Consider the following 184401-nt stretch of genomic DNA (forward strand, 5'->3'; position numbering starts at 1 on the left):
GACAGGCCGGCGCAGGCCCCGGCGCGCTGGTGGCGGTCTTCGGCATCGGGGGCCTCGGGCACCTGGGCCTCCAGTACGCCGACAAGCTCGGTCACCGCACCGTCGCCATCGCCCGTGGCGCCGACAGGGCCGAACTGGCGGCGCGGCTGGGCGCCCGGCACTACATCGACGCCACCGCCGAGGACCCCGCCGAGGCGCTGCGCGGGCTGGGCGGCGCGGCGGCCATCATCGCGACCGTGCCCGACGGCCGTGCGATGTCGCCGCTGGTCGCCGGGCTGGCGCCGCACGGGCGGCTGGTCGTCCTCGGCGCTGGGATGGAGGCGATGTCCGTGCTGCCCGGCGACCTGCTCTTCGGCCAGCGGTCGATCGTCGGAAGCCTCGTCGGCACCCCGATCGAGAACGAGGACAACCTGGCCTTCGTCGGAGAGCACGGCATCGGTTCCATGAACGAGGTCATGCCGCTGTCGGAGACGCCCAAGGCATTCGAGCGCATGATGTCGGGAAAGGCGCGCTTCCGCGTCGTGCTGGACACGCGGGCGTAGGCACGCCCTGGACGCGCGGGCGTAGGCACGCCCTGGACGCGCGGGCGTAGGCACGCCGGCTCAGGCACGCCCTGGACGTGCGGGCGTAGGCACGCCGGCTCAGGCACGCCGGTGCGTGGCCTGCGCATCGCCGGCGGGGTCGCCCGCGAGCCCCTCCGAATATGCGATGCGGCCGTGGTGAGGCGTCAGGTAGCGTCGGCGGGCGTGACTCCTCCCCGCGTTCGCCCTCCGTTCGTCGCCGACGAGCGCACGCAACTCGTCGGCTGGCTCGACCTGCAGCGTGCCATCGTCCACTACAAGTGCGAAGGGCTGTCCGAGGCCGACGCCCACCGCCCGGTCCTGCCGTCCTCGCCGCTGATGACGGTGGCGGGCCTGGTGTCCCACCTGCGGTGGACCGAGCACTGCTGGTTCGAGGTGCTGTTCCTCGGCGGTCCCGCCGAGGGGCCGCAGATGGCCGGCGAGCAGGAGGACGCCGACATGATGGTCGAGGGGGTGCCCCTCGCGCGGCTGCTGGACGACTACGCCCGCCAGTGCGCGCGGTCCAACGAGATCATCGCCGCGCACTCCCTGGACGAGCCCGGCCGGCACCCCGACTTCACCTCGGCCGCCGCGAGCCTGCGCTGGATGGTCATCCACATGGTCGAGGAGACCGCCCGGCACGCCGGCCATCTGGACACCATCCGGGAGATCCTCGACGGCGAGACCGGCTACTACTGACCTTCGTCCGCACGTCCCGCCAGGCGTCCCGTTGACCCTGACACGGTGTGAGGCCATAGACCGGAGGGGTCATGTACACCATCGGAGACTTCGCCCGTCTCGGCAGGGTGTCGGTACGGATGCTTCGGCACTATGACGTGCTCGGACTGCTCCGGCCGGCGCGGGTCGACCAGGTCACCGGCTACCGCTACTACGAGGCGGGGCAGCTGTCGCGGCTCAACCGGCTGATCGCGCTCAAGGATCTCGGCCTCACCCTGCACGAGGTGGGGCGGATCCTGGCGGAGAAGGTCGGCACCGACGAACTGCACGGCATGCTGCGGCTGCGCCGCGCGCAGTTGGAGGCCCAGGTGGCCGACGACATGGCGCGGCTGGTCAGGGTCGAGGCGAGGCTCCGGATGATCGAAACGGAGGGCGTCATGCCCGCAGACATCGTGATCAAGAGCGTGCCCGCGGTCCGCGTCGCCGAGCTGAGCGCCACGGCCGACGGCTTCGAGTCCGACAAGATCGGCTCGGTGGTCCAGCCGCTGTACCGCGACCTGTGCGACCGGGTGGAGGCGGCCGGGCTGGTCTTCACCGGTCCGGCGATCGCCTACTACGAGCCGGTGCCCGAGGGGGTGCGCGTGCACGCCGGAGTCCAGGTGAACCTCCAGCCGGGCGGGACCTACGACTTCGACGTCGTCGACCTGCCGGCGCTCGAGCGGGCGGCCACCCTGATCCACGAGGGCGGCATGGAGAGCGTCGACGTCTCCTACCAGCAGCTCGCCCGGTGGATCGAGGACAGCGGCCACCGCGGCTCCGGCGTCGCGCGCGAGGTGTACCTCAACTACGGCGAGGGCGACCCGGCCGGCTGGGTGACCGAGCTCCAGGAGGCCGTGACCCGCGCCGAGTAGCCACCGCCCCCTCGCGCCGTACCCCCTCGGACGTCCGCGAGGGGGTACGGCGGCGGTGAGCGGTGGTCTCCGCGTGGCGGCGCGTGGGGCCGGGGCCCGCGCCGGTCCTCACGCGGCGGGCCGCCCGGCCCTGGAGGACCTGCCGTAGCGCTGGTTGAAGCGCTCGACGCGGCCGGCGGTGTCCAGGATGCGGCCGCGGCCGGTGTAGAAGGGGTGGCTGGCGGAGGAGACGTCGACGTCGACCACCGGGTAGGTGGCGCCGTCCTCCCACGTGATGGTCTTGTCGCTCGCCGCGGTGGACCGGGTGAGGAACGAGTGGTTCGCGCTCGGGTCGCGGAACACGACGGGGCGGTAAACGGGGTGGATGCCCTTCTTCACGGGGTCATCGCTCCTCTCGGCGCAGGTCGTGCTCGCGCACGACCGGCTCGTACTTGGTCGGGGTGAGGGGTCTTCGCCCTCACGGGTATGAAAACCATTGCCAATACCCCGATATTCCCGCCCATCCGACCGGCTCGCCCGAGCGGGACCGCGTCCACGGTGCCCACGGTGCCGCCGTGGCCGCGCGCCGGAATGCCCGGAGCCGGCCCATGGTTCGGCCCTACTGCTCACGCAGCGGAGGAAGGCAAGGGATGTCCGAACAACTTGAGTTCGCCGTCGACACGTTCGGGGACGTGACCGCCGACGCGGACGGGAACCGGCTGCCGTACGCGCAGGTGATCCGCAACCTCGTCGAGGAGGCCGTGCTCGCCGACGGCGTCGGGATCGACGCGATCGGCATCGGGGAGCACCATCGCGACGACTTCGCCGTCTCGGCGCCCGAGATCGTGCTGGCGACGATCGCCGGCCGGACCGAGCGCATCCGCCTCGGCACCGCGGTGACCGTGCTCAGCTCAGACGATCCGGTGCGGGTGTTCGAGAGGTTCGCCACCCTTGACGCGGTGTCCCGGGGCCGAGCCGAGCGGCGAGGAGGTCGTGCCCCGGGTGCGCGCGCTCCTGTCCGACACCCCCGCCGCCACGCCCGCCGGGTGACACCTTCGTCGACCTGCACGACGGGCGCACCGAGGTGATCACCCACCAGACCAACGTGCCGGCCGCCCACCTCGACGCCGCGGCGCGGGCCGGGTTCGCCACCAGCCTCGACCGGTGCGACGCCTACCTGGCCGGGCGCTGCCGAACGCGGAGTACCGCACCCTCCCCGGTCAGACCCACGATGTCGCGCCAGAGGCGCTCACGCCGGTGCTGACGGCGTTCTTCGGCGGGTGATCCCACGCGGTCGGCATCTGGCGGCGCCTGTCGGCGCCTGGCGGCGCGGCGCCGGTCAGCGCCGGGCGGCGGCCACGGCCTCGCGCAGGGTGGCCGCGGTGACCCTCACGCCAGGACCGCTGAAGTCGTGGCTCTCCCCGGCGTAGGGCACGCCGTAGGCGGGGGTGCCGGGCTGCAGGCGCCAGCTCTCGGCCAGCGTCCCCGCGTCCAGGGTGTCGTACCCGATGCGGTCGAGGAACGCGGCGACCTCGTCCTTGGCCGCCTGGTCGTCGCCCGCGATCGCCAGGGCGCTGCGGTCGGCCGCGCCGGCGGGCCGGGCGAGCTCGCCCAGGTGCCGGAAGCTGATGTTGTTGAACGTCTTGACCACCCGTGACGCGGGCAGATGCCGCTGCAGCAGCTCGCTGGAGGTGGCCGACGCGTCGTCCAACTCGGGGATGTTCCCGTCCCGCTGGGGATAGTAGTTGTCGGTGTCCATGACGGTCTTGCCGGCGAGCGGCTCGACCGGGACGTCCAGATAGGCCCGCAGCGGGATGCTGACCACCACCAGGTCGCCGGCCGCCGCCGCCTCGGCGGGGGTCGCCGCCCTGGCCTTCGGTCCCAGTTCGGCGACCAGGTCCTTCAACGTCTCCGGCCCCCGCGAGTTGCTCAGCACCACGTCGTAGCCGGCCGCCACCGAAAGCCGGGCGACCGTGCCGCCGATGTATCCGCTGCCGATGAATCCGATAGTCGTCATGTGCGACTCCAACCCGCGCTCCCCACCGGGCATTCCTCGCCGCCATGCCGTGACGCGGAGGATCCCTGGGGCCGCTCGCGCCAGTGGCGCGAGCTGAGCTCATATTCGGGTGCTGCGCGGAGTCCGGCGTATGGGACAGTTGGCCGCAATGATCCTCACGCGGATTCTGGAGCGTAGCCATGGCGGCGGAGTTCGAGCTCGGCGATCACATCCTGGTGCTGGACGGCCGCGTCCTGGAGATCTTCCACAGGGACGCGTCCGAGAGCATGCGCTACCACGTGGCGTTCGTCGGCGTGGACGCCCAGCCGAAGGGCGAGGGGTTCAAGGTCCGGCTCGGCGCCCGGCGGCATGACGACACGATCCTCGGCGGACTGAGCCTGAAGATGGACCGGGAGCAGTTCCAGCGTTTCGGCGCCTTCATGGCCTTGGCCATCGCGGCCCGCGACCAGGTGGACGCCCCCTGAGCGATCCGGCGCGGCCGCGTCGCGGCACGCCGGTGTCCGGGCGCGACAAGGGGGTGCCGACCGGACCGAGGCGGACGGCGCCCCAGACGCCGGGCGCGTGAACGGCGCGGCAAAGGCCGGCAGCGGGGTGCTGCCGGCCTTTCCGTGCTCGGTCCGCGTTCTGGCCGGGAGGGTCAGGCGCGGGTCCACTTCTGGTTGGAGGCGCCGGTGCAGTCCCACAGCTGGAGCAGCGCGCCGTTGGCGGTGTTGCGGTCGACGACGTCCACGCATCTGCCGGAGGCCGGGTTGACCAGGTCGCCGGCCGAGTTGAGCGTGAAGCGCTGGGCGGCGGTGCCGTTGCAGGTGTAGAGCTGAATGCGGGTGCCGTTGGCGGTCCCGGCCGCCGCCGCGTCCATGCACTTGCCCATCGCGCGCATCGTGCCGTCGCCGTTGGCCGACCACTGCTGGGCGGCGGTGCCGTTGCAGTCGTAGGTCTGCAGCGCGGCGGCGTCGACCGGGTTGGCGCCGGGGATGTCGATGCATCGGCCGCTCAGGCCGGACTTCAGCGCGGTGCCGGTCCCGGGGTTGTCGTTGGTCCACGCGGAGACGCGGACGTAGTCGACCAGCATCGTCTGCGGGAAGCTGCTGCTGCCGTCGGGGTTGCCCGGCCAGTAGCCGCCCACCGCCACGTTGAGGATCATGAAGAAGGGGTGGTCGTAGACCCACCGGTTGCCGTTGAGGTTGGCCGGGGTGACGCGGAAGTACTCCGAGCCGTCGAGGTACCAGACGATCAGGTTGGGCGACCAGTCGACGCGGTAGTTGTGGAAGGCGTCGCCGAGCGGGGCGCCGATCGTGCGGCCGCCTCCGATGCCGCCGCTGCCGGAGTAGCCGGGGCCGTGCACGGTGCCGTGGACGGTGTTCGGCTCCTTGCCGATGTTCTCCATGATGTCGATCTCGCCGGTGTTCGGCCAGTCGCCGCCGCCGAGCATCCAGAAAGCCGGCCAGATGCCCTGGCCCTTGGGAATCTTGATGCTGGCCTCGAAGCGGCCGTACGCCTGACTGAACTTGTCGGCGGTCAGGATGCGGCCCGAGGTGTACTGGCAGGTGCCGTAATGGCACTGCAGGTTGGACGGGTTCTCCTTGCGGGCGGTGATGGCGAGGTGGCCCTGCCCGTCCTGGTACACGTTGCGGGTGGAGTTGGTGTAGTACTCCAGCTCGTTGTTGCCCCAGCCGCCGCCGCCGGTGTCGAACTTCCACTTGGAGCCGTCGATGGACGACCCCGAGGCGCCGTTGAACTCGTCGGACCAGGTGACAGGGCCGATGGCGGCTTCGGCCCTCCCGCTGCCCGTGACGGTGACCAGGCCGCTGGTCAGGGTGACCAGCACGGCTGCGGCCATGAGGAGAAGCCGGGGTTTGCGCATGGAGACCTCCGGTCGTGTGGTCCTTGCCAGGCACGGACTTCCGGTCGCGCGGGGGCACGGCGCGGGGGAGCGCGATGGGGCTCCCCGGTCTTGCCGGAAGTTCTTTTAGACCTTGAATCAAGAGGATGTAACACCGCTGTCACAACCCTTGTCAATAGGAAAGTTTATTTCTGGTTTATGATCGCGCCACCGTCCGGCCCGCCCGCCGGACGGCTCCCCGCGCACTGCCTGAACCGCCGCGTACCCCCTCAGCCGTGCGCCACACCGACAAATTAGACTTCCTTGACAAGAATATTTGTCGCGCGTAGCGTGCGGGCCATGTGGGACAGCACCGTGAACGAGAGACCGGCCGCAGCCGAGGTCGGCCGCGATCCCGTCATGGTCCGGCCGTCGGCCAGGGGAGAAGAGCTCGGCGCGGCGGCCATGCCGCCCGCCGCGGCCGGCCCGTCCCGGCACGAGACCGACCACCACCTCGGCACCGTACCCACGAAGGAGCGAGTCCCATGCGCATCGTGATCATCGAGTTCATGAGCCTGGACGGCGTCGTGCAGGCGCCGGGCGGCCCCGAGGAGGACACCGACGGCGGTTTCGCCCACGGTGGCTGGTCGCACCCGTTCTTCGACAACGACGTGGTGGGCGGCACCTTCGACGAGACCCTGAGCAGGGCCGAGGCCCTGCTGTACGGGCGGCGGACGTGGCAGTCGATGGCCGCCGCCTGGCCCGAGCGGGCCGGTGACCCCTTCGCCGACCGGATGAACGCCATCCCCAAGTACGTTGTGTCGGAGACGCTGGGCGACGACAAGCTGACCTGGGACAACACCACGCGCATTCCCGGCGGCGAGGCCGTCGCCCGCATCCGCGAGCTGCGCGGCACCGACGGCGGCGACCTGCTGGTCATGGGGAGCCCCACGCTCGCGCGCACGCTCATGCACGAGGGCCTGGTCGACGAGCTCCGCTTGGTGATCATGCCGGTGCTCCTCGGCGGCGGCAAGACGATCTTCCCGGACGACGGTGGCAAGCGCACGCTGGAGCTGGTCACGACGACCACCAGCCGCACCGGCGTCCAGGTGTGCACCTACCGCGCGCTCGCCGAGGCATAGCCCCGCGCTCGCCCCCCGGCCGACGACACGAAGGGCCCATCCCGCGGCCGGTGTGCCGCGGGCCGGCGGGGCGGGAAAAGCAGTGGCATCGTGACACGGGCGGGGAGTTCACTTGGGGCCACTGTTCCCAGAAGGAGTCCCATGATCGCCGTTTCGGCCGCCTCCGGTGCGCTCGGCCGCCTCGTCATCGACCATCTGCGGCCACGGTCGGAGGTGACGGCGGTGGTGCGCGACCCTGGCAGGGCTCCCGAAGGCGTCCCGGTGCGGCGCGGCGACTACGACGACCCGGCGAGCCTGCGCGAGGCGTTCAAGGGAGTCACGCGCCTGCTCCTGATCTCCTCCCCGGAACTGGACCCCGCCCGCAGGATCAGGCAGCACCTGGCCGCCGTGGCCGCCGCCGAGGAGGCGGGCGTCGACGCCGTCGCCTTCACCAGCTTCCTCGGGGCGGGCACCGTCGCCACCGGCATGACCGAGGCCTACCATGCCACCGAGCAGGCCATACGCGCGAGCGGGCTGGCGTACACGATCTTGCGACACCCCTTCTACAGCGATGCCTTCGTCCCGCGCGTCACCAACGGGGAGATCACCGGCAGCACCGGTGGGCGCGGCCTGAACACGGCCTTCCGGTCCGACCTCGCGCAGGCGGCGGCGAACGTCCTGACCGGCGAGGGACATCTGGGCCGGGCCTACGACTTCACCGGTCCTGTGTGGAGTCATCCCGAGGTGGCCGAGGCGGCCGGAGTGCCCTACCGCGAGGTGCCCGACGCCGGGCAGGGCCCGATGAGCTGGATCAACGCCCAGGTGCGGGCGGGCGCGCTGGAACTGCAGACCGCCGACCTCGAACGGGTGCTCGGGCGGCCCGCCGAGACGGTCCTGTCCCGCGTCCTGTCCTGACGGCGACCGCGCGGTTCGGCCTGCCGCGGCCCGCCGTCTCCAGGAGACCGGCCGCAGGACCGCGAGCAGGACGATGGCGATATGAGCGCAGCGGCAGATGAGCACATGAGCGCATGAGTAGATGCGCAGCACTGCGGGCATGACGGCGGGCATCGTGCCGACGGCATGCTGACGCCTGCTCGCGGCCCCGTGCCGCTACGACCGGGGCCGAGGAAGGCAGGACCGGGCCGGGACCGCCGGCGTGGACGCATCCGAATCGTGATGCTTCCCCGCCTGCGGCGGCCTCAGGACTCAGAGTTTGTACAGCTTGTTGAAGGGTGTGGTGATTCGTTCCTGCCGCGATCCGAAATCGACGATCACGGCGACCTCGTCTTCCACACCGATGACGACGCCAAGACCATAGCGATCATGGGTCACCCGGTCGTTCACGCTGAACCGCTCGACCGGTGGCGTGGGAGGCGGGGGCTTGAAGGGACTGGTGGGCAGGTGGCGACGGGGCACGCCGCTAGCTTGGTTCATCCCCTCCAGTATGTGCCGCCTGGGGGAACGCTCGCGACCGAAGAGCCACAAGTACCCCAAACGATCAAGATCTGGACGGCGGCCAGGGGCCGGTTCGCGGGCCGGAACGACAGCGCCACGATCGTCGCCGACCGGGGGTGGCGTCCGTGATCACGATCTGACATCGGCCGGTCCGCCCCCCGCCGGCGCGGCATCGCGCCGCTTCCGACGTGCGTCCCCCGGTCCGTTCGCGTCTCCGCCCGCGGGCCGCGGAAATAGTTGATACGACATACATGTCGTGTAATGTAACTTTCGTGAGAAGCGAGACGAAGGACAGGGTCAGCCCCGTCAGGCAGGTTTCCGTGGTCTCCACCGGAACGGTGTCCATCCACCCCGAGCATGTCGGGCCCACCCGCAAGCCGCTGTACTGGTGGCTGTTCACCTCGCGCCGGTGGACCGCCCCCCGGCCGATCAACGTCTATGTGATCGAGCACGAGAACGGGCTGGTGCTGTTCGACACCGGTCAGGACCGCGCGTCGGTGACCGACCCGGGCTACTTCCCCGGCGGCGTCACCGGAGCGGTGTTCGACAAGCTGGCCCGCTTCGAGATCCGCCCCGAGGAGACCCTTACGGCGCGGCTGGCCGCCATCGGCTACGACATCGCCGACGTGCGCGTCGCCGTGCTCTCCCACCTGCATCAGGACCACATCGGAGGGTTGCCCGAACTGGCGGGCGCCGAGATCGTGATCAGCCGCGAGGAATGGCGCAGCCTCGGCCGGCCCCTACCGGGACCGCGCGGGTTGCTCCGCTCCCACATCGATCTTCCCGGGTTGCGCTGGCGTCAGGTCGATCTCGGTCCCATCGACGATCCGGAGACCGCGCCCTTCACGACCGGCCACGACCTGTTCGGCGACGGCGGCCTGGTCGTGCTGCCCACCCCGGGTCACACCCCCGGCTCGCTGTCGCTGCTGGTCCGGGTCCCCGGGCAGCCGCCGCTGCTCATGGTCGGCGATCTCACCTACGACGATCACCTGCTGCACGAAGGGCAGGTGCCGGGCGTGGGAAGCAGGCGGCACCTGAACGAGAGCACCAGGGCGATCAACCTGCTGCGTGAACGGCACCCGGACCTGGTCGTCCTTCCCGCCCACGATCCGGGGGCGGCGGCGCGGCTGGCCCCGGTGACCAGGGCTCTGGCGGACCGGCGGGGGAGCGCCGAGTGAGACCCGCGGAAGAGCTCCGCTATCTCATCCTGGCCGCCCAGCGAGAGGGCAACCGGCTGCTCAGCCAGGCCCTGCGGCCGCTCGGCGTCACCCCCTCCCAGGCCGAGGTGATCCGCATTCTGCAGGACCGCCGGCAGCTCACCCTCAACGGCCTGGGCGAACTGCTGGTCTGCGAGAGCGGCAACAGCCCCAGCCGTCTGGTCGACCGGCTCATCTCCGCGGGCCTCGTCCACCGTCAGGTGTCGGCGCAGGACCGCCGCCACATCGAGTTGTCGCTCACCGAGGACGGGCTGCGCCTCGCCCGCCAGATCATCGAGATCGAACAGGCTCTCTACCGGTCCATCGACGCCGCGGCCGAAGGCCACGACCTCGGCCAGCTCACTCATTTCCTGCGGGCCTTCGTCGCCGGCCGGCCCTCCGGCCAGGCTCTGGCCCGTCGCATCGACACTCAATGAAGGGGGCCCGGCGATGACCGTCCAAGAGGAGACCCGGCTCGTGCGCGCGCCGCTGTCCCGTGTCCGCGAAATACTGCTCGACCCGCGGGCCCTGCCCGACTGGAATCCGGCCTTCCTCACCCTCGGCGGGCCCGGCCACGCCGCCGTCGGGGTGTCCTATCCCATAACCGTGCGCGGCGGTCTCAGCGGGAACTGGGAGTACACGGCCATCGAGGACGAGCGCATCGACACCGCCTGGCACCTGCCCGGATTCCACGAGAACGGCACGTGGCTGCTGCGGCCGCGAGCAGAGGGCGGCACCGCGGTGACCCACGGGTTCCAGCACCAGGGGCCCCTCGCGCGCGCTCTGAGCAGGGCGTATCGCGGTGTCGCCGAGCTACGGCTCGACCGCCTCTCCCAGCGGGCCGAACACCCGGGCCGCTGAACACCCGGGCCGCTGACGACCTCGGTGCCGGGGCCACGCGGACCTCCGGCCGGGGGGAGACGGCATGTCTCCACCCGGCCGGAGATTCTCCTGGTGATGGGCGTCCACCTCGGCGCGTGGCCGGCCTGGTGATCGGCTACCTACCTCCAGGCGGCACGGCGAGGCGTCCGGGGGTCACTTGATCTCGTAGGCCCGCACGACGGTCTCGCTGAAGGCGTTGCCGCCGGTGTCGGCGGCCTTGACCCGCAGGGAGGCGAACCCGCCCCGCGCTCCGGACGGAGTCCAGGTCTCGGCCGACCAGCCGTCCTTGCCCGAGGGGTGCACCAGCGTCGGCAGCCAGGTGCGGCCGTCGTCGTAGGAGACCTCCACGGTCAGCGTGCTGACCTTCAGGTCGGCCGAGCCGGCCTGGCGCTGTACGTGCAGCGGGATGCGCGTGTGCCCCACGGCCGCGCGGTTGCGCTCGTCCAGCTCGGGGTTGATCTTGACGGCCAGCAGCGGCAGCAGATCCCGTTCGCCCGCCTCGGGCGTCTTGGACCTGAACCGCCACTCGGCGCTGACCCGCGTGGACACCTTGGTCATGGCCGGGTCGCGGTCGGCGGTCATCGTGAGGCGGTAGTCGGCCTTCTTCCCGTCGGCGGGCAGCTCGACGTTCCCGGGCAGGTAGTCGGAGGCGAAGATCTCCTTGCCGTCGCGGTAGAGCTTGGCCCGCGGGGCGATGTAGCTGCCGTAGGAGTGGCGTTCGGGCACGCCGTCCTCGAACAGCGCGGCGGAGACCTGCAGCAGGTCGCCCTCGCGCCAGGAGTAGTCCCCGTCGGGGTTCAGGGAGGCCCCGAAGACGCCGGTGTTCCAGCGGTCGGTGGTCTTCTGGCCGGCGCGGTAGACGGTGGTCCGGCCGAAGAAGAACTGGTCGAGGTTGTCCCAGCCGTCGTCGGCCGGCTTGTACTGGACGAAGGAGGGGTACCAGCCGGTGTCGCCGGGCGTGTAGTACTCGGTCCGGCGGAACGGGAGCGGGAACCGGGAGACCTCGCCGTACGGCATCCAGGCCAGCGTGGTCCCGTACACCGCGGGCAGGGCGAAGTGCTCGCCGAACTTGCCGTCCCGCTGGGCGGCGTAGGTGGAGGTGACCTCCGCGAGGTCGCGGCGGCGCGGGCGGTAGCCGGGATCGGCGGGGATGCGCGGCTCGGCCTTCATCAGGTGGTAGAAGTACGGGCTGTCGTCGTAGCTCCCGTCGCCCTTCGGCCTGGCCCACTGGGTCCAGCGGTAGTAGGCGAACTTCTTGCTCGCCGTGCGCGTGGTGGGGATGGCCTTGACGCCTTCGACGTGGTCGGCTCCCCACAGGCCGCCGAGGTCGACGTCCACGCCGAAGGGCTGCAGGCCGTCGACGAGCTGGAGCATGCCGAGCATGCCGATCGCCAGCCGTGCCGTCGGCTCGTCGGTGCGCACGTCCACCGGCTTGGATCTGCGGGCGTCGGAGGCGAACGTGCGGTCGCCGTCGAGGGTGAACTCCGGGTCCGCGGCCATCACCACGGCGCCGTCCTGGTCGGCCATGAGGGTGACGACCGTGTACCGGTGCCCCTTCTCCAGCCGCAGGTCCAGCGCGCCGGTGGAGACGTCGTAGTTGCGCTGCTCCTTGGCGTCGAGGTCGATGACGCCGGCCAGGGCGATGCCGGCGGGCTCGCCGTCGGAGCCGGTGAAGGTGAGCTTGAGCCCGCGCTTCTCCGGTTCGACCTGCATGCCGATGCCGGTGCGCACCGAGGTCCCGGCGCCGGTGGCGATGACCGTGCCGCTGAACATGCCGGTCGCGCCCGGTTCGGCGCTCACCTGGACCTGCGCGGTGCCGTGCGCGGGGACGTTCACGGAGGTGGGGCCGAGCTCGAACGGCGTGACCGCCTTGCCGTGGCCGTCCTTGGCCGTCACGGCGAGGTCGAGCCGGACGTCGGCGTCGCCGTCGTTGCGGTAGGTGAGCGCGCGCCGGACGGGGCCGGCGTGGGGAAGCTCGATCAGGCCCATGCTCAGGGAGGCGGGCTCGGTGGTGATCCGCTGGTCCACGGCGCGGGCGACGTCCACCCGGCCGGAGCCCTGGACGTAGGCGCCGAGCTCGTCGCCGGGAGCGGTGGAGGCCATCAGCGCGGCCTTGATCTGGTCGGCCTTCCAGTCCGGGTGCATGCCGGCGACGATCGCCGCCGCTCCCGTGACGTGCGGGGTGGCCATGGACGTGCCGCTCATCTCGGCGTACGACTCGTTGTCGACCGGGGCGCCGGTGTAGGTGTCCGCGGCCCGGGCGGCGACGATGCCGACGCCGGGCGCGATCAGGTCGGGCTTGACGGCGGCGTCGCCGGGCCGGGGGCCGGTGCTGCTGAACTGTGCGACGGTGTCGTCGTCGCGGAAGGAGGCGCCGACCGACAGCGCGCGGTCGGCGCTGCTGGGCGAGCCGAGCGTCTGGGGGCCGTCGTTGCCGGCCGCGATGACGAACAGCGTGCCGTACTTCTCCGACAGCGCGTTGACGGCCTGCTCCGCCGGGTCCAGCCCGGGAGCGTCGGGTTCGCCCAGGCTGAGGTTGACGACGCGGGCGCCCTTCTCGGCCGCCCAGGTCATGCCCTCGATGATGCCCGAGTCCGGGCAGTCGCCGGTCTGGTCGCAGACCTTGCCGATCAGCAGCTTCGCGCCCGGGGCGACGCCCTTGTACCTGCCGCCCGAGGCGGCGCCGGAACCGGCGATCGTGGAGGCGACGTGGGTGCCGTGGCCGTGCAGGTCGCGGACGTCGGGCTCGGCGGTGAAGTTCCCGGTCCCGGCGACCAGGCCCGAGAGGTCGGCGTGGCCGGGGTCGTAGCCGGTGTCCAGCACCGCGACGGTGACGTCCTTGCCGGTGTGGCCGGCCGCCCATGCCTGGGGCGCGCCGATGTGCGGGACGCTGACGTCCAGGGACACCTTGGCCTTGCCGTCCAGCCAGATCTTCTCCGGCGCCGCCGCCGTCCTGGCCTGGGCGGTCAGGGACTTCCACAACGCGCCGGCGGCGGCGTGCGGTTCGCTCTGCGCCATGCCGTTGATGGCCGGGAGCGGGCGCCCGCCCGCGACGCGCAGCGCGGCGGCGTCACCGGCGTAGGTCACGATGAGCGGCAGGGCCTGGCTGGCGGCGTCGTCGTAGCCGAACTCGGCGAGCCGGGTGACGTTGAACAGCCGGGGGTCCAGCCGGCCGGCGGCCAGCAGGGGCATCGCGTCCATGGGGACGACGCTGAGCCCGTCCTGGCTCCGGCGCCGGGTGAAGGTGATCTTCTCCCTGCCGGGGCCCGGCTTGACGCTGAGCTGCTCCTGCTTGTCGGGCAGGGTGCGCAGCGTGATCTTGTCGCCGGTGAGGAGGGTGATCGTCTTGGGCGGGCCGGCCTTGGCGGCGGCCTGCGTCTTGGGGGAGGCGGCGGGGGCGGGCGTCGGGGTGGGGGCGGCCTGGGCCGGCGCCGCGGCCGTCACCAGGGCCGTTATCACAACGCCGAGAAAGGCGGTTCTTTGAAGCACGACCCGATTTCTAACTGTTTGAGAATTTTGGTGACAAGGTGATCCTCTGGCCTATTGCGGCAGCCGCCGGAACTGGCCAAGATCGGACGCGTGCTCGATGACGGCCCGGCGCTGGAGGTTGTGGGGATCAGCGCGTTCGATGAGCGGATCTACCACGGCGTGCTCGCCTCGCCCGGCATCACGGTGCAGGAGCTGGTCATGCGCAGCGGCGAGAGCTCCAGCCGCATCCAGTCCTCGCTGCGGAGGCTGCGCGCCAAGGGCATGGTCAGCCGCCTGTGGGGGCGATCGCCCCGCTGGACGGCGACCAATCCCGGAACGGCGATCCGCTCGCTGGTGCGCGGCCTGCAGAGCGAGCTGGACCGGCTCACCGACACGGCCGACACGCTGGAGGCCGCCTTCCGCACCGTCGGCCAGGACCCGGCCGAAGGCGGCCAGTTCGAGGTCCTCGCCGGTCCCGAGGAGACCGCCCGGTGGTACGTCCGGCTGCAGCAGGAGGCCAAGCAGGAGGTGCTGACCTTCGACCGGCCGCCCTACGTGCTGGACTACCGCAACACCCTGGAGGGCGAGCGCCTGCGCGCCGGCGTCCGCTACCGGGCCGTCTACGCGCGGGAGGCGTTCCTGCACGCCGGAGCGCTCGACGAGCTGGACGAGCAGCTCAGGGCGGGCGAGGACGCGCGCATTCTGCCCGAGCTGCCGTTCAAGATGGTGCTCGTCGACCGCCGGGCGGCGATCATGCCGTTGCACCTGGACCCGCCGCTGAGCCGCAGCGTGCTGATCAGGGGGTCCACCATGGTCGTGGCCCTGGTCGAGCTGTTCGAGCGCGTGTGGCGCGAGGCGGTCCCGGTGTACCCGCGGCCCGCGGCCCACGACCGCGCCGCCGAATCGCCCGGCGGCCCCGAATCGCGCGGCGGCCCCGAATCGCCTGGCGGCCCCGAGTCGACCGGCGGCCCCGAATCGCCCGGCGCTCGCGAGCCGGCCCGCGCCACCGGCCCGGAAGAGGGACTGGAGGGGGAGGAGCTCGGCCTCGCGGACCGCCGGCTGCTGGCGCTGCTGTCGGCGGGACTCAAGGACGACGCCATCGCCCGCCAGCTCGGCACCAGCCCGCGCAGCCTCCGCCGCCGTCTGCGCCACCTGTTCGACGAGCTGGACGCCGAGACCCGCTTCCAGGCCGGCGCCCAGGCCGGCCGCCGCGGCCTGGTCTGACCTCCCCGGCGACGGCGTCCCTCGGGGACGCCGGCCGCGGGGAACCCGGAGCCGCGGACGATGGGCCCGGCGGTCGTCAGGCGGGGGGCCAGTTCCTGAGGACGGCGTCGAGGGCGTCGAGCGTCCTTGCCCACGAGGCGTCCGCCGCGCGCGGAGTGTGGCGGAACCCGCCGGCCGTCTCCAGGCTCACGTACCCGTGGAAGGTGCTGTGCAGCATGCGCACCGCGTCCGTCTGGTCGGGTTCCGGCAGGTCGTACCCGCGCAGGATCGCCCGGGTCATGTCCGAGTGCCGGCCCGCGGCGCTGGTGACGGCGGTCTCCCAGTCGAGCTCGATCTGGGCGGCGGCGTACCGTCCGGGATGCTCTTTGGCGTAGCTCCGGTAGGCGTTGGCGAAGGCCACCAGCGCCTCCTTGCCCGCGCGGCCGGCCAGCGCGCGTGCGGCCCTTTCCGCGAGCTCGCCGAGGGCCAGCAACGCCACCCTGACCCGTAGGTCCTGGGCGTCCTTGACGTGCGCGTACAGGGCCGCGGGCTTGACGCCGAACCCGCGCGCGAGCGCCGAGACGGTCACGTTGTGGAAGCCGATCTCGTCGGCCAGGTCCGCCGCCGCGCGTGTCAGGCGTTCCGCGGTCACTCCCGCGCGTGCCATGCGCCACCCTTCTCGCTTACTTACAGCCTTTAAGCATTTGCCTACCTCTACAAGGAAAGCTAGCCTCACCTCTCATGAGACCGGTAACCGAGGACGACATCCGTGCGTCGTTCGTCAACTGCTCCAAGGGAGAGGCCAAGCGCGCCAACCTTCCCAAGGATCTCGCGGACCTGCCCTGGGAAGACCTCGACTTCCTGGGATGGCGGGATCCGGGCGCGCCCGAGCGCGCCTACGTGGTCGCCGAACGCGACGGCGGACTCGTAGGAATCGCGCTGCGGGTGACCTCCGGCGGGCTCCGCAACTTCACCCAGCGCAGCATGTGCTCGCTGTGCCTCACCACGCAGACCGGCGGCGGCGTCGGGCTGATGACCGCGCGCCGGACCGGCGAGGCGGGGCGCCAGGGCAACTCGGTGGGGCAGTACCTGTGCGGCGACCTGGCCTGCTCCCTCTACACGCGGGGCAAGAAGCAGACCGCGGGGAGCGGGGTCATCGAGGAGTCCCTGACCGTGGAGGAGAAGGTCGCCCGCACGCGGGCCAACCTGCACTCCTTCCTGGACAAGGTGGTCGCGTGACGGCGGCCGGAGACGCGTCCGCACGGCCCGCCGAAGCTCACACCCGGTAGCCCTTCTTCACGTCCTCGACGAAGCCGAGGTAGTCCCGCAGGGGCCAGACCTGCTCGTACTCGAGGTACTCCCGCATCGGGAGCCGCCCGAGGGCGGTCCGGTCCAGCTCCTCGGCGTCGGGAGAGTCGACGATCGCGATCAGCCGTTTCTGCGCGGCGACCTTCCAGATGCCCACGCAGAACCCGGACTCGATCGACTTCAGGACGTGTTCGGCCTCGTCGACCTCGATGTCCCACAGTTCGTCGAGGTGGATCCTGCCTTCGTGGTTCCACTTCATCTGGACGTAGAAGAGCATGGAGTCTCCTGTCACTCGGGAGCACGACGGTGGCCCCGGTGCCGGGCCGGTCGGCCGCGCGGCGAGACGCCCGCGCCGAGCCGTGGAACCTTCCTTCCGCCAGTCTTGCCGCGGCCCCGGCCGGGGCACAAAGCTTCGCCCCACATCAGTCCCGATTACGTTATGTCCGGATATGTCTCACTGTGCGACGCGTCCACCGGTTACCACGCCACCAGACCTCGGGTTCGAGCCCTCTGGTTTGGGGCCCTATGTGACCGGAAGAAGCCGTTCGCCGTGCCACGACCGCTCGAGCGGTGCCCGCCGGCGCACGGGCCCCGGGCTCGGTAGGTAGGGTCGGGGCACCGGGAGAAGGGCTGGTGACGCGGTGGCCGACTCCGATGGGCGGGCCCTGAAGTTGCGCACGTACTGGGACACCCAGGCCGTGACCTACGACCGGCGGATGGCCTTCGCCGAGCGGCGTCTGTTCGGCGACACCCGCGAGTGGCTCTGCCGGCAGGCGTCCGGAGAGGTGCTGGAGGTCGCGGTCGGCACCGGCCTCAACCTCGGCCACTATCCGCGCGACGTGCGGCTCACCGGCGTGGAGTGGAGCGAGGAGATGCTCGCGGAGGCCCGGCGCCGCGCCAAGTCGCTGGGCGTGCCGGTCGACCTGCGGCAGGCCGACGCGCAGGCGCTGCCCTTCCCCGACGCGCGCTTCGACACCGTGGTCTGCACCTTCTCGCTGTGCGCGATCCCCGACGAGTCGCGTGCGCTCGCCGAGATGCACCGCGTGCTGCGGCCGGGCGGCCTGTTGCTGCTGGCCGACCACGTCGCCTCGTCGTCCTGGCCGGTCAGGGTGCTGCAGGCGGCGGCCGACCTGGTGAGCGTCCCGGCGCAGGGCGAGCACTTCCGCCGCCGGCCGCTCCCACTGGTCCGCGCCATGGGCCTGACCGTCGAACGACACGACCGCTTCAAACTCGGCGTCATCGAACGCCTCGCCGCCCGCAAGCCTTCCGGGTGAATGACGCCGGACGAACCGGCGTGACCCCGAGCCGGCCGTTCAGCGGTGATCAGGTCGTTCGAACGTCTCGAACCGCAGATCCGCCCGCTGCGTGAACTCCAGGTACCGCTTGGCCTTGTCCACGCAGTCAGGGCAGATCGGTTCCGTGACCGACCTGGCCGTCGCCTCCGGCGTCGGCTCGCGAAAGCTCCCCAGAACCGTCATACCGGGAGGAAGCCCGGTATCAGGGTCGATCATCATCGTCATGACCCTCGCGGGGTGAAAACCGAAGGTGCGCTTGCACGCGTAGCACCTGCCGATCGTCGAGAGCCCCTCGTCCGCCATATGCCCTCCCTTCCCAGCACCGTACATGCCTGAGATGCCGGTCTTCCTGTGGATCAGCACACCCGCTGGACGGCCCTGGACCTGGGTGAGCAAACGCATGCTTGACGATCAGCGTGATCCGCGATCTCTTAGGTGGAACGGCCGGGTCTGACGGAGATCTTGACGCCGTCGGCACGGCATGTTGTGATGCGAATGCCCGTCATTTCATGCTGGTTTAATGGGAAATGGGGAGTTGTGAGGGTTCTCCGGCGTGTGGCAGCCATGGCCGCGCTCCTGATCGGCACGGTCGGCATCCAGGTGATCAATGGCGGAACGGCGCAGGCGGCTCTGCCCACCGCCGCCGTCGCGCTCGGTGACAGCTTCATCAGCGGGGAGGGCGCGGGGAACTACCAGCCCGTCGCCGACGCCTCCGGGACGGCACAGGGCTTCCCCGGCTGGTCGGCCGCCAACAGCAACGCCTACTTCTGTCACCGGTCGGCGAACGCCTCGCTGTTCAAGGCGTCACTCTCCGGCATCCAGGACCGCTTCAACCTCGCGTGCTCCGGAGGACAGCCCGCCGACATCGCCAACCCCGGAAGCGCCCGCGCCAAGGGCCGTTCCGTCGCCTCGCAACTCGACCAGTTGCGCGCCGTCGCCCAGACCCACGACATCGACGTCGTCCTCATCGGCCTCGGCTCCAACAACAGCCAGTTCACCTTCGGCGACGTGGCGGAGCTGTGCGCCAACCGCTTCATCGCCGACGCCTGGACGGGCTGGTGGGAGTTCTGGGCCTACCTGAACGGCGACGTGCCGCAGGAGCCCTGCACCGTCTCGGACCTGGCCACCGACGCCGAGGTCGCCGCCGCGACCACCGAGACCACCGCCGCCCTGCGCCAGATCCTCACCACCCTCGACCAGGTCGACGCCGACGGCGTCCACCAGGTGGTCCTGCAGACCTACACCAACCCGCTGCCGCTCGACGTGGCCTCGCAGTACTGGGACGAGGACGACCGCACCGACACCCGCGACAAGTTCCGCGCCCTCGGCGCCGAGCGGTACGCCGCCGGCTGCCCGATCCACCGCGCGAGCCTCGCCCCCGGGCACGTGTTCTCCCAGAACCTCGCCTCCCTGGTCAAGAACGCCTACACCACGCTGGCCGCCGAGCGCCCGGCGGCCGACCTGCGCGTGCTGGACGTCCAGAAGGCCTTCGACGGGGCCCGGCTCTGCGAGAACCCCGGCAGCCCCACCGGCGCGCTCGCCACGCCGCTCCGGGTGCAGGACGGGCCGTCCGGCACGCCCGTCACCAGCCTGTCCGGCTGGGACAAGATCGGCATCCAGCGGCTGGCGAACACCTGCGTCACCTACTTCCAGACCTGCCAGGAGTCGTGGCACCCCAACGCCGCGGGCCACGTGGTCCTCGGCCAGTGCCTGACCGGCGCCCTCACCGCCGCCGCCCCCCGCACGGTCGTCACCTGCGCCCGCAACTCCAACGGCACGCTCACCATCTCCTGACGTCCCCTCGACGGCGCGCGTCCCCTCTGCGGGGGCGCGCGCCGTCCTGCACCCGGCGTGCCGGGGCTCTAGTCCGAGGTCCTCGTCCAGACCTGGTAGGAGCCGTCGCCGAAGGTCGTGGAGAACGGCAGCTCCGCGGACAGGCGGTACCTGCCGCTGCTCGGCAGGGCCTTCGCGATGGCCGGGTCGAACTTCGAGACTCCGGGTTTCTGCAGCACCACCAGGTCGTAGCGGCCGTCGCCGATGGCCGCCGTGTAGGCGTCCGCATCGGTGTGCTCGACGCCCTCGGCGTCGGTGTAGCCGAGGTGGTAGGTGCCCGTCCACTGGCTCCAGTCGGTGACGTCCTGGAAGTAGTAGGTGGGCACCTGCGCGATGTCCGCCAGGTACCGGCCCTCGCCGTTCACCCGCGGACGGAGCAGGTCGACGAGCCGCGTCGAGTCCGGCCAGGTCGCATAGCGCCACTGCGACTGCGCCACGCCTGAGGAGAAGGCGAACCCGATGATCCCCAGGCCGATCGCGGCGCGGACGACGAGGAGGGCGATCGGTGTGCGGCGGAACGACGGGCCGACGATCGTGGACAGACCCACCCCGGCCAGCGGGGCGAAGAAGAACAGGCCGAACCCGACGTGCTTGTGCAGGGACACGGAGGTCGACAGATGGATCTGGTAGGCCGGGGCCAGCAGGCCCGTCCCGCAGAGCAGCAGGCCCAGCGTCGCGCGCCACACCCTGCCCGGCACCTCGCCGGCGGCCTTGCGGCCCGCGGAGGCGACCTCGCCGACCCGGCCGCGCCACACGTACGACAGCGCCCCCAGGCACGCCAGGACGAAGGCCAACCCCATCCACTCGACGGACACATCGACCAGCGAGCTCGCGGAGTTGGTGCCGTGAGGCCGGGAGGTGGTGGTGAACCGGATGCCCGCCAGGATGGAACTGCCGTACAGCACGGCACCACCGATGGCTCCCACGGCGCCCGACAGCAGCACCCCGCGCCAGAGCGCGCGGACGCCCTGATGGGGCCAGGCGACAATAACGGCCAGTACGACCACCGTGGGGATGAACAGGCCGGCGGCGTACTTGGTGCAGAAGGCGAGGACCAGGACCGGCGCGGCGAACAGGACCGCGAACGGGCCGGCCCGGGCGGTGCGCACCACGAGCCACGCGGCGAAGGCCAGCAGGAACAGGGCCGCGGAGTCGAAGGTCGCGAACCAGCCCAGCACGATCGTCGACTGGGAGGCCGCGAAGACGACGGCCGCGAACAGGCCCACGCGCTCGCTGAACAGACGGCGGGTCAGCGAATAGAGCAGGCCCGTGCAGCCGAGCATGAACACAAGGCTCAGGGCGCGTGCCCCGGTCAGGCCGCCCACGACGTCCATGGCCCCCGCGAGCAGGGGATACAGCATGGGGGAACCAGAGAATGTGCTGCTGTACGAGGGGTTCACCGCGGCCCCGTGGAGGAGGTGGGCGAACTCCATGCGGCCGGCGTAGATGTACAGCGCCTCGTCCATGAAGGCGGAGTTGTGCAGCCGCGTCGACAGCAGTGCCTGCACGACCATGACCAGGGCGAGGACGGCCCGGTGCGGCCACGTGCGCCCGCGACCACCCCGAGCGGACGCCTCTGCCGGGGCGACCTCGGGCACACCGCCGCCGAGCGGCGCCCTCATGCCTTCCGGCACGCGCGAGGCCTCCCGGACCGGCGAACGGGTCACCGAAAGTTCCTCCCTGGACCGCCGCGGGGGAGTAGTCCCTCCGGCGCCGAAGGCCGGGCCGGTGATCTCAGGCTCCATCAGGGTGCCCTGTCTCCATCAACGGGTGCTCCATGGTGAGTCCGGCGAGCGTGCGTGGCCGCGGAACGGAAGCCCGGCCGCCTGCCGAGGGCGATCTCCCGGTCAGGTCCGGTCCTTCATTCCTGCCCTCGAAAGGTAGCCGAACCGGACGAAGCCGACGACATCGCGCCGCGCCACGCCGGTCAGGATGCGGCCGGTACATGGAGGGCTTGCCGGCCCGCACACCTAGCTCGGCGTCGACAGGCTCATCACGGTGTCGCCGGCCGGGTTCTCGCTCACCGAGCCGGAGGGTTTCGTACGGGTCAGCGCACCGAGCGCGAGCAGCAGCAACCCTGCCGAGGCCCATGCGGCCCAGTCCCCCAGGGCGGTGTAGAGGGTGGCCGAGCCCTGCCGGGGCAGGGCGGCCGTGACCGTGGTCATGCCGGTCATGCCTGTCTTGGCGCTGTGGCCTTCGGCCAGGATCCGGCCGCGGTCGTCGCTGACCGTCAGCAGTCCCTCGCGCGCGGCGCGGGCCACCGCCAGGCCGTTCTCCACGCCGCGCACCACCGCCATGCGGCTGTGCAGCCACGCGTCCTGGTCGAAGTCCCAGGCCGGCGCGAGCAGGGCGGCGGCGCCGGCCTTGCCGTACTGCCTGACCAGGCCGGGGAAGTCCAGGTCCTTGCAGATGATGAGGCCGAGCCGATGACCGTCGAGGAAGGCCAGGCCGGTGCCGGGCCGGAACCTGCCCTCCACTCCCGGGATCATGTGGTGCTTGTCGTAGCGCACGCCGGAGGGGTAGCTCACCGCGCTGTTGGTCTCCATGGCGATCCCCGCGACCACCTCCACGCCCGGGCGGGCGAACGGCAGGTCGGCGGTCCTGAAGACCTTCTCGGGCAGCACCACGACCTCCGCGCCGTGGGCCGCCGCGTCGTCCACCGCCTCGCCGTACCGGTGGAGGACATCCTGGGAATCGTCCGTCGCGACCAGTGCGACCTTCCGTCCTGCGGTGTCGGCGGGCGTCGCGAGCCGGAGGAGACCATGGCCGAGCGTGAGCGCGACCAGCACACCCGAGACCACCGCCGCGCGTGGCCGCAGGACCGCGATGGAGGCGGGCACGAACAGCAGGAGGAAGGTGATGCCCCAGACCCCGGTGACCGAGGCGGTCTGCAGCACGGGCAGGAGGTCGGCCTGCGTGTACGCCAGGCTCCACCAGGCCCCGTGCGGTCCGGCGAGGTTCATGACGTACTCGGTGGTGACCCAGACGGCCGGTAGGGCCGACGCCGCCAGCAGCCCCCGGCCGCGCACGAGCAGGGTGCGGAAGAGCAGCACGCCCGCGCCGTAGCAGAGCGCGGGGCCGGCGATGAGGGCGGCGGCCAGCGCGGGCGGCATTTCCAGGGATCCGGTGAAATACGGCCACATCTGCGCCTGACCGGCGAGCCAGACGAGCGTCCCGGCGGCGAAAGCCGTGCCCCTCCCCGCCTGGCGAGCCAGGAACAGGACAGGGAGCGGCGCGAGCCAGGTGAGCCACCAGACGGGGTGGAGACCGGTGCCGAAGTGCATGAGGACCGCGGAGGCGAGGGTGAGGAGGATGCGTCGCATGCCGACGATCGTGCTTTCCCCCACCCCGCGGGCGCGTCACTCGCGGGTGTGATCTCCGTCGTCACTCCTGCCGGGGACCACCAGCCCGGACTCGTAGGCGAGCACCACGGCTTGGACCCGGTCCCGCAGGTCGAGCTTGGTGAGCATGCGGCTGACGTGCGTCTTGACCGTGTGCTCGGTGACCACGAGCGCGGCGGCGATCTCCGCGTTCGACAGGCCCTGCGCGACCAGCTTCAGCGTCTCGCGCTCGCGTTCGGTCAGTGCGCCGAGCCTGGCCGTCAGCCGGGGGGCGACGCCGTGGGCGGGCCGGCGCACCAGGTCCTCCAGCAGCCTCCTGGTCGCCGCCGGAGCCAGCAGGGCCTCACCCGAGGCGACGGTGCGCACGGCGTGAGCCAGTTCGTCGCGCCGGATGTCCTTCAGCAGGAAGCCGCTCGCTCCCGCCCGGACCGCGTCGTAGACGTACTCGTCGAGGTCGAACATGGTCAACACCAGGACCTTGGCGGCGGTGGTGGCGCAGATCCGCCTGGTCGCCTCGATGCCGTTCATTCCCGGCATGCGCACGTCCATCAGGACCACGTCCGGCCGGAGCCGCCTGGCCGCGGCGACCGCCTCCGCACCGTCGGCGGCCTCACCGACCACCTCCATGTCCGGCTGCGCCCCGAGGATCAGCCCGAACCCCGCGCGGAAGAGATCCTGATCGTCGGCGATGAGCACCCGTAACATGCCGGCTATCCAAGCGGAAATTCGGCCGTCACCACGAATCCCCCGTTCCGCCCCGCCTCGGCCCTGAGCGTCCCGCCGCATGCCGCCGCCCGTTCTCGCATCCCGGCCAGCCCGTACCCGCCGCGCTCACCCGGCCCTCGCCCGTCGTCGGCGATCTCCACCGTCAGGCGCTCCCCCCACGTCAGAGCCAGGCGGACGGAACGCGTACCGGCGTGTTTGCGCACGTTGGTGAGCGCCTCCTGGACGATGCGGTACACGGCGGCCTCAACGCTCTCCGCCACGGGGCGCGGGGTGCCGGCGGTCGTGCTCACCACGTCCAGGCCGCTGCGGTCGAGCATCGCGGGAAGGTTGGCCAGACGTGGCTGGAACAGGGACTCGCCCGGCCGCTCGTCGGCGTGGCCGCACACCGGTCCGCCGCCCTCGCCCGGGGTCCGCAGCGCGGTGAGCACCCCCCGGAGCTCGGCCAGCGCACCCCTTCCCATGTCGGCGATCGCATCGAACACCGCCTCGGCCTTGTCCGGAGCGCTGCGCATCACCACCGGACCGGTTTCGGCCTGGACCACCATCAGCCCCACGGAATGGGTGATGATGTCATGCATATCGCGCGCGATCCGGGTGCGTTCCTCGGCCGCCGCCGCGATGTGCTCCTGCTCCTGCCGCCGGGCCCGCTCGGTCAGCTCGGCGGCCCGCGAGCGGCTCGCCCTGACGCTGGTGCCCAGCGCGTAGGCGGCCACGAAGGCGGTCCCCACCAGCCGGTAGGTCTCGTCGTTCTCCCCGGGCAGCACCAACGAGGCGCCCACCGCCACCACGATCAGCGGAATCGCCGCCAGCCTCTTCCACCTGGGGCTCAGGTCGGCGATCGTGTAGACGGCCAGCAGCGGCCCGAAGGGCAGCAACGGCTTCTCCCATGTCACCAGCACCGACATCGCCGCGCCGACCACCACCGCGACCGCCATTGGCGCCCGCCTGCGCCACCCCACCGGCGCCGACGCCAGCAGCCCCAGCCCGATGATCCACCAGGGATTGGGCGCGGGCAGCAGAAGCGGGATCACCGTGGCCAGGACCACGCCCACCGCGAGCGCCCCGTCAACGGCTCCCTCGGTCCGGCCCGCTGCGAACATCCGCCCATTATCTGGATTCCTCCGCCCGCCGCCCTCACTCTCAGGAGTGAAATGCGGCAGCGAAGCCGTCACCGATCGCCGAAGTTGCCGACCTCGGGGCCGGCGGCTTCGATGGACCCCGTGTCCCGTCCGTTCTCCATGCCCGCGCGCCGATATCGACCGGTCGTCCGCACGACTCTCACGGCACTGCTGATCATGATCGCTCCGCTCGCGCTGTCCGGCTGCACCGGGCCGGACGAGCCGCCGTCGCTGCCGCCCGCCGGCGTCTACGAGCACGACGCGGCGGGTGAGGACTCGCGGGCCGAGCCGATCCCGGCCGACGGCACGGCAGGGGCTCTCACTCGGCCGTTGAGCGAGGCCGGTTGGTTCTGTGCGCAGGTCCGAGCCAATGCCGACGGCCGTGCCCTGTGGTGCCGCATCGGGCTCCGCGACGAGGCGGACACGGTCTATCCGCAGGTGGCGCAGTTCCTGCTCGACCGCGACGACCGGTTCGCCTGGGCGTGGTTCCCCTCCCCGCAGGGGAACCACGAGGACGACCAGGTCGCCGAGGCCGCGGCACCGGCGCTGACCGCGATCTGGCCCGAAGCCGGTGACCGCGTGCGGCAGGAGATCGACGACTTCGATCGCGATCTCCATACCCACGGGACGCGGCCGAGCGAGGGCGTCCCTCGGACGGGGTGGTCGGACACGCACGCGGACTACGGCTATGACCGGCACAACGGACTGGTCGTCACCGCCCGGGACACCTCCGTGCGACGCTGGCCGTTCGGCTCAGCGCACTACGCGACCTCGATGAGCTCCGCTGTCGATGATCTCCTGGCCGGTGGTTACGACTGCTTCTACCCACCCCAGCAGAGCTGCGACCGCACCCGGTCGAACGGCTACTTCCGTGTCGCCCTCCGCGGTGACCAGATCGTCTCGGCCTGGTTCGGCATCGGCAGCGTGATCGAGTCGGGGCGGCAACGGCATCTGCTCGGCGAGGAGTTCCCGCATGGCCTCACCTTCCTCGCCGAGGCGGTGCGCGCCCAGGTCACCGAGCGGATCGAACGGTCCCGCCGATCCGGCACCGGCTTCGCCGGCATCGTGGCCGGAACGGTCGTGATCATCGATGCGCGCCGGGGCGCCGTCGACGGAGACGATCTGGTGGCGTACCTCGACATCCAGATCGGCGCACCGCTGGCCGCGACCCTGCCCACCTGACCAGACGAAGGTCGTCGACCGGCATCCTGATCTGGAGCCTCAACCGACGCGGGACCGAACCAGTCGCACCCGGAGCAGGCCGATGACCGAGGGACCGCCCGAGAAGCACCACACGGCGATCACCGGATCGCAGATCGCGCATCCCAGGGAAGAGTGGTCCGCGAACGGGATGATCGGGTTGCCGTGCAGATGGTGCAGCAGATCCCAGCCGGTGTGCAGCAGCCACCCGATGCCGACGAACGTCCACGACTCCAGGCCGCGGTAGGCGCAGTAGGTCATGACGGCCGTGAAGGCGAACTCCCACGGGCCGAAACCGCCGCCGCTGAGGTAGGCGGCCCCGGCTCCGGCCACCATGATCGCGTTGAACCGGCGCCGGTGCGGTTCGCGGATCAGGGACATCAGGCACACGTACCCCACGCCGATCATGATCGGGACGACGACGCTCATCGTCGGGGGGTTTCCTGCCGGCGGCCGCCCGGCACGGCGGAGGCACCCGCGCCGCCGTCCGCACGGCGGGACTCGGAAGCCGTGCCGGCATCGAATCGGACGATCATGAAGGTGTCCGTTCCGTTGAGAGGTGTGGTGGACGTGGTCGAGGCTAACCGGCGACGTCCCGGGCTCCTAGTGGCAGGAATGACAATGTCCAACGGAATATCGCCAACGGCTGGCCGCGTGTGGTGAGCCGACGAAGAGCAGTAAGAGGCCATTGGCGAGAACCCGGTGCAGGCATATGTTCTCGCCATGCACACCGTCGTCGTCCTCGCGCTGGATCAGGTGATCCCCTTCGACCTGTCCACACCCATCGAGGTGTTCACCCGCACCCGACTGCCCGACGGCCGCCCCGCCTACCGGGTGCGGGTCTGCGCCGAGCGGCCCGACGTGGACGCCGGCCTGTTCACCCTGCGCGCCCGGTGGGGACTGGACGCACTCGCGGACGCGGACACGGTCATCGTGCCCGGCACCGCCGACCCCGCCGGACCTCTGCCGCCGGCCGTCCATGACGCGCTCTCCAGGGCCGCCGCCGACGGCACCCGGATCGCCTCCATCTGCTCGGGCACCTTCATCCTCGCCGCCGCCGGACTGCTCGGCGGGCTGCGCGTCACCACTCACTGGCTGGCCGCCGCCCAACTCGCCACCGCCTACCCGGACATCGACGTCGACCCTGACGTGCTCTACGTCGACAACGGGCGGATCCTCACCTCGGCCGGTGCCGCGGCGGGACTGGACCTGTGCCTGCACATGATCCGCCGGGACCATGGCTCCGCCGTCGCCGCCGACGCCGCACGACTGTCGGTCATGCCGCTGGAACGCGAGGGCGGCCAGGCCCAGTTCATCGTGCGGCAGTACCCGCCGACCCCTCGCGGCTCGGCCATCGAACCCCTCCTGCGCTGGATCGAGGACAATCTCGCCCGAGATCTCACCCTCGCCGACATCGCCGTTCACGCAGGCATGAGCACCCGCACCCTGATTCGGCGCTTCCGCGAGCAGACCGGCACCACACCATTGCAGTGGCTCCACCGGGCCCGTGTCCGCCAAGCCCAGCACCTGCTGGAGACCACCCGGCACTCGATGGAACGCATCGCGGCCCAGGCGGGCTTTGGCTCGCCCACCGCCTTCCGCGACCGCTTCAAACGCGTCGTCGGCGTCACCCCCCACGCCTACCGGAGCAGCTTCAGCTGAAGCCCGACCCACGCTCAGACGAGTCGTCGACAATGACACAAGGGTTACGCCGGCCCGTCCGGAGCCCGAACCGTGTCCTCACCTCCACAGACAGGTTGGCGATGCATCTCCACGCAGGCGAGACCGAGGCCGTCGGCTGGCGGGTGGTGACCCTGCTCGACGCCGTCCGGCAGCTCCGGGAGGCATCACCCGACGTCACCGGACGTCCGCGGGTGATCGCGATCGACGGCCGGGGCGGCGCGGGCAAGACGACCCTGGCCGAGCGCCTCCGCAGGACGGTGCCCAACTCCGCCATCGTGCACACCGACGACATCGCCTGGAACCACGCCTACTTCGACTGGGGCGCCGTGCTCGCCGAGAACATCTTGCGGCCCCTGCACCGGGGTGAGGCGGTGGACTTCCGCCCTGATGCCTGGACCCTCCACGACCGGCCCGGATCGATCACCGTCCCCGCCGGTGCCGACTTCGTCTGGGTCGAGGGCACCGGCATCATCCGCGAGGAGCTCGCCCTGTGGCTGGACGCCTCGGTGTGGATGCAGGGTGACCTCGATGAGCAAGAGCGCCTGTTGGTCGCTCGCGACGGTGACTCTCCCGAGCAACAGGAGCACGTGGCGAACTGGCTGCTGGAGGAACTGCCGTTCTTGTTCCGAGAGCGGCCATGGGCCCGAGCCACCATGATCGTCGCGGGCCCTCCGCAGATCGACCACGACCCGGCCACCGAACTGGTCGTCGCCCCGCCGACCAGCCCATAAGACGCCGTAGGCGCCGTGTCAGCCCGCGGGGGTCGACCACTCCACCAGCGGCGGGCGCACCGACGCGCACAACGGCTGACGCTTGACGTCCGTCAACCCCAGCCGCGCCACCAGGGCGCCACCGGCCACGGCCCTCTCCAGCACGTCCGCGGGAATGGCCTCCAGCCACAGCTTCGCCCGCCGGAACATCGAGAACGCTCCGGCCTCATCGACCGTCCCCCACGACAGGTAGACGAACCGGCCGCCCGGTCGGCCTTGCACGAACGGGCCGCGCAGATCCCAACCGGACTCCGTGCGGGTCGCGGTCACCTCCAGCTCCCACACCACCGAGGAGACGTCCGCAGCGGTCACGCCGAGCAGTTCACCGGTACGCTCCCGCCGCTGCACGCCGACATGAATGTTGGAGTAGCCAGGAAACCCCGGTGCAGGTCCACACTCCCGGCCCGGCAGCTCGGATGCCTCGATACATATCAGCACCCCATCATCATGCACGCGATGGGTGACCCCTTGTCACCCTGCTTGATGGCCCACTGATGACCCGAGGATTGGCTCGCGACCTGGTCTTACCCGTACAGCGCCCAACACTCTGCCCACCTGACCGTTCCGGAGTTGGAGTGTTGCGCTGGAGGCGCGGGTTGTACGGTCGCCATCGGGCATGTAACGGGCACGGCACCCGAGGGTGAACCTCTTCCTTGAGTGATCCACCAGCAGGATCACATTGAAGCCACGGCCTGGCGCGCCCTCTCGACAATGCCCAGTCAAGGGTTGCCGTCGCTATCCGTGCGTTGCCAGTCCGTACATCGCCGTGGAGAGCAGGCGTTCGATCAGGTCGGACGGCCCGCCCGGCTGTTGCGCCGCCCACGCCAGGCCGATGGCGAGCGCGATCACCTCGTGGACCGTGACGTCGGCGCGTACCTGCCCGGCTTCCTGGGCGCGTTCCAGCAGCCGTGCGCCGGAGGACTGCATGGCGGCGCAGGACAGGTGCAGTTCGGAGTTCTCGTCGGCCAGCGCCGCCATGATCGATTGGGGTAGTCCCTGGTAGGTGCGAGTGCCGGCGGCCAGGTCGTTCAGCCATGTCAGCAGCGCGTCGTGCGGCGCGTGCGCGGGCGAGGCGAGAAGCTGCTCGGCGCGCTCGCGCAGCGTGTCGAAGTTGCTGTTGAGGATGGCTTCGAGGAGGGCCTCGCGTGTGGGGAAGTGCCGGTAGAGCGTGCCGATCCCGACCTCCGCCCGCCGGGCGACGTCACGCAGAGAGGCATCGGTCCCGTCGGCGGCGAACGCGTCGCGGGCCGCGGCCAGCAGACGTTCGCGGTTACGCCGTACCTCTGCCCGGGATGTGCCGGCCACGTGTGTCTCCTCAGTTTGACCGACGGAGCGGTGCTCCGTATTGTACGACGACAAGTACGGAGCAGTGCTCCGCCATGCTGATCAGCGTACCCATGGAGCACACATGACCACGACCGATCGGACGATCCTCGTCACGGGAGCGACCGGGCAGCAGGGCGGCGCCACCGCCCGGCACCTACTCGCCGATGGCTGGCACGTACGGGCACTGGTCCGGGACCCGCGCGGTGCGGCGGCGACGCTTCTCGCCCGCGCCGGCGCCGACCTGATCACCGGGGACATGGACGATCGGGGCAGCATCGACGCGGCGGTCCGCGGCGCGCACGGCGTGTTCAGCGTCCAGCCCGCTTTCATCGCACCCGACTACGCCGAGAACGAGCTGCAACGTGGGCTGAACGTCGTCGACGCCGCGATGGCCGCAGGCGTCCGGCACCTCGTCTACGCGTCTGTGGCTAGTGCCGATCGGGCCACCGGCATTCCCCACTGGGAGATCAAGTGGAAGATCGAGGAGTACATCCGGGCGCACGGCGTCCCGGCCACGGTGCTGCGCCCGGTCACGTTCATGGAGAACTTCGCCGACCCGACGTACGGCGTCCGCGGTGAGGCTTCGCTCATCCGGGCGTTCCCGGCTGACAGCACGGTCCAGCTCATCGCCCTCGACGACATCGGCGCGTTCGCCGCGCTGGCCTTCGCCTCCCCCGATCCGTTCCGCGGCCGGGTGCTGGAACTGGCCGGCGACGAACTGACGCCGCACCAGATCGCCTCGGCGATCGGCCGGGCGACCGGACACGACGTGGCCGTACCGGTTCCCGCTCGCGGCGGGCCCGGAGGGACGACGTCGTTCTGCGACTGGCAGGCCGACATCCCCGCGCTGCGGACGATCCACCCAGGACTGCTGGACTTCGGCACCTGGCTGTCAAGAGAAGGAAAGGCGCTGCTGGAGAAGCATTACCAGCACGTGGGCCACCGCTGATGAGCCGCCCGTCGGGCTGCGCGTACGACACGAACGATCACACATGGGAAAGGAGTCACCGACATGCGCGCGATCGTCACCGCTCGCCCCGGGTCGGACGATGAAGTGGAACTGGTGGACCTACCCGATCCGCGGCCCGCGGCGGGACAGATTCGCATCAGAATGGCCGGAGCCGCGGTCAACGCGGCCGATCTTCACATCATCGACGCCTCACGCGATGAGGTCAGGGCAGGCGGCCCCGCGCCGCGCCTCGGCCTAGGGCTGGACGTGGCCGGCGTCGTCGACATGGTGGGATCCGGCGTCCACGACCTCGCCGTCGGCACACCGGTCGCGGCGCTCCACTTTCCGCACGCCCCGCACGCCGCCGCGGGAACCGCCGCCGAGTACGTGATCGTCCCCGTCAGCGACGCGGCCCCGGTCCCGAACGGCGTCGAGTTGCTGGACGCTGCCACCGTCCCGCTCAACTCGCTGACCGCCGCGCAGCTGCTCGCCCTGCTCGGCCCCTCCCAGGGCCGGCGGCTGCTGATCACCGGCGCTGCGGGTGGGGTGGGCGGGTACGCGGTGGCTCTGGCAGCACGCGCCGGCTGGAGAGTCACCGCACTTGCCCGCGCGACGGACGACGGCTTCCTGACCAGGGCCGGAGCGGCGGAGACGCGCACAACCCTCGACGGGGCGAGCGGCTTCGACGCAGTGCTGGACACCGCCCTGCTGAACGAGGCGGCCCTGCGGCCGGTCCGCGACCACGGAGCCTACGTGGGGGTCTTCCCCGGCCTCGAACCCACCTCCGAACGCGGCATCACCGTTACCTCTGCGGTGGTGGTCCCCGACGGCGCCCTCCTTCGGGAGATGCTCGCGCTGACCGCGCGGGGAGTCCTGGAACCGCGCCGGGCGGGCACAGTGCCCATGGAGAAGGCCGCGTACGCGTATCGCGCCTTCCGTGACGGCGCACATCGCGGCCGATGGGTGCTCACGAGCTGATACGGGCAGCCTGGCCCGTCAGGTGGCCCGTCACCACCTCATGAGATGCCACGTCCGATGGCTTCGACGGCCGCGAGCTCGTTGACGTAGTCATGCAGATGGGCGGCACCGGGCAGCGGAGGACAAGGGCACCGGCGAGATCAAGACAGGCAAGAACAGCCAGACCGTTTACGAGGTCGTCCTGTCCGCCGAAGACGAGCTCGGCCGGATCGAACTACGCGAACGTCGCTGAACGGCTCGCAAAGTCTGTGCCGGACGGGCTCGCAACATCCGACAATTCCGGGACACGGTCCGACCGTGCCGGGGAGCCGATAGGGAGCTGATGGCCCCTGAAGATCAAACAGTCCAGAAAACAAAAAGGCTCGGGTCCGGAAGTTGCCCGCGACCTGGGCCTTTGAGCATGGAGCGGGTGACGGGAATCGGACCCGCGCTGTCGGCCGATCCACCAGATATCTAGGTGGACGCGCTGGTCCGAAGTGGCCGAGAATCTAGCGGATGAGCTCGTGCCCCTTCTGTCCCATCGGTGCCGGTGACGTAGACAGTGAGCTCGTCGCTTATCGCACCGCCAACGTCTTCGTTCTGCCCATCCCCTGGCAGCGAGCAAAGAACCTTGGTCACTGCCTGGTACTTCCGACTGCGCACGTGACGAGTCTCCATGCTGCCCCTGGTGACCTTTTGGCCGAGCTGTTCGATGTGGTCGCCCAAGTAACCGCTGCCGTTCGGGAGGCGTTTGGAGCACCCGGGAGCATGGTTCTCCAAAACGACAACATCCCAGGCCAGACGCTGTTTCATCTGCACGTCCATGCGATCCCCCGTTCTCCCGGCGACGGATTCATACTCGCGGACCCCGACAAGCTCGAGATTCCCTTCGAAGTTCGAGCGCAGCAGGCTGCGCAACTCCGCAAGGCGCTCACCAGGCGATAGGCCGGCATACCCGAAGAGCTGACGTCTCCGACTCGGTGGAGTTCGATGAGCCGAGGCTGAGAAACGAAGTCCCGGACCGTCGATCGCTCCCAGTCCTGTAAGGAGATCAGCCACCGCCAGGCGATCGTCAGGGTAGTAGTCCAGCGGGGCTAGATCTGGAGATCGCCTTCTCGACGTGCGACCATCGGCTCATGACGCAAGAAGGACGCCCGCGTACTCGGGAAGAGGATCGGTGACCTGGACGATCGTTGGTAGCGGCGCAGTAGGACATACCGGTTTTGAGACGGGCCTTAGTCGCGCTCGGGCCAGATCGGGCCCTGCTCGGTCCAGGTGACGCCCTTGTTGCGGCACAGGCAGAAGGGGTGGCCGATCGGGTCGGTGTAGACCCGCCAGCCGTAGCCGTCGGAGTCGATGCAGTCCTGCTGCAGCGTTGCGCCGAGGTCGAGGACGCGGCGCTGTTCCGACTCGATCTCGTCCACTTCGAAGTCGAGGTGGAACTGCTTGGGGTGCTCGCTGTCGGGCCACCGCGGAGCGCGGTAGTCGTCCACCCGGATGAAGGCCAGCTCGACCTCGCCGAACTTGATGCCGGCCCAGTTCTCGTGGCTGCCTTCCTTGATCGGGTGGCCCGTCACCTCAGAGTAGAAGGCAGCCAGCTTCATCGTGTCCGGGCAGTCGATGATGAAATCGGTGAGTCGCAGCATCCCGCGATCGTGTCACAAGATCTTTTAGGCCAAGCCTCAAGTCAGGATGCCGGGGAACCGGGTGATGTTGCCCCGGTCTTGTGACACCTGAGTGCTCAGGACGATGTGTCCCGGAGGAGTTCAGAAGTGCCGATGTCACGTCCGCCGTACCCTGCGGATTTCCAGCGGCAGATGGTGGAGTTGGTCCGGTTGCGGTGCGAGGTCCGTCGGTTGCGGGAAGAGCGGGAGATCGCCGCGGTTTCCACAACCCCCGCTGCCGCCACTCGACCCTAGGCATGGTCAGCCCCACCGAATACGAACGCCGAGACACCCAGCGATCCCGCTACGGTGCCGCATGGCCGCAAACCCCGACCTGTCCACATAACCGGAGCAACTTCATTCGGAGTGGTCGGCCGACCAGATGCGCGTTGGTGTCTTGCTCCGTGATCGCGTGCAGGGTGTCGGCTGCTCGCCCTGCCCTGCCATACTCCTCGAACCGTAGAGGCTACGGTTGATCGTCTTCACTTTGAGGATCTTGCGCCCCCGCCCCCGCCTTCGCCTTCGCCTTCGCGATGGGCATGCTCGGTCCTCTGGGTGGCGATGAACGCGATCGGCTTCACCGGGGCGTGTTGCCAGGAGGGCGCACACGAAGCGGCAGAGTGTCGCGGACCCGGAAGTGCCGCGTATGGCGGTGAAAGCTAGTGTGGACGTGCATAAGTGGTGACTTGCCCCATTGTCTCGCTTATGTCGGGAGGTGAGGTGGCGGCCCGGAATGTTAGGGCCGAGGGTCACGCCGAGCAGCCGCAGGCGGAGCAGTTCGGCGTTGTGGGAGCCTCGGACGAAGGGCAGTGGAGCGCGCGGACGCTGATGCTGGCTCTCCAGCAGGCGACATCGGGCCTGGGCGGCCTGGGCGCCCTCGTGCACAGGTGCGATTCCGCTACCGGTTTCCTGCGCCTGGCGGCGGTCAGCGGGCTTCTCCTGGAGACCGCCGAGGCGTGGGCGGTTCTTCGCACCGTGCAGGACGTGGCGCCCACACGCGCCGTGCGGTGTAGTGGCTACGTCTGGGTGGGCGGGGACGGCTTGGGGATCGGGGCATCCGGCACGGCGGCATTGCCCCTCCCGGGTGCCGATGGGCCGGTCGGGGTGTTGTCCGTGCTCACGGCAGGGTCCGCCGAGCCGGATGACGAGCAGCGGTCCTTCCTCGGTGCGGTAGCGGCATGGGCCGCTGCACGCCTGGAAGGCTTGCCCGGCACGGCCCCGGGCCTTACTTCGGCGGCCGGGTCCGAGCGGACGGTCCGGATGGGCGAGTTGACCGTGGCGCTCGCCGAGGCCGTCACCACCCGGGACGTCGTACAGGCCGTCGCGGACCATGTCCTGCCTCCGTTCCGGGCCGACGGGCTCGTGGTCTGGCTGATCGAAGGCGGCCGACTGGATGTGGTCGGCGCCACCGGGTATCCCCAGGAATTCCTCAGTCTTGTCGACCGGCTCCCGCTCACCGAAACCACCCCGGTGACCGATGTGTTGGGGACCGGTACTCCCCGGTTCATCGGATCACTCGCGGAGTACGGCCGGCGCTATCCCACGATGAGGCACGTGGCGGAGGCGTCACCGAGGAACGCCTGGGCGTTCCTGCCCATGATCGCCTCCGGGCGGTCCGTCGGCTCGTGTGTGGTGTCGTTCACCCGGGAGCGTGTCTTCAGCGACGAAGAGCGCACCCTGCTGACGGCGTTGAGCGGTCTGGTCGGCCAGGCGCTGGAACGGGCACGGTTGTACGACGTGGAACACGCCCGCGCACAGGAACTGCAGCGCGGCTTGCTTCCCCGAAAGCTTCCCCGTCTCCCCGTCGCCTGCGCCGCCGCGCGCTACCTGCCGGCGGGCCGGGGCGAGGAGGTGGGCGGCGACTGGTACGACCTGATCCCGCTGTCCGGCGACCGGGTCGCCATGGTGATCGGCGACGTCATGGGACACGGCATCACCGAAGCGGCCACCATGGGCCGCCTGCGCACCGCTGTCCGCACCCTCGCCGACCTCGACCTGCCGCCCGACGAACTGATCGGCCACCTCAACGACCTGGTCAGCGACCTCGGTGACGACTTCTACGCCACCTGCCTGTACGCCGTCTTCGATCCCACCACCCGGACCTGTACGTTCTGCATGGCCGGCCATCCCCCACCGGTCATCGTCCACCCCGACGGCACCGTGCTGTGCCCCCACCTGGCCGCCGACCCGCCGCTGGGCGCCGCGGAACCGCCCTTCGAGATCCACGAATTGCACCTGCCTGAGGAGAGCCTGCTGGTGCTCTGCACCGACGGCCTGGTGGAATCCGCCACCCGCGACGTCGACAAGGGCCTGGCCCAGCTCCGCCAGATCCTGGCCCAGGCCGTGCCCCGCATCCCCCACCTCTGGTCAGGACGCCAGGACGACGACGTCGGGCGCCTGGAGGATCTCTGCGACACGGTCGTCTCGGCGCTGCTGCCCGCCCGTGACCAGACCGACGATGACGCCGCCCTGTTCATCGCCCACACCCGCGGCACCGCCGCTGACGATGTCGCCACCTGCAGCCTCCCCGACGATCCCAGAGCAGCCGGACAGGCCCGCGAATATGTCCGCAAACAATTGGCCATCTGGGAACTGGACGATCTCACGGTCACCACCGAACTTCTGGTCAGCGAGCTCGTCGGCAACGTGATCCGGCACGCGAAGGGCCCTATGCGCCTGCGCCTGCTGCGCAGCCGCTCCCTGATCTGCGAGGTCTACGACGGCAGCCTCAGCACCCCGCGCATCCGCCACGCCTCCTACACCGACGAAGGCGGCCGGGGCCTGCAGCTGGTGGCCGCCCTCTCCCGGCGCTGGGGTGCCCGTTACCTCCATGACGGCAAATGCATCTGGACCGAGCAATCCCTCCCCTGCTGACGACAACGCGAAAAGGACCCTCGGGCGGGCTGGACTCTCTTGGTGACTGGTGGGTGAAGCCGAGCCCTGTTCCGGTGTGTCCCGGCTGCGGAACTGCGAGTTCCCATGACTCACCGCTGACCGCCGTCCGATCTGGCACGCGTATCTGGCGCGCGCTCGGATGCTGACATCGTCGTCTAGTCTCCTCGGTGCCGACCCGAAGCGGATTGAGGCGAGGCCGCTCTTGTGCTGCCCCAGTGTCGACCACAATCTTGTTACGGCCAGAGGATCAGAGGAGCGGAGCGTTGATCAGCTTCGACGGAACCTTCTACACGATCGCAGACCCTTTGTTCGAGATGACTATTCCGGCTTGGGAAGGCTATGAGCCGGACACGGCCGACGAGGCGGATGCCACGATCACCTTCCCCGACGGCTCCCGCCGATACGCGACGTTCATGACCTTATCCGTGATCCAGAGGATCATAGATAAGAGCACACGCACCGGCGAATCCCTTGGCGGTCGGTACTTCTGGTGGTCCGACCTGATCATCATCAGGGACGTCGGCTTCGCGGGAATGGCGGCTGCGATTCGTGATCTGGTTGAGTCAGGAGAGATCGAGCGAGCCTGTGGCCTCCTCGACCCACCTGATGAGGCTGGGGAGCGGTGAACGCTCCGAGAGTGGAGCGGGTGACGGGACTCGAACCGCGCTGTCAGCTTGGGAGTCTCGATCGTGCCTGTGTTCAGAGTCGTCCCATGAAGGTCGGTCAGTACGTGTACTTCGCCCTCAAGAGCGAACACATGCCTGCGGAGGAGATGGCCACGCGACTGGGTCTTGAGGCGGACGAGGTCACGATTCGAGCCAGTAAGAGAGTCGAGCCCCCTCGTCCAGCGGTTCACATCTGGCAGATCAATGTACCCAGGTCGAGCCTGCCGGTTGACGACATGATCACAGCTTTGGTCGACCGATTGGAGCCATACGCCTCGGCGATCGGGGCGCTCGCCGACGAACTGGATCGGCATGAGCCCGGACACACCGCTGTCCTGCAAGTGGTCCGCTTCTTCGGTCACGACGACGAGGACTCCGGGGAAGAGCACATGACAGAAGCTCCAACTCGACCCCGGCCGCTGGGCTGGCATCTTGACCGCCGTGTTCTCGACTTCTTGCAGACCACTCGGGCGGAACTCGATGTTGATGAGTACGGGGACACCCTCTGATCTGCCATAGCTCGGCCGAGTGGTTTCACGCGGCGGCGCGTCGCCGGCGGCGGTGCGTTTCGTTAGGTACGGCGGGTGCGCAGTGCGGCTATGGCCCGGGGCACGACGATCATGAAGACGCGTTCGTCTTCGTTGGTGCGAAGGGTGCTGTCCTGCGCCGGCCGACCTCCACCCGTATCTGGGCCAAAGCCCTCAAGGCGGCTAATCTCTCGGGGTTCCACTCCCATCTCTGGCACACGGGCAACAAGTTCGCGGCGCAGTCGGGCGCGACCCTGCGAGAGCTCATGAACCGCATGGGCCACTCGACCACGCGTCCTCTGCTCTACGGTGTGCCGTTACGACGTTCTCTGTTGTGATCGGAGTGGTGAGCATGGGGTTGACGACACCCTCGGAGCCGTTCGATGTAGCGGCGGTCTTCCCTGAACTGGCAGGTCAACGCAGGACCACAGTTCGGCTGCATCCGCGTCGAGGAATGCCGGCCATCACGGACAGCTCCATAGGTGGGCCGTTGTTGTGGCCTGCGGATGAGCCTTGGCCGATCTGCCCCGAGCCGCAGACTCACGACCCTTCAGAAGGGTGGGATCCGCTTCCACTGGTCCCCGTCATGCAGCTCTTCGCTCGAGATGTTCCCGAACTGCCCTTCCCCGATGTCGCTGACATCCTCCAAGTGCTGTGGTGCCCGCTCGATCATGAACCGTACTTCCAGCCTCACACGACTGTGCGTTGGCGGAGGGCGGAAGCGGTCGGCAGTCTCCTCGTCGAGGCCCCCGCGCCAGATCCTGACAGCGACGAATCGTATCTCCCCATGGCTTGCGTGCTGTCGCCGGAGCGGGTGGAAGAGTATCCGGCGGGCTGGGAACTTCCCGCTGAGCTCAGGAATCAGATCTGGGCATACGAGGATGAGTTCCCGAACTCTGACGGCTGGCGCTATTTCTCGCACCTCTCGAGTGCTCCAGGCAGCAAGGTCGGGGGCTGGGTGCGCTGGATCCAGGATCCTGAGCAAGTGGAATGCAGTGAAGGCCATGAGATGGCGCATCTGCTGACGATCGCCAGTCGGGAGTTCGACATCGAGAGTGGGAAGCGTTGGGCTCCCATCGAGGAGCGTTCTCTGCTCGCTCCGCATGCTCCTCTGGAAATACAGGAGCCCACGGATCTCATGATCCAGGATGCTGGATCGCTCTACCTGTTCGTGTGCCTGCGATGCCCCGAGCGCCCGGTGGACTCTCTCAGTCAAGGGTCATGAACATGGCCCGGCATCATGCATACCGCCGCTTGTGCTCGGGCCGCCGTTCAAGGCCGGCCGTCGCGTCGTCGGCATCCCGCAAGCGGTCATTCCGGCGCTCTGGGAGCACCTGGCGACGTTCGTGAAGGCGGAACCTGATGCGCTGGTCTTCTCCGGGATCAAGGGCGGTCCGCTGCGGCGGAGTGGGTTCAACCGACGTGCCTCATGGCGGGAAGCCGTGCGGGCCACAGGGGCGGAAGGTCCTCACGTTCACGATCTCCGGCACACCAGGAACATGATCGCGGCGGAGTCCGGCGCGGGGCTCAAGGATCTGATGGCCAGGATGGGGCACGACAAGGTCAGGGCGGCGATGATCTATCAGCACGCCGTGCGAGGGGCCGACAAGACGATCACGGATGCGATCGACAAGCACATTAGCGGCCAGGACGACGAGGGCGAGGACGGGCCGGCCGGCGTGCTGGGCGCCCGTGGGCTAATTGCATGCCGTCCGTTCTGGCACGCATCTGGGGCACGGACGCCGGCTCTTCCCCTGTCGGTGCCAAAGCATGCTCGTATGGGCTTGACGGCCTCACGCCAACTTCCGAATGATCATCAGATGTTCGACTTCGGGATCAGTGGATACAGACCCGCGTGGTTAAGTGGGAGATCAGCGGTCGTCGCCGCACATGGTCGGAGACTGGCCATGTTGCAAGGACGGAGGCTGACGCGTGCGCTGCTGGTATGGGACCTCGACGAGGATGTTTGGTTCTCTGATGGCTTGGTCCTGCTGGACTTTGAGGGTGAGCAGGTCGAGATCGTCCATCAGAAGTTCGATGAAATCTCGATCACGTGGAATACGGTCGATCCGGCCCTGCCGCTGGACTGGGCGGGGGATGGGCTCCAGTTGGGATGGCGAGGTGGCGTGCCTGACGAGCTGGCGAGATTACAGGGGCAGAGGTTGCAGGCCGTGGAGCTTCTGACGTGGACGGCTGAGGACATGGCGCAAGGGATGATGGCTCTCGGATTCCTGTTCCCGCGCGGCTGCGTAACGATTCACAACGCTCTCGATGAAAACGGCATGGAATTCAGAGACCCTGATCAACGGTACGCCCGCCAGAGGCTCAGCGTGTAGGTGCGTGGTTCACTGGCACGGCTCCTCGCCCCTAAGTTGGAGCGGTGACGGGAATCAGCGGTGGTCCTACGGGCCGGGTCTGGAGCTTGCCTTCCCCAAGTGCGATCATCGGCTCATGACGTTGATCAGAAAGGGCCATGCCGCGTAGGCGCCCTTCGGAGGTTCGCTCACGAGGATCGGTGTGCGCAACCCACAGAGCTTCTATCCATCAGGTTCCCGGCCTCGGGCGTCGGCCCATGGCCGCGGTGATCGCGCTGGAGCACACTCAGATGCGACCGGGCATGGTAGCTGGGGCACTGCTGGCCTGGATGCAGGCGGTCGTTCCCGGCAGTGTCGACCGGATCGCTCCCTGCTGCATATGCCCTGAGTGCTGCGGGGACGCGCCACGACAGCGGCTCGAACAGGCGCTCATCGCCGTGCCGCGCTGGGCCAGGCCGTATCTGTACGCCTTGATCCTTCCTATCGACAGGCGGTTCCTCGCCCGGACGTCGCCAGACCCGCATGCCTCGCCCGAGTGGGCGTGGTGGCAGCAGCGGCGTTGAACGTCAAGGACGGCATCTCAAGCAGGGAAGTGGCGGCGCGGCCCTTGGTGCGGCGGCTGATGGTCGGATATGGCGCGAGGGCGGTGCGGTGGGCGGCCCGCGTTCCCGCCGCCGGCCGGGACCGGCGCCCACGCCGCACGCCCGGCTGGGCGTGCGCGCGGCGGGCCGTGTGGCGGCGGCGAGCGCCGCCGCGCTTGACCACGCAGGCCGCGTTGATCCATCTGCACGTGGAAAGTTAGCGGGACCGGGTGATCGCGGACAGCATGGGGAAGCTCGTCGAAGCGGTCTTCCCGGGCGAAGATCGCGACGCATCGGGCACGTAACGGGCACGGAAGATTGAAAACAGTCTTAGAAACGATCAAAGCCAGCTCGGGAAATCATCCATGACCTGGCTTTTCGGGGTGAGAGCCTGCGGCGGTACGGCATAGGCGCGGCCCCTGATCCACCCCCGTCCTCCTCGTAGCTGCCGACCCCCGGGACGGGACCGCCGTGTCAAGGGTCAGCGAAGCTGATCGCGAAGCGACGCCGTAGGCGCCCTTGACTCGGCGGGAACGGCCGGGACACTTGAGCAGCGAGGAGGACGGTGGTCACCAGGTGTCGGAGGCGGATGATTTGGCGTCACCGCGGCTCGTGAGCGTCCCGTTCGGCGCACCGCCTGTCGAGACGTCCTTACAGGTAGTCCCGCCAAAACGAGACCGTTGCATGCGGCTGCCATGTCTCGGTGTGCTCAGGGCGCGGGTCCCGGAACTCCTGGTCAATGTAGTCGAGCAGGTCGGTCCCGTAGTAAATGGTGTCAGTGCCCCGCATGGATAAGACCGGATGTCCGAAGGTTCCACGCCCAGCCGGCAGGAACCGATGCGCATAGACCGGGACCATTCTGGGGACATCCGCCAGTCGCACCCGGGCTACTTCGACGGCCTCAAGCGGATCGTTCGGCCGCTCGCCCCAGCTCGATCGCCAGTGGCCATGCTCGACGTCCCACAAGAGATAGTCGACTGGCCACTCGACATGTTCACGCAGCGCCTCAGGGTCACCGTTGCGCCAGTCGGGCCACGGGTTCTCCCACGTCTGACCCTCTTCCCAAGGCTGACGCACCGGTAACCCTGCTGCCAGGAAAGCCCGATGGTCGTCGGCGAATTCGAATCCGTACTCGTGCTCGATGCGAGCAAATTCCGCCTCGGAAAGCCCCTCCTCAGTCTCACAGCAGCCCAGCTGAGCCAGGCGACGTGCGGCCGCCGCACCCAGCCAGGAACCCTCTTCACTGATCACTCTGCGAACATAGCGCCAGCCGCTTGTAGCCATGGCTAGCCAGGGAGCGCAGGTCACCGATAGCGGATTGAATCGCGAGGTCTGGCGGGGGTGTATCGCTGATGTCGGCGAGCTTATCGGGCGGGCGGAAGAGCAGGCGGCGGCTCAAGAAGCACATCACGCCGTACCTGGGCGGCGTCGCGCTCGGACTCCGCGAGCGGTGAGGACCTCACGCCATGGCCTTCCGCCGGGAGGCTCGCCGGCAAGGATCTGCTCGGCCTTGACATGCATCTGTCGGCGTCCTCCGGGATCTTTCACCGTGTCATACGCGGAGATCCACCAGCGGTGAACGAAGTTGTTCAGTGCGCTGAGATCCAGACTTACTCGAACCTCATCGAGGGCCGCCTTGAGCCCTGCGTCGAACGCTTCGCGGTCCTGGGGCACGACCAGGGCGGCGCGGGTGGCCCGCAGGTTCTTCTCCGGCATAGAGCCCCACTGGCCCTCCATATCTCCCCTCCTGGCCGGGGCGCGGCACGGGCACGCGAGCAATTCTCTCTGGAGGGCGGTGACCGGGACCGGCTATTGGCTGCCGACCTGAGCTGCCAGGATCCTCGGCATGCTGATCACTGGATTCGAGGACCACCCCCTCGTCGATGGCTCCTACCTCTTGGACGATCCGGTGTTCTGGGCCATCCATGTCCTGCAGATCGGGGTGATCGGGCTCACTGACATCGAAGAAGCATTCGGCGTGGACATCGTCTACGCAGAAGAACTCGAGGATCAAGTGTTCGATCACGACCATTGGCCTGTCTTCAGCGTTCCACTGCGGAGCACAGGCAACATCCATATCGTCTACCGGAACCTAGTTGGCGACATGGGCCTGGACTATGTCCTGACGCACCCCAACTTGCCCGACGATTTCGGCCTCGCCTCAATCGTCGCAGATTTCATTGGCCCAGGCATGTCCTGGCCTGAGCTCATCACCATCGCTCACCAGCCACCTACCGCTGATGACAGAACGCTGCTGGACGCTGCCGGTCGACTGCTCATCCTCCTGCCCGCCCTCGGCGACACTGACCTACCCGACACCGCCGTCCCGACCGTCGCAGCGGCACTTTCCGAATTGACCACCAGCCCAGACCCCAACCACATCGCGGAGATCCTTCTTCGCAACGACAAGGCATACTGGCAACCCGCCACCTGGGATCAACTGAGCAACGGCGCGACCGTCTGCGATGAGCCCCGCAGCCGCCGGTACGGAATCCCATGGGAATGCGCCACCGACCAAGACGTGACCGTCACCCGCGCCCTCACAGGCACCTGAGATCGCAACACCCGGCAAGGAGTGCTCCGCTACACGGTCGCGTCGTGGTGACACCCCCGGGTGACAGCTCTTCATCGCTCGTTGAAGGGGGTCTGTCTTTAGCGGGCCCTCGTGGTGATGACCGGAGCGTCGCTCAGAGAGCTGATGGCGCGCATGGGGCACTAACCGGCGGCCGACCAACGTCTTGATCCGGGCCAGGGTCCAGGTCTGGTCCGGCCACCCGTGCGCCACCGGCCCCTTGTCCAGCTCGATCTCCAACACGGTGAACAGCTCATTGCTCAGCAGCGGCAGCGAGGCCGGGCCCTTGGACTCCAGCGCCCGATCACCGCTGTCCGACCAGGCTTTACGCCACCGCTGCACCGAACGCACACTCACCCGCAACTCATGGGCGATGACCGCGTTGTCCTCCCCGGCCACAACCCGCCCGGCCGTTCGAATGCGCAACCGTTCACGGAAGGCCCGCCGCTCGGCGGTCAGCCCCGCCACCCTGCGTGTATCGCATGACCACGGCACACCTCAGGGATCATCACCCGTCAGCTATCTGCGACACCACACTTTTGCGGTCAGTAGATGCACGACTTCCCCAGGTCGCACAAGTGTTAAATCATTCGCACAATACGTAACGTTCCGGTAACCCAGAGCGAGAAGGGTGGCTGAAGTGCACAGATGTGAGGGATGCCAACTCGTTACGGAATTGGGGGGTGCACGGTCCGACATCGCCGTGTTAAAACTCCTGATTAGTTGATATCGAGGACAAACGGAGCGGGTGGTGTGGGTGGCGTACAAACCGCCCTTCACCCGTGCCCCGGGCGGCGCTTCGCCGGCGGGTCCCGCCACGCTGCGCCGGGCGACCCCCTCGCTGGTGCTGCGCGAGCTGCATGCGGCCATGCCCGAGCAGGCGTACGGGTTGCGCGGCATGCCGGTGCCCGACCCCGGCGAACGGGTGGCCGACATCGCCAGAGGCCCGGCCTCTGGCGACCGGCGCATGACGACGGCGGTGGCACAGGTCGGCGAGTGGCTCGGGCTCGGCGGCTCGATCCTGGCCAACCTGTTCAACAACCACATCATCGACGACCCGACCGCGATCATGGATTTACCCAGGCCGGCACCTTACTGACGGCCCCACAGACCTGGAGACGGCAACCTCCAGCAACCGCAATATCCGCTACCACCAAGTGGCAATAAGCGCGGCGGCGCGCGCCTTGCCTGACATCCCCCCAGTCAGGAAGGCTTTTCATGTCACCACGTCATCGAACGTGGGCCAGGCTGCTCGACGCAGCCCGGCCAGAAAACGGACGACGCCCGAGACGTCGCACCGCGACCACGATGGCCTTAGCCCTCATCGCCCCTTTCATCTCGCTCCTCGCGACGCCGGTGAGCGTCGAGGCCGCCACGGCGGCTGAGCCCGCTTTCAAGGTGCTCGTGGTGCGCAGCACCCAGGACGCGGTGTCGTCGGCCGGCCTGGCCGCGATCCGGGACGCGGCCAGACCCGGTCATTTCACGGTGGTGGCGCCCGGGCCCGCTGACGTGGGCGACCATTTCACGGAGAAGAAGCTGGAGCAGTACCGCGCGGTCGTGTTCTTGGACACGGGTCACGCGAGCCCGCTCACGGACGCGCAACGCGCGAACTTCGAGAGCTACTTCCGCGACGGCGGCGGCTTCGTCGGCGTCGGCTCGGCGGTCGAGACCGACGAGTCCTGGTCGTTCCTGACTGACCTCCTGGGGACGCGTGCGTCCGGCAGGACCGACGTGCAATCGGGTGACGTGAAGGTCGCCGACCGCGTCCACGACGCGAGCAAGGATCTGCCGCAGTTCTGGTCGCGGACCGACAACTGGTACAACTTCGCGAAGAACGTCCGCGGTGTGGCACACGTCCTCGCCACCGTCGTCGAGGACCCGTTCGGGGCGCAGCCGCAGGGCGCCGACCTCGACGGGATCGCCGGGGGGACGATGGGCGCCGATCACCCGGTCTCGTGGTGTAAGGACTTCCAGGGCGGCCGCTCGTTCTACACCGGCCTGGGCAACACGGCCGCGAGCTTCGACGCCGGCCTCACCAAGCACCTCAAGGGCGCGATCGGCTGGGCCGCGGGCCAGGCCGATCCGGTCTACAGCGATTGCGGCGCGACCGTGCTGGCCAACTACCAGCAGACGAAGATCGGCTCGCCGCCGAACCTGCAGGAGCCGATCGGCTTCGACCAGCTGCCGGACGGCCGCGTTCTGCAGACGGACCGCCTCGGCTCGCTGCGCATGCACGACTCGACCACGGGCGTCACCACGGTCGTCGCCAACTTCGCCGATCCGAGCCTGCCGATGACGCAGCAGATCTACTCCGCGGGCGAGGACGGGCTCTATGGCCCGGCGGTCGACGCCAAGTTCGCGACCAACAAGTGGGTCTACCTCTACTACTCGGCGAAGGAGGTCACCGACGTCAAGCTGAGCGACGGATCGGTCGTCACCCAGATCACGCCGAACACCACCCCGCCGAACGTGGCGGCGTCCAAGACCGCGTGGGATCCGTACGTGGGCTATTTCCAGCTCAGCCGCTTCAAGTTCGTCGACGCCACCGACAGCACGCCGGCGCACCTCGACATGGGCTCCGAGCAGCAGATCATGCGCGTGCCGGTCAACCGCCAGGAGTGCTGCCACGTCGGGGGCGACATCGACTTCGACAAGCACGGCAACCTCTGGATGGTCACCGGCGATGACACGCCCGCGGGCGGCATCAACGCCGGCGGCTATGGTCCGTACAACTCGCAGAAGACCGACGAGCAGCAGACCGTGCGCGTCACCAACGCGACGGGCGGCACGTTCACGCTGACCTTCGAGGGCCAGACGACGGAGCCGATCGCGTGGAACGCGGATCGCAATGCGATCGACGCGGCGCTCGAGGCGCTCTCGAACATCGAGGCGGATGAGATCCAGACCAGCGGCGGCCCGGTCAACACGTCGAATGTCAACGTGTTCTTCCGCCGCGGCAAGCAGCAGTCCGATCAGCCGCAGATCACCGCCGACGGCGCCGGCCTGACCGGCACCGCCACGCCGGCGATCGCCACCAGCACGGCGCAGGCGGGCGGCTGGTATCAGCGGCTCACCGGTGACTCGCGCCGCACCGCGCTGAACACCAACGACCTGCGCGGCAAGGTGCTGCGGATCAAGGTCAAGGACGGGAACATCTCCGCCGCCGACGCCAACAAGGCCAAGTTCCGCTCCGGCACGGGCGCCTACTCGATCCCGCCGGGCAACCTGTTCCCGCTGGTCGCGGGCGCGCCGCGGGACAAGACGCGCCCGGAGGTCTACGCGATGGGTTTCCGCAACCCGTTCCGGATCCAGGTCGACGAGAACGACGTGGCCTACATCGGCGACTACTCGCCCGACGCCCAGACACCGCAGCGCTCGCACGGCCCGTCGGGCACCGGCCGCTACGAGATCGTGCGCAAGCCGTCCAACTACGGCTGGCCGACGTGCTACAAGCGCGACCTCGCGCACTACCAGTGGAACTTCCACGAGTTCGCGCCCGGCACCACCACCGCGGGCACGCCGCTGAACGACCCGCCGCAGAAGTTCGACTGCGACGGGCCGACGCAGCGCAACGACTCGCTGTGGAACATCGAGGGCGGTCCGACGGTCGAGCCGGGCCTGAGGGACGTCCCGCCGGTCACCGACCCCGACATCTGGTACTCCTACCGCGACAACAACACGAACGCGCCGCTTGGCACCCCGTGCGAGGCCTACTACGCGCCGACCCCAGGCCCGATCGCGCCCGGCTCGACGACCGAATGCCCGCGGCTGTTCCCCGAGCTCTACACCGGCGGCGTCGGTCCGCACGGGGTCGCGAAGTACCACTACGACGCGAAAAACCCGAACCCCAACAAGTTCCCGCCGTACTACGACGACTCGGTGATCATCAGCGAGTGGACGCAGGACACGCTGCGCGAGGTCAAGCTCGACAAGCGGAACAACCACGTCCAGAAGATCAACAACTTCCTCGACTGCGGCAGCCGTGCGAACGCCGGGGCAGGCAGGTTCCGGTTCGAGTGCGACAACCCGATGGACGTGCAGTTCGGTTCTGACGGCGCGTTCTACATGCTGACCTACGGCAACGGGTTCAACGTCATCAGCCCCGACGCGGGCATGTACAAGTGGGAGTACGTCAAGGGCAAGCGCGCGCCGAAGGCCGTGCTCACCACGGACCGCACCGACGGCTCAACGCCGCTGACCGTGAACTTCTCCAGCGCCGGCTCGCTGGATGAGGATCCCGGCGACTCGATCCGCTACGAGTGGAAATTCGGCGACGGCTCGGCGATCGAGACCGACCCGAACCCGACACACACCTACACGCAGTCCGGCCGCTACACGGCCGTGCTGACCGTGATCGACTCGTCCGGCAAGCAAACCTCGACCAGCACCGTGATCACCGTGGGCAACACGAGCCCGACGGTGGTCGTCAATACGCCGGTGGAGGGCGGAACGTTCGCGTTCGGCGACGACATCCCGTTCTCGGTCACGGTCACCGACCCCGAGGACGGGACGGTGAACTGCTCCGAGGTGGAGGTGACGTTCGTGCTCGGCCACGACGCCCACGGCCACGCCGAGGAGTCCGTCAACGGCTGCTCGGGCGTGCTCCACACGATCGCCGACGACGTCTCACACGGCGGCAACGTCTCCGGCGTGGTCCAGGCGCGCTACACCGACCACGGCGGTCCGGGCGGCGTCCCGCAGCTGACCACGACCGGCCAGCACCAGATCCGCCAGAAGCACCAGGAGGTGGAGTTCGTCGTCAACCAGTCCGGCACCAACACGGCGAACAACACCGACGGCGGTGCCGGCGTGCACCGCGGCAGCCTGGGCTCGGGCGACTGGCTCCAGCTCAACGGCCCATTCAACACGACCAACATCGATTCGATCGCCTTCCGCGTGGCGGACGCGGCGACCGGCCGCACGCCCGGGTCGCCGCTGGCGGCAATCGAGGTCCGTCAGGACTCGATCACCGGGCCGATCCTGACGACGGCCGACCTCGTGTCCACCGGCGGGACGGGAACCTGGACGAGCCAGACGTTCCCGGTCTCGATGTCCGGGACGCATGAGCTGTTCCTGGTGTTCCGCTCGGTCACGGGTGGCGCCACGGGCGGCAACCTGTTCAACCTCAACTGGGCCGAGTTCGTCGGCACGGGCATCGGCACCTAGCGAACCCGCCCGTATAGCGGCAAGAAAGAGAAGACACTCATGCGGAGAAGATTTCGCACATCGGCAATAGCCGCCTGCGTGACGGCGGTCGCACTCATCCCCGCGGCGCCGTCGTGGGCAGATGAAACGACACCGCCGACGATCAACGTGGCGACGCTGTCGCCCTCTGCGCCGACCGGCCAGAACAACTGGTACCGCGGCTCGGTGACGCTGAACATGTCGGCGACCGACGACGTCGGCCTCGCCAAGTTCCAGTACTCGCTCAACGGCGGCGCCGCCTACATCGACGTGCCCGTCGAGGGGGCGCCGGCGTCGGCCACGGCGTCGGCGGTGATCACGCAGGAGGGCAACACCAGCGTCCGGTACCGCGCGGTCGACACGTCCGGAAACGTCGCGGCGTTCCGCTCGATCGCGGTCCGGATCGACACGCGCGCGCCGGCCGCATCGTACCCGGCGATCACCGACGGTCACGTCGGTCACGTCGCCACACTCATCCCGACGCGCACGGACCCCACCCCCGGCTCGGGCGGAGTGGCCGTACTGAACATGTACCTCGACGGCAAGCTGGTCCCGCCGTTGCCGGTGCAGACCTCCGACCTGTCGCTCGGCGTGCACAAGCTCGCGGTGCACCTCTCTGACGCTGCTTCCAACAGCGCGAAGTACACGCAGACGTTCATCGTGACGACATCGTTCGCGGACGTCGGCACGCTGATCGCCCAGTTCGTGACCGCCGGCAGCGTCCCGGCGGAGGTCGGCGCGGCGCTCCAAGCCAAGCTCGACCAGGCGAAGGCGCTCGCCGACGCCGATTCGGCCAAGCCCGCGCGCCACGTCCTGAACGAGTTCGTCTCGATCGCCAACAGCCAGATCAAGCCCGGCTCGGCCCGCAGCACACTCGTGGGCGATGCGCGTTACCTGATCGACCAGCTCAAAGGCCGGCCCGCGCCGGAGCCCGCGACGGGCCTCAAGACCGAGCCCGCGGAGGGCCCGAAGTTCATCCCGGACCCGGTGCTCGCCCCGCTCCCGCACAACCCGGACGCCGACTACAACGTCCTGGTCTTCTCCAAGACGACGGGCTTCCGGCACGACCACATCCCGCACACCGTGGCCGCGATCCAGAAGCTCGGCGTCGCGCACAAATTCAACGTCGACGTCTACGACCCGCAACTCCCGACCGTCACGCTGCCCACGAGCCCGTTCCTGAGCCTCGACACGCTCAAGCAGTACGACACGATCGTCTTCGAGTCCAACGTCGGGCACCCGGGCCCGCTCGATGCGATCACCGAGCAGCCGAACTTCGAGGCCTACATGGCCCAGGGCGGCGGCTACGTCGGCATCCACGGCGCCGCCGACTCGTTCGAGCTCCGCACCTGGCCGTGGTACGGCGACCTCGTCGGTGGGTTCTTCACCGGCCATCCGAACGGCCAGAACGGGTTCGGCCAGTGCGGCAGCTGCATCCACACCGAGGTGGTGACCGAGGACAACACGCACCCGGCGACCAAGCATCTCCCTGCCAAGTGGATGACGGTCGACGAGCTCTACAACTTCGACCGCAACATGCGGGCCGACGTGCACACGCTGCTGAGCCTCAACGAGGACAGCTACCAGCGCAGCCTCAACAGCGGCAACGCGGCCACCAACCCGCTGCGGCTGATGAACGGCGACCACCCGATCGCGTGGTGCCAGAACTGGGGCGGTGGCAAGGCGTTCTCGAACATCCTCGGCCACTTCCGGACGCAGTACTACGATGACTCGTTCCTGCGGATCATCCTCGGCGGGATTGAGACGACCGCCGGCCGCAGGGACGCCAACTGCTCGTCCTACCGCGAGACCAGCCTGCTGATCGAGGCCGACCGAGCGGCCGGGCTGCTGACCGCGGACGCCGCGGACGCCGCCGATGCCGCCCTGGACATCGCGCGGGACGGCTACCTGGCAACCGACTACACCACCGCCATCCCGGCGCTGAACTCGATCGTCGCCCTGGCTAACAACAAGGCCTCCGGCGACGCTACGGCGCGTTCCGAGCTCGCGCGGCAGGCGCGCGCGCTGCGGGAGTGGATGCAGACCCTCAACCGCCACTGACCCGTTCACGCGGCGGGGGCGGTGAATCGCCGCCCCCGCCGCGCTGACGCTGTAGCGCACCACTATGGCGGATTCATGCACGACCTTCTCATGATCATCGACGAGACATCGGTAGGTGCCGCACGTGACCCATCCTCCGAAGGGAGCGGTGATGCGGTCGGGTCGGCGCCTTGGGCATGGAGATCAACGTCGACTACATCGCGGTCCACGGCACAGACCTCAGCGGCCGGGGCCTGGTCGAGCGCCGGTTGGTCTACGACGCCATGGGCAGTGGCCCGGACAGGGCTGTGCGCCGGGTCGGGCTCGTGGCCAAGGAGGCCGTGGAGGCGATTCGGCGAGCCGGAGCGGTGCCGGTGCGGGTGGACAAAGACGCGGAATGCGGCTGTGGCCGCATCGGCTGCTGGAGACCAAGGTCGGTCTGGCCGTGCTCGTACGTGCGGCCATGCCCGAGCAGGCGTACGGGTTGCCGGGCATCCCGGTGCCCGACCCCGGCGAACGGGTGCAGCTTGGGGAAGTCTCTACGTGCCATGCGTCCGGGTTGGAAAATGCTTCCTGACCTGGGCCTTCGCTTGTGGAGCGGGTGACGGGAATCGAACCCGCGCTGTCAGCTTGGGAATCGTACGGATCGGGCTACGTTAGGGCGCCGACCGGGGCGTGGGGTCGGTCCTGAGTGACCGTGGTTGCCCCCTCTTCACCCTGTCTAATTGCACGCTAATTGCACGACGATCATGATGGAACCCTACGGAGGACTACCAACGGGCGTTCATCGGACGGATGGTCGAGCGCCTCGATGTGTACGCGGCGGGTGCGGTGACGTTGCCCAAGTTGGTGGAGGTGCATCCGATCTATCACACGAGCGACTCAGCTTGCACGGCATCTACCATTGTCAACCTTCTGCGCCATCCAGAGTGCCCCTATAGGCTCATGGGTAGAGACAGGATGAGGGAGGATCCCGATGGCAAATGTCTTCGTCAGTCACCGGAGCGCCGATCTTGATGAAGCGGTGAAGCTCAGTATGGAGTTGCGGAAACGAGGCCACACGGTCTGGCTTGACGAGTGGAAGATCGATATCGGCGACTCCATCGTTGAGAGGATCAACGAGGGTCTGACCGGCTCAAATAATCTGGTGCTCTGCTACTCAGGTACAGGCTCCGTCAGTCCATGGATTGGCCGAGAGTGGATGTCGGCACTCGCACGACGGCTGAACGGCGCCGACATTCGGTTGTTGCCTGTCCGGCTGACCGGAGGGGAGCCGCCGGCGATACTGGCCGATTTGAAGTACGTTGATCTTGTTGCTGACTGGCCAGGTGGGGTAGATACTTTGTGCCGCGCGATCCGTTGACCGACGTCCGCCTGTACCACCGCTTTCGATAGGAGCATGATGGCGGCAAGAGACGTTTTCCTCTGCCATGCGAATGGAGACAAACGTTTATATGTGCGACCACTGGCGGAGGCGTTGGCGCGACGGGGGGTAAGCTGCTGGATCGACGAAGCTGAAATTGAGATTGGCGACAGTATTGTTGACGCTGTCAATGCAGGTCTCCGACTATCACGCTACGTGCTCGTGATCATCACGGACAATTTCCTGAGCCGACCGTGGACTCGCAAAGAGATGAATGCGGCTCTGAGCATGGAAATGGCGAAACGGAAAACTGTAGTGTTACCTATTCTGGCTATCGATCCTACGCGATGGGTAGAGGAATTCCCCCTATATTCCGACAGGCTTTATCTGGACCTGCGGAAGGGAGTTGAGATCGCCGGTGATGCTATCGCGTATCGCTTCGGCAGATCGCCGGCTACCGACTGGGCGCATGACCATCCAAAGGACTACCGGGGCCCTGTGTGGGTCAGATGCACTCCAGGCGATCCCGACGCCGGGGAAGTGGAGATGGTCTTACGTTGGGGGCCCTATATCCGCAAGGTTAGAGTGCAGTGCACTAGCGGAATGCCGATGTCGTTAATCCATCATAAGACCGGAGCGGATTCAATAACCCTACACGTATCCGTTGATCCAGCCGCGATCGTTACTTTTGGCGTAGGTCCAGCTCCCGATCAGATGCCGCGTGCTATGAACATAGATGAGGGCTGGATCCGGGCAGCTGGCATGGAAGTTGAGCACCCAACCTTTTCCCAAGAAGGAGAGATGCCGAAGGAACGAGATATATTGGCGCAGCTCCTCGACCCGCAAGATTGAATTGTGTACATCGGCTAGCTATACGATTTTCGCTGTATGCGCCTTAGTTCACACCGCCGTCAATACAGGCGGCAGCCGGGCGATAATTGCTTAGATAGACAGACGGAAATCCTCGATCTTCTGCCTCAGCACAGCGTTCGGCTCACCACCGGAGCGCTTTGCGATAATCATCTGCTTCAAGTCGGTATCCGTGATGAATAAGATCAGCTTCCCGTGTTGCATCCACTGTTCTCTCCTAATGATCCCGGCAGTAGCATCGTGACCATTTCTCGTGACAATAATGCCGAATAATCCCGCACCTCGCTCGGAAAGATAATTGGCGAGCTGCAACACTTCCGACTTGCCGACGTCGCCACAATAGTTCTTGGCATCCACCACTATATAATCTGCCTGGTAATGAGTGCGCAGGAAGTAGAAAAACCCTTGACTGCAGTAATTCGGAATGACGAAATCTCTTCGATTGACCTTCGTCTCGTTCTCGATCTCCCGTATCGGCGCCTCAAGGGGAGGACAGAACAGGTATTCGAATATGTCGGCACAAATCCTTTGATATTTACTCCATTCACTTCTGCCGCACTCGATGGACGCGAGGACTCCGACTAAATCCCTACCGCGATCCGACTTCGCTTCCCTCTCCGGCCCTACGAATGCCCTGGAGAAGAAGTGCTCTACATCAGGAAACTGCTTGATTTTTTCCTGAATCCACACCCCGTCACGTAACTCAATACCAGACTCTCGCATTACGTCGTGATAACGAAGCGTGAGAGGGGAGCTCACAATCAGCATGAGGATAGGGGGCGGATGATTCGGATACTCTTGCTGAAATGCGTCCCTGTATCGGAACAGTTTTCCTCGGACATCTCTTAGGCGACGTAAGGTCTGAGGCGTCACCTTGACTACCTCGATTATCATGCTCCGCGGCTCAAGAGACATAAAGTCAGGCCGAAGACCTTGAGAAAGAAGAACTTCCCTCATAAGGAGCATCCCCGGATCATCATTTTGCAATATTGCAAGGACGAGGTCATGAAATACAGTCTCGGGCAGTCTTTCTAAGTCCACGCCAATCCTTAGAACGTCTCCGATCCGCACATAATGCGGCCTTGACAAATGGACTCTGGAGTCCCGGCTCATCGTACTACTTAGACCATGTCCATACATGGAGACAGAGGGGTAGCGCCTATTCTTTTCTGCACAGCGGCGCAGGCATACGGTGGGCCGGGGCTGAGGAACGAAGTCCCGGACCTTCGATCGCCCCCGACACCGTGCGATGGCCGGCCATAGCATGGCGATCGTCGCGCTGTATCTGTGCGGCGGCGCGTGCCAGGTCGGCGGGTGCGGCTTGGTGCGGCGGGTGCGGTGGTCGGCGGGCGGCCCGCGTTCCCGCCGCCGGCCGGGACCGGCGCCCACGCCGCACGCCCGGCCGGGCGGAGCGGGCGGCGGGCCGTGCGGCGGCGCGGAGCGCCGTCGCCTTGATTTACATAAGGGAAATTCGGCAAGACGCCATGTTTATGGGGTGATAGCGATTTCGGATAGTGCAGCTCAGGGGCAGGGTTACCTGCTGGGGGCCATGCGTAGGAGGAAAGAGGACAGTGGGCCCCAGATCACTATCGGGCGAGAACTGTCCCCCGAGGAATCGAGCAAAGTTCTGCATTGTCAGGAGTTCTTGAACTTTCTGACAGTCGCCAATCCCATCAACGATCTTCGCGCATCGGCGGGCCGCGTGATGTACGTGTTGGATACTGCGGAATCTTGGCAGGAAACCAATACCAATAGTCCAGCTCGAATCGCATCGCAGTTTCATTCGTCAGTAGATTCCTGGCTGCGAGACCTCCGTGCCTTCGATGACCACATATCTCATCGGCTATCTGACTGGTTCGGTAAACCTTCGCAGGAGCTGGACGCCTTCAAGGAGGCAACGAGCGAAGCGTATGATGGTAGTTTCGCCTATCGTTTCTCTTACAAATTGAGAAACTATAATCAGCATGCCGGGGGAGGGGTGCAGCACTTCAGTGTGGGAGTGCTTGAGGAGCCTTCGGGGAAGATTCGGCCCCACGTTATCGCAGAGTTCGACGCCGTTAAGCTTCTGAATCAGAATGACAAGTGGGGTGTGCAGGTTAAACGTGAATTGGAGGAGATTGGTGGAAGGTTTAGCTTCTTTCCAATTTTGCAATCAGCAACTGCTGCTGCCGATAGAGCTTTATCTCGTTTGCTTGTGGCCCTGGAAGGCCATATCGAGGAGGCGGTGTTGGTGATTCGTGCTATAGCAAAGGAGGTGGAGACTGATGGTGAACCATTTCTTACGACAGTCGGAGTCGACTGGCCTGGTTCGGGGCGGTCGAAGCTTCCCATGACTCTTATTCGGCCAGGGGTGTGCGACGTGATTGAAAGTGCTCTTGAGCATTCTTTTGTGATCTTGGGGTTACCTCCACGCGGCAAGCCTCATGCTCAGTCGACTTAACTATGATCCAAGAGGTCATGGCGGCGAGTATGGAGGGCTTTACGCGCTGTGATAAAACGTTCGTGAAACTCCTGGGCGAGGGCTTCGCGGCCGTAGGTTTGGCGTAGGACTCGGTCGAGGTCGCTGGCGCGGTTGACCAGGTCGGTAAGGGATTTGCGTTCGATGTCGAAGGCGGCTAGGCCCTGGTCGACGGCGGCGTCTAGGTTGCCTCTTCTGGCGTGGACGATTCCTAGGTCTATGTGGGCGTCGGCTACGCGCATGGGGGCGTTGCTGGTTCCGTCGGGGCGGGTGTGCATTTGGATGGTTTCGAGGGCGTGTTCTTCTGCCCGGTCGTTGTCGCCTAGCCAGGTGTAGGCGGTGGCGGCGTAGAACATCCACTTGGCGTGGTCGAACACGAAGTGATGGTCCGGGTTCTCCGGGAGCGGGAGCTTGGCGAGGATGTCGGCTCCGCGGGACAGGGCTTTGTCGGCTTCGCGGCGGTCGCCCATGCGGGCCAGACCGCGGGCCTCTTGCAGAGAGAGCTGCACCATGGCGCTGCTGAGGCCGGCCGCGTCCTGGCCCATCCGGGCGGCGGTGACCACGTCTTCGTAGCGGCCTTCGACCAGGGCGAACCAGGCGGACATCTCGTGTGCCCATCCCATGAGTTCGCCGTGTCCGACCTGGCGGCCCATTTCGTAGGCGGCGCGGCGGGAGGTTTCGGCTTCCTCGCGCTCGCCTAAGTCGTAATGGATGCATCCCAATAGCGCCGTGAGCCATCCGGTGATGACGAGTAGTTCGCGGTGCTGGGCGAGGGTGAGCCGGCCGGACAACAGGCGGTTGATCTGGGCGAGGCGCTTTTGTGTGCGGTCGCGCAAGGTGGCAGCCGGTACAACCGGATAGGCGCGGCACAGCAGGTCGACGGCTTCGGAGAGGGCTTCGAGGGTCCCGGGGCCGACGTCGGATGCCTGGAGTTGCTGGGCGAGTTCCATCGTGCCGTACAGCTCGGCTTCGGCGCGCATGGCGTCGACGGGCATGAACTGGGCCTCGACAAGCCGGTTCGGGCCGCGTTTGGCGCGGCTGAAGCCGAGGTCTTCGACGTCCACGCCGGTGGCCTGCGTGAGGGCGAGCCGGTATGGCGTGTGAGGCCAGGACACTTCGCCGGCCTCCCATCGGCGAATACGTTCCTCGTCGCAGTTGAGGCGTTCCTTGATGCCTATCGGGGTGGCGTTGATGCGGGCGGCCAGCTCGGCGCGGGTGAGCTGGGCGGAGTTACGCCAGGCGCGGAGTTGCACATTAGGCACGGTGTCGGGCATCTCCGGGCAATCCTCCCGTTCAGGGGGGTCGAAAAAGGGGGCTTGGTTGGGGGTCCCGCCTTGATCGGATCGCTGTTTGTCTTGCCGTCAGGCAACCACGGTACGTCAGACCGCCTTCCGGCGTAGGGAGCGCGGATCAACCAAGGAGACGGCAACGGTGACCCGGCCAGTCGAGACCAGCGAGACGGTTCCCTGTTCCTTATGCAGGGGACGCGGAAGCAAGCTGCGTAACTCCAGGCGGGGACTCCTGATCAAGGTTGACGACGGTGAAAACCGCCTACGCGAGGAACGCGACTGTCTCGACTGCCTCGGTACGGGCCAGGTCGGAGAGGACGCGGCAATGAACTCGATGGTCCTGAAGATGATGGGTGGTGACATGAATCCGCAGATGGTGGACGAGGGGATCAAGCTGCTGAGGCTGAGCAACCACCTGATCGAACTCGGTGTACGAGCGGAGTTGCGGGACAACAACACCGCCCTCATGGTGCACCGCCCCGACAACGGACTACCGGTGTGGGTGTTCGTCGGCTATGGCGGCGCCTACTACTCCTGGCAGTCGGCAGAGAAGCGGCATCCGGTCGACGACGCGGCCGGCGCCGCGAAGGTCCTGTTCGACTACATCAAGGGCAGGGCCTTCTAGAAACGGACGCGGCGAGACAGATGCTCCCCCATGAACAGGTATGGGATCGGGCTGCTTCCCCTGTCTCGTCGCGTCTTTTCTATGCTCATTGCTCTAGCTGCGGGGTAAGGCTGGGTTCGCGTGACAGGCCCGACGGCGCGAGTTACGCTCAGCTTGGTAAAACAACCTGTCGGGTGATGGACGGTCGTGATGTCGCTAGAGTCCGTGCCGCCGAAGTACGCACAACTTGTGCAGACGCTTCAACGGCGCATCGAGGCGGGAACCTATCCGCCCGGTTCCCTGCTTCCCAGCGAGAACCAACTGATCCAAGAGTTCAGCGTCTCCCGTCCCACGGTGGTGGCGGCCCTGCGCGTGTTGCGTGAGCAGGGTTGGATCGAGTCCCAGCAAGGCAAGGGCCGGTTCGTGCGAGGGCGACCGGTGCTGTCGACCGTCGAGCAGGCTCGGCCGGGGCAGGCGTACGTGAGCAGTCCGGAAACCGGTTCTCCCGGTGAGGTGCTGGATGTGGGGGCAGTCACCGCGCCGAACCGGATCGCGGTCCTGCTCGGCCTGGAGCCCAAAGGCAAGGTGTTCTTGCGTCGTCGGCTTGTCTCCCATGAGGGTGAGCCGTCCGAGATCGTCTCGGTCTGGCTGCCTCTCGATCTGTCGGAGGGAACCGATCTGACCAGTGCCGAACCCCTCGCTCAAGGGCTGCGGGAGCACATCGAGGCACGCAAGGGCGTCCGGTTCGATCACGTCCTAGAGCAGATCGTCGCGCGGATGCCGACGGCGGGGGAGGTGCGGCAGCTCGGCATGCCCAAGAACGCCCCACTGCTGGCGGTGTTCGCCGCGTTGCGCGATGCCGGCGGCCGGGCGTTGGCTGTGGTCGAGGTACTGCTTCCTGGGGATCGTCATGAGTTGGAGGACGCCTATCCGATCAGTTGACCTGATTTCTTCCGAGAGAGCCCGCTTAGGCACTTGACCTATCAAGCGGGCTTTCTTATGCTCTAGTCAGTTGACAGGTTAAGTGTCTGTCATCCAAGACTAGGGAGCACAGCTCATGGCTCTGCAAGGTCCCATCCCCGTCAGCTTCGACATGGTCTTCCCGCACGGCTGCTACGTGGTCGGGGAGGTCGAGCCGGTCAAGGACTTCGACGCTTCGACCAATGGCCGGTTCGTGCAGGCGCGCGACAAGCAGACCCGCGAACCGGTCTGGCAGGTCGCGGTCATGGACGCCGACCCGACGCTCAAGCCCGCTCAGAAGACCGTCGCGGTCAAGATCCTCGCTTCTGCTCAGCCGGTCCCGCCGGCGCCGATGGCCGGGCTGCCGTTCACTCCGGTGGAGTTCGACGGCGTGTCCGTGACCCCGTACGTCAACGGGAACGGGCGGCTGGCCTACTCCATCCGCGTCCGCGAGATGCGCGCCCCCCGTTCCACCTCGCCCAAGACCAACCCCGCCGGCAAGGAGAACATCTGATGTCCCGACACCGCCGGTCCCGCGCGACCAGCGTCATCAACCTGAACACCGGTCACGGCGCCAAGGCCGGTAACCACCCCTACCCGACGCGTACCCCGGTGCTCATGCTCGACTTCGGAGCTACCTCGGTGCTGGTCACCACGACCGCCAGTGACCAGGTGACCGCCTCGGACGTCGACTTCGCCCGCCAGCTCGCCAGCGAGGCGCACGCGTTCGCCGTCTCGGTCGAGCGGATGTTCCTCCGCTCGTCCGGCAATGGGGGAGTGCCGGCATGAGTTACCGGCCGTACACCTACGTCACGGTGACCCTCGAACCCGACCGTGACCCGCGCGTCTCAGTCACCTACCACACGGGCGAACTGCGCATCCGCACTGCGGTGATCGACGGCAAGCGCCCCTATCTCTCCATGGAGGCGGCACGGGGCATGGTGTCGATCTCCACCACGGGCGCCGGTCCGGTGACCGACCAGGACATCACCGTTGCCCGTGAGCTGTTCACCGCCGCTGCCCGCTACCTCGCCGACTGCGAGCGCTTGCAGGCCGCACAGACCGACCCGGCCGGCCCTTGCGAGACGGCGGCCTGATTCCTGGCGGGGCCGCTGGAAGCGGCAACTTCCGGCGGCCCCTGGGTTCTCCCCTGACTCCACATCACGAGAGGCACCAAGCTTATGTTCAAGCGACTCCCCGGGGACGAGACACGCAATCTCGTCTCCACGACTCCCGACACTGCGGTCGTGTTCCGGCCGGCGGTCGTGCAGACCCCCGCGATCATCACGATCGTCATTTTCGCCTGGCGTTGCCTGGCCGGTCTGGTCCGGCTGCTCGTCGTTCACCCGGTCGCCGTGTCCTGCGTGGCGGCCGTGGTCCTGTTATGGCGGCTGTTCGGCTGGCCTGCCGTCCTCGTCGCGTTCGTCGTCTTGACCTCGTCCCTGGCGGGCTGGTTCACCGCTGACCGTGCCTCGTTCAGGCGGTGGATCTCCTGGCGGATGCTGGCGTTCTGGCGCCGGTTCTGGATCTACTGGCGGCACTGGCAACCGGTAATGGTCGTTTCTGGGCTCGGCCGTCACCTCAAGGGCCGTGACTACCTCCCTCGCCTGGTCAGGGTCGAGTGCGACTCGTGGGCCGACCGGGTCACGGTGCGGATGCTGTCCGGGCAGGCGGTCAAGGACTGGTCCGACCGCATCGAGCACTTGGCGCACGGCTTCGGGTCGACTTCGTGCCGGGTGGCGGTCGAGCGGGCGGGACGGCTGACGCTGACCTTCCCGCGTCGTGATCCGCTGGCTGTGCCCATACCGGCCGTGCCGATCCCTGAGACGGCGTCGGTGGGACCGGTCGAGATCGGCATGTGTGAGGACGGCTCTCCGTACCGGCTCAAGGTTCACGGAACCCATGTCCTGATCGCGGGCGCGACCGGGGCTGGCAAAGGCTCTTACCTCTGGTCGACAGTCCGCGGCTTGCTTCCGGCGATGGCGGCCGGGCTGGTCGAGCTGTGGGCGCTGGATCCCAAGCGAATGGAACTGTCCTATGGGCGGGCGCTGTTCGGTCCCCGGTATGCCGCGCCTCCTGCTGAGTGCGCCGACTTATTAGAGGCGGCGGTGAAGGTGATGCAGGAACGCGCCGACCGGTACGCCGGCCTGCGCCGCTCGCACACTCCGACCGTTGATGACCCGTTCGTCCTGATGCTCGTGGATGAGGTGGCGTTCCTGACCGCCTACCAATCGGACAAGGGCCTTCGCCAGCGCATCACCAGTGCTCTTGCCACCTTGACCACGCAAGGCCGTGCCGTCGGTGTCGGCGTCATGGCGGCGCTTCAGGATCCGCGCAAGGAGGTCATGAACATCCGCAACCTGTTCCCCGACAAGATCGCGCTACGGCTGGACGAGTCCGAACAGGTCGACATGGTCTTGGGCGACGGCGCCCGGGACCGGGGTGCGATGGCCGACCAGATCTCGCCCGACCCCGCACGTGGTGCCGGCATCGGCTATGTCCGGCTGGAAGCCGACCCCGATCCGGTGCGGGTCCGGGCGGCCTTCGTCTCCGACTCCGACATCCGCGCCATGGTCGCCGAGTTCGCAGGAGCGGGGGAGGGCCGATGATGCTGGCGCACTTCCTCGATGGGCTGCGCTGCTCGATCTGCGGCACGCTCAACGCCCTGTGGCACGACCCGGTGCGGGGGATGGTCGAGTGCCGTGAATGCGGTCAGAGCGCGTTGTGCGTCCCCGAATCCGGGGAGGTGGCGTGACCGATCGGAAGACGCCTCGGGCGGTGCAGATGGCTCAACCGCTGGCGCGCGATGTGGTCGAGGCGGTCGCCGTCCAGCACGGTGTGTGCATCCGGCCCATCCCGCTCAAGCGGATCGACACCCAGACCGGCAAGACAGAGATCATCGATGTCCCGTGCGGGGCGACGCTGGCGAGCAAGTGTCCCTCGTGCGCGAAGCGGAACCGGCACCTGCGGATGGCGCAATGCCGCGAGGGCTGGCACCTGGAAGCCGAACCCGTCATCACCCCGGATGTGCCGGATGCGGATCAACAGTGGCTGGTCGGATTCCGGGCCGATGTGCAGGTGCAGCGTGACCAGGCTGCGGCGGCCGGCGAACCGGTCGAGCACCTGGACGCGGCCATCGCCGAGTTGGACACCGAGATCAACATCTCGGGCATGCGCGGCGGCGTCCTCGGCCGTATGGCTCATAGGCGCAAGCGGTCGACGCGGCGGCGGCAGGATGCTCCCGACCTGCCCAAACGGGCACGACAGAACACCACCCTGGGTCGGACGTTCACCGCCTCGGATGGCAAGGTCTACCGGCCGTCGCTGTTCGTCACCCTGACCCTGCCGTCGTACGGGCGGGTGAACAACGGGGCGCCGGTCGACCCCGACGGCTATGACTACCGGCGGGCTGCTCGGGACGCGCTGCACTTCTCCAAGCTGGTGGATCGGTTCGTGCAGAACCTTCGCCGTGTGGCGGGCTATGACGTGCAGTATTTCGCGAGCGTCGAGCCACAGAAGCGGCTCGCTCCGCACCTGCACATGGCCGTACGGGGCACCCTTCCTCGCGCGGAGATCAAGGCCATTGCGGCGGCCACCTACCACCAGGTGTGGTGGCCCAAGGCTGACCGGGTCGTCTTCGAGGGCGAGCATCTGCCTGTGTGGGTCGAACACGACCAGGCCGACGAGGACGAGCGGGCCGGCGACTACCTCGACCCCGCGACCGGGGAGATCCTGCCCACCTGGGATGAAGCACTCGACCAACTCGGGACGGACGAGGACGCCGAACCGCTGCACGTGATCCGCTTCGGTACCCAGGTCGACGTACAAGGCGTGCTCGCCGGCACCCCTGACGCCGACCAGTGCATCCGCTACCTGTCCAAGTACCTGACCAAGTCCATCGGCGACACCCTCGACCCCGACAACCCCGCACAACGCGACCACGCCGCGCGGATGGCCGAAGCACTGCGCTTCGAGCCGTGCTCGCCGACGTGCCCGAACTGGCTGCGCTACGGCGTCCAGCCCAAGAGCGCGAAAGCAGGCATGCGACCGGGCGGCTGCAAGGGCAAGGCGCACAAGCCCGAACACCTCGGCTACGCGGGCCGCCGCGTCCTGGTCTCGCGCAAGTGGTCGAACAAGACCCTGACCGAACACAAGCAAGATCGCCGTACCTGGGTCCTGGAAGCGCTCGGCCTTGACGGCGACCAGGCGGCCACCGACCCCGACCGCTACATCTGGCGCCCCGTCCCCAACGGCGACGCCAACGTTCCTCCGCTCGCCATGCGGTTGCTGCGCTCGGTCGCCGAACGCCAACGCTGGCGCGCGACGATGCAGCGTCTCCAGGCCGAAGCGTACGGACACGACCTTTCGGCAACTCAGCCGGCGGCATGAGGGAGGGCGGCCAGATGGATCAACTTCTCACCGTCCAGGAAGCGGCCGATCATCTGCATACCTCCGTCCGCTTCGTACGTCGCCTGATCGCGGAACGACGCATCGAGTTCGTGAAGATCGGCCGTCACGTCCGCATCAGAGAGTCCGCCCTGATCGCCTACGTCGTCGCCGGCACCGTCGCGCCGCTGACGGCTCAGAACGTGACAAGGAGCGTGGCCTGATGGCCAAGGGCAATAAGCCGAATCATCGGCGCTTCGGCAATATCCGTCAGCTTCCCTCCGGGCGCTACCAGGCGAGTTATCTCGCGCCGGATGGTCGTAGATGTACGGCTCCCGAGACGTACGAGCGCAAGGGCGATGCCGAACGGGCGCTCACCCTGATCGAGGCACAGATCATCTCGGGTGAATGGACCGACCCCGAACGCGGCAAGGTCAAGCTTCAGGCGTACGCAGAGACCTGGATCGGGCAGCGTCCCGGGCTGCGCCCCCGAACCGTCGACCTTTACCGGTGGCTGCTCAAGAAGCACATCACGCCGTACCTGGGCGGTGTCGCGCTCGGCAAGCTGTCCACGGCCATGGTTCGGCAGTGGCGTGCCGATTTGCTCGGCAAGGGTGTCTCGGTCTCGGTGGCTGCGAAGGCATACCGGTTGTTACGGGCGGTCCTCATGACGGCGGTCGAAGAGGATCACATCCTTCAACGCAACCCGTGCCGGATCCGCGGGGCCGGTGACGAGCATGCGGAGGAACGCCCCGTGCTCGCCGTGGGGCAGGTCTTCGAGCTGGCTGACCGAGTGGGGCGCCGGCCGGTGGGCAACGTCCGGGGGCTCGCGAACGGCAAGGGTTACCGGCTCCGATTCCAGCGCCATGGCGAGATGCGGAGCTATCCCGAGACCTTCGCCACTCGGGCCGAAGCGGAGCGGGCGCATTGGGCGTTGGTCGACAAGGGGCAGGCCGATTTCACGCACGATCGGCGGTTCCGGGCCTTCGTGCTGCTGGCGACCTTTGCGAGTCTGCGATGGGGCGAGATCATCGCGCTGACGCGTAGCGACATCGATCTGAGGGCGGGCACGGTGCGAGTCCGCGCGGCTTACGTCGAACGCTCAACGGGGCCGCTGGTGCTCGGGCCGCCGAAGTCCAAGGCCGGCCGTCGCGTCGTCGGCATTCCGCAAGCGATCATCCCGGCGCTCCGGGAACACCTGGCGACGTTCGTGAAGGCGGAACCTGACGCGCTCGTCTTCTCCGGGATCAAGGGGGGTCCGCTGCGGCGGAGTGGGTTCAATCGGCTCGCCTCCTGGCGGGAAGCCGTGCGGGCCATAGGGGCGGAAGGTCTTCACGTCCACGATCTCCGGCACACCGGAAACATGATCGCGGCGGAGTCGGGTGCGGGGCTCAAGGATCTGATGGCGAGGATGGGCCACGACAACGTCAGGGCGGCGATGATCTATCAGCACGCCGTGCGGGGTGCGGACAAGACGATCACGGATGCGATCGACAAGCACATCAGCGGCCAGGATGACGAGGGCGAGGATGGGCCGGCTGGGGTGCTGGCGCCCGTGGGCTAATTGCACGCTAATTGCACGGAAGATCGAAATGGCTCTACAAACGATCAAGGCCCGGGTCGGGATTCATCCTCTGACCTGGGCCTCAGTACGTGGAGCGGGTGACGGGAATCGAACCCGCGCTGTCAGCTTGGGAAGCTGATGTTCTGCCATTGAACTACACCCGCGTCGATCAGTAGCTGACGACGGACCTAACTCTAGCGGAACTTGGGGCGTGCCACCTCCCCTCGTGTGGGGTGAGTTGGTGTGGAGGGGCCTTGGGGGTGGCGGGTGGGTTGGTAGGTTGCTGAGGTGCTGCTATCCGATCGTGATATCCGGGGCGAGATCGAGTCAGGGCGGGTCAAGATCGATCCGCTGGACATGGTGATGATCCAGCCGTCGAGCATCGACGTGCGCCTCGATCGGTACTTCCGGGTGTTCGAGAACCACCGTTATCCCCATATCGATCCCGCGGTCGAGCAGCCGGAGCTGACGCGGCTCGTGGAGCCGGACGGGGAGGAGCCGTTCATCCTGCATCCGGGGGAGTTCGTCCTGGCGTCGACCTACGAGGTGATCGGCCTGCCGGACGACATCGCGAGCCGGCTGGAGGGGAAGTCGAGTCTGGGGCGCCTTGGGCTGTTGACGCACTCGACGGCGGGGTTCATCGACCCGGGGTTCGAGGGGCATGTCACCTTGGAGCTGTCGAACGTGGCCACGCTGCCGATCAAGCTGTGGCCGGGGATGAAGATCGGTCAGCTGTGCATGTTCCGGCTCAGCTCCCCGGCGGAGCACCCGTACGGCAGTGCCAAGTACGGGTCGCGCTATCAGGGGCAGCGGGGTCCGACGCCGAGCAGGTCGTTCATGAACTTCCACCGGACGAGGGTGTGATCGGACCCTTTCCGGTGGAGGAGCGGTGTCCGGACTCTCCCTTGTGGGCGGGGGTCTGATGGGACCCTTTCCGGTGGGCGGGGGTCTGATCGGACCCTTCCCAGTAGGCGGAGGTCTGATGGGATCTTCCGCAGGGCCCGGACGGAAGGTGTGATCGATCTTTCGTGGAGAAGGGGAGATCGGTCTTTCGTGGAGGGAAGGCGGGGGCCGGTGGAACGTTCTGGGGGGAAGTTGCGATCTACCGGTGTGAACGGGCGAACGGAGGGCAACGCCCAGGGGAAGGGAAGGTTACAACGGGGAGTGCATGTCACGAACTTCGCATTTCAGCCGGTACCCCTTACTCTTCTCTGCGGACCGTCCCCGCACATCTGGAGAACGACGTGCGCCTGCGTCTCACGCCTCGTGAGGACAGCTACTACGACTTGTTCGCCGACTCGGCGAACAATCTCGTCACCGCATCCCGTCTGCTGGTGGAGATCATCAGCGACGGCTCGGACCGGGAGACCCTGGCCGAGAAGATGCGTGCCTGCGAGCACGCGGGCGACGAGCGTACTCACGCGATCATGAACCGTCTCAACGAGAGCTTCATCACGCCGTTCGACCGCGAGGACATCTATCGTCTCGCGTCGAATCTCGACGACGTGATGGACTACATGGAGGCCGCCGCCGATCTGATCGGCCTCTACCAGATCGACCACCTGCCCAAGGAGGTCGTCCGCCAGGTCGAGGTGCTCGAACGCGCGGCCGAGCTGACCGCTGAGGCCATGCCGCGCCTGCGCGGCATGAACAACCTCAACGAGTACTGGATCGAGATCAACCGGCTGGAGAATCAGGCGGACCAGGTCTATCGACGCCTGCTCGCCAAGCTCTTCGGCGGTGAGTACGACGCGCTCACCGTCATGAAGATGAAGGAGGTCATCGACCAGTTGGAAATGGCCGCCGACGCCTTCGAGCACGTGGCGAACACGATCGAGTCGATCGCGGTCAAGGAAAGCTAAGTGGAGCTAGCACTTGTCATCGGCGTCATCGTCATCGCGCTGGTGTTCGACTACACCAACGGTTTCCATGACGCCGCGAACGCGATCGCGACCTCGGTCTCGACCCGCGCTCTGACCCCCCGGGCCGCGCTGTTCATGGCCGCCGCCATGAACTTCGTCGGCGCCCACATCAGTACGGAAGTGGCGAGAACCGTCGGGACGGGCATCATCGAGCCGCCGACGGGGACGCACGGTCTGGTCGTCGTCGGCGCCGGTCTGATCGGCGCGATCACCTGGAACCTCATCACCTGGTACTTCGGCCTGCCCTCGTCGAGCAGCCACGGCCTGATCGGCGGGCTGGTGGGTTCGGCGCTGGCGGCCTCCAGCGTGGTCCACTGGGACGGCGTGGTGCAGAAGGTCGTCATCCCGATGATCCTGTCGCCGTTCGTCGGGTTCCTCCTGGGCGCGATCATCATGATCGCCATCCTGTGGATCTTCCGCCGGTCCAACCCGCACCGGACGAGCAAGGGGTTCCGGTACGCCCAGACGGTGTCGGCGGCCGCCATGGCGCTCGGCCATGGCCTTCAGGACGCGCAGAAGACGATGGGCGTCATCTTCCTCGCCCTCTACACCGGCGGGTTCCTGGCGATCAACGACCCGATCCCGCAGTGGGTGATCCTGGCCGCCGCCGCCGCGATCTCGCTCGGCACCTACTCGGGCGGCTGGCGCATCATGCGGACGCTGGGCCGCCGCATCATCCACCTGACCCCGGCGCAGGGGTTCGCGGCCGAGTCCGCGGCCTCGGTCGTGCTCTATACGATGGCCATCGCCGCCAAGGCGCCCATCTCCACCACCCACACGATCACCAGCGCCATCATGGGCGTCGGCGCGACCAAGCGGCTGTCGGCCGTGCGGTGGGGCGTCGCCGGCAACATCGTCACGGCGTGGGTGCTGACGATCCCCGCCGCCGCGTTCGTGGCCGCGTTGTCGTACTTCCTGCTCCACTGGGTCGTCGAGTAGCGCGGGCGGGCGTGGATCACGCGCCGCCGAGCCAGCGCTGGATGTTCTGGATGCGCTGGTCGCACTCCTCCACCTCGCGGACGTTGCCGATGGCCTGGTGGGACAGGCGCAGCGCGCGCAGGGCCTCCACCTGGCCCGAGTGGTTGCCGGTCTCGCGGTGCAGGCGCAGGTTCTCCGCGAGGTCGCGCAGAGCCTCGGCGTGGTCGCCGCGGCGCTGCGCGACCAGTCCGAGGGTGTGCCGGCAGGCGGCCTGTTCCCACAGGTCTCCCACCTCCTTGACGATGTCGAGCGCCTGCCTGGCGTAGGTCTCGGCCTCGTCGGCCCGGCCGAGGGCGAGGAAGACGCGCGCCAGGTTGTTGACCGCGGCCCCCTCGTACTGCCGGTCGCCGGTCTCGCGGATCTCCCTGATGGCGCGCACGGCCTTGTCCAGGGCCTGCTCGGGCTGGCCGGTGCGCAGCAGGACGCGGGCCATGGTGTCCAGGCCGAGCCCCGTGCCGTTCCCGTCGCGCTGGCGGATGGACAGCGACGCCTCGGCGGTCCGCAGCGCCTCCTGGGAGCGGCCGAGCCGGACGTAGGTGCGCGCCAGGCCGCCGAGCGCGCGCGCCTCGCCGGTGCGGACGTCGAGCTCGCGCCACAGGTGCAGCGCGTGCAGGCCGTTCTGCACGGCGTCCTCGTACCGGGCCAGCCTGCGCAGGGTGCGGTTGAGGTTCTCCAGGTCCTGCGCCTCCCCGGCGCGGTCGGCGATCTCCCTGCGGATCTCCAGGGCGAGGTTGAGGTGCTCGCGCGACTCGGCGTAGCGGCCGAGCTTGAAGTACACCAGCCCGATGGCGGCCCGGGCCTCGGCCTCGCCGCGCCGGTGGCCGATCTCCTGGGCGAGCCGCACGGCGTACCAGAGGCGTGACAGCGCCTCGGCGTGGGCGCCCTCGTCGCGCAGGAGCTTGCCCAGGACGATGAGCGCCTCGCCCTCGCCGTGGCGGTCGCCGCTGGCCCGGCAGATGCGCAGGGCCTGGGCGGCGTCGTGGCGGGCGATGCCGCGCAGGCCGAGCTGGCGGTGGATGCGGGCCAGCTCGCGGTAGGCGTCGGCGCACTGCGGCTCGTCGCCCAGGTCGACGCGCAGGGCCAGCGACTCAAGGCCGTGGAGGGCGGCCTGGCGCGGCGCGCCCCAGTAGTAGTAGAGGCGGGCCAGGTTGAGCAGCGTCTCGGCCTCGCCGGCCCGGTCCTCGATGGCCTTCCTGATGGCCAGGGCGCGCAGCGCGTACTCCTCGGCGCCGGCGTACTCGCCGAGGCGGCGCAGGTTCTGCGAGATGGTGTCCAGCGCCTCGGCCTCGCCGCCGCTGTTGTCGGCGACGCGGTGCAGGCGCAGGGCCTCCTCGGAGTGCTCGATGGCCAGGCGGTAGCGGCCGAGCACGCCGCGCACGTCGGCGAGGTTGTCCAGGGCGTTCGCCTCGCCGAGGCTGTCGCCGAGCCGTTTGAACCCCCACCGCGCGTCCTCGCCGTAGCTGAGCGCCTTGACGTTCTGGCCGATGGTGCGGTGGGCGATGGCCAGGTGGTGGAGCATCTGGGCGGTCGCGGGCCACTCGTCCACGGCCTGGGCCGAGGCGAACCCGGCCTTGTGCACGTCGATGAGGTCGCGGACGTAGCCGCGCGAGGTCATGAAGTCGAACACCGCGTCGGCGAGGTTGAAGGCGTAGGAGTGCAGGCCGTGCTTGACGGCCTGGTGGACGGCGGCGACGAGGTTGGAGCGTTCGATCTCGAACCAGCGCAGGTGCGGCTCGCGTTCGGTGTCGGAGGTGGCCGGGGGCGGGACGGCGCGGTCGTGCAGGACGCGACGCGGCCGGCCGAGCGCGTCTCCGGCGCGCATGGCGGAGGCGAGGTAGTGGGTGAGCAGCCGCCGGACGGCGCCGGCGCGTTCGGTCTCGCCGTCCTCCAGCAGGACGCGTTCCCTCGCGAAGGCCCGCAGCAGCTCGTGGACGACGAACCGCTCGCCGCCCGGGCGCTCGGCGCCGGTCGCGGTGATCAGGTGGAGGCGGGTGAGAGCCCTCAGGCGGCGCCGGGTGTCGGGCACCGCGTCGTCCAGCAGGGAGGCGCAGGCCTCGGCGCCGACGTCCGGGCCGGTCATGAGGCCCAGGTAGCGGAAGGTGCGCCGCAGTTCGGGGGAGAGCGCCCGGTAGGACACCTCGAACGCCGGCCGCACGGCGGCGCGCGGCTCGTCCTCGCGGGCCAGCTTGGACAGCCGGTCCTGCCCGTCCAGGTCGCGGATGGTGTCGGCGATCTGCTCCCGGGGGTTCTCCACCAGCTTGGCGGCGGTGATGCGCAGCGCGAGGGGGAGCATGGCGCACTGCCGGACGAGCCGGGTGGCGTCGGAGGGGTTCTCGCGGACCCGGGAGTCGCCGGGGCCGAGGACGGCGGCGACGAGCTGGATCGCCTCGTCCTCGGGCAGGACGTCCAGCTGGAGCGGCTCGACGCCGTCGGCGGGGGTGAGGCCGGGACGGCCGGCGAGCCCGGCCTGGGTGGTGACGAGCATGAGGCAGCGGTTGGAGGGCGGGATGAGCGCGCGGACCACCTCGGGGTCCTCGCCGGCGTTGTCCAGGACGATCAGCAGCCGCCGGTCGGCCAGGCGCCGGTGGTAGGCGGCCAGCAGTTCGGTCTCCTCCACGGGCATCTGGCGGCCGCCGAGGCCGAGGCCGCGCAGGAGCTGCCCGGCGGCCTCGGCGACGGTGAGCGGCCGCGTGGCGGTGCCGTGCAGGTCCAGGTACAGCTGCCCGCCGCTGAAGTGCTCGTCTTTGACCGAGTGGCCCCACGAGGTGGCCAGGGCGGACTTGCCGACCCCCGCCATGCCCTCGACGATGACCGCCCGCGGGCGGTTGGCCTCGGCGACCAGCGTGTGGAGGAACTTCAGCGCGGTCTCCCTGCCGGTGAAGCAGGGCACCTCCGGCGGGAGCTGCGCCGGGCCGCTGCCGGTCGCCGGGATGCGCAGGGCGGGAAGCTGCCGCTTGGACGCCGCGCGGCCGGTGGGGCCGCCGGGGGAGGCCAGGGGGGAGTCCCACTCGGCGGCCCAGGCGCCGGCCGCGCCGCGCAGGGCGTCCATGTCCTTGACGGTGATCGTGGACCCGTGCTGTTCGATGATGTCGGCGTGCGGGTGGGCGCAGGTGGCGCGGGCGCCCTTGGGCCGCCACACGTGGAAGGCGCGGGCGACGGCGATGCGGTCGACGCCGGCGAAGCTGGCCAGGTCGGACTGGGTGAGCGGCGGCCCGATGGCGAGGCCCGCCCCGACCGGCCGCCCGAAGCGCAGCGCCAGCTCGATGAGGTGCAGGGCGATCTTGGCGGGCGCGCGCACGGCGGCGCCGGGGGCCCGGCGCCGGGCGGCCAGGACGCGGCGGTGGCCGAGGCTCTTCATCAGCGCCGCCCCCGCGGACAGCTCCTCGGCCAGGAAGTTGACGAATTTGTCCTTGGGCACGTGCAGCGCGCGCACGGCGGTCAGGGTCTCGATGCGGCCGCGGTGGGGCCAGTCCCACAGGGCCAGCTCCCCCTCCAGGTGGCCGGGGCCGAAGATCTCGATGATGGCCTCGTCGCCGTCGGCGGAGCCGTACAGCTCCTTGGCGTAGCCGTCGAGCAGGACGGTGACGCTGTCGGGCAGGGCGTCGCGGTCGCCGAGGGTCTCGCGGGGGGCCAGTTCCCTGACCCAGCCGATGGCGTGGAGGGATTCGCGCTCGATGCGGCCGAGCAGGGACCAGAACGTGCCGGGCCCTCCGGAGCTGAGACTGTTCACGTCGTTGCCTCGCTGTGCTTGTCGGCGGCGGGGCGGGCACGCGCCGGGGGTGTGCGCGCGCCTCCAAGCGTGACTGTCGGCTCGGCCGCGAGGTGTGTCAAATGACACCTCACGGGGTGTTCCGCGGGCCGGTGACAACGTTCGGACCTGCCACCGGCCCGGCGGAGGTCAGATGTGGCGGTACATGACGTCGACGTCCCACCGGGTGAAGCCGAGGGACTCGTACAGGCGGATGGCGGAGGTGTTGTCCTCGTCGACGTAGAGCATCACCTGGGGGAGCCCGCGCGAGCGCAGGTGGGTGAGGCCGGCCAGGGTGAGCGTGCGGCCGAGGCCGCCGCCCTGCTCGGAGGGGTCGACCCCGACGACGTACACCTCGCCGATGGCGTTGTGGCCGTGCGGCGCGTCGTGGTCGTCGTCGCCGTGCACCTTGGTCCAGTGGAACCCGACCAGCCGCGATCCGTCCCCCGTCACGGGCGCGCCCTCCCCCGCGCCCTGCCGGCTCTTCACCCCGTCCTGCCGGTCGTCCGTCGCGCCCTGCCGGTCGTCCGCCGCGTCGCGCACGGCGAGGAAGAAGCCGGCCGGGTCGAACCACGGCTCCTGCTCGCGGCGCCGCAGGTCCTCGATCGTCCACGACCCCTGCTCGGGGTGGTGGGCGAAGGCGCGGGCGTTGACCTCCAGCCATGCCTTCTCGTCCGAGCCGGGCTCGAACGTGCGCAGCCGCACCCCCGGGGGCAGGTCGGCGCCGGGGAGCGGCGCGAACAGCGAACGGCGCATCTGCCACAGCGAACGCACCCGGGTGAAGCCGAGGGAGGTGGCCAGCCGTTCGGCTTCGGGCTGGTCGCCGTGGGCCCACAGGCGCAGCCGGCCGTCGCTCTGGGCCAGGGCGACCTCGGTCAGCCGCCGTCCGAGGCCCTTGCGCCGGTGGGCGGGGTGGACGACCAGCTCGCCGCTCGGCCCCTCGACGGGGTCGGTCGGGTCGATGTGGGCGAAGCCGGCCAGCGTGTCCCCGTCGTACAGGAGCACCGCCTTGGCGCCCGGATCACCGCCGTAGCGCAGGTGGAGCATGACGTGTTCGTTGAGGGGACGGACGGAGTCGGCGTCGGTGGCGGCGTCGACCAGGGCGACCACCGCGGCCACCTCCTGCTCGGCGAGCCGCTCCCGGATGTCCACGCGCGCATTCATGTACCGACTTTAAACGGGGGGGACATGTCACGAAGTCGTAGGGTGAATCGTTACCTCGGCGTCGTTTCGCGCTGAGGTTGCCTCTCTAACCTCGTGACTTATGAGCTCACGATCGTTCACGCGGATCGCGGTCGCCGGCATCGTCGCGGCCACCGGTCTCGCGTTCGCCGCCGGCCCCGCCTCGGCGCACCCCAAGCCCCCGAAGCCCCCGGTCACGGTTCCCGTCCGGCTCATCTCGATCAACGACTTCCACGGCAACATGGAGCCCCCGACCGGCTCCGGCGGCGCCATCGTCAACGAGAGCGGGGTCTCGGTCCCGGCGGGTGGCGCCGCCTACCTGGCGACCCACCTCAAGTCGCTGGTCAACGACCACTCCACGGTCGTCGCCGCCGGCGACCTGATCGGCGCCTCGCCGCTGATCTCCGCCGCCTACCATGACGAGCCGACCGTCGAACTGCTCGGCAAGCTCGGGCTGAAGGTCTCCTCCGTCGGCAACCACGAGTTCGACGAGGGCATCACCGAGCTCAAGCGCATCCAGAACGGCGGCTGCCACCCCACCGACGGCTGCTCCCCGGCCGGCAGATGGAAGGGCGCCAAGTACGAGTACCTCGCGGCCAACGTCCTGAAGCAGGACAACGACCGGTACGCCCTGCCGCCGGTCGCCGTCAAGAAGATCAACGGCGTCAAGGTCGGCTTCATCGGCCTGGTCACCCAGACCACGCCGTCGATCGTCACCGCCTCGGGCATCGCGGGCCTGAAGTTCGACGAGGAGGTCGCCTCCGGCAACCGCGCGGCCGCGCTGCTCAAGCGGGCCGGCGTGAAGGCCATCGTGGCGCTGGTCCACGAGGGCGACTCGATCGCCCCGAACCAGAGCCCGGACGCCTGCCCGGTCACCCCGGGCGCCGGCACCCGCATCGCCCAGGGCCTCAGCGCGGACGTCGACCTGGTGGTCATGGGCCACTCGCACCAGGCGTACATCTGCAAGACCAAGGACCCGGCCGGCAACGACCGCTTCTACACCCAGGGCTCGTCGTTCGGCCGCGTGCTGACCACGATCGACTTCAGTGTGGACAAGAAGACCGGCGACGTCGTGCGCTCCTCCGTGGTCGCCGACAACCACGTCGTCACCCGGGACGTCACCGCCGACCCCGAGATCTCGCAGTTCGTGCAGACCTGGAAGGACCGGGTCTCCACGGTCGCGAACAAGGCGATCGGCGGCATCACCGCCGACCTCACCCGCGCCGCCGGCCCCTCCGGTGAGACCGCGCTCGGCGACGTCATCGCCGACGGCCAGCTCGAGGCGACCAAGACGGGCGGCAACGCCGAGATCGCGCTGATGAACCCGGGCGGCGTGCGGGCCGACCTGACCTATGCCCAGAGCGGGTCAGAGGGCAACGGCGTGGTGACCTACGGCGAGGCGTTCACCGTGCAGCCGTTCAACAACCTCATGCAGGTCGTGACGCTGACCGGGGCCAAGCTGGACGCGCTGCTGGAGCAGCAGTGGCAGAGCGGCGGGGCGACGGTGCGCATCCTGCAGCCGTCGGCGTCCCTGACCTACACGATGAACCTCTCGCAGCCGATCGGCTCGCGGGTGTCGGACGTCAAGATCAACGGCACGCCGGTGACGGACACCCAGACGATCAGGGTCGCGGCCAACAACTTCCTGGTCGGCGGCGGTGACGGGTTCTCGGTCTTCAAGGACGGCACCGACCTGTGGAGCGGCCCGCTGGACATCGACGCGTTCGTGGCCTACCTGGGCGCGCACTCGCCGATCGCCCCGCCGGCGCTGAACCGCATCACGGTCGCCGGCTGAGCCTCTGGTGACCGGGCACGTCCCCGCGGGTCCGCCCCCGGGGACGTGCCTCTCGGGCATGAGGAAGCGGAACAGGCGTGACACCCCGCTGATCAGGCGTCACCCAAGGCCGTCACGCCATTGATCAGGCGCCAGGCCTGTGGACGGCGTGACGAACAGGGGCGGCGGCGCGTGCCGGCGCGGGGCCGGCGTCGTCGGCGGCCCGTCGCGGGAGCGGCGTCAGTGGTGCGCGGGCGCGGGCTCGCGGTCGTCGGCCTGCTCGCCGCCGCGGTCGGGCACGAAGCGGTAGCCGACGTTGCGGACGGTGCCGATCAGCGACTCGTACTCGGCGCCGAGCTTGGCGCGCAGGCGCCGGACGTGGACGTCCACCGTGCGGGTGCCGCCGAAGTAGTCGTACCCCCAGACCTCCTGCAGCAGTTGGGCGCGGGTGAACACCCGGCCGGGGTGCTGGGCGAGGTACTTCAGGAGCTCGAACTCCTTGAAGGTGAGGTCCAGCGCGCGGCTGCGCAGCCGCGCGGTGTAGGTGGCCTCGTCGATCGACAGGTCGCCGCTGCGGATCTCGTCGGGCACCTCGTCGGTGGCGGCGATCGAGAGCCGGCCGACGGCCAGCCTGAGGCGGGCCTCGACCTCCGCGGGACCGGCCGTGTCGAGCAGGACGTCGTCGGCGCCCCATTCGGCGGTCATCGCGGCCAGGCCGCCCTCGGTGACGATCACCATGAGCGGGCAGTCGATTCCGGTCGTGCGCAGGAGGCGGCACAGGCTCTTGGCGTGCACGAGTTCCCTGCGCGCGTCGACCAGCACGGCGTCGGCGGGCGGGGCGTCGATCAGGGCGGACGCCTCTGCGGGGGCGACCCGCACCGAGTGGAGCAGCAACCCCAGCGCGGGCAGGACCTCCGCCGAGGGTTCCAGAGCGTTCGTGAGCAGGAGCAGGTTACTCACAGCACCTCCTAATCCAGAGGCTGATCGGGGGCCGGGCGGCACGGCTTCGCTCACTCACCGCGTTCGCCTCCTCCCCGCGTTGTAACGGCGGTAGCCGTACAAACACGTAAAGGACCCGGGGGCTACGTCGCCCAGGTCCCGTCAGTACGTGAGGATAGCCCACAGGAAAGGAGCGTCCATAGGGCGGTCCATCTGGTGAACGATCCATCACGCGGGAAATAACCGTAACCATTCCCTCGCGGTGAGTGATCGAAGCATCGGCGGTGCGAAGTGGTGAGCAGGGAGAGGGCGCTGATGGCACGAGGATTGGTGCGCTACTGGGCCGCGGCGAAGGAGGCCGCCGGGGTGGCGGAGGAGCCGTTCGAGGCGGTAACGCTTGGCGACTTGGTGGTGCAAATCACATCAAAACATGAAAATCCCGACCTAACGCGCGTGCTCGGCCGCTCGTCGTTCCTCGTCGACGGCGCTCCGGCGGGCACCCGCGACCCGCACGTGGTCGAGCTCCCCGACGGCGCGACCGTGGAGGTCCTGCCGCCGTTCGCCGGCGGGTAGCCGCGAGAGCGGCCCCGGGCCGATTCCGGGGTTCGCGCGCGGATGGCCGCCCGGCCGGTCACCCACCGTCACCGACGCCCGCCGACGGCGACCGGCCCCATGCGGCCGAGCTGTGGGGGCGGGCGGTCGTGGTGGTAGGCCGTTTCGCCGGTGAAGGCGGGGGAATGAGGGCGGCGCGCAGATAGTCTGGTGCAGATTGACCCCGAAGGAGCCGGATGCGCAAGCTGATCGTTTTCCTCATCTTCCTGGGGGTCCTGCTCGCCGTGCTCGACCGTGTCGCGGTCGCCGGCGTCGAGAGCGAGGTGGCCCGCCAGGTGGCGGCGAAGTACGACCTCGCCCAGCCCCCGGCCGTCAAGGTGAACGGCATCCCCTTCCTCACCCAGGCCGTCGCCGGCCGGTACGAGGAGGTCACCGTCTCGATCGGCAAGATGACCCTGCCCGACGGGGCGCGCATCGCGCGCATCGACGCCGTTCTGCACGACGTCCGCGCCCCCCTGATGGACCTCATCCAGAACTCCGCCACCGCGAGCGTGACGGCCGACAAGGTCACCGGCACCGTGGTGATCGCCCGGCAGACCCTGGACGAGCGGGCGCCGCGCGGGTTGCGCGTGGCCGGCAACGGCGACGACAGCCTCCAGGTCACCGGCAAGGTCACCGTCGCGGGCATCGCCATCCCGGTCACGGCCAAGATGAAGATCGAGGTGGTCCAGGGCGGCGTCCGGCTCACCCCGGAGAACGTCAACGGCATCCAGGTGCCGAACGCCAGCCGCCTGCTCAGCTTCACCGTGCCCGTCAAGAACCTGCCGCTCAACCTGAAGATCGAGAAGGTGCGCTCGACGCCCGAGGGTCTCGCGGTCGAGGGCACGGCGACGGACGTGCCGTTGCGTGGCTGAACCACAGCGGGCCGCCGTACGTCATGAGGATGTGAGTCCCGCCGGAACCGCCGACGAGCAGCTGATTCGAACGCTTTTCGACGAGCACGCCGGGTCACTCTACGGTTACGTGTTGCGGCTGACGGGCGATCCGGGCAAGGCGGAGGACGTGGTACAGGAGACGCTTTTGCGGGCGTGGAAGCACCCTGACGTGCTGGCCGACCGCCCCGTACGGGCGTGGTTGTTCACCGTCGCCCGCAACCTGGTCGTCGACCACGCGCGCGCCCGCCGGTCCCGGCCGCAGGAGACCGGCGACGAGGCCCTCGCCGTCCTGCCGGCCGACGACGAGCTCGAACGCGCCGTGGAGTCGTGGGGGGTGGCCGACGCCATCGCGACCCTGCGGCCCGAGCACCGCGAGGTGCTGCTGGAGACCTACTACCGCGGGCGGTCGGTCAAGGAGGCCGCCGAGGCGCTGGGCATCCCGCCCGGCACCGTCAAGTCGCGCACGTACTACGCGCTGCGCGCCCTGAAGCTCGCGCTCGAAGAACGGGGGCTCGCGCCATGAGCGCCTGTGAGGACGTGAGGATGTCGCTGGCCGCCCACATGCTGGGCGGGCTGGAGCCGGACGAGGCCGTGCTCGTCGAGGCTCATCTGGTGACATGCCCTGAATGTCGCGCGGAGTTCGACGAGCTGAGCGGGGTCACCGCGATGCTCGCCCGCGTCTCGGAGCAGGACATCGAGCAGGCGGCCAGCCCGCCGCAGGCCGTCCTCGACCGCCTGGTCGCCGCCTCCGCCCGGCGCCGCCGCGCCCACCGGCTGCTGCTCGGCCTGGCCGCGTCGCTGGTCGCGGTCGTCGTCGGCGGCACGGCCTGGGTCGTCGTCGGCCGGCCCCACGAAGGGACCGTGACCGCCGCGAGCGCCCCCAGCGTGAGCCGGCCGGCCTCGGACCCCGCCAGGCGCGGGCAGCAGGACGGCGCCGGTCGCATGTTCGCCGCCACGCCCGTCCCCTCCGCGGCCGAGCAACCCATGCTGAAGGACGCCCCGGCCACCCCCGCCGCGCCGAACACGGAGAGCGCGCGCGTCGGCGTCCCCATGGAGGGCGGCACGGACCAGGTGCACGCGAAGATCCTGATGATCCCCGGGAGCGAGGGGACGACGGTCGAGGTGTCCATCACCGGAGTGCCGGACGGCACCTCCTGCCGGGTCAGCGCCCTCGGGTCCGACGGCACCGTCTCCCCGGCGGGGAGCTGGACCATCGGCCAAGCCGACTACCAGGGCGGGCCGGCCACCTTCACCGGACACACCGAGCTGACCGTGGACCGCATCCGCGGCTTCGAGATCCGCGAGTCCAGCGGCAGGCGCCTGCTGTCGCTTCCCTAGCCTCCCGCTCGGATGCGGGCTGGTTGAGACCGGGTTTGGGGCGTCCATTACTCCTGCGGACGGGGCGCCGTCCATCCCGTACGGCCCCCTGAGGTGGGGTGCCGCCCCCTGCCCCGGAGCGCGGCGCCCCGACCGGCGGCACCTCGACCCCCTGCGCCGCCCACCCGCGTCCCCCCTGATCGCAGCGCCGGCCGCGCGGTCCTGGCACCCGCGGCCGGCGCGCGGAGAGAGCGGGCCGCTGGGGCGGGAATGGCGCACCGGGGGCCGATGTTGGCACCGTCGATGACAGGTCTGCTGGTGCTGTGCGCGACGCTCGCCGCCGGTCTCATCGTCGGGGTGACGATGCGGCGGCGCGGTGGCGCGGTGCGCGCCGTGAGGAGCGACATGGACGTGGTGGCGGCGGGTGACCTCGGCGCCGAGCTGGGCGAACGCGCCACGCTCGTGCAGTTCTCCAGCGCCTTCTGCCAGCCCTGCCGGGCCACCCGGCGCGTGCTGTCGGAGGTCTGCGGCATGGTGCCCGGGGTGCGGCACGTCGAGATCGACGCCGAGTCCCGGCTGGACCTGGTGCGCCGGTTCGACGTCATGCGCACCCCCACGGTGCTCGTCCTCGATCACGAGGGCAGGGTGGTCAAGAAGGCGTCGGGTCAACCTCGCAAGGTGGACGTGATCGCCGCCCTCGGTTTCACCGCGTCTCATGAAACGGACGCGACGTGACAGATGGCGAGACGGCGAGTACTGTCGTGCACATGACACCCACGACAGAGCTGCTGACGAAGCGGCGCGCGGTTGATTTCTGCCGCGTCGCCACCGCGCTCTGTCGCATGGCCTGAGGGCGATCTCGCGGCCTTCCGCCGCACCGATCTGAACAGTGCCCGATCTTAGCGTCTCCGGCACGATCCTTCAGGAGCGTCTCGCCATGCAGGTGGATCCCAGAAGCACGCGGTTCTCCGCGGCCGTCACGACGGTCATTCTGGCTCTGGTCCTGCTCACGGGCAACGCGTGGCTGCTGCTGGTCCAGGGCCTGCTGTTCGCTCTCGGTCTGGCCGGGGTGTCGCCGTACGGGCTGGTCTTCAGACGGTTGGTGCGGCCGAGGCTCGGTCCGCCGGCGGAGATGGAAGATGCCGCCCCGCCTCGCTTCGCGCAGGGGGTCGGGCTGGTCTTCGCGCTCGCCGCGCTGGCCGGGTTCGCCGCGCAGGCCCCGGCGCTCGCGCTCGGCGCGACCGCCGCGGCGCTGCTCGCCGCCTTCCTCAACGCCGCCTTCGGCTTCTGTCTGGGCTGCGAAATGTACTTGATCATCCGCCGTCTAATGCCCGCCGCAACCCGATAAACGGGAGGTTCCCTAATGAGCCGCTCCGCCGTACTGGTGGACGCCGACTGGGTCGAGGCCAACCTCGACACTCCTGGCGTCGTGCTCGTCGAAGTCGACGAGGACGCCAGCGCCTATGACAAGGGCCACATCCGTGGCGCCGTGAAGATCGACTGGAAGAACGACCTGCAGGACCCGGTCCGCCGCGACTTCGTGGACCGTGAGGGCTTCCAGGCCCTTCTGTCGGCTCGGGGCATCGGCAACGACGACACCGTGGTCCTCTACGGTGGCAACAACAACTGGTTCGCCGCGTACGCGTACTGGTACTTCAAGCTCTACGGTCACCAGAACGTCCGCCTGCTCGACGGCGGCCGCAAGAAGTGGGAGCTGGACTCCCGCGAGCTGGTCAAGGACGTGCCCGCGCGTCCCGCGACGCAGTACACCGCCCAGGACCAGGACCTCACGCTGCGCGCCTTCCGCGACGACGTGGTCGCCGCGATCGGCAAGCTCAACCTGGTCGACGTGCGCTCGCCCGACGAGTTCACCGGCAAGCTCCTGGCTCCGGCCCACCTGCCGCAGGAGGCCGCGCAGCGAGGTGGCCACATTCCGACCGCGCGCAACATCCCGTGGTCCAAGGCGGCCAACGACGACGGCACCTTCCGCTCCGACGACGAGCTGCGCACGCTCTACGGCGAGGCCGGCGTCGACTTCGACAAGGACACCATCGCCTACTGCCGCATCGGTGAGCGCTCCGCGCACACCTGGTTCGTGCTGCACGAGATCCTCGGGCAGCCGAACGTGAAGAACTACGACGGTTCGTGGACCGAGTACGGCTCGCTCGTGGGCGTGCCGATCGAGCTAGGGGAGGCCCGATGACCACCGTCCAGGGGTGCGCCGCACCCGAACAGACCATCGCGCTGCCGGCGGGCATCGACCTGTCGACGCAGGCCGTCATCCAGGGTGTGGTCACCGGCACGGGCACCGCGTACGCCCGCCTGCTGGACCACTCCGGCGAGTTCACCGGTGAGGTGGTCGTGTCCGACGAGGGCGTCTTCCGCTTCTTCGCCGCTCCCGGCTCCTGGACCGTCCGCATCATCGCGGGCGGCGGCGTCACCAAGGACATCGCGGTGGAGGCCCGCCTCGGCGAGGTCTCCCAGCTCCAGGTCACCGTCTGACACTCGCGCTCCGCGCATCCAGGGCCGGCGTTCCCCGCGAGGGGGCGCCGGCCCTCGCGGGTTCCGGGGGGTGTGCGCCGGGTGTGCGCGGGGCGTCGGCGCCGCGGCGGGCTTCGTGGGGTCGCCGGGCGGGTCCTTCCGGGGCATGGCGCGGGCGGTGAAACGGGCGATGCCGCTGCGGCGAATGGGGCTGCGTCGATAGGATGCACCGGATGTCCGAATCCATCCGTACTCCGTCGGTCTGGTCCCTCCCGCTGCACGCGCTGCGGCTGGCGGGGCGGTGCGTTCTGCCGCTGGTCATGTGGTACTCGGCCGGGCAGCTCGTGCGGTTCGGGCTGATGGTCGGCGGCACCGAGCTGGGCCACGGCTCGATGAAGGACCTGCGCTACGCGCTGACCATGCTGGTGTTCATCATCATGGTCATGGCGGGCCTGGTGGTCAGCGTGGGCATGTTCTCCTCGCTGCGCGGCGCGCTGTGGGAGATGCGGGCCAGGCGAGCGGACGGGGATCAGGACGAGGGCTTCGTCTCGACCCTGAGCAGGGTGATCATCCCGTTCGTCGCGCTGTATCTGGCATGGGGATGGCACCTGGACGACGTCCGCGACTACCTGTCCATGGACATCACCCGCCAGAGCGACGACAAGGGTGCCTACGGCGCCTTCTACGACCTGGTCACGGGGGAGCACCCGGACACCGCGCAGATCCTGGTCGGCCTGAACTTCACCGCCTCGCTGGTCATCATGGCCGTGGCCTTCCTCGCCCGTTACTTCTTCACCCTCTGGTACGAGCGCGACCAGGCCCGCACGGCGGCGTTCGCCGTGGCCTTCTGCGAGCTGTCCTTCTTCTACTACGGCGCGCAGGTCGTCGCCTCCCGGGGCGACGTGGTGGGCGGCTGGCTGGGCAGCCGGGTGGCCGCGTCCTGGGTGGGGGACCTTTTCGACGGGTTGCAGGTGCACATTCCGGGCCTGGCCGCCCTCGGCGGAATCCTGGACACCGTCAAGCCCTACGCGTGGGACGCGCTGGTGCTGCCCGCCGCGTGGCTGACGGTCGCGATCCTGATGTACGGCGCCTACGCCGAGGACGCCCGTGGGGTGATCAGGGGCACCCGGCTGGAGGGCGTGGCCACCCAGGCGGGCACCATGCTCACCGCGCGCACGCACTCGCTGACCCGCCGCACTCTGGTGCGCTTCTTCGGCCGGTGGGCCGACTGGGTGCCGCTGATGAACACCTTGCGCCTGACGATCCGGGGTGGCGCGCCGTTGTTCGGGTACTTCGCCCTGTGCTTCGTCGGGCTGCGCGTGGGGGCGGACTACGCCTTGCGCGGCATCGTGTACCTGCTCGGCAGCGACCACCCGGTGCTCTACCTGAGCGTCTTGCTCGTTCCGGTGCGCTTCGTCATCGACCTCGCCGTGACCGTGCTGACGACCTGCCTGCTGGCGGCGGCCTTCGACATCGCCGCCGGCGCCGAGCGGCGGCGGGCCCTCGCCGGCGTCAGCGGGCGAAGCGCAGAGCGGGCCCCCACTCCCGCTCTCCAACATACGAGTTAGGCCACAGCAGCAGCTCCACCTGGCCGGCCACGTCCTTCGGCACCGAGCTGATCAGGGTGAAGCGGCCGGGCACGCCCGGGGTCAGCCGCTCGGGAGCCTTCCACGACAGCGCCATCCAGGTGCGGCCCGCCGCGTCTCCCGTGTAGTAGTACGGCGGCGTGGTGGTGAAGCGGGTGCCGTCCTGGTTGAGCGGGGTGCCTTCGAGGTCGATCTGCAGCATGATGGTGCCGGGCGCGAGGTTGTCCGGCTGCTGCGCCATGGGCGCGATCTTGAGCAGTCGCCAGCGGGCGTCGGCCAGGTCGGCCGCCTGGCCGGAGGCGACGTGGCGCACCTGGGCCGCGGGGTTGTCCCGCTCGAACCGGGTCAGCTGGTCGTATCCCTTGACGCCGAGAAGGGCGGCCGTGAGCGCGACCGCGCCGAGAAGCTGCAGGCCGATCTTGGCCGGCCTCGGCATCCGGCGGCGGCCCGAAGGCGCGGCCGCGGAGGCGGCGCGATCGGCGGGCGGCGGTGCCGTGGGCGCGGGCGGCGCGGCGGACGGAGAGGACGAGAGGGACATCGGGGGCGCGGGGGCCGGGGCCGCCGGGGCGGCCGCGGCGCGCTCCGCCGGGGCCTCGCCACGGAACGGCGACGCGGCGGGGCCGGGAGGCGGCGACGCGGCGGGGACCGGGGGCGGCGGCGGCCAGGCTCGGCGGCCGGGAGCCTGTCCGTCCTGCACGGCCGGCATCGGAACCGTCGAGGACCCGCGCGGCTCCTCCTGCTCCGGCGCGGGCGGGGGCCAGACCCGGGCGTCGGGCCGGGGCAGGCGCGGGGCGGGGGTGAACCACGACGGCTCGGCGGCGGGCGGCCGCCACACGCCGATGTCGTTGGGATTCTGGCTCATATGCCGCTCACCTCGTAGCCGTCCTTGGCGGCGCTCATCGCCTCGCTGGCCTTCGCCTCGTCCAGGCCGAGGTCCATGGAGACCTCGGGGATGTACTGGTCGTCGTACAGGGAGTTGACCGGCTCGGACACCACCACGCGGGCGCCGGCGACCTCGTCGGGCGGGATCTCGAAGAAGCACAGCCCCGAGCGCCACCATCCCGGCTGGATCCACTTGGCGGTGATCGTCGCGTTCTCGTCCACCTTGTCGGTGGCCGCGAAGCGCAGACCGCCCGCCGTGACCAGGTGGGGGACGAGCTTGATCGGCCGGCGCGGGGAGGTGGCGCCGACCTTGACGACCAGGAAGATCTGGTCGGTCGTCGCCTCGTCGGTGCTGTAGGTCTTCTTCACCCGGATCGAACGGGCGAACTCGACGCGTTCCAGCCGGGCGGAGAAGTGGTCGGTCCGCAGTTCCTCGCGCATGCCGCCCGACACGGTGAGCGGGGCGGTCTTGTCGTTGACGGTCATCACGTAGGTCTGCGCGTACACCGCGCCGATCGCCAGCGCGACGCCGGCCACGGCGGAGACGATCCTGCGCCAGGCAGGCCGTCGCGGAGGCGGCGGCTGCGTGGGGGACGGCGACGCCGACGCCGGATGGGGTACGAAGTCGGACGAGACGGCCATCACGAGGTCTCCACTCGGACCGGGAGATCGACCTGGGCGGCCACCACGGGCGGAAGGCGGGTCTTCGGCTCCGCCAGGCCGAGCCGCGGAGAGTCCGTGCCGGACGGCGAGGAGGCCGGCGTCGCGCTCGCCGCGGGCGACGGCGTCACCGCGGTGTCCTGGAAGATCTGCGACCACGCGCGCTGCCGGCTGTAGAAGTCCTCGTGCAGTTCGAAGGCGCCCAGGTCGATGCTCAGCCTCTTGGGCACGGGCCGGCCCGGCTCCAGCTCGAACGACATGATCACGGTCGTGGGCACGCCCGGATGCAGTTGCGCGTAGGAGTGCCCCTGGGAGATGGACCTGATGTAGGGGCCGAGGTCGCCGGGCTTCGGCTTGATCGTGGTCGAGTCGGCGCGCACGGTGGGAAGCGCGTGGTCCATCTCCTGCGCCTGGATGGTGCGGTCGGTCTCGTTGGTGACCTTGAGGATGATCTGGAGGTAGCGCTTGCTGGAGACGCCCATCTCGAACTTGCCGCCGGAGCGCACCACGGCGTCCTGGACGACCGTGAGCATCTTTCCCTGGTCGAATTCGGCGCCCTTGCCCAGCTTCTCGACGGAGGTGTCAGGCGCCTGCGCCAGCCCGCCGAGAGCGGCGCTCACTCCCGCGGTCGCGGCCGCCAGGACGGCGACGGCCGGGATGAGCACCGGCCGTCTGCGTCGGGCGCCGCGAGGAGGGGTGGACGTCATGGCACAGGATGGTAGTCGCTACGTGATCCCCATCCGTCTCCTTAGTCTCATAGATACACACCAGACACCTGTAGAGGGCCACATAAGCCGCAAATCCCCGGAGGGTGACCGGGCCGCCACCCCACGCGTTCGGCGAGGCCGGGCGACGCGCGGCTCCGGCACGCCGTTCTGACACCGCATTGTGGCGATGCCCTGCGAGGGTTGTGGCGCCGTGGATACCATGCCCAGGATGTCCGATTCGTTGACCTTGGGGGCTGGGTCACGGCCCGTGTCCGACGCCGTCCGCTGGTGGCGGCGCTCGCCGTACGGGCTGCCACTGCACGCGCTGGCGCTGTGGGCGCGGTGCCTGGTGCCGATGACGCTGTGGTTCGGCGCCGGCGAGCTGGGCCGGTTCGGCCTGCTGGTGGCCGGGTCGGAGTTCTCCCACGGCTCCCACCGCGAGTGGCGCCTGGCCGGCGCCATGTTCCTGTTCGTCGTCATGGTCATGCTCGGCATGATCGTGACCGTCGGCATGCTGCACACCGTCCGCGGGGCGCTGACCGAGACCGCCGCCAGGCGCGCCGAGGGGCAGGCGGACGAGCCGCTGTTCACCGCGCTCGGCCGGGCGATCATCGCCTACGTCGCCCTCTACCTCGCCTGGGGGTGGCAGGTCGCCGACTGGCGCCGGTTCGCCGACGCGGACATGGAGCGTTACGCCGAGCAGTACGACGATTTCGTGGCCGCCGAGCTCTCGGGCGCCCTCGGCACGACCGGCGGCGCCCAACCGGCGAAGCCCGTGCCGCCCGACGCCGGCACCAACCTCCTGCTCGACATCAAGATCGCACTGATCTTCACCGGCGTGGCGATCGTGCTGCGCTACGTCCTGGCGGCCCTGCACGAGCGCCGGGGCGGGTCGCGGCTCGCCTTCGGCGTCGCCTTCTCCGAGCTGGCCTACACCTTCTACGGAGCGGCCCTCGTGGTGGCGCTGGTCGGCGAGCGGTCGCAGTGGCTGGGCCGGCGCGTCGTGGTGTCCTGGTGGAACGAGCACTGGGCCGCGCTGGAGCGGGCGGTGCCCGGCTGGCGCGCCGCGATGGAGTGGCTCGCCGGAATCCGCCCGGACCTCGGCGGCGCGATCCTCACCCCCCTCATCCTGCTGACCCTGGCCGTCCTGGTGTACGGCGCGTACGCGGAGAGCGGGCGGGAGGCGGTCAGGGGCACCCCGCTGGAGGAGGCCGCCACCCGCGCGGGACGGCGCGCCCACCGCATCACCCGGCGCGGCGCCGGCCTGGTCGCGGTGCGGGCCGGGCTGGACCGGTGGCCGCCCGTGCTGCACGCGCTGCGCCTCACGCTGCGGGGCGGCGCGCCGCTGTTCACGCTCATGTGCCTGTGCTACGTGCTGCTCGCCGTGGCCATGGACTACGCCGAACGCGGCGCCTACTACCTGATCGGCACGGCGCACCGGCAGCTCGACTGGGAGGTCTACCAGATCCCGGTGCACTTCGCCCGCGGGCTGCTCTTCACCACGCTGACGCTGTGCCTGTTCGCCGCCACCTTCGACATCGCGGCGACCCGTCAGCGGGCGAAGCGCAGCGCCTCGGTGTCGTAGTTCAGCACGAACTCGGCGGTGTCGCGCAGCCGTTCGGGCACGACCGCCACCACCTTCATGCGCACAGGCCGCCCGACCTTGAGATCGTCGCGGATCAGCGTCTGCTCGGCCTGGGCGAGCCACCTGTGCCCGGCCCGGTCGCGCATGCTGAAGTCCGGCGGGAAGGACTTCTGGATCTCCGCGGCCGAGGTGGGCGTCACCAGCACGTCCGCTACCAGGGACGCCGTGCCCGCGTCCTGGCCGGAGGCCGGAGGGCCGGAGGTCACGCTGACCTGCCAGCTCACGCCGTGCAGGGTGGCCTCTTGGCCGTGCCCCACGTCCTTGGCGGTCTCGGGCCTGTACCGTTCGGCCACCCACGCCGACTTGTCCCACCACTGCACGCCGACGGTGGCCGCGGCCAGCGCCGCCGCCGCGACGAGCAGGCCGGCGCCCCGCGCCGCCCGGACGAGCCGGCCGCGCTCCCGGCGGGCGGAACGTGTGCTGCCGCGAGGAACCGCCGCCGTCTCCGGCGCGGCCTCCGGCGCGCCGGCCGCAGGGATGACCGGCGCGGTGTCCACCGGCCCGGTGGCGGTCCCCGAGTAGCCGAGTGCCGAGGCGGGTACGGCGCCCGCCGCGCTCGACCTCGATGCCGGTGTGGCGCCGGCCGTGCTCGGCCCCGCACCTGGCGTGGCGAAAGCCGCGTTCGGCCCCGCTCCTGGCGTGGCGAAAGCCGCGTTCGGCCCCGCTCCTGGCGTGGCGAAAGCCGCGTTCGGCGCCGCTCCTGGCGTGGCGCCCGCCGTGCTCGGCCCTACGCCTGGCGTGCTCAGCCCTGCGTTCGCCGTGCTCAGTCCTACGCCTGGCGTGCCCGGCGCCGCCGCCGGTGTGGCGTCCGCGGTGCCCGGTCCGGCTCCTGGCGCGGCCCCGGCCGGATTGGGGGTGCTCCCGCCCGGATGCGGCGCTTCGCCTGGACGCGGCTTCTTGCCCGGATGCGGCGCCTTCCCCGGCGTGCGGCGCGGGAGCGGCGACGGAGCCGGGTCGTCCGGCGAGACCACCGGGATCGGGAAGGTGGTGGGGAACGCCTCCCACGAGCCGGTCGAGGTGACCGCGCTCTCTCCCGGCGGAGGGCTGTTGCGCGGGTTCGGCGCGAAGGCGTCGAACGGCTCCTCCTCCGGCTCGGGCTCCGGGCCGCGCCCGCGGGGCCGGCTCACAGCCGCGCCATCAGTCGCACCGATTCGGCCATCTCGGAGATCAGGCGCCGCGTCGCGGCGTCGTCGGCGGTGAGGGACAGGGAGACCTCCGGGAGGAGCTGGTCGTACCGGCCGGGGTAGATGTCGTCGTTGATGCCGTTGGAGGAGGGCGCGGTGACCATGATGGACGCCCCGGGCAGCGCCTCCTTCGGCACCTCGAAGACGTAGTCGAGCTCGGACCACCAGCCGTGCTGGATGGGGTGGTCGGCGCGCCGGTAGATGCCGTAGACCCGGTCGCTGACGGCGTAGTCCAGCCCGTCGCGGGTGTGCAGCCAGGCCTCCTTCAGCCACAGCGGGTCCCCGGCGGAGGTGGCCTGGACGGTGGCGACCACGAAGACGTCCCCGGTGCCCACGTGCCCGGTCTCCTTGATCACCTCCGCTCCGGTGTCCGGATCGTTCGACGGGGTCGCCAGCCTGATCGTCCGGGTGACGGCGACGCGTTCCAGCCGCATGCCGAACCGCCCGTTCGCGGCCACCGCGCCGGCGGCCGCGTGCGTGGTCAGCGGGGCGTCCAGGTCGTCCTTGTCCATGACGTACGTGTGCGCGTACACGGCCCCGGCGGCGATGGCCAGCGTGACCGTCCCGCCGGCCAGGCGCCGCCCCGCCCGCCGGGCGCGCGACGCGGCGGGGGCCGGTTCGGCGGCGCGGCGCCCGGTCCGGTGGTCGGTGCCGTCCGGGGGCGGCGCGACGGCCGGCCGGACCATCACGCCTCCTCGCGCACGGGGACGGTGACCCGCGCGGCGACCACGGGCCTCCGATCGTCGCCGGTCACCAGCTGGGCCCGGTGGCGTCCGGTGAAGGCGTCCTCGTGGTTCTCGTAGCGGCCGAGCTCGACGGTCAGCGAGCCGGGGAAGGCGGGGGGCCGCTCGTCGGCGCCGGCGTTCGAGTGGAACCGCATGACGACCAGGGAGGTCCGCTTCGGGGGAAGTGTCCTTCCGGGCAGGCCCTCGCCGGGGATCGAGTCGCCGAACCGCCACTTTCCGGTGTCCCGGCCGCCCTCGGGGCTTTTCAGCGGGTCGCCCTCGGGCGGCGCGATGAGCAGTAGCGACTCGTCGAGGGCCTCCAGCGGCACGCTGTTGCGGGCGTTGTTGTAGACCCGCAGGCTGAGCTCCAGGACCCGCTCCTTCGGTGCGCCGGGATCGTCCGTGCCGGTGGGCGCCGACCGCACGACCGCGTTCTCGATCTTCGTGCGGAACAGGTGCTGGTCGACCTCCTCGCCCGCCCTGCGCTGCGGGGGCTGCTCGGCGGGGGCCTCGCGCAGCCCGCCGAGGGCCGCGGTGGCGCCGAGGCCGGCGGCGGCGAGCAGGACCACGGCCGGCACCAGGATCGGGCGTCGACGACGGCGGCCGCGACGAACGGGGGACGACGTCATGCCACACGATCGTAATCGCTCCCTCTGTCCCGTCCGCCTCGTTCGTCCCAATGTGTAGGGGCAGAGGGCAGATATCTGGTCCGAATGGCGAGAACCGTGCCCGAATGCGGAGCCCACCTCTTACGCTGTCACAGTCGGAGAGCGGACCACGAGAGCGCCGGCGAGCTTTCCGGCAGGCACGACCCTTGATCAGGTGGAGGTCCGGTGGCGGACGTGCACCCCGAGCATGCGCAGCTGCAGGCTGACCGGATCTACCTCGGCTGGCAGTACGCGATGCTGTTCCCCGACCCCGGCCCGCCTCCCAGGCGCCCCTCACCGGCCGAGGCCCCGGCCGAGCCCGCCGCCGTCGACCCCACCTGGGTCCGCAGGGAACGCCTCCAGGAAGACCTGCTCAACCGCCCCGTGAAGATCGTCGGTGTCTTCATGTCGCTGCTGGCGGTGCTCATCCTCGCCCTCGGCCTCACCGAGATCATGGGCTGGCCGTTCGTCGTCATCGGGCTGGTCGCCACCGGCGGCATCGCCGCCATCTGCGGGTACGCCGTCCACCAGGGCGAGCGCGCCCTGCGCTCGCGCATCCGCGAGCAGGAGACGCGGGCGGGCAAGCAGCGCGAGCAGCGCGAACACGAGTTGTTCCTGGCCCAGGAGGAGCACGCCGCCCGCTACCGCGAGTGGGCCGCCAAGAAGGAGCAGTACGACAAGCAGCTCACCTGGTACGCCGTCGCCGTGCCCGACGAGATCGACCGCATCGACGTGGCCGGCGGCACCCTGCCCGGCTGGTCGGCGCTGATCACCCTGCTCGGCGCCACCCGCCTCTACAGCGGCGGCCACCTCACCGTGCTCGACCTGTCCGAGGGCGCCATCGCCAAGGACCTCATCGAGCTGGCCAGGCGCGGCGGAGACGACCCGCTGGTGTGGGTGCTGCCCACCGACCTGCCGCGGCTCGACCTCGGCGCCACGCTGCCGCCCGAGGCCTTCGCCGACGTGCTCGCCCACGTCGTCAGCGTCAGCGAGGAGCACCGCACCACCCGCGACCTGAGCTTCGACAACGCGATCCTCGAACGGGTGCTGGAGGTGCTGGGCGAGAACGCCACGATCAACCAGGTCACCGCCGCGCTGCGCGCCCTGGCCCAGGTGGGCGACCCGCGCGACGACCTGCGGTTCGGCCTGCTCACCGCCACCCAGCTCGAACGCATCGGCACCCTGTTCGGCCGCGGCGTCACCGACCGGGTGGTCATCGAGCGCGCCTGGGCCCTTGAGTCCCAGCTCCGCAAGCTCGAGACGCTCGGCTCCGAGGCGGTGCGGCTGCCGCCGGCGCGCCTGCGCGTGGTCTCCATGGACCGCCAGGCCGGCGTGTTCGGCAACCGCGTGCTCGGCACCTACGTCGCCACGGCGCTGACCCACATCCTGCGCCAATCCCCGGCCTCCGAGCGGCCCTGGTACCACACGATCATCGTCGCGGGCGCGGACAAGCTGCGCGGGGACGTGCTCGACCGGCTGATGGACGCCTGCGAGACCTCGCAGACCGGCCTGGTGCTCACCTACCGCGCGCTCACCCCGACGGTCAGGGAGCGCCTGGGCCGCGGCCACGCCGCCGTCGCGTTCATGCGGCTCGGCAACGCCGAGGACGCCCGCGTGGCCAGCGAGCACATGGGCACCGAGCACCGCCTGGAGCTGGCGCAGCTCACCGAGACCATCGGCACCAGCGTGGACGGCCTGAACGGCTCCTACACCTCGACGGTCGGCGACGGGGCCGGCCGGGCCGGGCCCGAGGAGGAGGACAAGGCCGAGGGGGACCTCAAGGAGGGCATCACCGAGTCCACCGAGTGGGGCCGCAGGGCCAGCAAGGCGATGGGGGAGGAGCGCGTGCTGCACCGCAGCCGCGAGTTCCTGGTCGAGCCGCACCAGCTCCAGCAGCTCCCCACCACCTCGGTGATCGTCACCCACGCGACGGCCGAGGGACGCCAGGTGCGGCTCGCCGACGCCAACCCGGCCATCCTCACCTTCCCCAAAACCACTCTGGGGGAGTTCGAGGAGGTCCGCCGGGTCATGCTCACCCCCGCAGAACCCGAAGGCGAGCCCGAACCCGACCCGTTCCCGCCCAACCTCGGCCCCCCGCCGGAGCGGCTCGACTGGCGGAGAGGCCAGTGATCCGCGCCCGGACGGGAGGAGAAGGCATTGAAGAGGTAATCCCCTGGCAAACGCCGGTGGCGATAAGGATCCGAGCTTGATATGCAGGCAAGCGTGTCCTCCGCAGCGCCTAGCGCGCCGTTCCCGCTGAGTGGTCCGTGGTATCGCATCCAGGCGATCACCGCCCCCTCGCGTAGCTCGTCGGCAGAGTGGGACTTCGTCACCGTCCTGCCCGCCGTGCTCTCCGCCGCCCAGCGCAACCGGCCGTTCGTCATCGGCTGGCTGTCGCGCGGCTCGGGCGCGCCGCTCGAACTGATCACCAACGCCGGGCCGCTCACCCCGCCGCGCCCGCCGCGCCGCGCGTCCAGCGCCACCGTGGAGGAGCCGCCGCACGGCCCCCAGCCGCTGCTGTTCCCCGGCGGCGCGCGGGGCGTCGAGATCGGCGACGACTGGCTCGCCGACCTGGCCGACCTCGCCTGGACGCCCTGCCCCGGCCGCCAGGCGCCGCCGCTCAACGGCCGCAGGGAGCCCGGCCCCGACGACCTGCTGCGTCCCACCCTGTTCGAGTCCACGCTGGTCACGCTCATGTCGCGCCCGTTCGCCTGGCTGGTGGTGGCCGAGCCCACCGACCTGCTCGACGCCGAGGTGGCCCACCTGCGCACCCAGCTCAACGTGCTGCGCCAGTACGGCGACGCCTCCGAGCGCAGCCGGTTCGACGCCGAGCGCGCCGAGCGGCGCATGCAGGAGCTGGACGCCTTCCGCGAGGCCGGGCTGTGGAACGTCCGCGTGCTGGCCGGGGCGGCGGGCCCGGACGAGCTGCGCCAGATCGCCCCGGTGCTCGTCGGGTCGGTCGAGATGAGCCACCACCCCTACCGGCTGCGCAGCGCCCTGTCGCTGCCCATCCTGGCCGGGTTCGGCCGCTCCACCTCCGGCGAGCCGCTGTACGGGTTCGCCGAGGCGCTCGGGGTCACTCTGCAGGACCCGGCCGACGGCGCGGCGGCGCCGTTCGCCGCCACCGCCGGGGCGCTGGCCGCGCTGGCCGGGCTGCCCCGCCGCGAGGTGCCGGGCGTGCGCGTGCTGGACGCCGGGTTCTTCGACGTCACCAGCGAGGCCGACGTGCGCAACACCGGCGAGCCGGTGCTCGACCTGGGCGCCATCATCGACGGCCAGGACCGCGCGGTCGGCTCGTTCCGGGTGCCGCTCGCCACGCTCAACCGGCACGCCTTCGTCACCGGGGCCACCGGCTCGGGCAAGTCGCAGACCGTCCGCCACCTGCTGGAGCAGCTCACCGAGGCCGGCATCCCGTGGCTGGCCATCGAGCCCGCCAAGTCCGAGTACGCGGCCATGGCGGGCCGGGTCGAGCGCCTGTCCCCGCTGACCGTGATCAACCCCTCGGCGCCCGACAACGTGCCGTTCAGCGTCAACCCGCTGGCCCCCGAGCCCGGCTATCCGGTGCAGGCGCACATCGACATGGTCCGCGCGCTGTTCATGGCGGCCTTCGACGCCGAGGAGCCCTTCCCGCAGATCATGTCGCTGGCCTTGCAGCGGGTCTACGAGGCCAACGGCTGGGACGTCGTCACCGGCGGCGGCATCCCCGGCGCCGCGGTCCAGCCGGCCGTGCCGACGCTGGAGCAGTTACAGGCGCAGGCGCTCGAGGTCATCCAGGAGATCGGGTACGGCAACGAGGTGCAGGCCGACGTCGAGGGCTTCATCAGCCTGCGGCTGCGCAGCCTGCGCGTCGGCTCCGCGGGCCGGTTCTTCGAGGGCGGCCACCCGGCCGACATCGGCGGCCTGCTGCAGCGCAACGTCGTGTTCGCGATCGAGGACGTCGCCAACGATGAGGACAAGGCGTTCCTCATGGGCACGCTGATCATCCGCATCGTCGAGCACCTGCGCATGCGCGCCCGCCAGGAGAAGTCCAAGGGGCTTCAGCACGTCATCGTGATCGAGGAGGCGCACCGGCTGCTGCGCGACCGCGGCTCCCAGCGCGCCAGCACCCACGCCGTCGAGCTGCTCGCCGGCATGCTCGCCGAGATCCGCGCCTACGGCGAGGGCATCGTGGTGGCCGAGCAGATCCCCACCAAGCTCATCGCCGACGTGGTCAAGAACACCGCGCTCAAGGTCGTGCACCGCCTGCCCGCCGAGGACGACCGCCGGCTGGTCGGCGCCGCGATCAACCTCAGCGAGGAGCAGTCGCGGCAGGTCGTCTCGCTCCAGCCCGGCATCGCCGCCGTCTTCGCCGACGGCATGGACCGCCCGCTGCGCATCCAGGTGCCGCTCGGCGAGGACCGCGAGCGCACCGTGCTCGGCCCCATCCCGCCGATCCGCGGCCGCCGTTCGGCCGCCTGCGGGCGCGAGTGCACCAGCGGCAAGGCGTGCACCCTGTTCGAGCTGCGCGAGGCCGACCTGCTCGCCGACGCCCCCGAATGGGCGTGGCTGCGCATCTGGACCGACACGGTGGTCCTCGCCTTCTGCACCAACCGGTCGCTGCCGGGCGTGCCGCGCGTCCTTCGCGAGATCTGGGCCGAGCTGCCGCCCCGGCGCCGCGAATGCCTGCTGGCGACGCTCGTCGAGCGCGCGGTCGCCCGGCGGGCCTGGTCGCTGCGCACCTTCTACGACCCGACGCTGCTCACGGTCAAGGCCGCCGAGGTGGCGGCCGGCCTGCTGGACCCCTCCCAGGACACCAAGCCCTCGGCCGGCGAGCGGCCGGGCGCGGCGTGGGTGATCCCGCAGGTGCGCTGGGTGCACGAGGTCGACCGGCTCTTCCCCTACGGCCGCCCGGCGCCCGACCTGCGCAGCCCCGCGCCCGCGATGGAGTACGCCCTGTTCGGCACCGACCCCACCGGCCGTCCGTACCCGCACCTCGGGGTGAACGGGGCGGCGGGGGCGGAGGCCATGGCCCGCGCCGAACTGCTCGGCCACCGCGCCAAGGCGCTGCGCCACCACCCGCTGTCCATGGAGATGGACCGCAACCGGGCGCTGGCCTGGCGGGTGCTGCTCGGCGACGACGAGCACGAGGGCGTCGGGCGCGACTTCGCCACCGTGGCCATCGGCGTCGAGCCCCGCGACCGGCTGCGGCACGTCGCCCAGACGATGGGCGCGGCCTGGCTGGAGACGGTCCTGTCCTGGCCGCGGCGCTTCGTCCTGCCGTTCGAGGGCGGTGCCGAGAACCGGGCCGAGCTGTCCTTCATGGACTGACCGGCGGCCCGCTCGAGAGGGGCGCTTTGGGTGCTCGTGAGGGACTCTTCGCGCGGGCGGCACTAGGATCTCGGGCATGACCCAGCTACCGCTGCGGGCTCAGCTCGCGAGTGCCCTCGGGCGTACGGCAGCGACCCTCTCCCGGGTCACCGGACGCGGCGACGGATCGGTGATCGGCGGGCGCGTCGGGCTGATCCTCGAGCCTGACCTGCTGCGCAAGCTGGCCGCCGACCGCAAGCTCGTGCTGGTCAGCGCCACCAACGGCAAGACCACCACCACCCGTCTGATCACCTCCGAGCTCCAGGAGCTCGGCGAGGTGGCCACCAACGCCTTCGGCGCGAACATGCCCGCCGGCCACGTGTCGGCGCTGTCGCAGTCCAAGCAGGCGCCGTTCGCCGTGCTGGAGGTCGACGAGAAGTACCTCCCCGAGGTGCTCGACACGACCGGCGCGAGCGTCGTCTGCCTGATGAACCTCAGCCGCGACCAGATGGACCGCGCGGCCGAGATCTGGCTGCTGGCCCAGAAATGGCGGCGCGCCCTGGCCGGCCAGGACGTCCACGTAGTCGCCAACTGCGACGACCCGCTGGTCACCTGGGGCGCCTCCACGGCCGCCCGGGTCACCTGGGTGTCGTGCGGGCAGCCCTGGAAGGAGGACTCCTGGTGCTGCCCCGAGTGCGGCGGCCCCCTCGACCGCAAGGGCGACGACTGGGCCTGCCGCGAGTGCACCTTCCGCCGCCCCGAGCCGGCGTGGGTGCTCGACGACGACGCGGTGATCGACCCGCGCCGGCAGCGCTGGGTGCTCGACCTGAGCCTGCCCGGCCGGGCCAACCGCGCCAACGCCGCCATCGCCCTGGCCGTCGCCGAACTGTTCGGCATGCCCGTCCAGCAGGCCCTGCCGCGGCTGCGCGAGGTGACCTCGGTCGCCGGGCGTTACACCATGGTCGAGCGCGACGGCCGCGCGATGCGGCTGCTGCTCGCCAAGAACCCCGCCGGGTGGCTGGAGGCCTTCGAGGTCTCCGACCCGGCCCTGCCGATCATCCTGTCGGTGAACGCCCAGGGCCCCGACGGCCGCGACACCTCGTGGCTGTGGGACGTCGACTACCGCATCCTCAGCGGCCGCCCGGTCTACGTGACCGGCGAACGCCGCCTGGACCTGGCGCTGCGCCTGGACGTCGCCGGGGTGCCCTTCCAGCTCTGCGAGAGCTTCGCCGAGGCCGTCACCCGGCAGGCGCCGGGCCGGGTGGACGTGATCGCCAACTACACAGCCTTCCAGCAGATCCGAGCGGAGTTCGGCCGTGCCCTCTGACAGCGCCCTGCGCATCGTGTGGATCTACCCCGACCTGCTGAGCACCTACGGCGACCAGGGCAACGTCCTGATCCTGGAGCAGCGGGCCCGCAAGCGGGGCATCCCCGTCGAGACCGTCTACGTCCGCTCCGCCGACCCGGTGCCAGACTCGGGGGACATCTACCTGATCGGCGGCGGGGAGGACCGTCCGCAGATCCTGGCCGCCGAGCGGCTGCGCCGCGACGGCGGCCTGCCCCGGGCGGTCGACCGGGGCGCGTCGCTGCTGGCCGTCTGCGCCGGCTACCAGATCATGGGGTCGGTGTTCGGCGGCGAGGAGGGCCAGCCGGTGGCGGGCATCGGCCTGCTGGACATCGAGAGCGCCCGCGGGCCGGCCCGCGCGGTGGGCGAGCTGGCGGCCGAGGTGGACACCGGGCTCGGCGGTCACATGCTGACCGGCTTCGAGAACCACATGGGCGTCACGCGCCTCGGCCCGGGCGTGCGTCCCCTGTCGCGCACGGTGGTCGGCACGGGCAACGGCGACGGCACCGAGGGCTGCCACGCGGGCAAGATCGTGGGCACCTACCTGCACGGCCCGGCGCTCGCGCGCAACCCCTGGCTGGCCGATGTGTTCCTGAGCTGGGCGTCCGGGCCGCTGGCGCCGATCGACGACGCCTGGTACGACCGCCTGCGCGACGAGCGCCTCAGGGCCGTCCTGCCCCGTTAGCGCGCCGGCGGTCAGTAGACGAGCGCCTGCGCGTCCTCGGCGAGGGCCTCCTCGACGAAGGTCGACGCGCCGGCGATGCGGACGCCCTCGATGAGGTCCTGCGGGCCGATGTCCCGGCGCGCCGCGCACTGCGTGCAGACGGTGACCTTCCCGCCGGCCAGCACGACGTCGAGCAGGTCGGCCAGGGGCGTCGCGTGCGGCAGGGCGAACTCCTTGGCCCGGCCGGGCAGGCCGTACCAGGCGGACTCGCCGGTCAGCCACAGCGAGACCGGCACGCCGCTCGCCACGGCCGCCGCCGCGACGGTGAACGCCTGGTTGCACCTCTCGGGGGCATCCGCGCCCGCCGTCACCTTTATCACCATTGATCGTGCCATGGCTCTGAGCCTATTCGGGGACACGGGCGCTTCACCAGGCGATTCCCGGTTCCGATGTCCTGGCACGGGCCCCGTGGGCGGGCATCTAGGCTCAGATGCCATGGACTCCCAGTCAATTCATCCGGACCTCGAGCCGATCGCCTTCCTGCTGGGCAGGTGGGAGGGGGCCGGGGTGGGCGGCTACCCGACGATCGAGAGCTTCCGCTTCGGCCAGGAGATCGTCTTCGAGCACAACGGCAAGCCGTTCCTGAGCTACCAGAGCAAGACGTGGCTGCTGGACGACGAGGGCGCCATGGTCAGGCCCCTGGCCACCGAGTCGGGGCACTGGCGCTCGCTGCCCGAGCGGCAGGTGGAGGTGCTGCTCTCGCACCCCACGGGCATCGTCGAGATCTACGTCGGCGAGGTCGTGTTCCACAAGATCGAGCTGCAGACCGACGTCGTGGCCCGCACGGCCACCGCCAAGGAGTACACCGCGGGGCGCCGCCTCTACGGCCTGGTCAACGGCAACCTCATGTACGCCTACGACATGGCCGCCGTGGGCCGGCCGCTGACCTCGCACCTGTCGGCGGAGCTGAAGAAGGTCGGCTGAGACCCCTCCGGGCCCGCGCGGGCCCGGGCGGGGACGCCGTCGCGGCGGTGAGGACCTGGAGGAACGTGAAAACCCCGGGCGCGCTCCGCCTCCGAGGGAGACGGGCCGGCTGGACCATGGGAGGAGAAGGCTCCCCCCGCCGGCTGCCCGGGGTTCCGGTGTCTGCTTGGATTCGCCGGACGTCGCCGGTGCCCGGGAGGGCACGACATCATCTGGACGAAGGTCCCGATGGGCGATGTCCTAGCGGACAGCCACCTCGCTAGCCCAATAATGACTAACCATTGTTTGGACCACCTCCCTTCTGCGTGCTTCGTACGCTATGCGAGCCTCCGGCGCGGGGGCAAGCGATTATTTACGGCGGGCCGCAACCGGTTACACCGGCGTTGCTTCCCTCCGCTGCTCGTAGACTCATTCCATGACCGGGACATGGCACGAGGAGTTGCGCGCGCGCGGATACCGGGTGACTCCGCAACGGCAGTTGGTGCTGGAGGCGGTGACCCGGCTCGGACACGCCACTCCTGAGGACATCTGCGGGCAGGTGCAGGAGACCGCGAGAGGCGTCAACATCTCCACCGTCTACCGCACGCTGGAACTGCTCGAAGAGCTGGGCATGGTCACCCACACCCATCTCGGCCACGGCGCGCCCACCTACCACCTGGCGAGCAAGGCCGACCACGTCCACCTGGTCTGCCGGGGGTGCGGCCAGATCACCGAGGTCCGTCCCGAGATGGTCGACGGCCTGGTGACCACGCTCAACGACCAGCTCGGCTTCGAGACCGACGTCCACCACCTGACCGTCTTCGGCCGCTGCCGCGACTGCCGGTCCTGAAGGTCCCCGCGACCTGCCCGGCGCAATAACCTTGGGGCATGCGTAGCCCTCTGCTTGACACGCCAGGCGCGGTCGCCGCCGAGTCTCCCGACCACGCCGTGGCCGCCCACTACGGCGAGCCGTACGCCGAGCAACGCGCGCTGGCCGAAGGGCGGGCCCTCGTCGACCGCGGCAACCGCGACGTCCTGCGGATCTCCGGCCCCGACCGGCTCGGCTGGATCAACAGCCTCACCTCGCAGAAGGTCGACACGCTCCAGCCGGGCACCCCGTCGCAGACGCTGTTCCTCGACCCGCAGGGCAGGCTGGAGCACCATCTCACCCTGGTCGACGACGGCGAGTCGCTCTGGGCCCACGTGGAGCCCAGCACCTCGGCCGCGCTCATCGCCTTCCTGCTCAAGATGCGGTTCATGATGCGCGTCGAGGTCGACGACCTGACCTCCGCGTACGCGGTCGTCACGGTCCGGGCTCCGGGCGCGGGAGACGAGGGCGCCGCCGTGTCCGCGCCCGAGGGGGCGATCGCCATCGGCGGCGACCTGCTGGTCCCGCGCGAACGGCTGGCCGGGCTCCCGGCCGAGCTCGGCCTGCGCCCGGCGGGCCTGTGGGCCTACGAGGCGCTGCGCGTCGAGGCGCACCTTCCCCGCGAGGGCTTCGAGACCGACCACAAGACGATCCCACACGAGGTCGGCTGGATCGGCTCGGCCGTCCACCTGTCCAAGGGGTGCTACCGCGGGCAGGAGACCGTCGCACGGGTGCACAACCTCGGCCACCCGCCGCGCCGCCTGGTCTTCCTGCACCTGGACGGCAGCGTCGACACCCTGCCGCCGCACGGGGCGCCGGTGACGTTCGGCGTCGGCTCGCCGCGCGAGGCCGACCCGGAGGCCGCGGTGGAGGGCGCCGCCGAGCCGGGGCAGGTGGGCTTCGTCGGCACCGCCGTCCGCCACCACGAGCTCGGGCCCATCGCGCTGGCCGTGGTGAAGCGCACCGTGCCGGTGGACATCGCGCTGCTGGCCGGCGGGGTCGCCGCCACCCAGGAGGTCGTGGTGCCGCCGGACGCCGGGCGCAACGTCACGATCGATCCCGCCCTGCGCCGCCGCATCCGCTGAAGAGGTTCCGGTAGCAATAGAGAAATTTCCACGAAGTCGCGTCTGACCTGCGGTAACGAAAGATCCCCCGGCTGACGTCTCCGTTCGGTCACCGGGGTGGATCGGTGCCGGACCGGTTCGCCGTGCCGCTCGCGTTCAGGCGCGGTGACCGGCACCGATCACACCGGCCGGTTCGTCAAGGCCGCGCGCTTGTCGACGTCGCCGCGAGTGCCGACCCCGGCCGACGCCATGCGCGCCGTGGACCCGATGCCCCGGTCCGCAGTGAATCCGCGAATCGCCGCGGACCGGGGCATCGCAAGGTCAATGCTCTGAGCTGCGAAAACGCTCGCTAGCGTTCGACTTGAGCCACATGGTCCCAGCAATCCCTCTTGACGCATAGCCCATTTGTAAAGCTATGGTTTACGAGTGCAAGAGACGTTGACAGAGGCGGTGCGGGCCTTGAAGGCGCGCATGGAGGCGTTCCTCGCCTCGCGTGTCCTGACGAGGAGCGACGACTGGGCCGACTCCATAGGGCGCGCCGTGAGCATTCAGGCGGCCGCCGATGACGTCGTGCGTGCCGTCGTGCAGCAGGCGCGCCAGAACGGCGCCACGTGGCAGGTCATCGGTGATGCGCTCGGCGTGAGCCGGCAGGCGGCGTTTCAGCGCTACGGCAGGCCGATCGATCCACGAACAGGAGAATCCATGAACACCACGCCCCTGCCCGGCGTCGCCGAACTGGCCGCCTCGGTGATCGAGGACCTCGCATCCGGGCGATGGACGCATGTCACCGAGCAGTTCGACCCGAGCATGCGCGATGGCCTGTCGGAGGACGCGCTCGCGGCCGCGTGGGCGCAGATCGTCGGCCTGTCGGGAGCTTTCGAGGGGTTCGGAGAGCCTGAGGTCACCCGGGCCGGCGACGTGACGATCACGAACACGCCGCTCGCGTTGGAGGCGGGCGACTACACGGCACGCATCGCGTTCCGCGACGACCGCACCATCGCCGGTCTGCACATCCTCGAGAGGCGGACGTCGTGACCATCGAATCTCCAGGCGGATCGAAGACGGCCACGCCCCGGGGCGGACCCCGCATGAGCGGCCGCGATCTGCGATCCATCGGTGTGTTCACCATCCTGGCGTTCGCGCTCGCCTGGCTCCTCGCGCTCCCGCTCTGGTTCGGTGACGGACTCGCCGCCCCCTGGTTCACCCTCGTGGCCGCCGCCACGATGATGACCCCCGCGATCGCCGCCCTCGTCGTCGTGTTCTTCGTCGAGCGGTCGCAGCACAAGACGTGGACGCTCGGACTGTGGCCGTTGCGACCGGTCCGGAGCCTGCTCGGCTACGCGGCGCTGGGGATCATCGTGTCCATCGCGCTCGTCCTGGTGGCGCTCCCGGTCGGCGCGCTGCTGGGGGTCTACCCGGCCGATTTCGTGAACTTCTCCGCCTTCCAGCAGGTCCTCGACGAGCGGGCGGGCGCCGCGGGAGTGGCCGAAATCCCGATACCGATCGGCGCGCTCATCGTCATCCAGCTCGCCACACTCCCCTTGGCGGCGTTCATCAACCTCATCCCGGCGCTGGGCGAGGAACTCGGGTGGCGAGGGTGGCTGCTGCCGAAACTGATGCCGCTCGGTACACTCCCAGCCCTCCTGATCTCGGGCGTGATCTGGGGCCTCTGGCACGCTCCGCTGATTCTCCTCGGGTACAACTACCCGGATGCGCCGGGCTGGCTCGGCGTGACCATGATGGTCGGCATGTGCATCCTGGTCGGCGCGGTCTTCGGCTGGCTGCGGCTGCGATCGGGGTTGGTGTGGCCCGCGGCCCTCGCGCACGCCGCGTTCAATGGGGCGGGCGGGACCTACCTCCTGTTCGCCAAGGCCGGCGAGCACGTCGACACCACGCAGGCGACGATCCTCGGCTGGAGCGGGTGGATCGTGCCGCTCGCGCTCGTCGTGATCCTGATCGCCACGAGACGGTTCGCTCCGCGAAGCACCCATGACCGTGAAGCTCGTCTCACACAAACCACAGGCTGACCAGGAGACTTTCCTCATTGCCGCCGGGCCCCCGAAGCCCCGGCCGGACGTCGCCCTCGGCGGGAGGTCGCCTGCGGCGGGAGGTCGCCTGCGGCGGGATGTCGTGCTCGGGCCGACCGGGGTTCCGCCGGCCCGGCCCGGGTGGGCGGTGTCAGATGTCGATGACGAGTGTGATGGGGCCGTCGTTGACCAGCGTGACCTTCATGTCGGCGCCGAACACGCCGGTCTCCACCCGGGCGCCGAGCGCGCGCAACTCGGCCACGACGGCCTCGACCAGCGGCTCGGCCACCGGCCCGGGCGCCGCCGCCTGCCAGGTCGGCCGGCGGCCCTTGCGCGCGTCGCCGTAGAGGGTGAACTGGCTGACCACCAGCAGGGGGGCGCCGATGTCGGAGCAGGACTTCTCGCCGGACAGGATGCGCAGGCCCCACAGCTTGGCGGCGAGCTTGGCCGCATGGGCGGGACCGTCGTCGTGGGTCACGCCGACCAGCACGAGCAGGCCGGGCTCGTCGATGGCTCCGACGGTCCGCCCGTCGACGACCACGGAGGCGGAACCGACCCTCTGGACAACGGCGCGCATGGTCCCCGATTCTTCCACCGCCTGTGGACCCCCGCGAACCCCGCCGCGCCCTCGGCGAGGCGCGGGCGCCGGTCACCTGGACCCCCGGCGAGGCGCGCCCGGCGGTGACCGCTTCTCGGCGAGGCGCGGACGCCGGTCATTCGCGCTCTCGGCCGGTGCGGCGGGCCGGTCGGTCGCGTCCCGCCGTCGCGCGTCAAGGTCCACATCGTGGGTACGCCGGGCAAGCCGTCCGCGTGCCGGCGCCGAATGGTCGCCGGATGAACGGCACTGATCGTCCGTCCGTAGACTCATGTGCGAGAGGAGATGACGTGTCCGTTGCGCCGTTGATCGTGGAAGTCGTTCGTTCGGGGTTCGTCGAGTCGGTCCACCGGGCCTGGGTGTTCGCCGTGGACGCCGAGGGCAAGACCGCCGTCGTCCACGGGGACGTCGCCGCCGCGGCCTCGCCGCGCTCGTCGATGAAGCCCATCCAGGCGGTCGGCATGCTCCGCGCTGGGCTGGAGCTGGACGGAGAGCTGCTGGCGCTGGCGTGCTCCAGCCACTCCGGTGAGGACTTCCACCTGGAGGGCGTGCTGAAGATCCTGGCCGTCGCGGGCTTGGACGAGTCGGCCCTGCAGTGCCCCGAGGACCTCCCGCTCGACGTCGCGACCGCGCACCGCGTGCTGCGCGCGGGCGGCGGCCCGGCCAGGCTCACCATGAACTGCTCGGGCAAGCACGCGGCCATGCTGGCCACCTGCGTGGTCAACGGCTGGCGCACCTCCGACTACCTCCACCCCGCCCACCCGCTGCAGCGGGCCATCCGCGCCACCGCCGAGGAGCTGACCGGCGAGCGGGTCGCCGCCACCGGCGTGGACGGCTGCGGCGCGCCGCTGTTCTTCTCCTCCATGGCCGGCATCGCCCGGGCGTTCCGCGCCCTCGCGCTGGCCGAGCCGGGCGGCCACGAGCGGCGCGTCGCCGACGCGATGCGCGCCCACCCCGAATGGACCTCGGGCACCACCCGCCCGGAGGCCACGCTGATGCGGGCCGTCCCCGGCCTCATGGTCAAGTCGGGCGCCGAGGGGTTCGACGCGTTCGCCTTCGACGACGGCCACGCGGCCACCGTCAAGATCGAGGACGGCAACGCGCGCGCCCGGGTCCCGGTGACGGTCGCCACGCTGCGCGCGCTGGGGCTCGGTCTGGAGGCCGCGGAGCTCACCACGCTGGCCACTCCGCCGCAGTTCGGCGGCGGGCGCCCCGTCGGCGAGGTCCGCGTCCGCGGCCCGGTGTGACCGCCCGCACGGCCTCGCCCGCGGCGGCGCACGCCGAGCGGCACACGCCGGGCGGCGCGCACCGGGAGGAGGTCAGATGGCGCGGCGGAACTGGCGGGAGGTGGAGATGGCGCCGGAGGTGGTCAGCGTGAACGTGCGCATGGAGTCGGCGAACTTCGACAGGTCCCACTCGGCCGGGCCGTGGTACCAGTACAGGTGGTCGGCCCGCGTGCCGTTGCCGTTCAGCGAGCCCACCACGCGCGCCCAGCGGTCGACGTTGTCGAAGACCACGGCGTAGGGCAGGTAGCGCGAGAACAGCTCGATGCGCTGGGCCGGGGGCACCTCGCCGATCTCACCGGAGGCGAGGTAGTCGCGAAAGCCCAGGGTGTGGGCCAGGGCGGAGGAGCCGCGCGCGGTCTTGGCCGGCATGTACTGCCCGCCCACCGACAGCGCCGCCCCGGCGATGATCAGGGCCAGGCCGATCAGGCCGTAGGTGGTGAACCAGGCCAGCAGCACCGTGGCCAGCACGCCGAGCACCGTGACCACCACCCCGACGGTGGTCCAGCGGGTGCGCACGGAGTCGGGCCGCCGGGCGAACCAGCCCTGGGCGACGACGTCGCGGTAGAGCGCGTCGCGCACCTTGCCGAGCCCGGCCGTGAACGAGCCGTGCAGCTCCGACAGCAGCACCGCGTCGCGGCCGTCGAAGATCGCCATGTGCAGTGCCCGCTCGTAGTCGAGCAGGTCGTCCATGGGCGCGCCCGCGACCTTGACCAGCCGCCAGTCGGGCGCGTCATAGGCGCCGCGGGGCTGCTCCTCGATGTGGACGTAGCCGCGGACGGCGAGGTCGACGATGGTGGCCGTCACGTCGATCACGTCGGCCTGCTCGTCGATCAGCGTGCCGACCTGCCCGGGACGGACGCCGTCGGGCGGGGAGAAGTGGCCGTCGCGCAGCGTGGTGACCGGGGCGCCGGCCTCGTGGTCGATGACGCGGGCGTCCCGGCCGCGGGTCCAGTAGAGCAGCGCGACGCCGCCGAGCAGCAGGACCAGCAGCCCGCCGAGCGCGCCGCCGGTGACCGGGTTGAGGGTGAAGGCGTTGGACAGTTCGAAGCGCCGCTCGAGGATCGGCCTGCCTCCGCTGGCGCCCGCGGGGAAGCCGGCCACCACGGTGAGCGCCTGGCCGGGGCCGAGCCCCTGCTGCTCGAACTCGGCGCGCGTGCCGCTCTCGTCCATGGAGGCGGCGGTGCAGCCGGTGGCCGCGGTGAGGTCGCCGGCGAAGCATGAGAGGGACTGCAGGGGGGCGGGGCCGCTCAGCCGGACCAGGGCCTGCTGGACGGGGGCCGACCAGCCGTTGACGGCGTACCAGCGCAGCTCCTCGCCGCCGCCGACCGGGGTGACGGCGCCGGCCACGTCGTACTCGATGGTGGCCGTGCCCTTGCCGCCGAGGGTGATGGTGTCGCCGGCGAGGGCGCCCTCGCCCTTGAAGCCGGTGACGCGGTAGACGCGGTCGTTGGCGTCGTCGTAGCGGGTGTGGGTGAGCAGCGTGCGCCGGACCTGGCCGGTGTAGGTGATCTGCTCCTTGACGTGCAGGACGCCGCCGGGCCGCAGCTCCACGGTGACGTCGGCCTTGCTCACGCCGTCCGCGGCCTCGGCGTGGGCGGCCGGGGCGGTCACGAGGAGGCCCAGCGCGGCCGCGAGCGCGCATCGACGAAGGAGATCCACCATGGGGCGTCAGCCTAGCGGTCGGCGCCGACAGCCGTTATGGGAACGCCCACGCCTGATCAACGGCCAACAAACCCGGACAACCTCGGTGGTCGGCCGGCGCGGTCACCAGGGGCCGTACGGGCCATTGTTGCCGCCGCGGCCGCCCCGGCCGATCTCGCCCACGGCCGGCTTGACGTCGGCCAGGTACACCCCGGAGGCGATGACCGAGATGATCGTGAAGAAGCTGATGGCCGTCAGCCCGGCGTACCCGACCACGGCGGCGAAGGTGAACAGGGTCGCCAGGCTCAGGAACAGCAGCCAGAGCTTCTTGCTCAGCTTGCCGGCGATGGCGAACGCGCGGGCGGGAGTGCGGATGGCGTGGAAGAGGGCCCACCCGCACATGCCGAAGGCCGCGATGGCGAGCACCCAGAAAATGAGATCCAGGAAACTGTGAATCTCGAACATCGCCTCTCCCAGGGGGTCATATGAACGGCCGGCTTCAGCCTAGCCCGGCCGGGGGCCTGGCGGACGCCGTCCCGTCCCGTGAACGCACCAAGCCCGCCCCGGAGTTCCGGGACGGGCGCGGAAGCGGGTGGCTCAGGCCTTGGTGCCGGAGCCGGTGGTGCGGGTGGTCCTGCGAGGGCCGGCCGGACGGGAGGCGATCGCCGGCTCGGCGGAGGTGGAGACCTCCTCCAGCTCCAGGGCGGCCTCGCCGGTCACCCGGCTGACGACCTTGCGGCCGCGGTCGGCGAACTGGTCGTAGAGCAGCACGGCCTTGGCGCTGATGGTGTCGGCGTACTCCTTGGCCTTCTCAGGGAAGTCCTTGGCGACGGCCTCGGCCTTGACCTGCACGTCGCTGGCGTACTTCTTGGCCATCGTGGGCAGGTCGCGCGCGACGGCGCCGACCTCGGACCGGCGCGACTGCAGGCGGTGGAGCTGCTCGGGCAGCTCACGGAGCTTCTCGACCGCGAAGTCGCCCGCGCCGGCGACGGCGTAGAACGGCTTGGACTCGGCGAGCTTCTTGACCTCGTCGTTGAGAGGCATGGGTCAACCTTCCTTGGATTCTGGTTGGATGCGGCCGTTCGGCGAGGAGGTCGCGGCCTCCTCCACGGGAACCGCGTCGACCTCTCGGGGTTCCGGCTCGGAGCGGGCGGTCTCGGCGGACTGCTCGGCTTCGGGCGGAGCCTCGGCTCGGTTCTCCTTGCGGAACGACTCGTAGATATCGGTCAGCACCTGGCGTTGCCGCTCGGTGAGAGTGCGGTCGACCCGGATGGCGGCCAGCACATCGCTGTCCGGCTCGCGTTCCTCGATGAGACCGGCCTGGACGTACAGCGCCTGCGAAGAGATGCGCAGGCCCTTGGCGATCTGGTTCAGGATCTCCGCGCTCGGCTTGCGCAGCCCGCGTTCGATCTGGCTCAGGTAGGGGTTGGACACCCCCGCCTGCGAGGCGAGCTGGCGCAGCGAGATCTTCGCCTGCGTCCGCTGATCGCGGATGTACTCACCGATCGAGCCGACCTTCGGTAGTTCCATGCCTCCAGTATGCGTCGCGCTGCTTGCAAATGCAAACACTATGGCGAACACCAGCAAGCGCGTCGGGGGTCAGCCGGGATACATCCAGAGCAGCGGAGCGGAGGCCGACAGCAGCACCGAGAACGTCACCAGGCTGTAGCGGACCCGCCGGGGAAGCGTGGCGCCCGGCTTGACCAGCCGGTTCACCCGGGCCATCACGTGGTCGCTGCCCGCGCCGAGGGCGCCGTCGGGGGCCGGCACCGCCCCGGCCGTGCCGAAACGCAGCAGCGCCGTCGCCAGGCGGCGCGGCGAGCAGTAGCGGCGGGCGCGGTCGTCGGCGGCCATCTCGACCAGCAGGGCGACCGAGGAGTGCGCGTTGCGCACCACGCCGAGCCACGGCAGGGCCCAGCTGAGCGCGGTGAACGGCAGCAGGACCAGGTCGTGCCGCTCGCGGACGTGGGCCGCCTCGTGGGCCAGCACGGCGGTGAGCTCGTCCTGGCTGAGCAGCGACAGCGTGCCCGCGCTGACGACGACCTCCGACCGCAGGCCCGGCAGGCAGTACGCGGCGGCGCCCGGGTGGTCGACGATGCGCACGCCCGGCACCCCCGGGTCGTCGTGGGCGATGAGGGCGAGCAGCACGCGGTGGCGCCGGCGGGCGCGCAGCGTCGTGGCGCCGGCGGCGAGCAGCACCACGACCAGCACGGCCAGCAGGCTCAGGCCCGCGGCGAGCGCGGCCAGGCGCGGCAGGTCCGCGGGGCGGAGCAGGCCGTGGCCCATGCCGAGGGAGATCGCCGAGTCGGCGAAGGTGTGCAGCCCGTACAGCACCCCCGCGCCGTACGGCTCCAGCGCGTAGGCCAGCAAAGCGCCGACGCTGGCCAGACCCCACGTCACGCCGAGCGACTGCCAGAGCAGGATGGCCGACCGGGGGGCCCGCCACGGCCACCGGGCGAACGTGAGCCGCCATGCCCCGAGCGCGCACGCCGTGGCGAGCGCGGCAAGGACGGCGGCTGCGATCACTCTTCCTCTTCCAGCTCCGTGAGTGCTCTGCGGAGGATGTCGGCCTCGGAGCCCGAGACCGTCTGGGCGAAGCGCGTGAGCGCCGCCGAGCGGTCACCGGTCATGTCGAGGGCTTCCAGCATAAGCTCCGCCACGTACGCGTCGCGGCCGGCCGCCGGAGCGTACCGCCAGGCGCGCCCGTCGCGGGTGCGGTTGAGGAAGCCCTTGCGGGTCAGCCGGTCGAGCACCGTCATCACGGTCGTCGGGGCGAGGTCGCGGTCGGCGATCAGACGGCCGACCTCCCTGGCGGTCAACGGGACGTCCTCCGCCCACAGAATGTCCATGATGCTGCGTTCAAGCTCGCCGAGACCCTTCACGCGGACAAGCCTACCCCGAGTAGTACTACGTCGCGTAGAGGGCCGGACGGTGAGCCTGGCCACCCACCGGGTCAGCGGCTTTCGGTCACGCCGGGGGTGACGACCACGGCGTCGCCCGGCGGGGTGTCCTCGTCCGGAGTGGGCCGGTCGGGCAGGCACTCGGCGCCGCAGCCGCCGAACCGGGCGGTGTCGAGCGGCGTGAACGGCGTCGGGTCCACGCCCTTCAGCGCGGCCAGGAAGGTGTCCTTCCAGATCGGGCCGGGGATGGTCGCCCCGAACACCGCGCCGAAGTACCGCCCGCCGATGGTGACCCCGTTCAGCTTGTGCGCGATCGCGCCCCGCGGGTCGCCGAGGCTGACCGCGGCGGCGAGGTCGGGGGTGAAGCCGGCGAACCAGGCGCTCGCCTGGTCGTCGTTGGTGCCGGTCTTGCCGGCGGCGTCGCGGCCGATGCCGCCCACGGCCCGCATCGTCCCCTTGGTCAGCACCCCGGACAGGATGTGCGCCGTGGCGTCGGCGATCGCGGGCTCCAGCGCCTGGCGGCACCGGGGGGAGTGGTCGGTGACCTTGCCGGCCTGGTCGGTGACCTGCGTGATCACCATGGGAGCGCAGTACTTCCCGTGGGCGGCGATCGCGGCGTAGGCGTTGGCGACGGTCACCGGGTCCATCTCGTTGATGCCGAGGGTGAAGGTCTCGAACTCCTTCAGCGGGGCCCCGTCGGCGCGCTTGATGCCCAGCGACTTGGCGGTCTGGACGGTGGGGCACAGGCCGACCCGGCGCTCCAGCTCCAGGAAGAAGGTGTTGACGGAGTTCCAGGTGCCGGTCTGCAGCGTCTTGAAGCCGCCGCCGCCCTCGTCGTTGGTGATGGTGTGCGTCGGGTCGCCGATGCGGCCACCGGCGCAGTTCTTGAAGTCGCCGTACCCCGCGGCGCGGAAGCCGCTGCCGACGGTGAAGCCGTCGTTGATCTTCATGCCCTGCTTCAGCGCCGTGATCAGCGTGAAGGTCTTGAAGGTCGAGCCCGCCTGGAGGCCCCCGATGCCGCCGTGCGCCGTGTCCGCCACGATGTTGTACGACATCTCGCCCTTGCGGGCCGAGGTGCCGTACGGCCGGCTGGCCGCCATCGCCTTGATCGCTCCGGTGCCGGGCTGGAGCAGGGCCTCGGAGGCGACCGGGCCGTCGGTGGCGTAGACGTGCTTCTCGATGGCCTTCTCGGCCGCGGCCTGCATGCGCGGGTCGAGAGTGGACTTGATCGTCAGGCCGCCGCGGTAGAGCAGCCGGGCGCGGTCCTCCTCGGTCTTGCCGAAGGCCGGGTTGCGCAGGAACTCCTCGCGCAGGTACACGCAGAAGTACGGGTAGGGGCTGGCCGTGCAGTTGCCGGGCAGCGGGGTGCCCTTGTAGCCGAGCTTCTTGGACTTGGCCTCGGCGGCCTGCGCCGGGGTGATCTTGCCGAGCTGGGCCATGCGGTCGAGCACGGTGTTGCGCCGTTCGAGCAGCCTCTGCCGGTTCTTCTTGCCGCCCTCGGGGTCGGTGGCGGTGGGCAGTTGCACCGCGCCGGCCAGCGTCGCCGCCTGCCACAGGTTGAGGTGGGAGGCGTGCACGCCGAAGAACCGCTTGGCCGCGGCCTCCACCCCGTTGGCGCCCGCCCCGAAGTAGGCGATGTTCAGGTACTTCTCGAGGATCTCGTCCTTGGTGTACTTCTGCTCGACGGCCATGGCGAACCGCAGTTCGTTCAGCTTGCGCGCGTAGCTGGCCTCCAGCGCCTTCTTCTTCTCCTTGTCGGTGACGGCCGCGTTGAGCAGCACCTGCTTGACGTACTGCTGGGTGATGCTCGAGCCGCCCTGGCTCACCCCGCCCGACTGCAGGTTGCGGGCAAGGGCGCGGGCCGTGCCCTCCAGGTCGATGGCGCCGTGCTGGTAGAAGCGGTAGTCCTCGATGGAGACGATCGCGGTCTTCATCACCTCGGCCACCGCGTCGAGCGACACGACCTCGCGGTAGACGTCCCAGAACTGGGCGATGGGCTTGCCCTTGGCGTCCAGGACGGTGGTCTTCTCCGCCAGCGGCGGCTCCACCAGGTCGGCCGGCTTGAGGTTCAGCTCGTCCGACGCCTGCACCACGGCCGCGCCCCCGCCGCCCACCACGGGCAGCGCCAGGCCCGCGACCAGCACCCCCGCGGCCACCGCGGCGGCGGCGAGGCGGGCGACGCCGGTCAGCGCGCGTCGCGCGGGCGTGCCCTCGTACCGCTCGCCGAGCTCGTGGTCCGGGCCCTGCTCCCCGAGGCTGAACATCAACCCTCCCCTATCGACAATAGGGTTTAACCTAAACCGTAGAGGAGACAATGATTGCCCGTCGGTCCGTCCGTCGCCGGTGAGGAGCCCTTTCGAGGCATCCCGGCTCCAGGACTTCGGCCCGATCACGAAAGGCGGGCGCATGGAGCTGACCCTCGTCCAGGGTGACATCACCGAGCAGAGCATGGACGCGATCGTCAACGCCGCGAACTCCTCGCTGCTCGGCGGGGGAGGGGTGGACGGCGCCATCCACCGGCGCGGCGGCCCCGACATCCTGCGCGAGTGCCGCGCGCTGCGCGCGTCCCGGTACGAGAAGGGCCTGCCGACGGGGCAGGCGGTGGCCACCACGGCGGGCAGGCTGCCGGCCCGGTGGGTGATCCACACGGTGGGGCCGGTGTACGCCAGGTCGCAGGACCGCTCCCACCTGCTCGCCTCCTGCTACGCCGAGTCCCTGCGCGTCGCCGACGAGCTGGAGGCCGAGACCGTCGCCTTCCCCGCCGTGTCGGCGGGCATCTACGGCTGGCCGATGGACGACGCCGCCCGCATCGCCCTGTCGACGGTGCTGCGGGCGTCGACCTCGGTGGTGGAGGCGCGGTTCGTGCTGTTCGGCGCCCCGGCGTACGCGGCGTTCGAGACGGCGCTCGCCGGCCTGCGCGCGTAGCACGCGGCGGCGCCCCCGAGCGGGCGCGCGCGTGCGTGGCTTCGGTGAGAACGCGCGGCCTCGGTGAGGACGCGCGGGCTCGGGGTCAGGCCGAGGGGCGGGCGTCCGGGGCCAGGGCCGTCCAGGGGAGGGTGACCTCGCCCAGTCGCCGGCGCCGCCTGCCGCCGAGCGGCGGTGTGGTCGCCACGGGCCAGGTCTCGGCCAGCCGTTCCACCGCGGCCGTCCACCGAGGGCGGGCGCCGTAGGCGCCGTACGGCGCCGCGAGGGCCCACGCGTGGTCGAAGTCGCGCAGGAAGGCGTGGACGCGCTCCCCGGGCACGTTGCGGTGGATGAGCGTCTTCGGCAGCCGCTCGGCCAGGTCGGAGGGGCGCTCGAAGCCCGCGAGCCGGGCCGAGAGCGTCACCGTCCGCGGCCCCCGCGCGTCCAGCGCCACCCACGCGGCCCGGTGGCCGATCTCCGAGCAGGTGCCCTCGATGATCACGCCATCGGCGGCCAGGCGTGAGCGCAGCAGGTCCCACGCCTGCCAGGCCTGCGCCTCGTCGTACTGCCTGAGCACGTTGAACGCCCGGACGATCAGAGGCCGCCGCTCGACGGGGAGCTCGAACCCGCCCCGGACGAAGCTCAGCCCCGGCCGCTCGAACGGTCTGGCCGCGGCGACGCGGGCCGGGTCGATCTCGATGCCCACCACCTGCACGTCGGGGCGGACGCGGCGCAGGCGGGTGAACAGCTCGGAGGTGGTGACGTGCGAGGCCCCGTACCCGAGGTCGACCACCAGCGGGCGGTCCGCGGAGACCAGCAGTCGGCCGTAGACGGCACAGGTCCAGCGGTCGGCGCGGCGCAGGCGGTTGTGTCCCGTGGTGCCCCGGGTGATCTCGCCGACCGGCCTGCCCGGCGCCGTTCCGCCGCCTCGCGGACGCCCGGCGTTCACAAGGCGCCCACCGGGCGCGGGAAGGCGGACGGGTGGCGCTCAGGACGGGGTGGCATGCCGTGGCCTGGGGGTGGAGGTGCGGAGAAGGCGGACGATACCGGAGCGATGCCGGGCCCGGAAACCATGGGAGCCGCGACGGGGGAACACCCGCGGGATGTAACCGACATTGTGGGCAAGGCAGGCAAGTAGGACGTGACGCTCAAGACAGGCACAATGGGGAACGCGAGGGCGTTGGATCGCGTCCATGGGAAGGCACGCCCCCGCATCCGGACATGTCCATGCATGGCAGGCAAGCACGCGGATGTCACCATGCTCAGCGGATCGTCACTTTCAGGAGACCCGGTGCACCTTGTGCTGCGCTGCCTGCGCGCGCGGACGGATGACCAGCCGGTCGACGTTCACGTGAGCGGGCCTGGTGACGCACCAGGCGATCGCGTCGGCCACGTCGTCGGCCGTCAACGGGTTCGGCACTCCCTGGTAAACCTGCTGGGCCCGCTCGGCGTCGCCGCGGAACCGGGTGAGCGCGAACTCCTCGGTCTGCACCATGCCGGGAGCGATCTCGACGACGCGCACCGGCTCGCCGCACAGCTCGAGCCTCAGCGTCTCGGTCATGGCGGTCTGGCCGTGCTTGGCCGCGGTGTACCCGCCGCCGCCCTCATAGGAGGTGAAGCCGGCCGTGGAGGTCAGCATCACCAGCACGCCGTCCCCCGACTCGACGAGTTTCGGCAGCAGGGCCTTGGTCACGCGCAGCGAGCCCAGCACGTTGACCTCGTACATCTGGCGCCAGTCGTCCACCAGCCCCTGCGCCACCGGCTCCAGGCCGACGGCTCCGCCGGCGTTGTTGACCAGCACGTCGCAGCGGTCCAGCGAGGCGGCCAGCTCGGCCACCGACTCCTCGGAGGTCACGTCCAGCGTCACCGGGCGGACGGCCGGCACCTCGGCGGCCAGCTTGTCCAGCCGGTCACGGCGCCGCGCGGCGGCCACGACGTCGTAGCCCTCCGCCGCCAGCCGGCGGGCGGTCGCCTCCCCGATGCCGCTGCTCGCCCCCGTCACCACAGCCGTTCTCGTCATATGCGGTCCTCATGGTCGGATTCGGTTTCTCCATACCCGGCGCCCCGGACGGGCTCGCGCTCGGTCCGGCGGTGTTCGCGCGCCGCCCGTCCGTCATCTTGCCAGCGCGAGCCGGGCAGGCCGCGCGCGGGACCGAGGCCGCCGGGAATCTCGCGAACTTTCCGACAGTTAGTAACCTTCTGGAGGTGGTATCGGTGCCGCGAGTGCCGGTCGCACGCCGGATCAACCGGGTCGCGACGATCAGCATGCACACGTCCCCGCTTGACCAGCCGGGCACCGGCGACGCGGGGGGCATGAACGTCTACATCGTCGAGGCCGCCAAACGGCTCGCGACCCTCGGGATCGAGGTCGAGATCTTCACGCGCCAGACGGCCCGCGACCTGCCTCCCGCCGTCGAGCTCGTGCCGGGCGTGACGGTGCGGCACGTGACCGCCGGGCCGTACGAGGAACTGGACAAGGGCGACCTTCCCGGCCAGCTCTGCGCCTTCCTGTCCGGAGTGCTGCGCACCGAGGCGATGTTCGAGCCCGGGCACTACGACGTCATCCACTCCCACTACTGGCTGTCCGGCCAGGTCGGCTGGCTGGCCAAGGAACGCTGGGGCGTGCCGCTCGTGCACACCATGCACACCATGGCCAAGGTCAAGAACCTGCTGCTGGCCAACGGCGACAAGCCCGAGCCGGTGGCCCGCGTGCTCGGCGAGGAGCAGGTCGTGGAGGTCGCCGACCGCCTGGTCGCCAACACCGCCGCCGAGGCCCGCGAGCTGATCGACCTGTACCACGCGCCGCAGGAGCGCGTCGCGGTGGTGAACCCCGGGGTCAACCTCCAGGTGTTCCGGCCCGCCTCCAAGGGCGCGGCGCGGCACCGGCTCGGGCTTCCGCAGGACGCCCACGTCATGCTCTTCGTCGGCCGCATCCAGCCGCTCAAGGCCCCCGACGTGCTGCTCAGGGCCGCCGCCCGGATGATCGCCGACGACCCGTCCCTGCGCGCGCGCCTGGTCGTCGCGTGCGTCGGCGGGCCGAGCGGCAACGGCCTGGCCCGCCCCTCCTACCTGACCGACCTGGCCGCAGAACTGGGCATCTCCGACGTCCTGCGGCTCGCGCCGCCCGCGGCGCAACCCGAGCTGGCCGACTGGTACCGCGCCGCCGACGTCACCGTCGTCCCCTCGCACAACGAGTCGTTCGGCCTGGTCGCGCTGGAGTCGCAGGCGTGCGGCACCCCCGTGGCCGCCGCCGCGGTGGGCGGCCTGCGCACGGCCGTCCGCGACGGCGTGTCCGGGCTGCTGGTCGACGGGCACGAGACGCACGCCTGGGCCAAGGCGCTGCGCGCGTTCGTCGAACGCCCGCTGTGGCGCGACGCGCTCGCCGCCGGGGCCACCGAGCACGCGGCGGCCTTCGGCTGGTCGGCCACCGCCACGCGCCTGCTGGAGGTGTACTCGGGCGCGATGGCCCGGTTGCGGCGCACGCCCGTCGGCGTGCACCTCTGAGCGCGGACGGGGCAGTACTGTCCTTGCGACAGTACGCGACCGGCGAGACCGGCGCCCGGCACGACGAACGCGGGAGTGTGCACGGTGACAGATCACGAGGCGGCCGTCGAGTCCGCGCTCAAGGCGGCCGAGGTGTCCTACGAGCGGCCTCAGCCGGGGGCGTTCCTGGTGCGCCTGCCCGGCCAGCACAAGCTGGCGACCATGACCTGGCTCACCGTCTCCGACCAGGCGCTGCACGTCGAGGCGTTCTTCTGCAGGCGCCCCGACGAGAACCACCTGGAGTTCTACCGCTGGCTGCTGGGCAAGAACGGCTCCATGTACGGGGTGCACTTCGCCCTGGACCAGGTCGGGGACGTCCACCTCGTCGGGCGGCTGCCGCTCGCGGCGGTGTCGGACCAGGAGATCGACCGCCTGCTGGGCTGCGTCCTCACCTACGCCGACGAGTGGTTCGACCGCGCGCTGGAGCTCGGGTTCGCCTCCTCCATCCGCCGCGAGTGGGACTGGCGGGTCAAGCGCGGCGAGTCCCTCGCCAACCTGCGCGCCTTCGAGGGCATCGTCGAGCGCGGCCGGCGGGAGAACCCCGAAGCCGGTGAGAACCCCGGGGGCTGACAGGAGCCTCGGCAGCATGCCGAGAACCCCGGGGCCGGTGAGAAGCCCGGGTGGCGCGTCCCGGGGCCGCCGCCGGGGCGGCCGCGCCCAGGTGAAGGGGGCCCCGCCCAGGGGGCGGCGCGGCGCCGGGTAAAGCGGGCACGGCCTAAGCTTGGGCGCATGGCTACTTTGGTGCTATTGCGGCATGGCGAGAGCGAGTGGAACGCGAAGGGCCTGTTCACAGGCTGGGTCGACGTGTCCCTCTCGCCGGTGGGCGAGGAAGAGGCGCGGCGCGGCGGCAGGCTGCTGGTCGAGGCGCAGGTGCGGCCCGACGTGGTGCACACCTCGGTGCTGACCCGTGCCATCCACACCGCCAACCTGGCGCTCGGCGCGGCCGACCTGCTCTGGCTACCGGTGACGCGCTCGTGGCGGCTCAACGAGCGCCACTACGGCGCGCTCCAGGGCAAGAACAAGGCGCAGACCCGTGAGGAGTTCGGCGACGAGCAGTTCATGCTCTGGCGCCGCTCCTACGACGTGCCGCCGCCGCCGATCGCCGACGACGACGAGTTCTCCCAGGCCGGCGACGCCCGGTACGGCGCGCTGCCCTCGGAGCTGCTGCCGCGCACCGAGTGCCTGAAGGACGTCGTCCAGCGCATGCTGCCCTACTGGTACGACAACATCGTCCCCGACCTCGCGGCGGGGCGCACCACCCTCGTCGTCGCCCACGGCAACTCCCTGCGCGCCCTGGTCAAGCACCTCGACGGCATCGGGGACGAGGAGATCGCCGGCCTGAACATCCCCACCGGCATCCCGCTGCGCTATGAGCTGGACGAGGACTTCCGGCCGGTCAAGCCCGGAGGGGAGTACCTCGACCCCGACGCGGCCAAGGCGGCCATCGAGGCCGTGGCCAACCAGGGCAAGGCCAAGTAGCGAGCCTCGGGACGGGCGCGGCCGTCCGTCCCCGATCATGACGAAGCCCCGGACCCAAGGGCCCGGGGCTTTCGCATGCGCCCTGTTCCCGCATGCGTTCTGATCTCATGGCGCGGCGACGATCAGGCGGGCCTGCGGCGCGGGTCGTCCGGACACGCCGAGGCGCGCGGTGCCCGCACGCCCGCGTGCTCAGGAGGCCGAGGAGCTGTCCGGCCGGTCGCCGGTCACCAGGTAGACGACGTCGCGGGCGACGCGCACGGCGTGGTCGGCGTACCGCTCGTAGTAGCGGCCGGTGAGGGTGATGTCGATCGCCGGCTCGATGCCGTGCGCCCAGTCCTTGGACAGCAGCACGCGGAACAGCCTGCGGTGCAGCCGGTCCATCGCGTCATCGTCGTCGTCCAGCTCCTTGGCCAGCTCGACGTCCTGGGTGGCGATGCAGCTGCCGGTCTTGGTGACCAGGCGCTCGGCGATCTGCCCCATCTCCAGGATCGTGTCGCGCACCTCGGCCGGGATCGCCGACTCGGGGTGGCGCATCCGCGCGATCTTCGCCACGTGCTCGGCCAGGTCGCCCATGCGCTCGAGGTCGCCGCCCATCCGCAGCGCCGTGATGGCGGTGCGCAGGTCCACGGCCACCGGCTGCTGGGTGGCCATGAGCTCGAAGATCGAGGTCTCGACCTCCTTGTAGAGGCGGTTGACCTCGGCGTCCTGGGAGATCACGCTCTCGGCGAGCTGCAGGTCGGCGTCCAGCAGGGCCGTCGTGGCCCGGGAGATGGCCGAGCGGACCAGATGCGTCATCTGCACCAGGCGGTCGGTGAGAGCGTTGAGTTCTTCGTGGAAGGCGTCGCGCATGCGGTTCACGCTACGCGCGCGTTCATGAACGAACTTCGTCCAAGAGATGAACTCTCCAGGAAACAGGCGGTATAAGGGGCCTGGCCAGCGGCGGAGGCCGCCTACCATCGAAGGCGTGAGTGAGATCGTGGCAAGCCTGGCCGCTTTGGCGGGTTTTGTCGTCGGGGCGATCGCGATGATGGCGGTGCGGTCCCGGGACAAGAATCTCCCTGATCCCGTCGACAACCCCGACACCGTCCTGCCGCAGGGAGTGGCGTCGGTTCTCGCCGTGCTGCCTTCCTCGGCCGTCGTGCTCGGCCGGGACGACCGCGTGCTGCGCGCCAGCTCGGCCGCGCGGGCCTTCGGCCTGGTCAAGGGCGATCACCTGATGGCCGCCGAGCTGCTCGCCCTGGCCCGCCAGGTGCGCAGGGACGGCGAGATCCGCGAGAGCGAGTTCGAGGTGGCCCGCCACAAGTTCGGCATGGAGGTCACCACCTTCGCCGTGCGGGTCGCCCCGCTCGGCACCCACGGCCAGGTGCTGGTGCTCGCCGAGGACCAGACCGAGCGGCGGCGCGTCGAGGCCGTGCGCCGCGACTTCGTCGCCAACGTCAGCCACGAGCTCAAGACCCCCGTCGGCGCGCTCAGCCTGCTCGCCGAGACCATCCAGGACGCCTCCGACGACCCCGTCGCGGTCGACCGCTTCGCCGGGCGCATGCAGCACGAGGCCGCCAGGCTCACCTACCTCGTCCAGGACCTCATCACCCTCTCCCGCATCCAGGGCGGCGAGCCGATCCCCACCCCCGGCTGCGTGCCCGTCGACGAGGTCGTCCACGAGGCCATCGACCGCTGCAACACCAAGGCCGCCGCCAAGGAGATCGCCCTGGTCGCGGGCGGCACCGAGGGCCTGCGCGTCTGGGGCGACGACGAGCTGCTGGTGACCGCGCTGCGCAACCTGATCGACAACGCCGTCGCCTACAGCCCCGAGAACACCCGCGTCGTCGTCAGCGCCCGCCCTGCCGGCGACACCGTCGAGGTCAGCGTCAGCGACCAGGGCATCGGCATCCCCGAAAGCTCCCAAGAACGCATCTTCGAGAGGTTCTTCCGCGTCGACGCCGCCCGCTCACGGGCGACCGGCGGCACGGGGCTGGGCCTCGCGATCGTCAAGCACGTCGCCGTCGCGCACGGCGGTGAGGTGAACGTGTGGAGCAAGGAAGGCTCGGGCTCCACCTTCACGCTTCGTCTGCCGGCCTTCGGCGGCACGGCGATAGCCGTACCAAGCACAACGAACTCTCTGGAGGCCGCGAAGTGACCCGCGTGCTCGTCGTCGAGGACGAGGAGTCGTTCTCCGACGCCCTGTCCTACATGTTGCGCAAGGAAGGGTTCGAGGTGGCGGTGGCCGCCACCGGCCCGGAGGCGCTGGACGCCTTCGACCGCAACGGCGCCGACCTGGTGCTGCTCGACCTCATGCTCCCCGGCCTGCCGGGCACCGAGGTGTGCCGCTCGCTGCGCCAGCGCTCCAAGGTGCCAGTGATCATGCTCACTGCCAAGGACAGCGAGATCGACAAGGTCGTGGGGCTGGAGCTCGGCGCTGACGACTACGTCACCAAGCCGTTCTCCTCGCGCGAGCTGGTCGCGCGCATCCGCGCCGTCCTGCGCAGGCAGGGCGACGCGGAGGAGATCGAGCAGGCCGTGCTGGCCGCCGGTCCGGTGCGCATGGACGTCGACCGCCACATCGTCGCGGTACGGGGCCGTCAGGTGCAGCTCCCGCTGAAGGAGTTCGAGCTGCTGGAGGTCCTGCTGCGCAACGCCGGCCGGGTGCTCACCCGCGGCCAGCTCATCGACCGGGTGTGGGGGGCCGACTACGTGGGCGACACCAAGACGCTGGACGTCCACGTCAAGCGTCTGCGGGCGAAGGTCGAGGCCGACCCGTCCGACCCGCGGTGCATCCTCACCGTCCGCGGCCTGGGGTACAAGTTCGACCCCGCCGAGGGCTGACGGACACGCGAAGGCCCGGTGGCGCGAGGTCGCGCCACCGGGCCTTGTCGCGTGCTACGCGCTTCAGCTGTCGGCGGACGGGTCCGGCGTCGGCGTGGCGCTCTCGGAGGTAGCGGGGGCCGGCGTGGCCGAGGCCGACGGCGCGGCGCTCGGCGCGGCCGGCAGGCCGGCGTACTCGCGGCTGCGCGTGACCACCGGGACGTTCATCGGGATGTCGCCGGCGTTGGCGAACTTCAGGGTCAGCTGGATCGTCTCTCCGCCGTACAGAGGCTTCTGGGTGCCCTCCAGGATGACCTGGGCGGGCTTGCCGCTGTTGACGAGCTGACCGGGGGGCACCGAGATCGGGCCGGGCGCCTTGACGGACGAGGCCACCTGGGGCGCCACGGCGACGCCTTCGAGCCGGTCGGCCGCCGTGCCGTAGTTCGCCATCGACAGGTAGAGCGGAAGCGAGCCGCCCGCCGCGATCTGGGCGCCGGACTCGGGGCCGAGGAGGAACGCCTGGGCGATCTTGATGCCGTTCCTGCCGTAGGTCTTGGCGGAGCCGTTGCCGTCGATGAGCACGTTCGCCTCGGTCGGCGCGTAGGCATTGCTCGTGTTGGCGTCGGTGCCCGCGCCACACGCGGCCAGCGCCGGAGCGGCTGCGAGCAGCGCGGTGATCATGATCACCCTGCGACGGCTGGTGCTGGTCACAGTCTGGGGTCTCCTTGGTACACATGGGTATGGCCAGTCGCAACCTTATCCGTGCGCAGGAGCCGTCGCTCAGGGGGGCCGGTGACGGCGCGGAGGCGGCAAGCGTCGCAGGTCATGGGGCCTTTTCGGACCCGGAATTCATACTGTGGAGCGGTTGTCAAGTCCCAAATCGAGGCTTTGACCTGCAGTTATGTTGATTTCACTGTTCCGGGAGGGGACTGACGCGTGGTATCCTGGAGTACAGCGGAAGGGGTACTTGTCACATGACTTTCCAGGTCGGCGACACTGTCGTCTACCCCCACCACGGGGCTGCTCGGATCGAAGCCATCACGACCCGCACGATTAAGGGCGAGGACAGAACCTATCTGGTGCTGAAGGTCGACAAGGGCGACCTTACCGTACAGGTGCCGGCGGACAACGCCGAGCTCGTCGGTGTGCGTGACGTCGTGGGCCAAGAAGGCCTTGAGCGCGTCTTCGACGTCCTGCGCATGCCCCACACCGAAGAGCCCACCAACTGGTCCCGCCGGTACAAGGCGAACCTTGAGAAGCTGGCGTCCGGCGACGTCAACAAGGTTGCCGAGGTCGTGCGCGACCTGTGGCGGCGCGACAAGGAGCGCGGTCTGTCCGCCGGTGAGAAGCGCATGCTCGCGAAGGCCAGGCAGATACTGGTCAGCGAACTGGCTCTCGCCGAGAAGACCAACGAGGACAAGGCCGAGGCGCTTCTCGACGAGGTTCTCAACTCCTGAACACGACACGGCCAAGGGTGGGCGTCGGAGTCGACGTCCACCCTTTCGCATCCGGCCGCGAGCTTCGTCTGGCCGGCCTCCACTGGCCGGGCGAGACCGGGCTCGCGGGTCACTCCGACGGCGACGCCGCCGCACACGCCTGCTGCGACGCGCTGCTGTCCGCGGCCGGGCTCGGTGACATCGGCGGGCTGTTCGGCACCTCCGACCCACGCTGGGCGGGCGCGTCCGGCCTCACCCTGCTCGAGGAGACCGCGCGTCACCTACGGGCGGCCGGGTTCGAGATCGGCAACATCGCCGTGCAGATCATCGGCAACCGTCCCAAGCTGGCGCCGCGCCGCGCCGAGGCCGAGAAGGTCCTCGGCGAGGCCGCGTCGGCCCCTGTCAGCGTCACCGCCACCACGACCGACGGCCTGGGCCTGACCGGCCGAGGTGAAGGCATCGCCGCCATGGCCACCGCCCTCGTCTTCGCCCCCTGACCCCCTCTGTTCCGCGGATGGCGGGTGGGCTTTCGCGCGCGCCTGTGCCGTGACGAGTCTCCCGTTGCCTCCGCGTGCTTCTGGGACGGGTGTGGAGCCCGTCCGAACCCCTCCATGGCGGTGCCGAGAGGACTGCATGGCGTCTATATGGCGGTCTGATCAGGGTTTTCTTACTTTCTAGGATTAGTACGCGATGTGGGGGTAGCCACCTTGTCAGCGTGAAGGTGCGACCCTCAATCGGAGGCTCAATATGTCCATTCAGACCATCCTCGGCGCCATCGTCATCGGTGCGATCATCGGCGCGCTCGGCCGGCTCGTGCTGCCGGGCCGGCAGCCCATCGGGTGGCTTCTGACCATCATCGTCGGCATCGTCGCCGCGCTGATCGGTACGGCCATCGCCCAGGTCCTCGGTGTCGCGACCACCGACGGCATCGACTGGATCGAACTGGTCCTCCAGGTCGTCCTCGCCGTGGTGGGTGTCGGCGCCGTCGCCGCCATCAAGGGCCGGGAAAGGGTTTGATCTCTGGCGGAGCGCGCCACCCGGTGACCTTCGCCTGATCTTCGCCGCCTTTTCCCCGAGGGAACTGGCCTCTCGGCCCTAGGGCCCTGAGACACGACGGTCCAAGAACACGGTGTCGCGCCTTCGACACCTTCGAGATCCGCCTGGTCCACCCGGACCAGGCGGATCTTCGTCGTTCCACCACCACCCCGGACGGCTCAGCCGTCTCCCGGGACGGTCCCGCCTGGCCCTCTCGGGCGGTCCCGCCCGGACTTCCCGGGCGGTCCAGTCTCGACCATCGGGACGATCCAGCCCGGACCCTGGCAGATCGCGCGGACGCCGGGGCGGCCCGAGGACGAGACCGACGTGCCCTGGGCCACAACGCCACGCCACGACCATACGACCGGCGCGTGCACTCGCCAGGGCCCCTAAGTTGACGGGGGCGTGTGAGGCGAGGCTGAAGCGCCATAACGGGCCGGCGCCCGGCATCCATCGAGAGACGCCGAACCCGGACCGAGACGGGCCAGGTGACCGGGAGCCGGGCACTCGGCGGGCACAGGTGACGGGGCGCGCAGAGCACGGAGGCGCACGGCAGAGGCCCGCGTCCGGCCTCCGGGGTCGAAGTGCCGGACTCGGCCGATCGAGCGGCCGGTTCAGGTCGGGCCGGTCACTCTTCGGGGGGCAGGGGGGTGCTGCGCATCCGGCCGGAGGGCGGGGCCGCGGTCTGAGGCGTGTACGGCGGACGCCCGCTCTGGAGCGCCTCGTCCTCGTCCGCGCTGTCGGCGCCATCGTGGGCGGGGTCGGGCGCCGCGTCGCCCTCCCACGCCTTCCCGGACTCCCACCCCGCGACGTCCTGCGAGGCGACGTCCTGCGGTGGGGTGTCGTGGGAGGGGAGGTCGTGCGGAGGAGCGTCCTGGGGCGACGCCTGTTCCTGCGGCGCCAGGTCGTGCGGCGCCCGGTCGGACAGCGGGCTGGCCTCCTCGCGCAGGTGCGGGTACGGCTGGGTGTCGGCGGACTCCTCTTCCGGCTCCGTGTCCGCGGCCGTGTCCGGCGAGGACTGTGCGGACGCGGGATGGGTGACATTCGGATAGGGCTGGGTGTCACCCGGCTCGCGCGCCGGCTTGGGCAGCGGATGGACCAGCACGTCACCGGCGCTGGGACGGACCAGGTCACCCCAGCGAAGCGGCCGGCCCGGGTCCCTCTCGGCTCGCGGGCCCGCGGCCTGCTCGCGCGGCTTGGGCACCAGTCGCTGCTCGGGCTCCGGCGCCGGCACCTCATGCGCGGCCTCCGGCAGCGGCGGAGCGGCCTCGGACAGCGGCGGAGCGGCCTCGGGCATCCGGCGCGCGGCATCCTCCGACGACGGGTCCCCGGCACCTTGCACCGGCTGCCCCGCACCTTGTACCGGCTCTCCAGCATCCTGAACCGGCTGCGTGACCCCTGAGGCCGGCCGTGCCGCGGCCCGCGGTTCCTGCGCGGCCGCAGGCGTGGCGGGAGCGGTCTGGGGTGCGGTCTGCGGCGGGGTGTGTGCGCCGGCGGCCGCCGCGCCGGCGTTCGGCCCGTCCGCCTTCGCTCCGTCCGCCTCCTCCGCCTCGTACGCGGTGTCACCGCTACCGGCGGGATCGGTCGTGGCCGTGCCGGGGGCGCCGGCTCTGGACGGGGCGGGCTGGGGGGTGGGTTCCCTGCGAGGCGCGCGGAAGCCGTCGTCGCTCCGCAATGGCGGCAGTTCGTCAACGGTAGGCGTCTCAGGGGCGGGGGTGGGCGGCACCACCGGCACCACGTCCGGTTCGAGGTCGTCCGGCGAGGCGAGGTGCGGGACGATCTCGCGGTCATGGCCGGTCGTGTGGACGGCGGTCTCCAGCGGAGGGGCGAGGCCCGGGTCGCGCTCCTCCCGTCCGAACGGAAGGATGTCGTGCCCCGCGCCCTGGCCGGTGGGCCCCTCGGACGGCTCGTCATCGGCGGCCCGGGCCTGGAGGTGGCCGGCGGGGAGCAGGAACAGCCACAGCCCGACCAGCAGCATCACCCATGGCGCCACGGCGACGCCCACCGCGAGCTGCCGGCCTTCCACGGTCATGTGCGTGGCCGCCAAGACGTTCGCCGCGCCCGCGGCCACGATGAGGACGGCCAGGATCAGCCAGGCCTGCAGGCGCATCAGCAGCCGGGCGGAGCCCAGCAGCAGCACGGCGATCAGGGCGATCACCAGTAGCGCGTCGAAGCCCGCCGGGTACAGGTAGGCGAGGTCGGCGCGCGCCCCGCCGGACAGGGCGATGGCGCGGATCGCGTCGAACGACAGCACGCAGGCGACGCCGGCGAGCGCCACCAGGGCCAGGCCGGCGACGGCGGTCGCGATGCGGCGCAACACCAGTGCCATTCGGGACGGGCGGGCGGAGGCGGGCGGAGGACCGGGCCGGCGGGCGGACTGACCTGCCGCCAAGGGGGGTGTGACTTCCATGGCGCTTCGAGCCTACAGAATCGGCGTTGCCGTACCGGGAACGCCGCGCGGCGTCCCCCGAACCAGGACACGACCACAGGCCCACGATGTGCCCGGGCGCCGGCGCGACCCGTGCCATCGGGCGCGAACCGCCACGGGCCGCGAGTACGGCCACCGGGACGCTCCCTTGAGACGCAGGTGTGAACGGCCGGAGGGTCCCCGGCGACCATGCCTCGTGGATGTACCGGAGGGGGCGAGACGGGAGCTTTAGGTATAAGCCGGGAGGCCATTGGACAAATCTTCAGGGACAAGCAGTCATGAAATGGAAGAATCCGGTCAAGCGTGTGCCTGGTGGGAAAGGCCGGCGGATTCACATTGCTTTTGCGCGTGTGTGAGGTCGGGCAACCCGTCCTGTCACGGCCTGCGAGGCATTAGCCTTGCGTTCGTGAGTCTGCGCCTATACGACACCAGCACCCGTGCGGTCCGCGACTTCGTCCCCGTCCAGCCTGGCCGGGTCTCGATTTACCTGTGCGGGGCCACTGTGCAGGCTCCGCCGCATATCGGGCACATCCGGTCGGGCGTCAACTTCGACGTCATCCGCCGGTGGCTGACCCGGTCGGGGTACGAGGTCTCGTTCTGCCGCAACGTCACCGACCTCGACGACAAGATCATACGTGTCGCCGCCGAAGAGGGCGTCCCCTGGTTCGTGATCGCCGAGCGCAACCAGCGCGCGTTCACGTGGGCCTACGACGCCCTCGGCTGCATCCCGCCCACCGTCGAGCCCCGGGCCATGGGCCACATCCCCGAGATGATCGAGCTGATCCAGCGGCTGATCGACAAGGGCCACGCCTACGCCGCCGGCGGCGACGTCTACTTCGACGTCATGTCCTACGCCGAGCGTTACGGCCGCCTCTCCAACCAGCGTCCCGAGAACATGCGGGCCGCCGGGGACACCGACACCGACTCCGCCAAGCGCGACGGCCGCGACTTCGCGCTGTGGAAGGGGGCCAAGCCCGGCGAGCCGACCTGGCAGACCCCGTGGGGCGCCGGCCGCCCCGGCTGGCACCTCGAGTGCTCGGCCATGGCCACCAAGTACCTCGGCGAGACCTTCGACATCCACGGCGGCGGCGTCGACCTGATCTTCCCGCACCACGAGAACGAGGTCGCGCAGTCGCAGGCGGCCGGCGACGGGTTCGCCCGCTACTGGCTGCACAACGGCATGCTCAAGATCGGCGCCGAGAAGATGAGCAAGTCCCTCGGCAACTCCCTGCTGGTCCCGGCCATGCTCACCAAGGTGCGCGCCGTCGAGCTGCGCTACTACCTGGTCGCGGCGCACTACCGCTCGGCCATCGACTACTCCGAGGAGGCCCTGGCCGAGGCCGCCACCGGATACCAGCGCATCGAGGGCTTCGTCACCCGCGCCGCCGAGGTCATTCACGACGTCGACGCGGCGGCCCCGCTCCCGCAGGCGTTCGTGGACGCCATGGACGACGATCTCGGCGTGCCGCAGGCGCTCGCCGTGGTCCACGAGATCGTCCGCGAGGGCAACGTGGCGCTCGCCAACGGCAACAAGGAGCAGGTCGCCCGGCTCCTCGCCGAGACGCAGAACATGCTGGACGTCCTCGGTCTCGACCCGCGAAGCGCGCAGTGGCGCGAGTCCGGCGCCGACAGCGGCCTGCGAGACACGGTGGACGACCTGGTCAAGGTGGCTCTGGAGCAGCGCCAGGCGGCCCGCGCCCGCAAGGACTACGCCGCCGCCGACGCCATTCGCGACCAGCTCGCCGCCGCGGGCGTCATGGTCGAGGACACCCCCCAGGGCCCGCGCTGGGAACTGGCCCGCTGATCGCGCCGGTAGGCTGACAACATGGCAGGTGGCGGTAAAGGGTCGGGCAGGCCCGGCAAGAGGCAGGGTGCCACGCGTGGCACCGGTGGGCAGGGCCGCAAGACCCTGCAGGGCAAGGGCGCGACTCCGCCTGCGCACGAGCGGCACTGGTACAAGGACAAGCAGCGGGCCGCCAGGGCCGCCGCGGCCGAGGCCGGCGCCCCGCCCAGCTCCGCCGACCGGCCGGCGCGTCCGGCCCGCGGCGGCAAGCGGGAGGACGGCCCCGAGTTCATCGGCGGGCGCAACCCGGTGCTCGAGGCGCTCCGCGCCGAGGTGCCCGCCACGGCGCTCTACGTCGCCCAGCGCGTCGACAACGACGACCGCATCCGCGAGGCGATCAAGATCGTTTCGAACCGCGGCATCGCCCTGCTCGAGGCCGGCCGCGACAAGCTCGACAGGCTGACCGAGGGCACGATCCACCAGGGTCTCGTCCTCCAGCTTCCGCCCTACGAGTACGCCCACCCCGAAGACCTGGTCGAGCGGGCCCAGGAAGCCGCCGAGGTCCCGCTGATCATCGCCCTCGACGGGGTCACCGACCCGCGCAACCTCGGAGCCATCGCCCGCTCCGCCACGGCCTTCGGCGCCCACGGCATCCTGGTGCCCTCGCGCCGTTCGGCGGGCGTGACCGCCGGCGCGTGGAAGACCTCCGCGGGCACCCTCGCCCACCTGCCGGTCGCCCGGGCCGCCAACCTCACCAGCACCCTGCGCGAGTACCGCGACCAGGGCCTGTTCGTGGTGGGCCTGGACGGCGAGGCCTCCGCCGACATCGGCGACGTCGAACTCGCCACCGAGCCCCTGGTCGTCGTGGTCGGCTCGGAGGGCAAGGGCCTGTCCCGGCTGGTCCGCGAGTCCTGCGACGTCGTGGCCCGCATCCCCATGAACGCCGCCGCCGAGTCACTCAACGCCGGCGTGGCCGCGGGCATCGCCCTCTACGAGATCAACCGCCACCGCCGCCGCCGCTGACCTCCTGCCCCCTCGTACGCTCCCGCCACACCAACATCGGTGACGGTGCCCGCGCCATACGACTAAACTCGTAACGCGCCACCCCCGCCGACGTAGCTCAATCGGCAGAGCAACGGTCTTGTAAACCGTAGGTCAGGGGTTCGATTCCCCTCGTCGGCTCCCACGTCAGAGGCCCCCCGCGATGATCGCGAGGGGCCTTTTGCTAACACCTTTGCTAACAAGAGCTACGCGGCTGCATCCTTGATCGCCGTTGCGAAGACGTCGGCCGCCGCCGCCATCTGCTCATTGATCACGTGTGCGTACACGCGGAGGGTGATCGCGGGATCGGCGTGGCCGAGCCGAGCGGCGACCACGTGAACCGGCACCCCAGCCAGCAGGAGCGTCGTCGCGTGGACGTGTCGTAGGTCGTGGAGCCTCGCGTGGGGGAGCGGCTTCTTCGGTCGAGGGCGGTCCTTGGGCGCGTTGTAGGCGGCGATGAGCTTCGGGACCAGCGAGGTAACGGTGTCCGGGTAGATCGGTTCACCCCAGCCGGTCGTGAACACGTAGTCGTCGGTGCCCTTCCACTCCTCGTCGGCCACCAGCTTCTCGCAGGCTTGCCGGGCGCGATGCTCCCGAAGGATCTGTGCCGTCTCCTCATCTAAGCTCACCACGCGCGACCGGCCGCTCTTGGTGGTGCCTTCCACCCGCTTGCCGTCGATCACGGACGAGCTTCCCTTGATCCGGACTTCCGGTACGTCGAGGTCGATGTCCCGCCATCGCAGGTTGAGCAGCTCTCCGCGCCGGGCACCGGTGTACGCGGCGAGCCGGTAGAACGCGAACAGCCGATGCCCTTCGGCGACCTTGAGGAAGTCCCGGAGCTGCGCCGGAGTCCAGACGGTTCCCGGTTCGGCACGTTGGTTGCGCGGGAGCTTGGCGCGTTCGGCGGGGTTGTTCGGCAGTATCTCGTCAATGACCACCGCATCCCGCAGCGCTTTGCGGACCACGGTGTGGACGTGCGCGATCGTCGTAGGCGACAGCGGCTTGCCGTTCCTCCCGCCACCATTCAGCAGGTCCCGGTACAGCTTCGTGATCGTCGCCGGCCGAACCGCTTGGAGCCGGAGATTCCCGATCCGGGGGACGATATAGAGCCTGATCAGCATTCGATAGCCGTGGAGCGTCTTGGGCTTGATCTCCACCGAGTGAGCTTCGATCCACTCTTCCAGGTAGTCACCGACGGTGATCGCGTTGCGGTTGACGTACTCGCCCCGCCGGGCGGCCACACGCGCCTCGTCCCGGGCGGCCTTGGCGTCGTCTTCGGTGGTGAAGCCCCCGACCCACTTGGGCTTGCTGACTCCGGTTTCCGGGTCGGTGACCCGGATGACGTACGACCAGGTTGTGCCGCGCTTCATCACGCCGTCACGCAGCTTCGGAGTGTTCCTCCTGGCTCCGTGCTTGCGGTTCGAGTCGTCCGGCTCAGGAGTCGCTACGAGGGTGCCCGTCACGCTGCGGTCTCCTTCGCCAGGAGTTCGGCGATGTAGATCTCAAGAGCCGAGAGCGGGATGCGTCGAGACCGGCCGATGTGGAGGTAGGGGATCGCGCCGGAGTCCATCAGGCGGTACAACTGCGCGCGGGATATCGACAACGCGTTCACCGCTTCCGGCACGGTCAGCAGGAGCTTGGCCACGTGCTCACCTCCTCCGCCAGGACGAAGGGTCTGCCGGTAATCGCTGAGGCGATGATCTGTTCACCGGCGGACAGGCCCTTACCGGCGTACTCCCAGTTCGCAATCACGAGGACGGTGTCCTCGTCGAACAGGGGCAGGCGTCCGGTGCTGATGTCCTCGTCGCGCATGTGGTCGGCTCGAGCGGCGCGTAGGGCGCCCAGGGTGGTGGAGTAGTGGCGGGATTTGGTGGAGAAGTGGCCGCGGAAGCCGAGCATGTGGGCCCATTGGGCAAGGCGTAGTTCGTTGAGCCGGTCGAGGTCGGCCAGGCGGAAGCACTCGGCGATCAGCCGCTGGGCGTGCTCGCGCAGGCCCAGGCCGGTGACCTCGTCGGCCGAGTTGATGCGCCGGTCGATGGTGCCGACGCATTCGGCGGCTTTGGTGGCGTACTTGGCGATGTAGCCGGCGACCGCCTGCTCCGTCAGCTCTCCGTCCATGGTGATGGGCCGGACGTCGAGCTGTGCGCCCCAGCGCAGGACGCGGGCAGGCTCACCGGCCAGGGCCGGAACGGGGACGCCGACCGCACCGGCCGCATGCTGGACGGCTTGCGCCAGGGCGTCACGGTCCGCCCAGGCCGGAGGAGGAGCGTCAGGCCCGCCGGCTCCGTCGAGGCGGATCACCGCATGGAAGTGGACGACGCCGCGCCGTTGGTACTCGGCGACCTTGGCGAAGGAGATGACCAGGTGTTCGCCCAGTTCCTTGACCGTCAGGCCGTGGAGCTTGGCCAGGTTGCGACGCAGCGCGAGAGTGAAACGGCGCCACAGTTCAGGGGCCAGGGCGTTGAACAGCACGCTCGCGGCGTAGTCGTAGCAGTCCGGGCACAGCGGTTCGCCGAGGCGGTGTTCCTCGTCGCCGTGCCGGGCGGTGCAGGAGATGACGCGCCCGTGCGGGCACTTGTCGGCGTCGCGCCGGGGGTGGCAGGGCAGGACCTTGCCGCCGTGCTCGCGCCGGGTGTGGACCGCGCCGAAGGAGGGGGCGGTGAGAGTGACGAAGAGCGCCGGGTGAGCGCTGACCGTGTCGGGGACGCCTTTGCCGCCGGCCAGGCCCGCGCGGATGAGCTGGTAGGTGTCGGCGCGGTAGATCTCGGCGCAGGCCGGGCAGCGGGAGGCGCGGCGAGTCTTGCATTGGACGCGCAGGACGCCGCCGGGTTCGCGGTTGGTGTTGTAGGTGTGCAGGACGTGACCGGTCGCGGCGTCGATGTGCCGCACGCGCCCGCGGAGGTGGATCGGTTGGCGGCATCCGCCGGTCGCGCGGATCTGCGCGGCCCAGCGGTCGTATTGGGGGTCGTGGAGTCGGGCGATGATGCCGGTTACCGCGTGCTGAGCGCGGGGGTTGGGGATGATGGGCGTGTCCCTTCCGGGTCTTTCGGGTTCGGTTGGGGATGGCCCCCGACGTGGCGCGGAACTTGGCGGTTGTGTGGCCACGCCGGGGGCGCCGAGGCGTTAGGCCCCGTGGTTGTCTGCTCCGGTGCCGTCGCAGTCGCGGCAGGTGTCGGCCATGCTGTCGACGCCGGTCCCGCCGCAGGTCGCGCAGCGGTAGCGGACCACTGGAAGCGGTTCGGTCATCGTCCGTTCTTGGGTCTCCTGAGCCGGGGCGTGCTGTGAGTGGTCGTCGAGATGGGTGCCCATGGTGGTGGTCCCTTGGTCAGGCGGTGGAGACGGCCGTGTGGTCGGGGATGACGCAGCCGTGGTAGCTGCTGAATGCTTCGTGCCTGGCGCGGGCGTCGGCGAGGATCGCGAACGCCTCGTAGCGGACCGGCCCGAAGTGCAGAGCGGTCATGTAGTGGTCGTGAGCCAGGGCGCCGGAGTCGATCTTCGTGCCGCACAACGCGGCGATCCGGTCGATCTCAGCGCACATCTCCGCATCGGCCGTGCGCTCGGCGCAGTAGCCGATGGTGGTGGAGTACCTAGGCACGGGGACTTCGGGATTGGCCTCCAGGAAGGTGGCCAGCCGTCGTAGTCCGGTGATGAAGGCCGTCCGGTGGTCGCGGTCGACAGACATGGATGGTGCTCCCTTCACGGTGTTTCCGGTGCGGTGCGCAGATGTTGGAGCAGGTCGGCGGCGAGTTGGCTTGATACGCCTAGCCGGGCGCGTAGCAGGTCGGGGGTGATGGGCTTGCCGTGTTTGGCGTTGTGCTCTTCGACCACGCGCCGGGCGTAGTCGAGGAGCGCGGGAGAGGGAGAGGGTTCGGTGGCGTTGCCCTGGGCGCGGTCGGAGGCAGGTGTGAGGGTGGGAAGGACGGTGGCCGGCGCGGCGACGGTCGAGGCCGGGGAGGGTTCGGGGCGGGGGCCGGTCGCGCGTCGTTCCAGCATCGAGACGGCGACGAGGAAGGCTGCCGCGGGTGTCGCGGCGGTCAGCCAGCCCCATACCGAGGGTTCGGCCTGGTGGAGGTTGGCGGCGAGGGACAGGATGATTCCGGCGACCAGGACGCAGGTGGGCCAGGAGAGCGGGCCGGTCCGGTGGCGGCCGGTCTTTTTGTCGCGTTGACGTTCGCGGGCGGCCATGACGCAGGTCAGGTCGACGCACACGGCCACCGCCCAGGCCATCGGGCCCGTCTGCCCGTGCTCCACCGCTGTCTGTCGTACGTGGGAGAAGGAGCCGGCACCGGCGATCAGTGCCAGGACGATGACGGGACCGGAGTCCAGCAGCCAGGAGGCGAGGCGTCGCATGCCGGTCAGCCCTCCAGGACGGCGGTTTCAGGGGCGAGGAACTCGGCGAGGTCGGCATCGCTCAACTCGGCGCAGTGGGTACCGGCCATGACTTCGGCCCAGGACGGGGTGAGAGCGGCGTAGGTGCGGGTGGCGACTTCGGCGGCTTGCTCGGAGACGTAGAAGGAGCGTGCCCGGTACCACTGGCCGTCTTGGCCGGCCACGATCGCGACGCCGGGGGTTTCGGAGGCGATGGCCCGTGCGGAGACCAGGGCCGCGGGGTCGAGGTCGCCGAGGGTCATGGTCGCGGTTTCGGGATCGTTGACGCGGTGGCAGATCCGTCCCGAGCACTGGGCGCGTAGCGCGGTCACTCCAGGGCCGAGGTCGGAGCCGATGCGCTGGCCGCAGCAGAACAGGTAGATCCCGAACGCCCGTCCGAGCTGGGCGACCCGCAGCAGCGCTGTCGAGGTCTTGGCGATTTCGTCTTTCTCGGACTTGTCGGCCATCAGGTACAGCTCTGCCAGCTCATCGACCAGGACCACCACGGGGACCGGTCGCCGGTCGCCGGGCAACTGCCAGATGTTGCGCGCTCCGGCCGCACGACAGGCGGCCATCCGGTCCACCATCAGCGAGACCAGGTCATCGAGCAGGTTGACGCATTCGGCGCGAGAGGTGGCCAGGGCCGACAGGCGAGGTTCGTACGGCGAGAACTCCACCCCGCCCTTGAGGTCGAAGCCGACCATTGCCACCGGTTGCGGGGACAGTCCAATGATCAAGGCGTTGGCGAGGTTGGACTTACCGGATTGGGTGGCGCCGGCATTGAGCCAGTGCGGGACGGTGCGGAAGTCGATGACCCAGGGAGAGCCGGTCTCTAACCGGCCGACGGTGACCTTGAGCAGTTCGGTGGAGACGGGGAGCTGGTCGATTTTGACCAGCGGATCGCGGATGGTCGCGGCCAGGGTGACGCGACCGCGTTTGGTGGAGGAGACGCGTACGGCGTGGACGCGCCAGGAGTGCGCGAGCCGTTCGGCGACCTGGGCGTAGTCCTCCGGGATCTGACCTTCCAGGAGGCGAATGGTGACGCGCCAGCCGTGACGCGTCGGCATGGGCAGCCACATCCACGGCTTGGTGTCGACCGCGACCCGTTGCAACCGCCGTTTGACGCGGACGAGGCCGGTCGAGGAGATCAGCCCGGGGACGGTGGTGAACCAGAAGCGCTGCCGCTTCTTGGTCAGGCCGCAGCCGAGGGCGACCTTGCGCCAGGTGAGGCGGATCGTGACGGCGGTCAGCGGGTAGCGCAGGCACAGCCAGAAGGACCGGTAGTGCCAGCGGCGCCAGGCCCAGAGCCCGGCCGCCGAGGCGGCCAGGACTCCGAGAGTGAGCAGGAGATGGTCAGACACCGCGAGCCTCCGCGGTGACGGCGGGCAGGAGTGAGGTGGCGCGGTAGGCGATGCCCCAGCGTCCCGACAGTTCCCACACGTAGCCGACCAGGCCGACGGGCTTGACCTCGTTGCCGGGAACGACCGAGGGCTCCCCGACGACACCGATCTTGACCAGCTCGATCTTGCCGAAGGCGTCCTCCACGGAGAACAGCACCTCATAGACGGTCTGACCGGTGGTCTTGTCGGTCTTGAGTTCGCCGGTCTCCTTGTTCATGATGCGCGGGCACGGAGCCTTCACGCAGATGAACTGGAGCCGGGAGACGTCGACCGGGATGGGGATGTTGCGCATGCTGAACACACCTCTCGTCTGCCTGCTGAGCAGGCGTGGGGGACGAGGGAGATCACGCGCCGTCAGAATCCGGAGGCGATAGCATCGAAGCGCCAACTAGGGTGCTGACCGCATCCGGCCTGGGCGGGTCTCCCGCTCAGGCCACTTTCATGTGTGGCCTGTACCGCTCCGGGGTGAGCGGTCGTTCTGTTTTCGGCCCTGAAACGCAGAAGAGCGTTTGTGTTGGGCTGTCACCTCCTGTCCAGGAGAGCTTCAGCGACAACACAAACGCTACCTCGCACCGCGAGTATCTGCTAGTACTTTTAGTATTAGTGCACGTACTTTTTCTACACGCCGATCCGGTCGGCGAGTTCCCGCAGCTCAGGGGATGGCGGGTCTTGCATGGTCAGCAAATCGGACACCAACTGGTAGGTGATTCGGTGGTTCCGTATCTGCTCCGGCGTGATCGCCTCAGCCTCCAGCAGCGCGGATACGGCCTCCTCGACCTGACGGCGCTGCGCATGAGCGCGAGCCAGGTCGACATGAAGCCGGGCGCGCCGCTCAGGTGACAGCGCCGAGGTGTCCACCGCCGTCCCGACCCGAAGCGCGTGACCGGCATCTCCAAGCTCGACCCCCACGGCCACCTCATGAAGCGTGACGTTGGCCGGCCCGAACTCGGTGTTGTAGTCGTTGCGCCCCTCTCCCAGCCGCTCCGCGACCTCACGAGCCCGCGCCAAATGCTCATAAGCGGTAGTGGCTTCGTTCAACCGGGACGCGGCCACGGCCCGTTGAAGGGTAAGACCACCCCACAACGACATGGCCTCGGGCTTGCCCTCATCGACCAGGAACCACAGCGCCTCAGAAGCCGTCCGCGCCGTCTCCTCCACCTGGTCGAAGTGACGCGCGCCCAAGAAGACGAAGCCGAGCCGGAAAGCGCCGGCCGCCATCATCAGCGGGTCGCCCGCTCGTTCCGCCGCGACGATCGCCCGGTCCGCGGCGATCCACGCCGCCTCAGGCTCGCCGAGCTTGGCCAGCGCCGCCGAGCACGCCTGATAGGTCACGGCCAGCAGTTGGAACAGCTCCGCCCGCCGCTCCTCGGGAGCCGAGCGGGCAGCGGTCTCCAGCGCGGGCACCAAGCCCCGCAGCAGGTCGGCCAGCTCGACATACCGGCTCTCGTGCGTCAGCTCCCAAGCACGGTCAACCCGCGGCTTGATCTCCGATGTGGGCGGGACGGGCGCCGAGTGCAGCATGGCCCGCAGCGAATGGGCCCCCGAGAGCACCAGACGCAGACTCGCCGTCCCCGGGATCTCCTCGGCGGAGGCCGCGACCACCGGCGCCTCCGCCGCCAGCTCCGACAACGGGATGTCCAGAGCCTCGGCGACCTTCTCCAGGACCGACATGCGGTCGACCTTGCGGACACCGCGCTCCACCTGGGAGATCCACGCCACCGACCGGTCGACCAGCCGCGCCAGCTCCGGTTGTGACAGGCCGCGCCGTTTACGTTCCTGGGCGATCCGCCGGCCTAGTGCTCGTTGGTATTCGGTGCTCACCCTGCCGTTCCCTTGCCGGTCTGGAGCGACAGCCAGTCGACCTCGACCGAGGCCAGCAGCTCATCCCGCGCCCCGAGGAACCGCCGGGTGTGCTCCTGCTCCTCGTGGGTGTCGAAGGCCGCCCGGTCCCGGTACAGCTCGTAGAAGATCCGCTGAAGCGGCTGACCCTCCACCAGGTGGGACGCGTACACCAGCGTCCCCGGCTCTTCCGTGCGGATCTTCTCGATGGTCTCGGCGACCAGTTGATCGAACGCCGCCGCGCTCGCCTCGTCCTTACACGTGAATCGGACCACCAGACCGAACATGAACTCCTCCTTCGTCGCAGCCTCTACCAGAGCAGTACTTATTGTGCGTGGCAAGTACCGCAAGTGGCTTGCACTCTAAGTACTGTACTCGTACTTTAAGTATCAGGCATAGATGCAGTGCCCCTGACCTGCTTGATCGCGAGGTGAGCCCACGTGACCGCACCCACAAACAGCCGCAAAGGCACCGAAGAATGGCAACAAACCTTCCTCGGACGAGTGGAGCAGGTGCGCGCGGTCCGCCGCTTCGTCAAGACCCATCTCCCCGACCACGCCGACGCCGACCTCATCGCCAGCGAACTCGCCACCAACGCCGTCGAGCACACCCACACCGGGCAACCCGGCGGAACCTTCACCGCCACCGTCAAGCACCATCCCGACGGAACCGCCTACATCGAGATCGCCGACCAAGGCGGACCCACGGCGTTCGGTGCCCGCACCTCCACCCGCGAAGGCGGACGAGGACTCCACCTCGTCACCGCCCTCACCACAACATGGGGAGTCAAAGGCGACGCCGCCGGCCGCACCGTCTGGGCCCAGCTACCCCCACCCACCCCATGAACGACACACCATCGGCCTTACGCGCCCTCCGCGAACGCTTCCCCCACTGGGCCTTCCTCTACAACCCCTTCGCCTACCGCTGGTACGCCCTCAACGGCCGCACCACCACCCTCACCGCCGACACCCCCCAAGAACTCGCCGAACGCATCGTCCGCCACCAAGTACGCCAACGCCTGACCAGACCCCACCCACGGCAATGAGCGACGCCTAGCAACAACCGGCAAAGCACCAGACCAGAGGCACCGCGAAGGCCCTGACATTCAAGATCATTCGAGTCCGCGTTCCTCCGGATGAGGACTTTCTCTACGTCTTTGAAGGCGGCCCGCTGCGCGGCCCGCCGGGCACGCCGGACGGCCGCGTGCCCGGCTGCGGCTCTTCGGCCGGTCCGGGCACGCACCGCCCCGCGCGCCCGAGAGGCCGACAGCAGCCGCCACTTAAGACCGCGACGATCACTCACTTCGGTTCTGTCGGCACCCGGTTGGGGTGATCGGCTGCCGCGCGGCTTCCGGTGCTCGGGCCTGGCGGCCCTCCGCTCCGGGTCCGCTTGCCAACGGTGACCAGGCATCGCGCTGAGAGCGGCGGAACTGGGAACCGGCTCAGAGCTTGCCGGCCAGCTCGGCGGGCACCTGGTTGAGCATGGCTGCTAGAGGCTCATCCTGCGAGAGCACGATGCTGACGACTGGATCAGTGGTTGCCAAGAGCGCGAGGTGACGAATCGCATGGGCGGCCACGTGGTCCGTCGCCAGCTCATGGGGCCGGGGAGTGTCTGGCCGAACTCCGAAGGCGATCCTAAGCTCGTCGAGTTGAGAAGCGGGTCTGTCCATCTGGGGGTCGGGGTAGGCGGCGTAGGTGAGGATCAATCCGCGTTCGGGGTTGTGACGCCAGCTCGTGGAGTGCAGAAGGGTAGGTGTTCCTGCAAGAGTTCTCGCAAGGTCACAGGGGCTCATCACACCGTCGAGCCGGGTCGTTGATCGGCGGTAGGACCATCCAAGGTGGTCGAACCGCAGAAAGATGACTTCAACCGTGACGTGGGGACCGTTCACACGGCTGCCTTTCTCATGATGAGGCGAGTTCGCGCATCCGATGAGTGCAGTGCTAACGCATGCCAGCCCTTGTTGCGGTAGAGGCCGAGAGCCGCTGTCGCCGCGGGATGCGTGGCCAGCCATCGTGGCCCGCTGGACGCTGCCAGGACGGCATCGTGAAGGGCGGCGCCGGCACCTCGGCCGCGAAGTTCGGGCAGCACAGCCAGCTCTTTGAGGGTGAAGTCATCCATGCTGGGGCACGAGGCCAGCAGCGCGAGGCGAGAACAGCGATGACCATAGGCGAAGCCGTACACCTGTTCACCGTCCAGAGCGAGAACGAGTACGAAGCCAGGCCGATGAACGTCGATCAGCATGCGCGCGGCCACGCTACGGGCTACAGCGTTGGGCTCAGACCACGGCGGCCTGGTGAATACCTGGCCTCCCAGCTCCGCCACCGCCAACACGTGCGACGCGGCGTCGGACGCGGCGACGAGGCGGATATGGGGGTGTGCGGTGCCCGGCCGTCCGGTTGGATAGCGCTGCAAGGAAGGCCGGAGGCCGGGCGCCGCGGTCATTGGGTTAGGCGCCCTTGGCTGCGGTGAAACGGGCGATGACGTCGTTCCAGTTGATCAAAGACCACAGCTTTTCGACGTAGTCAGGTCGTACGTTGCGGTACTGCAGGTAGTAGGCGTGTTCCCAGGCGTCGAAGACCAGCAGTGGGATGGTGTTCATGCCGACGTTGCCGTGGTGGTCGTAGACCTGCTCGACCACGAGTCGCCGGCCGAGCGGTTCCCAGGCCAAGATGCCCCAGCCCGAGCCCTGAACGGTGGAGGTCGCGGTGGTGAGCTGCTTTTGGAAAGCCTCGAAGGAGCCGAAATGCTCATCGACGGCCGCGCCTAGCTCCCCGTCGGGACGGTCGCCGCCGTCAGGGGAGAGGTTCTGCCAGAAGATCGAGTGCAGGACGTGGCCGGAGAGGTTGAAGGCGAAGGTCTTCTCCAGGCCGACGAGCCCTCCGTACTCGGCCTTATCGCGGGCCTCTGCCAGCTTCTCCAAGGTGTCGTTGGCGCCCTTGACGTAAGCAGCATGGTGCTTGGCGTGGTGCAACTCCAGGATCTCGCCGGTGATCGCGGGCTCCAGGGCCGCGTAGTCGTAGGGCATATCCGGCAGGGTGTACTGACCCATCGTGCGCTCCTTCCTCGTAGAACCTTATCGCGAAGAGATTGCAACAACGATATATGCGCAACATCTTGGCGTAGGAGTCGCTATTGCAACTAGTCCGCAACGGCGTTACGGTCCCGGAGGAATTCCTCCCTCCCCCTGGAGCGGCACATGAGCTCACCCACCACCTCCGCCTCTGAACCAACCACCGCGATCACCAGTGGGGAGTGGCGCCGCATCGGAGGGATGGCCGTCTTCGTCGCCGCATTACACATCATCGGCTGGTTCTCCCTGATCGCCTTGATCGCACCACAGCACTACCAACTGGGTCAGGCGGGAGGGTTCACGATCGGCCTGGGGTTGACCGCCTACATCCTGGGCATGCGGCATGCCTTCGACGCCGACCACATCGCCGCCATCGACAACACCACACGCAAGCTCATGGCCGACGGCCAGCGCCCGGTCTCGGTCGGCTTCTGGTTCTCCCTCGGACACTCCAGCGTCGTGTTCGGCCTGTGCTTCCTGCTCGGCATCGGCGTCCGAACCCTGGCCGGCCAGGTCGAGAACGAGGCATCCACCCTGCAGACCATCACCGGCCTCGTCGGCACCCTGGTCTCCGGCGTCTTCCTCATGATCATCGCAGCGATCAACACCGTGGTCCTTGTGCAGATCGTGAAGGTCTTCCAGCAGATGCGCCAAGGCGCCTACGACGAGGCCGCCCTAGAGGAGCAGCTCAACAAGCGCGGCTTCATGAACCGCATCCTGGGCGGGGCGACCAAGGCCGTGCGCAAGCCCTGGCACATGTACCCGATCGGACTGCTGTTCGGCCTGGGCTTCGACACCGCCACCGAGATCTCCCTGCTCGTGCTGGCCGGCGGAGCCGCCGCATTCAACCTGCCCTGGTATGCCGTCCTCACATTGCCGGTGCTGTTCGCTGCGGGCATGAGCCTGCTGGACACCATCGACGGCTGCTTCATGAACTTCGCCTACGGCTGGGCCTTCTCCAAGCCCGTGCGCAAGGTCTACTACAACATCACCATCACCGCCCTGTCGGTCGCTGTCGCGGTGATCATTGGAGCGATCGAGCTGATCGGACTGCTCGCCGAGAAGCTCGGCATCGACTCAGGACCGTTGGCCACGATCGCCGGATTGGACCTCAACTACGTCGGCTATGGCATCGTCGCCCTGTTCGTGATCACCTGGATCATCGCGCTGGCGGTATGGCACTGGGGCCGCATCGAGCAACGCTGGTCGGCTCACGTGCGCCCAGGCCCTGACGCCGATCGCTGACCCTGGCCACGGCAGGAAGTACTGCGGGGGATCGATGAGAGACCGGCGGCCTCGGACGCGCAGCCTCGTAGATCGCTGTGTGCAACGGCTTGCGCTCTTCGACCTGGATAACACGCTTGTCGACCTTGACGAGGCGTTCCGGGTGTGGGTTGGGGGGTTCGCCGCCGAGCATGGCTTGGGAGCCGAGGGGGTTGACTGGCTGATCGCTCTTGACCAGGAGGGAATCCCGCACAGAGAGGTGTTCTTCGCCGAGGTCCGTGACCGCTTTGCGCTGGCGGCTTCAGTTGAGGAGCTGTGGAGCCGCTACCGGAGGCACACGCCGCACCTCGTGCGCTGTCGGCCCGAAGTCCTGGACGGCCTAGCCCGACTACGAGCGTCCGGGTGGCGTGTGGCGATCGTGACCAACGGGACTGCGGACAACCAGCTCGGGAAGATCCAGCAGACCGGGTTGGCCGAGGCCGCAGACGCTTACGCGCTGTCGGGAGCCGAAGGCATCCGCAAGCCCGACGTCGCCCTATTCGAGATCGCGGCCAAGCGCGGCGGCATGACTCTCGCCGGAGGCGGTTGGGTAGTCGGTGACAACCTCACCGCCGACATCGCCGGCGGACGCGCCGCCGGTCTTCAAACGATCTGGATCGACCGGGGCACCTGGCCAGGTGTCGACCACCAGGCGGACCACGTGGTCACGGACATACTCCAAGCCATTGAAATCTGCCTGTCTATTCGGTGATCTTGCTAACGCGCCTGCTAACAGCGTCCGTGGATCCCTGTAGACGTCGGTGGAACTTGATCTAGAGATGCTCCGGGTTGAGCTGGGGATCCGGACAGTGGTGGACGTGGGGAGACGATCTTCTTCCGGCTTGTAAACCGTAGGTCAGGGGTTCGATTCCCCTCGTCGGCTCCCACGTCAAAGGCCCCTTGCGATCACCACAAGGGGCCTTTTGCCAACACCTTCGCTAACAGCGGCTATGCGGCGGAGCCTTCAACGGCGCTCGCGAAGATGTTCGCCGCCGTCGCCATCTGCTCGTTGATCGCCTCCTCCCTCGGCCCGGCCGCCGGACAGCCGGGTGACGTCCGATGTGTGGCGGGCTGACGAGTGGCTCAGGAGATGAGCGGACTACGCCGCTCGATCATGGTGACGTCCCGCCAAACACCGTGATGGCGGCCTATGCGTTCGCGAATACCGATGACCCGGAATCCGGCGCGGGCATGTAGGGCGAGGCTCGGGAGGTTCTCGGGGAAGATGCCTGATTGAATCGTCCAGATGCCGGCCTGTTCCGTGGAGGCGACCAAGGCGTGCAGCAGGGCGAGGCCGACACCCAGATTCCGGGCGTCAGGGTGGACGTAGACGGAATGCTCCACCACCCCCGAGTAGACGCAGCGGTCGGAGACGGGGGAGGCTGCGACCCAGCCGAGCACGCGCCCAGCCTCATCCAGGGCGACATGTCGATGGCTCGTGAGTTTGACCGTGTCGAACTGTTGCCAGGTGGGGGCGGTCGTCTCGAAGGTGGCCTGACCCTCGTCAATACCGAACTGGTAGATCGCGAGCACCTCGGCGGCGTGTTCGGGCGTCATGGCCACGATGCGCGGCGCCGCCCAGCCCGTCTTGGGCCCAGCCGAGGGAAGGATCTCGGCGATCAGGGTACGTATCCGCGTCTCTATCTCGTCGCGGATCGGCCGAACGGCGGCCACCCCTCGCCCAGCGGGATCGTCCAGTCGCCAGTCAAGGTAACGCTTGCCGGGGAAGAACGGGCAGGCGTCCCCACAGCCCATTGTGATGACCACGTCGCTCGCCTGGACCGCTTCCGTGGTGAGCACTTTGGGGATCTCGGCGGAGATGTCGATGCCCACCTCCTTCATCGCTTCGACCACGGCCGGGTTCACCGTCTCGGCAGGGGTGGAGCCGGCGGAGCGGACCTGGACGCGGCCTTGCGTCAGGTGGGTGAGGAACGCGGCGGCCATCTGCGAGCGCCCGGCGTTGTGGACACAGACGAACAGCACGGACGGGGCGGTAGTGCTCACGGGAGAGAACTTCCTCGCTCGGCGAAGGCGGGAGAGTCGACGTCACGGGAAGAAGAGCGGCGGGAATCCGTAGTTTGGAGCAGGGTGGACAGGCGATTCAACGCGACCGGCAGCACCCAGTAGTAGACCCAGGTGCCGCGTCGCTCGGAGCCGACCAGACCCGCCTCGCGGAGGACCTTGAGGTGGTGAGAGATCGTCGGCTGGGACACGTCGAATGGGCCGATCAGGTCACACACGCACGCCTCCCCGCCCTCGTGGGAGGCGATCAGGGACAGCAGCCGAAGCCGTACCGGATCCGACAGGGCCTTGAACATGCGTGCGAGCTCCGCCGCGTCCGCTCCGCCCAACGGCTCGCGGGCCATCGGAGTGCAGCACGCCCCTGCCGGGTCGAGGAGCGACGGCTCTTGTTTCGACATTGCTCTATGTTGACACGCGTCTAATCAAGCTGGCAATGTCGCTGTATCGACAGTTGTCGAAACAAGCCATCTTCGAGGGAGACCGCCATGTCCCGTGTTCAGCTCGCGCTGCGCGTCGCCGACCTGGAAGGCTCGATCGCCTTCTACTCCAAGCTGTTCGGCATCGAGCCCGCGAAGCTGCGCCCCGGCTACGCCAACTTCGCCATCGCCGAGCCCCCGCTGAAGCTGGTGCTCATCGAAGGCGAGGCCGGCCAGGAGACCCGCCTGGACCACCTCGGCGTCGAGGTCGAGGACACCGCCCAGGTCGAGGCCGCTACCCGGCGGCTCAAGGACGCGGGTCTCACGACGTTCGAGGAGAACGACGCCTCGTGCTGCTATGCCCTTCAGGACAAGGTGTGGGTCCACGGCCCCGGTGCCGAACCCTGGGAGGTCTACGTGGTCAAGGCCGACGCCGACACCCTCGGCAAGTCGGCCATGGACGACGCGCAAGCGTCGTGCGTCTGCGGACGGGACGACACGGTCGAGGCGGCACCGACCGGTGCCGGAGGCGGATGCTGCTGACGGCCGAGAGATCCATGCCCGGCATCGTTCGGGACCGCGGCTCTGGATGGCCCCTTGCGATCTTCACAAGGGGCCTTCTGTCGACAGGTTCGCTAGCAGCGGCTATGCGGCGGAGCTGGGCTAGCAAACGCCGGGTAACTTGCACACTTTGGCGGCCATCTTCCTGGCGTTCTTGGTCAGTCGGCCGGGGTCGTAGATTCCCTCGTCGGTCGTGTAGATCATCAGTGCCCGGCCCCGGCGCGCGGCGATGCCGGTCATCGTCACGTTCACGCTGCCGTCCTGCCAGGTCTGGTAACCCATGCCCATGGCCTCGTCTCCCGCCTTGGCCTTACTCGTCCGCCATTGGAGCTTTAGTTGGGGCGCCGACGGTTCGCCCTTACGTGCGCACCGCTTGACCTCGGCGCGCAGACGGGTGAGCGCGGAATGGGCGCTCCGGGGGCTGTTGTAGATGACGAGCTGTTCGGAGGAACTGCTAGGGCCGCTGGTCCAGTGCGTGATCGTGCGGGCGGCCACCCGGTCGCGGTCGACGGCGTGCCGGTGCCGGCACGGGTTCAGCTCCAACGGCTCGGTGAGCTTGTCGCTGATCTCGTAGCCCTGTTCGTCCGCCTCATGGGGGTCCAGGACCCTGCGCGCGTCGCGTTCGGTGAGCAGGAAGTTCTTCGGAATCTCGGTCACGGTCGCGGGGGACAGGGCCAGCAGCAAGGAGAGTGTCACGCTGATCATGAAGAGTTGGACGACGGCGGGAACGGCTTGGTTCTCGGTCCTCTCGCCGGATCGGCTCAGGCAGGCCGGGGTTGAACCGCCCGCGTCCCTTTCCGGCCGCGCATCTGTGGCCCTGGTATCCCTCGTCGGCTCCCACGTCAAAGATCCCTTGCGATCATCACGAGGGGTCTTGTGCTCGGTGGCTCATGCCGTCGCAGGACCGCTCGTAGGGCAGTTGGGGGATGAGGTTCTTCCAGCCGTCGGGAGTGATGTCGGGCTTGCTGAGCCGCCCGCATATCTGCTCGGCGACCCGTCGCGGGTCGATGTTCCACACCAGTGGCGGGCCGATCCCGGTGGCGACCACCGTCCGGTTCCGGGCGTCGTAGGCCACGGCGACGATCTTGTGGTCGGCGGGCAGGCCGGCCAGCAGGGTCTTGTCGCGTATCTTCCAGATGCGCACGGTCATGTCATCGCTCGCGCTGATGAGGGTCGCGCCGTCCGGGGCGTACACCAGGTCGTTGATCTGGGCGGTGTGCGCGTGCAGAGTGGCGGACACCTTCCTGGTGGCGAGATCGTAGAGACGGATGAGGGTGTCACCGCCTCCGCCCGTGGCGAGCGTGCGGCCGTCGGGGCTGAAGGCGAGCGCCGGCACGCTGCCGGGTTGCGAGAGCCGGTCGTCGACCAGTGAGTTCCGGCGCGTGTCCCAGAGACGGACGATGCCTTCGAAGCTTCCGACGGCCAGGGTCCGCCCGTCCGGGCTGTAGGCCAGTGACTGGACGCCCTGTGTCAGGGTCGTCGCCCGGGTGAAGGCGGGGTCGCCGCCGTTGCCCTCGAGCGTCGCGCGAAGTGAGCCGTCCGCCGGATTCCACAGGCGGACCGTGGGGTCGTAGATGGCGGAGGTGGCCAGCGTGCGGCCGTCCGGACTGAAGGCGATCGCGTTCATCACGCCGTGGTGGTGGGTCGTGATGGTCCTGAGCAACTTCTGCCGGGGGACGTCCCACAGGCGCACGGTGCCGTCCGGGTCGGTCCGGTCGCCGGACGCGACGGCCAGCAGCGCGCCGTCCCGGCTGAACGCGACGGCCATGGGGGTATGGCCCAGACCAGGAAATGCCGCCACGCGCCGGCGCGCGGGCATCGAGTACAGGACGACGTCGGACATCTCGGCCACCGCCAGCAGGTTCCGGGCAGGCGAGAAGGCCACCGTGATACCGGGGCTGAAGCGGCCGTTGAGGAAGTTGCCGCGCGTGCTCCACAACTGGACGACGCCGTCGGAGCCGGCGCTGGCCAGTGTCGCGCCGTCAGGGCTGAATTCGACGCTGTTCACTTGGGCGATGTGACCGGTCAGATCGGCGAGCGGCCTGTCGCCCGCCGCGTGGTCCCATATCCGCACATGAGAGTCGTAGCCACCTGCGGCGAGGAGACTGCCGTCCGGGCTGAACGCCAGGCTGGAGACGCTCCTGCCGGCGTCGTCACCCGCGATGGTCTTCATCTGCCTGCGCCGGGGGAGGTCCCAGAGCAGCACTCCGCCGTCCTCGGCCGACACGGCCAGGGTGCGGCCGTCCTGGCTGATCGCCAGCCTGGGGTTCAGTTTCGCGGCGTGGTGGGTCAGCGAACGGGTGAACCGGCGGTGACGTACGTCCCAGACTCGCACGGTGCCGTCGGGGGAGGCGATGACCAGAGTCCGTGTGTCCGGAGTGAAGCCCGCGTGGCTTCCCTGGCCGACGCCGAACGGCGCGACGACCAGGCGGCGGCGGACGACATCCCAGAGGCGCAGCTCGCCCCCGGCGCTGATGCCGGTCAGCAGCCTGCCATCGCGACTGAAAGCACCGAAGGTGACTTGTTCGTCGTCACCTGTCTCCAGCGCGGGCAGAGCCTGCGGATGAGCACGGTCGGTCACCTCCCACAGGCGGATCATCCCCCTCATCGTGGCGGCCAAGGTCGTGCCGTCGGGACTGAAGGCGACGGTCGTGATGTTCATGGTCGTGCCCGGTTCGGCGGGGTTGGGGATCGTGGTGATCTGCCGATGGGTCGTGGCATCCCACAACTCCACCTCTCCGTTCTTGCCTCCTGTGGCGATCGTCTTCCCGTCAGGGCTGTAGACCGCCTTCCAGAGAAGCGGCGGGACGTTCCTCGGATCGAGCGTGTCGTCGAAGTGCTGGTTCTGGGTGCCGAGCAGCGCGCTGATCGCCTGGACGTTGTCCGGGGCCAGGCGGTAGGCCTCCACCGCCAGTTTGTGCGAGCCGAGGGGATTACCGGTCGCGTACTCGGACGCCACCTGGGGGGCGATCTGGCCGGACACCGCCACGCGATGCTGTTGCTCGGCGGCGGCCCTGCTCTCCCGGATCGTGACACCACCCGCCACGGCCACCATCAGGATCAGGACACCCAGCGCGGCGGCGAGGCGCGTCCTGATCCTCCCCCTTCTCCGGGTACGTCGGCTCTGGCGGAGGAAGTCCTGTTCCAGGGCGCCGAGTTCGTGGTCGTGCCCGGCCGCCCACGACTCCGCGGACTCCAGTGACGCGCCGCGCAACAGCAGGTAGGGATCACGACCCTGCTCGTGCCAGGCCGTCGCGGCCGTCGCCAGCCGTTGACGCAGGCGCAGCTCGTCGCGGTCCTCGGCGATCCACTCACGCAGCCGTGGCCAGGCGCGCAGGAGCGCCTCGTGGGATATCTCCGCGCCCTTCTCCGTCACGCTGATCAGACGGGCTCTGACCAGCGCGTCCCGCGCCGCGATGACCGGGCGGGGGGAGGTGCCGGCCCTCGCGAGAAGCCCGGGCAGGTCGATCTCACGTCGTGTGTCCTCCGTCTCCTCGCCGATCTGGACGCCGGCGAGGAGGATCCGCCGGATGGCCTCGCGCCCCTCGTCGTCCAGGCTGTCGTGCACCTTCTCCGCGCTCGTGGTGACCGACCGCCAGATCCCTCCCGCGGCGCGGTAGCCGGACATGGTGAGGGTCCTGCCCTCCCTGTTCCGCCAGGTGGCCAGGAGCGCGTGGGAGAGCAGGGGAAGCGCGCTGAGCACATCCTCCTCGCCGGGCCGTAGATCGTGGAGCAGGAGGTCCACGAGTCCCGGCTCCAGTGACAGCCCGGCCGTCTCGGCGGGGCCCTCGATCGCCCGGCGCACCTGCGGCTGGGTCATGGGCCCGACCGGCACGTGCCCCGCGCCCAGGGCGGTGAGCAGGCCCGGATACGCCAGGCAGTGGCCGTAGAAGTCGGCTCTGACGGCCGGTACGACCAGTGCGCGGGCAGGGTCGGCCGCGCACAGGGCGTGGATGAAGGCGTTTCGCTCGGCCGGGTACTGGCAGCGGGTGAACACCTCCTCGAACTGGTCGACGACCAGGATCAGGCGGTCGGTGGGCCGGCCCTGGTCCTGCAAGGTCCTTTCGATGAGGCGGTTCACGGCGTGCGGGGCGTCGAAGAGTTCGTCGGCCGCGTCGTCGCCGGCTTCCTCAGGGGACATCGCCTGGACCAGCGCGGTCAGAGGACTGTCGCCGGGGGTGAGGATGAGGGGCAGCCATCCGTCCTCGGCGCCGGCCAGTGCCGGCAACAGTCCCGCGCGCAGCACCGAGGACTTTCCCGAACCCGAGGGGCCGATCACGAACAGGGGATCCGTTCGCCGGACGCCGACGGTCCGCACGAGTTCCCCGACCAGTTCCTCTCTGCCGAAGAAGAGACGGGCGTCGTCGGCGGTGAACTCGAATGGCTCCAGGCCCCGGTAGGGACAGGGCCCCTCCGCCGGAGGGATTCTGGTCTCGGGGTCGGGAAAGGTGTAGGCCTGATTCTGGGTGAGGGCGATTTCCCCCGCCCGTCCGAAATGCTGGGGAAAGTGCTGCGGGAATCCCCGCCTGGGCAGCTCCCGGTCGAGATAGCGGCTGATGTCGTCCAGGCTCAGCATGCGTGGCCCGAGTTCGTCGCCCTCGCGCAGGACGGTCAGCAGACATCCGGTGTACGCGGTGTGCCGCGCGCCCATGGGAGCCAGGGCCTGCTCGTCCCGGGCGGCGGCCGCCAGCAGGTGGCTGCGCCGCACCCGCATCCGTCCGAAGGCGTCGCTGATGGCGCTCGCCGCCGCGCCGTTCGCCCGTCCGGCGAAGCAGCAGTCCAGGACGACGATGATCGTTTCCGCCGGGCTGGCGATGAGCGCCTCACGCACCGCGGAGTACGGCAGCGCCTTGTACGTGAGTCCCGTGCTCGGCCCGTCGGTGGCGGAGGTGGCGAGGTAGAGCTCACCGTGCGCGTCGAGGAGCCCGTGTCCCACGAAGGAGAACAGAAACGTGCCGCGCGCCTGCGAGGCCGCCCTGGCCAGCGTGCTTCCCAGCTCCGCCGGGTTCGCCGGATCCACGAGCGTCTCCAGGTGGCCGGGGGCGAGCCCACAGCACTCCACCAGGGCGAGCCCCAGGTCCCGCGCCGTCGTGGCGGCCGCCTCGACGTCCGGCAGGGCGGAACCCCGGACATGGCGGGCGGTGCCGGCCACGAGCGCCCGGCTTCCCGGGCGTTCCAGCGCTCGGCCGGCCGATTGCGTTCCGAGGGTCACCCGCGCTCCGAGGGCCCTGGTAACTCCTGGTCCCGAGGTCGGCGAGTTCCTTCGTCTTCGCCCATGGCGCCTTCGAGCCGGCGGGTCAGCTCCGTGAGTTGTCCCGAGTCGAGCCTTCGGACGTTCCTGGCGGTGAGCGTGATCTCCCCGCCGTCCGGACGGCGGACGGTTATCTCGACGTCTCCCACCCGCCGCCGCAGCCACGCCACCAGTGCGCTCGCCAGTGCGGTCGCGATTCCCCCCTGGCCGACGGCGGCGACGAGCACCTCAAGTGTCCCCAATCGTCCTGGGCCGGGTGGGGTTCCCCCATTCCGTACCTTTCCCAGCAAGTCAGGATCGTCGTCCAGCCAACGGCGCAGAGCGTCGACGCTTTCCTCGCCCGTGACGGCGATCTGCACATCCATGGCGTCCACCCTATAAAGAATCACCTATTGGCGGCATGCGCCACGAAATCATCTCCGAACATCAAAGTGGATCTTGATCTTTGGTGTCGCCTTGGAGATGAATTCCACGTTTTTCGACTATTAATTCTGCTTTGTATGAGATTGGACCGTTCTATGGGCCGGCTAACCAATGTCGGCGGCGGCGACCGGTCGGACGTGGAAACGGCGGATCGGAGGGGTGAGTAGGTCAGGTCATCTCACAGGCTGCCGGGGTGTGCGCGCTCATCTCTGACGTCGGGCGAAGGCGGGCGTTCGTAGGCCACTTCGAACCATACGGTCCGCCCCGCCTCGTCCTCGTAGACCGACCAGGTCTTCGACATCAGATCGACGAGCATCAGGCCTCGCCCGCCCTCGGCATACGGGTCGTGGCAGATCTGCGGGGTGCTCTCCCCGCCGGCGTCGACCACGTCGACGTGGACGAAGTCCTGGCAGTCGGCGAGCGCCAGCGTCACCGTCCCTCCGTCTCTGGAGTCGGAATGGACGACGGAGTTGGTCACGACCTCGGAGACCAGGAGTGTCACCTCGTCGAGCGCGGGATGGCCGGCGCCGAGCTTCCGCCTTACGTACTCACGAGCGAGAGCGACCGATTCGGGGACGCCGACGAGATCGACAACGCCCAACAGGTGTCCAGTCGCCATGCGCTCGCCTTCGTTCGCGTAAGTCCGCGTCGAAACTCACGGAGTCACGCGGGGTTCACGCTGGGACACTAGGAGCGGGTGATCGACCGGCTCAACCAACTTGCACGGACTTGCACGATCAGCTGAGAGCTCCGAGCGCCTTGGTGATCAGAGCACGGGCCTTTCCGCCGTAGACCGCGTGCGCGGCCAGTTCCGTGAACCCCTTGACGTAGAGCGCGATCTCGCGAGGCTGGGTGACCGTCACGGCCGCCGACAGCATCTCCACGAACACCCGCTGGTCGTCGTAGATGGAGAAGGTCTCCATGGTCCACAACTTCCGGCGAGCCGCGAAGGGGATGATTCCCAGGGACACCGACGGCAGCGACATGCCTTCGAGCAACTGCCCGAGCTGGCCGGCCATCACGTCATCGTCCGCGACACGGTCGTACAGGACCGACTCCTCCACGACCATCGCGAACCGGTGATCCCCCTCGTAGAGGAGCCGGGTGCGTGCCGCGCGCGCCTCCACGGCCTCGTCGATGTCCCGCGGAGCCTCGTGGAACTCGGCGAACGACGTCAGCACCGCGCGCATGTAGCCGGGCGTCTGGAGGGGCCAGGGCATGAAGCTGGAGCAGTAGAACCGGAACAGGCGGGTCTGTTCGTACAGCGACACCCGCGTCTCCTGTAGCCGCTTCATGCCGCTGCGCTGTAGCCGCCGCCACTCCACGTACATGCTGTCGGCGTCACGAGTGGCGGCGATCAGGTCCGCGGCCTCGCCCTCGGCGTCGCAGATCCGGCACCAGGTGCGGATGTCCTCGGCCGAGGGAAGAGTGCGCCCACGGATGAGGCGCGAGCACTTGGATTCGTCCCATCCCGCGGTCTGCGCCAGGGCGCGGGCGGTCAGCCCTGCGTCCCGCAGGAGGTCGCGGAGGCGGTTCCCGATGGCGCGGCGGGCCTGCTCGGCGCTGGAGGAGGGGGAGGTGGACACGCGCGGCAGGTGGTCAGAGCGGCTTGTACTCGGCGTGGTCGATGCCACGTTCCCACACGCGCTCGAAGGCCGTCAGACAGAACTTGACCACAGAGGGATCGTCGCACAGCTCGTGGCCGGCGGGCTCACCGGACCCGGAGTGGAAGTGGAAGAGGACCACGCGCTCGTCGAAGAGCCAGAAGTCGTTCCCCGGGAGCGCGAGGTCGGAAGCTCGTCGTCGTGACAGCCAGCGGACCTGCTCGCCGCCCGCGAGGTTCGCGAACGGCGTCGCGGAGTGCTCGTACCGGATGTAGTCGCTGACCGGCTCGGAGACCAGCCGCGCACGACGGATGACCACACCTCGGGCGACGGTCCTGCGGACCAGGTTCACCCACGGAGCGTCGAAGGCGGTGCGGTCGAAGGGAACGCCGTCCCGCCATGCCCGGAAGCCGGGGCTCGCGGTGCCATAGCCGTCGCGCATCTCCAGGTGCAGCGCGGAGCGCCGGCACTGAGCGAACAGGTCATCCCATGTCGCGGTCGCCATCACGGCACGCCTCCAGCAAGTAGTCACGCATCCGCGCGGGAAGCCTAATGATCATCTCGTCGGGTGCGAGAGGACTCCTGGCGACCACTTGGGCCACGTCCACAGGATCATCGACCACGATGCCCTGGATCACCACGCTGCCGTCCGCCTCGTCCACCCAGATGGAAGGGCAGCCGCCGTGCTCGCTGTCCGTGTCGATGCCGATGAACCGTAGCGCCATGACTGCCTCCCGTGCTTCGGATGTGTGCAGACTTGCGACATCACGACACTGACCGGCGTCTCCACCCTCAGTCAATAGCACCCTTTCCGGCGGGCTCGCCGCCGCCCGGCGGAACGGCCGGCACAGGCGAGGCGTGACAAGTTTCGGACAAGCCGGCGTGACTAGCGTTCACCGCAGCCAAGCTGGGAGTCGCCATGCCTTCTTCGGTGTCCGCAGGGCCGCGCATTCGTGTGGGCAAGAAAGATGGCGCGTGTTTTCCCATGGCATGCGGAGTACTGATCGCGTTGTGCGGCGCGCTGACGGCCTTCGCGTTCAACGCGGTCTACGCGAAGGGCTGGATCGACCTGGAGGTCTACCGGGAAGGCGGGGCGGCGGTGCTGCGGGGTACCTCTGTCTATGACCTGGTCGTCGGTGGAAGGTCGCTGCAGTTCACCTATTCGCCGTTCGCGGCGATGCTGTTCACGCCGCTCGCCCTGGTCGAGATGGAGACCGCCTCCGGCATCTGGGTGCTGATCTCCATACTCGCCCTTGAGGCGGTGATATGGATCCTCGTCGGCCTTACCACGGTGAAGCGCCGTGGCCGCCGGGCGGCTCACGCATTGCTGGTCGTGATCGCGGCGCTTCCCTTGTATCCGGTGGCGCTGACGCTGTGGAACGGGCAGATAGGCATCATCCTGCTACTGGTGATAGTGGCGGATCTGACGCACGGCAAGGAGAAGTGGCGTGGCATAGGAACGGGCATCGCCGCCGGCATCAAACTCACTCCGCTGATATTCATCCCCTATCTCCTCCTCACGCGTCGTTACCGGGCCGCCCTGATGGCCTGCCTCGGTTTCCTCGGCACGGTGATCCTCGGATTCCTGCTGCTGCCGGCCGATTCGCGTGACTACTGGGGTGGCGCGTTCTTCGACACACACCGGGTGGTCGCCGGGCAGGGCGTGGATTTCTTCAACCAGTCGCTTCGCGGCGTGCTCGCGCTCGTGCCCGGCTCGTGGCCCATCATGCCCGTCTGGCTCGCCCTGTGCGCGGTCGTCGGCACGGGCGGACTTCTGGTCGCCGCACGGACCTGGAAGAAGGCGGGCGAGCTCGCCGGAATCACCGTCACCGGGATCGTGGGGCTGCTGGTCTCGCCCGTTTCCTGGCCGCACCATTGGGTCTGGTGCATACCGCTCCTGGTGCTGTGGGCACAGCGCGCTCAGCGCGTGAACACTCCGCTGGAGAAGCTGGGCGTGGGGTTCCTGTGGTCGATCTTCCTGCTGCCGGGATATGTCGCCCTGGCGACACTTCTCGTCTATCCATCCCACGCTGGAATGTGGTTGATGTCGCTGACGGGCAGTTATGTGCTCAGCGGATTGTCGACGTTGCTGGCGCTCGCGGTCCATTTCGGCCGGAGCGAACGGCGACGGGGGAAGCGCGCGTCAGGCGATCCGTTCGCCGTCGTTCCGGGATAGCCGCCACGCATGGCGATCTTCCGGCCCGCCGGTGGGGGTGCGACGATCGACCGCACGGCATCGAAGGGTGACAGGGTGCGTGATCTCGCCTACGCGACGATGGCACTTCCTTCCATTTCCAACGTATAGCGCACCGGGGGGCTTGCGGCAAGACCCGGGTCTTGCCGCAGAATCGACGGCCGGACACAGCACCGACGAGAGATATGGGGGAAAACGTGGGTGTGTCGTCGATGTACGGGGGGCGCGACGCTCGGGAGCCGGTGAGTCGGTCGGCGGTCGCCGTGCGGTGGAGCACGGTCGCCTCGGAGGTGTCGCGATGATCGAGCAGTACGTGGTGGACCTTCGAGAGGTCGACGAGACGCAGGTCGCGGTCGTCGGCGGCAAGGCCGCGCACCTGGGCGCGCTGTCGCGGATCGAAGGCATCCGCGTGCCGGCCGGGTTCTGCGTGACGACGGCGGCCTTCCGGCGGATCATGGCCGAAGCGCCGTCCATGGATGACCGGCTCGATCGGCTGTCGCGCCTGAAGCCGGACGACCGGGAGGCGATCCGCACGCTCAGCGCGGAGATCCGCCGGATCATCGAAGGGACCGCCGTCCCGGGCGATCTGGCGGCGGCGATCACCGGCGCGCTCGCCCGGCCAGGCGAGCGAGCCGCCTACGCCGTGCGATCCAGCGCGACGGCGGAGGACATGCCGACGGCCTCCTTCGCGGGCCAGCAGGACACGTATCTGAACGTCATGGGGCCGGCGGCGATCCTGGAGCACGTCAGCCGGTGCTGGGCGTCGCTGTTCACCGAGCGGGCCGTGACCTACCGCCTGCGGAACGGCTTCGACCACCGCAAGGTCCACATGGCCGTGGTCGTGCAGCGGATGGTCTTCCCGGACGCGGCCGGGATCCTGTTCACCGCCGACCCCGTCACCGGCGACCGGAAGGTCGCCACCGTGGACGCCGGCTTCGGCCTCGGCGAGGCCATGGTCTCCGGGCTGGTCACCCCGGACGTCTACAAAGTGCGCGACGGCGAGGTCGTCGCCAGGGCGGTCGCCGCCAAACAGCGTGCCCTTCACGCCCTGCCGGCCGGCGGGACGCAGGAGGTGGCGATCGACCCGCGGCGGCAGGAGCAGCCGGCGCTGACGGACGCGCAGGTCGTGCGGCTCGTGCGACTCGGACGGCGGATCGAAGCGCATTTCGCTCGCCCGCAGGACATCGAATGGTGCCTGGTCGACGACGACTTCCAGATCGTGCAGAGCCGGCCGATCACCACGCTGTTCCCCATCCCCGCGGCGCGCGACCGGGAGAACCACGTCTACCTCTCCGTCGGTCATCAGCAGATGATGACCGACGCGATGAAGCCACTGGGGCTCTCCATGTGGCAGTTGACGGCCATGACGCCGATGCACGAGGCCGGCGGGAGGCTGTTCGTCGACGGCACCCGGATGCTGGCCTCGGCCGCGGGCCGTGCCGGGTTCCTGGAGATGGTGGGCAGGTCCGATCCGCTGACCAGGGACGCGCTGGAGACCGTCCTCGATCGCGACGACTTCGTCCTGGCGTCCCCGGACGCCGGTCCCGGCGGGCCGCCGCCCGGCGGCGCGCCCGCCCCGGTCGAGACCGATCCGGCCGTCGTCACCGAGCTGGTCGAGCGCAGCCGGGCGTCCCTCGCCGCCCTGCGGCGCGACATCCGGACCAAGACCGGGCCGGCGCTGTTCGACTTCCTGCTGAAGGCGTTCCAGGAGCACAAGCGGGTCGTCAGTGATCCGCTGAGCATAAAAGTGATCATGGCCGGGATGGAGGCCACCTGGTGGCTCAACGACCGGCTGCGGGAATGGCTGGGGGAGACGAACGCGGCCGACACCCTCACGTTGTCCGCCCCCGGCAACGTCACCTCGGAGATGGGACTGGCGCTGCTCGACGTCGCTGACGTGATCCGCCCGCATCCGGAGGTGGTGGCGTTCCTGCAGGGCGTCCAGGACGACGGGTTCCTGGACGAGCTGCCGAAGTTCGCGGGCGGGACCGAGGCGCGCGACGCCATCGAGGCCTACCTCGACCGGTACGGCATGCGCTGCGTCGGCGAGATCGACATCACGAGGTGGCGTTGGCGCGAACGCCCTTCCACCCTCGTGCCCCTGATCCTCGACCACGTCAGGAACTTCGAGCCGGGAGCCGCCGAGCGGCGCTTCGAGCGAGGACGGCAGGAGGCGCGGAAGAAGACGCAGGAGGTGCTCGAACGCCTGCGCGCGCTGCCGGACGGGGAGGAGAAGGCCGAGGAGACCAAGCGGATGATCGAACGGGTCCGTACCTTCATCGGCTACCGGGAGTACCCGAAGTACGGCATCATCAGCCGCTACTTCGTCTACAAGCAGGCCTTGATGGAAGAGGCCGAGCGCCTCGTGCGGGCGAAGGTGCTCTCCGAGAAGGAGGACGTCTTCTACCTCACCTTCCAGGAGTTCCACGACGTCGTGCGCTCGAACCAGGTCGATGATGAGCTGATCCAGCGGCGCAAGGACGTGTTCCGGTCGTACGAGGCCCTCACGCCGCCCCGGGTGATGACCTCGGACGGCGAGATCATCACCGGAGCCTACCGACGCGATGACGTGCCGGCAGGCGCCCTGGCCGGCCTGCCGGTCTCCGCCGGGACCGTCGAAGGGCGCGCCCGCGTCATCCTGGACATGGCCCAGGCCGATCTCGAACCGGGCGACATCCTGGTCACGGTCCACACCGACCCGAGCTGGACGCCCCTGTTCGTCGCCATCGCCGGCCTGGTCACGGAGGTCGGAGGCACGATGACACACGGAGCGGTGATCGCACGGGAGTACGGCCTGCCGGCCGTCGTCAGCGTGGTGGACGCCACTCGGCTGATCACCGACGGGCAGCGGATCCGCGTGCACGGAAGCGACGGGTACGTCGAGCTACTGCCCTGACCGGCCGGTCACCGGCAAGCCCTTCCCCCGGCGTGATCACGGCGAGGTGACGCAGACGTCACCGGGAAGGCTGCAGGGTCTCCGCTGGTCACTTCTCTCCCGGACGTACGAGCGCAGCAGGTGATGCAAGGTGTAGCGCTGCGGCGTGTGCTCGATGAGGAGATGGGCGGAGGTCAGCTCGGTGAGCCGGGCCTGGGCGGCGTACCTCGGCAGTCCGGTGATCGCGGCCACCCCGGCGACGTCGACCTCGTCGCCGGGGTGCACGGCGAGGATCTGGAACAACCGCCTGGCCTCCGGGCTCAGCGGCTGGAAGGAGCAGGAGAACGCGACGCGCAGATCGGTGGCGTCGTCATCGGTGCCGGTGAAGTAGTCGAGAGTGCCGTGGGCCGAACGGATCTCGGCGGCGATGGCGGTGAGGGAGAAACCGGGCCGGCCGGCGACCCGGGCCGCCACCGCCGCGAGGGCCAGCGGCAGTCCGGCGCACTCGGTCGTGATCTCCTGGACGGCCGCCGGTTCGGCGGCGACCCTGGCGACGCCGACACGCGCGGCGAGGAGCGCTTCGGCGTCGCCCGAGCCCATCGGCCCGACGGAGATGGGATGCGCGCCCTCCGAGGCGATCAGCCCGGACAGCTCGTTGCGACTGGTGATGATCGCCAGGCACTCCGGGTGCCCGGGGAGCAGGGGCCGCACATGCTCGGCGTCGCGAACGTCGTCCAGGACGATCAACATGCGGCGCCCGGCGAGAAGGCTGCGGAACAGTCCGGTCTGCGCCTGCAGGCCCTCGGGGACGTGGTGCGCCGGCACGCCCAGAGCATGCAGGAAGGAACGGAGGGCCTGGCCGGGTTCCACGCTCACACCCGTGGGATCGAATGCGGCCAGATCCATGTAGAGCTGGCCATCCGGGAAACGGTCCGCGATATCGTGCGCCCACCGCAGCGCGAGGGCGGTCTTGCCGATGCCGGCCATGCCCCTGATCGCGACCACGGGAGCGGACACGGCTTCCAGCGCATCCAGTTCCCGCCGGCGTCCGACGAAGACCGGCAGAGACGCCGGCAACTGCTCGGGCTTGGGGCGAGCCGCACCGAGTGGCGGCGGATCACTGCGTCCCCTTCGCAGGGCCGGGTCGGCCTGGAGGATGCGATGGTGCAGGCTCCGCAGATCAGGGCCGGGGTCGGCGCCGAGCTCCTCGCCCAGCGACCGCCGGAACTCCTCGTAGGCCAGCAGGGCTTCGGCTTGCCGCCCGGAACGGTACAGGGCCAGCATCAGCAGTTCCCGAAGCCGTTCCCGCATGGGCTCGGCCGTCACCGCGGCGGTCAGTTCCTCCAGCACCTCGCGGTGCCGGCCGAGTTCGATCTGTACGCCGAACAGTTCCTCCAGGGCCGCGACGCGCCGCTGCTCCAGCCGGACGCGTTGCCTGTCGACCAGATCGCTGTGCAGGTCCGCCATCGGGACGCCTCGCCACAGCGCCAGCGCGCCGCGCAGGTGGTCCGCCGCCGCGGGGAGGTCGCCCCGCGATCGCGCCGAGTCCGCGGCGTCCACGCCGAGCACGAATCGTCCGGCGTCGACTCGCCGGGGATCGAGCCGCAAGGCGTATCCGCCGGAGGTGGAACTGATGAGCTCCGCCTCGTTGTGGCGTGCGAACAGATGCCGCAGCCGGTAGATGTAGGTGCGGATCGTGCCGCTCGCCGCCCGTGGCGCCGAGTCTCCCCACAGGACGTCCATGATGGCGTCCGCGTGGAGTGGCCTGCCTTCGTTCAGCAGGAGAAGCAGCAGCGTGAGCCTCTGCTGCCGTGAACCGAGCGGAAGCTCCACGCCGTCTCGCCTGACCCTGAGCGGCCCGAGAATCTCGAAGTAGAGGCCCTGGTTCGTCTCCGAACCCGCCTCTCGTGCACCAGCGGACTCCTCCACTGCGTGATCCCAGGGCGAAGGCCGGGCGGGCGGCCCGGTCTCAGCTGAGGAACCCACGGGATCCTCCTCATGCGTACCGACAGCAGGACGTCGGCATGACGCGGGACCTCATGGGTGAGTTCGACCGGACGAGTGTGTCGATCCTCCCGGCCGGCCCTCCGTGCCGATCGCGCCGAAGCGTGATCACTTTGCCACGTCAGCGGCCGGCTCGAACCGTATCGTCCAGAGGCGATGTCTGGATGAGCGGGTCGTGACCCGGCGCGGATCACCCGTGCTCGCCTGCTCGATGTGCTCCTGTCCTGGTAGAGCGCTGGGTGCGGCGGAAAGGCCCATCCGGATCCGTCCTGGTGACGGGCGCCGTTGACGCGCCATCGACGATCTGTCGACGATCCGTCGACACGGCGCTGTTAGGAATCTCCGTGAAGAGCCGGGCTGCCGGACCGGGGGCGGTGGGGACCGGTGGAGCGCTCTCGCCGTAGTGGCGAACGGGTCCCCGCTCACCGCGCCTGGATCCATCACCGGGGAAATGTTCGTACAAGGAGACTGAAATGCTCATCCTTTTGATCGCCGCCGTGGTCACCGGCACCATCGTCGGGGGTCTCGGCCGGTTGGTCCTGCCCGGACGCCAGAACATCGGCTGGCCGGCCACCATCCTCGCGGGCACCGTCGCCGCCCAGGTGGGCGGCGGCATCGCCTACCTGTTCCACTTCGACGACAAGCTCCTCCTCGTGCTTCTCGTGGAGGTCGTCCTGGCGGCCATCTGCGTGTCCGTCGTCGCCAAGGCGCAGGCCGGCAAGGGCGGAGCCTGACGCGTCGGCGGTGCGTGAGCGCCGTCGGCGCGCGTCCCTGCGGTCGACGCGGGCACGCGGCGACGGCGCCGTCCAGCACGGCCCTCGCCGGAGCCACGGGTTCCGGCGAGGGCCGCCGTCGTTGTGCGCGCGTCCGGGCTCGGCGGCTCCTGCTCCGGCGGGTGTGCGTGCTGGCCGGTGGATGCGGCCTTGCGGTCGGGGGCTATGCCGACGCCGGTGAGGCGGAGGTCGTCGGCGCCGCGGAGGGGCGCTGGTGGGGGAAGCCGACGCGGAGGACGGCGGCGGCCACGGCGGCCGTGAGGACGACGACGGCGGCCAGGATCAGCGCCCGCTGGTAGCCGTGGTGGAGCAGCGGGGTGACGACCAGCGGACCGAGGATCTGGCCGACGGAGTATCCGGCGGTCAGCAGCGCGACCGAGCGGGGGAAGCGCAGGTGGGCGCCCGCGGCGAGGGCGAGGGTGCTGACGCCGACGAACGTCGCGCCGAACAGGACCGCGGAGACCAGTGCCGCCGCCACGCCGTGGACCAGGGCCGGCAGGGCGATGCCGACCGCCTGGATGACGAGCGCGGCGAGCAGCAGGCCGGGGCGGGACCAGCGGCGTCCGAGCCGGGCCCACAGCGCGGAGGACGGCACGGCCGCCACCCCGACCAGGACCCAGGCGCCGCTGCCCAGCCCGCCGGGGGAGTTCTGCTCGATCGCCGCCACCAGGAAGGTGCCGGCGACGATGTAGCCGACGCCTTCCAGGGTGTAGGAGGCGAACAGCGCGGTGAACCAGCGGTGCGGGCGCGTCCTCGGCCCGTCGCCCGCCGCCCCGGCGGGTTCCGCGCGCGCCGTCGGCGCGGCTTCGGGGCGAAGGTTCCACGAGGCCATGGTGAGGACCTCGGCGAGTACGGCCGCGGCGAACCAGGCCGTCCGCCAGTCGGCGAACGGGCGCAGCACCAGGACGATCAGGCCGGACAGCGCGATGCCGCCGCCGATCCCGCCGAACGCCCAGCCGGCCAGGTGCGCGGGGTGCTCGCGCAGGTGGCTCAGGAGAGAGGCGGCCGTGATGACGAAGACCAGGGCACTGGCCACCCCGGCCAGCAGGCGCAGCGCGATCCACAGGGCCGGGCTCTCGGTGACGGGCATCGCGGCCAGGCTGCAGGTGAGCACCACCAGCGCGGCGCGCAGCAGGGTGGAGGAGCGGACCAGCGCCGGGGACAGGATGCCGGCGAGCGCGCCGATGAGGTATCCGACGTAGTTGGCCGTGGCCAGGTTCGCGCCGGTCGCCGCGGACATCCCGGCCTGATCGTGCATCAGCGGAAGGATCGGGGTGTAGACGAACCGGCCGACCCCCATGCCCGCGGCGAGCGCCACGGCGGCCTGGGCGACGTGGATCCAGGGCGACCGGAGCGCGCCGTCTCCTCCGGCGGGGGAGGCGAGCAGGGGTCGTTCGGTCATGAGGAGGTCCTTGCGTGGTCGATCGAGGTCTGCGGGCTGAGTCTGCCGTTCGCCGCGCCGGCCGTCCGGCGGTGGCGGGTACGAACGCGAGCGTTCGCCGCCGTGGCTCGCCCGTTCGGCGGTGGCGGGTACGAACGTGAGCCGTCATCGTGCGATGGCGGCGCGGCCCGGTCGTGAGGGGTGCCCGCGCGGTGGACGCACGGGGTTCGCTCCACTCACGCGGGCGTCGGGCGACGTGCTCCATCGTCGGCCACGCGCCGGGGTGATCGCCACGACCGGCTTCCTCCCTGCTGGTAGGCGCGGCCTATCACCGACGTAGCATGACAAGGGTGGAACTGCGCCAGCTGCGATACTTCGTGGCGGTGGCCGAGGAACTGAACTTCGGCCGGGCCGCGGAGCGCCTGCTGATCGCGGGTCCGTCCCTGTCCCAGCAGATCAAGGCGCTGGAACGCGACCTGGGCGTGCGCCTGTTCGACCGCGACCGCCGCTCGGTGTCGCTCACCCCGTCCGGGGCGGCCCTGCTCCCGCACATCCGCGACCTGCTGGAACGCGCCGACGACGTCAGGCACCGCGCCCGCCGGCTGTGCGGGTCGGAGCCGGTCCTGCTCGGCTACGTCAACTGGCTTCCGCCGGACCTGACCGCCCGCACCGCCGCGGTGGCCCGCGTCCACGTCGACGCCTGGGTCGGCCCCTCGCACACCCAGGCCTCCCGGGTGGCGGACGGCGGCCTCGACCTCGCGGTGTGCTGGCTGCGGGCCGGTGACCTGGAGCGGCACGGCCTGAACTGCCGGCTCATCGGCGCCGACCGTCTGCACGCCGTCGCCGCCGGCGACGACACCGGCGAGGTGCCCGCCTCGGACACCGCCGTCCTGCTGGGCGACGACGCCTCCTGGTCGTCCTGGAACGCCTACGCCGGAGAACTGGCCGAAAGGACCGGCGCCCGCCCGGTGCGCGTCTCCGACGGCGGCATCACCGGCCCGGCGTTCTTCGACCACGTGCGCCGCAGCGGCCGTCCGGTCGTCAACTCGCCCAAGGGCCAGACCGCGTCACTGCCGCCGGACCTGGTGCGACGCCCGGTCGTCACGCCACAGCCCTACTGGACCTGGTCGCTGGTGTGGCGCCGGAGCGAGGTCCGCGCCGCGGTTCTCGCCGTCGTCGAAGCCCTGGGTGACGGCGGCGACGCCGGCGACTTCGGCGTTCACGGCCCGGACGCCTGGCTGCCCGAGGACGACCCGCACCGGCGGTAGGCGGGCGTCGCCTACCGTTGCACGACACGTCGGGGAGCCGGCCGGCCGTTCACCGCGGCTCACCGGTGCCCGTCGACGTGGGTCTTGATCTCGTCAACAGGAGAACGCCGATGAACGGCAACACAGATAACGAAGCGATCCTCCGGGGGGTCCTGGACCGGTGGAAGGCCGCGGTCGACGGCCACGAGCCCGAGCAGGTCGCGGCCCTGTTCACCGAGGACGCGATCTTCCAGGGGCTGCATCCCTACAGCGTCGGCAGGCCCGGCGTGGCGGCCTACTACGCCTCCCAGCCGCTCGGGCTGACCGCCGAGTACCGCGTCCTGGAGACCCGGGCGCTCGCCGACGGCCTCGTCCTCGGCTACCTGGCCGTCGACTTCTCCTTCACCGACCGCCCACCCATCGCCGTCAACCTCGGCGTCCTGGTGAGGCGGACGGAAGAGGGCTGGTCCCTCGCCCACTACCAGGTCTCCCGCCTCGGCTAGCCGATGACGCCGCCCCCGGGTCCCAGGCGAAACGCCTGGCCCCGGGGCGATGGCGCCGGGTCAGTGGTCGAGCAGGGTGAGGGCGGGGGCGCCGGGAGTGGCGTCGAGGCGGGCGCGGCCGCCGATGGGGAAGGTCGCGAACGGATAGGTGTGGCCGACGTCGATGTTGCCCAGGACCGGGATGCCGGCGAGGGACGGCTGCGCGGCGATGAGCTGTTCCAGCAGGGAACGCGTCATGCCGCTCGACCTCTGGAAGCGCCCGATCGCCACTCCGCGCACCGACGCCGCGCCGGGTACCTGGAGCAGCGAGGTCAGATCGCGCGCGAAGGTCGCCGGGTGCGACTCGAAGTCGTCTTCGAGGATCAGCAGCGCGCCGTCGAGCGAGGGCATGTACGGGGTGCCCTGCAGCAGGTTGAGGGTGCACAGGTTGCCGCCCACGACGCGCCCCTCGGCGGTGCCCGGGTGGATCGGCCACCAGCCCTCGTTGGGCGTCGGCTCGCGCTTGTCCTGGTCCAGGAACCACAGATCGTCGCTCCACCGCTCCGAGGGGGTGAGCGTGACCGGGGCGCTGTCGAACACCGCCGCGGTGAACCACCCCATGATCTGCTCGAAGTGGTCGCGCATGCCGAACGTCGCCCAGTGCGGCCCCGAATAGGTGACCAGGCCGGTGCGGGCGAAGATGGCGTTCTGCAGGGCCGTGATGTCGGAGTAGCCGCACAGGATCTTCGGGTTGGCGCCGATCAGTTCCCAGTCCAGGAAGGGCAGGAGCTGGTTGGAGCTGTAGCCGCCGATCACCGTCAGGATCGCCGCGACCGAAGGGTCGGCGAAGGCCTCGTGCAGGTCGGTGACCCGCGAGGCGACAGAGGAGGAGTCGAAGGCGTCCCGCTCGTCCACATGCCGCCCGTAGGTCAGCGTCAGGCCGAGTTCGGCGAACCGGCGCTCGGTGATGGCGCTGTGGTCGTTCTCCAGCACCATCGCACGGGACGAGGCGGGCGCCACCACCCGCACGGTGTCGCCCCTGCGCAGCTTCCGGGGGAATGTCACGTTCATTTCGCGAGGGTAGCGGCCCGCCGTCGGCCGGCGAACCTCATTTTCCGGCCGAGGAAGATTCTCGCGGATGCCGGTGTTCGTCCGTTCGGACTGCCCCGAAGATGTGACAGGAGAGACGAATGACCGATCGAGCGGATGAGATGATCACGGCGTTGCGCTCCGGCCTCGACGACCTGGCCGGGCTGGTGCGCGGCTTCACCGCCGACGACCTCGCCCGCCGGTCCGGCGCCTCCGAGTGGGACGTCTCGCAGGTGCTCAGCCACCTCGGCAGCGGCGCCGAGATCTTCCTCGCGACCATCGACGGGGCCCTGAGCGGCGCCGGAGCCCCGGACGGGGATTTCATCAAGAGCATCTGGGCCCGGTGGGACGGGCGGTCGCGCGCCGAGCGCGCCGAGCACGTCGTGGGCGCGAACGAGGCGCTGGTGAGCCGGCTGGAGGGGCTGGACCGGCAGACCAAGGACGAACTGCGCATCCCGCTCTGGTTCCCCGCTCCGCCGAGGGACGTGGCCGGCCTGACCGGCATGCGGCTCACCGAGTTCGCCTACCACACCTGGGACGTCAAGGTCGCCTTCGACCAGGCGGCGACGCTGGAGCCGTGGGCGGTCGCGCAGTTGCTCGACGAGGCCGGCGTGCTGCTCGGCTTCACCGGCAGCGCCGGCGAGCTGGACGGCCAGGCGGCCATCGCGGTGCGGTTGACCTCCCCGGAGCGGTCCTTCGGCCTCGGCATCGACGACGCGGTCTCCCTGACCGACGTCCCCGGCGCGCCGGACGGCGTGCTTTCCGCCCCGGCGGAGTGGTGGCTGCGCCTGGTCGCCGGCCGTCACGCCCCCGAGCACACGCCCGCCGAAGTGAGCCTGGACTCCGAGAAGATCACCCTGGACGACCTGCGCCGCGTCTTCCCGGGCTTCTGACCGGCCGCCCTCAGCCGCCCCACCCCTCGCCGTCCTCGCCACCCGTCAGTGCCCGGCCGGCCGCCGTCGCCCGCTTCTCACCGGGCGGTCACCCGGCGCCCAGCCGGGACAGGACGGGCGGCAGGCCGTCCTGGTGGACGACGGTGAGCCGCCGGGTGGCCCGGGTGATCGCGACGTAGAGATCTTGGCCGCCCTTCGGGGACTGGGCCAGGATCTCGCCGGGCTCGACGATCACCACCACGTCGAACTCCAGCCCCTTGGCCTGGGTGACGGTCAGCACGACCGACGGCGAGTCCAGGGCGTCCGCCGTCAGCGCGGACGCCGCCTCGGGGAGCGTCGCGGCGATCTCGCCGTGCCGGGTGTCGGCGGTGAGGACGGCCAGCCGTCCCTCGCCGATCTCGGCCAGCTCCGACCGCACCAGCTTCGGGAGGAGGCGGCGCAGCTCCGCGCGGGTCACCCGCATGGCGCGCGGCGGCGCCCCGCCGTCGCGGACGGAGATCGGCGGCTCCTGGTCCGGGGCCACCGACCTGAGCACGTCCACGGCGACCTCCATGATCTCCGCCGGGGTGCGGTAGTTGACCAGCAGCCGCGCCTCGCGCCAGCGGTCCTTGAGGTGCGGGTCGAGCATCGCGCCCCATGACTGGGCGCCCGCTGCCGCGCTGGTCTGGGCGACGTCGCCCACGATGGTCAGCGACCGCGCCGGCACCCGCCGCATGATCGTGCGCCAGGCCATCGCCGACAGCTCCTGCGCCTCGTCCACGATGACGTGGCCGTAGGCCCAGAGCCGGTCGCGCTCGGCCCGCTGCGCGGTGGTGAGCGCGTCGCCGCCGTCGTCGTGCCGGTCGGCCAGGGCGCCGGCGTCCATGATCTCCATCTCGGCGACCCCGCTGATGTGCAGCACCTCGCGCGCGTACAGCTCGGCCTCATCGCGTTCGCGCGCTGCGGCGCGCTCGGCCGCCCTGGCCTCGGCGTCGTCCTCGCCGAGCAGGTCGGCCGCCTCGTCCAGCAGCGGGACGTCCTCGACCGTCCAGGGTGAGCCCGCCGGCCGGGCCAGGGCCTCGCGCTCGGCGGGCGAAAGGGACGCGGCGGCCGAGCGCAGCGCCGCGTCGTCGGCGAACAGCTCCGACAGCAGCCGCTGCGGCGTGAGGTAAGGCCACAGCAGGTCCAGCGCCTCGCGCACCTCGCGCGTCTGCCACAGGGCCTGGCGGGCGTAGTGCAGGTCTCCCTCCTCCAGCGGCCGGTCAAGGCGCCGCGCCTCGTCCAGGGCGAGCGCGCTCAGGACCGAGTCGACGAACAGCTTGCGCGCCACGTTGTGCGGGCCGCGCACGGCCCGCGCGCGGTCGCGGGCGCGCTCGCAGGCGGCGTGGCCGACGCTCAGCTCCATGCGCTCGACGACGACCTCGACCCCGCCGCGCACCGACGTCTTGGTGGGGACCCACACGGAGAGGTCGCCGTCGGGGACGCGCTGGCGGTCGCGCACGGCGGCCCTGACCACCTCGACCATGCGGGTGTCGCCCTTCACCAGCGCCGTCCGCGGCTCGTCGGCCGCCGTGGCGCGCACGCCGGGGTACAGCTCGCCGACGGTGGTCAGCACGACGTCGGTCTCGCCGAGCGAGGGCAGCACCTGGCCGATGTACCGCAGGAACATGGCGTTGGGCCCGACCACCAGCACTCCGCGCCGCTCCAGCGTCCGCCGGTGCGCGTACAGCAGATAGGCCGCGCGGTGCAGGGCGGCCACGGTCTTGCCCGTGCCGGGGCCGCCCTGGACGACGAGCGCGCCGGCCAGGCCGGAGCGGATCACCTGGTCCTGCTCGGCCTGGATGGTGGCGACGACGTCGCCCATGCGGCCGGTGCGCCCGCGCCGCAGCGCCGCCATCAGAGCGGCCTCGCCGACCAGGGTGCGGCGGTCGGGCTCGCTCATCCGCGCGAGGTCGAACACCTCGTCGTCCAGGCCGACGACGGTGCGGCCGCGGGTGTGCAGGTGGCGGCGGCGCACCAGGGGCCCCGGGTCGCTCGGGGTGGCGGTGTAGAAGGGGCGGGCCGCGGGGGCGCGCCAGTCGATCAGGACCAGTTCGTCACGGGCGTCCCGCAGCCCCACGCGGCCGATGTAGTAGGTGTCGCCCTCGACGTCGTCGACGCGGCCGAAGCACAGGCCGCGCTCCACGCCGGACAGCTGGGCCAGCCGCCGGGCGTGCTCGTGGGCGGACACGTCGCGTTCGAGCCGCGCCTGGTGGGTGCCGCCGGGGCCGCCGCGCCCGTGTTCGTGGCGCAGCGCCGTCTCGGCGCGCTCGCGTACGGCGTCGAGGCGCTCGTACAGCATGGAGACGTAGGACTGTTCGGCGCGCAGGGCTTCGGTCCGGGCGCTGGAGGATGCGCGACGCTCCATAGGTGTGGTATACTCCTTACGGGCAGGGTGTAAGGCATCTTGATGAAGACATGCCAAGTGCACGAGCGTAACAGCTCGCGCCCACCCTCGCATCCGTCCGACGCGGCCCGTGCGGGCCGCGCGTCCATCACCCGTCCGTCGCCCGTAGGCGGCCCGTCATGCCGCCTGCACCGTCGCCACGGCGTCCGCCGTGCTCTGGTAGGTGTCGAAGTGGTGGTCCAGATGGGTGATGGTCAGCAACCTCGAGACCATCATGCCGGGCGTCACCGCCAGCGCCAGCCTCCCGCCCATCTCGCGAACCCGGTTGTAGGTGTTGACCAGCAGCCCCAACCCCAGGGAGTCGCAGAAGCTCGTGCGCGTCAGGTCGAGCACGAGGCAAGGAGGGCGTACCCCCTCTATGGCGTGGTCGAGCTCCGCGCGCAGGCGCGGCACGGCACTCATGTCGAGTTCCCCGTCGATCTGAACGATGACGCATTGTCCGTCGAGTCGTTCACTGATGTGCAATCCCGTTTCGCGCGCCGGATAGGCCATCTCGTCACCTCCGTCGGGGCCGGGCTACCCCGACAAACGGGTAATAAGCCCGCGCGGCCAAATGAGCAGGTAAAACGGGTGATGCCAACGCGGTGATTGCGCCGCCAGGCGCGGGTCATCGGTTACATAATGAATCGCAATGAAGACGGAAAGTAGTCGGCGTGTCGACGTGAGCATCGTGGTGCCCGTCCACAACTGCCGCCCCTACCTCGACCGGTGCCTCACGTCGTTGCTCACCCAGGCCGTGAGCAAGGAGATCGTCGTCGTGGACGACGGCTCCACCGACGGCAGCCGCGAGCTGCTCGCCGACTATGCCGAGAAGTTCCCCGAGATACGGGTCTGGCACCAGCAGCCGTCCGGCGGCGCGGCCCGGCCGCGCAACCGCGCGATCGCGCACTCCAGTGGGCGCTACGTCTTCTTCTGCGACGCCGACGACCACCTCGGTCCCGAGGCGCTCCCGCGCATGGTGGCCATGGCCGAGCGCAACGGCTCCGACATCGTGCTCGGCAAGATGGTGGGGCACGGCCGCACGGTGCCCACCTCCATGTTCCGGGAGAACCGCGACCACGCGCCGCTCGGCGAGAGCACCGTCTACAACACCCTCACCTGCTTCAAGCTCTTCCGGCGCGAGCTGCTGACCCGCCACCAGATCCGGTTCGACGAGTCGCTGCGCGTGGGGGAGGACATCGTCTTCTCCGTGCACGCCTACTGCCACGCGCGCACGATCTCCGTGGTCGCCGACCACGACTGCTACCACCTGACGGCCCGCCCGGACGGCACCAGCATCATGCAGGAGCCCGGCAGCCGAGACCCGCTCGCCTGGCTGCGCATGATCCGCACGCCCGTCGAGCTGATGACGCGACACGTCCCCGAAGGGCCGCTGCGCGACCACCTCATGCGCCGGCACTTCCGTTTCGACATCCTGGCCCAGCTCGGCGCGCCTTTCCTGGACGCGGACGCCGCGCGGCGCCGCGCCATCGCCGGCGAGGTGTCCGACATGTGCGCGGCGTGGCTGACCGACGGCGTTCTCGAACGGCTGCGCCCCATCGACCGGCTTCGCGCCGCCTCCCTGGGGGACGCCGCGCGGCTCGAACGGCTCGCCCGGGTCGAGACCGCCGTGCTGCGCCGCCGCCTGACCGCCCTCGAATGGAGGGGGCACCGCCTGGAGATCTCGGGCCGCGCGTCGTTGTCGGACTCCTGGAACGGCGTGGCGGTCGGGCTGCTGCTCAGGGAACGCTCCACCGGAGCCGAGCGGCGGGTGCCGGTGACCTCGGTGGCCGACGTCTTCGCCGCCGGGGTCGAGGTCTCGCACCTGCCCCCCGGAGTGTGGGACATGTACATCGTGCTGGCGTGCGAGGGAGTGCGCCGGGTGGCGCGGTTCGGCGCCGACCGCGACTCCGGGGTCGCCTGTCCCGCCGTCCGGCTGACCGGCGCGATAGCGGTGCCCTACTTCACCCGCCCGCACGGCAACCTCACCATCGACATCGGCGGCCATGTGGCGGCGGTCCCCGGGGCGGCGCGGCTGACCCGCGCCGCGTGGGGTGGCAAGGGGTCGCTGACCATCGAGGGCACGGTGACGGTCGGGGAGGGGTGCGCGGTCGCCGGCCGCGCCCGCCAGGTGGTCTGGCGCGAACGCTCCTCCGGCAGCGAGCGGCGGGTCCCGGTGACCGCCGCCGGCGCCGCGGGGTTCACCGCCACCTCCTCGCTCGACGCCACGGGCGTCTGGGAGGCCGAGCTGGAGCTCGACCTCGGCGGGCCGCCGCTGCGCTACCCCGTGCAGGTCGGCGAGACCGAGGTCGCCGGGCTCGGACCGGGGATGGCCTGGTGGCGGGGGCGCAGGCGCTGGACGGCCACCGCGCGGGCGTCCAAGATCCGCCGCAGGCTCGTGGTCACCGTCTCGGCCCGCGGCCCGCGAGCGGTCGTCCGCCGCACCATCCGCATCGGCCGCTGATCCCGCCCGCTGACCCGGCCGTCGACCGCGGCGGAGCCCGCGACGGCGAGGTGGTTTCCGGCCGGCCGAACCTCGGCCGAGCCCGCACCGAGTAGGGGGCTTCACTTGGGGGCGGCCACGGATATGTACCTCTGGGGCCACATAAGGGGTGGCGCCCACCCCTACCAGTGAGAGAGCGACGCCCCAGCATTTAGGTCGTTCCTGCCAGTCTCTTGCAGCTACGAGGTAATGGCTTAGAGTTGGCACGACTCGATCCCACCTCGGAGGCTCTGGTGCACGTACCAGACGGTTTCTTCAACGCGGCGGTCTCCATCGGCGCGGGGGCCTTCGCCGCCGCCGGCCTGGCCGTCTGCCTGCGCGGCGCGCGCCGCGAACTCGACGACCGCACCGCCCCGATGGCGGGCCTCGTCGCGGCGTTCATCTTCGCCGTCCAGATGCTCAACTTCCCCGTGGCGGCCGGCACCAGCGGCCACCTTCTCGGCGGCACACTGGCCGCGGTGCTCGTAGGGCCGTACACGGCCGTGTTGTGCGTGGCGGTGGTGCTGCTCGTCCAGGGGTTCTTCTTCGCGGACGGCGGCCTCACCGCGCTCGGCGTCAACATCACCCTGATGGCCATCGTCACCTCCGTCGTCGGCTGGGCGGTGTTCCGCCTGATCGTCCGCAGCGCCCCCCGCAGCCGCGCGGCCATCCCGGTCGCGGCCTTCATCGGCGCCGCCGTCTCGGTGCCGGTCGCGGCGATGGGCTTCACCCTGCTGTTCTGGATCGGCGGCACCGCGCCGATCGACGTGTCCTCGGTGGCGATCGCGATGGGCGGCGTGCACGTCCTCATCGGTCTCGGCGAGGGCCTGATCACCGCGCTCACCGTGAGCAGCGTGCTGGCCGTGCGCCCCGACCTGGTCTACGGCGCGAAGGGGTTGAAGGCCAAGCTGGTGCTGCGCACCGCCGACGGCGCCAGCACCGAGGTCGCCGGCGGGCCCGCGCCCGCGCCGTCCCGCAGCCTGCGGCCGCTGCTCATCGGCGGCGCCCTGGTCACCGTCCTGCTGGCCGGCGTGGTCTCCTTCTACGCCTCCAGCAGCCCCGACGGGCTGGAGAAGGTCGCCGGCGACAAGGGGCTGAACGTCAACGAGCGCGGCCACTCCCTCGGCGGCGGCCCGCTGTCGGACTACAGCGTCAAGGGCGTGCAGGACGAGCGGCTGTCGGTGGGCGTCGCGGGCGTCGCCGGCGTCGGCATCACGGTGCTGGCCGGCGGTGCGATCTTCTACGTGGTGCGGCGCCGCAACCGCCAGGGCGAGGCCGAGGGCCGGCTCGACGGTGACAAAGTGAGCGCCTGATGGGCGCCGGGCACACCCACCAGCTCTACCGGCGGGGCGACACGGTGATCCACCGCCTGCCGCCCCAGTGCAAGCTGCCCGCGGTCGCGGCGTTCGCCGTGGTGGTGGTCGCCACGCCGCGGGAGGCGTTCTGGGCCTTCGGGGTCTACGCCCTGCTGCTCGCCGCGGTCGCCGCGGTGGCCAGGGTGCCGGCGAGGTTCGTGCTGCGCCGCATGGTCATCGAGGTGCCGTTCGTGATCTTCGCGGTGGCACTGCCGATCATCGGCCTGGGCGAGCGCGTGGAGGTGCTCGGCCTGTCGCTCAGCTCCGCGGGCCTGTGGTCGGCCTGGAACATCCTGGCCAAGGCCACCCTCGGCGTCGTGGCCAGCATCCTGCTGGCCGCGACCACCGAGCCCCGCACGATGCTGCTCGGCGCGCAGCGGCTGCGCCTGCCGCAGACCCTCGTGCAGATCGCCATGTTCATGCTGCGCTATATGGACGTGATCCTGGACGAGATGCGCCGCATGCGCGTCGCCCGCGAGGCGCGGGGCTTCGTGGCCCGCGACGTGCGCCACCTGCCGGTCATCGCCAAGTCGGCCGGCGCGCTGTTCATCCGCTCCTACGAGCGCGGCGAGCGCGTGCACCTGGCGATGCTGAGCAGGGGCTACACAGGGTCCATGCCCGTCATCGACAACCTGCGCGCCTCGGCGCGCAGCTGGGCGACCGCCTCCCTGCTTCCCATGGCCGCTCTGGCGACGGCCGTACTGTCCTGGAGTCTCACGTGAGCAATCCGCCACCTTCCCTGCGCGTCAGCGAGCTGGCCTACGCCTACCCCGACGGCACCCAGGCGCTCTACGGCGTCGACCTCACCATCGGGCGCGGCGAGCGGGTCGCGCTGCTCGGCCCGAACGGCGCGGGCAAGACGACCCTGGTCATGCACCTCAACGGCATCCTGACCGCCGGGCACGGCGAGGTCGAGGTGGCCGGTCTGCCCGTGCGCAAGGACAACCTGGGCGAGATCCGCCGCCGCGTCGGCCTGGTCTTCCAGGACCCCGACGACCAGCTGTTCATGCCCACGGTCCGCGAGGACGTCGCGTTCGGCCCGGCCAACATGGGCGTGCGCGGCTTCGAGCTGGAGCTGCGGGTGAACGAGGCGCTCGCGCAGGTCGGGCTGCCCGACATCGCCGACCGGCCGCCGCACCACCTGTCGTTCGGGCAGCGCCGCAGGGTCGCGGTCGCCACGGTGCTGGCCATGCGGCCGGAGATCCTCGTGCTGGACGAGCCGTCGTCCAACCTCGACCCGGCCTCGCGGCGCGAGCTGGCCGAGATCCTGCGCTCCCTGGACGTCACCGTGCTGATGGTCACCCACGACCTGCCCTACGCCCTGGAACTGTGCGAGCGCTCGCTGATCCTGTCGGACGGGGTCATCGCGGCCGACGCGCCGACCCGTGAGATCCTCGCCGACCCCGACCTGCTCGCCGCCCATCGCCTGGAGCTCCCGTTCGGCTTCGCGGTGGCTCCTCAGCCGCTCTGATCCGCTTTCACGCGGCGATGCTGTGGCGTACTGAGCCCGTCGCCGCGCCGCCAGGACTAAAGTGGGCCCCGCAAGGAGGTTCCACATGAAGTTGCGGCTGGCGCGGCGCGCGTTCGGAGACGCCGTCGTCGTCGCTGTCGAGGGCGAGCTCGATCTGTTCACCGCGCCCTTCCTGCGCGACGAGGTGCGTGATGCGATCAAGCAGGACAGCAGCCGCCTGGTGCTCGATCTCGCCTCGCTGTCCTTCATGGACTCCAGTGGCCTGTCGGTGCTCATCGAGGCGTGGCGCCTGGCGACCGGCGAGGGCGGCGGGGTGTCGCTCGCGGCCCCGCAGGCGCCGGTGGCGCGCATCCTGCGCACGACCGGTCTCGACCGGCGCATCAAGGTCTATCCTGACGTCGACGCCGCCATCTCGGCCGAGATTTGAGCCACCCCCAGTAGAACTTCATTCGGTTGCCACGTTAAGGTCCGGGATATGGACCTGAACGGAGCAGCAGCAATCATCTCAGGCGCCGCCAGCGGCCTCGGCGAGGCCACGGCGCGCGAGCTCGCGGCGGCGGGCGCGACCGTCGTGCTGGCCGACCTGAACACCGAGCGCGGCAAGGCGATCGCCGACGAGCTCGGCGGCGTCTTCGTGCAGACCGACGTCTCCGACGAGGCCTCGGTCCAGGCGGCCGTGGACGCCGCCGTGGCGACCGGCAAGCCCCTGCGCGCGGTGGTCAACAGCGCCGGCATCGGCTGGGCGTCGCGCACCGTGGGCCGGGACGGCTCTCCGCACGACCTGGCGAGCTACCGCAAGGTGATCGACGTCAACCTGATCGGCACCTTCAACCTCATGCGCATCGGCGCGGCGGCCATGGCCAGGACCGAGCCGGTCGACGCCGACGGCGCGCGCGGCGTGGTGATCAACACCGCGTCGGTCGCCGGCCTGGAGGGCCAGACCGGCCAGGTGGCCTACTCCGCGTCCAAGGGCGGCATCATCGGCATGACGCTGCCGGCCGCCCGCGACCTGGCCGCGATCGGCGTGCGGGTGCTGACGATCTGCCCCGGCATCATCGACACGCCCATCTACGGGTCGGGCCCGGAGGCCGAGGCGTTCAAGGCCAAGCTGTACGCGCCGGTGCCCTTCCCCAAGCGCATGGGCCGGGCCTCGGAGTTCGCCCACCTGGTGCGGTCGCTGGTCGAGAACGACTACATGAACGGCGAGGTCATCCGCTTCGACGGCGGGATCCGCTTCCAGCCCAAGTGAGCCCGCTCGTATCCGCGAACCGGAGGTAAGGGTGTCTGACGAGGTTCTCGTCGAGGTCGACGGCGGCATCGCCGTCATCACGATCAACAGGCCGCAGGCCAGGAACGCCATCAACGGCGCCGTCGCGCGCGGCGTGGTGGCCGCCCTGGACGAACTGGAGGACCGCAAGGACGTCTCGGTGTACGTCCTGACCGGCGCCGGCGGAAACTTCTCCGCCGGCATGGACCTCAAGGGGTTCCTGAGCGGAGACTTCCCGGCGGTCGAGGGGCGCGGGTTCGGCGGCCTGGTCGAGGCGCCGCCGAAGAAGCCGATCATCGCGGCGGTGGAGGGGTACGCGCTGGCCGGGGGGTTCGAGCTGGTGCTGTCCTGCGACATCGTCATCGCCTCCGAGGAGGCGAAGTTCGGCCTGCCCGAGCCCAAGCGCGGCCTGGTGGCGGGCGCGGGAGGCGTGATGCGCCTGCCGCGCCGCATTCCCTACCACATCGCCATGGAGATCGCCCTCACCGGTGACTTCTACCCGGCCGCGCGGCTGGCGGAGCTGGGCCTGGTGAACCGGGTGACTCCGCCCGGCGGCGCGCTCGCCGCGGCCAAGGAGTTCGCCGCCAAGATCGCCGCCAACGCCCCGTTGTCGCTGCTGGCGACCAAGCGCATCCTGGTCGAGTCGGCCGACTGGTCGCTGGACGAGATGTTCGCCCACCAGTCGGCGATCATGAACCCGGTCTTCGGGTCCAAGGACGCCATGGAGGGCGCCGCGGCGTTCGCCGAGAAGCGCGCGCCCAACTGGACGGGCGAGTGATCGTCTCAGGGAAATGATCGTCACGCCGCCGGCGATCAGCTCCGGCGGCGCGGAAGGCGCATGATCCGATACCCGGAACATGCGCCTTTTTCGCGTGCATCGGAAATCGCGGGTTAAACACGGTCCGCGTACGGTAAAGGGAGGACAAAAAGCGTTCCAGGTCCCGCTGCGAGGAGAACGATGAGCGACTACGCGACCAGAGTGAGAGCTCCGGGCGCCACCTCGGGCGAGAAGGTACGCCGGCGTGTGGTCGACCTGGTCACCGGCGCTCTCGGCGCCGCCATCGTCATCGCGCTCCTGGTGTGCGCCGAGTGGGCGGTCGAGGTGGTCGACTACGTCCTGCCGGAGAACCTGGACCAGTACGGCATCCGCCCGCACCAGGTGGACGGCCTGAGCGGCATCCTGTTCGCGCCGTTCCTGCACGCGGGTTTCGGCCATCTGATGGCCAACACCGTGCCGCTGGCCATCCTCGGCTTCCTCGCCGCGCTGCGCGGCCTCGGGCGTTTCGTCCTCGCCAGCGTCATCATCATCGTGGTCAGCGGCCTGGGAGTGTGGCTGGTCAGCCCGCCCGGGGTGACGCTGGGAGCGAGCGGGCTGGTGTTCGGCTACTTCGGGTACGTCGTGACGCGGGGCCTGTTCGACCGGCACCTGCTGGACATCGCGCTCGGCATCGGCGTCGCCGCGCTGTACTACTCGCTCATCTGGGGCGTGCTGCCGGGCCAGCCCGGCATCTCCTGGCAGGCCCACCTGTTCGGGCTGGTCGGCGGGGTGATCGCGGCCTGGACGCTGCGCCGCAGGAGGCGCGCGGCGGCGCTCGCATGAACACCGGAGACGGGCGGCGGAACGGCGCCGGTCGCCACCGCGGAGAAAGCGCGGGATGAACGATGGCAACTGACATGGCGGGTGCCCGTGGGCCACAATGTCGGCGTGAATAGCCTGGGCTCACTGGAGCGCGCCATCATGGAGGTGCTCTGGGACGCGGCCCACCCCCTGCTCGTCCGCGAGGTGCAGGGAAAGCTGAACGCGGACGCCGAACGGCCGCTCGCGTACACCACCGTGCAGACCGTCGCCGAACGGCTCGTCAGGAAGGGCCTGCTGAGCCGCACCGCCGAGCGCAAGGCCTTTCGCTACTCCGCCCGGCGCAGCCGCGACGAGCACGTCACGGCGGTCATGCTGGCCGCCCTGGCCGAGACCGACGACCGTGCCCCGGTGCTGTCGTGCTTCGCGCAGAGCGTCGAACTGGACGACGCCCTGCGCCTGCTGGAGGAGCTGGCGCGCCGCACCGGCGCGCCGCCCCCCATCACCGGGCCCGGCTGGGTGCCCCCGCCCTCGTCCTGACGGGCGGTGAGTGGGCGCCGGTCAGCCCTGCAGCCGCTCGACCACGTGGTCCACGCAGGCCGTCAGCGCCTCGATGTCGGCCGGGTCGATGGCCGGGAACATCGCGACGCGCAACTGGTTGCGGCCGAGCTTGCGGTAGGGCTCGGTGTCGACGATGCCGTTGGCCCGCAGCACCTTGGCGACCTCGGCGGCGTCCACCTCGGGCGCGAAGTCGATGGTGCCGACGACGCTGGACCGCTGGGCGGGGTCGGCGACGAACGGCGTGGTGTAGGAGGTCTTCTCGGCCCAGGTGTACAGCCGCCCGGCCGAGTCGGCGGTGCGCGCGGTGGTCCAGGCCAGGCCGCCGTTGCGGTTCATCCATTCGATCTGGTCGGCGAGCAGGAACAGCGTGGCCACGGCCGGGGTGTTGTAGGTCTGGTCCTTGACCGAGTTGTCGATCGCGGTCGGCAGGCTGAAGAACTCGGGCACGAACCGGTCGGTCGCGGCGATCTCCTCCACCCGGGCCAGGGCGCGGGGGGAGAACAGGGCGATCCACAGGCCGCCGTCGGAGGCGAAGCTCTTCTGCGGCGCGAAGTAGTAGACGTCGAACTCCCCGGCCTCGACGGGCAGGCCGCCGGCCCCGGAGGTGGCGTCGACCAGCACGAGCGACTCGTCGTCGGCCACGCGCTTGATCGGCATGGCCACGCCGGTGGAGGTCTCGTTGTGGGTGAGCGCGTAGACGTCCACGCCGGCCTCGGGCGTGGCCCGCGGATGGCTGCCCACCTCGGACTTGATCACGGTCGGCTCGGCGAGCCAGGGCGCCTTGGCGGCGACGGCCGCGAACTTCGACGAGAACTCGCCGAAGTGGAGGTGCTGGGACTTCTCCCTGATGAGCCCGAAGGCCGCGATGTCCCAGAACGCCGTGGTGCCTCCGTTGCCGAGCACCACCTCATACCCCTCGGGCAGCGAGAACAGGTCGGTGAGGCCCTCGCGCACCCGGCGGACGAGGTTCTTGACCGGCTTCTGGCGATGGGAGGTGCCCATCACGCTCGCGCCCGCGGAGGCCAGGGCGGCCAGCTGCTCGGGGCGTACCTTGGAAGGCCCGCAGCCGAAACGGCCGTCAGCGGGCTTCAGTTCAGCGGGAATCTCGATGTCAGCCACCTAACCAGGGTAGTGAGCCGCCCCGGTGCTCACGTCGCCGGTCCGGATCCTGAGACCCGGTGGGCGTGTCGCCTGAGACTCGGCGGGCGGGCCGCCGGGGCGGCGGGCACGCGAAAGGCCCGCAACCTGCGGCTGCGGGCCCTGTGCGGGCGCGGCGTCGGTGGCCGGCTTCGCCGGAGGGCGTGACCGGTTCCCGTGCGGACGGCGGGGTCAGTTCTTGCCGGCGACCTCGTCGGCTCCGGGGACGTCGTCGATCGAGCGCTGCGGGGGGCCGACGTACTTGGCGCTTGGGCGGACCAGCCTGCCCGTGCGCTTCTGCTCCAGGATGTGCGCCGCCCACCCGGCGGTGCGGGCGCAGGTGAACATCGAGGTGAACATGTGCGGGGGCACCTCGGCGAAGTCCAGCATGATCGCGGCCCAGAACTCCACGTTGGTGGCCAGGACGCGGTCGGGCTTGCGGGCGTGCAGCTCGGCCAGGGCGGCCTTCTCCAGCGCGCAGGCGACCTCGTAGCGGGGGGCGTTGAGCTCCTGCGCGGTGCGGCGCAGCACGCGGGCGCGGGGGTCCTCGGCGCGGTACACGCGGTGGCCGAAGCCCATCAGACGCTCGCCGGAGTCCAGCGCGTGCTTGACGTAGGTCTCGGCGTCGCCGATGCGCTCGACCTCCTCGATCATGTGCAGCACGCGGGCGGGGGCGCCACCGTGCAGCGGGCCCGACATCGCGCCCACCGCGCCCGACAGGGCGGCGGCGACGTCCGCGCCGGTGGAGGCGATCACGCGGGCGGTGAAGGTGGAGGCGTTCATGCCGTGCTCGGCGGCGGAGGTCCAGTAGGCGTCGATGGCCTTGACGTGCTTGGGGTCGGGCTCACCGCGCCAGCGGATCATGAAGCGCTCGACGATGGTGTCGGCCTCGTCGACGCGCGACTGCGGGACCATCGGCAGGCCCAGGCCGCGGGCCGACTGGGCGACGAACGACAGCGCGGTGACCGAGGCGCGTGCGAGATCGTCGCGGGCCTGGTCTTCGTCGATGTCGAGGAGCTGGCGGAAGCCGTAGGCGGGGGCCAGCATGGCCAGGGCGCTCTGGACGTCGACGCGGATGTCACCGGAGTGGACAGGGATGGGGTACGGCTCGGCCGGAGGAAGGCCGGGCTTGAACTTGTTGTCGACGAGCAGGCCCCACACATTGCCGTAGGAGACGCGGCCGACCAGCTCTTCGATGTCGACGCCCCGGTAACGCAGGGCGCCCCCTTCTTTGTCCGGTTCCGCGATCTCGGTCTCGAACGCTACTACGCCTTCGAGCCCGGGTTTGAAGTCGGACATTCTCGGCCGCCTCCCTTTCTTGAAGTCAAAGCCTTGATGTCGAGATACCGGCGGGTCATATTCAACCCCCTCGGCGTGGGTGCTCTGCCGCAGGGCCCACCGAAACGCGATCCGCCCTGGTGGGGGGTGCGACTTCGGCCATGGCGCCGGACGCGGAAGAATACCGGTCTGTGGATGCCGCATCGAGCCCGCCGCCGCCGTTCGCGGCGCTGCGCCGTACGTACGAGGGCCTGCCGCTCAGCGAGGCCGATCTCGCCGCCGACCCTGTGACGCAGTTCGCGTCATGGTTCGCCGACGCCGTGGACGCGGGGTTCCCCGAGCCGAACGCCATGGTGCTCGCCACCTCCTCCGCCGGGGGCCGCCCGGCCGCGAGGACCGTCCTGCTCAAGGGATACGACCAGGAAGGCTTCGTCTTCTACACCAACTACGAGTCGCGCAAGGGCCGCGACCTGGCGGAGAACCCCCGGGCCTGCCTGGTGTTCCCCTGGCACCCCATGCGCCGCCAGGTGCGCGTGGAGGGCACCGTGGTGCGCCTGCCGCGGGAGGATTCCGCCGCCTACTTCCATTCTCGCCCGTACGGCTCTCGCATAGGCGCCTGGGCCTCCCGGCAGTCGGCGGTCGTGCGGTCGCGGGAGGAGCTGGACGACCGCTACCGCCAGCTCGCCGAGCGCTGGCCGGAGGAGCCGCCGATGCCCGAGTTCTGGGGCGGGTTCCGCGTGGTCCCGGCGGAGGTCGAGTTCTGGCAGGGGCAGGTCGACCGCATGCACGACCGGTTGCGCTACCGCCGCGCGGGCGGGGTGTGGCTGGTGGAGCGGCTGGCCCCCTGACCTCCGGTCGGCACCCCCTCCCTCTGAACCGCTCACCCCCACAACCTGGGTAATGTGTCCGGAGATTTCTCAAATGTCCGGGTTGGTGAGGTGGAAATGGCGCTCGTCCTTCAGTCGGTGCTGAAGCGTGTCGCCGTCGACACCCGCCCGCTGGGCGTCGCCCCGTACCGGCGGCTGCTGCTCGGGCAGGGTGTCTCGTTCATCGGCTTCCAGCTCACCTCGGTGGCCGTCAGCGCCCAGGTGTACGACATCACCCACTCCTCCCTGTGGGTGGGCCTGCTCGGGCCGGCCAACCTCATCCCGCTGGTCGTCTTCGGCCTGTGGGGCGGCGCCGTCGCCGACGCCGTCGACCGCCGCAAGCTGTTGCTCATGGGCTCGGTGGTCGCCTGGCTGGCGACGGCCGCCCTGCTGCTGCACGCCTGGGCGGGGCTGGACAACGTCTACCTGATGCTCGCCATCGTCGCCGTCCAGTCCACCGGCTTCGCCGTCACCGCGCCGACGCGCAGCGCGATCATCCCGAGACTGGTGGCCGCCGACCGCGTCGCCGCGGCCAACACCCTGAACTTCCTGATCAGCAGCGTCGGGACGGTGGTCGGCCCGCTGCTCGCCGGCATCGTCCTGGCCAAGGCCGGATACGCCGCGGCCTACCTCATCGACGCCCTGCTGTTCGGCGCCGGGTTCTACGCCGCCGTCCGGCTGCCCCGCCTGGCCCCCGTCGGCGAGGTGTCCCGGCCGGGCCTGCGGTCGGTCGTGGACGGCCTGCGGTACATCGCCACCCGCCCGATCGTGATGATGTCCTTCGTCGTGGACATCATCGCCATGGCCTTCGCCCTGCCCCGCGCCCTGTACCCGGAGCTGACGGCCGAGCGCTTCGGCGGGTCGCCGGTCGCGTTCGGCTGGCTGTCGGCGAGCCTGGCGATCGGCGCCGTCGCGGCCGGGCTGGTGTCCGGCTGGGTCGGCAGGGTGCGCCGCCAGGGGGTGGCGCTGACCGTCGTGATCGCGCTGTGGGGGCTCACCGTCGCGGCGGCGGCGTTCGCGCAGCCGCTGTGGCTGATCGTGGCGCTGCTCGCCGTCGGCGGCGCCATCGACCTGGTCTCCTCGGTCTGGCGGCAGACGATCTTGCAGACCTACGCCCCCGACGAGATGCGCGGGCGCATGCAGGGCGTGTTCATGGTCGTGGTCGCCGGCGGTCCCCGCCTTGGTGACCTGCGGGCCGGCGCGACGGCCGGCGCCTTCGGGCTCGTGCCGGCCTGGGCGGGCGGCGGGCTGCTGTGCGCCGCGATCGTGCTGGTCGCCGGGCTCTCGATCCCGGCGTTCCGCAACTACGACGCGGTGCGCGACGGGCTCGCGCGGCGCTGATCCCGGCGCGGCCGGGCGGGACGGGCGGCGCCGGCGGGGGCGCGCGGCCGTCGGGGGAGCCGGCGCGGACCTGTCCCGCGAGATCAGGTTCCGTGGGTTCAGGCGACGCGCGTGGCGAAGGATGCGATCCTAGAGAAGGAGTCACATGTTGCCGCCGCCGCGGTCGTCGTTCCCCGTCTCGCACCGTTGTGTCGGTAGGTCTGCGTAAGCTCTGTCCGGACGCCGATCCGTTCCCGGGAGACAGCGCCATCGGCCTGTGCGGACACGGCCGTGGCCCACGGGAGCCGGACGTAGCATCGATACTTGGGAGGGGAGGAGCCTTGACCGCACACGGCCTGATCGACACCACCGAGATGTACCTCCGCACGATCTTCGAGTTGGAGGAGGAGGGGATCACCCCTCTGCGCGCCCGCATCGCCGAGCGGCTGCAGCAGAGCGGCCCCACCGTCAGCCAGACGGTGGCCCGCATGGAGCGTGACGGCCTGGTCCGCGTCGAGGGCGACCGTCACCTGACCATGACCGACCTCGGGCGCACGCTCGCCACGCGGGTGATGCGCAAGCACCGCCTGGCCGAGTGTCTGCTCACCCAGGTCATCGGCCTTCCCTGGGAAGAGGTGCACGTCGAGGCCTGCCGCTGGGAGCACGTCATGTCCGAGTCGGTGGAGTCCCGCCTGGTCACCCTGCTGGACAACCCGGTGGTCTGCCCCCACGGCAACCCCATCCCAGGTCTGGACGAACTGGGCGTGAAAGAGTCCGACTCGTCCGCCGATGAGGTGATCTCGGCCATGGCCGATCTCGCCGGGCCCAGAGGCATACCCGTAGTCGTGCGGCGAATTAGCGAACAAGTGCAAAGTGATCCTGCTGTGATGCTTAAACTCAAGCAAGTTGGGATACAACCCGGACGCGAGGTGACGCTCGCGGCGAGCGACGACGGTGTACGGGTGACAGGTGACGATGAAGCGCACAACACGCCCGCGGAGTTCCCGCGCGATGTCGCCGCGCACGTCTTCGTCTCCCGGCGCTGACCGGTCAGAGCGTGATCGCTTGCATTCCAGTGGGGGGTCTCCCTTTCCCTTGTCCCTCAGCCCCGCCTTCCCCGAGCCTGCGGCCGGTCGTCGCCTGACCGCCGAGGCTGTTGCAGGAGCGCACGTGGTCGCCTTCGCCCATGCCCCTCTCCGAGGGGCGGCCGCCCGATGAAGCGATGGGGGGACCTCTCGCAGGACGCGGCCGACCATCTGACGCCCGAGTCGGTCCTCGACCACGCCGAGATGGCCGTGGTCGTCACCGACCGGTTCAGCAACGTGCTCTACTGGAACCCGTTCGCCGAACGCCTGTTCGGCAGCCCTGACAGGCCAGGCGCCGCCGACCCGACCGTCCTGTCCCTGGGCATCATGGAGAAGGACCATCCCCTGGCCGTCGAGCTGGCCAAGCACGTCCTCAAGGGCGGCGTGTGGGAGGGCACCTTCGACGTGGTGCGCGGCGACGGCACCATCATCTACGTCCGTGCGCAGGCCGTCCCCCTGCGGCACCCCTCCGGCTCGGTCACCGGCATCGTCATCACCGCCCGCGAGGCGATGCGCAGCAACGAACGCGAGAAAGACCGCTTCGGCCTGCTCGAACGCATCGGCGAGCGCCTGGCCGGCTCCCTGTACGTCGAAGAGACGCTCAACCGCGTCGCCGAGATGCTGGTGCCCCAGTTCGCCGACCACTGCTTCATCGAGCTGTCCGAGGGCGACCGGCTGGTCCGCAAGGTCTCCACCCACGTCAAGGGGTGGACGCCCCCGCCGGGCACCTGGCGCCCCATCGGGTCCGAGATCCGCTACCCCGCCGGCCACTACGCCGAGATCGCGCTGCGCCGCCAGGAGACCATCATCGTCGAGGACTTCGCGACGATGAGCTACCCCTCGCCCAGCGAGGAGGCCACCAGGCTCTGCAGCGAGATCGGCATGACCTCCGCCATCGTCGCGCCGCTGTGCGCGCGGGGCGAGACGCTCGGCCTGATGTACCTCGGCATGTCCAACCTCACCGACCGGCGCTCGCCGCACTACGACGCCTTCGACCGCGACTTCGTCGGCGCCATCGCCACCCGGGTCGCCATCGCCGTCGACAACGCGTTGCTGTTCGAGGAAGAGCGCCACACCGCCGAGTCCTTCCAGAAGTACCTGCTGCCCCGCGAGCTGCCGCAGCTCGACGGCCTGGAGATCGCGGTCCGCTACTATCCCGCCGCCCCGCTCGCCTCGCACGGCCAGGGCATCCAGACCCAGGTGGGCGGCGACTGGTACGACGTGATCCCGCTGTCGGCGGGGCGGGTCGGCATCGTCATCGGCGACGTCGAGGGCCGCGGCGCCAAGGCCGCGGCCGTCATGGGCCAGTTGCGCGCCGCGCTGCGCGCCTTCGCCCAGGACGACAAGTCCCCGGCCGACATCCTCGCGCGGCTCAACGAGTGGACCCGCATCATCGCCGCGCCCGAGCGCGACGACTACGGCACCGACGTCAGCACCCCGCCCATCGTCACCTGCCAGTACCTGGTGTACGACGCGTGGTCGCGCCAGTTGTCCTTCGCCAACGCCGGGCACTCCCCGCCGCTGCTCATCGTCGACGGCGTGGTCACCGAGCTCGACATCTCCGAGGTCGGCCAGCCGCTCGGCGTCAACGCCAAGGGCATGCACGCCGACCTGGTCTACAAGGAGGAGACGCGGGTGCTGCCGCCCGGCGCCGCCCTCCTGCTCTACACCGACGGCCTGGTCGACCGCCGCCCGGCCCGCGAGTCCGGCGAGGCGCCGCTCAGCGACGAAGAGACGCTGCGCATCCTGTGCGAGAAGGTCGCCAAGGCCTCGGCCGAGTCGGTCGAGCGCGTCGCCGACGCCGCCACCGTCGCGGTCCCCGGCGAGATCGACGACGACATGGCCATCCTGGTGATCCGCTCCGCGGGCAAGGAGCTCAAGTTCGAAGAGCGCACCTTCCCCGCCCAGCCGATCATGGTGGGCGAGGCCCGGCGCATGGCCTCGGAGGCGTTCGCGAGCTGGGACGTCCCCGAAGACCGGGTCGAGCTGGCCTGCCTGCTGGTCTCCGAGGTCGTCACCAACGTCGTGCTGCACGCCGCCAGCGCCAGCGTCCCGCGCCGCGAGCTGGTGCTGGACGGCCCGCCGCTGCCGTTCGACGAGTCCTGGGACGTTCCGGGGCTGGACAACGACATCGTCAACGAGAAGGAGTTCACGCTGCGGCTGCGCCGGGGCGAGGAGTCCATCTGGGTGGAGGTCTTCGACCAGGATCTCCGCCTGCCGCGCATCCGCAGCGCCGGCGAGAACGACGAGGGCGGCCGCGGCCTGTACCTGGTCGACCAGCTCGCCCGCCGCTGGGGCTCGCGTCCCACCAAGGAGGGCAAGGCCGTCTGGTTCGAGATCCCCACCAAGGGCCGCTGAGCCCGCCGGTCAGGGGTCGCGGCGATCGAAGACGCGGCGGGTGACGCGCGAGGCGACGATCGTCAGCAACCAGAAGTATCTGCCCCACGACGGGCTGGCGAAGCTCACCGGGATCGACAGCAGGAACACCGACGCCGCGGTGCCGGCGCCCACCAGCAGCCCCCGCAGGGCGTGCGGGGGCGTCCCGGGACGCAGCAGGCCGGCGCGGGTCGCGTGCCGGGCCATCAGCACCATCAGCAGGGCGATCGCGCTGATGACGACGGCGTACAGCACCGGGCCCAGCACGAAGCCGCCCTCGCTGTTCACCCGGGTGGCGAACGGCACCACCACGACCAGGAACAGCCAACCGAGGTTGTAGCGCAGCAGGGCTGTGTCCACCACGTGGATCTTGCGGAAGAACTGGTGGTGGGCCATCCAGAACGCGGCGATGACCCCGAAACTGATCACGAAGTTCAGGTACTCCTCGGGGAGCAGCTCCACGAACGAGTGCCAGACCTCGGCGTCGGTCTCCCCGGTCGGCACGGGCAGTTCCAGCGCGAGCAGCGTCATCGCGATGGCGATCACCGCGTCGGAGAAGAAGATCAGGCGGTCGCGGACGTGCCGCCGGTCCTCCTCGTCGGTGAAGTGGGGGCTCTCCTGGACGTGCGTCCTGTTCAGATCCGGCACGGGGTGAAGTGTGCCACGGACGCGACACCCGTGGGGAGGGCAGGCAAGAGTGCCGCCGGGGGCGGGGTGATCGCGGCTAGAGTGGCGTGCGGGCCCTTCCCGGGCGGGGTGCCGTGTGGCGCCGCCGGGCGGGCCCGGCGCGCACGGGCCGATGCGGAGGGCGGTGGCGATGGAGAACGGCGGGCTGATCCTGCTGGTCTTCCTGGCGTTCCTTTTCGCCTGGGGGCTGAACCGCTTCCGCAAGATGATCAGGCTCGGCCCGGTGGCCTACGCCGGAGTGATGATCACCTTCGTCATCGTGATCCTCGCCCTCTACACCCAGACCCAGCGCTGATCCGCCGGCCCGCGCGCCGAAGCCGGAGAAGTCGACGGCGATGACGTCGCGAGACGGGCGAGCAGGTCGAGACCGGCTCCCACGCCTGCCCGTCGAGGCACGTCAGGGGGTGAAGCGGTAGCCCATGCCGGGTTCGGTGATGAGGTGGACGGGGCGGGCGGGGTCGCGTTCGAGCTTCTTGCGGAGCTGGGCCATGTACTGGCGCAGGTAGTGGGTCTCCTTGGCGTAGGCCGCGCCCCACACCTCGCCGAGCATCTGGCGTTGGCTGACCAGCCGGCCGGGGTTGCGCAGCAGCAGCTCCAGCATGCGCCACTCGGTGCGGGTGAGCCGGACGTCGCCGGAGACGGTCTTGGTGGCCAGGTCGACCGTGTGGTCGCCGACGCGGACCTGCGTGCTCTCGGCCTCCTGCGTGGACACCCGGCGGGTGACGGCCCGGATGCGGGCGAACAGCTCCTCGATGTCGAACGGCTTGGTGACGTAGTCGTCGGCCCCCGCGTCCAGGGCGTCGATCTTGTCCTGGTTGCCGGCCCGGCCGGACAGCACGACGATCGGCACGCGCGTCCAGCCGCGCAGGCCGTGGATGACCTCGACCCCGTCCATGTCGGGCAGCCCGAGGTCGAGCAGGACCAGGTCGGGGTGGAACTGGGCGGCCTCGCGCAGCGCGGCGCCCCCGTCGGCGGCCACGGCGACCTCGTAGTGGCGGGCGACCAGGTTGATGCGCAGGGCGCGCAGCAGTTGCGGCTCGTCGTCGACGACCAGGACCCGGGTCATCGGTGCTCTCCGACGGGCATAGAGATGATCATGGTGAGCCCTCCTCCGGGGGTCTCGTCGGGCGTCAGGGTGCCGTTCATCGCCTCGGCCAGCCCCCGGGAGAGCGCTAGGCCCAGGCCGACGCCGGTGTGGCCGGCCCGGTCGCCCAGGCGCTGGAACGGCAGGAAGACCTGGTCGTGGGCGTCTGGCGGGATGCCGGGGCCGCGGTCGATGACCCGGATCTCCACCCGGTCACCGTAGTGGCTGCCGGTGACCAGTACCCGGTGCTCGGGCGGGCTGTAGCGGACGGCGTTGGACATCAGGTTGACCAGGATGCGCTCCAGCAGCGCCGGATCGGCCATGATCTCGGGCAGGTCGCCGGGGATGTCGTCCTGGACGCGCTCGCCGAGCGGCCCGAGGTCGTCGATGGCGCGCGGCATGACGTCCTCCAGCGCGACGGGGTGCAGGGTGAGCCCCAGCACGCCGGCCTGCAGGCGGCTCATGTCGAGCAGGTTGGCGACCAGGCGGTCCAGCCTGGCCAGCGACTCCTCGGCCGTGGCGAGCAGTTCGGCCCGGTCCTGCGGCGTCCACTCGATGGTCGTGTTGCGCAGGCTGTCCACGGCGGCCTTGGCCGAGGCGAGCGGCGTGCGCAGGTCGTGGCTGACGGCGGCGAGCAGGGCCGTGCGCATCCGGTCGGCCTCGGCCAGCGGCCGCGCGGCCTCGGCCTCCTGGCGCAGGCGCTCCTGGCGCAGGGCGACGGCGGCCTCGGCGGCGAACGCCTCCAGCACCCGGCGGTCGGAGGCGTCCAGCAGGTGGCCGCGGACGGCGAGCACGAGCCGGTCGTCGACCTGCACGTCGGTGTCGGAGTCGTCGGGGCTCGCGCAGGGCGGCCCGCCGGAGGTGGCCACGATCCGCCACGACTGCGGCGCGGACCGGTGGTCGGGGCCGGCCGGGCCGACGCGTTCGAGCAGCGTCACCGACGTCAGGGTGAAGGTCTCGCGCAGCCGGGCCAGCAGGGACGGCAGCGCGGCCTCGCCGCGCAGCACGTGCCCGGCGAGCGTGGACAGCACCTCGGCCTCGGCTCCGGCGCGGGCGGCCTCGCGGGTGCGCCGCGCCGCCAGGTCGACCACCGTGCTGACCGTGGCCGCGACCAGCACGAACACGAACAGCGCCAGCAGGTTCTCCGGCTCGGCCACCGTGAGCGTGTTCAGCGGCGGGGTGAAGTACCAGTTGAGCAGCCCGAACGCGCCCACCGCGGCGACGACCGCCGGTGACCGGCCGCCGACCAGGGCGACGACGACGACCGTCAGCAGGAACAGCAGGATCTCCCCGGGCAGCGCCAGCGTGCCGCGCAGCGGGACCAGCGCCGCGGTCAGCGCGGGAAGGCCGGCGACGGCCAGCGCCCACCCGGCCAGACGCCGGCGGCGGGTGAGGACGGCGCGGGAACGCGACGCCCTCCGCAGTCCCTTGCTGACCTCCTCGTGGGTGATCATGTGGACGTCGATGGACCCCGAGCGCGCGGTCGTGGTCACCCCGACGCCGGGGGAGAGCACCTGGGCGAAGCGCCCGCGCCGGGAGGCGCCGAGGACGAGTTGGGTGGCGTTGACGCCGCGTGCGAAGTCGAGCAGGGCGCGCGGGATGTCGTCGCCGACGACCTGGTGGTAGGTGCCGCCCATGCTCTCGACCAGCGTCCGCTGACGGGCCAGGTGGGCCGGGTCGGCGCCGGCCAGGCCGTCGGGGGCGGTGACATGGACGGCCAGCAGGTCGGCGCCCTGGGTACGGGCCGCGATGCGCGCGGCGCGCCGCACGAGGGTGTCGCCCTCGGGACCGCCGGTCAGCGCGACGACGACCCGTTCGCGTGCCTCCCAGGTGCCGGCGATGCCGTGGTCGGCGCGGTAGCGTTCGAGCTGCTCGTCCACCTTCCCCGCGACCCAGAGCAGGGCCAGCTCGCGCAGCGCGGTCAGGTTGCCCTCCCGGAAGTAGTTGGACAGGGCCGCGTCGATCTTCTCCGGCGGGTAGACGTTGCCGTGCGCGAGCCTGCGGCGCAGCGCCTCGGGCGACATGTCGACCAGCTCCACCTGGTCGGCCCGGCGCACGACCTCGTCGGGGACGGTCTCGCGCTGCGGCACGCCCGCGATCTGCTCCACGACGTCGTTGAGCGACTCCAGGTGCTGGATGTTGACGGTGGAGATGACGTCGATGCCGGCGTCGAGGATCTCCTCGATGTCCTGCCAGCGCTTGGCGTTGCGCGACCCCGGCACGTTGGTGTGCGCGAGCTCGTCGATCAGTGCGATCTTGGGCTTGCGCGCGATGACGGCGTCGACGTCCAGCTCGGTGAAGGTCGCGCCCCGGTAGGTGAGGGTTCTGCGGGGCAGCGTCTCCAGTCCGTCGATCAGTTCGGCCGTGCGGGCGCGGCCGTGCGTCTCCACCAGGCCGACCACCACGTCCCTGCCGCGCGTGAGCGCCCGGCGGCCCTGTGCGAGCATCGCGTAGGTCTTGCCGACGCCGGGGGCGGCCCCCAGGTAGACGCGCAGCCGCCCGCGTGCCGCGCCGGGCGCGCGCGCCGCGTCCGCCTCCCGTGCCGTGCTCACCGCTCGCCTTCCGTCATCCCGCGTCCAGTGCCAGGTTGAGCGCCAGGACGTCGACCGCAGGTTCCCCCATGAACCCCAAGCTACGACCGCTGGTGTGCCGCTCGATGAGGGCCTTGACCCGGGCGAGGGGCAGGCCGCGTTGCCGGGCGACGCGGGGCGCCTGGAGTGCGGCGTAGGCGGGGGAGATGTGCGGGTCGAGTCCGGAGCCGCCGGCGGTGACGGCGTCGGGGGGGACGAGGGCGGTCGCGGTGCCGCGGACGGTGACGGTGCGGCCGGTGGCGTAGTTCTGGCCTGGTGTGCCGCATTGGACGGTGATGCCTTGGTAGGTGGTGATGAAGGGGGTGGCGGGGCAGGGCTGGTTGACGCTGACGGCGCGGGTGGGGGCGCCGGTGGCGGGGAAGACCTTCAGGACGGCGCCGACGCCGTCGGGGGTGCAGTAGGGGCGTGCGCCGCTGACCCCTTCCAGCTCGCCGACGGCCTTGCTCCGCGCGCAGACCTGGCTCAACAGGGACCGCCGGCCATGGCCCCGCACGCCGGATGCTCCGGGGACGGGCAACACGTCCACGATGTCCGCAGGGCCCAGGTTGCTCGCCGCGCTCGCCATGGGGTCGTATCCCGCGGCCGACGGGCGGGACTGGAAGTACTTCTTCACCGGGTTGCCGCCGGCGTCGGTGAAGGTCTGCCCGATGAGCGCGCTGCCCGCGTCCTCGCCGTGGATCCGCACGATGGAGCCATTGGCCTCGCCGTTGAACAGCGCCTGCGCCACTCCGGTGACCAGCAGCGGATAGACGACTCCGGTGATCACGGTGAGCACCAGCAGGGCGCGCAGACCGGCCAGATACCGGTTGATCCAGCTTGGCAGATGGCGCATCTATGACATCCCCGGAAGCAACCGAACGAGCAGGTCGATGAGTTTGATGCCGATGAACGGGACGATGATGCCGCCCAGGCCGTAGATGTAGAGGTTGCGGGACAGGAGTTGGGAGGCGCTGGAGGGGCGGTAGCGGACTCCGCGTAGTGCCAGGGGGATGAGGGCGATGATGACGAGGGCGTTGA

Annotated in this window: 180 protein-coding genes, 2 tRNA genes and 1 pseudogene (1 of these 183 only partly in view); 105 read left to right on the forward strand and 78 right to left on the reverse strand. The window is 70.0% G+C overall.

The genetic code is table 11. From position 1 onward, the window contains the following. From ACFQSB_RS06290 to ACFQSB_RS06300, 3 genes are all read left to right on the forward strand, one after another. A protein-coding gene (locus ACFQSB_RS06290; protein ID WP_380824855.1) for an alcohol dehydrogenase catalytic domain-containing protein crosses the window boundary here: on the forward strand, positions 1-542 show its 3' portion. Its footprint begins 484 nt before the window's first position; 542 of the gene's 1026 nt are visible here — the last part of the coding sequence; its start codon lies beyond the left edge, outside the window; its stop codon occupies positions 540-542. Between the two features lie 204 nt (positions 543-746). Further along, the gene (locus ACFQSB_RS06295) at positions 747-1259 is read left to right on the forward strand and encodes a DinB family protein (RefSeq protein ID WP_380824857.1); all 513 of its coding nucleotides are present in this window, start codon (positions 747-749) and stop codon (positions 1257-1259) included. A gap of 71 nt (positions 1260-1330) precedes the next feature. Then, complete coding sequence (locus tag ACFQSB_RS06300; protein ID WP_354921928.1) at positions 1331-2149, forward strand: MerR family transcriptional regulator; 819 nt, start codon at positions 1331-1333, stop codon at positions 2147-2149. Positions 2150-2257: 108 nt separating this feature from the next. Here ACFQSB_RS06300 and ACFQSB_RS06305 read toward each other — a convergent pair whose 3' ends face one another. After that, positions 2258-2527 (reverse strand): type B 50S ribosomal protein L31, encoded by a 270-nt coding sequence (locus ACFQSB_RS06305; protein WP_380824858.1) that lies wholly within the window; start codon positions 2525-2527, stop codon positions 2258-2260. Positions 2528-2778: 251 nt separating this feature from the next. Here ACFQSB_RS06305 and ACFQSB_RS06310 point away from each other — a divergent pair, with 251 nt between their 5' ends. Next, complete coding sequence (locus ACFQSB_RS06310) at positions 2779-3216, forward strand: LLM class flavin-dependent oxidoreductase (protein WP_380824860.1); 438 nt, start codon at positions 2779-2781, stop codon at positions 3214-3216. A gap of 251 nt (positions 3217-3467) precedes the next feature. Here ACFQSB_RS06310 and ACFQSB_RS06315 read toward each other — a convergent pair whose 3' ends face one another. Next, the gene (locus ACFQSB_RS06315; protein ID WP_380824861.1) at positions 3468-4145 is read right to left on the reverse strand and encodes an NADPH-dependent F420 reductase; all 678 of its coding nucleotides are present in this window, start codon (positions 4143-4145) and stop codon (positions 3468-3470) included. Between the two features lie 179 nt (positions 4146-4324). On the opposite strand from ACFQSB_RS06315, the gene ACFQSB_RS06320 reads away from it, so the two are divergent. Continuing rightward, positions 4325-4609: a hypothetical protein gene (locus tag ACFQSB_RS06320; protein WP_380824863.1), complete on the forward strand. Its 285-nt coding sequence runs from the start codon at positions 4325-4327 to the stop codon at positions 4607-4609. Between the two features lie 173 nt (positions 4610-4782). On the opposite strand, the gene ACFQSB_RS06325 is transcribed toward ACFQSB_RS06320, so the two are convergent. Beyond that, on the reverse strand, positions 4783-6009 hold the full coding sequence (locus ACFQSB_RS06325) for a family 16 glycosylhydrolase (protein WP_380824864.1): 1227 nt from the start codon (positions 6007-6009) through the stop codon (positions 4783-4785). Positions 6010-6512: 503 nt separating this feature from the next. On the opposite strand from ACFQSB_RS06325, the gene ACFQSB_RS06330 reads away from it, so the two are divergent. Both ACFQSB_RS06330 and ACFQSB_RS06335 read left to right on the forward strand, forming a co-directional pair. Continuing rightward, entirely contained in the window at positions 6513-7109 is a 597-nt protein-coding gene (locus tag ACFQSB_RS06330) for a dihydrofolate reductase family protein (protein ID WP_380824866.1), read from the forward strand. 141 nt (positions 7110-7250) lie between these two features. Continuing rightward, complete coding sequence (locus ACFQSB_RS06335; RefSeq protein WP_380824867.1) at positions 7251-8003, forward strand: NAD(P)H-binding protein; 753 nt, start codon at positions 7251-7253, stop codon at positions 8001-8003. Positions 8004-8294: 291 nt separating this feature from the next. Here ACFQSB_RS06335 and ACFQSB_RS06340 read toward each other — a convergent pair whose 3' ends face one another. Further along, positions 8295-8522 carry a hypothetical protein gene (locus ACFQSB_RS06340; protein ID WP_354838617.1) on the reverse strand — a complete coding sequence of 76 codons (228 nt, stop codon included), beginning with the start codon at positions 8520-8522 and terminating at the stop codon, positions 8295-8297. Positions 8523-8815: 293 nt separating this feature from the next. Here ACFQSB_RS06340 and ACFQSB_RS06345 point away from each other — a divergent pair, with 293 nt between their 5' ends. The 3 genes from ACFQSB_RS06345 to ACFQSB_RS06355 are packed head-to-tail and all read left to right on the forward strand — an operon-like array spanning position 8816 to position 10600. Beyond that, on the forward strand, positions 8816-9721 hold the full coding sequence (locus ACFQSB_RS06345; protein ID WP_380824870.1) for an N-acyl homoserine lactonase family protein: 906 nt from the start codon (positions 8816-8818) through the stop codon (positions 9719-9721). Next, positions 9718-10176, forward strand: a complete 459-nt coding sequence (locus ACFQSB_RS06350; RefSeq protein ID WP_354838623.1) for a MarR family winged helix-turn-helix transcriptional regulator — start codon at positions 9718-9720, stop codon at positions 10174-10176. Before ACFQSB_RS06345 ends, ACFQSB_RS06350 begins: the two co-directional genes overlap by 4 nt. 13 nt (positions 10177-10189) lie before the next feature. Continuing rightward, positions 10190-10600, forward strand: a complete 411-nt coding sequence (locus tag ACFQSB_RS06355; RefSeq protein WP_380824873.1) for an SRPBCC family protein — start codon at positions 10190-10192, stop codon at positions 10598-10600. A gap of 174 nt (positions 10601-10774) precedes the next feature. On the opposite strand, the gene ACFQSB_RS06360 is transcribed toward ACFQSB_RS06355, so the two are convergent. Beyond that, complete coding sequence (locus ACFQSB_RS06360) at positions 10775-14110, reverse strand: S8 family serine peptidase (protein ID WP_380824875.1); 3336 nt, start codon at positions 14108-14110, stop codon at positions 10775-10777. A gap of 54 nt (positions 14111-14164) precedes the next feature. On the opposite strand from ACFQSB_RS06360, the gene ACFQSB_RS06365 reads away from it, so the two are divergent. Further along, positions 14165-15313 carry a TrmB family transcriptional regulator gene (locus ACFQSB_RS06365; protein ID WP_380824877.1) on the forward strand — a complete coding sequence of 383 codons (1149 nt, stop codon included), beginning with the start codon at positions 14165-14167 and terminating at the stop codon, positions 15311-15313. A gap of 76 nt (positions 15314-15389) precedes the next feature. Here the strand turns inward: ACFQSB_RS06365 and ACFQSB_RS06370 are convergent, their stop codons facing one another. Beyond that, positions 15390-15959 carry a TetR/AcrR family transcriptional regulator gene (locus ACFQSB_RS06370; RefSeq protein WP_380824878.1) on the reverse strand — a complete coding sequence of 190 codons (570 nt, stop codon included), beginning with the start codon at positions 15957-15959 and terminating at the stop codon, positions 15390-15392. A gap of 74 nt (positions 15960-16033) precedes the next feature. Between ACFQSB_RS06370 and ACFQSB_RS06375 the strand changes: the two genes are divergently transcribed. Then, positions 16034-16531, forward strand: a complete 498-nt coding sequence (locus ACFQSB_RS06375) for an FBP domain-containing protein (protein ID WP_354921969.1) — start codon at positions 16034-16036, stop codon at positions 16529-16531. Positions 16532-16568: 37 nt separating this feature from the next. Here the strand turns inward: ACFQSB_RS06375 and ACFQSB_RS06380 are convergent, their stop codons facing one another. Then, on the reverse strand, positions 16569-16877 hold the full coding sequence (locus tag ACFQSB_RS06380) for a muconolactone Delta-isomerase family protein (RefSeq protein ID WP_354838641.1): 309 nt from the start codon (positions 16875-16877) through the stop codon (positions 16569-16571). A gap of 364 nt (positions 16878-17241) precedes the next feature. Here ACFQSB_RS06380 and ACFQSB_RS06385 point away from each other — a divergent pair, with 364 nt between their 5' ends. After that, the gene (locus ACFQSB_RS06385; protein ID WP_380824880.1) at positions 17242-17874 is read left to right on the forward strand and encodes a class I SAM-dependent methyltransferase; all 633 of its coding nucleotides are present in this window, start codon (positions 17242-17244) and stop codon (positions 17872-17874) included. 39 nt (positions 17875-17913) lie between these two features. On the opposite strand, the gene ACFQSB_RS06390 is transcribed toward ACFQSB_RS06385, so the two are convergent. Further along, the gene (locus tag ACFQSB_RS06390; protein ID WP_380824882.1) at positions 17914-18297 is read right to left on the reverse strand and encodes a hypothetical protein; all 384 of its coding nucleotides are present in this window, start codon (positions 18295-18297) and stop codon (positions 17914-17916) included. 153 nt (positions 18298-18450) lie between these two features. Here ACFQSB_RS06390 and ACFQSB_RS06395 point away from each other — a divergent pair, with 153 nt between their 5' ends. Then, a complete protein-coding gene (locus tag ACFQSB_RS06395; protein ID WP_380824884.1) occupies positions 18451-19689 on the forward strand; it encodes an SGNH/GDSL hydrolase family protein in 1239 nt (412 codons plus the stop codon). A gap of 68 nt (positions 19690-19757) precedes the next feature. Here ACFQSB_RS06395 and ACFQSB_RS06400 read toward each other — a convergent pair whose 3' ends face one another. From ACFQSB_RS06400 to ACFQSB_RS06415, 4 genes are all read right to left on the reverse strand, one after another. Further along, positions 19758-21395 (reverse strand): ArnT family glycosyltransferase, encoded by a 1638-nt coding sequence (locus ACFQSB_RS06400; RefSeq protein ID WP_380824886.1) that lies wholly within the window; start codon positions 21393-21395, stop codon positions 19758-19760. Between the two features lie 303 nt (positions 21396-21698). Next, on the reverse strand, positions 21699-23051 hold the full coding sequence (locus ACFQSB_RS06405) for a nitrilase-related carbon-nitrogen hydrolase (RefSeq protein WP_380824887.1): 1353 nt from the start codon (positions 23049-23051) through the stop codon (positions 21699-21701). Between the two features lie 36 nt (positions 23052-23087). Continuing rightward, positions 23088-23774, reverse strand: a complete 687-nt coding sequence (locus tag ACFQSB_RS06410) for a response regulator transcription factor (RefSeq protein ID WP_354921994.1) — start codon at positions 23772-23774, stop codon at positions 23088-23090. A 5-nt stretch (positions 23775-23779) separates the two neighbouring features. Beyond that, positions 23780-24895, reverse strand: coding sequence for a sensor histidine kinase (locus ACFQSB_RS06415; protein WP_380824890.1), 1116 nt, complete (start codon positions 24893-24895; stop codon positions 23780-23782). A gap of 120 nt (positions 24896-25015) precedes the next feature. Between ACFQSB_RS06415 and ACFQSB_RS06420 the strand changes: the two genes are divergently transcribed. After that, complete coding sequence (locus ACFQSB_RS06420) at positions 25016-26095, forward strand: hypothetical protein (RefSeq protein ID WP_380824891.1); 1080 nt, start codon at positions 25016-25018, stop codon at positions 26093-26095. Between the two features lie 39 nt (positions 26096-26134). Here ACFQSB_RS06420 and ACFQSB_RS06425 read toward each other — a convergent pair whose 3' ends face one another. Then, positions 26135-26542 (reverse strand): DUF6010 family protein, encoded by a 408-nt coding sequence (locus ACFQSB_RS06425; protein WP_380824892.1) that lies wholly within the window; start codon positions 26540-26542, stop codon positions 26135-26137. A gap of 294 nt (positions 26543-26836) precedes the next feature. On the opposite strand from ACFQSB_RS06425, the gene ACFQSB_RS06430 reads away from it, so the two are divergent. Together ACFQSB_RS06430 and ACFQSB_RS06435 are read left to right on the forward strand one after the other, a co-directional pair. After that, entirely contained in the window at positions 26837-27775 is a 939-nt protein-coding gene (locus tag ACFQSB_RS06430; protein ID WP_380824893.1) for a GlxA family transcriptional regulator, read from the forward strand. A 101-nt stretch (positions 27776-27876) separates the two neighbouring features. Beyond that, positions 27877-28527 (forward strand): uridine kinase family protein, encoded by a 651-nt coding sequence (locus ACFQSB_RS06435; protein ID WP_380824894.1) that lies wholly within the window; start codon positions 27877-27879, stop codon positions 28525-28527. An 18-nt stretch (positions 28528-28545) separates the two neighbouring features. Here ACFQSB_RS06435 and ACFQSB_RS06440 read toward each other — a convergent pair whose 3' ends face one another. Beyond that, complete coding sequence (locus ACFQSB_RS06440; RefSeq protein ID WP_380824895.1) at positions 28546-29019, reverse strand: DUF5990 family protein; 474 nt, start codon at positions 29017-29019, stop codon at positions 28546-28548. Positions 29020-29301: 282 nt separating this feature from the next. Beyond that, positions 29302-29871, reverse strand: a complete 570-nt coding sequence (locus tag ACFQSB_RS06445; RefSeq protein WP_380824896.1) for a TetR/AcrR family transcriptional regulator — start codon at positions 29869-29871, stop codon at positions 29302-29304. 103 nt (positions 29872-29974) lie between these two features. Between ACFQSB_RS06445 and ACFQSB_RS06450 the strand changes: the two genes are divergently transcribed. The 3 genes from ACFQSB_RS06450 to ACFQSB_RS06460 all read left to right on the forward strand — a co-directional run bounded on the left by ACFQSB_RS06450 (position 29975) and on the right by ACFQSB_RS06460 (position 32743). Then, positions 29975-30841, forward strand: a complete 867-nt coding sequence (locus ACFQSB_RS06450; RefSeq protein WP_380824897.1) for an NmrA/HSCARG family protein — start codon at positions 29975-29977, stop codon at positions 30839-30841. A 63-nt stretch (positions 30842-30904) separates the two neighbouring features. Further along, positions 30905-31819 (forward strand): alcohol dehydrogenase catalytic domain-containing protein, encoded by a 915-nt coding sequence (locus ACFQSB_RS06455; protein ID WP_380824898.1) that lies wholly within the window; start codon positions 30905-30907, stop codon positions 31817-31819. Between the two features lie 495 nt (positions 31820-32314). Continuing rightward, entirely contained in the window at positions 32315-32743 is a 429-nt protein-coding gene (locus ACFQSB_RS06460; protein ID WP_380824899.1) for an HIT family protein, read from the forward strand. Positions 32744-33033: 290 nt separating this feature from the next. Here the strand turns inward: ACFQSB_RS06460 and ACFQSB_RS06465 are convergent, their stop codons facing one another. Beyond that, a complete protein-coding gene (locus tag ACFQSB_RS06465; RefSeq protein ID WP_380824900.1) occupies positions 33034-33444 on the reverse strand; it encodes a VOC family protein in 411 nt (136 codons plus the stop codon). 1278 nt (positions 33445-34722) lie between these two features. Between ACFQSB_RS06465 and ACFQSB_RS06470 the strand changes: the two genes are divergently transcribed. The 5 genes from ACFQSB_RS06470 (at position 34723) to ACFQSB_RS06490 (ending at position 39885) form a co-directional block, all read left to right on the forward strand. Then, entirely contained in the window at positions 34723-36336 is a 1614-nt protein-coding gene (locus ACFQSB_RS06470) for a SpoIIE family protein phosphatase (protein ID WP_380824901.1), read from the forward strand. Between the two features lie 284 nt (positions 36337-36620). Further along, entirely contained in the window at positions 36621-36983 is a 363-nt protein-coding gene (locus tag ACFQSB_RS06475) for a hypothetical protein (RefSeq protein WP_380824902.1), read from the forward strand. 86 nt (positions 36984-37069) lie between these two features. Then, entirely contained in the window at positions 37070-37531 is a 462-nt protein-coding gene (locus tag ACFQSB_RS06480) for a DUF4279 domain-containing protein (protein WP_380824903.1), read from the forward strand. A 604-nt stretch (positions 37532-38135) separates the two neighbouring features. Further along, the gene (locus tag ACFQSB_RS06485) at positions 38136-38774 is read left to right on the forward strand and encodes a hypothetical protein (RefSeq protein WP_380824904.1); all 639 of its coding nucleotides are present in this window, start codon (positions 38136-38138) and stop codon (positions 38772-38774) included. Between the two features lie 31 nt (positions 38775-38805). After that, positions 38806-39885 carry a tyrosine-type recombinase/integrase gene (locus ACFQSB_RS06490; protein ID WP_380824905.1) on the forward strand — a complete coding sequence of 360 codons (1080 nt, stop codon included), beginning with the start codon at positions 38806-38808 and terminating at the stop codon, positions 39883-39885. A 1211-nt stretch (positions 39886-41096) separates the two neighbouring features. On the opposite strand, the gene ACFQSB_RS06495 is transcribed toward ACFQSB_RS06490, so the two are convergent. Both ACFQSB_RS06495 and ACFQSB_RS06500 read right to left on the reverse strand, forming a co-directional pair. Beyond that, positions 41097-41696: a hypothetical protein gene (locus ACFQSB_RS06495; RefSeq protein WP_380824907.1), complete on the reverse strand. Its 600-nt coding sequence runs from the start codon at positions 41694-41696 to the stop codon at positions 41097-41099. 156 nt (positions 41697-41852) lie between these two features. Further along, positions 41853-42182: a DUF6247 family protein gene (locus ACFQSB_RS06500; protein ID WP_380824908.1), complete on the reverse strand. Its 330-nt coding sequence runs from the start codon at positions 42180-42182 to the stop codon at positions 41853-41855. 109 nt (positions 42183-42291) lie between these two features. Between ACFQSB_RS06500 and ACFQSB_RS06505 the strand changes: the two genes are divergently transcribed. Next, a complete protein-coding gene (locus ACFQSB_RS06505) occupies positions 42292-42999 on the forward strand; it encodes a hypothetical protein (RefSeq protein ID WP_380825066.1) in 708 nt (235 codons plus the stop codon). A 327-nt stretch (positions 43000-43326) separates the two neighbouring features. On the opposite strand, the pseudogene ACFQSB_RS06510 reads toward ACFQSB_RS06505, so the two are convergent. Further along, positions 43327-43512: pseudogene (locus tag ACFQSB_RS06510) on the reverse strand (helix-turn-helix domain-containing protein); the annotation flags it as partial. 262 nt (positions 43513-43774) lie between these two features. Here ACFQSB_RS06510 and ACFQSB_RS06515 point away from each other — a divergent pair. From ACFQSB_RS06515 to ACFQSB_RS06540, 6 genes are all read left to right on the forward strand, one after another. Continuing rightward, positions 43775-44116 (forward strand): hypothetical protein, encoded by a 342-nt coding sequence (locus tag ACFQSB_RS06515; RefSeq protein ID WP_380824910.1) that lies wholly within the window; start codon positions 43775-43777, stop codon positions 44114-44116. Positions 44117-44325: 209 nt separating this feature from the next. Continuing rightward, positions 44326-48183, forward strand: a complete 3858-nt coding sequence (locus ACFQSB_RS06520; protein ID WP_380824912.1) for a ThuA domain-containing protein — start codon at positions 44326-44328, stop codon at positions 48181-48183. Between the two features lie 78 nt (positions 48184-48261). Beyond that, positions 48262-50262: a ThuA domain-containing protein gene (locus ACFQSB_RS06525; protein ID WP_380824914.1), complete on the forward strand. Its 2001-nt coding sequence runs from the start codon at positions 48262-48264 to the stop codon at positions 50260-50262. Between the two features lie 376 nt (positions 50263-50638). After that, on the forward strand, positions 50639-50818 hold the full coding sequence (locus ACFQSB_RS06530; RefSeq protein ID WP_380824916.1) for a hypothetical protein: 180 nt from the start codon (positions 50639-50641) through the stop codon (positions 50816-50818). Positions 50819-51217: 399 nt separating this feature from the next. Then, complete coding sequence (locus ACFQSB_RS06535; RefSeq protein ID WP_380824917.1) at positions 51218-51604, forward strand: toll/interleukin-1 receptor domain-containing protein; 387 nt, start codon at positions 51218-51220, stop codon at positions 51602-51604. Positions 51605-51640: 36 nt separating this feature from the next. Continuing rightward, positions 51641-52456 (forward strand): toll/interleukin-1 receptor domain-containing protein, encoded by an 816-nt coding sequence (locus tag ACFQSB_RS06540; protein WP_380824918.1) that lies wholly within the window; start codon positions 51641-51643, stop codon positions 52454-52456. A gap of 90 nt (positions 52457-52546) precedes the next feature. Here ACFQSB_RS06540 and ACFQSB_RS06545 read toward each other — a convergent pair whose 3' ends face one another. Beyond that, positions 52547-53545, reverse strand: a complete 999-nt coding sequence (locus ACFQSB_RS06545; RefSeq protein WP_380824919.1) for a hypothetical protein — start codon at positions 53543-53545, stop codon at positions 52547-52549. Between the two features lie 193 nt (positions 53546-53738). On the opposite strand from ACFQSB_RS06545, the gene ACFQSB_RS06550 reads away from it, so the two are divergent. Continuing rightward, the gene (locus ACFQSB_RS06550; RefSeq protein ID WP_380824921.1) at positions 53739-54914 is read left to right on the forward strand and encodes a hypothetical protein; all 1176 of its coding nucleotides are present in this window, start codon (positions 53739-53741) and stop codon (positions 54912-54914) included. On the opposite strand, the gene ACFQSB_RS06555 is transcribed toward ACFQSB_RS06550, so the two are convergent. Further along, positions 54911-56206, reverse strand: a complete 1296-nt coding sequence (locus ACFQSB_RS06555) for a hypothetical protein (protein WP_380824923.1) — start codon at positions 56204-56206, stop codon at positions 54911-54913. The genes ACFQSB_RS06550 and ACFQSB_RS06555 overlap by 4 nt on opposite strands. Positions 56207-56546: 340 nt before the next feature. On the opposite strand from ACFQSB_RS06555, the gene ACFQSB_RS06560 reads away from it, so the two are divergent. From ACFQSB_RS06560 to ACFQSB_RS06605, 10 genes are all read left to right on the forward strand, one after another. After that, positions 56547-56846, forward strand: coding sequence for a hypothetical protein (locus tag ACFQSB_RS06560; RefSeq protein ID WP_380824925.1), 300 nt, complete (start codon positions 56547-56549; stop codon positions 56844-56846). Positions 56847-57035: 189 nt separating this feature from the next. Further along, entirely contained in the window at positions 57036-57767 is a 732-nt protein-coding gene (locus tag ACFQSB_RS06565) for a GntR family transcriptional regulator (protein WP_380824927.1), read from the forward strand. Between the two features lie 115 nt (positions 57768-57882). Further along, the gene (locus ACFQSB_RS06570) at positions 57883-58299 is read left to right on the forward strand and encodes a plasmid replication, integration and excision activator (RefSeq protein WP_380824928.1); all 417 of its coding nucleotides are present in this window, start codon (positions 57883-57885) and stop codon (positions 58297-58299) included. Next, a complete protein-coding gene (locus tag ACFQSB_RS06575) occupies positions 58299-58574 on the forward strand; it encodes a hypothetical protein (protein WP_380824930.1) in 276 nt (91 codons plus the stop codon). Before ACFQSB_RS06570 ends, ACFQSB_RS06575 begins: the two co-directional genes overlap by 1 nt. Continuing rightward, positions 58571-58882: a hypothetical protein gene (locus tag ACFQSB_RS06580; protein WP_380824931.1), complete on the forward strand. Its 312-nt coding sequence runs from the start codon at positions 58571-58573 to the stop codon at positions 58880-58882. The genes ACFQSB_RS06575 and ACFQSB_RS06580 overlap by 4 nt, the downstream gene beginning before the upstream one ends. Positions 58883-58966: 84 nt before the next feature. Continuing rightward, positions 58967-60394: an FtsK/SpoIIIE domain-containing protein gene (locus tag ACFQSB_RS06585; protein ID WP_380824933.1), complete on the forward strand. Its 1428-nt coding sequence runs from the start codon at positions 58967-58969 to the stop codon at positions 60392-60394. Then, positions 60391-60540: a hypothetical protein gene (locus ACFQSB_RS06590; protein ID WP_380824934.1), complete on the forward strand. Its 150-nt coding sequence runs from the start codon at positions 60391-60393 to the stop codon at positions 60538-60540. The genes ACFQSB_RS06585 and ACFQSB_RS06590 overlap by 4 nt, the downstream gene beginning before the upstream one ends. Beyond that, entirely contained in the window at positions 60492-62174 is a 1683-nt protein-coding gene (locus tag ACFQSB_RS06595) for a replication initiator (RefSeq protein WP_380824936.1), read from the forward strand. Before ACFQSB_RS06590 ends, ACFQSB_RS06595 begins: the two co-directional genes overlap by 49 nt. 14 nt (positions 62175-62188) lie before the next feature. After that, positions 62189-62395, forward strand: coding sequence for a helix-turn-helix domain-containing protein (locus ACFQSB_RS06600; protein ID WP_380824938.1), 207 nt, complete (start codon positions 62189-62191; stop codon positions 62393-62395). Continuing rightward, on the forward strand, positions 62395-63735 hold the full coding sequence (locus ACFQSB_RS06605) for a tyrosine-type recombinase/integrase (RefSeq protein WP_380824940.1): 1341 nt from the start codon (positions 62395-62397) through the stop codon (positions 63733-63735). Before ACFQSB_RS06600 ends, ACFQSB_RS06605 begins: the two co-directional genes overlap by 1 nt. 90 nt (positions 63736-63825) lie before the next feature. On the opposite strand, the gene ACFQSB_RS06610 is transcribed toward ACFQSB_RS06605, so the two are convergent. Further along, a tRNA-Gly gene (locus ACFQSB_RS06610) sits at positions 63826-63899 on the reverse strand. Between the two features lie 124 nt (positions 63900-64023). Between ACFQSB_RS06610 and dcd the strand changes: the two genes are divergently transcribed. The 3 genes from dcd to ACFQSB_RS06625 all read left to right on the forward strand — a co-directional run bounded on the left by dcd (position 64024) and on the right by ACFQSB_RS06625 (position 66596). After that, complete coding sequence (dcd, locus tag ACFQSB_RS06615; RefSeq protein ID WP_354852249.1) at positions 64024-64599, forward strand: dCTP deaminase; 576 nt, start codon at positions 64024-64026, stop codon at positions 64597-64599. 380 nt (positions 64600-64979) lie between these two features. Continuing rightward, entirely contained in the window at positions 64980-65597 is a 618-nt protein-coding gene (locus ACFQSB_RS06620; protein WP_354852251.1) for a DUF47 domain-containing protein, read from the forward strand. After that, positions 65598-66596: an inorganic phosphate transporter gene (locus ACFQSB_RS06625; protein ID WP_380824942.1), complete on the forward strand. Its 999-nt coding sequence runs from the start codon at positions 65598-65600 to the stop codon at positions 66594-66596. Positions 66597-66612: 16 nt separating this feature from the next. Here ACFQSB_RS06625 and ACFQSB_RS06630 read toward each other — a convergent pair whose 3' ends face one another. Both ACFQSB_RS06630 and mshD read right to left on the reverse strand, forming a co-directional pair. Further along, positions 66613-70365, reverse strand: a complete 3753-nt coding sequence (locus ACFQSB_RS06630; protein ID WP_380824943.1) for a tetratricopeptide repeat protein — start codon at positions 70363-70365, stop codon at positions 66613-66615. A gap of 168 nt (positions 70366-70533) precedes the next feature. After that, positions 70534-71547, reverse strand: a complete 1014-nt coding sequence (gene mshD / locus ACFQSB_RS06635) for a mycothiol synthase (RefSeq protein ID WP_380824945.1) — start codon at positions 71545-71547, stop codon at positions 70534-70536. Positions 71548-71647: 100 nt separating this feature from the next. Here mshD and ACFQSB_RS06640 point away from each other — a divergent pair, with 100 nt between their 5' ends. Then, positions 71648-73360, forward strand: a complete 1713-nt coding sequence (locus tag ACFQSB_RS06640; RefSeq protein ID WP_380824946.1) for a bifunctional metallophosphatase/5'-nucleotidase — start codon at positions 71648-71650, stop codon at positions 73358-73360. Between the two features lie 219 nt (positions 73361-73579). Here the strand turns inward: ACFQSB_RS06640 and ACFQSB_RS06645 are convergent, their stop codons facing one another. Continuing rightward, a complete protein-coding gene (locus ACFQSB_RS06645; protein ID WP_354852260.1) occupies positions 73580-74299 on the reverse strand; it encodes a response regulator transcription factor in 720 nt (239 codons plus the stop codon). Between the two features lie 294 nt (positions 74300-74593). Here ACFQSB_RS06645 and ACFQSB_RS06650 point away from each other — a divergent pair, with 294 nt between their 5' ends. The 10 genes from ACFQSB_RS06650 (at position 74594) to ACFQSB_RS06695 (ending at position 81131) form a co-directional block, all read left to right on the forward strand. After that, positions 74594-74851, forward strand: coding sequence for a MoaD/ThiS family protein (locus ACFQSB_RS06650; protein ID WP_354852262.1), 258 nt, complete (start codon positions 74594-74596; stop codon positions 74849-74851). A gap of 215 nt (positions 74852-75066) precedes the next feature. Continuing rightward, positions 75067-75744 (forward strand): LmeA family phospholipid-binding protein, encoded by a 678-nt coding sequence (locus ACFQSB_RS06655; RefSeq protein WP_354852263.1) that lies wholly within the window; start codon positions 75067-75069, stop codon positions 75742-75744. A 31-nt stretch (positions 75745-75775) separates the two neighbouring features. After that, the gene (locus tag ACFQSB_RS06660) at positions 75776-76288 is read left to right on the forward strand and encodes a sigma-70 family RNA polymerase sigma factor (RefSeq protein WP_354852265.1); all 513 of its coding nucleotides are present in this window, start codon (positions 75776-75778) and stop codon (positions 76286-76288) included. Beyond that, positions 76285-77103, forward strand: a complete 819-nt coding sequence (locus ACFQSB_RS06665) for an anti-sigma factor family protein (protein ID WP_380824948.1) — start codon at positions 76285-76287, stop codon at positions 77101-77103. Before ACFQSB_RS06660 ends, ACFQSB_RS06665 begins: the two co-directional genes overlap by 4 nt. A 342-nt stretch (positions 77104-77445) precedes the next feature. Further along, a complete protein-coding gene (locus tag ACFQSB_RS06670; RefSeq protein ID WP_380825056.1) occupies positions 77446-77817 on the forward strand; it encodes a thioredoxin family protein in 372 nt (123 codons plus the stop codon). Between the two features lie 32 nt (positions 77818-77849). Then, the gene (locus ACFQSB_RS06675; RefSeq protein WP_352231756.1) at positions 77850-77933 is read left to right on the forward strand and encodes a putative leader peptide; all 84 of its coding nucleotides are present in this window, start codon (positions 77850-77852) and stop codon (positions 77931-77933) included. An 86-nt stretch (positions 77934-78019) separates the two neighbouring features. Continuing rightward, positions 78020-78430 carry a DUF4395 domain-containing protein gene (locus ACFQSB_RS06680; protein WP_380824949.1) on the forward strand — a complete coding sequence of 137 codons (411 nt, stop codon included), beginning with the start codon at positions 78020-78022 and terminating at the stop codon, positions 78428-78430. Positions 78431-78445: 15 nt separating this feature from the next. Beyond that, the gene (locus ACFQSB_RS06685) at positions 78446-79285 is read left to right on the forward strand and encodes a sulfurtransferase (protein ID WP_354852270.1); all 840 of its coding nucleotides are present in this window, start codon (positions 78446-78448) and stop codon (positions 79283-79285) included. Beyond that, positions 79282-79584, forward strand: a complete 303-nt coding sequence (locus tag ACFQSB_RS06690; RefSeq protein ID WP_354852272.1) for a DUF1416 domain-containing protein — start codon at positions 79282-79284, stop codon at positions 79582-79584. Before ACFQSB_RS06685 ends, ACFQSB_RS06690 begins: the two co-directional genes overlap by 4 nt. A gap of 212 nt (positions 79585-79796) precedes the next feature. Next, the gene (locus ACFQSB_RS06695) at positions 79797-81131 is read left to right on the forward strand and encodes a hypothetical protein (protein ID WP_380824951.1); all 1335 of its coding nucleotides are present in this window, start codon (positions 79797-79799) and stop codon (positions 81129-81131) included. On the opposite strand, the gene ACFQSB_RS06700 is transcribed toward ACFQSB_RS06695, so the two are convergent. The 3 genes from ACFQSB_RS06700 to ACFQSB_RS06710 are packed head-to-tail and all read right to left on the reverse strand — an operon-like array spanning position 81076 to position 83398. Next, a complete protein-coding gene (locus ACFQSB_RS06700) occupies positions 81076-82011 on the reverse strand; it encodes a hypothetical protein (protein ID WP_380824952.1) in 936 nt (311 codons plus the stop codon). The two genes, ACFQSB_RS06695 and ACFQSB_RS06700, sit on opposite strands and share 56 nt — an antisense overlap. Continuing rightward, positions 82008-82673 (reverse strand): hypothetical protein, encoded by a 666-nt coding sequence (locus ACFQSB_RS06705; RefSeq protein ID WP_380824953.1) that lies wholly within the window; start codon positions 82671-82673, stop codon positions 82008-82010. Before ACFQSB_RS06705 ends, ACFQSB_RS06700 begins: the two co-directional genes overlap by 4 nt. Then, positions 82673-83398 (reverse strand): hypothetical protein, encoded by a 726-nt coding sequence (locus tag ACFQSB_RS06710; RefSeq protein ID WP_380824954.1) that lies wholly within the window; start codon positions 83396-83398, stop codon positions 82673-82675. Before ACFQSB_RS06710 ends, ACFQSB_RS06705 begins: the two co-directional genes overlap by 1 nt. Before the next feature lie 229 nt (positions 83399-83627). On the opposite strand from ACFQSB_RS06710, the gene ACFQSB_RS06715 reads away from it, so the two are divergent. After that, the gene (locus ACFQSB_RS06715; RefSeq protein ID WP_380824956.1) at positions 83628-84983 is read left to right on the forward strand and encodes a hypothetical protein; all 1356 of its coding nucleotides are present in this window, start codon (positions 83628-83630) and stop codon (positions 84981-84983) included. On the opposite strand, the gene ACFQSB_RS06720 is transcribed toward ACFQSB_RS06715, so the two are convergent. From ACFQSB_RS06720 to ACFQSB_RS06730, 3 genes are read right to left on the reverse strand one after another with little or no spacing between them, the layout of a single operon-like run. Further along, a complete protein-coding gene (locus tag ACFQSB_RS06720) occupies positions 84950-86170 on the reverse strand; it encodes a hypothetical protein (protein WP_380824958.1) in 1221 nt (406 codons plus the stop codon). The genes ACFQSB_RS06715 and ACFQSB_RS06720 overlap by 34 nt on opposite strands. Then, positions 86167-86913: a hypothetical protein gene (locus ACFQSB_RS06725; protein WP_380824960.1), complete on the reverse strand. Its 747-nt coding sequence runs from the start codon at positions 86911-86913 to the stop codon at positions 86167-86169. Before ACFQSB_RS06725 ends, ACFQSB_RS06720 begins: the two co-directional genes overlap by 4 nt. Continuing rightward, the gene (locus tag ACFQSB_RS06730) at positions 86913-87581 is read right to left on the reverse strand and encodes a hypothetical protein (RefSeq protein WP_380824962.1); all 669 of its coding nucleotides are present in this window, start codon (positions 87579-87581) and stop codon (positions 86913-86915) included. Before ACFQSB_RS06730 ends, ACFQSB_RS06725 begins: the two co-directional genes overlap by 1 nt. Positions 87582-87785: 204 nt before the next feature. On the opposite strand from ACFQSB_RS06730, the gene ACFQSB_RS06735 reads away from it, so the two are divergent. From ACFQSB_RS06735 to ACFQSB_RS06750, 4 genes are all read left to right on the forward strand, one after another. Then, positions 87786-89729 (forward strand): hypothetical protein, encoded by a 1944-nt coding sequence (locus tag ACFQSB_RS06735; RefSeq protein WP_380824963.1) that lies wholly within the window; start codon positions 87786-87788, stop codon positions 89727-89729. Positions 89730-89810: 81 nt separating this feature from the next. Next, the gene (locus ACFQSB_RS06740; RefSeq protein WP_380824964.1) at positions 89811-92906 is read left to right on the forward strand and encodes an ATP-binding protein; all 3096 of its coding nucleotides are present in this window, start codon (positions 89811-89813) and stop codon (positions 92904-92906) included. 76 nt (positions 92907-92982) lie between these two features. Beyond that, on the forward strand, positions 92983-94212 hold the full coding sequence (locus ACFQSB_RS06745) for a MurT ligase domain-containing protein (RefSeq protein WP_354852291.1): 1230 nt from the start codon (positions 92983-92985) through the stop codon (positions 94210-94212). Then, a complete protein-coding gene (locus ACFQSB_RS06750; protein WP_380824965.1) occupies positions 94202-94915 on the forward strand; it encodes a type 1 glutamine amidotransferase in 714 nt (237 codons plus the stop codon). Before ACFQSB_RS06745 ends, ACFQSB_RS06750 begins: the two co-directional genes overlap by 11 nt. An 11-nt stretch (positions 94916-94926) precedes the next feature. On the opposite strand, the gene ACFQSB_RS06755 is transcribed toward ACFQSB_RS06750, so the two are convergent. Further along, entirely contained in the window at positions 94927-95289 is a 363-nt protein-coding gene (locus ACFQSB_RS06755; RefSeq protein WP_354852294.1) for a DsrE family protein, read from the reverse strand. 100 nt (positions 95290-95389) lie between these two features. Here ACFQSB_RS06755 and ACFQSB_RS06760 point away from each other — a divergent pair, with 100 nt between their 5' ends. From ACFQSB_RS06760 to ACFQSB_RS06780, 5 genes are all read left to right on the forward strand, one after another. Continuing rightward, on the forward strand, positions 95390-95878 hold the full coding sequence (locus ACFQSB_RS06760; protein ID WP_354852295.1) for a heme-binding beta-barrel domain-containing protein: 489 nt from the start codon (positions 95390-95392) through the stop codon (positions 95876-95878). Positions 95879-96293: 415 nt separating this feature from the next. Beyond that, on the forward strand, positions 96294-96707 hold the full coding sequence (locus tag ACFQSB_RS06765) for a Fur family transcriptional regulator (RefSeq protein WP_354852296.1): 414 nt from the start codon (positions 96294-96296) through the stop codon (positions 96705-96707). 38 nt (positions 96708-96745) lie between these two features. Then, positions 96746-97810: a CAF17-like 4Fe-4S cluster assembly/insertion protein YgfZ gene (gene ygfZ, locus ACFQSB_RS06770; protein ID WP_380824967.1), complete on the forward strand. Its 1065-nt coding sequence runs from the start codon at positions 96746-96748 to the stop codon at positions 97808-97810. Between the two features lie 450 nt (positions 97811-98260). Continuing rightward, positions 98261-98824 (forward strand): DUF3887 domain-containing protein, encoded by a 564-nt coding sequence (locus tag ACFQSB_RS06775; RefSeq protein ID WP_380825058.1) that lies wholly within the window; start codon positions 98261-98263, stop codon positions 98822-98824. Positions 98825-98877: 53 nt separating this feature from the next. Continuing rightward, on the forward strand, positions 98878-99816 hold the full coding sequence (locus tag ACFQSB_RS06780) for a CPBP family intramembrane glutamic endopeptidase (RefSeq protein WP_380824969.1): 939 nt from the start codon (positions 98878-98880) through the stop codon (positions 99814-99816). A gap of 151 nt (positions 99817-99967) precedes the next feature. Here ACFQSB_RS06780 and dtd read toward each other — a convergent pair whose 3' ends face one another. Next, a complete protein-coding gene (gene dtd, locus ACFQSB_RS06785) occupies positions 99968-100393 on the reverse strand; it encodes a D-aminoacyl-tRNA deacylase (RefSeq protein WP_380824970.1) in 426 nt (141 codons plus the stop codon). Between the two features lie 308 nt (positions 100394-100701). Between dtd and ACFQSB_RS06790 the strand changes: the two genes are divergently transcribed. Continuing rightward, entirely contained in the window at positions 100702-101658 is a 957-nt protein-coding gene (locus ACFQSB_RS06790) for an asparaginase (RefSeq protein WP_354922105.1), read from the forward strand. Between the two features lie 72 nt (positions 101659-101730). Here ACFQSB_RS06790 and ACFQSB_RS06795 read toward each other — a convergent pair whose 3' ends face one another. The 7 genes from ACFQSB_RS06795 to ACFQSB_RS06825 form a co-directional block, all read right to left on the reverse strand. After that, positions 101731-103359: a DUF2207 domain-containing protein gene (locus tag ACFQSB_RS06795; protein WP_380824972.1), complete on the reverse strand. Its 1629-nt coding sequence runs from the start codon at positions 103357-103359 to the stop codon at positions 101731-101733. Positions 103360-103461: 102 nt separating this feature from the next. Beyond that, the gene (locus tag ACFQSB_RS06800; protein ID WP_354852305.1) at positions 103462-103803 is read right to left on the reverse strand and encodes a DUF2516 family protein; all 342 of its coding nucleotides are present in this window, start codon (positions 103801-103803) and stop codon (positions 103462-103464) included. A gap of 132 nt (positions 103804-103935) precedes the next feature. After that, entirely contained in the window at positions 103936-104382 is a 447-nt protein-coding gene (locus ACFQSB_RS06805; RefSeq protein WP_354852307.1) for a hypothetical protein, read from the reverse strand. 3 nt (positions 104383-104385) lie between these two features. Further along, the gene (locus ACFQSB_RS06810; RefSeq protein ID WP_354852309.1) at positions 104386-104868 is read right to left on the reverse strand and encodes a helix-turn-helix domain-containing protein; all 483 of its coding nucleotides are present in this window, start codon (positions 104866-104868) and stop codon (positions 104386-104388) included. Positions 104869-104937: 69 nt separating this feature from the next. After that, positions 104938-105864: a M56 family metallopeptidase gene (locus tag ACFQSB_RS06815; protein WP_354852311.1), complete on the reverse strand. Its 927-nt coding sequence runs from the start codon at positions 105862-105864 to the stop codon at positions 104938-104940. Then, on the reverse strand, positions 105861-106220 hold the full coding sequence (locus ACFQSB_RS06820; protein ID WP_354852313.1) for a BlaI/MecI/CopY family transcriptional regulator: 360 nt from the start codon (positions 106218-106220) through the stop codon (positions 105861-105863). Before ACFQSB_RS06820 ends, ACFQSB_RS06815 begins: the two co-directional genes overlap by 4 nt. Positions 106221-106291: 71 nt before the next feature. Beyond that, positions 106292-108502 carry a transglycosylase domain-containing protein gene (locus ACFQSB_RS06825; RefSeq protein WP_380824973.1) on the reverse strand — a complete coding sequence of 737 codons (2211 nt, stop codon included), beginning with the start codon at positions 108500-108502 and terminating at the stop codon, positions 106292-106294. A gap of 142 nt (positions 108503-108644) precedes the next feature. On the opposite strand from ACFQSB_RS06825, the gene ACFQSB_RS06830 reads away from it, so the two are divergent. Then, on the forward strand, positions 108645-109163 hold the full coding sequence (locus ACFQSB_RS06830; protein WP_380824974.1) for an O-acetyl-ADP-ribose deacetylase: 519 nt from the start codon (positions 108645-108647) through the stop codon (positions 109161-109163). An 85-nt stretch (positions 109164-109248) separates the two neighbouring features. On the opposite strand, the gene ACFQSB_RS06835 is transcribed toward ACFQSB_RS06830, so the two are convergent. Next, positions 109249-110091 (reverse strand): class I SAM-dependent methyltransferase, encoded by an 843-nt coding sequence (locus ACFQSB_RS06835; RefSeq protein WP_380824975.1) that lies wholly within the window; start codon positions 110089-110091, stop codon positions 109249-109251. Positions 110092-110421: 330 nt separating this feature from the next. After that, positions 110422-111162 (reverse strand): SDR family NAD(P)-dependent oxidoreductase, encoded by a 741-nt coding sequence (locus ACFQSB_RS06840; protein ID WP_354852321.1) that lies wholly within the window; start codon positions 111160-111162, stop codon positions 110422-110424. A gap of 194 nt (positions 111163-111356) precedes the next feature. Between ACFQSB_RS06840 and mshA the strand changes: the two genes are divergently transcribed. The 3 genes from mshA to ACFQSB_RS06855 all read left to right on the forward strand — a co-directional run bounded on the left by mshA (position 111357) and on the right by ACFQSB_RS06855 (position 114164). Further along, the gene (gene mshA / locus ACFQSB_RS06845; RefSeq protein ID WP_380824976.1) at positions 111357-112646 is read left to right on the forward strand and encodes a D-inositol-3-phosphate glycosyltransferase; all 1290 of its coding nucleotides are present in this window, start codon (positions 111357-111359) and stop codon (positions 112644-112646) included. Positions 112647-112730: 84 nt separating this feature from the next. Continuing rightward, positions 112731-113255, forward strand: a complete 525-nt coding sequence (locus ACFQSB_RS06850; RefSeq protein ID WP_354852325.1) for a type III secretion system chaperone family protein — start codon at positions 112731-112733, stop codon at positions 113253-113255. Positions 113256-113414: 159 nt separating this feature from the next. Continuing rightward, positions 113415-114164: a phosphoglyceromutase gene (locus tag ACFQSB_RS06855; protein WP_354852327.1), complete on the forward strand. Its 750-nt coding sequence runs from the start codon at positions 113415-113417 to the stop codon at positions 114162-114164. A 189-nt stretch (positions 114165-114353) separates the two neighbouring features. Here ACFQSB_RS06855 and phoU read toward each other — a convergent pair whose 3' ends face one another. Further along, positions 114354-115013 (reverse strand): phosphate signaling complex protein PhoU, encoded by a 660-nt coding sequence (phoU, locus tag ACFQSB_RS06860; RefSeq protein WP_354852329.1) that lies wholly within the window; start codon positions 115011-115013, stop codon positions 114354-114356. Positions 115014-115188: 175 nt separating this feature from the next. Here phoU and ACFQSB_RS06865 point away from each other — a divergent pair, with 175 nt between their 5' ends. Together ACFQSB_RS06865 and ACFQSB_RS06870 are read left to right on the forward strand one after the other, a co-directional pair. Then, positions 115189-116301, forward strand: coding sequence for a sensor histidine kinase (locus ACFQSB_RS06865; RefSeq protein ID WP_380825059.1), 1113 nt, complete (start codon positions 115189-115191; stop codon positions 116299-116301). Beyond that, on the forward strand, positions 116298-116987 hold the full coding sequence (locus ACFQSB_RS06870; protein WP_354852330.1) for a response regulator transcription factor: 690 nt from the start codon (positions 116298-116300) through the stop codon (positions 116985-116987). The genes ACFQSB_RS06865 and ACFQSB_RS06870 overlap by 4 nt, the downstream gene beginning before the upstream one ends. 63 nt (positions 116988-117050) lie before the next feature. Here the strand turns inward: ACFQSB_RS06870 and ACFQSB_RS06875 are convergent, their stop codons facing one another. Continuing rightward, a complete protein-coding gene (locus ACFQSB_RS06875; protein ID WP_380824979.1) occupies positions 117051-117677 on the reverse strand; it encodes a copper chaperone PCu(A)C in 627 nt (208 codons plus the stop codon). Positions 117678-117940: 263 nt separating this feature from the next. Here ACFQSB_RS06875 and ACFQSB_RS06880 point away from each other — a divergent pair, with 263 nt between their 5' ends. The 3 genes from ACFQSB_RS06880 to ACFQSB_RS06890 all read left to right on the forward strand — a co-directional run bounded on the left by ACFQSB_RS06880 (position 117941) and on the right by ACFQSB_RS06890 (position 119419). Next, entirely contained in the window at positions 117941-118423 is a 483-nt protein-coding gene (locus ACFQSB_RS06880; protein WP_184978896.1) for a CarD family transcriptional regulator, read from the forward strand. A 17-nt stretch (positions 118424-118440) separates the two neighbouring features. Next, positions 118441-118899 carry a 2-C-methyl-D-erythritol 2,4-cyclodiphosphate synthase gene (ispF, locus tag ACFQSB_RS06885; protein ID WP_380824980.1) on the forward strand — a complete coding sequence of 153 codons (459 nt, stop codon included), beginning with the start codon at positions 118441-118443 and terminating at the stop codon, positions 118897-118899. A 250-nt stretch (positions 118900-119149) separates the two neighbouring features. Next, positions 119150-119419, forward strand: a complete 270-nt coding sequence (locus ACFQSB_RS06890) for a GlsB/YeaQ/YmgE family stress response membrane protein (protein ID WP_380824982.1) — start codon at positions 119150-119152, stop codon at positions 119417-119419. 646 nt (positions 119420-120065) lie between these two features. On the opposite strand, the gene ACFQSB_RS06895 is transcribed toward ACFQSB_RS06890, so the two are convergent. After that, positions 120066-121757: a DUF2637 domain-containing protein gene (locus ACFQSB_RS06895; RefSeq protein WP_380824984.1), complete on the reverse strand. Its 1692-nt coding sequence runs from the start codon at positions 121755-121757 to the stop codon at positions 120066-120068. Positions 121758-122271: 514 nt separating this feature from the next. Between ACFQSB_RS06895 and cysS the strand changes: the two genes are divergently transcribed. From cysS to ACFQSB_RS06910, 3 genes are all read left to right on the forward strand, one after another. After that, entirely contained in the window at positions 122272-123669 is a 1398-nt protein-coding gene (gene cysS / locus ACFQSB_RS06900) for a cysteine--tRNA ligase (protein ID WP_380824985.1), read from the forward strand. Between the two features lie 21 nt (positions 123670-123690). Then, the gene (gene rlmB / locus ACFQSB_RS06905; protein ID WP_380824986.1) at positions 123691-124671 is read left to right on the forward strand and encodes a 23S rRNA (guanosine(2251)-2'-O)-methyltransferase RlmB; all 981 of its coding nucleotides are present in this window, start codon (positions 123691-123693) and stop codon (positions 124669-124671) included. A gap of 86 nt (positions 124672-124757) precedes the next feature. Then, positions 124758-124830: transfer RNA gene (locus tag ACFQSB_RS06910), tRNA-Thr, on the forward strand. 65 nt (positions 124831-124895) lie between these two features. On the opposite strand, the gene ACFQSB_RS06915 is transcribed toward ACFQSB_RS06910, so the two are convergent. The 10 genes from ACFQSB_RS06915 to ACFQSB_RS06960 form a co-directional block, all read right to left on the reverse strand. Beyond that, positions 124896-126152: a tyrosine-type recombinase/integrase gene (locus ACFQSB_RS06915; protein WP_380824988.1), complete on the reverse strand. Its 1257-nt coding sequence runs from the start codon at positions 126150-126152 to the stop codon at positions 124896-124898. Then, complete coding sequence (locus ACFQSB_RS06920; RefSeq protein WP_380824989.1) at positions 126149-126334, reverse strand: helix-turn-helix domain-containing protein; 186 nt, start codon at positions 126332-126334, stop codon at positions 126149-126151. The genes ACFQSB_RS06915 and ACFQSB_RS06920 overlap by 4 nt, the downstream gene beginning before the upstream one ends. Continuing rightward, positions 126316-127713: a replication initiator gene (locus ACFQSB_RS06925; protein WP_380825060.1), complete on the reverse strand. Its 1398-nt coding sequence runs from the start codon at positions 127711-127713 to the stop codon at positions 126316-126318. The genes ACFQSB_RS06920 and ACFQSB_RS06925 overlap by 19 nt, the downstream gene beginning before the upstream one ends. A gap of 99 nt (positions 127714-127812) precedes the next feature. Next, positions 127813-127998: a hypothetical protein gene (locus ACFQSB_RS06930; RefSeq protein WP_380824991.1), complete on the reverse strand. Its 186-nt coding sequence runs from the start codon at positions 127996-127998 to the stop codon at positions 127813-127815. 16 nt (positions 127999-128014) lie between these two features. Beyond that, positions 128015-128371 (reverse strand): hypothetical protein, encoded by a 357-nt coding sequence (locus ACFQSB_RS06935; RefSeq protein WP_380824992.1) that lies wholly within the window; start codon positions 128369-128371, stop codon positions 128015-128017. Positions 128372-128385: 14 nt separating this feature from the next. Continuing rightward, a complete protein-coding gene (locus ACFQSB_RS06940) occupies positions 128386-129039 on the reverse strand; it encodes a DUF2637 domain-containing protein (protein WP_380824993.1) in 654 nt (217 codons plus the stop codon). Positions 129040-129044: 5 nt separating this feature from the next. Continuing rightward, complete coding sequence (locus ACFQSB_RS06945) at positions 129045-130418, reverse strand: FtsK/SpoIIIE domain-containing protein (protein ID WP_380824995.1); 1374 nt, start codon at positions 130416-130418, stop codon at positions 129045-129047. Next, a complete protein-coding gene (locus tag ACFQSB_RS06950; protein ID WP_380824996.1) occupies positions 130411-130749 on the reverse strand; it encodes an SCO3933 family regulatory protein in 339 nt (112 codons plus the stop codon). Before ACFQSB_RS06950 ends, ACFQSB_RS06945 begins: the two co-directional genes overlap by 8 nt. A 326-nt stretch (positions 130750-131075) precedes the next feature. Beyond that, positions 131076-132278 carry a helix-turn-helix domain-containing protein gene (locus tag ACFQSB_RS06955; protein ID WP_380824997.1) on the reverse strand — a complete coding sequence of 401 codons (1203 nt, stop codon included), beginning with the start codon at positions 132276-132278 and terminating at the stop codon, positions 131076-131078. Next, positions 132275-132583, reverse strand: coding sequence for a putative quinol monooxygenase (locus tag ACFQSB_RS06960; RefSeq protein ID WP_184611088.1), 309 nt, complete (start codon positions 132581-132583; stop codon positions 132275-132277). The genes ACFQSB_RS06955 and ACFQSB_RS06960 overlap by 4 nt, the downstream gene beginning before the upstream one ends. Positions 132584-132736: 153 nt before the next feature. On the opposite strand from ACFQSB_RS06960, the gene ACFQSB_RS06965 reads away from it, so the two are divergent. Further along, positions 132737-133141: an ATP-binding protein gene (locus tag ACFQSB_RS06965; protein WP_380824998.1), complete on the forward strand. Its 405-nt coding sequence runs from the start codon at positions 132737-132739 to the stop codon at positions 133139-133141. Then, entirely contained in the window at positions 133138-133341 is a 204-nt protein-coding gene (locus tag ACFQSB_RS06970; protein ID WP_380824999.1) for a hypothetical protein, read from the forward strand. The genes ACFQSB_RS06965 and ACFQSB_RS06970 overlap by 4 nt, the downstream gene beginning before the upstream one ends. An 839-nt stretch (positions 133342-134180) precedes the next feature. Here the strand turns inward: ACFQSB_RS06970 and ACFQSB_RS06975 are convergent. Both ACFQSB_RS06975 and ACFQSB_RS06980 read right to left on the reverse strand, forming a co-directional pair. Beyond that, positions 134181-134537, reverse strand: coding sequence for a GNAT family N-acetyltransferase (locus tag ACFQSB_RS06975; RefSeq protein WP_380825001.1), 357 nt, complete (start codon positions 134535-134537; stop codon positions 134181-134183). Positions 134538-134742: 205 nt separating this feature from the next. Further along, on the reverse strand, positions 134743-135345 hold the full coding sequence (locus tag ACFQSB_RS06980; protein WP_380825003.1) for a superoxide dismutase: 603 nt from the start codon (positions 135343-135345) through the stop codon (positions 134743-134745). A 147-nt stretch (positions 135346-135492) separates the two neighbouring features. Between ACFQSB_RS06980 and nicT the strand changes: the two genes are divergently transcribed. Further along, positions 135493-136611, forward strand: coding sequence for a Nickel transporter NicT (gene nicT / locus ACFQSB_RS06985; protein WP_380825004.1), 1119 nt, complete (start codon positions 135493-135495; stop codon positions 136609-136611). Between the two features lie 79 nt (positions 136612-136690). Next, on the forward strand, positions 136691-137341 hold the full coding sequence (locus ACFQSB_RS06990) for an HAD family hydrolase (protein WP_380825006.1): 651 nt from the start codon (positions 136691-136693) through the stop codon (positions 137339-137341). Positions 137342-137712: 371 nt separating this feature from the next. On the opposite strand, the gene ACFQSB_RS06995 is transcribed toward ACFQSB_RS06990, so the two are convergent. Both ACFQSB_RS06995 and ACFQSB_RS07000 read right to left on the reverse strand, forming a co-directional pair. Then, positions 137713-138633 (reverse strand): GNAT family N-acetyltransferase, encoded by a 921-nt coding sequence (locus tag ACFQSB_RS06995; protein WP_459117326.1) that lies wholly within the window; start codon positions 138631-138633, stop codon positions 137713-137715. Beyond that, complete coding sequence (locus ACFQSB_RS07000; RefSeq protein ID WP_380825008.1) at positions 138630-139049, reverse strand: ArsR/SmtB family transcription factor; 420 nt, start codon at positions 139047-139049, stop codon at positions 138630-138632. The genes ACFQSB_RS06995 and ACFQSB_RS07000 overlap by 4 nt, the downstream gene beginning before the upstream one ends. An 87-nt stretch (positions 139050-139136) precedes the next feature. Here ACFQSB_RS07000 and ACFQSB_RS07005 point away from each other — a divergent pair, with 87 nt between their 5' ends. Beyond that, positions 139137-139610: an ArsI/CadI family heavy metal resistance metalloenzyme gene (locus ACFQSB_RS07005; RefSeq protein ID WP_380825010.1), complete on the forward strand. Its 474-nt coding sequence runs from the start codon at positions 139137-139139 to the stop codon at positions 139608-139610. Between the two features lie 120 nt (positions 139611-139730). On the opposite strand, the gene ACFQSB_RS07010 is transcribed toward ACFQSB_RS07005, so the two are convergent. From ACFQSB_RS07010 to ACFQSB_RS07040, 7 genes are all read right to left on the reverse strand, one after another. After that, the gene (locus ACFQSB_RS07010) at positions 139731-140324 is read right to left on the reverse strand and encodes a hypothetical protein (protein ID WP_380825011.1); all 594 of its coding nucleotides are present in this window, start codon (positions 140322-140324) and stop codon (positions 139731-139733) included. A 166-nt stretch (positions 140325-140490) separates the two neighbouring features. Next, positions 140491-144840: a caspase, EACC1-associated type gene (locus tag ACFQSB_RS07015; RefSeq protein WP_380825013.1), complete on the reverse strand. Its 4350-nt coding sequence runs from the start codon at positions 144838-144840 to the stop codon at positions 140491-140493. Continuing rightward, positions 144837-145244 carry an effector-associated constant component EACC1 gene (locus ACFQSB_RS07020; RefSeq protein WP_380825014.1) on the reverse strand — a complete coding sequence of 136 codons (408 nt, stop codon included), beginning with the start codon at positions 145242-145244 and terminating at the stop codon, positions 144837-144839. Before ACFQSB_RS07020 ends, ACFQSB_RS07015 begins: the two co-directional genes overlap by 4 nt. A gap of 236 nt (positions 145245-145480) precedes the next feature. Continuing rightward, a complete protein-coding gene (locus tag ACFQSB_RS07025; protein ID WP_380825016.1) occupies positions 145481-145921 on the reverse strand; it encodes an ATP-binding protein in 441 nt (146 codons plus the stop codon). A 118-nt stretch (positions 145922-146039) separates the two neighbouring features. Beyond that, positions 146040-146888 carry a helix-turn-helix domain-containing protein gene (locus tag ACFQSB_RS07030; RefSeq protein ID WP_380825017.1) on the reverse strand — a complete coding sequence of 283 codons (849 nt, stop codon included), beginning with the start codon at positions 146886-146888 and terminating at the stop codon, positions 146040-146042. A gap of 13 nt (positions 146889-146901) precedes the next feature. Then, positions 146902-147411: a DUF6879 family protein gene (locus ACFQSB_RS07035; RefSeq protein ID WP_380825019.1), complete on the reverse strand. Its 510-nt coding sequence runs from the start codon at positions 147409-147411 to the stop codon at positions 146902-146904. After that, positions 147389-147631: a hypothetical protein gene (locus ACFQSB_RS07040; protein ID WP_354852361.1), complete on the reverse strand. Its 243-nt coding sequence runs from the start codon at positions 147629-147631 to the stop codon at positions 147389-147391. The genes ACFQSB_RS07035 and ACFQSB_RS07040 overlap by 23 nt, the downstream gene beginning before the upstream one ends. A gap of 194 nt (positions 147632-147825) precedes the next feature. On the opposite strand from ACFQSB_RS07040, the gene ACFQSB_RS07045 reads away from it, so the two are divergent. Both ACFQSB_RS07045 and rph read left to right on the forward strand, forming a co-directional pair. Continuing rightward, on the forward strand, positions 147826-149082 hold the full coding sequence (locus ACFQSB_RS07045; protein ID WP_380825020.1) for a glycosyltransferase 87 family protein: 1257 nt from the start codon (positions 147826-147828) through the stop codon (positions 149080-149082). A 316-nt stretch (positions 149083-149398) separates the two neighbouring features. After that, a complete protein-coding gene (gene rph / locus ACFQSB_RS07050; RefSeq protein ID WP_380825021.1) occupies positions 149399-151996 on the forward strand; it encodes a rifamycin-inactivating phosphotransferase in 2598 nt (865 codons plus the stop codon). 36 nt (positions 151997-152032) lie between these two features. Here rph and ACFQSB_RS07055 read toward each other — a convergent pair whose 3' ends face one another. Next, a complete protein-coding gene (locus ACFQSB_RS07055; protein WP_380825023.1) occupies positions 152033-153808 on the reverse strand; it encodes an AfsR/SARP family transcriptional regulator in 1776 nt (591 codons plus the stop codon). Between the two features lie 644 nt (positions 153809-154452). Between ACFQSB_RS07055 and ACFQSB_RS07060 the strand changes: the two genes are divergently transcribed. Continuing rightward, positions 154453-154713, forward strand: a complete 261-nt coding sequence (locus tag ACFQSB_RS07060; RefSeq protein WP_380825024.1) for a GlsB/YeaQ/YmgE family stress response membrane protein — start codon at positions 154453-154455, stop codon at positions 154711-154713. 202 nt (positions 154714-154915) lie between these two features. On the opposite strand, the gene ACFQSB_RS07065 is transcribed toward ACFQSB_RS07060, so the two are convergent. Beyond that, a complete protein-coding gene (locus ACFQSB_RS07065; protein WP_380825025.1) occupies positions 154916-156154 on the reverse strand; it encodes a YbfB/YjiJ family MFS transporter in 1239 nt (412 codons plus the stop codon). A 329-nt stretch (positions 156155-156483) separates the two neighbouring features. Here ACFQSB_RS07065 and ACFQSB_RS07070 point away from each other — a divergent pair, with 329 nt between their 5' ends. Together ACFQSB_RS07070 and ACFQSB_RS07075 are read left to right on the forward strand one after the other, a co-directional pair. Continuing rightward, positions 156484-157401 (forward strand): LysR family transcriptional regulator, encoded by a 918-nt coding sequence (locus ACFQSB_RS07070; protein ID WP_417774565.1) that lies wholly within the window; start codon positions 156484-156486, stop codon positions 157399-157401. 110 nt (positions 157402-157511) lie between these two features. Continuing rightward, positions 157512-157883 (forward strand): SgcJ/EcaC family oxidoreductase, encoded by a 372-nt coding sequence (locus ACFQSB_RS07075; RefSeq protein ID WP_380825026.1) that lies wholly within the window; start codon positions 157512-157514, stop codon positions 157881-157883. Positions 157884-157943: 60 nt separating this feature from the next. Here the strand turns inward: ACFQSB_RS07075 and ACFQSB_RS07080 are convergent, their stop codons facing one another. Next, entirely contained in the window at positions 157944-158933 is a 990-nt protein-coding gene (locus ACFQSB_RS07080) for a S66 family peptidase (protein ID WP_380825027.1), read from the reverse strand. Between the two features lie 119 nt (positions 158934-159052). Between ACFQSB_RS07080 and ACFQSB_RS07085 the strand changes: the two genes are divergently transcribed. Beyond that, complete coding sequence (locus tag ACFQSB_RS07085) at positions 159053-159844, forward strand: maleylpyruvate isomerase family mycothiol-dependent enzyme (RefSeq protein WP_380825029.1); 792 nt, start codon at positions 159053-159055, stop codon at positions 159842-159844. Positions 159845-159932: 88 nt separating this feature from the next. On the opposite strand, the gene ACFQSB_RS07090 is transcribed toward ACFQSB_RS07085, so the two are convergent. Then, complete coding sequence (locus ACFQSB_RS07090) at positions 159933-162230, reverse strand: HelD family protein (RefSeq protein WP_380825030.1); 2298 nt, start codon at positions 162228-162230, stop codon at positions 159933-159935. Between the two features lie 156 nt (positions 162231-162386). Further along, a complete protein-coding gene (locus ACFQSB_RS07095) occupies positions 162387-162761 on the reverse strand; it encodes an STAS domain-containing protein (protein WP_380825032.1) in 375 nt (124 codons plus the stop codon). A gap of 139 nt (positions 162762-162900) precedes the next feature. Here ACFQSB_RS07095 and ACFQSB_RS07100 point away from each other — a divergent pair, with 139 nt between their 5' ends. From ACFQSB_RS07100 to ACFQSB_RS07140, 9 genes are all read left to right on the forward strand, one after another. Further along, positions 162901-164712: a glycosyltransferase family 2 protein gene (locus tag ACFQSB_RS07100; protein ID WP_380825033.1), complete on the forward strand. Its 1812-nt coding sequence runs from the start codon at positions 162901-162903 to the stop codon at positions 164710-164712. A 272-nt stretch (positions 164713-164984) separates the two neighbouring features. Next, on the forward strand, positions 164985-166043 hold the full coding sequence (locus ACFQSB_RS07105) for an energy-coupling factor ABC transporter permease (protein ID WP_354922190.1): 1059 nt from the start codon (positions 164985-164987) through the stop codon (positions 166041-166043). Continuing rightward, positions 166043-166807 (forward strand): cobalt ECF transporter T component CbiQ, encoded by a 765-nt coding sequence (gene cbiQ / locus ACFQSB_RS07110; protein ID WP_380825034.1) that lies wholly within the window; start codon positions 166043-166045, stop codon positions 166805-166807. The genes ACFQSB_RS07105 and cbiQ overlap by 1 nt, the downstream gene beginning before the upstream one ends. Next, complete coding sequence (locus ACFQSB_RS07115; protein ID WP_380825036.1) at positions 166804-167556, forward strand: energy-coupling factor ABC transporter ATP-binding protein; 753 nt, start codon at positions 166804-166806, stop codon at positions 167554-167556. Before cbiQ ends, ACFQSB_RS07115 begins: the two co-directional genes overlap by 4 nt. Before the next feature lie 85 nt (positions 167557-167641). Further along, positions 167642-167983, forward strand: coding sequence for an STAS domain-containing protein (locus ACFQSB_RS07120; RefSeq protein ID WP_354852388.1), 342 nt, complete (start codon positions 167642-167644; stop codon positions 167981-167983). A 48-nt stretch (positions 167984-168031) separates the two neighbouring features. After that, the gene (locus ACFQSB_RS07125) at positions 168032-168805 is read left to right on the forward strand and encodes an SDR family NAD(P)-dependent oxidoreductase (RefSeq protein ID WP_354852389.1); all 774 of its coding nucleotides are present in this window, start codon (positions 168032-168034) and stop codon (positions 168803-168805) included. Between the two features lie 31 nt (positions 168806-168836). Continuing rightward, positions 168837-169601 carry a crotonase/enoyl-CoA hydratase family protein gene (locus ACFQSB_RS07130; RefSeq protein ID WP_354852390.1) on the forward strand — a complete coding sequence of 255 codons (765 nt, stop codon included), beginning with the start codon at positions 168837-168839 and terminating at the stop codon, positions 169599-169601. 180 nt (positions 169602-169781) lie between these two features. Next, positions 169782-170423, forward strand: coding sequence for a rhomboid family intramembrane serine protease (locus ACFQSB_RS07135; protein ID WP_380825037.1), 642 nt, complete (start codon positions 169782-169784; stop codon positions 170421-170423). Positions 170424-170528: 105 nt separating this feature from the next. Continuing rightward, positions 170529-170939: a BlaI/MecI/CopY family transcriptional regulator gene (locus tag ACFQSB_RS07140; protein ID WP_354852394.1), complete on the forward strand. Its 411-nt coding sequence runs from the start codon at positions 170529-170531 to the stop codon at positions 170937-170939. 21 nt (positions 170940-170960) lie between these two features. On the opposite strand, the gene serC is transcribed toward ACFQSB_RS07140, so the two are convergent. Beyond that, on the reverse strand, positions 170961-172079 hold the full coding sequence (serC, locus tag ACFQSB_RS07145) for a phosphoserine transaminase (protein ID WP_354852396.1): 1119 nt from the start codon (positions 172077-172079) through the stop codon (positions 170961-170963). Positions 172080-172289: 210 nt separating this feature from the next. Continuing rightward, positions 172290-173396, reverse strand: coding sequence for a citrate synthase 2 (locus ACFQSB_RS07150; RefSeq protein WP_380825038.1), 1107 nt, complete (start codon positions 173394-173396; stop codon positions 172290-172292). Positions 173397-173536: 140 nt separating this feature from the next. On the opposite strand from ACFQSB_RS07150, the gene pdxH reads away from it, so the two are divergent. From pdxH to ACFQSB_RS07170, 4 genes are all read left to right on the forward strand, one after another. Further along, entirely contained in the window at positions 173537-174223 is a 687-nt protein-coding gene (pdxH, locus tag ACFQSB_RS07155; RefSeq protein WP_380825039.1) for a pyridoxamine 5'-phosphate oxidase, read from the forward strand. A gap of 96 nt (positions 174224-174319) precedes the next feature. Next, positions 174320-175582, forward strand: a complete 1263-nt coding sequence (locus ACFQSB_RS07160; RefSeq protein WP_380825040.1) for an MFS transporter — start codon at positions 174320-174322, stop codon at positions 175580-175582. Between the two features lie 320 nt (positions 175583-175902). Further along, positions 175903-176607 (forward strand): metal-dependent transcriptional regulator, encoded by a 705-nt coding sequence (locus ACFQSB_RS07165; RefSeq protein WP_354852403.1) that lies wholly within the window; start codon positions 175903-175905, stop codon positions 176605-176607. 168 nt (positions 176608-176775) lie between these two features. Further along, a complete protein-coding gene (locus ACFQSB_RS07170) occupies positions 176776-179004 on the forward strand; it encodes an ATP-binding SpoIIE family protein phosphatase (RefSeq protein ID WP_354852404.1) in 2229 nt (742 codons plus the stop codon). 9 nt (positions 179005-179013) lie between these two features. Here the strand turns inward: ACFQSB_RS07170 and ACFQSB_RS07175 are convergent, their stop codons facing one another. After that, positions 179014-179670, reverse strand: coding sequence for a TMEM175 family protein (locus ACFQSB_RS07175; RefSeq protein ID WP_380825042.1), 657 nt, complete (start codon positions 179668-179670; stop codon positions 179014-179016). A gap of 163 nt (positions 179671-179833) precedes the next feature. Here ACFQSB_RS07175 and ACFQSB_RS07180 point away from each other — a divergent pair, with 163 nt between their 5' ends. Continuing rightward, positions 179834-180004: a hypothetical protein gene (locus ACFQSB_RS07180; RefSeq protein WP_354852421.1), complete on the forward strand. Its 171-nt coding sequence runs from the start codon at positions 179834-179836 to the stop codon at positions 180002-180004. A 102-nt stretch (positions 180005-180106) separates the two neighbouring features. On the opposite strand, the gene ACFQSB_RS07185 is transcribed toward ACFQSB_RS07180, so the two are convergent. From ACFQSB_RS07185 to ACFQSB_RS07200, 4 genes are all read right to left on the reverse strand, one after another. Continuing rightward, positions 180107-180775 carry a response regulator gene (locus ACFQSB_RS07185; protein ID WP_380825044.1) on the reverse strand — a complete coding sequence of 223 codons (669 nt, stop codon included), beginning with the start codon at positions 180773-180775 and terminating at the stop codon, positions 180107-180109. Next, positions 180772-183240, reverse strand: a complete 2469-nt coding sequence (locus ACFQSB_RS07190; protein ID WP_380825064.1) for a sensor histidine kinase — start codon at positions 183238-183240, stop codon at positions 180772-180774. The genes ACFQSB_RS07185 and ACFQSB_RS07190 overlap by 4 nt, the downstream gene beginning before the upstream one ends. Before the next feature lie 118 nt (positions 183241-183358). Next, on the reverse strand, positions 183359-184216 hold the full coding sequence (locus tag ACFQSB_RS07195; protein WP_380825045.1) for a potassium-transporting ATPase subunit C: 858 nt from the start codon (positions 184214-184216) through the stop codon (positions 183359-183361). Continuing rightward, positions 184217-184401, reverse strand: a 185-nt coding sequence (locus ACFQSB_RS07200) for a hypothetical protein (RefSeq protein ID WP_380825047.1), incomplete at its 5' end; no start/stop codon positions are given. It abuts the gene before it with no gap.

Source organism: Sphaerisporangium rhizosphaerae (assembly GCF_042665155.1).
GTDB lineage: Bacteria > Actinomycetota > Actinomycetes > Streptosporangiales > Streptosporangiaceae > Sphaerisporangium > Sphaerisporangium rhizosphaerae.

Coding starts and splice junctions, on each gene's coding strand:
- ACFQSB_RS06740 (WP_380824964.1), top strand. CDS start 89,811: ATGCAGGCAAGCGTGTCCTCCGCAGCGCCTAGCGCGCCGTTCCCGCTG.
- ACFQSB_RS06890 (WP_380824982.1), top strand. CDS start 119,150: ATGTCCATTCAGACCATCCTCGGCGCCATCGTCATCGGTGCGATCATC.
- ACFQSB_RS06370 (WP_380824878.1), bottom strand. CDS start 15,959: ATGGCACGCGCGGGAGTGACCGCGGAACGCCTGACACGCGCGGCGGCG.
- ACFQSB_RS06930 (WP_380824991.1), bottom strand. CDS start 127,998: ATGGGCACCCATCTCGACGACCACTCACAGCACGCCCCGGCTCAGGAG.
- ACFQSB_RS07020 (WP_380825014.1), bottom strand. CDS start 145,244: ATGGATGTGCAGATCGCCGTCACGGGCGAGGAAAGCGTCGACGCTCTG.
- ACFQSB_RS07090 (WP_380825030.1), bottom strand. CDS start 162,230: ATGGAGCGTCGCGCATCCTCCAGCGCCCGGACCGAAGCCCTGCGCGCC.
- ACFQSB_RS06505 (WP_380825066.1), top strand. CDS start 42,292: ATGCTGATCACTGGATTCGAGGACCACCCCCTCGTCGATGGCTCCTAC.
- ACFQSB_RS06415 (WP_380824890.1), bottom strand. CDS start 24,895: ATGTTCGCAGCGGGCCGGACCGAGGGAGCCGTTGACGGGGCGCTCGCG.
- dtd (WP_380824970.1), bottom strand. CDS start 100,393: ATGCGCGCCGTTGTCCAGAGGGTCGGTTCCGCCTCCGTGGTCGTCGAC.
- ACFQSB_RS06530 (WP_380824916.1), top strand. CDS start 50,639: ATGCGGCTGTGGCCGCATCGGCTGCTGGAGACCAAGGTCGGTCTGGCC.
- ACFQSB_RS06500 (WP_380824908.1), bottom strand. CDS start 42,182: ATGGAGGGCCAGTGGGGCTCTATGCCGGAGAAGAACCTGCGGGCCACC.
- ACFQSB_RS06880 (WP_184978896.1), top strand. CDS start 117,941: ATGACTTTCCAGGTCGGCGACACTGTCGTCTACCCCCACCACGGGGCT.
- ACFQSB_RS06950 (WP_380824996.1), bottom strand. CDS start 130,749: ATGCGCAACATCCCCATCCCGGTCGACGTCTCCCGGCTCCAGTTCATC.
- ACFQSB_RS06380 (WP_354838641.1), bottom strand. CDS start 16,877: ATGCTCTTCTACGTCCAGATGAAGTGGAACCACGAAGGCAGGATCCAC.
- nicT (WP_380825004.1), top strand. CDS start 135,493: ATGAGCTCACCCACCACCTCCGCCTCTGAACCAACCACCGCGATCACC.
- ACFQSB_RS07080 (WP_380825027.1), bottom strand. CDS start 158,933: ATGAACGTGACATTCCCCCGGAAGCTGCGCAGGGGCGACACCGTGCGG.
- ACFQSB_RS06960 (WP_184611088.1), bottom strand. CDS start 132,583: ATGTTCGGTCTGGTGGTCCGATTCACGTGTAAGGACGAGGCGAGCGCG.
- ACFQSB_RS06680 (WP_380824949.1), top strand. CDS start 78,020: ATGCAGGTGGATCCCAGAAGCACGCGGTTCTCCGCGGCCGTCACGACG.
- ygfZ (WP_380824967.1), top strand. CDS start 96,746: ATGCGTAGCCCTCTGCTTGACACGCCAGGCGCGGTCGCCGCCGAGTCT.
- ACFQSB_RS07170 (WP_354852404.1), top strand. CDS start 176,776: ATGAAGCGATGGGGGGACCTCTCGCAGGACGCGGCCGACCATCTGACG.
- ACFQSB_RS06340 (WP_354838617.1), bottom strand. CDS start 8,522: ATGAACCAAGCTAGCGGCGTGCCCCGTCGCCACCTGCCCACCAGTCCC.
- phoU (WP_354852329.1), bottom strand. CDS start 115,013: ATGCGCGACGCCTTCCACGAAGAACTCAACGCTCTCACCGACCGCCTG.
- ACFQSB_RS06640 (WP_380824946.1), top strand. CDS start 71,648: ATGAGCTCACGATCGTTCACGCGGATCGCGGTCGCCGGCATCGTCGCG.
- ACFQSB_RS06730 (WP_380824962.1), bottom strand. CDS start 87,581: ATGACGTCGTCCCCCGTTCGTCGCGGCCGCCGTCGTCGACGCCCGATC.
- ACFQSB_RS07025 (WP_380825016.1), bottom strand. CDS start 145,921: ATGGCGACTGGACACCTGTTGGGCGTTGTCGATCTCGTCGGCGTCCCC.
- ACFQSB_RS06320 (WP_380824863.1), top strand. CDS start 4,325: ATGGCGGCGGAGTTCGAGCTCGGCGATCACATCCTGGTGCTGGACGGC.
- ACFQSB_RS06425 (WP_380824892.1), bottom strand. CDS start 26,542: ATGAGCGTCGTCGTCCCGATCATGATCGGCGTGGGGTACGTGTGCCTG.
- ACFQSB_RS06555 (WP_380824923.1), bottom strand. CDS start 56,206: ATGCCCGACACCGTGCCTAATGTGCAACTCCGCGCCTGGCGTAACTCC.
- ACFQSB_RS06665 (WP_380824948.1), top strand. CDS start 76,285: ATGAGCGCCTGTGAGGACGTGAGGATGTCGCTGGCCGCCCACATGCTG.
- ACFQSB_RS06355 (WP_380824873.1), top strand. CDS start 10,190: ATGACCGTCCAAGAGGAGACCCGGCTCGTGCGCGCGCCGCTGTCCCGT.
- ACFQSB_RS06970 (WP_380824999.1), top strand. CDS start 133,138: ATGAACGACACACCATCGGCCTTACGCGCCCTCCGCGAACGCTTCCCC.
- ACFQSB_RS07120 (WP_354852388.1), top strand. CDS start 167,642: ATGAAGTTGCGGCTGGCGCGGCGCGCGTTCGGAGACGCCGTCGTCGTC.
- ACFQSB_RS06310 (WP_380824860.1), top strand. CDS start 2,779: ATGTCCGAACAACTTGAGTTCGCCGTCGACACGTTCGGGGACGTGACC.
- ACFQSB_RS06760 (WP_354852295.1), top strand. CDS start 95,390: ATGGACTCCCAGTCAATTCATCCGGACCTCGAGCCGATCGCCTTCCTG.
- ACFQSB_RS06460 (WP_380824899.1), top strand. CDS start 32,315: ATGAGCTCGTGCCCCTTCTGTCCCATCGGTGCCGGTGACGTAGACAGT.
- ACFQSB_RS07195 (WP_380825045.1), bottom strand. CDS start 184,216: ATGCGCCATCTGCCAAGCTGGATCAACCGGTATCTGGCCGGTCTGCGC.
- ACFQSB_RS06570 (WP_380824928.1), top strand. CDS start 57,883: ATGGCTCTGCAAGGTCCCATCCCCGTCAGCTTCGACATGGTCTTCCCG.
- ACFQSB_RS06435 (WP_380824894.1), top strand. CDS start 27,877: ATGCATCTCCACGCAGGCGAGACCGAGGCCGTCGGCTGGCGGGTGGTG.
- ACFQSB_RS06650 (WP_354852262.1), top strand. CDS start 74,594: ATGGCACGAGGATTGGTGCGCTACTGGGCCGCGGCGAAGGAGGCCGCC.
- ACFQSB_RS06605 (WP_380824940.1), top strand. CDS start 62,395: ATGGCCAAGGGCAATAAGCCGAATCATCGGCGCTTCGGCAATATCCGT.
- ACFQSB_RS06935 (WP_380824992.1), bottom strand. CDS start 128,371: ATGTCTGTCGACCGCGACCACCGGACGGCCTTCATCACCGGACTACGA.
- ACFQSB_RS06940 (WP_380824993.1), bottom strand. CDS start 129,039: ATGCGACGCCTCGCCTCCTGGCTGCTGGACTCCGGTCCCGTCATCGTC.
- ACFQSB_RS07040 (WP_354852361.1), bottom strand. CDS start 147,631: ATGGCGCTACGGTTCATCGGCATCGACACGGACAGCGAGCACGGCGGC.
- ACFQSB_RS06585 (WP_380824933.1), top strand. CDS start 58,967: ATGTTCAAGCGACTCCCCGGGGACGAGACACGCAATCTCGTCTCCACG.
- ACFQSB_RS07065 (WP_380825025.1), bottom strand. CDS start 156,154: ATGACCGAACGACCCCTGCTCGCCTCCCCCGCCGGAGGAGACGGCGCG.
- ACFQSB_RS06565 (WP_380824927.1), top strand. CDS start 57,036: ATGTCGCTAGAGTCCGTGCCGCCGAAGTACGCACAACTTGTGCAGACG.
- ACFQSB_RS06300 (WP_354921928.1), top strand. CDS start 1,331: ATGTACACCATCGGAGACTTCGCCCGTCTCGGCAGGGTGTCGGTACGG.
- ACFQSB_RS06805 (WP_354852307.1), bottom strand. CDS start 104,382: ATGCCTCTCAACGACGAGGTCAAGAAGCTCGCCGAGTCCAAGCCGTTC.
- ACFQSB_RS06480 (WP_380824903.1), top strand. CDS start 37,070: ATGAAGGTCGGTCAGTACGTGTACTTCGCCCTCAAGAGCGAACACATG.
- ACFQSB_RS06980 (WP_380825003.1), bottom strand. CDS start 135,345: ATGGGTCAGTACACCCTGCCGGATATGCCCTACGACTACGCGGCCCTG.
- ACFQSB_RS06540 (WP_380824918.1), top strand. CDS start 51,641: ATGATGGCGGCAAGAGACGTTTTCCTCTGCCATGCGAATGGAGACAAA.
- ACFQSB_RS06780 (WP_380824969.1), top strand. CDS start 98,878: ATGAGCGGCCGCGATCTGCGATCCATCGGTGTGTTCACCATCCTGGCG.
- rlmB (WP_380824986.1), top strand. CDS start 123,691: ATGGCAGGTGGCGGTAAAGGGTCGGGCAGGCCCGGCAAGAGGCAGGGT.
- ACFQSB_RS06375 (WP_354921969.1), top strand. CDS start 16,034: ATGAGACCGGTAACCGAGGACGACATCCGTGCGTCGTTCGTCAACTGC.
- ACFQSB_RS06315 (WP_380824861.1), bottom strand. CDS start 4,145: ATGACGACTATCGGATTCATCGGCAGCGGATACATCGGCGGCACGGTC.
- ACFQSB_RS06765 (WP_354852296.1), top strand. CDS start 96,294: ATGACCGGGACATGGCACGAGGAGTTGCGCGCGCGCGGATACCGGGTG.
- ACFQSB_RS06550 (WP_380824921.1), top strand. CDS start 53,739: ATGGCGATCGTCGCGCTGTATCTGTGCGGCGGCGCGTGCCAGGTCGGC.
- ACFQSB_RS06775 (WP_380825058.1), top strand. CDS start 98,261: ATGGAGGCGTTCCTCGCCTCGCGTGTCCTGACGAGGAGCGACGACTGG.
- ACFQSB_RS07095 (WP_380825032.1), bottom strand. CDS start 162,761: ATGGCCTATCCGGCGCGCGAAACGGGATTGCACATCAGTGAACGACTC.
- ACFQSB_RS06600 (WP_380824938.1), top strand. CDS start 62,189: ATGGATCAACTTCTCACCGTCCAGGAAGCGGCCGATCATCTGCATACC.
- ACFQSB_RS07190 (WP_380825064.1), bottom strand. CDS start 183,240: ATGCTCGCACAGGGCCGCCGGGCGCTCACGCGCGGCAGGGACGTGGTG.
- ACFQSB_RS06325 (WP_380824864.1), bottom strand. CDS start 6,009: ATGCGCAAACCCCGGCTTCTCCTCATGGCCGCAGCCGTGCTGGTCACC.
- ACFQSB_RS06725 (WP_380824960.1), bottom strand. CDS start 86,913: ATGGTCCGGCCGGCCGTCGCGCCGCCCCCGGACGGCACCGACCACCGG.
- ACFQSB_RS06560 (WP_380824925.1), top strand. CDS start 56,547: ATGAACTCGATGGTCCTGAAGATGATGGGTGGTGACATGAATCCGCAG.
- ACFQSB_RS06690 (WP_354852272.1), top strand. CDS start 79,282: ATGACCACCGTCCAGGGGTGCGCCGCACCCGAACAGACCATCGCGCTG.
- ACFQSB_RS06755 (WP_354852294.1), bottom strand. CDS start 95,289: ATGGCACGATCAATGGTGATAAAGGTGACGGCGGGCGCGGATGCCCCC.
- ACFQSB_RS07075 (WP_380825026.1), top strand. CDS start 157,512: ATGAACGGCAACACAGATAACGAAGCGATCCTCCGGGGGGTCCTGGAC.
- ACFQSB_RS06485 (WP_380824904.1), top strand. CDS start 38,136: ATGCAGCTCTTCGCTCGAGATGTTCCCGAACTGCCCTTCCCCGATGTC.
- pdxH (WP_380825039.1), top strand. CDS start 173,537: ATGGCGCCGGACGCGGAAGAATACCGGTCTGTGGATGCCGCATCGAGC.
- ACFQSB_RS06520 (WP_380824912.1), top strand. CDS start 44,326: ATGGCCTTAGCCCTCATCGCCCCTTTCATCTCGCTCCTCGCGACGCCG.
- ACFQSB_RS06595 (WP_380824936.1), top strand. CDS start 60,492: ATGCGGTCAGAGCGCGTTGTGCGTCCCCGAATCCGGGGAGGTGGCGTG.
- ACFQSB_RS06580 (WP_380824931.1), top strand. CDS start 58,571: ATGAGTTACCGGCCGTACACCTACGTCACGGTGACCCTCGAACCCGAC.
- ACFQSB_RS07150 (WP_380825038.1), bottom strand. CDS start 173,396: ATGTCCGACTTCAAACCCGGGCTCGAAGGCGTAGTAGCGTTCGAGACC.
- ACFQSB_RS07045 (WP_380825020.1), top strand. CDS start 147,826: ATGCCTTCTTCGGTGTCCGCAGGGCCGCGCATTCGTGTGGGCAAGAAA.
- ACFQSB_RS07160 (WP_380825040.1), top strand. CDS start 174,320: ATGGCGCTCGTCCTTCAGTCGGTGCTGAAGCGTGTCGCCGTCGACACC.
- ACFQSB_RS06670 (WP_380825056.1), top strand. CDS start 77,446: ATGCGGCGGCGCGGTGGCGCGGTGCGCGCCGTGAGGAGCGACATGGAC.
- ACFQSB_RS06465 (WP_380824900.1), bottom strand. CDS start 33,444: ATGCTGCGACTCACCGATTTCATCATCGACTGCCCGGACACGATGAAG.
- ACFQSB_RS07135 (WP_380825037.1), top strand. CDS start 169,782: ATGAGCGACTACGCGACCAGAGTGAGAGCTCCGGGCGCCACCTCGGGC.
- ACFQSB_RS07100 (WP_380825033.1), top strand. CDS start 162,901: ATGAAGACGGAAAGTAGTCGGCGTGTCGACGTGAGCATCGTGGTGCCC.
- ACFQSB_RS06695 (WP_380824951.1), top strand. CDS start 79,797: ATGTCCGAATCCATCCGTACTCCGTCGGTCTGGTCCCTCCCGCTGCAC.
- ACFQSB_RS06705 (WP_380824953.1), bottom strand. CDS start 82,673: ATGGCCGTCTCGTCCGACTTCGTACCCCATCCGGCGTCGGCGTCGCCG.
- ACFQSB_RS06710 (WP_380824954.1), bottom strand. CDS start 83,398: ATGACGTCCACCCCTCCTCGCGGCGCCCGACGCAGACGGCCGGTGCTC.
- ACFQSB_RS06405 (WP_380824887.1), bottom strand. CDS start 23,051: ATGCGACGCATCCTCCTCACCCTCGCCTCCGCGGTCCTCATGCACTTC.
- mshD (WP_380824945.1), bottom strand. CDS start 71,547: ATGAATGCGCGCGTGGACATCCGGGAGCGGCTCGCCGAGCAGGAGGTG.
- ACFQSB_RS07035 (WP_380825019.1), bottom strand. CDS start 147,411: ATGGCGACCGCGACATGGGATGACCTGTTCGCTCAGTGCCGGCGCTCC.
- ACFQSB_RS06975 (WP_380825001.1), bottom strand. CDS start 134,537: ATGCTGATCGACGTTCATCGGCCTGGCTTCGTACTCGTTCTCGCTCTG.
- ACFQSB_RS06330 (WP_380824866.1), top strand. CDS start 6,513: ATGCGCATCGTGATCATCGAGTTCATGAGCCTGGACGGCGTCGTGCAG.
- ACFQSB_RS07185 (WP_380825044.1), bottom strand. CDS start 180,775: ATGACCCGGGTCCTGGTCGTCGACGACGAGCCGCAACTGCTGCGCGCC.
- ACFQSB_RS06825 (WP_380824973.1), bottom strand. CDS start 108,502: ATGTTCAGCCTCGGGGAGCAGGGCCCGGACCACGAGCTCGGCGAGCGG.
- ACFQSB_RS06390 (WP_380824882.1), bottom strand. CDS start 18,297: ATGCGTTTGCTCACCCAGGTCCAGGGCCGTCCAGCGGGTGTGCTGATC.
- ACFQSB_RS07005 (WP_380825010.1), top strand. CDS start 139,137: ATGTCCCGTGTTCAGCTCGCGCTGCGCGTCGCCGACCTGGAAGGCTCG.
- ACFQSB_RS06410 (WP_354921994.1), bottom strand. CDS start 23,774: ATGTTACGGGTGCTCATCGCCGACGATCAGGATCTCTTCCGCGCGGGG.
- cbiQ (WP_380825034.1), top strand. CDS start 166,043: ATGGGCGCCGGGCACACCCACCAGCTCTACCGGCGGGGCGACACGGTG.
- ACFQSB_RS06535 (WP_380824917.1), top strand. CDS start 51,218: ATGGCAAATGTCTTCGTCAGTCACCGGAGCGCCGATCTTGATGAAGCG.
- ACFQSB_RS06830 (WP_380824974.1), top strand. CDS start 108,645: ATGGAGCTGACCCTCGTCCAGGGTGACATCACCGAGCAGAGCATGGAC.
- ACFQSB_RS06655 (WP_354852263.1), top strand. CDS start 75,067: ATGCGCAAGCTGATCGTTTTCCTCATCTTCCTGGGGGTCCTGCTCGCC.
- ACFQSB_RS07000 (WP_380825008.1), bottom strand. CDS start 139,049: ATGTCGAAACAAGAGCCGTCGCTCCTCGACCCGGCAGGGGCGTGCTGC.
- ACFQSB_RS06575 (WP_380824930.1), top strand. CDS start 58,299: ATGTCCCGACACCGCCGGTCCCGCGCGACCAGCGTCATCAACCTGAAC.
- ACFQSB_RS06685 (WP_354852270.1), top strand. CDS start 78,446: ATGAGCCGCTCCGCCGTACTGGTGGACGCCGACTGGGTCGAGGCCAAC.
- ACFQSB_RS06855 (WP_354852327.1), top strand. CDS start 113,415: ATGGCTACTTTGGTGCTATTGCGGCATGGCGAGAGCGAGTGGAACGCG.
- ACFQSB_RS07125 (WP_354852389.1), top strand. CDS start 168,032: ATGGACCTGAACGGAGCAGCAGCAATCATCTCAGGCGCCGCCAGCGGC.
- ACFQSB_RS06800 (WP_354852305.1), bottom strand. CDS start 103,803: ATGTTCGAGATTCACAGTTTCCTGGATCTCATTTTCTGGGTGCTCGCC.
- ACFQSB_RS06795 (WP_380824972.1), bottom strand. CDS start 103,359: ATGGTGGATCTCCTTCGTCGATGCGCGCTCGCGGCCGCGCTGGGCCTC.
- ACFQSB_RS06715 (WP_380824956.1), top strand. CDS start 83,628: ATGTCCGATTCGTTGACCTTGGGGGCTGGGTCACGGCCCGTGTCCGAC.
- ACFQSB_RS06840 (WP_354852321.1), bottom strand. CDS start 111,162: ATGACGAGAACGGCTGTGGTGACGGGGGCGAGCAGCGGCATCGGGGAG.
- ACFQSB_RS06430 (WP_380824893.1), top strand. CDS start 26,837: ATGCACACCGTCGTCGTCCTCGCGCTGGATCAGGTGATCCCCTTCGAC.
- ACFQSB_RS06470 (WP_380824901.1), top strand. CDS start 34,723: ATGGGCGAGTTGACCGTGGCGCTCGCCGAGGCCGTCACCACCCGGGAC.
- rph (WP_380825021.1), top strand. CDS start 149,399: ATGATCGAGCAGTACGTGGTGGACCTTCGAGAGGTCGACGAGACGCAG.
- ACFQSB_RS07060 (WP_380825024.1), top strand. CDS start 154,453: ATGCTCATCCTTTTGATCGCCGCCGTGGTCACCGGCACCATCGTCGGG.
- ACFQSB_RS06455 (WP_380824898.1), top strand. CDS start 30,905: ATGCGCGCGATCGTCACCGCTCGCCCCGGGTCGGACGATGAAGTGGAA.
- ACFQSB_RS06335 (WP_380824867.1), top strand. CDS start 7,251: ATGATCGCCGTTTCGGCCGCCTCCGGTGCGCTCGGCCGCCTCGTCATC.
- ACFQSB_RS06700 (WP_380824952.1), bottom strand. CDS start 82,011: ATGAGCCAGAATCCCAACGACATCGGCGTGTGGCGGCCGCCCGCCGCC.
- ACFQSB_RS06590 (WP_380824934.1), top strand. CDS start 60,391: ATGATGCTGGCGCACTTCCTCGATGGGCTGCGCTGCTCGATCTGCGGC.
- ACFQSB_RS06865 (WP_380825059.1), top strand. CDS start 115,189: ATGATGGCGGTGCGGTCCCGGGACAAGAATCTCCCTGATCCCGTCGAC.
- ACFQSB_RS06450 (WP_380824897.1), top strand. CDS start 29,975: ATGACCACGACCGATCGGACGATCCTCGTCACGGGAGCGACCGGGCAG.
- ACFQSB_RS06745 (WP_354852291.1), top strand. CDS start 92,983: ATGACCCAGCTACCGCTGCGGGCTCAGCTCGCGAGTGCCCTCGGGCGT.
- ACFQSB_RS07085 (WP_380825029.1), top strand. CDS start 159,053: ATGACCGATCGAGCGGATGAGATGATCACGGCGTTGCGCTCCGGCCTC.
- ACFQSB_RS06810 (WP_354852309.1), bottom strand. CDS start 104,868: ATGGAACTACCGAAGGTCGGCTCGATCGGTGAGTACATCCGCGATCAG.
- ACFQSB_RS06675 (WP_352231756.1), top strand. CDS start 77,850: ATGACACCCACGACAGAGCTGCTGACGAAGCGGCGCGCGGTTGATTTC.